The organism is Rhodospirillales bacterium, from assembly GCA_023898765.1.
Classification (GTDB): domain Bacteria; phylum Pseudomonadota; class Alphaproteobacteria; order Micavibrionales; family Micavibrionaceae.
This window is the reverse complement of record CP060238.1, coordinates 1,316,680-1,545,389: the sequence shown is the minus strand read 5'-3', so window position 1 is coordinate 1,545,389 and position 228,710 is coordinate 1,316,680. Positions and strand designations below refer to the sequence as shown.

At 54.3% G+C, this 228,710-nt stretch carries 224 protein-coding genes, 8 tRNA genes and 1 other RNA gene (2 of these 233 only partly in view); 102 read left to right on the top strand and 131 right to left on the bottom strand.

Annotation, left to right across the window (positions count from 1 at the left end; all coding sequences use genetic code 11):
* The 4 genes from H6853_07495 to H6853_07480 form a co-directional block, all read left to right on the top strand.
* Positions 1-1,235 carry the 3' portion of a hypothetical protein gene (locus H6853_07495; GenBank protein ID USO03368.1) on the top strand. Its footprint begins 109 nt before the window's first position, so the window shows 1,235 of its 1,344 coding nt (coding positions 110-1,344); its start codon lies off the left edge, out of view; its stop codon occupies positions 1,233-1,235.
* Entirely contained in the window at positions 1,228-2,682 is a 1,455-nt protein-coding gene (locus tag H6853_07490) for an NAD(P)H-hydrate dehydratase (protein USO03367.1), read from the top strand. The genes H6853_07495 and H6853_07490 overlap by 8 nt, the downstream gene beginning before the upstream one ends.
* Positions 2,683-2,765: 83 nt before the next feature.
* Positions 2,766-2,851 (top strand) — tRNA-Leu (locus tag H6853_07485).
* 83 nt (positions 2,852-2,934) lie between these two features.
* Complete coding sequence (locus H6853_07480; GenBank protein USO03366.1) at positions 2,935-4,347, top strand: trigger factor; 1,413 nt, start codon at positions 2,935-2,937, stop codon at positions 4,345-4,347.
* A gap of 31 nt (positions 4,348-4,378) precedes the next feature.
* Here the strand turns inward: H6853_07480 and H6853_07475 are convergent, their stop codons facing one another.
* On the bottom strand, positions 4,379-4,951 hold the full coding sequence (locus H6853_07475) for a hypothetical protein (GenBank protein USO03365.1): 573 nt from the start codon (positions 4,949-4,951) through the stop codon (positions 4,379-4,381).
* 183 nt (positions 4,952-5,134) lie between these two features.
* Between H6853_07475 and clpP the strand changes: the two genes are divergently transcribed.
* From clpP to H6853_07455, 4 genes are all read left to right on the top strand, one after another.
* Positions 5,135-5,782 carry an ATP-dependent Clp endopeptidase proteolytic subunit ClpP gene (gene clpP, locus H6853_07470; GenBank protein ID USO03364.1) on the top strand — a complete coding sequence of 216 codons (648 nt, stop codon included), beginning with the start codon at positions 5,135-5,137 and terminating at the stop codon, positions 5,780-5,782.
* Positions 5,783-5,936: 154 nt separating this feature from the next.
* The gene (lon, locus tag H6853_07465) at positions 5,937-8,360 is read left to right on the top strand and encodes an endopeptidase La (protein ID USO03363.1); all 2,424 of its coding nucleotides are present in this window, start codon (positions 5,937-5,939) and stop codon (positions 8,358-8,360) included.
* A gap of 118 nt (positions 8,361-8,478) precedes the next feature.
* Positions 8,479-8,754 carry an HU family DNA-binding protein gene (locus H6853_07460; protein ID USO03362.1) on the top strand — a complete coding sequence of 92 codons (276 nt, stop codon included), beginning with the start codon at positions 8,479-8,481 and terminating at the stop codon, positions 8,752-8,754.
* Positions 8,755-8,854: 100 nt separating this feature from the next.
* A tRNA-Val gene (locus tag H6853_07455) sits at positions 8,855-8,930 on the top strand.
* Positions 8,931-9,046: 116 nt separating this feature from the next.
* Here the strand turns inward: H6853_07455 and H6853_07450 are convergent.
* Positions 9,047-9,123: transfer RNA gene (locus H6853_07450), tRNA-Arg, on the bottom strand.
* A gap of 35 nt (positions 9,124-9,158) precedes the next feature.
* Positions 9,159-9,248, bottom strand: a tRNA-Ser gene (locus tag H6853_07445).
* Positions 9,249-9,324: 76 nt separating this feature from the next.
* On the opposite strand from H6853_07445, the gene H6853_07440 reads away from it, so the two are divergent.
* From H6853_07440 to mazG, 10 genes are all read left to right on the top strand, one after another.
* Entirely contained in the window at positions 9,325-10,173 is an 849-nt protein-coding gene (locus tag H6853_07440; protein ID USO03361.1) for a YdcF family protein, read from the top strand.
* Positions 10,160-11,128, top strand: a complete 969-nt coding sequence (locus tag H6853_07435; protein USO03360.1) for a lytic murein transglycosylase — start codon at positions 10,160-10,162, stop codon at positions 11,126-11,128. The genes H6853_07440 and H6853_07435 overlap by 14 nt, the downstream gene beginning before the upstream one ends.
* Before the next feature lie 59 nt (positions 11,129-11,187).
* Positions 11,188-12,165 carry a septal ring lytic transglycosylase RlpA family protein gene (locus tag H6853_07430; protein USO03359.1) on the top strand — a complete coding sequence of 326 codons (978 nt, stop codon included), beginning with the start codon at positions 11,188-11,190 and terminating at the stop codon, positions 12,163-12,165.
* Between the two features lie 90 nt (positions 12,166-12,255).
* On the top strand, positions 12,256-13,410 hold the full coding sequence (locus H6853_07425; GenBank protein USO03358.1) for a D-alanyl-D-alanine carboxypeptidase: 1,155 nt from the start codon (positions 12,256-12,258) through the stop codon (positions 13,408-13,410).
* Positions 13,403-14,032: a dTMP kinase gene (locus H6853_07420; GenBank protein ID USO03357.1), complete on the top strand. Its 630-nt coding sequence runs from the start codon at positions 13,403-13,405 to the stop codon at positions 14,030-14,032. The genes H6853_07425 and H6853_07420 overlap by 8 nt, the downstream gene beginning before the upstream one ends.
* Positions 14,025-15,170, top strand: a complete 1,146-nt coding sequence (locus H6853_07415) for a DNA polymerase III subunit delta' (protein ID USO03356.1) — start codon at positions 14,025-14,027, stop codon at positions 15,168-15,170. Before H6853_07420 ends, H6853_07415 begins: the two co-directional genes overlap by 8 nt.
* Before the next feature lie 26 nt (positions 15,171-15,196).
* Entirely contained in the window at positions 15,197-16,765 is a 1,569-nt protein-coding gene (locus H6853_07410) for a methionine--tRNA ligase (protein ID USO03355.1), read from the top strand.
* 9 nt (positions 16,766-16,774) lie between these two features.
* Entirely contained in the window at positions 16,775-17,575 is an 801-nt protein-coding gene (locus H6853_07405; protein ID USO03354.1) for a TatD family hydrolase, read from the top strand.
* Entirely contained in the window at positions 17,572-18,351 is a 780-nt protein-coding gene (locus H6853_07400) for an MBL fold metallo-hydrolase (protein ID USO03353.1), read from the top strand. Before H6853_07405 ends, H6853_07400 begins: the two co-directional genes overlap by 4 nt.
* A 107-nt stretch (positions 18,352-18,458) precedes the next feature.
* Positions 18,459-19,262: a nucleoside triphosphate pyrophosphohydrolase gene (mazG, locus tag H6853_07395; protein USO03352.1), complete on the top strand. Its 804-nt coding sequence runs from the start codon at positions 18,459-18,461 to the stop codon at positions 19,260-19,262.
* Positions 19,263-19,304: 42 nt separating this feature from the next.
* On the opposite strand, the gene H6853_07390 is transcribed toward mazG, so the two are convergent.
* The 9 genes from H6853_07390 to H6853_07350 all read right to left on the bottom strand — a co-directional run bounded on the left by H6853_07390 (position 19,305) and on the right by H6853_07350 (position 29,629).
* On the bottom strand, positions 19,305-20,123 hold the full coding sequence (locus H6853_07390) for an inositol monophosphatase (protein USO03351.1): 819 nt from the start codon (positions 20,121-20,123) through the stop codon (positions 19,305-19,307).
* Positions 20,113-21,417 carry a GTPase HflX gene (gene hflX, locus H6853_07385; protein ID USO03350.1) on the bottom strand — a complete coding sequence of 435 codons (1,305 nt, stop codon included), beginning with the start codon at positions 21,415-21,417 and terminating at the stop codon, positions 20,113-20,115. The genes H6853_07390 and hflX overlap by 11 nt, the downstream gene beginning before the upstream one ends.
* Positions 21,418-21,429: 12 nt before the next feature.
* Positions 21,430-21,681 carry an RNA chaperone Hfq gene (gene hfq / locus H6853_07380; GenBank protein ID USO03349.1) on the bottom strand — a complete coding sequence of 84 codons (252 nt, stop codon included), beginning with the start codon at positions 21,679-21,681 and terminating at the stop codon, positions 21,430-21,432.
* A gap of 67 nt (positions 21,682-21,748) precedes the next feature.
* Positions 21,749-22,408: an HAD family hydrolase gene (locus H6853_07375; GenBank protein USO03348.1), complete on the bottom strand. Its 660-nt coding sequence runs from the start codon at positions 22,406-22,408 to the stop codon at positions 21,749-21,751.
* Entirely contained in the window at positions 22,405-23,292 is an 888-nt protein-coding gene (locus H6853_07370) for a D-amino-acid transaminase (protein ID USO03347.1), read from the bottom strand. Before H6853_07370 ends, H6853_07375 begins: the two co-directional genes overlap by 4 nt.
* Before the next feature lies 1 nt (position 23,293).
* Positions 23,294-24,673 carry a Trk system potassium transporter TrkA gene (gene trkA / locus H6853_07365; GenBank protein USO03346.1) on the bottom strand — a complete coding sequence of 460 codons (1,380 nt, stop codon included), beginning with the start codon at positions 24,671-24,673 and terminating at the stop codon, positions 23,294-23,296.
* A 130-nt stretch (positions 24,674-24,803) separates the two neighbouring features.
* The gene (locus tag H6853_07360) at positions 24,804-25,718 is read right to left on the bottom strand and encodes a hypothetical protein (GenBank protein USO03345.1); all 915 of its coding nucleotides are present in this window, start codon (positions 25,716-25,718) and stop codon (positions 24,804-24,806) included.
* A 270-nt stretch (positions 25,719-25,988) separates the two neighbouring features.
* Positions 25,989-27,413, bottom strand: a complete 1,425-nt coding sequence (locus tag H6853_07355; protein ID USO03344.1) for a sigma-54-dependent Fis family transcriptional regulator — start codon at positions 27,411-27,413, stop codon at positions 25,989-25,991.
* Between the two features lie 11 nt (positions 27,414-27,424).
* A complete protein-coding gene (locus H6853_07350; protein ID USO03343.1) occupies positions 27,425-29,629 on the bottom strand; it encodes a PAS domain-containing sensor histidine kinase in 2,205 nt (734 codons plus the stop codon).
* A gap of 155 nt (positions 29,630-29,784) precedes the next feature.
* Between H6853_07350 and H6853_07345 the strand changes: the two genes are divergently transcribed.
* From H6853_07345 to H6853_07335, 3 genes are read left to right on the top strand one after another with little or no spacing between them, the layout of a single operon-like run.
* Positions 29,785-30,966, top strand: a complete 1,182-nt coding sequence (locus H6853_07345; protein ID USO03342.1) for a bifunctional 2-C-methyl-D-erythritol 4-phosphate cytidylyltransferase/2-C-methyl-D-erythritol 2,4-cyclodiphosphate synthase — start codon at positions 29,785-29,787, stop codon at positions 30,964-30,966.
* Between the two features lie 11 nt (positions 30,967-30,977).
* Complete coding sequence (locus tag H6853_07340; protein USO03341.1) at positions 30,978-31,478, top strand: phosphatidylglycerophosphatase A; 501 nt, start codon at positions 30,978-30,980, stop codon at positions 31,476-31,478.
* Positions 31,459-31,935: a CinA family protein gene (locus tag H6853_07335; GenBank protein USO03340.1), complete on the top strand. Its 477-nt coding sequence runs from the start codon at positions 31,459-31,461 to the stop codon at positions 31,933-31,935. The genes H6853_07340 and H6853_07335 overlap by 20 nt, the downstream gene beginning before the upstream one ends.
* 15 nt (positions 31,936-31,950) lie before the next feature.
* Here the strand turns inward: H6853_07335 and H6853_07330 are convergent, their stop codons facing one another.
* Positions 31,951-32,421 carry a hypothetical protein gene (locus tag H6853_07330; GenBank protein USO03339.1) on the bottom strand — a complete coding sequence of 157 codons (471 nt, stop codon included), beginning with the start codon at positions 32,419-32,421 and terminating at the stop codon, positions 31,951-31,953.
* 166 nt (positions 32,422-32,587) lie between these two features.
* Between H6853_07330 and H6853_07325 the strand changes: the two genes are divergently transcribed.
* On the top strand, positions 32,588-33,475 hold the full coding sequence (locus tag H6853_07325; protein USO04632.1) for a glycosyl transferase family 8: 888 nt from the start codon (positions 32,588-32,590) through the stop codon (positions 33,473-33,475).
* Here H6853_07325 and H6853_07320 read toward each other — a convergent pair.
* The 7 genes from H6853_07320 to H6853_07290 all read right to left on the bottom strand — a co-directional run bounded on the left by H6853_07320 (position 33,427) and on the right by H6853_07290 (position 39,715).
* Positions 33,427-33,906: a type II toxin-antitoxin system RatA family toxin gene (locus H6853_07320; protein ID USO03338.1), complete on the bottom strand. Its 480-nt coding sequence runs from the start codon at positions 33,904-33,906 to the stop codon at positions 33,427-33,429. The two genes, H6853_07325 and H6853_07320, sit on opposite strands and share 49 nt — an antisense overlap.
* Positions 33,907-33,911: 5 nt before the next feature.
* Positions 33,912-34,874, bottom strand: a complete 963-nt coding sequence (gene lipA, locus H6853_07315; GenBank protein ID USO03337.1) for a lipoyl synthase — start codon at positions 34,872-34,874, stop codon at positions 33,912-33,914.
* 647 nt (positions 34,875-35,521) lie between these two features.
* Positions 35,522-36,088: a hypothetical protein gene (locus H6853_07310; GenBank protein ID USO03336.1), complete on the bottom strand. Its 567-nt coding sequence runs from the start codon at positions 36,086-36,088 to the stop codon at positions 35,522-35,524.
* On the bottom strand, positions 36,060-37,451 hold the full coding sequence (gene lpdA / locus H6853_07305) for a dihydrolipoyl dehydrogenase (GenBank protein ID USO03335.1): 1,392 nt from the start codon (positions 37,449-37,451) through the stop codon (positions 36,060-36,062). Before lpdA ends, H6853_07310 begins: the two co-directional genes overlap by 29 nt.
* On the bottom strand, positions 37,452-37,991 hold the full coding sequence (locus H6853_07300) for a molybdenum cofactor carrier protein (protein USO03334.1): 540 nt from the start codon (positions 37,989-37,991) through the stop codon (positions 37,452-37,454). It abuts the gene before it with no gap.
* Positions 37,992-38,003: 12 nt separating this feature from the next.
* Positions 38,004-39,263, bottom strand: a complete 1,260-nt coding sequence (locus H6853_07295; GenBank protein ID USO03333.1) for a pyruvate dehydrogenase complex dihydrolipoamide acetyltransferase — start codon at positions 39,261-39,263, stop codon at positions 38,004-38,006.
* Positions 39,264-39,316: 53 nt separating this feature from the next.
* On the bottom strand, positions 39,317-39,715 hold the full coding sequence (locus H6853_07290; protein ID USO03332.1) for a GxxExxY protein: 399 nt from the start codon (positions 39,713-39,715) through the stop codon (positions 39,317-39,319).
* A 169-nt stretch (positions 39,716-39,884) separates the two neighbouring features.
* Between H6853_07290 and H6853_07285 the strand changes: the two genes are divergently transcribed.
* Positions 39,885-40,238 (top strand): hypothetical protein, encoded by a 354-nt coding sequence (locus tag H6853_07285; GenBank protein ID USO03331.1) that lies wholly within the window; start codon positions 39,885-39,887, stop codon positions 40,236-40,238.
* 6 nt (positions 40,239-40,244) lie between these two features.
* Here H6853_07285 and H6853_07280 read toward each other — a convergent pair whose 3' ends face one another.
* The 8 genes from H6853_07280 to kdsA all read right to left on the bottom strand — a co-directional run bounded on the left by H6853_07280 (position 40,245) and on the right by kdsA (position 46,773).
* A complete protein-coding gene (locus tag H6853_07280) occupies positions 40,245-41,684 on the bottom strand; it encodes a pyruvate dehydrogenase complex E1 component subunit beta (protein USO03330.1) in 1,440 nt (479 codons plus the stop codon).
* Between the two features lie 18 nt (positions 41,685-41,702).
* On the bottom strand, positions 41,703-42,167 hold the full coding sequence (locus tag H6853_07275; protein USO03329.1) for a hypothetical protein: 465 nt from the start codon (positions 42,165-42,167) through the stop codon (positions 41,703-41,705).
* Positions 42,168-42,172: 5 nt separating this feature from the next.
* The gene (pdhA, locus tag H6853_07270; protein USO04631.1) at positions 42,173-43,117 is read right to left on the bottom strand and encodes a pyruvate dehydrogenase (acetyl-transferring) E1 component subunit alpha; all 945 of its coding nucleotides are present in this window, start codon (positions 43,115-43,117) and stop codon (positions 42,173-42,175) included.
* 245 nt (positions 43,118-43,362) lie between these two features.
* Complete coding sequence (locus H6853_07265; protein USO03328.1) at positions 43,363-43,680, bottom strand: septum formation initiator family protein; 318 nt, start codon at positions 43,678-43,680, stop codon at positions 43,363-43,365.
* 146 nt (positions 43,681-43,826) lie between these two features.
* Positions 43,827-44,009: a hypothetical protein gene (locus H6853_07260; protein ID USO03327.1), complete on the bottom strand. Its 183-nt coding sequence runs from the start codon at positions 44,007-44,009 to the stop codon at positions 43,827-43,829.
* Between the two features lie 58 nt (positions 44,010-44,067).
* Positions 44,068-45,381: a phosphopyruvate hydratase gene (gene eno, locus H6853_07255; GenBank protein USO03326.1), complete on the bottom strand. Its 1,314-nt coding sequence runs from the start codon at positions 45,379-45,381 to the stop codon at positions 44,068-44,070.
* A 72-nt stretch (positions 45,382-45,453) separates the two neighbouring features.
* A complete protein-coding gene (locus H6853_07250) occupies positions 45,454-45,804 on the bottom strand; it encodes a hypothetical protein (GenBank protein USO03325.1) in 351 nt (116 codons plus the stop codon).
* Positions 45,805-45,924: 120 nt separating this feature from the next.
* Positions 45,925-46,773 carry a 3-deoxy-8-phosphooctulonate synthase gene (kdsA, locus tag H6853_07245; protein USO03324.1) on the bottom strand — a complete coding sequence of 283 codons (849 nt, stop codon included), beginning with the start codon at positions 46,771-46,773 and terminating at the stop codon, positions 45,925-45,927.
* Between the two features lie 377 nt (positions 46,774-47,150).
* Here kdsA and H6853_07240 point away from each other — a divergent pair, with 377 nt between their 5' ends.
* On the top strand, positions 47,151-47,525 hold the full coding sequence (locus tag H6853_07240; GenBank protein USO03323.1) for a hypothetical protein: 375 nt from the start codon (positions 47,151-47,153) through the stop codon (positions 47,523-47,525).
* Positions 47,526-47,744: 219 nt separating this feature from the next.
* Here H6853_07240 and H6853_07235 read toward each other — a convergent pair whose 3' ends face one another.
* Both H6853_07235 and secG read right to left on the bottom strand, forming a co-directional pair.
* Positions 47,745-49,379, bottom strand: coding sequence for a CTP synthase (locus tag H6853_07235; protein USO03322.1), 1,635 nt, complete (start codon positions 49,377-49,379; stop codon positions 47,745-47,747).
* Between the two features lie 51 nt (positions 49,380-49,430).
* Positions 49,431-49,805 (bottom strand): preprotein translocase subunit SecG, encoded by a 375-nt coding sequence (secG, locus tag H6853_07230; GenBank protein ID USO03321.1) that lies wholly within the window; start codon positions 49,803-49,805, stop codon positions 49,431-49,433.
* A 360-nt stretch (positions 49,806-50,165) separates the two neighbouring features.
* Between secG and H6853_07225 the strand changes: the two genes are divergently transcribed.
* Entirely contained in the window at positions 50,166-50,690 is a 525-nt protein-coding gene (locus tag H6853_07225; protein USO03320.1) for a hypothetical protein, read from the top strand.
* Positions 50,691-50,693: 3 nt separating this feature from the next.
* Here H6853_07225 and H6853_07220 read toward each other — a convergent pair whose 3' ends face one another.
* A complete protein-coding gene (locus H6853_07220; protein ID USO03319.1) occupies positions 50,694-51,452 on the bottom strand; it encodes a triose-phosphate isomerase in 759 nt (252 codons plus the stop codon).
* A gap of 67 nt (positions 51,453-51,519) precedes the next feature.
* Here H6853_07220 and H6853_07215 point away from each other — a divergent pair, with 67 nt between their 5' ends.
* Together H6853_07215 and trpE are read left to right on the top strand one after the other, a co-directional pair.
* Positions 51,520-53,424: a peptidyl-prolyl cis-trans isomerase gene (locus H6853_07215; protein USO03318.1), complete on the top strand. Its 1,905-nt coding sequence runs from the start codon at positions 51,520-51,522 to the stop codon at positions 53,422-53,424.
* A 5-nt stretch (positions 53,425-53,429) separates the two neighbouring features.
* Entirely contained in the window at positions 53,430-54,935 is a 1,506-nt protein-coding gene (trpE, locus tag H6853_07210) for an anthranilate synthase component I (protein USO03317.1), read from the top strand.
* Here the strand turns inward: trpE and H6853_07205 are convergent.
* Entirely contained in the window at positions 54,871-55,920 is a 1,050-nt protein-coding gene (locus H6853_07205; GenBank protein ID USO03316.1) for a divergent polysaccharide deacetylase family protein, read from the bottom strand. The two genes, trpE and H6853_07205, sit on opposite strands and share 65 nt — an antisense overlap.
* Positions 55,921-55,951: 31 nt before the next feature.
* Between H6853_07205 and H6853_07200 the strand changes: the two genes are divergently transcribed.
* The 4 genes from H6853_07200 (at position 55,952) to lexA (ending at position 59,063) form a co-directional block, all read left to right on the top strand.
* Positions 55,952-56,530: an aminodeoxychorismate/anthranilate synthase component II gene (locus H6853_07200; GenBank protein USO03315.1), complete on the top strand. Its 579-nt coding sequence runs from the start codon at positions 55,952-55,954 to the stop codon at positions 56,528-56,530.
* Positions 56,527-57,549 carry an anthranilate phosphoribosyltransferase gene (gene trpD / locus H6853_07195; GenBank protein USO03314.1) on the top strand — a complete coding sequence of 341 codons (1,023 nt, stop codon included), beginning with the start codon at positions 56,527-56,529 and terminating at the stop codon, positions 57,547-57,549. The genes H6853_07200 and trpD overlap by 4 nt, the downstream gene beginning before the upstream one ends.
* Positions 57,546-58,328 (top strand): indole-3-glycerol phosphate synthase TrpC, encoded by a 783-nt coding sequence (trpC, locus tag H6853_07190; GenBank protein USO03313.1) that lies wholly within the window; start codon positions 57,546-57,548, stop codon positions 58,326-58,328. Before trpD ends, trpC begins: the two co-directional genes overlap by 4 nt.
* A gap of 81 nt (positions 58,329-58,409) precedes the next feature.
* Positions 58,410-59,063, top strand: coding sequence for a transcriptional repressor LexA (gene lexA / locus H6853_07185; protein ID USO03312.1), 654 nt, complete (start codon positions 58,410-58,412; stop codon positions 59,061-59,063).
* Positions 59,064-59,563: 500 nt separating this feature from the next.
* Here lexA and H6853_07180 read toward each other — a convergent pair whose 3' ends face one another.
* Positions 59,564-61,633, bottom strand: coding sequence for a ComEC family competence protein (locus H6853_07180; protein USO03311.1), 2,070 nt, complete (start codon positions 61,631-61,633; stop codon positions 59,564-59,566).
* Positions 61,634-61,682: 49 nt separating this feature from the next.
* Here H6853_07180 and H6853_07175 point away from each other — a divergent pair, with 49 nt between their 5' ends.
* Together H6853_07175 and H6853_07170 are read left to right on the top strand one after the other, a co-directional pair.
* Entirely contained in the window at positions 61,683-63,098 is a 1,416-nt protein-coding gene (locus H6853_07175; GenBank protein USO03310.1) for a glutamate--tRNA ligase, read from the top strand.
* 108 nt (positions 63,099-63,206) lie between these two features.
* Positions 63,207-64,529: a citrate synthase gene (locus H6853_07170; protein ID USO03309.1), complete on the top strand. Its 1,323-nt coding sequence runs from the start codon at positions 63,207-63,209 to the stop codon at positions 64,527-64,529.
* Between the two features lie 118 nt (positions 64,530-64,647).
* Here H6853_07170 and lpxB read toward each other — a convergent pair whose 3' ends face one another.
* From lpxB to rpsB, 16 genes are all read right to left on the bottom strand, one after another.
* Positions 64,648-65,793: a lipid-A-disaccharide synthase gene (gene lpxB / locus H6853_07165; GenBank protein USO03308.1), complete on the bottom strand. Its 1,146-nt coding sequence runs from the start codon at positions 65,791-65,793 to the stop codon at positions 64,648-64,650.
* Positions 65,786-66,664, bottom strand: a complete 879-nt coding sequence (gene lpxI, locus H6853_07160) for a UDP-2,3-diacylglucosamine diphosphatase LpxI (GenBank protein ID USO03307.1) — start codon at positions 66,662-66,664, stop codon at positions 65,786-65,788. Before lpxI ends, lpxB begins: the two co-directional genes overlap by 8 nt.
* Positions 66,634-67,434, bottom strand: coding sequence for an acyl-ACP--UDP-N-acetylglucosamine O-acyltransferase (gene lpxA, locus H6853_07155; GenBank protein USO03306.1), 801 nt, complete (start codon positions 67,432-67,434; stop codon positions 66,634-66,636). The genes lpxI and lpxA overlap by 31 nt, the downstream gene beginning before the upstream one ends.
* A 69-nt stretch (positions 67,435-67,503) precedes the next feature.
* The gene (gene fabZ / locus H6853_07150) at positions 67,504-67,977 is read right to left on the bottom strand and encodes a 3-hydroxyacyl-ACP dehydratase FabZ (protein USO03305.1); all 474 of its coding nucleotides are present in this window, start codon (positions 67,975-67,977) and stop codon (positions 67,504-67,506) included.
* A 9-nt stretch (positions 67,978-67,986) separates the two neighbouring features.
* On the bottom strand, positions 67,987-69,012 hold the full coding sequence (lpxD, locus tag H6853_07145; GenBank protein USO03304.1) for a UDP-3-O-(3-hydroxymyristoyl)glucosamine N-acyltransferase: 1,026 nt from the start codon (positions 69,010-69,012) through the stop codon (positions 67,987-67,989).
* A 27-nt stretch (positions 69,013-69,039) separates the two neighbouring features.
* Positions 69,040-69,606, bottom strand: a complete 567-nt coding sequence (locus tag H6853_07140) for an OmpH family outer membrane protein (GenBank protein ID USO03303.1) — start codon at positions 69,604-69,606, stop codon at positions 69,040-69,042.
* A gap of 49 nt (positions 69,607-69,655) precedes the next feature.
* Positions 69,656-71,935 (bottom strand): outer membrane protein assembly factor BamA, encoded by a 2,280-nt coding sequence (gene bamA / locus H6853_07135; GenBank protein USO03302.1) that lies wholly within the window; start codon positions 71,933-71,935, stop codon positions 69,656-69,658.
* Between the two features lie 54 nt (positions 71,936-71,989).
* Positions 71,990-73,372, bottom strand: coding sequence for an RIP metalloprotease RseP (gene rseP, locus H6853_07130; protein ID USO03301.1), 1,383 nt, complete (start codon positions 73,370-73,372; stop codon positions 71,990-71,992).
* The gene (locus H6853_07125) at positions 73,369-74,559 is read right to left on the bottom strand and encodes a 1-deoxy-D-xylulose-5-phosphate reductoisomerase (GenBank protein ID USO03300.1); all 1,191 of its coding nucleotides are present in this window, start codon (positions 74,557-74,559) and stop codon (positions 73,369-73,371) included. The genes rseP and H6853_07125 overlap by 4 nt, the downstream gene beginning before the upstream one ends.
* Complete coding sequence (locus tag H6853_07120) at positions 74,556-75,206, bottom strand: phosphatidate cytidylyltransferase (GenBank protein ID USO03299.1); 651 nt, start codon at positions 75,204-75,206, stop codon at positions 74,556-74,558. The genes H6853_07125 and H6853_07120 overlap by 4 nt, the downstream gene beginning before the upstream one ends.
* On the bottom strand, positions 75,203-75,919 hold the full coding sequence (locus H6853_07115; protein USO03298.1) for an isoprenyl transferase: 717 nt from the start codon (positions 75,917-75,919) through the stop codon (positions 75,203-75,205). The genes H6853_07120 and H6853_07115 overlap by 4 nt, the downstream gene beginning before the upstream one ends.
* A 28-nt stretch (positions 75,920-75,947) precedes the next feature.
* Positions 75,948-76,436 carry a GNAT family N-acetyltransferase gene (locus H6853_07110; protein USO03297.1) on the bottom strand — a complete coding sequence of 163 codons (489 nt, stop codon included), beginning with the start codon at positions 76,434-76,436 and terminating at the stop codon, positions 75,948-75,950.
* A gap of 56 nt (positions 76,437-76,492) precedes the next feature.
* Positions 76,493-77,050: a ribosome recycling factor gene (gene frr / locus H6853_07105; GenBank protein USO03296.1), complete on the bottom strand. Its 558-nt coding sequence runs from the start codon at positions 77,048-77,050 to the stop codon at positions 76,493-76,495.
* 212 nt (positions 77,051-77,262) lie between these two features.
* The gene (locus H6853_07100) at positions 77,263-78,012 is read right to left on the bottom strand and encodes a UMP kinase (protein ID USO03295.1); all 750 of its coding nucleotides are present in this window, start codon (positions 78,010-78,012) and stop codon (positions 77,263-77,265) included.
* 95 nt (positions 78,013-78,107) lie between these two features.
* Positions 78,108-79,028: an elongation factor Ts gene (locus tag H6853_07095; GenBank protein USO03294.1), complete on the bottom strand. Its 921-nt coding sequence runs from the start codon at positions 79,026-79,028 to the stop codon at positions 78,108-78,110.
* Positions 79,029-79,050: 22 nt separating this feature from the next.
* A complete protein-coding gene (rpsB, locus tag H6853_07090; protein ID USO03293.1) occupies positions 79,051-79,932 on the bottom strand; it encodes a 30S ribosomal protein S2 in 882 nt (293 codons plus the stop codon).
* A 396-nt stretch (positions 79,933-80,328) separates the two neighbouring features.
* On the opposite strand from rpsB, the gene H6853_07085 reads away from it, so the two are divergent.
* Positions 80,329-80,577, top strand: coding sequence for a hypothetical protein (locus H6853_07085; GenBank protein USO03292.1), 249 nt, complete (start codon positions 80,329-80,331; stop codon positions 80,575-80,577).
* A 6-nt stretch (positions 80,578-80,583) separates the two neighbouring features.
* On the opposite strand, the gene dnaE is transcribed toward H6853_07085, so the two are convergent.
* The 16 genes from dnaE to H6853_07005 all read right to left on the bottom strand — a co-directional run bounded on the left by dnaE (position 80,584) and on the right by H6853_07005 (position 98,493).
* Positions 80,584-83,952 carry a DNA polymerase III subunit alpha gene (gene dnaE, locus H6853_07080; protein USO03291.1) on the bottom strand — a complete coding sequence of 1,123 codons (3,369 nt, stop codon included), beginning with the start codon at positions 83,950-83,952 and terminating at the stop codon, positions 80,584-80,586.
* A 110-nt stretch (positions 83,953-84,062) separates the two neighbouring features.
* Complete coding sequence (locus H6853_07075; GenBank protein USO03290.1) at positions 84,063-84,743, bottom strand: ABC transporter ATP-binding protein; 681 nt, start codon at positions 84,741-84,743, stop codon at positions 84,063-84,065.
* Between the two features lie 129 nt (positions 84,744-84,872).
* A complete protein-coding gene (locus H6853_07070) occupies positions 84,873-86,114 on the bottom strand; it encodes a lipoprotein-releasing ABC transporter permease subunit (protein ID USO03289.1) in 1,242 nt (413 codons plus the stop codon).
* Between the two features lie 27 nt (positions 86,115-86,141).
* Positions 86,142-87,617: a proline--tRNA ligase gene (locus H6853_07065; GenBank protein ID USO03288.1), complete on the bottom strand. Its 1,476-nt coding sequence runs from the start codon at positions 87,615-87,617 to the stop codon at positions 86,142-86,144.
* A 1-nt stretch (position 87,618) separates the two neighbouring features.
* Complete coding sequence (locus tag H6853_07060) at positions 87,619-88,056, bottom strand: EamA family transporter (GenBank protein USO03287.1); 438 nt, start codon at positions 88,054-88,056, stop codon at positions 87,619-87,621.
* A gap of 17 nt (positions 88,057-88,073) precedes the next feature.
* Positions 88,074-88,676, bottom strand: coding sequence for a hypothetical protein (locus H6853_07055; protein ID USO03286.1), 603 nt, complete (start codon positions 88,674-88,676; stop codon positions 88,074-88,076).
* A complete protein-coding gene (locus H6853_07050; protein USO03285.1) occupies positions 88,673-90,340 on the bottom strand; it encodes a ribonuclease J in 1,668 nt (555 codons plus the stop codon). Before H6853_07050 ends, H6853_07055 begins: the two co-directional genes overlap by 4 nt.
* On the bottom strand, positions 90,340-91,134 hold the full coding sequence (locus H6853_07045; protein USO03284.1) for a type III pantothenate kinase: 795 nt from the start codon (positions 91,132-91,134) through the stop codon (positions 90,340-90,342). The genes H6853_07050 and H6853_07045 overlap by 1 nt, the downstream gene beginning before the upstream one ends.
* On the bottom strand, positions 91,135-91,869 hold the full coding sequence (locus H6853_07040) for a biotin--[acetyl-CoA-carboxylase] ligase (protein ID USO03283.1): 735 nt from the start codon (positions 91,867-91,869) through the stop codon (positions 91,135-91,137).
* A gap of 1 nt (position 91,870) precedes the next feature.
* Entirely contained in the window at positions 91,871-93,313 is a 1,443-nt protein-coding gene (nuoN, locus tag H6853_07035) for an NADH-quinone oxidoreductase subunit NuoN (GenBank protein ID USO03282.1), read from the bottom strand.
* Entirely contained in the window at positions 93,306-94,832 is a 1,527-nt protein-coding gene (locus tag H6853_07030; protein ID USO03281.1) for an NADH-quinone oxidoreductase subunit M, read from the bottom strand. The genes nuoN and H6853_07030 overlap by 8 nt, the downstream gene beginning before the upstream one ends.
* Positions 94,825-95,175 (bottom strand): DUF86 domain-containing protein, encoded by a 351-nt coding sequence (locus H6853_07025; GenBank protein ID USO03280.1) that lies wholly within the window; start codon positions 95,173-95,175, stop codon positions 94,825-94,827. Before H6853_07025 ends, H6853_07030 begins: the two co-directional genes overlap by 8 nt.
* On the bottom strand, positions 95,168-95,458 hold the full coding sequence (locus H6853_07020) for a nucleotidyltransferase family protein (protein USO03279.1): 291 nt from the start codon (positions 95,456-95,458) through the stop codon (positions 95,168-95,170). The genes H6853_07025 and H6853_07020 overlap by 8 nt, the downstream gene beginning before the upstream one ends.
* Positions 95,459-95,506: 48 nt before the next feature.
* The gene (gene nuoL, locus H6853_07015) at positions 95,507-97,561 is read right to left on the bottom strand and encodes an NADH-quinone oxidoreductase subunit L (protein USO03278.1); all 2,055 of its coding nucleotides are present in this window, start codon (positions 97,559-97,561) and stop codon (positions 95,507-95,509) included.
* A 9-nt stretch (positions 97,562-97,570) separates the two neighbouring features.
* The gene (gene nuoK, locus H6853_07010) at positions 97,571-97,897 is read right to left on the bottom strand and encodes an NADH-quinone oxidoreductase subunit NuoK (protein USO03277.1); all 327 of its coding nucleotides are present in this window, start codon (positions 97,895-97,897) and stop codon (positions 97,571-97,573) included.
* The gene (locus H6853_07005; protein ID USO03276.1) at positions 97,897-98,493 is read right to left on the bottom strand and encodes an NADH-quinone oxidoreductase subunit J; all 597 of its coding nucleotides are present in this window, start codon (positions 98,491-98,493) and stop codon (positions 97,897-97,899) included. Before H6853_07005 ends, nuoK begins: the two co-directional genes overlap by 1 nt.
* A gap of 201 nt (positions 98,494-98,694) precedes the next feature.
* Here H6853_07005 and H6853_07000 point away from each other — a divergent pair, with 201 nt between their 5' ends.
* Together H6853_07000 and H6853_06995 are read left to right on the top strand one after the other, a co-directional pair.
* Positions 98,695-99,099: a hypothetical protein gene (locus tag H6853_07000; GenBank protein USO03275.1), complete on the top strand. Its 405-nt coding sequence runs from the start codon at positions 98,695-98,697 to the stop codon at positions 99,097-99,099.
* Positions 99,100-99,216: 117 nt separating this feature from the next.
* Complete coding sequence (locus H6853_06995; GenBank protein USO03274.1) at positions 99,217-99,771, top strand: acyloxyacyl hydrolase; 555 nt, start codon at positions 99,217-99,219, stop codon at positions 99,769-99,771.
* Positions 99,772-99,777: 6 nt separating this feature from the next.
* On the opposite strand, the gene H6853_06990 is transcribed toward H6853_06995, so the two are convergent.
* The 5 genes from H6853_06990 to H6853_06970 form a co-directional block, all read right to left on the bottom strand.
* Positions 99,778-99,969: a hypothetical protein gene (locus H6853_06990; GenBank protein USO03273.1), complete on the bottom strand. Its 192-nt coding sequence runs from the start codon at positions 99,967-99,969 to the stop codon at positions 99,778-99,780.
* A 67-nt stretch (positions 99,970-100,036) separates the two neighbouring features.
* Complete coding sequence (gene nuoI / locus H6853_06985) at positions 100,037-100,519, bottom strand: NADH-quinone oxidoreductase subunit NuoI (GenBank protein USO03272.1); 483 nt, start codon at positions 100,517-100,519, stop codon at positions 100,037-100,039.
* Between the two features lie 14 nt (positions 100,520-100,533).
* Positions 100,534-101,553: an NADH-quinone oxidoreductase subunit NuoH gene (gene nuoH / locus H6853_06980; protein USO03271.1), complete on the bottom strand. Its 1,020-nt coding sequence runs from the start codon at positions 101,551-101,553 to the stop codon at positions 100,534-100,536.
* Positions 101,550-101,954 (bottom strand): nucleoside triphosphate pyrophosphohydrolase family protein, encoded by a 405-nt coding sequence (locus H6853_06975; protein USO03270.1) that lies wholly within the window; start codon positions 101,952-101,954, stop codon positions 101,550-101,552. Before H6853_06975 ends, nuoH begins: the two co-directional genes overlap by 4 nt.
* Complete coding sequence (locus H6853_06970; protein ID USO03269.1) at positions 101,951-104,002, bottom strand: NADH-quinone oxidoreductase subunit G; 2,052 nt, start codon at positions 104,000-104,002, stop codon at positions 101,951-101,953. The genes H6853_06975 and H6853_06970 overlap by 4 nt, the downstream gene beginning before the upstream one ends.
* A 108-nt stretch (positions 104,003-104,110) precedes the next feature.
* On the opposite strand from H6853_06970, the gene H6853_06965 reads away from it, so the two are divergent.
* On the top strand, positions 104,111-107,008 hold the full coding sequence (locus H6853_06965; protein USO03268.1) for a phosphoribosylformylglycinamidine synthase: 2,898 nt from the start codon (positions 104,111-104,113) through the stop codon (positions 107,006-107,008).
* A 3-nt stretch (positions 107,009-107,011) separates the two neighbouring features.
* The gene (purQ, locus tag H6853_06960) at positions 107,012-107,836 is read left to right on the top strand and encodes a phosphoribosylformylglycinamidine synthase I (GenBank protein USO03267.1); all 825 of its coding nucleotides are present in this window, start codon (positions 107,012-107,014) and stop codon (positions 107,834-107,836) included.
* On the opposite strand, the gene H6853_06955 is transcribed toward purQ, so the two are convergent.
* From H6853_06955 to gatC, 6 genes are all read right to left on the bottom strand, one after another.
* Positions 107,813-108,229, bottom strand: a complete 417-nt coding sequence (locus tag H6853_06955) for a hypothetical protein (GenBank protein ID USO03266.1) — start codon at positions 108,227-108,229, stop codon at positions 107,813-107,815. The two genes, purQ and H6853_06955, sit on opposite strands and share 24 nt — an antisense overlap.
* A 192-nt stretch (positions 108,230-108,421) precedes the next feature.
* The gene (gene gatB / locus H6853_06950; protein USO03265.1) at positions 108,422-109,873 is read right to left on the bottom strand and encodes an Asp-tRNA(Asn)/Glu-tRNA(Gln) amidotransferase subunit GatB; all 1,452 of its coding nucleotides are present in this window, start codon (positions 109,871-109,873) and stop codon (positions 108,422-108,424) included.
* Between the two features lie 41 nt (positions 109,874-109,914).
* The gene (locus H6853_06945; protein ID USO03264.1) at positions 109,915-110,448 is read right to left on the bottom strand and encodes a hypothetical protein; all 534 of its coding nucleotides are present in this window, start codon (positions 110,446-110,448) and stop codon (positions 109,915-109,917) included.
* Between the two features lie 50 nt (positions 110,449-110,498).
* On the bottom strand, positions 110,499-111,980 hold the full coding sequence (gene gatA, locus H6853_06940; protein USO03263.1) for an Asp-tRNA(Asn)/Glu-tRNA(Gln) amidotransferase subunit GatA: 1,482 nt from the start codon (positions 111,978-111,980) through the stop codon (positions 110,499-110,501).
* A gap of 36 nt (positions 111,981-112,016) precedes the next feature.
* Positions 112,017-112,400, bottom strand: a complete 384-nt coding sequence (locus H6853_06935; protein USO03262.1) for a GxxExxY protein — start codon at positions 112,398-112,400, stop codon at positions 112,017-112,019.
* 30 nt (positions 112,401-112,430) lie between these two features.
* The gene (gene gatC / locus H6853_06930) at positions 112,431-112,712 is read right to left on the bottom strand and encodes an Asp-tRNA(Asn)/Glu-tRNA(Gln) amidotransferase subunit GatC (GenBank protein ID USO03261.1); all 282 of its coding nucleotides are present in this window, start codon (positions 112,710-112,712) and stop codon (positions 112,431-112,433) included.
* A 53-nt stretch (positions 112,713-112,765) separates the two neighbouring features.
* Here gatC and ruvX point away from each other — a divergent pair, with 53 nt between their 5' ends.
* The 7 genes from ruvX (at position 112,766) to H6853_06895 (ending at position 116,099) form a co-directional block, all read left to right on the top strand.
* Complete coding sequence (gene ruvX, locus H6853_06925) at positions 112,766-113,278, top strand: Holliday junction resolvase RuvX (GenBank protein USO03260.1); 513 nt, start codon at positions 112,766-112,768, stop codon at positions 113,276-113,278.
* 212 nt (positions 113,279-113,490) lie between these two features.
* Positions 113,491-113,772: a hypothetical protein gene (locus tag H6853_06920; GenBank protein USO03259.1), complete on the top strand. Its 282-nt coding sequence runs from the start codon at positions 113,491-113,493 to the stop codon at positions 113,770-113,772.
* Positions 113,773-114,037: 265 nt separating this feature from the next.
* Positions 114,038-114,841 (top strand): M48 family metallopeptidase, encoded by an 804-nt coding sequence (locus H6853_06915; protein ID USO03258.1) that lies wholly within the window; start codon positions 114,038-114,040, stop codon positions 114,839-114,841.
* A gap of 62 nt (positions 114,842-114,903) precedes the next feature.
* The gene (locus H6853_06910) at positions 114,904-115,134 is read left to right on the top strand and encodes a DUF4177 domain-containing protein (GenBank protein ID USO03257.1); all 231 of its coding nucleotides are present in this window, start codon (positions 114,904-114,906) and stop codon (positions 115,132-115,134) included.
* Positions 115,127-115,342, top strand: coding sequence for a hypothetical protein (locus H6853_06905; GenBank protein ID USO03256.1), 216 nt, complete (start codon positions 115,127-115,129; stop codon positions 115,340-115,342). The genes H6853_06910 and H6853_06905 overlap by 8 nt, the downstream gene beginning before the upstream one ends.
* 24 nt (positions 115,343-115,366) lie before the next feature.
* Positions 115,367-115,969, top strand: coding sequence for a TerD family protein (locus H6853_06900; protein USO03255.1), 603 nt, complete (start codon positions 115,367-115,369; stop codon positions 115,967-115,969).
* A gap of 36 nt (positions 115,970-116,005) precedes the next feature.
* Positions 116,006-116,099, top strand: a tRNA-Ser gene (locus tag H6853_06895).
* 43 nt (positions 116,100-116,142) lie between these two features.
* On the opposite strand, the gene H6853_06890 is transcribed toward H6853_06895, so the two are convergent.
* Complete coding sequence (locus H6853_06890) at positions 116,143-116,532, bottom strand: hypothetical protein (GenBank protein USO03254.1); 390 nt, start codon at positions 116,530-116,532, stop codon at positions 116,143-116,145.
* Between the two features lie 115 nt (positions 116,533-116,647).
* On the opposite strand from H6853_06890, the gene rplU reads away from it, so the two are divergent.
* From rplU to pepN, 5 genes are all read left to right on the top strand, one after another.
* The gene (rplU, locus tag H6853_06885; GenBank protein USO03253.1) at positions 116,648-116,965 is read left to right on the top strand and encodes a 50S ribosomal protein L21; all 318 of its coding nucleotides are present in this window, start codon (positions 116,648-116,650) and stop codon (positions 116,963-116,965) included.
* Between the two features lie 53 nt (positions 116,966-117,018).
* Positions 117,019-117,300 carry a 50S ribosomal protein L27 gene (gene rpmA, locus H6853_06880; GenBank protein ID USO03252.1) on the top strand — a complete coding sequence of 94 codons (282 nt, stop codon included), beginning with the start codon at positions 117,019-117,021 and terminating at the stop codon, positions 117,298-117,300.
* 74 nt (positions 117,301-117,374) lie between these two features.
* A complete protein-coding gene (obgE, locus tag H6853_06875; protein ID USO03251.1) occupies positions 117,375-118,388 on the top strand; it encodes a GTPase ObgE in 1,014 nt (337 codons plus the stop codon).
* A complete protein-coding gene (locus tag H6853_06870) occupies positions 118,333-119,493 on the top strand; it encodes a glutamate 5-kinase (protein USO03250.1) in 1,161 nt (386 codons plus the stop codon). The genes obgE and H6853_06870 overlap by 56 nt, the downstream gene beginning before the upstream one ends.
* A gap of 23 nt (positions 119,494-119,516) precedes the next feature.
* The gene (pepN, locus tag H6853_06865; protein USO03249.1) at positions 119,517-122,123 is read left to right on the top strand and encodes an aminopeptidase N; all 2,607 of its coding nucleotides are present in this window, start codon (positions 119,517-119,519) and stop codon (positions 122,121-122,123) included.
* Positions 122,124-122,847: 724 nt separating this feature from the next.
* On the opposite strand, the gene H6853_06860 is transcribed toward pepN, so the two are convergent.
* Entirely contained in the window at positions 122,848-123,159 is a 312-nt protein-coding gene (locus H6853_06860) for a hypothetical protein (protein USO03248.1), read from the bottom strand.
* 82 nt (positions 123,160-123,241) lie between these two features.
* A complete protein-coding gene (locus H6853_06855) occupies positions 123,242-123,523 on the bottom strand; it encodes a hypothetical protein (GenBank protein USO03247.1) in 282 nt (93 codons plus the stop codon).
* A gap of 36 nt (positions 123,524-123,559) precedes the next feature.
* Here H6853_06855 and H6853_06850 point away from each other — a divergent pair, with 36 nt between their 5' ends.
* The 3 genes from H6853_06850 to H6853_06840 all read left to right on the top strand — a co-directional run bounded on the left by H6853_06850 (position 123,560) and on the right by H6853_06840 (position 126,017).
* Positions 123,560-124,231 (top strand): ribonuclease HII, encoded by a 672-nt coding sequence (locus tag H6853_06850; protein USO03246.1) that lies wholly within the window; start codon positions 123,560-123,562, stop codon positions 124,229-124,231.
* A gap of 137 nt (positions 124,232-124,368) precedes the next feature.
* On the top strand, positions 124,369-125,526 hold the full coding sequence (locus H6853_06845; GenBank protein USO03245.1) for a site-specific DNA-methyltransferase: 1,158 nt from the start codon (positions 124,369-124,371) through the stop codon (positions 125,524-125,526).
* A 41-nt stretch (positions 125,527-125,567) separates the two neighbouring features.
* Positions 125,568-126,017 carry a dihydroneopterin aldolase gene (locus H6853_06840; protein USO03244.1) on the top strand — a complete coding sequence of 150 codons (450 nt, stop codon included), beginning with the start codon at positions 125,568-125,570 and terminating at the stop codon, positions 126,015-126,017.
* Between the two features lie 19 nt (positions 126,018-126,036).
* On the opposite strand, the gene H6853_06835 is transcribed toward H6853_06840, so the two are convergent.
* Positions 126,037-126,963: a DUF4852 domain-containing protein gene (locus H6853_06835; GenBank protein USO03243.1), complete on the bottom strand. Its 927-nt coding sequence runs from the start codon at positions 126,961-126,963 to the stop codon at positions 126,037-126,039.
* Positions 126,964-127,020: 57 nt separating this feature from the next.
* Complete coding sequence (gene mutY, locus H6853_06830; protein ID USO03242.1) at positions 127,021-128,100, bottom strand: A/G-specific adenine glycosylase; 1,080 nt, start codon at positions 128,098-128,100, stop codon at positions 127,021-127,023.
* Positions 128,101-128,109: 9 nt separating this feature from the next.
* Between mutY and H6853_06825 the strand changes: the two genes are divergently transcribed.
* From H6853_06825 to H6853_06735, 19 genes are all read left to right on the top strand, one after another.
* Positions 128,110-128,613 carry a DUF721 domain-containing protein gene (locus H6853_06825; protein USO03241.1) on the top strand — a complete coding sequence of 168 codons (504 nt, stop codon included), beginning with the start codon at positions 128,110-128,112 and terminating at the stop codon, positions 128,611-128,613.
* Complete coding sequence (gene efp, locus H6853_06820; protein ID USO03240.1) at positions 128,610-129,176, top strand: elongation factor P; 567 nt, start codon at positions 128,610-128,612, stop codon at positions 129,174-129,176. Before H6853_06825 ends, efp begins: the two co-directional genes overlap by 4 nt.
* Positions 129,177-129,182: 6 nt before the next feature.
* Positions 129,183-129,977: an inositol monophosphatase gene (locus tag H6853_06815; protein ID USO03239.1), complete on the top strand. Its 795-nt coding sequence runs from the start codon at positions 129,183-129,185 to the stop codon at positions 129,975-129,977.
* 14 nt (positions 129,978-129,991) lie between these two features.
* Positions 129,992-130,831, top strand: coding sequence for an OmpA family protein (locus H6853_06810; protein USO03238.1), 840 nt, complete (start codon positions 129,992-129,994; stop codon positions 130,829-130,831).
* 164 nt (positions 130,832-130,995) lie between these two features.
* Positions 130,996-131,772 (top strand): DsbA family protein, encoded by a 777-nt coding sequence (locus H6853_06805; protein ID USO03237.1) that lies wholly within the window; start codon positions 130,996-130,998, stop codon positions 131,770-131,772.
* A 9-nt stretch (positions 131,773-131,781) separates the two neighbouring features.
* Positions 131,782-135,261 (top strand): chromosome segregation protein SMC, encoded by a 3,480-nt coding sequence (smc, locus tag H6853_06800; GenBank protein ID USO03236.1) that lies wholly within the window; start codon positions 131,782-131,784, stop codon positions 135,259-135,261.
* Positions 135,261-135,623 carry an AtpZ/AtpI family protein gene (locus tag H6853_06795; protein USO03235.1) on the top strand — a complete coding sequence of 121 codons (363 nt, stop codon included), beginning with the start codon at positions 135,261-135,263 and terminating at the stop codon, positions 135,621-135,623. Before smc ends, H6853_06795 begins: the two co-directional genes overlap by 1 nt.
* An 11-nt stretch (positions 135,624-135,634) precedes the next feature.
* Positions 135,635-136,381 carry a F0F1 ATP synthase subunit A gene (locus H6853_06790; GenBank protein ID USO03234.1) on the top strand — a complete coding sequence of 249 codons (747 nt, stop codon included), beginning with the start codon at positions 135,635-135,637 and terminating at the stop codon, positions 136,379-136,381.
* 44 nt (positions 136,382-136,425) lie between these two features.
* Positions 136,426-136,650, top strand: coding sequence for a F0F1 ATP synthase subunit C (locus H6853_06785; GenBank protein USO03233.1), 225 nt, complete (start codon positions 136,426-136,428; stop codon positions 136,648-136,650).
* Positions 136,651-136,673: 23 nt separating this feature from the next.
* Entirely contained in the window at positions 136,674-137,330 is a 657-nt protein-coding gene (locus tag H6853_06780) for a hypothetical protein (protein ID USO03232.1), read from the top strand.
* Positions 137,327-137,821, top strand: coding sequence for a hypothetical protein (locus H6853_06775; GenBank protein ID USO03231.1), 495 nt, complete (start codon positions 137,327-137,329; stop codon positions 137,819-137,821). Before H6853_06780 ends, H6853_06775 begins: the two co-directional genes overlap by 4 nt.
* Positions 137,822-137,919: 98 nt before the next feature.
* On the top strand, positions 137,920-139,176 hold the full coding sequence (locus H6853_06770; GenBank protein USO03230.1) for a glutamate-5-semialdehyde dehydrogenase: 1,257 nt from the start codon (positions 137,920-137,922) through the stop codon (positions 139,174-139,176).
* Positions 139,173-139,763 (top strand): nicotinate (nicotinamide) nucleotide adenylyltransferase, encoded by a 591-nt coding sequence (nadD, locus tag H6853_06765; protein ID USO03229.1) that lies wholly within the window; start codon positions 139,173-139,175, stop codon positions 139,761-139,763. The genes H6853_06770 and nadD overlap by 4 nt, the downstream gene beginning before the upstream one ends.
* A gap of 292 nt (positions 139,764-140,055) precedes the next feature.
* A complete protein-coding gene (gene rsfS / locus H6853_06760) occupies positions 140,056-140,433 on the top strand; it encodes a ribosome silencing factor (protein ID USO03228.1) in 378 nt (125 codons plus the stop codon).
* Between the two features lie 123 nt (positions 140,434-140,556).
* Positions 140,557-140,997, top strand: coding sequence for a 23S rRNA (pseudouridine(1915)-N(3))-methyltransferase RlmH (locus H6853_06755; protein USO03227.1), 441 nt, complete (start codon positions 140,557-140,559; stop codon positions 140,995-140,997).
* Positions 140,998-141,087: 90 nt separating this feature from the next.
* Complete coding sequence (locus H6853_06750) at positions 141,088-142,194, top strand: peptidoglycan DD-metalloendopeptidase family protein (GenBank protein USO03226.1); 1,107 nt, start codon at positions 141,088-141,090, stop codon at positions 142,192-142,194.
* A 40-nt stretch (positions 142,195-142,234) separates the two neighbouring features.
* Positions 142,235-143,635, top strand: a complete 1,401-nt coding sequence (locus tag H6853_06745) for a S41 family peptidase (GenBank protein USO03225.1) — start codon at positions 142,235-142,237, stop codon at positions 143,633-143,635.
* A gap of 36 nt (positions 143,636-143,671) precedes the next feature.
* Positions 143,672-144,748 (top strand): divergent polysaccharide deacetylase family protein, encoded by a 1,077-nt coding sequence (locus H6853_06740; protein USO03224.1) that lies wholly within the window; start codon positions 143,672-143,674, stop codon positions 144,746-144,748.
* Positions 144,745-145,209, top strand: coding sequence for an RNA pyrophosphohydrolase (locus tag H6853_06735; GenBank protein USO03223.1), 465 nt, complete (start codon positions 144,745-144,747; stop codon positions 145,207-145,209). The genes H6853_06740 and H6853_06735 overlap by 4 nt, the downstream gene beginning before the upstream one ends.
* Here the strand turns inward: H6853_06735 and tolB are convergent.
* Genes tolB through H6853_06690 form a run of 9 tightly spaced genes read right to left on the bottom strand, consistent with a single transcriptional unit; the run spans position 145,206 to position 152,060 of the window.
* Positions 145,206-146,519 (bottom strand): Tol-Pal system protein TolB, encoded by a 1,314-nt coding sequence (gene tolB / locus H6853_06730; protein USO03222.1) that lies wholly within the window; start codon positions 146,517-146,519, stop codon positions 145,206-145,208. The genes H6853_06735 and tolB overlap by 4 nt on opposite strands.
* A 23-nt stretch (positions 146,520-146,542) precedes the next feature.
* Positions 146,543-147,442, bottom strand: coding sequence for an energy transducer TonB (locus H6853_06725; protein USO03221.1), 900 nt, complete (start codon positions 147,440-147,442; stop codon positions 146,543-146,545).
* A 23-nt stretch (positions 147,443-147,465) separates the two neighbouring features.
* Complete coding sequence (tolR, locus tag H6853_06720) at positions 147,466-147,924, bottom strand: protein TolR (GenBank protein USO03220.1); 459 nt, start codon at positions 147,922-147,924, stop codon at positions 147,466-147,468.
* A complete protein-coding gene (gene tolQ, locus H6853_06715; GenBank protein ID USO03219.1) occupies positions 147,914-148,696 on the bottom strand; it encodes a protein TolQ in 783 nt (260 codons plus the stop codon). Before tolQ ends, tolR begins: the two co-directional genes overlap by 11 nt.
* Positions 148,697-148,702: 6 nt before the next feature.
* A complete protein-coding gene (gene ybgC, locus H6853_06710) occupies positions 148,703-149,104 on the bottom strand; it encodes a tol-pal system-associated acyl-CoA thioesterase (protein ID USO03218.1) in 402 nt (133 codons plus the stop codon).
* Positions 149,101-150,129 (bottom strand): Holliday junction branch migration DNA helicase RuvB, encoded by a 1,029-nt coding sequence (ruvB, locus tag H6853_06705; GenBank protein ID USO03217.1) that lies wholly within the window; start codon positions 150,127-150,129, stop codon positions 149,101-149,103. The genes ybgC and ruvB overlap by 4 nt, the downstream gene beginning before the upstream one ends.
* Positions 150,126-150,755, bottom strand: a complete 630-nt coding sequence (gene ruvA / locus H6853_06700) for a Holliday junction branch migration protein RuvA (protein ID USO03216.1) — start codon at positions 150,753-150,755, stop codon at positions 150,126-150,128. The genes ruvB and ruvA overlap by 4 nt, the downstream gene beginning before the upstream one ends.
* Positions 150,752-151,261 carry a crossover junction endodeoxyribonuclease RuvC gene (ruvC, locus tag H6853_06695; protein USO03215.1) on the bottom strand — a complete coding sequence of 170 codons (510 nt, stop codon included), beginning with the start codon at positions 151,259-151,261 and terminating at the stop codon, positions 150,752-150,754. The genes ruvA and ruvC overlap by 4 nt, the downstream gene beginning before the upstream one ends.
* A gap of 46 nt (positions 151,262-151,307) precedes the next feature.
* Positions 151,308-152,060, bottom strand: a complete 753-nt coding sequence (locus tag H6853_06690) for a YebC/PmpR family DNA-binding transcriptional regulator (GenBank protein USO03214.1) — start codon at positions 152,058-152,060, stop codon at positions 151,308-151,310.
* A gap of 252 nt (positions 152,061-152,312) precedes the next feature.
* Between H6853_06690 and H6853_06685 the strand changes: the two genes are divergently transcribed.
* Complete coding sequence (locus tag H6853_06685; GenBank protein ID USO03213.1) at positions 152,313-152,831, top strand: response regulator; 519 nt, start codon at positions 152,313-152,315, stop codon at positions 152,829-152,831.
* Entirely contained in the window at positions 152,824-153,393 is a 570-nt protein-coding gene (locus H6853_06680) for a hypothetical protein (protein ID USO03212.1), read from the top strand. Before H6853_06685 ends, H6853_06680 begins: the two co-directional genes overlap by 8 nt.
* Here the strand turns inward: H6853_06680 and H6853_06675 are convergent.
* The 5 genes from H6853_06675 to H6853_06655 form a co-directional block, all read right to left on the bottom strand.
* A complete protein-coding gene (locus H6853_06675) occupies positions 153,338-154,153 on the bottom strand; it encodes a TIGR00282 family metallophosphoesterase (protein USO03211.1) in 816 nt (271 codons plus the stop codon). The genes H6853_06680 and H6853_06675 overlap by 56 nt on opposite strands.
* Positions 154,154-154,156: 3 nt before the next feature.
* Positions 154,157-154,756, bottom strand: a complete 600-nt coding sequence (locus tag H6853_06670; protein ID USO03210.1) for a 5-formyltetrahydrofolate cyclo-ligase — start codon at positions 154,754-154,756, stop codon at positions 154,157-154,159.
* 115 nt (positions 154,757-154,871) lie between these two features.
* Positions 154,872-155,034, bottom strand: a non-coding RNA gene (gene ssrS / locus H6853_06665) — 6S RNA.
* Between the two features lie 6 nt (positions 155,035-155,040).
* Positions 155,041-155,382: a cell division protein ZapA gene (locus H6853_06660; protein ID USO03209.1), complete on the bottom strand. Its 342-nt coding sequence runs from the start codon at positions 155,380-155,382 to the stop codon at positions 155,041-155,043.
* A 34-nt stretch (positions 155,383-155,416) separates the two neighbouring features.
* Positions 155,417-155,644, bottom strand: a complete 228-nt coding sequence (locus H6853_06655; protein USO03208.1) for a hypothetical protein — start codon at positions 155,642-155,644, stop codon at positions 155,417-155,419.
* Positions 155,645-155,833: 189 nt separating this feature from the next.
* Between H6853_06655 and tkt the strand changes: the two genes are divergently transcribed.
* Together tkt and gap are read left to right on the top strand one after the other, a co-directional pair.
* Positions 155,834-157,786, top strand: a complete 1,953-nt coding sequence (gene tkt, locus H6853_06650; protein USO03207.1) for a transketolase — start codon at positions 155,834-155,836, stop codon at positions 157,784-157,786.
* A gap of 17 nt (positions 157,787-157,803) precedes the next feature.
* Complete coding sequence (gene gap / locus H6853_06645; GenBank protein ID USO03206.1) at positions 157,804-158,838, top strand: type I glyceraldehyde-3-phosphate dehydrogenase; 1,035 nt, start codon at positions 157,804-157,806, stop codon at positions 158,836-158,838.
* Positions 158,839-158,973: 135 nt separating this feature from the next.
* On the opposite strand, the gene H6853_06640 is transcribed toward gap, so the two are convergent.
* The gene (locus tag H6853_06640) at positions 158,974-159,525 is read right to left on the bottom strand and encodes a pentapeptide repeat-containing protein (GenBank protein ID USO03205.1); all 552 of its coding nucleotides are present in this window, start codon (positions 159,523-159,525) and stop codon (positions 158,974-158,976) included.
* A gap of 182 nt (positions 159,526-159,707) precedes the next feature.
* Here H6853_06640 and fbaA point away from each other — a divergent pair, with 182 nt between their 5' ends.
* From fbaA to H6853_06625, 3 genes are read left to right on the top strand one after another with little or no spacing between them, the layout of a single operon-like run.
* Positions 159,708-160,805, top strand: coding sequence for a class II fructose-bisphosphate aldolase (gene fbaA, locus H6853_06635; protein ID USO03204.1), 1,098 nt, complete (start codon positions 159,708-159,710; stop codon positions 160,803-160,805).
* On the top strand, positions 160,805-161,302 hold the full coding sequence (locus H6853_06630) for an EndoU domain-containing protein (protein USO03203.1): 498 nt from the start codon (positions 160,805-160,807) through the stop codon (positions 161,300-161,302). The genes fbaA and H6853_06630 overlap by 1 nt, the downstream gene beginning before the upstream one ends.
* A gap of 26 nt (positions 161,303-161,328) precedes the next feature.
* Entirely contained in the window at positions 161,329-161,613 is a 285-nt protein-coding gene (locus H6853_06625) for a hypothetical protein (protein USO03202.1), read from the top strand.
* A 47-nt stretch (positions 161,614-161,660) separates the two neighbouring features.
* Here H6853_06625 and genX read toward each other — a convergent pair whose 3' ends face one another.
* A complete protein-coding gene (genX, locus tag H6853_06620; GenBank protein USO03201.1) occupies positions 161,661-162,677 on the bottom strand; it encodes an EF-P lysine aminoacylase GenX in 1,017 nt (338 codons plus the stop codon).
* A 63-nt stretch (positions 162,678-162,740) separates the two neighbouring features.
* On the opposite strand from genX, the gene rpmE reads away from it, so the two are divergent.
* A complete protein-coding gene (gene rpmE, locus H6853_06615; protein ID USO03200.1) occupies positions 162,741-163,004 on the top strand; it encodes a 50S ribosomal protein L31 in 264 nt (87 codons plus the stop codon).
* A 565-nt stretch (positions 163,005-163,569) separates the two neighbouring features.
* Here rpmE and H6853_06610 read toward each other — a convergent pair.
* The 4 genes from H6853_06610 to H6853_06595 all read right to left on the bottom strand — a co-directional run bounded on the left by H6853_06610 (position 163,570) and on the right by H6853_06595 (position 169,125).
* Positions 163,570-166,275 carry a valine--tRNA ligase gene (locus tag H6853_06610; GenBank protein ID USO03199.1) on the bottom strand — a complete coding sequence of 902 codons (2,706 nt, stop codon included), beginning with the start codon at positions 166,273-166,275 and terminating at the stop codon, positions 163,570-163,572.
* 87 nt (positions 166,276-166,362) lie between these two features.
* Positions 166,363-166,899, bottom strand: a complete 537-nt coding sequence (locus tag H6853_06605) for a DUF2497 domain-containing protein (protein USO03198.1) — start codon at positions 166,897-166,899, stop codon at positions 166,363-166,365.
* An 86-nt stretch (positions 166,900-166,985) separates the two neighbouring features.
* Positions 166,986-168,413, bottom strand: coding sequence for a TolC family outer membrane protein (locus H6853_06600; protein ID USO03197.1), 1,428 nt, complete (start codon positions 168,411-168,413; stop codon positions 166,986-166,988).
* Between the two features lie 52 nt (positions 168,414-168,465).
* Entirely contained in the window at positions 168,466-169,125 is a 660-nt protein-coding gene (locus H6853_06595; protein ID USO03196.1) for a protein-L-isoaspartate O-methyltransferase, read from the bottom strand.
* A gap of 160 nt (positions 169,126-169,285) precedes the next feature.
* Between H6853_06595 and H6853_06590 the strand changes: the two genes are divergently transcribed.
* From H6853_06590 to sulP, 4 genes are all read left to right on the top strand, one after another.
* Positions 169,286-169,359 (top strand) — tRNA-Cys (locus tag H6853_06590).
* Positions 169,360-169,413: 54 nt separating this feature from the next.
* Positions 169,414-169,488: transfer RNA gene (locus H6853_06585), tRNA-Asn, on the top strand.
* A gap of 149 nt (positions 169,489-169,637) precedes the next feature.
* Positions 169,638-170,654 (top strand): ACR3 family arsenite efflux transporter, encoded by a 1,017-nt coding sequence (gene arsB, locus H6853_06580; protein ID USO04630.1) that lies wholly within the window; start codon positions 169,638-169,640, stop codon positions 170,652-170,654.
* Positions 170,655-170,771: 117 nt separating this feature from the next.
* Positions 170,772-172,451: a sulfate permease gene (gene sulP / locus H6853_06575; GenBank protein USO03195.1), complete on the top strand. Its 1,680-nt coding sequence runs from the start codon at positions 170,772-170,774 to the stop codon at positions 172,449-172,451.
* A gap of 297 nt (positions 172,452-172,748) precedes the next feature.
* Here the strand turns inward: sulP and H6853_06570 are convergent, their stop codons facing one another.
* On the bottom strand, positions 172,749-176,723 hold the full coding sequence (locus tag H6853_06570) for an inverse autotransporter beta domain-containing protein (protein USO03194.1): 3,975 nt from the start codon (positions 176,721-176,723) through the stop codon (positions 172,749-172,751).
* 165 nt (positions 176,724-176,888) lie between these two features.
* On the opposite strand from H6853_06570, the gene H6853_06565 reads away from it, so the two are divergent.
* Positions 176,889-178,277, top strand: coding sequence for an MBOAT family protein (locus H6853_06565; protein ID USO03193.1), 1,389 nt, complete (start codon positions 176,889-176,891; stop codon positions 178,275-178,277).
* Positions 178,252-179,319 (top strand): SGNH/GDSL hydrolase family protein, encoded by a 1,068-nt coding sequence (locus H6853_06560; GenBank protein ID USO03192.1) that lies wholly within the window; start codon positions 178,252-178,254, stop codon positions 179,317-179,319. The genes H6853_06565 and H6853_06560 overlap by 26 nt, the downstream gene beginning before the upstream one ends.
* A 64-nt stretch (positions 179,320-179,383) precedes the next feature.
* Here the strand turns inward: H6853_06560 and H6853_06555 are convergent, their stop codons facing one another.
* The 3 genes from H6853_06555 to H6853_06545 all read right to left on the bottom strand — a co-directional run bounded on the left by H6853_06555 (position 179,384) and on the right by H6853_06545 (position 182,930).
* On the bottom strand, positions 179,384-180,238 hold the full coding sequence (locus H6853_06555) for a DUF1963 domain-containing protein (protein ID USO03191.1): 855 nt from the start codon (positions 180,236-180,238) through the stop codon (positions 179,384-179,386).
* Between the two features lie 8 nt (positions 180,239-180,246).
* A complete protein-coding gene (gene glgP / locus H6853_06550; protein USO03190.1) occupies positions 180,247-182,679 on the bottom strand; it encodes a glycogen/starch/alpha-glucan family phosphorylase in 2,433 nt (810 codons plus the stop codon).
* Positions 182,680-182,855: 176 nt separating this feature from the next.
* Positions 182,856-182,930, bottom strand: a tRNA-His gene (locus H6853_06545).
* A 182-nt stretch (positions 182,931-183,112) separates the two neighbouring features.
* Here H6853_06545 and glnA point away from each other — a divergent pair.
* Entirely contained in the window at positions 183,113-184,543 is a 1,431-nt protein-coding gene (glnA, locus tag H6853_06540) for a type I glutamate--ammonia ligase (GenBank protein USO03189.1), read from the top strand.
* Positions 184,544-184,767: 224 nt separating this feature from the next.
* Here the strand turns inward: glnA and H6853_06535 are convergent, their stop codons facing one another.
* A complete protein-coding gene (locus H6853_06535; GenBank protein ID USO03188.1) occupies positions 184,768-186,015 on the bottom strand; it encodes a hypothetical protein in 1,248 nt (415 codons plus the stop codon).
* A 96-nt stretch (positions 186,016-186,111) separates the two neighbouring features.
* On the opposite strand from H6853_06535, the gene parE reads away from it, so the two are divergent.
* Positions 186,112-188,130, top strand: a complete 2,019-nt coding sequence (gene parE / locus H6853_06530) for a DNA topoisomerase IV subunit B (GenBank protein USO03187.1) — start codon at positions 186,112-186,114, stop codon at positions 188,128-188,130.
* 24 nt (positions 188,131-188,154) lie between these two features.
* Positions 188,155-189,387, top strand: a complete 1,233-nt coding sequence (locus H6853_06525; GenBank protein USO03186.1) for a hypothetical protein — start codon at positions 188,155-188,157, stop codon at positions 189,385-189,387.
* Here H6853_06525 and H6853_06520 read toward each other — a convergent pair.
* The 7 genes from H6853_06520 to H6853_06490 form a co-directional block, all read right to left on the bottom strand.
* Positions 189,346-190,068 carry a hypothetical protein gene (locus H6853_06520; protein USO03185.1) on the bottom strand — a complete coding sequence of 241 codons (723 nt, stop codon included), beginning with the start codon at positions 190,066-190,068 and terminating at the stop codon, positions 189,346-189,348. The genes H6853_06525 and H6853_06520 overlap by 42 nt on opposite strands.
* A gap of 16 nt (positions 190,069-190,084) precedes the next feature.
* Positions 190,085-191,971, bottom strand: coding sequence for an SLC13 family permease (locus H6853_06515; GenBank protein USO03184.1), 1,887 nt, complete (start codon positions 191,969-191,971; stop codon positions 190,085-190,087).
* A gap of 47 nt (positions 191,972-192,018) precedes the next feature.
* Positions 192,019-194,232 carry an LPS-assembly protein LptD gene (locus tag H6853_06510; protein USO04629.1) on the bottom strand — a complete coding sequence of 738 codons (2,214 nt, stop codon included), beginning with the start codon at positions 194,230-194,232 and terminating at the stop codon, positions 192,019-192,021.
* Positions 194,233-194,309: 77 nt separating this feature from the next.
* Positions 194,310-195,602, bottom strand: a complete 1,293-nt coding sequence (locus H6853_06505) for a DEAD/DEAH box helicase (protein USO03183.1) — start codon at positions 195,600-195,602, stop codon at positions 194,310-194,312.
* On the bottom strand, positions 195,599-197,038 hold the full coding sequence (locus H6853_06500; protein USO03182.1) for a sodium/proline symporter: 1,440 nt from the start codon (positions 197,036-197,038) through the stop codon (positions 195,599-195,601). The genes H6853_06505 and H6853_06500 overlap by 4 nt, the downstream gene beginning before the upstream one ends.
* A 2-nt stretch (positions 197,039-197,040) precedes the next feature.
* On the bottom strand, positions 197,041-197,424 hold the full coding sequence (locus H6853_06495) for a hypothetical protein (GenBank protein USO03181.1): 384 nt from the start codon (positions 197,422-197,424) through the stop codon (positions 197,041-197,043).
* A gap of 44 nt (positions 197,425-197,468) precedes the next feature.
* A complete protein-coding gene (locus H6853_06490) occupies positions 197,469-198,050 on the bottom strand; it encodes a DUF4402 domain-containing protein (GenBank protein USO03180.1) in 582 nt (193 codons plus the stop codon).
* A 103-nt stretch (positions 198,051-198,153) separates the two neighbouring features.
* Between H6853_06490 and bioD the strand changes: the two genes are divergently transcribed.
* Together bioD and bioA are read left to right on the top strand one after the other, a co-directional pair.
* On the top strand, positions 198,154-198,762 hold the full coding sequence (gene bioD, locus H6853_06485; protein ID USO03179.1) for a dethiobiotin synthase: 609 nt from the start codon (positions 198,154-198,156) through the stop codon (positions 198,760-198,762).
* A gap of 4 nt (positions 198,763-198,766) precedes the next feature.
* Positions 198,767-200,086 carry an adenosylmethionine--8-amino-7-oxononanoate transaminase gene (gene bioA / locus H6853_06480; protein USO03178.1) on the top strand — a complete coding sequence of 440 codons (1,320 nt, stop codon included), beginning with the start codon at positions 198,767-198,769 and terminating at the stop codon, positions 200,084-200,086.
* On the opposite strand, the gene H6853_06475 is transcribed toward bioA, so the two are convergent.
* Positions 200,062-200,799: a methyltransferase gene (locus tag H6853_06475; GenBank protein ID USO03177.1), complete on the bottom strand. Its 738-nt coding sequence runs from the start codon at positions 200,797-200,799 to the stop codon at positions 200,062-200,064. The genes bioA and H6853_06475 overlap by 25 nt on opposite strands.
* Positions 200,789-202,663 carry an aminotransferase class I/II-fold pyridoxal phosphate-dependent enzyme gene (locus H6853_06470; protein ID USO03176.1) on the bottom strand — a complete coding sequence of 625 codons (1,875 nt, stop codon included), beginning with the start codon at positions 202,661-202,663 and terminating at the stop codon, positions 200,789-200,791. Before H6853_06470 ends, H6853_06475 begins: the two co-directional genes overlap by 11 nt.
* Before the next feature lie 42 nt (positions 202,664-202,705).
* On the opposite strand from H6853_06470, the gene bioB reads away from it, so the two are divergent.
* The gene (gene bioB / locus H6853_06465) at positions 202,706-203,680 is read left to right on the top strand and encodes a biotin synthase BioB (GenBank protein ID USO03175.1); all 975 of its coding nucleotides are present in this window, start codon (positions 202,706-202,708) and stop codon (positions 203,678-203,680) included.
* Here the strand turns inward: bioB and H6853_06460 are convergent.
* The gene (locus tag H6853_06460; protein ID USO03174.1) at positions 203,677-204,216 is read right to left on the bottom strand and encodes a hypothetical protein; all 540 of its coding nucleotides are present in this window, start codon (positions 204,214-204,216) and stop codon (positions 203,677-203,679) included. The two genes, bioB and H6853_06460, sit on opposite strands and share 4 nt — an antisense overlap.
* Positions 204,216-204,707 carry a response regulator gene (locus tag H6853_06455; GenBank protein ID USO03173.1) on the bottom strand — a complete coding sequence of 164 codons (492 nt, stop codon included), beginning with the start codon at positions 204,705-204,707 and terminating at the stop codon, positions 204,216-204,218. The genes H6853_06460 and H6853_06455 overlap by 1 nt, the downstream gene beginning before the upstream one ends.
* A 153-nt stretch (positions 204,708-204,860) precedes the next feature.
* On the opposite strand from H6853_06455, the gene H6853_06450 reads away from it, so the two are divergent.
* Entirely contained in the window at positions 204,861-206,300 is a 1,440-nt protein-coding gene (locus tag H6853_06450) for a leucyl aminopeptidase family protein (protein ID USO03172.1), read from the top strand.
* On the opposite strand, the gene H6853_06445 is transcribed toward H6853_06450, so the two are convergent.
* The 6 genes from H6853_06445 to H6853_06420 all read right to left on the bottom strand — a co-directional run bounded on the left by H6853_06445 (position 206,282) and on the right by H6853_06420 (position 213,543).
* The gene (locus H6853_06445) at positions 206,282-207,664 is read right to left on the bottom strand and encodes a UDP-N-acetylmuramate--alanine ligase (GenBank protein ID USO03171.1); all 1,383 of its coding nucleotides are present in this window, start codon (positions 207,662-207,664) and stop codon (positions 206,282-206,284) included. The two genes, H6853_06450 and H6853_06445, sit on opposite strands and share 19 nt — an antisense overlap.
* A 2-nt stretch (positions 207,665-207,666) precedes the next feature.
* Positions 207,667-208,251 (bottom strand): hypothetical protein, encoded by a 585-nt coding sequence (locus H6853_06440; GenBank protein USO03170.1) that lies wholly within the window; start codon positions 208,249-208,251, stop codon positions 207,667-207,669.
* A gap of 83 nt (positions 208,252-208,334) precedes the next feature.
* Complete coding sequence (gene clpB, locus H6853_06435) at positions 208,335-210,941, bottom strand: ATP-dependent chaperone ClpB (GenBank protein USO03169.1); 2,607 nt, start codon at positions 210,939-210,941, stop codon at positions 208,335-208,337.
* 176 nt (positions 210,942-211,117) lie between these two features.
* Complete coding sequence (locus H6853_06430; GenBank protein USO03168.1) at positions 211,118-211,609, bottom strand: DUF4167 domain-containing protein; 492 nt, start codon at positions 211,607-211,609, stop codon at positions 211,118-211,120.
* 244 nt (positions 211,610-211,853) lie between these two features.
* Positions 211,854-212,738: a peptide chain release factor N(5)-glutamine methyltransferase gene (gene prmC, locus H6853_06425; GenBank protein ID USO04628.1), complete on the bottom strand. Its 885-nt coding sequence runs from the start codon at positions 212,736-212,738 to the stop codon at positions 211,854-211,856.
* Between the two features lie 460 nt (positions 212,739-213,198).
* Positions 213,199-213,543, bottom strand: a complete 345-nt coding sequence (locus H6853_06420; GenBank protein ID USO03167.1) for a hypothetical protein — start codon at positions 213,541-213,543, stop codon at positions 213,199-213,201.
* Between the two features lie 420 nt (positions 213,544-213,963).
* Between H6853_06420 and H6853_06415 the strand changes: the two genes are divergently transcribed.
* Positions 213,964-214,236, top strand: a complete 273-nt coding sequence (locus H6853_06415) for a hypothetical protein (protein USO03166.1) — start codon at positions 213,964-213,966, stop codon at positions 214,234-214,236.
* A gap of 23 nt (positions 214,237-214,259) precedes the next feature.
* Here H6853_06415 and prfA read toward each other — a convergent pair whose 3' ends face one another.
* A complete protein-coding gene (prfA, locus tag H6853_06410; GenBank protein USO03165.1) occupies positions 214,260-215,324 on the bottom strand; it encodes a peptide chain release factor 1 in 1,065 nt (354 codons plus the stop codon).
* Positions 215,325-215,505: 181 nt separating this feature from the next.
* Here prfA and H6853_06405 point away from each other — a divergent pair, with 181 nt between their 5' ends.
* A complete protein-coding gene (locus H6853_06405; GenBank protein ID USO03164.1) occupies positions 215,506-216,195 on the top strand; it encodes a hypothetical protein in 690 nt (229 codons plus the stop codon).
* A gap of 12 nt (positions 216,196-216,207) precedes the next feature.
* Here H6853_06405 and ispG read toward each other — a convergent pair whose 3' ends face one another.
* The 3 genes from ispG to H6853_06390 all read right to left on the bottom strand — a co-directional run bounded on the left by ispG (position 216,208) and on the right by H6853_06390 (position 219,819).
* Positions 216,208-217,353, bottom strand: coding sequence for a flavodoxin-dependent (E)-4-hydroxy-3-methylbut-2-enyl-diphosphate synthase (gene ispG / locus H6853_06400; protein USO03163.1), 1,146 nt, complete (start codon positions 217,351-217,353; stop codon positions 216,208-216,210).
* 349 nt (positions 217,354-217,702) lie between these two features.
* The gene (locus H6853_06395; GenBank protein USO03162.1) at positions 217,703-218,539 is read right to left on the bottom strand and encodes a DUF4115 domain-containing protein; all 837 of its coding nucleotides are present in this window, start codon (positions 218,537-218,539) and stop codon (positions 217,703-217,705) included.
* 44 nt (positions 218,540-218,583) lie between these two features.
* Positions 218,584-219,819, bottom strand: coding sequence for an aspartate kinase (locus H6853_06390; protein ID USO03161.1), 1,236 nt, complete (start codon positions 219,817-219,819; stop codon positions 218,584-218,586).
* A gap of 54 nt (positions 219,820-219,873) precedes the next feature.
* Here H6853_06390 and ubiG point away from each other — a divergent pair, with 54 nt between their 5' ends.
* The 3 genes from ubiG (at position 219,874) to H6853_06375 (ending at position 222,433) form a co-directional block, all read left to right on the top strand.
* The gene (gene ubiG / locus H6853_06385; protein ID USO03160.1) at positions 219,874-220,608 is read left to right on the top strand and encodes a bifunctional 2-polyprenyl-6-hydroxyphenol methylase/3-demethylubiquinol 3-O-methyltransferase UbiG; all 735 of its coding nucleotides are present in this window, start codon (positions 219,874-219,876) and stop codon (positions 220,606-220,608) included.
* A gap of 15 nt (positions 220,609-220,623) precedes the next feature.
* Positions 220,624-221,388, top strand: coding sequence for an electron transfer flavoprotein subunit beta/FixA family protein (locus tag H6853_06380; protein ID USO03159.1), 765 nt, complete (start codon positions 220,624-220,626; stop codon positions 221,386-221,388).
* 115 nt (positions 221,389-221,503) lie between these two features.
* On the top strand, positions 221,504-222,433 hold the full coding sequence (locus H6853_06375) for an electron transfer flavoprotein subunit alpha/FixB family protein (GenBank protein USO03158.1): 930 nt from the start codon (positions 221,504-221,506) through the stop codon (positions 222,431-222,433).
* A 28-nt stretch (positions 222,434-222,461) separates the two neighbouring features.
* Here H6853_06375 and H6853_06370 read toward each other — a convergent pair whose 3' ends face one another.
* Together H6853_06370 and H6853_06365 are read right to left on the bottom strand one after the other, a co-directional pair.
* A complete protein-coding gene (locus H6853_06370; protein USO04627.1) occupies positions 222,462-223,718 on the bottom strand; it encodes a pentapeptide repeat-containing protein in 1,257 nt (418 codons plus the stop codon).
* Positions 223,719-223,809: 91 nt separating this feature from the next.
* Positions 223,810-224,457: a TlpA family protein disulfide reductase gene (locus H6853_06365; GenBank protein ID USO03157.1), complete on the bottom strand. Its 648-nt coding sequence runs from the start codon at positions 224,455-224,457 to the stop codon at positions 223,810-223,812.
* Between the two features lie 62 nt (positions 224,458-224,519).
* Here H6853_06365 and H6853_06360 point away from each other — a divergent pair, with 62 nt between their 5' ends.
* Both H6853_06360 and lysA read left to right on the top strand, forming a co-directional pair.
* Entirely contained in the window at positions 224,520-224,678 is a 159-nt protein-coding gene (locus H6853_06360; GenBank protein USO03156.1) for a hypothetical protein, read from the top strand.
* Positions 224,679-224,696: 18 nt separating this feature from the next.
* Positions 224,697-225,971 (top strand): diaminopimelate decarboxylase, encoded by a 1,275-nt coding sequence (gene lysA / locus H6853_06355; GenBank protein ID USO03155.1) that lies wholly within the window; start codon positions 224,697-224,699, stop codon positions 225,969-225,971.
* Here lysA and H6853_06350 read toward each other — a convergent pair.
* Both H6853_06350 and H6853_06345 read right to left on the bottom strand, forming a co-directional pair.
* Entirely contained in the window at positions 225,968-226,546 is a 579-nt protein-coding gene (locus tag H6853_06350; protein USO03154.1) for a hypothetical protein, read from the bottom strand. The two genes, lysA and H6853_06350, sit on opposite strands and share 4 nt — an antisense overlap.
* 4 nt (positions 226,547-226,550) lie before the next feature.
* Positions 226,551-227,372 carry a zinc-ribbon domain-containing protein gene (locus H6853_06345; protein USO03153.1) on the bottom strand — a complete coding sequence of 274 codons (822 nt, stop codon included), beginning with the start codon at positions 227,370-227,372 and terminating at the stop codon, positions 226,551-226,553.
* Between the two features lie 77 nt (positions 227,373-227,449).
* Between H6853_06345 and H6853_06340 the strand changes: the two genes are divergently transcribed.
* Entirely contained in the window at positions 227,450-228,205 is a 756-nt protein-coding gene (locus tag H6853_06340; GenBank protein USO03152.1) for a hypothetical protein, read from the top strand.
* 11 nt (positions 228,206-228,216) lie between these two features.
* Positions 228,217-228,710, top strand: partial view of a cell division ATP-binding protein FtsE gene (gene ftsE / locus H6853_06335; protein ID USO03151.1) — the 5' portion only. 205 nt of this gene lie beyond the right edge of the window; the window shows 494 of its 699 coding nt (coding positions 1-494); it begins with the start codon at positions 228,217-228,219; its stop codon lies beyond the right edge, outside the window.

Here is a 228,710-nt window from a genome sequence, read left to right as displayed (position 1 = left end):
AGCTCAACGCTTTTCGGGCCGGAATCAGCATAACGGCAGGCTGGACGGGTGGGTATATTCTTTTTTCGATCGCCGCGATCGCTTACGGCGGCGGCGCCATCATCTTTTTATTTTCCTGCGGCGTCGTTCTGGGATTTGTTTTTCTCATGTTTATCGGGCATAAAATCCAGCATATTGCCGCGCAGGAGAAGATTTATACATTGCCGGCGCTGATCGGGTATTTTTTTGGTGGCAGGACGTTGCTGCTGACGTCCTTTATTACCCTGTTTATCTACGCTTTATTTGTCATTATGGAACTGATTGCGGGGGCGTCCATTTTATCGCTGCTGAGCGGTTTTTCCTATCAAAGCTGCCTTTTGTTTTTCGTTCTGATCGTCGCGGCCTATATGATTTCCGGCGGGTTTTCGGTGATCCTTCGGACCGACCTGATCCAGTTCCTGATTATCGTGCTCATGACCGGCGGGTTCCTGATCTTTGGAGATTACGGCGCCGTTGAGGCGGATATTCCGCTGAAATTTATGGAAGAAATCAGGGCGACGCCCTTTTGGGCCGCTTTGGGAACGGTAATCATCGTGCTTCCTGCCTTTATTATAACGGCGGATTTGTGGCAGCGTCTTTATGCCGCAAAGTCGGGAAGCCACGTTCGCGGCAGTCTTGTTTTTGCGGCGGTTTTCCTTGTCTTGCTTTTAACGGGCCTGACCCTGCTGGCCATGGCGACGGGAACGCTGGAGACCGGCCTTAGCGACAGGGAGGTTTTCCCCAAAGCGATGGAACTGTTTCTGCCCTCCTGGCTTTTGCCCTTTATGGCCGTTGTCTTTATGGCCGTTATCATGTCCTCTTTGGACAGTTTTGCTTTCGTGGCCGGGCAATGTCTGGCGAATGACGGTTTTTGCCGTTTCCTCCCGGATGCCGGCCTTCGGCCAAAATTCTATACGCGGCTGGGCATTCTGGCTGTCCTCGTGATAACGGCTGCGGTAGCCCTGATGCAGCCGGATATCACGACCCTCCTTTTTCTGGTGATATATTTATATAGCAGCATGATGCCTGTCATGTACGGACTTCTTTTGGAAAAACCGCCATCTGGACATGCTGTTTTCTGGGCCGTTTTTCTTTCCGTGCTTTCCAATACGGTTCTCTTCTTTACGGGGCAGCTTACGGACTGGATCAGTGTCGGGATTATGGCTGCGGCCATGATTTTTCCTTTTGTCTATGACCGGATATTCTCCCGTGCATGAAATTCTCACCAACGGCCAGATGGCGGCGGCGGACCGTTTCACGATTGCAGGCGGCACCGCCGGGATAACCCTGATGGAGGCTGCGGGCCGGGCCGTTGCGGATGTTGTTGCAGCCTGTTATCCGGGTCGGCGCATCCTTATTCTCTGCGGGCCGGGCAATAATGGCGGGGACGGGTTTGTCGCGGGCCGACACTTGAAAGACCGGGGATTTGAGGTCGATATGGCCTGCCTGACGGATGCCGGCACCCTGAAAGGCGATGCGGCGCGTGCGGCAGGAAAATGGGACGGGAAGACTCAATCTTTTGAAGAGGTCCCCATTCCAGAAAATGCGGTGGTGCTTGACGCTGTTTTCGGGACCGGATTTGATCGGGCCTTGGAGTCTCCTGTCACGGATCTGTTTCAAAAAATCAAAGAAGCGAAGCTTCCTGTTGTCGCAGTCGATATTCCCTCCGGTGTCAATGGAGATACGGGGGCGGGCGATCCTCATGCCCTGCAGGCCGCATACAGCGTGACGTTTTTCCGTAAAAAGCTGGGGCATGTGCTGTATCCGGGGGCGGGTTTCAGCGGGCAGGTGAGCGTCCATGATATCGGCATTTCGGATGCGGCGCTGGCGGAAACCGGATTCGCGGCGCTGGAAAACCATCCCGGTCTCTGGAAAGCGCACCTTCCGCATCCTGCCGCAGATACGCATAAATATAAAAAAGGCCATGTGGTGATGATGGGCGGGGCTGCAATGACGGGGGCGGTTCGTCTGGCCTCCGAAGCGGCCATGCGGGTGGGGGCGGGGCTGTGCTCTGTTGTGGCACCGCCGGGAACGGGAGAGATATACCGCAAAGGCGCGGCGCACATCCTGATCGAGGACGGGCAGGGATATGGGGGCTTTGCCGCGCATTGTCGTGACGAGCGCCGCAGCGCCGTTCTTATCGGGCCGGGTGCGGGGCTGAAAGACAAAGCAGGGCTGCAAAAAGCCGTTCTGGATGTTCTGGCGCTGGAAAAACCCTGCGTGCTGGATGCGGATGCGCTCAGCGCGTTTGAAGGCGAGGCGGACGTTTTGTTCGAAGCGCTGCACTCCAGATGCGTCCTGACCCCGCATGAAGGGGAATTTAAAAGAGTTTTCGGCGGTCTGGACGGCTCGAAGCTGGAGCGGTGCCAAAAAGCGGCAAAGATGGCCGGGTGCGCCGTTCTTCTCAAAGGGCCGGATACGGTTATCTGCGCACCGGATCGAACGGTCGTTATTAATTCAGATTCTGTGCCCGCATTGGGAACGGCCGGAAGCGGGGATGTTCTGGCGGGGATGATCGCGGGTTATCTGGCGCAGGGCGTTGGCGCCTTTGACGCCGCCTGCATGTCTGTGTGGATTCACGCCCGCGCAGGCGCGCATTTCGGGGAGGGGCTTGTGGCGAGCGACCTGCCGAACGAGATCCCCCTTGTCCTCAAAGCGCTGTAAAAGGGCAAATTCCACTTGGCTTGGGGGAGTGTTTGGGTTAAAACCCCGCATCGGCCTTTGTTTTGGGTCGGCGACGGAGCTTGGCGGGTGTGGCGGAACTGGTAGACGCGCCAGATTTAGGTTCTGGTGTCCTTTGGACGTGGGGGTTCAAGTCCCTTCACCCGCACCATCCGCCTTCGCTTGTGCTATGGCGCGATTGGTCGCGGCCCCCGGTCAGGTGCTTATAGTTTAATTTTTAGGGTTAGGAAAACGATGCAAGTTAAAGAAATTAAATCAGAAGGTCTGTCTCACGAACTGGAAGTGACCGTGCCGGCCAATGAAATTGAAAAACACATGGAAGCGCGCCTGAAGGAAGTCGGCAAGACGGTCCGCTTGCCCGGTTTCCGTCCCGGTAAAGCGCCGATGACCATTCTGAAAAAACGCTATGGCCGCGCCGTGATGGGCGAAGTGCTGGAAAAAGCGGTGAATGAAAGCTCTGCCAGGGCGCTCAAGGACAAAGACATAAAGCCCGCGATGCAGCCGAAAATCGAGGTCAAGGAATTCGACGAAGGCAAGGACCTGACTTTTAAAATAGAAGTGGATACCCTTCCTGAATTTAAAGTCATGGATTTGAAAGGCTTGAAGCTTGAAAAGCCTGTGGCCAAAGTGGATAAAAAAGCCGTCGATGAGTCTTTGCAGCGCATTGCGGATCAAAATCCTTCGAGCAAGCCGATCGAAGGCAATCGCGCCACCAAAAAAGGTGATATTCTGGTGATCGATTTCCATGGCCGGACCAGGGATGACGGCGTGGAGCATGAAGGCATGCATGCGCATGGCCATAAGCTCGAACTCGGATCGGGGCAGTTTATCCCCGGGTTTGAAGACCAGTTGATCGGCAAAAAAGCGGGGGAAACCGTAGAGGTTAATGTGACGTTCCCGAAAGAATACGGGGCGAAAGAACTGGCGGGCCGCGACGCGGTTTTCGACGTGAAGATCGAGGAAATTCACGAAAAAGCCAAAGGGGAAATTAACGACGACTTCGCCAAATCCCTTGGCCTGGAGGATGAAAAAGCGCTGCGTGCCGCCGTTGAGGAGCAAATGGGCCGCGAATACGCAAGCCTCAGCCGGATGAAGCTCAAGCGCGCCCTTCTCGACGTTCTGGATGAAAAGCACGTCTTCGATCTTCCGAAAGGGATGCTGGAGGCGGAATACGAGCTGATTTTGAAGCAGATCGAATCCGAGCGTCAAATGAGCGAGGACGAGGACAAATCTGTCAGTGATGAAGAAAAAGCGGAACTCAGGGAGATTGCGGCGCGCCGCGTGCGTCTGGGGCTCGTTTTGTCCGATGTCGGGAATAAAAACAAAATTACCGTGACAGATCAGGAATTGCAGCAGGCGGTTATCGCCGAAGCCCGTAAATATCCGGGGCAGGAAAAGATAGTTTTTGAATATTACCAGAAAAACCCGCAAATGCTTGAATCCCTGCGCGCGCCCCTTTTTGAAGACAAGGTCGTCGATCATGTTTTCTCTTTGGCGGACATTACAGAAAAAGAAGTGTCCGTTGAGGAACTGACGGCCGAGGAAGACGAAGAAGAAACGCCTAAACCTGAGAAAAAGGCGGCCGCCAAGAAAAAATCTTCCGATAAAAAGCCGGCAACGAAGAAAGCTGCCAAAAAATCCGCATAGAGGCTTTAAAAAAACAGATCAGCAAAAAGGGCTACGGTGTTAGCCCTTTTTGTCTTTTGCGCATTTGAATTACGTGTTCATCGGTCAGAATAGGGGTGATTTTGTCGCGCTTGTTGGAAAGCAGCACAGGATCGTCTTCCTGCGCCATACCCCATTTTATACGTTCTTTGAGAAGGGCAATGGCCGCGTCATGCCGTTCACCCGGGCGAATGATCGTGTCAGGAATATTGGGGTTGTCGGATAGTTCGTAAATAAGGAGATCGCCCTGTCTTGTCTTTCCCCAATGGACGTCATCAAAGTGCGTTAAACGAAGGATCTTCCCCGTGCCGCCCTCATATTCGCGCATCGTCGGGACAAGTTTTCCTTTTTCTATCAGTTCTGCGGCGGCCTGTTTTTCATCGGGGTTTTTCATTTCACTTACCCCGATTTCTCCCATTCCGGCATAAAAAAGCCAGACCAGCCTGAGGTCTGGAGGGCGGCCGTTCGTGGTGTCATCCAGCACTTGATAAAGCTTCGGCTGCATGGCGCCGGACCCTTGTTGCCCTTTTACCCTGCTCAACAGGGCGCATTGATCCGCATAAGCTTTGGCTGTTTCTCTCATCATAAAACTCTTTCTTTTGAATATTTATTATGTCTAACAACGGACCGTTTTTTTGTCAAGCCGTGTTTTCATGGAATACGGAGAGGAAGTAAAGGGGGATACCGTGTGAATTGACGCTTGAACAAACCGGAGCGGGGGGCTACGGTTTGCTAACGATGATTCAACCAGACAGGCGGATATTTGAGCATGAGCGAGCGTGACCCTTTGGAAGTTTATAACAGCCACCTTATTCCCACAGTGATCGAACAGACCAATCGCGGGGAGAGGGCCTTCGATATTTTCTCCCGTCTTTTGAAAGAGCGGATTATTTTCCTGACCGGCGAAGTGAACGATCATGTCTCCAGTCTGATTTGCGCCCAGCTTTTGTTTCTGGAGTCCGAAAACCCGACCAAGGATATTTCCTTTTACATCAATTCGCCGGGCGGGGTCGTGACGTCCGGTATGGCGATGTATGACACGATGCAGTACATCAAGCCCGAAGTCTCTACCGTTTGTATCGGACAGGCCGCCTCCATGGGCTCGCTGCTTTTGATGGCGGGCGCGGCGGGCAAACGGTTTTCCTTGCCCAATTCCAGGATTATGGTGCACCAGCCTTCGGGCGGGGCGCAGGGGCAGGCGACGGACATCGAAATTCAGGCGAAAGAGATCCTGCGGCTTCGTGCCACCCTGAATAATATTTATGTGCAGCATACGGGCAAAAAACTCTCCGAGATCGAAAAAGCCATGGAGCGCGATAACTTTATGTCCGCCGAGGAAGCCAGAAAATTCGGCCTCATTGACAAGGTTGTCAGTGCGCACGGCGAAACCGACGATAAAGACAAGAAGAAAAGTTAACGAACTTTGATTTTTTCTTGGTTTCTCTGCTATAGTTTTCGTATCTTTACAGGCTCTTTACCTTTTTGGTTTAAGAATCAATCGCGGTGGTTTGTCTTATGATGTCAGGGAACGGTGCCGCTTTTGAGTGGCGGGAGTGAGGAATCAAAACATTATGCGGATAACAGGAACATCTTCCAAAGAGCAGAAATACGCGGTTTTGCCCTTGCGCGATATCGTGGTTTTTCCCCATATGATTGTGCCTTTGTTTGTCGGGCGGGAAAAATCCGTCAAGGCGCTGGAGCATGTCATGGAAAGCGACAAGCAGGTTTTGCTGGTCACGCAAAAATCGCCTTCCGACGACGATCCGGGGCCGGATGATTTGTACGGGGTCGGTGTTGTCGGTTCCATCCTCCAGCTTTTGAAACTGCCTGACGGAACGGTCAAGGTTCTGGTGGAGGGGCTGACCCGCGCCAAAATCAGGAACTATACGGAACATGAGGACGGCTTTATAGAAGCCGCCGCGTTTGAGATCAAGGATGCCTCTTCGGATAAAGACGAACTTGAAGCCTTGGCCCGCGCGGCGATCACGCAATTCGAACAATATGTGAAGCTCAACAAAAAAATTCCGCCGGAAGTCATTGTCTCGGTGAACCAGATTGACGAACCTTCGAAAATGGCGGACACGATCGCCTCGCATCTGGCTTTGAAGATCGAGGAGAAACAGCAGCTTCTGTCCCTGCCGGGCTCTGCGGAACGGCTGGAAAAAATCTATAGTCTGATGGAGGGGGAAATCGGCGTCCTTCAGGTGGAAAAACGCATCCGCAACCGCGTAAAGCGCCAGATGGAAAAAACCCAGCGCGAATATTATCTCAACGAGCAAATGAAGGCGATCCAGAAAGAGCTTGGCGAAGGCGAGGACGGGCTGGATGAGCTTGGAGAAATAGAAAAGAAAATTAACGAAACAAAGCTTTCCAAGGAAGCGCGCGAAAAAGCGAAGGTCGAACTTAAAAAACTGCGCCAGATGAGCCCCATGTCCGCAGAGGCGACGGTGGTCCGGAATTATCTGGACTGGATTCTGGATCTGCCGTGGAAAAAACGCTCCCGCGTGAAAAAGGATATTAAACTCGCGCGCAGCGTTTTGGACAAAGATCATTACGGGCTGGACAAGGTCAAGGAACGGATTCTTGAATATCTGGCCGTGCAGCAGCGCACCGGAAAGGTCAAAGGGTCCATCCTGTGCCTTCTGGGACCGCCGGGGGTAGGAAAAACCTCTCTGGGGCAGTCGATCGCGCGGGCGACAAACCGCAATTTCGTGCGCATGTCTTTGGGCGGCGTGCGGGACGAAAGCGAAATCCGCGGGCACCGCCGGACCTATATCGGCGCGATGCCGGGCAAGATTATCCAGGGGATGAAGAAGGCCAAAACATCCAATCCGCTTTTCCTGCTGGACGAGGTGGACAAGCTGGGGTCCGACTGGCGGGGCGATCCGAGTTCGGCCCTGCTGGAAGTTCTGGATCCGGAACAAAACGCAAAATTCAACGACCATTATCTGGAGCTGGATTACGATCTGTCGGACGTCATGTTCATCTGCACCGCCAACACGTTGAATATGCCCCAGCCTCTTTTGGACCGGATGGAAATCATTCGCATCTCCGGCTACACCGAGGATGAAAAACTTCAGATCGCCAAGCTGCATCTGCTGTCAAAACAGGTGAAGGCCGCAGGGCTTAAAAAAGGCGAACTCGTTATTAGCGATACCGTCATCCGCCATTTGATCCGCTATTACACCCGCGAGGCGGGCGTGCGGAATCTGGAGCGCGAAATCGCCAATCTCTGCCGCAAGGCCATCAAGGAAATCCTGATGAAGAGAAAGAAAAAAATATCCATCACGCCAAAATCTTTGGAACGTTTTGCAGGCGTGCGGAAATTCCGTTATGGCGAAGTGGAAGAACAGGATCGCGTCGGCGTGGTCAACGGACTGGCCTATACCGAATCCGGCGGCGACCTTCTTTCGATCGAGGCGGTGACCATGCCGGGCAAGGACGGCAAGGTGACGACCACGGGGAACATCAAGGAAGTCATGAAGGAATCCATTACGGTCGCCGAAATGTTGATGAAGTCGCGGGCCGCGCAGTTCGGGATTGATTACGAAACGCTCAAGGAAAAAAGCATTCATGTCCACGTGCCCGAAGGGGCGACGCCCAAGGACGGCCCTTCCGCCGGCGCGGCGATGACAACAGCCATCATTTCCGCTTTGACCGGTATTGATGTGCGCCGGGACATTGCAATGACGGGCGAGATCAATTTGCGCGGCCATGTGACGGCGATTGGCGGCCTGAAAGAAAAACTGCTGGCGGCCATGCGCGGCGGCATTACCAAGGTTTTGATTCCCAAAGACAACGAAAAAGATCTGGCCGATATCCCCGACAAGGTAAAAAAAGGTCTGGAAATTGTGCCTGTGGGAACAATCGAAGAGGTTCTTTCCCATGCTTTGCTGCGTATGCCGGAGCCGATTTTGCCGGAAAAAGGGGAACAAATAGAGAAAATTAGTACGAAATCCCCAGAAAATAAGGGGGAAGGTGTAATTCACCATTGAGTCTTCTTTAAAAAAGTCCTAGAAAAGAATCATCAGATTGTTGGAAACCGAGGGGTACAAAGCCTTTTGGCCTGTGATCTAAAAAAATAACTTATCAACTTTAACAAAGGGGATTCTCATGAATAAAGCAGAACTTATCGAATATGTTGCGAAGAAAGCAGACCTCACCAAAGCAGACGCCCAAAAAGCCGTTGATTCCGTATTTTCCGGTATCACAGCGACTTTGAAAAAAGGTCAGGATGCACGCTTCGTTGGTTTCGGTACATTCTCCGTTGCCAAACGTGCCGCCACAACAGGCCGCAACCCACGCACAGGTGAGCCTATCAAAATTCCGGCTTCCAAAAATGCAAAATTCAAAGCAGGTAAAGAGCTGAAAACAGCTGTTAACAAATAGTCCTGCCGACAATGTTTCGAATAAGGCCCCCTTTCGGGGGCCTTATTTTTGGCTTGAAATTCTGCCGATTACTCATTACTGATATCGGACCTGTCAAAAAGGGCGGTTAGCTCAGCTGGGAGAGCATCTCGTTTACACCGAGAGGGTCGGGGGTTCGAGCCCCTCACCGCCCACCATTTACTGCATTCATTCGGATTACCGTTGGACTTGTTCCTTTTTTGGGACAGCGGAATGAGGAGTCCTTCTTTAAGGGGGGGCGATTGTTCCGAGGGCAGGGCATTTTCAGGGAAAATGGCGCGCCCGGCAGGACTCGAACCTGCAACATCCTGCTTAGAAGGCAGGTGCTCTATCCAGTTGAGCTACGGGCGCCCTGTTCAACCCTTGAAACCGCGGGCGAGAAAATCTGGCGGAAGCGCAGGGATTCGAACCCTGGATGGGCTTGCACCCATGCCGGTTTTCAAGACCGGTGCATTCAACCACTCTGCCACGCTTCCGTCTGGTTGATCCCAGACGGTGGACGATAATCGGTAGAGGCTTATCAGTAAAGGAAATATCTGCTATGAAACCTGAATGTTCTTTTACGCTGCAAAAATTTTGTGGATTCTGGCCTCGCCACTGAACGCGTTGCTTCTCCTTTTCGCCGCTGGCGGCCTTGTGCGGATCTGGCGAAGCGGCACAGGAACGCGCCTGATCTTGATCGCTGCGGCCCTGTTTGTGTTTTTCGGTGTGGTTCCGGTCGGCCCGGCCCTCGTGACCTATCTGGAGAAACAATATGAAAGGCCGCAGTTTTTGCCTGAAAAAATTGCGGGAATTATCGTCCTGGGCGGGGCGTTCGATTCCTATATAAGTGAAAAGACGGGGCAGGGCGCGGCGAATGACAATATAGACCGCCTGATTACCTTTGTGGAACTGGCCAGAAACTATCCCCAGGCCCGGCTTGTTTTCAGCGGCGGAACAGGGGATATCCGCCAGCCGGACCGCAAGGAAGCGGACGACGCGAAAGCCTTTTTCCAATCTATAGGGTTTGCGCCTCAGAATATCCTGTTCGAAAGCCGTTCCCGCAACAGTTTTGAAAATGCGCTCAATACGAAGGCGCTCGTGAAACCGAAGCAGAGGGAAAAATGGATCGTCGTGACCTCCGCCTATCATATGCCGCGCATCGTGGCCGTGTTCAACAGTCTGGGGTGGGGGGTCATTCCCTATCCAAGCGATCCCAGAACCGATGGAAAATACCGCCTTTTCCCGGACATGCTAGATGCAGGCGGGAATTTTTCAGCCTTGACCGTGGGGATCAAGGAAGTCCTGGGGACCTTCTTTTACTATCTCGGCGGAAAAAGCACTTTGCCGTTTCCGAAAAGAACGGATATTGTCTTCGGTCAAAAAGCGGCTTCGGAAAAAAATCTTAATGACTTACATTAAAAAACTTTTATTACTCTTTGTTTTTGTTTGTTTTTATTCGGTTGAAGCTCAAGCCGCTTCTTTTGATGTATGGCTGCAGGGATTCAAGAGAGAGGCTTTGCAGAGCGGGATTTCACAAAAAACGATCAACTCCGCCCTCGGCAACATCCAGCCGCTCCAAAGGGTTATTGAGCTGGATAAAAAGCAGCCGGAATGGAAAAAAACATTCGCAGATTACCGTAAAATGGTGGTGAACGAAAAGCGCGTTCAGGATGGAAGGGAGCTTGTTCAGGCGTACAAAAGGGAGCTGGACGAAGTCGAGCGCCGATACGGCGTCGCCCCGGAATATGTGGTTGCGCTCTGGGGGATCGAAACCAATTTTGGCTCTAACACCGGCGGATTCCAGGTTGTTCCGGCCCTGGCGACGCTGGCCTGGGAAGGGCGGCGGGGCGCTTTTTTCAAAAAAGAGCTCATAAACGCCCTTAAAATTATCGATGCGGGCCATGTCTCGGCCGCCAATATGAAAGGCTCATGGGCCGGCGCCATGGGGCAAAACCAGTTCATGCCCAGCAGCTTCAATGCCTATGCCGTGGACGGCAACCGTGACGGCCGGCGGGATATCTGGGACACAGAAATTGACATATTCTCTTCCACGGCCAATTATCTGGTAAAAAACGGCTGGAAACCGGGCGAAAAATGGGGGCAGCGGGTCCGGATTCCGCAGGGATTCAACCAAAACATGATCGGGCCAAAGGTCGGGAAACCGTTGTCCGAATGGGCCCGCATGGGTATCCGGCTTCACGGCGGCGGGGCGTTGCCTGCCGGAGATATGCCCGCTTCGGTTGTGGCGCCGGATGGACTGGCGGGAGAGGCATATATTGTGTATAATAACTACCGGACAATTATGGCCTGGAACAGGTCGACCTATTTTGCAACATCCGTCGGACTGCTTGCAGATCGTATTGCAAGTCGGTAAAAGGTTCTTCCGATATCTTTCATAACAAACCCAGAGTGAAACAAACCAGAGCGAACAACATGACAAACTGGAAAAAAATCTTCTTTCTTTTTGGCGCCGTTTTTCTTTTATCCGCCTGTAGCGAAACGCAATATGCGGCCCATCTGGCCAAACAGGCTTTTCCCGATCCTTCCGCCGGAAAAAGTGCCGGGATGTATAAAGTCGGCACGCCCTACAGAGTGGCAGGGCGCCAGTACACGCCCGTAGAAAGATTCCGTTATACCCAGACCGGTACAGCGTCGTGGTACGGGCCGAATTTTAACGGCAAGAAAACGGCCAATGGCGAAATTTTCGACAAGAACGCTCTGACGGCTGCGCACAGGACGTTGCAGCTGCCTTCCATTATTCGCGTCACCAATCTGGATAACCGTAAATCCCTTATTCTGCGGGTGAATGACCGTGGACCTTATGCGCATAACCGTATTCTGGATGTTTCCGAACGCGCTGCCACCCTGCTCGGTTTCAAGGGCGCGGGAACGGCCCGGATCAAACTGGAGGTTCTGACGGATGAGAGCCTGAACGTGGCAAAACTGGCCAAAGAGGGAAGGGACACAAGAGGTTATGAAATTGCGGCGAATAATCGAGCGCGCTCCGGCACGTCTTTAAAACCGTTTGAATCTTCCCGTTATGCGAGTGCGGATGTGCCGGCGGCGCCTGCGCAGAAACCCGTTCAGCTGGCGTCTGTTGAGCGCCAGCCTTTGCCTCCTGAAAGAATATCACAGGTGCAGTTATCGGAGATTCCTGCCAGAAAACCTGTCATAGCAAACGGAAACAATATCTATGTTCAGGCCGGGGCGTTTTCGCAGGAGCAGAACGCGCTCTCTTTAAGCGAAAAAATTTCTTCTATCGGCCCCTCCAGGGTTTATATGGCCCGCGTGAACGGCGCGCCCTTTTTCCGCGTGCGTCTGGGACCTTATATGCAAGTGGCGCAGGCGGATGCCGCTTTGAACCAGCTTGTCGCGCTGGGCAATAAAGGCGCCGTTCTGGTTGCCGATTAATTTAAAAGCTTCGTCAAAGCATCATTGACGTTCGGGCCTCCCTGCGGTTTCATGGGGGCATCTTTTTTCGAGTCCAGCAAAAGGAATATCATGCGGCCAGTTCTTATTGTTTTTTCTTTACTTTTTGCCCCGGTTTTTATTCTGGGATTTCCGGCATGCGGCTTTGCGGCCTCCATTACGACGACGGCCCGGCAGGCCATTATTCTGGATGCCGAAACAGGGCAGGTCTTGTTTGAAAAAGCCGCAGATGAAAAAGTGCCGACCTCTTCCATGAGCAAGGTCATCACGATGTATGTGGTCTTCGAAGCGCTTAAAAAGGGAGATATCCAGCTCGATACGGATCTGGACGTCAGTGAAAAAGCATGGGCGATGGGCGGTTCCAAAATGTTTGTGCCTGTGGGCAAGACGGTAAAAGTCGAGGATTTGATCCGTGGCGTTATCATTCAGTCCGGCAATGATGCGACGATTGTGCTGGCCGAAGGGCTCTCTGGCACCGAAGACATCTTTGCGGCGGCGCTGAACCAGAAAGCGGCGGAACTGGGGATGGAAAACAGCCACTTCGTGAATGCAAGCGGCTGGCCGGATGAAAATCATTATTCAACGGTCCGGGATCTCGCGCGCCTGAGCCTTAAAACCATCGAAGATTTTCCGGAGTATTACAAATATTTTGCCGAAAAAGAATTTACCTATAACAACATCCGGCAGGAAAACCGCAACCCCCTTTTATACAAAAACATAGGGGCTGACGGGCTTAAAACCGGCCATACGGAATCCGGCGGATATGGATTGATGGCGTCCGGCACCCGTGACGGGCGGCGTGTCGTGCTTGTTTTAAACGGGATGGAGAGCAAGGAAGAGCGGGCGAAGGAATCCGGGCGTCTGCTGGACTGGGGTTTGCGGGTTTTCCAAAATATGCAGCTTTTCGAGGCGGGGGAAACAGTGGAAGAGGCGCCCGTGTCGATGGGGAAAGCAAAAAAGGTTCCCCTTGTTTTGGGGGCGCCGCTTTTGCTGACGGTTCCGAAAATGGAAAAAAACGCCGTTCATGTGGAAGCGAAGTATCCGAAGCCTCTGGATGCGCCTGTTGTCAAGGGGGCGCAGGTCGGGACGCTCGTTGTGACAATCCCCTCCATGGCGCCAATGGAATATCCGTTGCTGGCCGGGGAAGAGGTTGAAAAGCTCGGATTCTTTAAAGCCTGGCTCGAAAGATTGAAAATACGTATTGGCGGCATGATGTCACATGAGTGAAGGTCTGTTCATTACCCTTGAAGGCGGGGAGGGCGCCGGCAAAACCACCCAGATCAGGCTTCTGGCGCAGACGCTGCAAAACAGGGGCTTTCAGGTTGTCCAGACGCGGGAGCCCGGCGGGACGCCCGCAGGAGAGGCGTTGCGGGATGTCTTTGTGGCGCATAAGGGAAAAGACTGGCCGCTGGCCGCGCAGACGATGCTCATGTTTACCGCCCGGGCGCTTCATGTGGAAACCCTGATCCGGCCCGCGCTGGAAGAGGGGAAAATCGTTATCTCCGACCGCTTCACAGATTCAACGCGCGCCTATCAGGGGTATGCGCAAGGGTATGACCCTGAAAGGCTGGAAGGGGTCAAACGCGCCGCTATTGGCGATTTTGAGCCGGATTTAACGTTCATATTCGATATCGACCCGCGGGAAGGCCTGGTCCGCGCCACAGGGCGGGCGCAGGGCGACGACACGTTCGAGGAAAACGGTCTCGCGTTTCATGATCGCCTGCGGGAAGGCTACCGCTGCATCGCAAAAGAGAACCCGCAGCGCTGCGTCCTGATTGACGCCACGGGGACGGTCGAGGCGATTGCGGAAAAAATTCTGGCGGAGGTTTTGAAAAGACTTGATGTTTGAAGGGTTCGAAGAACTTGAAGAAGGAGGGGGGCTTGAGGCCGCCGAGGCGTCTTTGCGCGAGGATGTCCTGCTTGCGCCCCGGCAAAACCCGGATTGTCCGGGTCAGGAGGAGATTGAAAAAGCCCTCCTGCAGGCTGTGAATAGCGGCGCTTTGCCGCATGCGCTGATCTTTGCCGGTCCCGGCGGTGTCGGGAAGTCCACGATGGCGTTCCGGCTGGCCCGCTATCTTCTGAAAAACGGAAGCGCCGGAGCCGCGCAGGACAGTCTGTTCGGAGAATCCCTTCCGCCTGCGGCGAGCCTCGCTATCGAGACGGACCATCCCGTTTTTCACAAAGTGGCCTCCGGCGGCCATCCCGATCTTTTAACCATCGGGCGGCCGATGGATGAAAAGAAAGGCGTTCAAAAATCGTCCGTCGATGTGGAAACGGCCCGGAAAGTGACGCCTTTTTTACGGATGACCCCTTCGGAGCAGGGCGGCTGGCGCATCGTGATTGTCGACGATGCCGATACCATGAACCGCAACGCCCAGAACGCTTTGCTTAAAATCCTTGAAGAGCCGCCGCCGCGCGTCCTTTTGATCCTGATTGCGCACAGGGCGGGAGCCATGATCCCGACTATCCGCTCGCGCTGCCGTACTTTTTCCTTCCCCGCTTTGCCGCGCGGTATCGTTCTGGACCTGCTTCGGCGTTATGAGCCCGCCGCCGAGCCGAAAGAACTGGAAATGATCGCGACCATCGCCGAGGGGAGCATTGGCGCCGCGATCAGGATTCTTGAGGAAGGCGGGCGTGAATCCGTCCAAAGTGTCATGGACCTGCTGTCCGCCTGGCCGGAATGGGATTGGAAAGCCATTCATCAGACCGCCGAGATGCTGGGCCGGCACGGGCAGGATAAAGCCTTTTTAGGGTTTCGCGATATCCTGCTTTGGGTCGCACAAAGCCTGACAATGGCGAAGGCGAGGGGGATCGGGACTCTGGAGGCGCCGCTTTCGGAAGCGTTTGTTCCCCGCCTGCTGGCCCATTATTCTCTTGAACAATGGAGCCAAATCTGTGAAAGACTGGAGGAGCATTTTGCCTGCGTCCAGAGCGCCAACCTCGATCGCAGGCAGGGCGTCATTGGCGCTTTTGCAATGTTTGAATAAAAAACGAAAACGGACAGGAGTTTCACATGGCTGGCACAAAACCGGCTTTTTATATCACAACCGCTATTTCTTATGTGAATGGATCGCCGCATCTGGGGCATGCCTATGAGGGAATTTTGACGGATGTCATGGCGCGTTTCAAGCGCCTCGACGGGCATGAGGTGTTCTTCCTGACCGGGACGGACGAACACGGTCAAAAAGTTGCCAAAACGGCCGAAAAGAACGGCATGGCACCGAAGGCGTTTTGCGACAAGATCGCGGCGGAATTCGTGCAGCAAACCAAAGACCTGAATATCTCCAACGACGATTTTATCCGCACCACGGAACCGCGCCACTATAAAGCCTCGCAAGGCATCTGGAATGCGATCGGGAAAAACAATCCGGAGGATATTTATCTGGGCCACTATAACGGCTGGTATTCGGTGCGGGATGAGGGGTATTTCACGGAAAGCGAACTCACGGAAGCCCCGGACGGAACCAAACTTGCTCCAAGCGGTGCACCGGTGGAGTGGGTCGAAGAACCAAGTTATTTCTTCAGGTTATCGGCTTATACGGAGAAATTGCTTCAACTTTACGCGGACCGTCCGGAGTTCATTGAACCGGAGAGCCGGCGCAATGAAGTCATTTCGTTTGTGAAGAAGGGCCTGCAGGACGTTTCCATTTCAAGAACAAATTTTAAATGGGGCGTGCCCGTGCCCGGCGATCCGGACCATGTGATGTATGTCTGGCTGGATGCGCTGACCAATTATATTACGGGGGTCGGGTATCCCGATACGGACTCCGACTCCTACCGGACATTCTGGCCGGCGGATTTCCATGTCATCGGCAAGGATATTATCCGTTTCCACTGCGTTTACTGGCCGGCCTTTCTGATGGCGGCGGGGCTGGAACTGCCCAAATGTGTTTTCGCCCACGGCTTTATCAATGTGGAAGGGCAGAAAATGTCCAAATCCGTCGGTAATGTGATTTCGCCCTCTTATCTGGTTGACACGTTCGGGCTGGACCAGATGCGCTATTTGCTGATGCGCGAAGTGCCGCACGGACAGGACGGGAATTTTTCGGAGGCGCACGCGATCGAGCGGATCAATTCGGACCTGGCCAACGGGTTGGGAAACCTGGCGCAGCGCAGCCTGTCCATGATTGCCAAAAACTGCGAGGGAAAAGTGCCCGCGCACGGCGACTTTACGCCGGAAGACCGGGCGTTGATGACCCATGCGCATGAAGAGATGATGCCGCAAATCCGGGAGGAATTTAGCGCGTTCCGCTTTAACCGCGGGCTGGAAAAAATCTGGAAGCTGGTGGACGCGGCCAACGCCTATATTGATGAGCAGGCCCCGTGGGCCCTGAAAAAAACCGATACGAATCGTATGGGAACGGTGCTTTACGTGCTGGCCGAAACAATCCGCTGCCTTGCCATTGCCGTGCAGCCCGTGGTGCCGGGCTCGGCCGCGAAAATGCTGGATCAACTGGCCGTTCCGGAAGACGCGCGCGATTATGCACATATCTCCGCAGGTCATATGCTCAAATCCGGCACATCCTTACCCGCGCCGGAAGGAGTCTTCCCCCGCATCCAGATTGAAGAGGCGGCGGAATAGGATTCTCTTATGTGGATCGACAGCCATTTTCATCCCACGCATGAACGAACCGAAGAAGGCGACAGCGCCGATGCGATTATCGCGCGCGCCAAAGAGGCCGGGGTCGAGGGCATGCTGGCCATTTCCTGCGAGATTACAGGCGATTTCCGGGATGTGCTGGAGGTGGCGCGAACGCATGAAAATGTCTGGTGCAGTGTCGGCACCCATCCGCATGAAGCCGGAAAACCGGAAGAACAAGCCATTACCCTTGAAAAACTCGCTGAAATAGCGAATTCAGACCCGAATATCGTCGGAATAGGGGAGACGGGGCTGGATTATTACTATGACAACTCTCCGCGGGACCTGCAGCAGGAGAGCTTTCGCAAACATATCCGCGCCTGCCTTAAGACCGCTTTACCCCTGATCGTCCATTCCCGCGACGCGGAAGAAGACACCATGCGGATTATCCGGGAAGAGGGGGGACAAAAAGCGGGTCTGCGCGGGGTGATGCACTGTTTTTCTTCCGGTCCCTGGCTGGCGGAAGAAGCGCTGGAAGAGGGGTTTTATCTCTCTTTTTCCGGCATTGTGACCTTTAAGAAAGCGCAGGAATTGCAGGAAATTGCCAAAAACACGCCGCTGGAGCGGATTCTGGTGGAAACCGACGCGCCTTTTCTTGCACCGGAGCCTCATCGCGGACGTGCCAATGAACCGGCTTTGGTGGTTCATACGGGTCAAAAGCTGGCAGAACTTCATGGAATTTCTCAAGAAAAGCTTGCAACATATTCAAAAAACAACTTTTTTAACCTTTTTAACAAGGCAAAAACAGCATGAGCGCCGAATTCATTATACTCGGTTGCGGCAGTTCTGCGGGCGTTCCCGCCATCGGCAATTATTGGGGGGCCTGCAATCCTGAAGAGCCGAGAAACCGCCGGACGCGTTGCTGTGCGGGCGTCTGCTCGGACAAGACGTCTTTGATTATCGACACGGGGCCGGACCTGCGGGCGCAATACACCCAAAGTGGTTTTACCCATCTGGACGCCGTTTTATATACCCATGCGCATGGCGACCATACCAACGGCATTGACGAATTGCGGACATTGCAACGGCGGTTCAAGCGGCAGTTTGACGTCTTTGCCAGCCGGGATACGCTGGACGATATCATGCCGCGCTTTAATTATATGTTCGAAACCAGCGAAGACGGCTTTTATCCGCAGGTTCTGGTGCCGAATGTCCTTGAATACGGGCGCCGGACGACCGTCGGCGATATTTCTTTTACCGCTTTTGATATGAATCACGGCGCTTGTCGGGCTACGGGCTACCGTTTCGGCAATATCGGATATTGCACGGATATGTTTGATCTGGATGACGCTGCGCTTGATATTCTGGACGGGATTGATATCTGGATCGCCGATTCCGCAGGCTATCACAGTCGGTCCAATCCGGTTCACGCCAGCCTGGAAAAAATATTTTCCCTGAATGAACGGATCAAGGCCCGGCAGGTTTATTTAACGGCGATGCCGCCGACGATGGATTATGCGACGCTGAAGACGGAATTGCCGGACGGCTATGCGCCAGCCTATGATGGACTGAAACTGGAAATAAAATAAGAGGTACTTCTAAAGAATATCCATTTGAGGAATATCTATTAATTTCCATAATATCCATTATCACATTAAAAGGTTCACGTTTTAACGAACAGGCTCATATTTTAACAATGTCACAACAGAAGCCCCGTAACCCCCTTCCCGAATTTAAGCACCCGATCGACAGGCTGCTATGGGTGATGGCGCGCCTGCGCGATCCTGAAGGCGGATGTCCGTGGGATCTGGCGCAGGATTTTAAAACCATCGTGCCTTATACCATCGAGGAAGCCTATGAGGTCGCCGACGCCGTAGATCGCGGCGATATGGAGGATTTAAAGGAAGAACTGGGCGATTTGCTGCTGCAAAGCGTTTACCACGCCCAGATGGCGTCCGAAAACGGGCATTTTGATTTTAACGATGTCGTCGAAGGCATTCTGGACAAAATGATCGGCCGTCACCCGCATGTTTTCGGGGAGGAGCAGGCCCGCAGCCCCGACGATGTGAACAGGATATGGGAGGGCCGCAAAGACGCGGAAAAAGAGGGGCGGGAAAGCGCTCTGGACGGCGTGACGCAAGGGCTCCCTGCCCTGCTCAAGGCGCAGAAACTCCAAAAAGCCGCTGCAAAGGCGGGCTATGTATGGCCGGATACGCATCACGCGTTTGAAAAGCTGGAAGAAGAGATCGCGGAGTTCAGGGCCGAGCTGGAAAGCGGCGATAAAGCCGCGCAGGAAGAGGAATTCGGCGATCTGCTCTTTTGTCTGGTCAATTACGGCCGCATGAACGGCCTTAAAAGCGAAGAAGCCCTGCGCAAGGCCAATGTGAAGTTTGAAAAGCGCTTTCGCGGCATGGAATCCGATCTCAAAAAAGACGGGCATACCGACCTTGAAACCCTCCCGCTTGACACCTGGCTGACCTATTGGAAAAGGCAGAAATAAAAACAAAAATTTTTATTTTATATCAATCTATTGTTTTATTTTTTAACGTCTTATATCAAGAAATATCTGTTCTATTTCGGTCCAAAGACCTTCATTTGCGGCATTGATAAGTCCCCCTTCTTCATCCCCCGGCAGATAAGGACTCTTGTCCCATTTGCGGCTGTAGCCGCCGGCCTCCCCAAAGAGTAAAACCCCTGCCAGATGGTCCCAGGGCTTTATGCGGGAATAAAAGGAGAATTGCCGTTTTCCGCCGGCCAGCGCCAGATATTCGTGCGCGCAGCAAAAAAGAGCGCCGGTTTGTTTGAACAAAGCCAGCTTTTCTTCCACCTTTGCCCGCAGGTCCTTTGAGACGAATTTGGTGCTGACAAAGCCTTTGATTTCGGCAAGCGGGGCTCCCGGTTTCCGGTCAGGGGCGCAAGGCGCGCCCCCTATTGCCGCCCCCGCCCCGCACTCAGCCACGCCCATGCGATCTCCGGGAATGTCGTAAATCCAGCCCGCGACCGTTTGCCCCCGGTAAACCAGCGCAACGATGGTCCCGAAGACGGGTTTTCCGGCGGCGAAATTATTGGTGCCGTCCACGGGATCGACAACCCAGACGAAGTCCTGTTCCTCCCGGAGGGCGGAAATATGGGCTGTGCCTTCTGACACAGCTTCCTCCCCTATCACGTGGGAGCCGGGCAGCGCGTCTTTCAAAATGCGGGTGAGGTCTTTTTCGGCCTCTATGTCCGCAATCGTGACAAGGTCCGAAGGGCCGGATTTCGTGCTGATTTCATGCGCCTCAAGACTCTCGAAACGCGGGCGGATGCGCGCATTAGCAACCTCGCGCATGTATCCGGCGATCCGGTCCATATCAACTTGCATGAGATGTTTCCTCCGGCTTGTATCCGAAACGGCTCTCGAAGCGCGTAGAATCCTTTTGTTCGAGATGAACCAGAATATCCGTTTTTTCTTCCGTGTTTTTACGCTCCAGAATTTCGCCATGCTCGTACAGCCACGAAAGCGCCTGCCCGTCTTCAGGCCGCAGTAAAAAACGGCGGGTCTGGCGGTGGCGCGCCAGGAAACGGTCCAGTTTTGACAGCAATTCGCTTTCCCCCTGCCCTGTCAGCGCGGAGATGCAAATATATTTTTCATTCGTGCGGCATTGACGTTCAATGTCCGTGCGGCTTTCGGGCTCACAAAGATCCATCTTGTTCATGGCTTCGAAGATACGCTCATCGCTTTCGTAATCAATGCCCATATCGCTGAGGACGGCTATTACATCGCGTTTTTGCGCTTCGTGGTCGTGGCGCGAGATATCCCGCACATGAAGAATGACATCCGCATACAAAACCTGTTCCAGTGTGGCGCGAAAAGAAGCCACCAGATGCGTCGGCAAATCGGAAATAAATCCCACCGTATCGGCGAGAATAACCTCCCGTCCCGACGGAAGGGTGATCCGGCGCATGGTGGGGTCAAGGGTTGCAAAAAGAAGGTCCTTGGCGAAAACGCTGGCGCCGGTCAGGCGGTTAAACAGGGTCGATTTACCGGCATTGGTATAGCCGACGAGAGCGACCACGGGAAACGGGACGCGCTCCCGGTTTTTCCGGCCCAGATCCCGCGTTTTACGGACGCTTTCCAGCTCCTTTTTGAGCTGCGTGATGCGTTCCGTAATGAGGCGGCGGTCCAGCTCGATCTGCCGCTCCCCAGGACCGCCCATGAATCCCGCGCCGCCGCGTTGCCGCTCAAGGTGCGTCCACGAGCGCACAAGGCGCGAGCGCTGGTAATCCAGCGCGGCCAGTTCGACCTGAATGCGCCCTTCTTTCGTTTGCGCCCGCTCCCCGAAAATCTCCAGAATGAGCCCTGTGCGGTCGATAATCTTGGTGTTCCATTCTTTCTCCAGATTGCGCTGCTGTACCGGCGAAAGCGGGTGGTTGACGATGACCACATCCGGCTCTTTTTCACGCGTCAGAGCGGCAAGGGATTCGGTATGTCCCTTCCCGAAAAAACGTCCCGGATGGATGCGTCCCGTTTTGAGGGGCCTGCTCTCCAGCACATCAAGGTGAATGGCGCGCGCGAGCCCTTCGATTTCTTCCAGAATATCGGGGAGATCGCGTCGTCCTTTTTCCTCCGGATGACGGGAAAAAACAGGATGGACGATAAGGCAGGTCTGGCTCACCTACTTGCCGCCTTATTCCCCGGACGCGCTTTCTTCGGACTCGTCGTGCAAACTGAGCGGACCGCCGGGCATGATAGTTGAAATAGCGTGCTTATAGACAAGCTGCACATGCGACTCCCGGCGCAACAGGAGGCTGAAATTGTCGAACCATGTGACAACGCCCTGCAGTTTGACACCGTTTATCAAAAAGACGGTGACGCTCAGTTTTTCTTTTCTGATTTTATTGAGAAAAACGTCCTGAACATTTTGAACCTTCTCTGTCATTTTTATTTTCCTTAATTATCATTGCTTTTTGGGTTCTTGACGTTCGTCTTAGCGAAGTTGGAAGCCCTCAGCAAGCCTTCTTTTCAAGGCTTGCGGATAAATAATCCTGCAACTCGGAAAGATTCGCGCAGGAAAAAGAAGGGGCATATGTCTCTAAAAGAACGGCGCGGGGATTGCCGTGGTGGATATAGACGCATTCCACACCGGTATTCCGGGCGCAAAGCATATCCGTTTCCGTATCCCCGACATATAAAATATCCCGGGGGGTGAGAGCCTCATCGACGCGGCGCATGGCCAGACGGAAGGGTTGGGCCGAAGGCTTGTCTTCTTCCGCCTCCCCTGCCCCGACGGCGGCCTTGATATATCTATCCCAGCCGAGCTGCGTGATTTCTTTCAAAAGAACCTCGTGGCGTTTGTTGCTTACCACGCCGACGGGAATGTTTTTTTCAGCCAAAGAGCCAAGGATCGCAGACGCCCCGTCCAGAACCTCCAGATACTCCAGATGATGTTTATCGACAAATTCGTAGAGCTGTTTTTGCGCTTCTGCGGCCCGGTCGCCGTAAATTTTCGGATAGGTTTCCCGTGCGGAGCGGCTGACCCGCCCGAAAATATCCTCCGCCTCCCACAAAGGCAGGTTATGGATTTTCCGAACGTGGTTATGGGCATCCAGAACCATGCCGCACGTATCTACAAGCGTGCCGTCCCAGTCAAAAAAAACGGCCTTCAAAATCCCGGCTCCCAGTGAACCTGTTCGCCCTTTAAACCGTCCGCATAGGCCCTGTATTCCGCGTAAATATTTCTGGTGACATCGCCCGGCTTTCCATCGCCGATTTTATGACCATCGATTTCGATGACGGGCGTAATCAGGGCGGTGGCGCTGCTCGCGAAAGCCTCGATCGCGTCATAGGCTTCTTCGGGCGTAAAGGCGCGTTCCTCGATTGTCAGGTTCATCTCCCGGCACAGGTGTTGAATGGCCGTCCGCGTCACCCCGCGCAAAATATCGTTCGAAACGCTGCGCGTGACAAGCTTCCGGTCTTTGGTGACAATCCAGGCATTGCTGGCGGAACATTCCGTCACGAACCCGTCGGGATCCACCATCCACGCATCGTAGACTCCTGAATCAATGGCTTTTTGCTTGGCCAGACATTGCGGAAGCAGCGCGATGGTTTTGATGTCCCGCCTTTTCCAGCGGATATCCGGCAGCGTTATGACCCTGACCCCGCTTTGGATTGTCGGGCTGTCGTCAAACTTGAAGGGATTGGCGATGACAACAAGGGATTGCGGCGTTTCAGGGGCCGGGAATTTAAAATCCCGCCGCGCCCGTCCCCTTGTGACCTGAATATAAAGGTTGGCATTCTTCAACTTGTTCCGGCGGAGCACCTCGCGCAGAATAAACTGTAAAATCCGCCGGGGCACAGGCATGTCCATTTGCATTTCAGACAAGGAACGTTCCATCCGGTCCAGATGGCCCGTTTCGTCTGCCAATTTTCCATGAATGCAGCCGATAACCTCGTAGATGCCGTCTGCGAACTGATAGCCCCGGTCCTCTATATGGACACAGGCATCGTTATAGGGAACATACTGACCGTTTACGTAAGAAATTCTAGGCATATCAAAATAAATCCACCTGGACGGAAAATATTTTTTCAACGGCGGCAGACGCGCCTGCAAGAACAAAAAGAACGACATGATCTTGCGGTTTCATAACGGTTTCACCGCTGGGTATAATGACTTCGCCCCCTTTACGCAGGATAGCGCCGATCAAGATTCCTTTTGGAAAATGAATATCTTTCAGCGGCGTGTTGACAATAGCGGTGTTGTCAGAAATTTCGACTTCGATAACTTCGGCCTCTCCGTCGAGGAGCGTGTGAATTTCCCTGATCCGCCCCCGCCGGACATATTGCATGATCGTCGAGGACGTAATCGCGCGCGGCGAAACGGTTGTGCCCAGAGCCAAAGGTCCCAGAATGGCATTGTAGTTCGACTTGTTCAGGAGCGTGATCGTTCGGTCGCACCCGTATTGTCGCGCCAGAATGGAAGCCAGAATATTGGTTTCGTCATCTTCGGTGACAGCCACAAGAGTCTCGGTGGCCTGCATGTTCGCTTCTTCAAGGATCGTTTTATTCAGCCCGTCCCCGTTCAGGATAATAAAATCCGTAAAAGTTTCACTCAGCATGATCGCGCGCCGGGGGTTTTTTTCGATAATTTTAATATTAATTCCTTTATGTTTCTCTTTCAGTTCCTGCGCCAGGCAAACGCCGATATTGCCCCCGCCCAGAATCACAACGGAGCGGGCCTCTTTTTCTTCATGACCAAAGGCGGACAAAATCCTTTCAATATGGTTCGTATCGGCGACGAAATAAACTTCGTCCCCGATCATCATTTGCTCTTCTTTTTCCGGAATGCGTAATTTTCCGTTTCGATAAATCGCCAAAATCCCGACATTGATATCAGGAAAAAGCATGGCAAGTTGCCGCAAGGGCGTATTGATAACCGGGCAGTCTGTTTCACAAACAACGCTGCAGAAATGGAGAGCGCCTTCCGCCAGAGAAATCACATTGGTCGTGCCGGGAACGGACAAACGTTTTGTAATAGCTTTCGCAACTTCCAGTTCCGGCGAAATGATAACGTCAATCGGCATGTGGGCGCGGCTAAAGAGGTTCGCCCAGACCGGGGCCATATAACGGCGATCCCGAATACGCGCAATTTTTCTGGGCACATTGAAAAGGGAGTGCGCGACCTGACAGGCGATCATGTTCACTTCGTCCGAATGCGTCACGGCGGCGATCATGTCGGCCTCCCCGGCCCCTGCGGCGGCGAGCACATCGGGAATGGAGGCGTGTCCCTGAATGGCATTCACATCCAGTTCCTCATTCACTCTGGCGATCATGTCCGGATCGTTATCAATAATGGTGATGTCGTTGTTTTCACGGCTCAAATAGGCCGCGATATTGTACCCAACCTGACCGGCTCCACAGATAATAACGCGCATTTAAGGATACCCCCCTTTAGAAGGCGAATTCTGCACTTCTCCGGTAAAAAAGGCAATGGGCGGTGGTTCAAAAAACGATGCGTATTCGGTCGGCCAGCGTCAGAGGCAATTCATCTCTTTCTGTGGGAGTTTACCGCCCCGGTCCTTTGAACAGATAGGAGACAACAGCTCCTGAATATTTTTGTCCCGGATTAAATCCGTTACCTTCAAGGGCTTGTTGGAAAGCAGAACGGGCTTCGGATTCCGGTATTTTTCCTCTCCCTCTTCCTTCCATTTCGTGGCTGGCTGCACGTACTTCAGCCTCATTCATGGCATAGAAGACATCACTTTCAACACCTGATGCCTGCCCAAAATCCGATGTAATATAATATTTACCTGTTTTTAGTCCCTCCATTGCGGCGTTGCATTGCATGGAAGCTTGATCAACTTTCCAACGATTACCAGAACTTTTGAGTGAGAGTGCATAGCATTTTCTACTTCCAAGGAAAGCTCTCATGCCTTGTCCATGGTCCAGATCAACGCCTTCTTTTTCGGCAATCTCATCCAGTTTTGTGAGCTCTTCTACGATAGCGTCCGGTCTTGCAATTTTAGTCAATAAATCGGGACGGGTTATCTCTGGTTCTAAGGCCATTTCAGCTTTAATTCTGTTACCGGATCCATAAAATGTTTTCGAAAAAACAAGTGCCTCAGGATTTTTGGCCAGAATTTCAACGGCCCGTTTAGAAGAAATTTCTCCCATCCGTGGATCAGAGAGGTTAGAAGCAGGAAGAACGTAAACGTAGTCGGTTGCTTCGGAAGGTGCAGGAGCGGAGCTGTATGGGCTTCCTGCTACTTTCACAAAGTTGGCGATATTCTTCTTAAGGTCAGCAACCTGCCCGGATAGATCGGAAAGCTGCCCTTTCATTTTTGCCATTCTGTCTTCCTGTGCTATTTCTTTGTCTGCCGCTATGGCAGCGCCGAAGGGCCCCAACGCGGCAAGAACGCTGATTGCAACTGTTCTTCTGAGTCGTTTCCACAAGTCTGATTTTTTGTTTTGATTACCCAATAACTCATTTCCTTTCGCAAAAAGTTAGCAATGTACAGATTTTTACATAATTCTATTTTTTTTTCAAGAAATTTTTCCGGCGGGTGATTTTTGCCCTAATATCAATCGGATAGATTAGTTATAGCGCGAGCGTAATAGATTAGTTATAGCGCGAGCGTAGTCGAGGGATCTTGGAACTATCAAACGACGAAGATCCCTCCACTTCGGGCTGACGCCCTCCGGTCGGGATGACAAGAATATTTCCTCTTAATCCATAGCTAAAAACTCTAACTACGCCCTCTTCCGAAGCGGCGTGGAAGTTGAATCGCCGCTGTCATTATCCTGCTTCCCGGAAGGTGAAATTTCAAGGCTTTTGAGTTTTCTGTGCAAAGCGGATCTCTCCATACCAATAAACTTGGCCGTTTCGGAAACGTTCCCTTCAAAACGGCTGATCTGTGAGTGCAGATATTCCCGCTCAAAGGATTCGCGCGCTTCACGTAAGGACAGCAAAAGGTAATCATTTTCTCTCTGGGACGGAAGGGCGCCCCCCTGCCCTGTGATATCGGGCGGCAGATGCGCCCGCGTAATTTCTTCTCCGGCCTCAAGCCCGCCCATAATCATAACCCATTCCACAGCGTTACGAAGCTGGCGCACATTGCCCGGCCATTCGTGCCGTTTTAACAGGGTCAGGGCTTCTGCGGAAAAAGCGCATTCCGGCTGCCCGGCCTGCCGGCAATAAAGCTTCATAAAGAAATGGGCCAAGGCGGGGATGTCAGAGAGCCGTTCGCGCATCAGGGGAATTTTGAGCGGCACAACGCTTAAACGGTAATAAAGATCTTCCCGGAAATTTCCCTGTTTAATTTCTTCCTCAAGATTCCGGTTTGTCGAGGCAATAATCCTGACATCGTAGGGAATATTTTTGCTGCCCCCCAAACGGGTAAAATTTTGCTCCTGAAGAACGCGCACGATTTTCCCCTGTGTTTCCAGCGGCATGTCCCCGACCCCGTCAAGCAAAAGCGTTCCGCCATCCGCTCTTTCCAGGACTCCCGGTTTGATGGTGCCGCTGTGTTCGATGCCGAAAAGCGCCTCTTCAATGCGCTCCGGATGAAGGGTTGCACAGTTTAACGCCATGAAAGGCTGGTTGTTGCGCTCTGAAAGCCGGTGCAAAAGCCGCGCCGCAACTTCTTTTCCCGATCCCGCCTCGCCGGAAATCAGAACGCGGCTGTTGGTCGGGGCAATTTTCTCAATCGCCTGACGCAGCGCGGCCATGGGGGGAGAGTCGCCGATCATTTCATAAATAATGCCTTCGGCCTTTTCCCTTAAATCCTGATTTTCCCGCCGCAGGTTTGCCGCTTCAAGCGCGCGGGCAATCATGACCAAAAGCCGGTCCGCCTTAAAGGGCTTTTCAATAAAATCATATGCTCCTTTCTTAATGGCGGAAACGGCCGTTTCAATCGTGCCGTGACCGCTGATCATTAAAACGGGAAGATCGGGATGGGCTTCCTTGACCCTGGCGAGAACGCCCATTCCGTCTTCGTCGCTTCCCTGAAGCCAGATGTCGAGGATGAGCAAATCCGGCGGTGCTTTTTCCATTTGCGCATAAGCGTCCTTTGCGCTTCCGGCCTGCCGTATGCGGTAGCCTTCATCTTCCAGAATACCCTGAATCAAATCCCGGATATCCTCTTCATCGTCTACGATCAAAATATCTGCGTTCATCTGACTCTTTCTTACGCTGCTTGCTGGTTTTTAGGTGTTTTACTGTCTTGCTCGAAAGGAATGACCAAAGAAACGGTGGCGCCGCCCAGATCTTCCCAGCCGGAAAGATCCCTGACCCAGTCCGGCGTTCCGATGACCAGACGCCCCTGATGGTCTTCCATGATCTTTTTAACAATCGCCAGCCCCAGACCTGTGCCCTTCGCCTTATGGGTCACATAGGGCTCCGTGAGTTTGGCAGGATCTTCCCCTTCCGGCAACCCGGCGCCGCTGTCTATGATGGAAAGAGACAGTTTCTCTCCTTCCGCCAGAGGCGACAGGATAATGTCAATCCGCGCTTTGGGCGGGGGCGCTTCTTCCTGACGGGCCAGAACGGAATCTATGGCGTTTAGAATCAGGTTTGTAAAAGCCTGCCGGATCTGGGCCGCGTCGCAATCCGCCATCAGGGGGGATTTTTCATCGAAAACCTTCAGGTTAAATTCTATGTCCGGATGCGCTTCCTTCTGGAGGACAACCATGTCCCGGACATGCATGGCCAGATTTTCGTGTTTCATCACCGCTTCGGGCATGCGGGCAAAGGCGGAAAATTCCGTCACCATACGTCCGATATCTTCGACATGGCGGATAATCGTATCCGTACATTTTTCAAAAATATGCGGGTCGGTCTTGATCTCTTTTAGATATTTGCGCTTCAGGCGCTCGGCGGAAAGCTGAATGGGCGTGAGAGGATTTTTAATTTCATGGGCGATGCGCCGCGCCACGCCGGACCAGGCAGCTTTGCGCAGCGCGGCCTGTAAATCCGTAATGTCGTCAAAGGTCAGCACCGCTCCCTTGTCTTCATTTCCGATCATTTCAATGGCGATACGGACCAAAAGGGTTCGCCGGCTTCCGTCCTCGGAGGTCACCGGAATTTCGCTTTGTGTTACTTTTTCCGGCCTTTGATGGGCCTGAATAAGAAGATCGGATACTTCGGGAAAAAGAGTCACAATATTTTTCCCGACCATTTGGGCGGGGTCTTCTTCAAACAAGGCGGCGGCGGAAGAGTTGGCCAGGGAAATAACCCCGTTTTCGTCCACCCCCACAATCCCCGCCGAAACGCCGGCCAGAACCGCCTCCGTAAAGCGGCGGCGCTGGTCGAGCTGGCGGTTGGCCATCACCAGTTCGTCGCGCTGCTGCTGGATCTGGCCGGTCATACGGTTAAATGATTTCGCCAGATAATCGAACTCCTCGATATTTTCTTTTTCGGTCATGCGGGCCGTCAAGTCCCCCGCACTCACCTGATCGGCCACCGAAATCATGCGTCCGATCGGTGTAACAAGCTGGCGCGCAAGCATCAGGGCAAACCAGATAGCGGTCAGAAGCAGAAGAAGCGCAACCACGACAAAAATCATGGTCACGGCAATCTGGAGAGTCGAATAACTGCCCTGAAGCTGGGCATATTCGTTCGCGGCGTCCCGCGTGGCGGCCAGATGCGCCAGCACCGTGGGGTCCACCATGCGCCCCACAAACAAATAGGCGTCCTCGAAATTGTTCAGCTTCACCAGCGCGCGCACCCTGTCCTCGGTACCGCTTGTGGTCAGAACGACTTCGCCCCCTTGCGCTTCTTCGAGGAGATAACGCGGCAGGCTTTCAAAGCTCAAGGTAAAGCTCAGGCCGGAGCGTGCCAGAATCTGGCCCGCGCTGTTAAAGAGAAGCACTTCCGTCAGGTTCCGCATAAAAGACTGCGTTTCAATCAGGCTGCTGAACCCTTTGGGGTTGTCGATGAACAGGCCCGCCTGACGGTCCAGGTCATTGGCCATGGCCAGCACATCCGCCTTGATAACCTGCTGATGCTCTTCCAGATAGGATTCGGCAACCGCCTGGGACTCGAAAACGGCCGTCTGGACACGCTCGCTAAACCAGCTTTGCACCCCGTAATGAAAGAAAAAGGCCGAAAAAATCGCCATGATAATGGCCGGCGCGGCCGCCATGATGCTGAAGATCACCACCAGCCGGACATGAAGGCGGGATCCTGCAATGCCCTGCCGCTGTGCGCTCCATATCCGTGCCATCCGGCGGGCGATCAGCGTGACAAGGAGGAGCAGGATGACAAGATCAAGATTCAGGAGCCAGATCACGGTTCCCGGATCCGTGCCGAAAGGCGGCACCTCCGTCAGGGCGGCATACGTGGCGAGGCCGCTTACAATCGCGGCAATCACAAGCAGCGCGGCAAGCCGCATGCTCCAGCCCTTTCCCGCAAAATGACGAGAAAAAGACTTCCAAAAAAGCTCGCCCCGCGTAACTATGGGGGGAAGCTGCATGGAATTCAGGAATTGACGCATCATCATTTTGTGACTATCCACAGTTTGTGGCAAAAAAGCAACACCCTAAGCATATGGCAAAAAACAAAAAAGAAAAAACACGCGGTTTTCACCTCCTGATCCCCGCAGCGGGGAGCGGAACGCGTATGGGTCAGGGCCTGCCGAAGCAATACCGGAAAATCTGTGGAAAAACCGTTTTACGCCATACGATTGAACGGTTTTTTCGAATCCCGGGTTTAGAGTCCGTCCGGGTCATTATCGACCCGGCACACGCAGATTTGTATCATGACGCTGTAAAGGGGCTGGATATTGCCCCTTTTATCCCGGGTGGAAAGACAAGAAAAGAGAGTGTTTACAATGGAATAAATGCTATTCCTGATCTTAAAAATGAAGATTTGATCCTGATTCACGACGCGGCGCGGCCGCTCGTTTCCCGTGAAGATATCGGGGCGCTTTTGGCGAAGCTTGAAAGCGCCCGGGCTGTGACCCTTGCCGTGCCGGTTACGGATACCCTAAGACGCAGTTCCAATGAAACCGTAGACAGACGGGGGCTTTGGGCCATCCAGACGCCGCAGGGATTTCAGGCCGGGCCGCTGTTAAAGGCCCATGAACAATGTAAGGGAGACGGAAGTTTCACCGATGATGCCGGCCTGGCAAGCGCCGCCGGCATAGAGGTTGCAATCGTGGAAGGCTCCGCCCGGAATTTTAAAATCACAACCGAAGAGGATTTCAATATGGCGGAAACGCTCCTGAGGGCACAAACGCAAACCCGCAGCGCGCAGGGGTTTGATGTGCATGCCTTTGCCGCGGGAAAAGCGGCGTCTATCCGTCTGGGCGGCATTGATATTCCTTCGGACCGCGCCCTGAAAGGCCATTCGGATGCGGATGTCGCCCTGCACGCGCTGACCGACGCTTTGCTGGGCACCATTGCCGCGGGAGATATCGGCACGCATTTCCCCCCCTCCGACCCGCAATGGGCGGGCGCCGAGAGTGCCGTTTTCCTGCAGCATGCGGCGCGGCTTATGGCAGAGAAAGGCGGTGAAATCCGGAATCTGGATCTTACCCTTATCGCGGAGGAACCAAAAATAGGCCCTTACCGCGCCGCCATGCAGGCCCGCATCGCGGCCCTTCTGGACATCCCTGCGGACAAGGTGAGCGTCAAAGCCACCACCACGGAGGGGCTGGGCTTTACCGGCAGAAAAGAGGGCATCGCAGCGCAGGCTATTGCCACGATCAGCCTTCCTGTGGAAGGGTAAACGGTATGCGCATGCCCGGCCTTCAACATCCCGACAAACTGAAAAAACTGGATTTTAAACATCCCGCCACGTGGATTGCCACATGGTTTGGCTGCGGATTGATGCGTCCCGGCCCCGGCACATGGGGCACGCTCGGTGCCCTGCCCTTCGGCGTTGCGCTCATGCTTGCCGGATTTCCTGCCCTGATCGCCGGGATTGCCCTGCTTTTTCCTTTGGGGCTTTGGGCCGCCGGAAAAGTCGGCGAGATGACGCAGGAAGAAGATTCCCAGATGATCGTGATCGACGAAGCGGCGGGAATATGGATTGCGCTGCTTGCCGCTACGCCGGACCTTTTCTCCATTGTCTTTGCCTTCGCAGCCTTCCGCTTTTTTGATATCCTGAAGCCGTGGCCCGTCAACTGGCTGGACCGGAAACCCGGCGGCGCGGTGTCTGTGATGCTGGACGACGTTATGGCTGGTCTTTATGCCGCCCTTGTGATGACAGGATTACGCTATGCCGGAATTGACTTTTAACCTTTTGACCGCCCTGAAAGACAAAGGCTGGAAGATCGCCACGGCGGAATCCTGCACGGGCGGGCTTATCGCCGCCGCTCTCACCGATATTCCCGGCGCTTCCTGCGTTTTTGACCGCGGCTTTGTCACCTACTCCAATGACGCCAAGAGGGAAATGCTGGGCGTTCCCGCCGGTATCCTGCAAAAACACGGCGCGGTAAGCGGGGAAACGGCGCGGGCCATGGTGGAGGGCGCTTTGAAACACAGCCTTGCCGATCTGGCCGTATCCGTGACGGGCATTGCGGGGCCGGATGGCGGCACGAAGGAAAAACCTGTCGGCCTTGTCTATATCGGTTTTGGCCGGCGGGACGAAACGCCGCAGGTTGAAAAATACATGTTCAAGGGCGATCGCGCCTCTGTCAGGACGCAGACTGTGCGGGCTGCGCTAAAGCACGCCTTGCACCTCCTTGAAACTTAAGAATGTTTTCAATGTCTAGGCAGAAGGCTGTACATCTTTAAGGATCAATTTCGCGCCAGCGTCCCTTGGAGGTAATGTGAGTAAGAAGCGGGAAACCCTGTGGACAAGGTCTGTTTCTGCAAGAGCCTGTTTTACGTTCTCTTCTCTTCTCGAGGATTCCTCAAATTCTGAAACCAATCCCCTTTGGAGCAAAGATCTTTTGATACGGCTGTTTGCCATATCACGGATATTGCGGAGCATTCTTTCGGTGTGATCATGAAAAGGTTCGAAAGGCACGTTTTCTGGATTTCCGATTCTGGGCCCGTAAGCGGCCATAAGGTAATCCGCCGCCTTTTCGATGTCCTGCCCTATTTCCACGCCGCCCTGATTCCAGTTGCCGCGAAAATACGTAAATCCAATGACAAATAATTCTTGTGGGGTCAGGCGATCGGGACGCAACTCCGCGCCGGCTTCAAATGCATGGGAAAATTCAGGCTCGGCAGACAAAGTAAACTCCTTCTGTTGATTTTCGTAAGAAGGACCCTATCTTTGCATGGTTTTTATGTCAACGTGATTATAGCCTGATAAATTCGTGTAAATTTCCGTTCGTTCATGATTTAAGAAAGATATGAAAACGCTTTTTGTGTCATCGGCCGACGCCAATTATTTCGCCATGCTTCTGGAATGGGTGCAATCCATCCGCCGGTTTCCCGAAAGCCGGGAGATGGAGATCGGCATCATGGATGCCGGGCTTTTGCCGGAGCAAGTCCTGCGCCTTCAAAATATGGGATGCAAGGTTGTGGCGCCGGAATGGCCCTGCCCCATCCCGCCTTCAAAAATCCGCGGGCGCAATTTCCTGAAATCCTGCGTCTGCCGCCCCTTCATCCCGGAATATTTTCCCGGATACGACATGTATTTCTGGATGGATGCGGATACATGGGTGCAGCGCTGGGATGTGGTCGGGATGTTTCTGGAGGGCGCGCGCCGCGGCAAGATGGCTCTTACGGCGCAGGTGGACCGGGCCTATCCAAGGCCCATCCGCATTAAATGGCTGGGCCCCTTCCCGTGGAAAGTGCGCGGCTTTTACTACAGCAACGCGCGCAAGGCTTATGGGTGCAAAATGGCCAGGGAGCTTTTGAATTACTACGTCCTGTCCGCCGGGGCCTTTGCGCTGCGCGCGGACGCGCCGCACTGGAAAGCGTGGCAAAACCGGATCAAAACCACCTTGCAGCGCGGCGGGAATATATTCACTGCCGAGCAGCTGTCTTTGGGCATTATCTGTCATCTGGAAGGCCTGCCCGTCGAAAGCCTCCCGGCCTGGACCCACTGGCTGTGCCAGTTCAAACCTCTTTGGGATGAGCAGGCGCATGCGTTTGTGGAGCCCAACATGCCGCACGAGAAAATCGGGATTCTGCATCTGTCCGGCTGGGACAAAATGCGCGTCGATCGAAGCCTGACCACCGATTTCAAAACGCTGGAGGGACAAACGGTGGAGCTATCCTACCGCTACCCTCATTTTGACGGTGAAGCGGCGGAAGAACCTGTGTCGGTTGTGGCTTGATCCGCATAGAGCTGGTGCGCCCGCGTTTCAAAGGCGCTGACCATGCGCCTGATAATTTCATTGAAGAATACGCCCATAAGACCTTGAAGAAGCGGATTTTTAAATTCAAAATCGACATAGAAATCGATCAGGCATGACCCGTCTTCCTGTTCAATGAACCGCCAATGGTTCGAAAGATACTTCATCGGGCCGGACAGGTACTCCACATGGATATGGTCGGGCCGCAAGGCCGTGACCTTGGATGTAAAGCTTTCTCTCAGCCTTTTGTAGCCAATGCTCAGATCCGCATAAAACACATCGTCTTCGCGCCTTTTAATTTTGCACCCTGTGCACCAGGGCAGAAATTGCGGATATTTCTCCACTTCCACCACCAGGTCAAAAAGCTGGGCAGGGCTATAGGGAAGAATTTTCTTTTCAGCGTGCGTGGGCATGTTCTTTATTCTGCCGCCCTAGCCAGCTTTTCTTCCCGGGCGGCGCGGAGTTTTTCAAAATCATCGCCCGCCAGATAAGATGAGCGGGTCAGCGGCGTGGCCGAAACCATCAAAAAGCCTTTGGCCCGCGCCATTTTTTCAAGCGACTCGAATTCTTCCGGGGTCCAGAAATGGTCCACCGGCGCATGTTTGGGCGTGGGCTGGAGATACTGGCCGATCGTAATAAAATCCACATCCGCCGCGCGCAGGTCGTCCATCACCTGCCCGACCTCTTCTTTTGTTTCCCCCAGCCCGACCATCATGCCGGACTTGGTAAAGATAGACGGGTCCACCTCCTTCACCCGTTGCAACAGCCGCAAGGACCGGAAATAACGCGCGCCGGGGCGAATGGTGGGATAAAGCCGCGGCACCGTTTCCAGATTGTGGTTGAACACGTCCGGCTTCGCGCGGGCGACGGAATCAATATCCGCGGTTTTTCCGCGAAAGTCGCCGGGCAGGATTTCAATGGTCGTTTCCGGCGCTTTAAAGCGGATCGCCTCAATCGTTTTCACAAAATGTTCGGCCCCGCCGTCTTTGAGATCGTCCCGGTCTACAGACGTAATCACCACATGTTGCAAGCCCATTTTCTCGACCGCCACACCCACACGCAGCGGCTCATACGGGTCGAGGGCGTCCGGCCTGCCTGTGGCGACATTGCAAAAGCCGCAGGCGCGGGTGCACACTTCGCCCATAATCATGAAGGTCGCGTGCTTTTTATTCCAGCACTCCCCGATATTCGGGCATCCCGCCTCCTCGCACACGGTCGTGAGGTTCAGGCCCTTCACCGTATCGAGCGTTTCTTTATAGGCCGCGCCCTGCCCCGCCGGCACGCGGATCCAGTCCGGCTTCTTGCCCATCGGACGATCCGGGTTTTTCTGCTTTTCAGGGTGCCGTTTGCGGCGGTCTAAGAGTTCAGGGTTATAGGTCATTTGTTTTTCCGTAATCTGGAATCACTCAGTTCGTTTGCAAAATTGGGCTTTAAAAGACTTACCTTATCCTGAGACAGGAACAAACTGCTTCTTTCTTTTTTCGAGAGATAAATCATGGAAGCGATTATAGGAAAAAATACCTAATATGTCTATAGTTATAATTATCCCCGTCATGCCCGCCCCCGTTCGTGGCCGGGGGTAAACTCCGGCGGGCATCCAGCCCTTTTGCTCTGGACTCCCGCCTTCGCGGGAGTGACGAACAACAATATTGTCATTCCGACCAAGCGTAGCGCATGGAGGAATCTTAAAAGATCCCTCGACTTCCGCCTTCGCGGCTTTGCCGCTTCAGACGGACAGGTCGCTCGGGATGACATCAAAGATAAATTGCCGCTTTTTAACGCGGAGAACCGGAGGGCCGGAGATACAAAGAGTAAAAACGCCGTTTCTCCGGGACTCCGCGTCAAAAACAAGACGTCATTGCGAGGAACATCGTGACGAAGCAATCCAGTTTTCCCTTTTGTCTTCCCCGCGAAAGCGGGGATCTTTTGCAGCTTTGATAAGATCCCCGTTTACACGGGGAAAGCGGTTTTCTCTGGATTGCTTCGGTCGCTACGCTCCCTCGCAATGACGGGGTGGGTTGTAGGTCATTACATGTAATCTATCATTTCTTTACGTCTATGCATATTGGCTAATAAATCTCTATGCAATACTATAATTCCAGCATTAGCTGACATTAAACCCACGTACAGAACCAAATAGATCAAAGCTCCTATGATATTTATAATCCATCCTGTTATTTCATATAAATTCGAATAGGGCGATAGTTCAGCTAACCAATGAGAATTAAGAAAGTTTAATAGGCTAGCCAGAATGAATAAAACTGCTCCATGTGTTAATCTCTCTCCTGCATATTGAATTTTATCACTTCTCTCATCCTCTTTGATTGCCCTACTAAGATTGTAAGATAAAGATGCTAAGCCAAGACAAACTACAAAAGCAGAATTTGTATACAAAAGGACGTCTTTCTTAAAATCAAGAGATATCTCCACTAAAAAAAACAAACCTACAGCGAAACAAGCTACTTCTATTAAAATCCAGGATAACTCCATAAAAAATTTTACAAGAGAATTTATCTTACCTTTTACAATTTTAAAAAATTTGAACATATCTAAAAATGAATCACCTTCAAAAATGAATAACCTTCCCGTAAGCATCGAGAACGCTTTCATGCATCATTTCGCTCAAAGTGGGGTGCGGGAAGATGCTGTGCATGAATTCGGCCTCCGTCAGCTCGGCACTTTTGCCGATCACGTAGCCCTGGATCATCTCGGTGACTTCGGCCCCGACCATGTGGGCCCCCAGGAGTTCCCCTGTTTTTTCATCAAAAATCGTTTTGACGAGCCCTTCCGGCTCCCCGAGCGCGACGGCCTTTCCATTGCCCATAAAAGGAAAACGCCCGACCCGGATTTTATGCCCGGCCTCTTTAGCCGCTTTTTCGGTAAGGCCCACAGAGGCCACCTGCGGCATGCAGTAGGTGCAGCCGGGAATATTGGCTTTATCCATCGGGTGAACGTCTTTGACCCCGGCGATTTTTTCCACGCAAATGACCCCTTCATGAGAGGCTTTGTGGGCCAGCCACGGCGGCGCCGTAACATCGCCAATGGCGTATACGCCTTTTTCACCCGTTTCCAGCCATTGATTGGTGACGATATGCCCGCGCTCGACTTTCACGCCTTTGGCGTTTTCAAGGCCGATTTCCTCGGTGTTGGCGGTAATGCCCACCGCCATAATCACGCGCTCCACCTTGATTTTTTCCGTTTTGCCGCCCTTCTCCACATGGACGGTGACATCGTCTTTGCCTTTTTCAAATTTGGTCGTTTTGGCACCGGTTATGATCTTCATCCCCTGTTTTTCGAAGGCTTTTTGCGCAAATTTGGATATTTCTTCATCTTCCACGGGCAAAACACGCTCCATAACCTCTATAACGGTCACATCCGCGCCCATATTCCGGTAAAAGCTGGCAAATTCGATGCCGATTGCGCCGGAGCCGACCACCAAAAGGCTTCCCGGCATTTTTTCCGGCACCATGGCTTCTTTGTAGGTCCAGATGAGTTTACCGTCCGGCTCCAGCCCCGGCAGCACCCGCGCCCGCGCGCCTGTGGCAATAATGATATTTTTGGCGCTTAAAGTTTCCTTGCCCTCCACACTCACTTTGCCGCCGCCCAGCAGCTTCCCGTAGCCGTCGAAAACAGTGACCTTGTTCTTCTTCAAAAGATGCGCAATCCCGCCGGAAAGCTGTTTTGACACCGCGCGCGAACGCTCAACTATTTTCTTAAAATCAAAGGAAAAATCCTTGATATTAAATCCAAAATTGCTTGCATGGTTTAGAAGGTGATGGATCTCGCTGCACCGCAAAAGCGCCTTTGTCGGGATGCATCCCCAGTTCAGGCAAATGCCGCCCAGATGGTTGGCCTCCACCAAAGCCACTTTCATGTTCAACTGGCTGGCGCGGATGGCCGCGACATAGCCGCCTGGCCCGCCGCCAATCACAATCAGATCAAAGTTCTTGTCTCCCATTTATTTTTTTCCCTTCACAAAAATACCGCTTAAAAAATGCTCGACCGTTTCCAGCGTTTCCGCGAAGGCCGCGTTTTCAGGAAAGGCTTTAAAGGCGTCTTCCGGCCCGTATAAAACAAAAGGCTTTTCGTAGGCAATGGCCATGGACACCTCGTTCATGGTGCCGTGAAAGCCCGGCAGCACAATAATCGCGTGCGGCGTCATCACATTGGTGTGATTCAGGCTAAAAGGCATGACATCCGAACGGCTTTCCTGATCCAGAAGCGTGAAGACCGGAATTTCAATATAAGGATTGGGAAACATCTTTTTCAGGCCGTGATGTTCCGTCGGGTCGGTCATCGGCAAAACGCCTATGCACAAGCCTTCCCGGTCCTGCACGTCCGTAAAGGCTTTGGCCACCTCGCTCATCACGCCGGCTCCCCCGCCGGTTAAAAGATGGACACCGCTTTCGGCCAGAAATTTTCCCAGCGGACGGGAAAAATCCTCCCACGCTTCGCTGTGCGAGCCGACAACACCGATAATGGGCCGTTTTTTAAGCATGGCGATAAACCCTTAAAGCAGCATGGCGGCCGGATTTTCAATATAGGTTTTGAGGATTTTCAAAAACTCCGCTCCGACGGCCCCGTCCACGCAGCGATGATCGGTCGAAAGCGTGCAGCTCATGAAGGTGCCGATTTTCACCTCTCCGTTTTCAGCGTAAGGACGCTGCTCCCCCGCTCCGACCGCCAGAATGCAGGATTGCGGCGGATTGAGGATCGCGCCAAATTCCTTAATGCCATACATGCCCAGATTGGAAACCGTAAAGGTGCCGCCCTGAAATTCCTGCGGCTGCAATTTGCCTTCGCGGGCGCGGACTGCCAACGCTTTCACTTCGGCGGAAATTTCTTTCAGGCCCTTGGCATGGGCGGTTTTAACGATCGGCGTAATCAGGCCGTTGGGCGTGGCCACCGCCACGGAAATATCGGAATCCCGGTATTGCAACACGGCCGCATCCGTCCAGCTGACATTCGCCGCAGGGTAAGCCTGCAGCGCGTTGGCGCAGGCCTTGACCACAAAATCATTCACGGAGAGCTTGTAATCCCCGCCCCCCTGATCGTTCATGATTTTGCGCGTGCGCATGAGTTCGTCGATCCGGCACTCAATGGTGAGATAGAAATGCGGCACGGTCGATTTGGACTCCACCAGACGCTTCGCCGTGACTTTCTTGATATTGTTGTTCGGGATGGCGGTATAGACCATGCCGAATTCATTGACCTGCTCATCCCCTGTGGGCGCGGCGGCCGTCACAGAGGGAGAAGCCGCGGGCGCGGCGCAGCCCTGACAAGAGAGAATATCCGCCTTGACGATCCGCCCTTTGGGGCCGCTGCCCTGCACGGAGGAGAGGTTTATCCCTTTTTCCGCCGCCAGACGGCGCGCAAGGGGAGAGGCGAAAATGCGGTCTGAAGGTTTTTCTTTTGTCCCCCCACCCTCCTGCGTCTGCGGGGCGGGCACCTCCGGAGAGGGCAATGGAGTGTTCGCTGCGGCGGGAGGAGCACTCTTCAAAAACGCTTCAATTTCATTATCGTTTTCCCCTTCTCCCAGCAGAACGGCAATCACCTCATTGACCGCAACGCCTTCCGTTCCGGCGGGCACGAGGATTTTGCCCAGAATGCCCTCATCCACCGCCTCGACCTCCATCGTGGCCTTGTCGGTTTCGATCTCGGCAATCACGTCCCCGGCGGCAATCTCATCGCCTTCGGATTTGTGCCATTTGGCCAGATTGCCTTCCGTCATGGTCGGCGACAGCGCAGGCATTAAAATTTTAATAGGCATAATATTTTCTCTTTAACACGAAGTAAGCAAAGTTTAAAAAAGGTCACGAAGCTCTACAAAACAAACCTCTTAACCGCTTGTTTAAAATAAGGTTCTCCAAAATTGATAAGCAGCCCCGTTTTAAATCCCCCTGTTTTCATATAGGTCAGAATCTGGGCGGTGTGTGCCGGATTAATTTTTTCAACACTTTTCAGCTCAAGCACAATTTGATCGTCCACCAACAAATCCAGTTTCAAAACAGAAGATATTTTTACACCTTCATAATAGACAGGGATTGTTTTTTGTCTTTCAAAAGAAATTTTCCTTTTGTTTAATTCGATAGAAAAACAATCCTCATATATCGATTCAAGCAGCCCCGTACCCACCGTTTGATGGATTTTATAAGCGGCATCTACAACCTCTCTGGAAAGAGAGTCAAAATGGATCTTCGTGACTTTCGCGGCTTCTTCCATTCTTCGTGTTAAACCTTTTTGGTAACATTAACAGGCATGGGACACTCCTGAAAAAGAGTCATTTTGTTTCAAAACAAGGAAATTCCGGCTTTTTTTCTTGAAACAATATGGATAATTCAATATATGTCCTGTTTTCGTCACAAAACAAGAAAAGCAAGAGAGGGTATCAATGACAAAGAAGAAAAACCGTGCGTGCACACCGGCAGGCGCGCAAAGAGTTCTGGGTACGATTGACCGGTTCGAACAGACGGACAAAGGCCAGCATGACCGCGGGCACTGCGCTTCCGTTCTGATATCACTTCTGGATAACAACATGTTTACCAGAGACGAATTGGTAACAGAGTTTGGAATTAGAACAGACAGTCTTAAAGCCGCTTTTTCCGTTGGTACGGCAACGAACATAACGGAAACAACGCGCAACAATCTGTTTAAGGAGGCCAGAAGCCGTGCGAAAGAGATTCTCTCTGAAGCAAGTAATAATGCTGCGCCGGCGGTACGCGCTGAATTAAAATACGCGCAATAATTACGGCTACTTAGCATAACACACCTCCTTTGCCGCGTGGACGATTTGCGCCGCTTGCGGCAGAGCGAGTTGTTCAAGGTTTGCAGCGTAAGGCAGCGGCACATCGGCGGCGCAGACCCGTTTGAGCGGCGCGTCCAGATAATCGAAGGCATGCTCGCCGATCAGCGCGGCAATTTCCGACCCCACCCCGGCAAAGGGCCAGCCTTCTTCGCAAGAAACAATCCGGCCCGTCTTTTTGACGCTTTCCAGAATGGTGTAACGATCGAGCGGGCGAATGGTGCGCAGGTTAATAACCTCGGCGTCGATCCCCTGCCCCGCCAGCGCATCGGCCGCTTCCAGCGCCTTGCCGACCATAATGGAAAAGGCGACGATGGTGACATCCGCGCCCGCACGCTCAATCTTCGCCCGGCCAATCGGAATAATGTAATCCGGATCGTTGGGCACTTCGAAACTTTGGCCGTACATGAGTTCGTTTTCAAGAAAGACAACCGGGTTCGGGTCGCGGATGGCGGCCTTTAACAGCCCCTTCGCGTCTGCGCCGCTCCACGGGGAAACGACTTTCAGGCCCGGCACATGCGCATACCAGCTGGCATAGCACTGGGAGTGCTGGGCCGCGACGCGCGCAGCGGCGCCGTTGGGCCCGCGAAACACGATGGGGCATCCAAGCTGCCCGCCCGCCATGTAAAGCGTTTTGGCGGCGGAATTGATAATGTGGTCCATCGCCTGCATCGCGAAATTAAAGGTCATGAATTCGACAACCGGTTTAAGGCCGTTCATGGCGGAGCCCACCGCCATACCGGCAAAACCGTGCTCTGTAATGGGCGTGTCGATTACGCGTTTGTCGCCAAATTCCTGCAAGAGGTCCTGCGTCACTTTATAGGCGCCCTGATATTCGGCCACCTCTTCGCCCATGATGTAAACGCCTTCGTCCGCGCGCATTTCTTCCGCCATGGCGTCCCGCAGGGCTTCGCGCACCGTCATGGTCTGCGCTTCCGCCATGAAAGGCGCTTCCTGAAAAACGGGCGGCTCTATGACGGCCCCCTGCGCATAAAGGATGTCGCGGTTTTCAATATGTGCGCCTGAGGGTTGATCAACAATGTCATTCTGAGCCGCAGGCGAAGAATCTCCAGCCGTTTCCTGAGATCCTTCGCTATCGCTCAGGATGACAGAGGCAGAAATATCATCTGCGGCGGAAGCGTCTTCCCCCTCTTCCAGCAAAACCGCAATGGGCGTGTTCACCGCGACGTTTTCCGTTCCGGCGGGCACGAGGATTTTGCCCAGCACGCCCTCATCGACCGCCTCGACCTCCATCGTGGCCTTGTCGGTTTCGATCTCGGCAATTACGTCCCCGGCCGCAACTTCGTCCCCTTCGGCCTTAAGCCATTTGGCCAGATTGCCTTCCGTCATGGTCGGCGACAAGGCCGGCATTAAAATTTTAATTGACATATTCTCTTTATCTCCGTCTTAAAGGGATTTCACCCATAGCGCTTTTGCTTTTTCCCGATGTTGTTCGGCTTTGCGCAGAGCTCTTGTCTCTCTCCATTTGGAAAAAGCTCCCTCTCGCTTTGCACAGGCATGCTGCACGCGATCATATTTTGCCGCCCATAAAAAATGTCTTCTGCATTTCGCCGTTTTTCCTCCAAGCGTTGTCAATGCCTCATGAAAAGGACCCAAAAGAGGAGTCCCTACAGGAAGGGCGATAAGCGCTGCCGTTGACAAGGCGATGGTCGGTATGGACGGTCCGAGAGCCTTGACGCCCAGACCACATGCCGCCGTGAGATAAAAGGCAAATGTCAGTTTAGGATAGCGCGCCGCCACATCCGGCACAGCCTCCGAAAAAGACAGTTTTAATTTTTGATCGGCAGAGCGAGGCAAAAGAAGCGTTTCAAGATCCAGATCGTCCATATGATGAGCCGTGAGGGAAGACATTTTTTCTATACCTCCACCAGAACGTCGGTCCAGAGATCTTCGGGCGGAAGCTGCGGGCTTTCCTGCGCGAAGCTGGCGGCTTCATTTACGATTTCCCTGATCTCTTTTTCCAGGGGCTTGAGATCGTCTTCCCCGAGCGCCCCGTCCGCGAGCATCAGGTTTTTCAGGGTCACAATCGGATCCCGGTTCTCTTTCATCTCCGAGACTTCTTCCTTGGTGCGGTATTTGGCCGGATCGGACATGGAATGCCCGCGATAGCGGTAGGTCATCATCTCCAGAATATAAGGCCCGTTGCCGGAGCGCACATACTCAAGCGCCTGACGCGCCGCGGCCTGAACGGTGAAAACGTCCATGCCGTCCACCTGCTCCCCCGGAATGCCGTACCCGGCGCCGCGCGCATAAAGCTGTCCGGCGGAAGAGCGGGCCACGGAGGTGCCCATCCCGTACATATTATTCTCGATCACGTAAAGAACCGGCAATTTCCAGAGGGCGGCCATGTTATAACATTCCGCGACCTGCCCCTGGTTCGCCGCGCCGTCCCCGCCATAGACAATCGCGACGCCGCCATCTTCCTTGTATTTGTGGGAAAAGGCCAGTCCCGTCCCGATGGAGGCGCTGGCGCCGACAATCCCGTGCCCGCCGAAGAAATTGGCCTCCTTGCTGAACATATGCATGGATCCGCCCTTGCCGCGGGAATACCCGCCGCTGCGGCCCGTAAGCTCCGCCATAATCCCCTTCGGGTCCATCCCGCAGGCGAGCATATGGGCATGATCGCGATAGGTGGTGACGACCGTGTCCTGCGGTTTTTGCACCGAGGAAATCCCTGTCACGACAGCCTCCTGCCCGATATAAAGATGGCAAAACCCTCCGATCAGTCCCATGCCGTAAAGCTGCCCCGCTTTTTCCTCGAAACGGCGGATCATGAGCATCTCCCGGTAGAGCGTTTTCATTTCTTCCGCGTCCCGTTTCGGATAAGCCCCCGAAACGGCCTTCAGCGGCGGCGTTTTCTTTGATGTTTTGGGGGATTTTGATTTTTTTGTCTCAGCCACAGAGATTTCCTCTTAAATTAGCGAAAAGCTTAGGTGTTTCCGAGTTACACCATTCCGGCAAGGCGTGCCAGCAAAAAAGGACCGTTTTTGCACTGCAACATACTGTTTTTAAAGAATTTTTATGATTTACGGGAAATAAGGTACTTCTATGAGCGACTTTGTAGCAAAACCTTTTCATCTTCATGGGTATATCCCAGAACGCTGCGCACACGTTCTTCCAGAAGGTCGCGATTGACGCTGCCGGGCCGCATCATCTTTACCTTTTTCTCAAGGGCTTGACGTTCCTGCAAAAGGGAATCCTGCGTTGATGCGAGTGTTTCGATCTGTCTTTCCAGGGAAATCTTTCGCAGGAATCCGCGCTCCCCCGCAATCAGGTGGTAACAAAAGTAAACACTCAGGCACAGGCCGATGACGGCGATCAGGTTCTGACGGAGAAGATAGCGTTGTTCTGCAAGACGTTTCATACGGGCATAGAATCACAAACGAATCACCCGTGTCAAATAAAAAACACAATAGATTCAATGACTTAATGAGTACAAAAGAAGAACGACTTTAAGTAAGTGACTCTAATGATTCAGGAATTTCAGGACGCGAGGAAATGAATCCCGACCTAAACGGACAGACGCAAGGCCGTCTTTGCTTCCTGCTTTTTCAAGCGCTCTATTCTGTCCTGATTTTCAGGACGTTCCGCATCCCGCTCCTTGGGAACCGTTCCCCACCCCACTGAGCCGTTCCACTCCCGCGCCGTCATATAACCGGATGAAAGATTTGGTTTTTTCGTTTGATCGACCATTTTTGCCTCTTTTATTTAACAGAACTCTTTTCGCTTATATGTTTTATAAGAGGTAAAATCAAGCCGCTTTCTTTTTGGCAGCCTTTTTTTGCGGCGCGGATTTCAAGGCCCCTGCCCCGGCATAGGCGGCGGACGGTCCAAGGTCCTCTTCAATTCGCAGAAGCTGGTTGTATTTTGCCACGCGGTCAGAGCGGGACAGGGAGCCTGTCTTGATTTGCCCGCAATTCGTCGCCACGGCGAGATCCGCAATCGTGGAATCTTCCGTTTCGCCGGAGCGGTGCGACATCACAATGCCGTAACCCGCCCGTTTGGCTATTTCGATGGTTTCCAGCGTTTCGCTGAGCGTGCCGATCTGGTTGACCTTGATCAGGATGGCATTGGCCGCGCCCTTGTCTATTCCCTCCCGAAGCCGCCCGGGATTGGTGACAAACAGGTCGTCCCCGACAAGCTGCACCCGGTCTCCCAGCGCCCCGGTCAATTTGACCCAGCCCTCCCAGTCGTCTTCATCAAGGCCGTCCTCAATCGAGGCGATCGGGTAGCGCGCGCAAAGATCCTCGTAGTATTTCACCATCTCCGCAGAAGACAGGGAGCGCCCTTCTCCCGCCAGTTCGTATTTTCCATCCTTGAAAAACTCGCTGGCGGCGGCATCCAGCGCAATCACGACATCCCGGCCCGGCGTGTAGCCTGCGGCCTCGATCGCTTTCATGATAAAGTCGAGGGCTTCGGTCGAAGACTTCACTTCCGGCGCAAAGCCGCCTTCATCGCCGACATTGGTGTTCAGCCCGGCTTCGGAAAGCTGTTTCTTCAGCGCGTGAAACACTTCCGCGCCGCAGCGCAGGGCTTCCGAGAAATCCTGCATTCCCACCGGCATAATCATAAATTCCTGAATATCGACAGGATTGTCCGCATGCGCGCCGCCATTGATGATATTCATCATCGGCGTCGGCAGAAGATGGGCGTACGGTCCGCCCAGATAACGATAGAGCGGCACGTCCAGTTCCTCCGCCACGGCTTTCGCAATCGCCAGGGATACTCCCAAAATCGCATTGGCCCCGTAACGGGATTTGTTCTCCGTCCCGTCCAGCGCGATCATTGCATGGTCCAGATGGAGCTGATCCTCGGGGTCCTGCCCGCTCAACGCTTCGAAGAGATCGGTGTTCACAAACTCAACGGCTTTTTCAACGCCTTTGCCGCCATAGCGGGATTTATCGCCGTCCCGCAATTCAACGGCTTCATACGCTCCTGTCGAAGCGCCGGAGGGCACCGCCGCACGTCCGCGCGCACCGCTTTCCAGAAGAACGTCCACTTCCACGGTCGGGTTGCCCCGGCTATCCAGAATTTGACGGGCCGTAATGTCTACAATTGCGCTCATAAAAAATCTCTCCTTTTTTCAGTGGAGAGACAGTACGAAAAAACAGGGAAAAGGGAAAGGGGTTTAAGCTTTTTAAGCCTCTTCATCGACAACGTCGCCGCGCAGGGACGGCGCAAGCTGGCTTTCCGGCACGCCCGCGCGCAGGGCCAGAATCTTTTGCTGGAGGGTTTCCGTCGTGCCGAACTCGACGCTGTTCAATGAAAAGATGGTGTTAAAACCGGAGGCCGACTGGTCAAGGAACTGCCGGGTCAGCGCCCGCGCATTCTGTGAAAGCCCGATACCCGTATCGACCCGGGCGGCATCCAGAAGGCCCGCCGTGCCGCTCCCTTCGCCCAAAACGGTCGATTGCACCGCGGGCGTTCCCCGCAGGTTGGTCAGGGTCGCCGTATTCAAATACCGGGATGCGCCTTGAACGGTTGTCACGTTGCCAAATCCTTTGTTCTTCTTTTTAAGGGCTTTTCCGCCCTGTATAACATTCTCATTATAGCACAAAAAATATTTAAAAAAATTAAAGAGTTAACGTATTGTTTTTAAAATATTTTTTTAGGAAACCTGCACCAAATCCATGCTTTTCACCAGATCGTCCACGGCTTTGGCCTGCGCCAGAAATTCTTCCAGCTTGTGATAGGGCAAGGCGGAGGGGCCGTCGCATCTGGCCTGGTCCGGGTCTTCATAGGCTTCGATAAACAGCCCCGCAATCCCGATCGCCAGCACGGCGCGGCTTAAATCCGGCACAAGCGCCCGCCGCCCGCCGGACGCCTCGCTCCCCGGCAGACGCATTTGGGACGCATGAACGCTGTCGCAGATAATGGGCGTGCCGCCGCTCATCTCTTTCATCACGCCAAAAGCCATCGGGTCCACCACAAGATTGTCGTACCCGAATGTATGGCCGCGCTCGCAGATGATCGTTTTGTCATTGCCGCATTCGGAAAATTTATCGACGATATTGCCGATCTGATAGGGCGACATATACTGGGGCTTCTTGATGTTAATGACCGCCCCGGTTTTGGCCATTGCCGCCACCAGATCGGTCTGGCGCGCCAGAAACGCCGGAATCTGCAGGACATCCACCACCTCCGCCACGGCCCGGCACTGATTGATTTCATGCACATCCGTAATAACGGGCACATTGTCGAACTCCGCTTTCACCTTTTCAAAGATGCGCAGCCCCTCCTCCATCCCGACGCCGCGGTAGGAATGGATGCTGGAGCGGTTGGCCTTGTCAAAGCTGGCCTTGAAAATAAACGGAATGCCGAGCCTGTCCGTGACGGTTTTATAAACCTCAACGGCCTTTAAGGTGAGCGCTTCGTTTTCGAGGACGTTCAGCCCCCCAAAGAGCACAAACGGCTTGTTATTGGCGATATCGATCTTCTGGACGGAGACTGTTTTCATAGGCGTTGTTTTAACCGCGAAGCCCCCGGGGCACAAAGGATTTTTTATTTACCGTAATCTGGAAATACTCAGTTCGTTCCCTGAAATGCGTCCTGCCGCAAGCGGGCCTTTCTTTGTTTTTCAACGGGTTGGCGGTCCGGGACGGTTTATGGCAGGGCATAGAGATATTATAGGATTTTATACCTATTTTGGCAAGGGATTCTTTTTTCTGGATTGCTTCGGTCGCTGCGCTCTCTCGCAATGACGGAAAACAGGCATTCTCGAAAAAATGAGGGGTCGCAAGTATTTGGGTTGCATTTTATTGCCATAATACACTAATATAGACAGCCGGCAGAGATAAAGGCAAAAGATAAGGGCAAAAGGTAAAGAGGGAAAAAATGAGCAAAAAAACAAGCCAAAGAAGCAAAAGCGAAAGAAGAAATATTGCGAAAGCGGTCGAAAGCCGGGCCAACTCGCGGTATGATAAAGCCAGAGAAGAAAAGAAAAAGACAAACGACGCGATTGCCCTGTCTCCCCTGACGGCGGCGTTTTTAGCCGGCAGCGATGTCTCCCCCAAACAGGCCCAGTCAGAGTCGGGTCTGGCGCTGAAGGTCATTCAAAACATCGCGGCAAGACGCTTTAGCGCAACCCCTGCGCAGGCGAGCCAGCTCTTTGCCGCCGCCACGTCCCTTGGCTGGGAGCCGCCTCGGGAAGAGGAAGGCAAGAAGAGAGCATCCCATCCCGCGATGACCGTCAAACCAACTTATATTTAAAATGAAGCACCCCGCAGGCAGCGGGGCATCCGTCCAGTCATTGCGAGCCGCTGAAAAAGCGGCGCGGCAATCCAGAATCCTGAAGTTTCGGTTGTTTTTTCTGGATTGCTTCGGTCGCTGCGCTCTCTCGCAATGACAAACGGGCTTCATTTTGCCGCAATGACGAACGTCCCAAGGGGCGGGGAATAAATCCCGAAGAGATTTAATACCGGCGATTTATTAAACCAGCCGCCCCTGCGCGATGGCCGCTTTGATGAAAGACACAAAAAGCGGATGCGGGGCGAAGGGTTTCGATTTGAGTTCCGGGTGGTACTGCACGCCGATAAACCACGGATGGTCGTTTCTTTCGCAAATTTCCGGCAGATTCCCGTCGGGCGACGTGCCGGAGAAAATGAGCCCCTTTTCTTCCAGCCGCTCCCGGTAATTGATATTCACTTCATACCGGTGGCGGTGGCGTTCGCTGATGTCGGTGCAGCCGTAAATCTCCGCCACCCTGGACCCTTTTTTCAGGGTCGCCGGGTAAGCGCCGAGGCGCATGGTCCCGCCCATATCTTCGTGTCTGGTGCGCTTTTCTTTTTTATTGTCCTTGGTCCATTCGGTCATCAGGCCGATGAGATGCTCGCCCTCCTGCGCAAATTCCGTCGAGCTGGCGTTTGCGATGCCCGCCGTGTTGCGCGCCGCTTCCAGCACGGCCATCTGCAGCCCAAAACAAATGCCGAAATACGGAATTTTCTTTTCGCGCGCAAACCCGGCCGCCTTGATCTTGCCTTCCGCCCCGCGCTCCCCGAAGCCGCCGGGAACCAGAATGCCGTTCACGTCCTGAAGTTCATGGACGATGTTGTCGTCGCTCCCGTCAAACAGCGTGGATTCCACGAACTTGATCTTGACCCTGGTGTTGTTCGCAATGCCGCCGTGGCACAGCGCCTCGTTGAGGGATTTGTAGCTGTCCGTCAGGTTGGTGTATTTGCCGACCACTGCAATGGTGACCTCCCCTTCGGGCTGTTTGATCCGGCGGACGATTTCCTCCCACACGGATAAATCCGGCTCTTTTGAATCCTTGATCCCGAACGCATCCATTACCTGCGCGTCCAGCCCCTCTTTGTGATAGGTCAGCGGCACTTCGTAAATGGAGGACGCATCCAGCGCGGGAATGACTTTGTCTTCGTCAATATTGCAGAAAAGCGCGATTTTGCGCAGTTCCTCTTTTTCGATTTCGCGGTCCGCGCGGCAAAGCAGAATGCGCGGACGAATGCCCACGCCCATCAGTTCCTTCACGGAATGCTGGGTCGGCTTGGTTTTCAGCTCTCCCGCCGCCGGAATCCACGGCAGCAGGGTCACGTGAATAAACAGCGCGCGGTCCCGCCCCATTTCATTGCCGAATTGCCGGATGGCTTCCAGAAAAGGCAGGCTTTCAATGTCGCCCACCGTGCCGCCGATTTCGCACATCACAAAATCCGCCGTGCCGTCTTTCTCGCGGATGAAGGCTTTGATCTCGTCCGTGATGTGCGGAATGACCTGAACGGTGGCGCCCAGATAATCCCCGCGCCGCTCGCGCTGCAAAACATTCGTGTAGATGCGCCCCGTGGTGGTGTTGTCGCTCTGGCTGGCCGGATTGCCGGTAAAGCGCTCGTAATGGCCCAGATCCAGATCCGTTTCCGCCCCGTCATCCGTCACAAAGACTTCGCCATGCTGGAACGGGCTCATCGTGCCGGGGTCCACGTTCAGATACGGGTCCAGCTTGCAAAGGCGAACCTTGAAACCGCGGGCCTGCAGCAATGCGCCAAGCGCAGCGGAGCCGAGGCCTTTTCCCAGTGAGGAAACAACGCCGCCTGTAATAAAAATAAATCGTGTCATTAAAACCCTATAAAATCACCGGCTCCCGCCGGAAGGTGCCGGGCGGGAACGTTACTCTGAAATGGGCACTGAAGGTGGCTGGGACTCTTTTCCGGCGCCTTTAGCTTCCGGGTTTTCTTTATCGCCTGCCGCGGCCGAAGAGTCAATAACGGCCGGCACGTTATCCAGAGATTCAAGAATGTCGGCAGGTTTTTTCTGGGACCCGGCCAAAACCGCGAGCAGCAGACTGGTGGCAAAAAAGCAGGCCGCGCAAATGGCCGTGGCCCTTGTGAGGACGTTCGCCGTCTGACCCGCCGTGGCAAACCCGCCCAGCCCGCCGGAGCCGCCGCCGATCCCCAGCCCGCCGCCTTCGGAGCGCTGGAGCAGGATCAGCAGGATAATGCTGAGGGCCAGAATCAAATGTATGACAAGAACGACTGTTTCCATGGTGAAAGTTTTTTATCGCCCCGAAGACACGAAGTCACGAAGTTTTTTTTGAAAATCACTTCCCCTGTCATTTCGAACCCGCAAAGCGGGTGAGAAATCTCATCCGCGCGAAGAGACACGAATTCCCTTACATTCGCAAACACAAACATCCGATGGGCCCCGTCTTTTGACGGGGTTGCGTGTTTTTGTTTCTTCGGGGCTTCGCGTAAAGCAAAAATTTGGCAAAAAAATAAAATTATGTAATATGTAGGGTATTATGCCTTCTCTGCTAAAAAAATATTTGGAATTGAAACGAAACGCGACCGTGTAGAAGCCGATCGTGACAAACGTCACGCCAGAAATGATGCCTTAAGAAAACGCATGAAACCTGATGATGGTGTTAGGGGGTTTATGTTTGACCCGGATAAACCGCAAGGCGCTGTGGTTCCCCTGAATAAAGAAAAATTTCTGAACGCTTATCAAAGCCCCAAGAAAGGTCATGAAAGCGATTCAGACCGTGCCAAAGTTAAAAACTGTTCCAAAGCTTTTAACGATAACCACAACACCCATTTAATGATTACAGTTTACGTTAATCCGGATGGTGAGATTCGTCTTTTGGAAGGTAATCGAAGATTTTCATTACTATGTCAAGGGAGCGAGCCCATCATATTGGCTAATATTATTAATAATAATGGTTATGATGACGTAGGGTTTGCCGACAGTATCAACACTCTTATGGAAAAATGTGGCGAGCCCGATGCTTTAATTGAACAACGTGGTCCCGTTGTGTTTTGCAATATTGAGTATGGTGACAATGGGCACTTTGCTTACCTTCTTACAGAACGTATAACAGCCCCCTATTACACAATTGATAAATCTGCCGCTCCCGAAAGCAAGCCCACTTAAGCTTTACCCCCCTTGCGCAATCCCGATAAAATCTTCCGCTTTTAACGAGGCGCCGCCAATGAGCGCGCCATCCACATTTTCCGTGGCCAGTATTTCCGCCGCATTGGCGGGCTTGACCGAGCCGCCGTACAAAATACGGATATTTTCGCAACTTTCAAGCCTTTCCGAAAGCTGCGCGCGAATGAAAGCGTGCATGTCCCTGATGTCCTCCACGGTGGCCGATTTGCCGGTGCCGATCGCCCAGACGGGCTCGTAGGCGACCACCAGATTTTTGGGCGTGCTGTGCCCCGGCAGGGAATGGCCGAGCTGTTTTCCAACGACGTCCTGCGCCCGTCCCGCCTCGCGCTCCGCTTCGTTTTCCCCGACACAGACGATGGTCGTAAGACCTTCGCGGTGGGCCAGCAGCGCTTTTTCCGCAACCAGCATATCTTTTTCCCCGAAATACTGCCGGCGCTCCGAATGACCCAAAATCACATGGGTGCAGCCCATATCCGCAATCATCGCGGCAGACACATCGCCCGTATAAGCCCCGTTCTGATAAGAGGAGCAATCCTGCGCCCCCAGAAAAATCGCGTCAAACACCGGCTCGCTCAAAGCCCCCTGCACAAGGGGAATGTGAAGAAAAGGCGGGCAAATGAGAAAATCGCATGTATCGAGCAGACCGGGATTGCCCTCAATCCCCGCAGACACAGCCTCCGCCAGCTCGATGGCGCTTTCGGCCGTGCCGTTCATCTTCCAGTTTCCTGCAATCAATTTTTTCATTTGTTGCCCCGTTTTGTTCCAATCCTTATAGTGCCTGAGGCCGGAGATTAAAAGAGAGGATTTTTTCATGTTGGGAGCGATGCGCGAGGGGGCAAAAGGCGGGATACTGAAAGTCATCCTGATGGGCTTTATGGTGATGGCCGTGGGCGGCCTCGTCCTCATGGATGTGGGCGGCTTTTTCCGGGGCGGCGTTTCTTCCAACGTCGTTGCCAAAGGCGGCGGCCTTTCGATCTCCACAGTGGAATTCGACAAGGCCGTGCGCCGCAGCCTGGGACGTCAGGGGATCGGGCCGCAGGAAGCCTACCGGATGGGGTATATCCATTCCATCCTGAATAACGAAATCCAGATGCGCCTTCTGACGCGGGAAGCCGCCCGGCTGGGCTTGCGCGCCAGTGACGAGCTTGTGAGGAAGCAGGTGGAAAAACTGGCGGAACCCCTTGCCCGCGAGGGGCAAAGCAAGAAGGACGCCCTGAAACAGATTTTGCGCAACCAGGGGATTTCCGAAAGCGAATTTATCGGATCCATCCGGCAGGAAATCGGGAATGCCGCCTTGCGCAACGCCCTTGTCTCCGGCGTGTCCCTGACGCCGGATATCCTGGCGCAGGATTTGTACGCGGCCAAAAACCAGACGCGCAGCATTGAAACGCTCATGTTCAAGACCAGCAGTGTTGAGGCCATTGAAAAACCGTCCGAGGAGAATCTCCAGAAATATTATGCGGCCAATAAAACTGACTATGCCATTCCCGAAACGCGCCGCGTCACGGCGGCGACCCTGAAAAAAGAAATGCTGCAGGGCCGGGTCGATATCAGCGAAGACGACCTTAGGAACGCTTACGCCGAAAATATCGAACTTTATACAAAGCCGCCGCGCCGCAATCTGGAACAGGCCATTGTAGCCTCCCCGAAAGAGGCGGAAGACATCGCGGCAAAAGCCAAAGAAGGAAAATCCCTTAAAGATGCCGCTTTGGCCGTGACCGGCAAGACCGACGCGTATCTTGGCGCGCAGGACTTTCAGGAAAACGGCTTGCCGGAAGACCTTGCGGCGGCTGTGTTTCAAGCCGAAGCCGGCGACATTGTCGGCCCTGTCCAAAGCCCTTTGGGGTGGCATGTCATGGTCCTTGCGAAAATTCTCGATCCGGAAGTGACGCCCTTTGAACAGGTCAAGGCGGATATCAAAGAGGAACTGCTGCAAACGGCCCTGCTGGATGAACTGCTGGAAACGGCGAATATGATCGACGACCGTCTGGCGTCCGGCGAGGCGCTGGAGCCTATCGTGCAGGAATTCGGCCTGACAACCGAGAAGCTTCCCCCCTTCTCCCAGAACGGCTTGTCGCCGGAAGGAAAGGATGTCTTTAAAAATTACGGCGCAGGCAAAGGGGAGATCATCGAAACGATCTTTTCCTATGACTCGGGCGAAACGACGCCCGTTCTGGAAACGGAAGGCGGGCAGTTCGTCGTCTTCCGCATCGATGAAAGCACCCCGCTGGATTTCAAGTCTTTTGAATCCGTCAAAGCAGAACTGAAGGAGAAATGGATCGCCGCGCAAAAGGATCTGGTGGCGAAAGTCCGCGCCAAAGAGGCTTTGGAAAAGCTCGACGGCGGCGCGTCCATGGAAGAGGTGCAAAAGGAATTCGGCGGACGGCTTTCCAGCTACCGGAACCTGAAACGCGACGCGGACGCCCCGAAAGCTTTGGGGCCGGTTGTGCTCAGCCGTGTTTTTTCACAGGAGAAAGGAGAGTCTTTCCTGGCGGAAACCGGGGACGGCATTTTGCTGGCCAAAATTACGGACATTTCTTTTCCCGATTCCGGCGCGGAAAAGGAAAGCGATCTGGCGGCGATCAAAACGAGTGAAAAACGCGCGAACGCCATCGAAACGCTGGAGCGCTACGTTTATCACATGAGCGCCAATACGGAGATTCGGATCAACGAGCGTATCATCAGCCAGCTTTACGGCGAGAACGGCGCGAATTAAGGCCCATGAGCATTCAGCCGGATTTCGAAACCTTTAAGGCCCGGTTCGACGACCGGAAAACGCAGCTTTTGTGGCAATGGATTCCGGCGGACATGGAAACCCCCGTTTCGGCCTATTTGAAGCTGTGCGAAGACAAGCCCTACAGTTTCCTGCTTGAATCCGTCGAAGGCGGCGCGACGCTGGGCCGGTATTCCGCCATCGGGCTGGCGCCGGACCTTGTCTGGACCTGCTGCGCCAGCGAAAAGGAGGAACATGAAGACGCCGACCCGCTCAAAACCCTGCGCTGCCATGTCAGGGACAGCCGCATTGACATCGTGCCGGAAGACATCCCCCCCATGGGTCCGTCGGGGCTGTTCGGCTATATGGGCTATGACATGGTCCGCCTGATCGAGGACATTCCCGATCGTAATCCCGACGAACTGCATGTGCCCGACAGCATCATGATGCGCCCGACCCTGATGGTTATTTTCGACAACGTCAAAAACATGATGTGCCTCGTGACGCCTGTGCGGGACCATGCGGGTAACGCAAAGGACAAGGTCGAAGATGTTTACACGGCCGCATCGGAGCGTCTGGCCAAAGCCTTCAAGACCCTGACGGGCCCCCTCCCTGCGGAAGCGCTGCATTGCGGTACCAGACTGGAAACGCCTTTGCCGGTCCGGTCCAATATGGAGGAAAAGCAGTTTCACGAAATGGTCGAACGCGCCGTGGAATATATCCGCGCCGGCGATATTTTTCAGGTGGTGCTGGGGCAGCGTTTTTCGGTGGATTTCGATTTGCCGGGGTTCGAGCTTTACCGGAGCCTGCGCCGTTTGAACCCCTCCCCCTTTCTTTTTTATATCCGCTTTGAGGATTTCGACCTGGTCGGCTCCAGCCCTGAAATCCTGGTCAGGGTGCGGGACAAAACCGTAACCATCCGCCCGATCGCCGGCACGCGCCCACGCGGTCGAAACGCCGCCGAAGACAAAGCGCTGGCCGAAGATTTGCTCTCCGATCCCAAGGAACGCGCCGAGCACCTGATGCTTCTGGATCTGGGCCGCAACGATGTCGGGCGCGTGGCCAAAACGGGTTCTATGAAGGTCACGGAAGAATTTGTGATCGAACGTTATTCGCATGTGATGCACATCGTCTCCAATGTCGAAGGGACCCTGCGCGCCGACAGGGATTCGCTGGATGCCCTGTTCGCCGGCTTTCCGGCCGGCACCGTCAGCGGCGCGCCCAAAGTCCGCGCCATGGAGATTATCGACGAGCTGGAGCCCCTGCGCCGGAGCTATTACGGCGGCTGCATCGGCTATCTGGACGGCAACGGAGAGCTCGATACCTGCATCGCGCTGCGTACGGCGCTGGTCAAGGACGGAAAGGTTTATGTCCAGGCCAGCGGCGGGATCGTCGCGGACAGCAAGCCGGCGTCCGAATACGCCGAAAGCTGCAACAAGGCCCGCGCGATCATTCAGGCGGCGGAACTGGCTGTGGATCAGGCGCGCGGGCAGATAAACCAGAAGGATTCGTAAGGAGCGCGCTCACCGGCACAAGCTCTATGCCTTTGGGCCCAAGGGTTTGAACCCACGCTTCCAGCGCCGCAAGGGTGACATCCTTGGGGTGGCCGATGGCAATCGCATGGCCGTTTTTATGAGCCAGCGCCTCCAGTTTTTCCAAAGATTTTGCCACAAAGTCCGGCGTGTCTTCATGATCCAGAAAAACGTCCCGCGCGGCATGCGGAAGGCCGGCACGCGCCGCCATCTCGCCTGCCACAGAGGTCGCAATGGTTCTTGAATCCACAAAAAAGAGCCCTTCTTTTTTCAGGCGCGCCATCACCCGCGCCATCATCTCCTGATCCTGCGTCAGGCGGCTGCCCATGTGATTGTTGATGCCGCTATAGCCTTTAAAACTGGAGAGGATTTCGTCAAAGCGGGCCTGAAACGCCGCTTCGTCCATATCGCCGCGCAGGCCCATCCCCCCCAGGCTCAGCTTCCGGTTCATCGGCTCCATAGGCACGTGAATCATCAGCTCATGCCCTTTCTCCTGCGCCTGACGTGCCAGTTTCGGCGCCGATTCCGCATAAGGAAGAAGCGCCAGCGTCACGGCCGCCGGCAAAGAGAGGGCCGCGCGGCTGCGCTTTATATCCATTCCGATATCGTCGATAATGACGGCAATGCGCGCCTTTCCTTCCAAAGGGGGCGGCGGCGCTTTCCCTGTCACCGTCTCAGGTTCAGGCTCAGGTTCGGCTTCGGGAGGCGGCGGCATTTCAACGGAAGGAATGATTTCCTCAAGGTACTCTTCGCCTTCCTCCGGCCGAATTAAGATGGGCGCGGGCGAAACGGATTCCGCCGCCTTTTCCGCATGTTCAGGTTCCGGCGTTGGAAGAGTCTCTGTTTTGAGGGTTTCAATGTAAGTGCGTTTGCCGCCAAAGATGAAATGATCTGCCAGCAGCATGAAGAACACGGCAATCAGGATAAAGACCCATGTTTCTTTGGAAAACGACTTGCGCATTGTCATAGCTTAACAAGCCCCCTATAACTGTCCAGCTATGATTACACTCATCGACAATTATGACAGTTTTACCTACAACCTCGTCCAGTATCTCGGCGATCTGGGGGCGCAGGTGCAGGTCTATCGAAACGACAGGATTTCCGTAGAAGAGGTGTTTAGCGCAAAGCCGGAAGGCATTTTAATCTCTCCCGGACCGAGCGACCCGGACCATGCGGGGATTTGCCTGGACCTCACCCGGCAGGCGGCGGAAAGGCAGGTTCCCCTGTTTGGCGTTTGCCTGGGGCTTCAGACCATCGGGCAGGCCTTTGGCGGGAAGGTCGTGCGCGCTCCCTCCCCCATGCATGGCAAGGTTTCGGATATTTTTCACGAGCAAAAAAGCGTTTTTAAAGGGCTGCCGTCTCCTTTTCCGGCGACGCGCTACCATTCCCTGATCGTGGAGCGAGGCAGCCTGCCGGATTGCCTTGAAATTACCGCATGGACCCAGGACGGGCTGATTATGGGGCTGGCGCATAAAACCGCCCCCCTTCACAGCGTCCAGTTCCACCCCGAAAGCATCGCCACGCAGCACGGCCATACCCTTTTGAAAAATTTTCTGGAAGGAGTTGCGGCGCGATGACATCCTTCGAGTCTTTCCTTCAAAAAGTCAAAGACGGCGCTGTTTTAACAGAAGAAGAAATGGAAGCGGCCATGCATGTGATGATGGCAGGCGGCGCATCGGAAGGTCAAATGGCCGATTTCCTCACCGCGCTGGCGCGGCGCGGGGAAACGGCGGGCGAAATCACCGGCGCGGCCAAGGTCCTGCGCCAAAAAGCTTTATCTATCAAGGCGCCGGAGGATGCGCTGGATTGCTGCGGCACGGGCGGGGATTCCGCCGGCACCTACAATATTTCCACGGCGGTGGCGATTGTCTCCGCCGCGTGCGGCGTGCCGGTCGCCAAGCATGGAAACCGCGCCGCCAGTTCCAAATCCGGCGCGGCGGACGTGCTCGAAGCGCTCGGCGTCCATCTGGATGTGGAGAAGGACAGGCTTGAAAGAGCGCTGGAGGACATCGGTTTTTGCTTCCTGATGGCCCCGCAACATCATGAGGCGATGAAGCATGTCGCGAAGGTGCGCAAGGAACTGGGGTTTCGCACGATTTTCAATCTGCTTGGCCCCCTCGCCAACCCGGCCGGCACGCAATACCAGCTGATCGGCGTTTTTGACGAAAAATGGCTCCTCCCCCTCGCCGAAACCCTGAAAAATCTGGGAACAAAGCGGGCATGGGTGGTGCACGGCACAGACGGGCTGGACGAAATTACAACGACCGGCCCCACCAAAATCGCCGTTCTGGAGGGAGGGAAGATCACTGAAAAAACCCTCCGGCCCGAAGATTTCGGATTGCCGGTGGCCGTGCCTGAAGCATTAAAAGGCGGCGATGCGCAGGAAAACGCCAGGGCGCTAAAAGCGCTTCTGAAAGGTGAAAAAAGCGCCTACCGTGACATCGTTCTGGCCAATGTTGCGGCGGTTTTGACTATCCACGGAACGGTCAATGACTTAAAAGACGGCGTGCGGACAGCGGCAAATGCGCTTGATACAAAAAAGGCATTATCCATTTTAAATCAATATATTGTACTTTCAAGTGAAGGTAATAGATGAGCGATATTCTAGCCCAGATTTGCGCCGACAAGAAGACGCATATTCAGCGCAAGCGGGCCACAACGCCCCTGTCCGTTCTTGAAGAAAGAATTGAGGATTTATCTTTAATCCCCGGATTTATAAGCAAATTAAGAGATTCGTCGCCGGCCCTGATCGCCGAAGTAAAAAAGGCTTCCCCGAGCCGGGGCGTCATCCGCGAAAATTTCGACCCTGTGGCGATTGCCAGACTCTACGAAAAAGCGGGGGCCGCCTGCCTGTCCGTTTTGACCGACGAGCCCTATTTCCAGGGAAAAGACGAGTATCTGAGCGCCATCCGCAAGGTCGTGAGCCTGCCGATCCTGCGCAAGGATTTTATGCTGGAGCCCTACCAGATTGCAGAATCGCGGGCGCTTGGCGCCGACTGCGCCCTGCTGATTATGGCCGCCCTTTCGGACGCGCAGGCCAGAGAGCTTTACGACGCTTCCAGACATTACGGGCTGGACGCGCTGATCGAGGTCCATGACGCGCAAGAGCTGGAACGCGCGCTGGCTCTTGGCCCGGAAATGATCGGCGTCAATAACCGCAACCTGAAAACGCTGGAGGTGGACCGCCAGACCGGCCTCGATCTCGCGGCGCGCATCCCGGAGTCCGTCCTGAAAGTCGCGGAAAGCGGAATCGCCACGCACGAAGATATGACGGTGTTCCAAAAAGCCGGTTACAGCGCCTTTCTGGTCGGGGAAAGCCTGATGCGCCAGGACGATATCGAAACGGCCGTTAAAAACCTGCTGCAAAAGAATTGACACAGACCAAGAACGAAGGTAGAACATAAGAGAACGTTTCGAATCTGCAAAGTTTTGGAAAAGTCCTAATCAGGGGGAAACATGCTGACCAAAAAGCAAAAGGATTTGCTTCTTTTTATCCATTCGCGCATGGCGGAAGGCGATATCGCGCCATCCTTCGACGAAATGCGCGAAGCGCTGGGCCTGAAATCGAAATCCGGCATTCACCGCCTGATTACGGCGCTGGTGGAACGCGGCTATCTGGAACGCCTGCCCCACCGCGCCCGGGCACTGGAAATTAAACGCCTGCCGGAAGAGGCGGCCCAAAAGGCCAAAGCCGTGCAGAAAATGGCGGCTTCCATCGGGCATCAAATGCAGTCCATTCCGCTCTACGGCCGTATCGCGGCGGGGGTCCCGATCGAAGCCATCGCCCATGAAGGCAACCATATCGAGCTTCCGCCTTCCATGCTGGGGCGCGGCGAGCATTACGCGCTGGAAGTGGACGGGGACTCCATGACCGGAATCGGCATCGAAGACGGGGATACGGTTATCATCAAACGCTGCGACACCGCCGAAGACGGCGCGATTGTCGTGGCGCTGGTCGAGGGCGAAGATGTCACTCTCAAGCGCCTGAAACGGGAAAAGGGGAAAATTGTCCTGATCGCCGAGAACGACGCCTACGCGCCCCGCATTCTGGAACCGGATCAGGTGCGCATTCAGGGCCGCCTCGTCAGCCTGATGCGGCGCTATCACTAAGGCCCACAACGCCGTTTAAAAAACATTGACATAAAGAATAAAGCGCTCTAGCTTCCCGTTTTTTATTTTATATAAGAATAAGGGTGTTGCTATGTCCAATCAAAAATTCGGAGTTCTTTTAACAACTAGGCCCGGCACAGAATCTTTCTCGGACGGAGGCATTTTTAACCTAAGTGTGCAAAGTATATTTGGTAGACTCGTCGCCAGAACAGAATGTGCTACAAAAGAACCAACAGCGCATGTTTGCATCATAGGTGATATTGTCCGGCGATCAGGAAACCTCCAACCCCTTATTGAAACGCCCATGCTTCAGAGTGACTGGAACGATTCTGCCGTTCCCCAAACTATAGCGCTCATGGCAAGCTTTGAAACAGAAGCCGCCGCTCTAAAATTTGAAGACAGGCTTACAGAGGGGCTTCGAACACATAATTTAGGTAGAGAACTCATGATGCAAAGCGGCCCCATTGTACCTGCGCACCCCGCTTAGTATTTAAAATTGACTAAGAACCTCCCGTCCAGGGGCGCTGCCCGCGCACATCGCGCACGGAGCGGATTTTAACGGATTTTCCGGCCAGCCAGAGGGCGTAAGCGCCGTTTTTCGCGACATCGAAGCGGTCGATAACGATTTCGGCCCCGCACTCTTTATCCCGCACGGGAAAGGGCGAGATGAGGATATCGGCCCAGCCGCAATCTTCCTTCTGCGCCAGAGCCGTTTTGGGAAAAGAAACGCGCCGGCCGCGGAGGACGCCCCGGCACCCCTGCTCCCCGCAGGTTAAGGGAAAGCCTTCCGCGCCGCCCTCTTCCGGCCAGACCTCGGGGATTTCATCGCGCCGGCCGTTGCGGCGCATCCAGTTTTCCCCGGTATAGCGCTCGGCGCGCCGGGAAGAAAGGTAAAGCTTTCCATTTTGCCCCCGCACGCCGACCAGCCCGCCTTTGGCCGAAACCAGGATATCAGGCTGCGCATAAAACGGCAGGAGAACAAGCCCGGCAATGACCGGAAGAAGAGCGATTATTTTTCCCCGCCCCTCCCAAAGCATGAAAAACAAACCGCCAAAGACAAAAAGCCCGAAAGAAACGGGCGACCAGACAGGCACTTTCCATACTGCCCCGTCGAGAGAGGCCGTCCAGCCTGCTGTCGCCAAAATCCAGCTCACGCCCCATTCCATGACATTCAGGGCCGGCCCTTCCAGCCCGACCAGCATGAGAGGATAAGACAGCACGGCAAAGGGCATGACAAACACGCCCATAAGGGGTACGGCGATCATGTTGGACAAAACGCCGTAGAGCGCAAAATTCTGGAAATGGTAAAGCGCGAAAAGCCCGGTGGCAAAACCCGCAATCACCGTTGTCATCAAAACACCGCAAAAATAAAGCCCGATGCGGCGCAGAAATCCGGCCCGGCGGTAAAGCTGCGACCAAAAAGGGCGGATCCACTGATAAAAGAAAATCAAGGAGGCTACGGCCGCAAAGGACATCTGGAAACTTACCCCCACCAGGCTTTGCGGGGAAAAAAGCAAAACGGCAAACGCCGCCAGGGCCACAAGGCGCATGGAAAAGGGAGAGCGGTCAAAAAGGACCGCCAGTAAAACAAGCCCCGTCATCATCAAAGCCCGCTGCGCCGGAATGCCCGCCCCCACCATAAATGTATAAAACACGGCGGCCAAAAGGGCTGCCGCAGCCGCTATTTTCTTGATGGGGCAATGAAGGGCGATAAACGGAAAAAACGCCAGAAGCAGCCGGACAAAGAAAAACACGGCGCCCGCCGCCATCCCGACATGCAGGCCGGAAATCGCCAGCAAATGCGCGAGGCCCGAATCCCGCATGGCCTCCTTGTCCTCTTCCCGCACCGCGCCGCGCTGCCCTGTGAGAAGTGTTATCATAACCGCCGCGTAAGGGGCGGACGCATGCGTTTCAACTTTTTCGGAAATGCGCGCCCGAAGTGTTTCAAAAGTCAAGGCGGGGGCAAAGGCGGGAAAAGGTGTCTTCCGCGCCAGAATCTCCGGCGCGTTATAGGCAAAGCCCACCGCGCCGATCTCCTGAAAATAGGCGTAGCGCTGAAAATCGAAAGCGCCGGGCGCTACGGGACCGGCAGGCGGATTCAATTTGCCAAGAAACCGGATACGGTCGCCCGCCTTTATGTCCCGGTCCGCCCGCACCAGAACGCGGATTTTGCGCGGCGTTTGCGCAGGGGCAAGCTTTTCGATCGTAAGATCAGACAGCACAACCCGGCTGCCTTTTCCCGTTTCTTTCGGCTCTGCGCTGTAAACGATCCCCTCGACCTGAACCGGCCCGAGAGGCTTGTCCAGCAAGGGGGTGTAATGGCGCACCGCGCTGATTTGCGCCGCGCCGATGCCTACAAAAATCAGGAAGATTCCCAGACAGGAGAACAATGCCGCTTTTTCCGCCCGCAACAGGGCGATCAGGACAAGGCTGGCGCCCGCGCCCGCCCCGCCGACATAGAGCGGCGGTTCAAACCGCAGGGCAAAATAGATCACAATCCCCAGCCCCAGAAAGACCGGCGCCCAAAGAAATAAACGTTCTCTTTGCCTTGTGAAATGCTTTATAACCATTGAAATATTTTCTAACCTAGGCACGTACAAAGTCACGAAAGAAATAAATATGAGCGTTGTTACACGATTTCCACCCTCCCCCACAGGCTTTATGCATATCGGGAACGCGCGCACCGCGCTGTTTAACTATCTTTATGCCAAAGCCAAGGGCGGAAAATTCCTGCTGCGGATCGAGGATACGGACCGCAAGCGCCATTCCGAAGAAGCCGTCCAGGTCATTTATGACGCGCTGGAATGGATGGGGTTGAAACAGGATAATATCGCCGAATCCCAATATGAAAACCGCCATAGACATGCCGAAATCGCCCGTGAGCTTCTGGCCGCCGGCAAAGCTTATAAATGCTACTGCTCCCCGGAAGAACTGGAGGAAATGCGCGAAAAGGCCCGCGCCGAAGGAAAACCAAGCTGGTATGACCGCAGATGGCGGGAAGAAGCCGGCGCAACAAACGCCGCGCCGCCGGAGGGCGTCGAACCGGTGATCCGCATCAAGGCGCCCCTGGAGGGCGAAAGCACGATAGAAGACAAAGTGCAAGGCAAGGTCACAGTCAAAAACGACCAGCTGGACGATTTCATTATCCTGCGCTCCGACGGCACGCCAACCTATATGCTGGCCGTCGTGGTGGACGATCACGATATGGGCGTAACCCATGTGATGCGCGGGGACGACCACCTGAACAACACCTTCCGGCAAAATGTGATTTACGAGGCCATGGGCTGGGATATCCCGACTTACGCGCATCTGCCGCTCATTCACGGGCCGGACGGCGCCAAATTCTCCAAACGCCACGGCGCGCAGTCCATCGAGGAATACCGCCTGATGGGCTATCTCCCCGAAGCCTTGTGCAATTATCTTTTGCGGCTGGGCTGGGGGCACGGCGACGATGAAATCATTTCAATGGCGCAGGCGATCGAATGGTTCGATTTTGACGGGATCGGCAAGGCGGCCGCGAGATTTGACTTTGCCAAACTCGAAAGCCTGAACGCCCACTACATTCATCAGGCCAGCGATGAACGGCTGGTGGAACTGACTTTGCCTTTTATGCAGGAACATCAACGCGTTTTTCCGGATACGGAAGGGTTGGAACGCCTGAAAAAAGGCATGCCCGCGCTCAAAGAACGCGCCAAAACCCTCCTCCAGATTGCCGAGGACGGCGCTTTTTATTGCAGGTCCCTGCCTTTCGAGTATGACGAGGCCGCCAGGAAACTGCTCGACGAGGAGGCGAAAAGCATGCTGCCCCGCCTTCTGGAGCGCTTTCAGGACATGGAGGCTTTCGATCATGAATCCATTGAGTCCGCCTGCCGCGCCCTGGCGGAGGAAGGCGGCGGTGGAAAACTGGGCAAAATCATGATGCCGTTGCGCGCCGCCCTGACCGGGACAAACAAATCCCCGCCTTTGTTCGAGGCCGCGGAGATTTTGGGTAAAGCAGAAACCTGCAAACGTATTCAGGCGGTTTTGGACCACTAACGGGCGGATTGATTTTTGCCTTTAAACGCTTTATGCTGCAAAGCATCTAAGGGCGATTCCCGCCCCCCTTTCTTTTTCTTTTCCCTTTTCCCAATGGAAGCCACCGACATGAGCAATGCACAACCCCAAGAAAAAATATCCGAAAAAACCTTTACGCTTACGGACGACCAGACCGGCGAAAGCTTCAAGCTGCCTGTCGTCGAGGGGACATACGGCCCCCATACCATCGATATCCGGAGCCTTTATGCCGACACCGGCTACTTTACGCTGGATCCCAGCTTCACCGCCACCGGGAGTTGTAAGTCCCGCCTGACCTATATCGACGGGGACAAGGGAATTCTGATGCATCGCGGCTATGACATCAAGGAGCTTGCCGCCCAGAGCAGTTTCATGGAAGTCGCCCATCTCCTCCTCTACGGGGACCTGCCGAACCAGAAAGAACTGGATACGTTTAAAAACACGATCACGCGCCACACGATGGTCCATGACCAGATGAACTTTTTCTATCGGGGATTCCGGCGCGATGCGCACCCGATGGCCGTCATGTGCGGCGTTGTGGGCGCCATGTCCGCCTTCTATCACGATTCCCTGGATGTGTGGGACCCGCGCCAGCGCGAAATTTCCGCGCACCGCCTGATCGCCAAGATCCCGACGCTCGCCGCGATGACGTACAAATACACGATCGGCCAGCCTTTCGTGTATCCGCGCAATGACCTGGGCTATGCGGAAAACTTTCTGAATATGTGTTTTTCGGTGCCGGCAGAAGAATATAAAATCCGCCCGTGCGTCGCCAAGGCGATGGACCGCATCATGATCCTGCATGCCGACCATGAACAAAACGCTTCCACCTCCACGGTGCGTCTTGCGGGCTCCTCGCAGGCCAATCCCTTTGCCTGTATCGCCGCCGGGATCGCCTCTTTATGGGGACCGAGCCACGGCGGGGCGAACCAGTCCGTCCTGGAGATGCTTAACGAAATCGGCGACAAGAGCCGGATTCCCGAATTCATCGAAAAAGCCAAAGACAAGGACGACCCTTTCCGCCTGATGGGCTTCGGCCACCGCGTTTACAAAAACTTCGACCCGCGGGCGCAGGTCATGCGGGAGTCCTGCCATGAAGTCCTGGAAGAGCTCGGCGTGGAAGACCCGCAGCTTGAACTGGCCATGGAGCTGGAAAAAATTGCGCTGGAAGACCCGTATTTCGTGGACCGCAAGCTCTTCCCGAATGTCGATTTCTATTCCGGCATTATCCTCAAAGCCATGGGCTTCCCCGTCAGCATGTTCACCGTCCTGTTCGCCGTGTCGCGGACGGTCGGATGGATATCGCAGTGGAAAGAGATGATGGAAGAGCCTTCTTTACGCATCGGCCGCCCCCGCCAGCTCTATACCGGTCCGGCGGAACGCCCTTACGTGCCGATTGATAAACGGGATTAATCTGCCTTTGCCCCGTCATTGCGAGGGAGCGTAGCAACCGAAGCAATCCAGAACAACAGAAACTCAAGGATTCTGGATTGCCGCGCTCCCTTTGGTCGCTCGCAATGACGCGGTTTCTTTAATCCAGAAAAGACAGGACAAATTCAGCGGCTTTTTCGGAAGGCGTTTTCGGGTCATGCGCCCCTAATTTGACCCGGATTTTTTCAAACGCATCTATCTGTTTTTGTCTTTCTTTTTCGTCGGTTAGAAGCCTTTTTAAAGATAAAGAGATAAGATCGGCCCGGCAAAGAGGCTGCAAAAATTCGGGGATGACCTCCCGGTCCAGCATGATATTGCCCAGATGCGCATATCTGACTTTGACCACCCTTTTGACGATGGCCCATGTCAGCGCGCTCATCCGGTAGGCGATGACATGCGGCACACCGGCGGCGGCCAGTTCCAGCCCCACCGTTCCCGAGGCCGCCACCGCCGCGTCACAGGCCGCAAAGGCTTCCCATTTTTCGCGCTTGTCCGTCGTGATGTGAACCGGCGCACCCATGTCGTCCGTCAGCGCCCGGATATCCCGTTCAAGATGCGGCAAAGTCGGCACAATAAACTGCGCCTGCGGAAAGTTTTTCATCACATCGTGCAAAACGCACCCCAAACGCTTGAATTCCTCTTTCCGGCTGCCGAAGAAGACGCCGATGGTCGCGGCATCTTGCGGGATATTGTGCGCGGCGCGGAACGGCCCCCCTTGCGCCCGGAAAGCTTCCCCTTCCACAAGGGGATGTCCCACGGCAACGGCTTTTAGCCCTTCTTTTTCAAAGTAAGGCGGTTCAAAATCCAGCAGACAAATGAGCCCGTCCAGAATTTTGGCAATTTTTTTCGCCCGCCCGGCCCGCCATGCCCAAACCGTCGGCGCCACATAATGAATAATTTCAGGAGGCGCGCCGACCCTCTTTCGCACCCCTTTCACGACCCGGAAAGAGAAGTCCGGCGCGTCGATGGTCACCAATATATCAGGATTTATTTTTTCTATATTTTCAATAGTTTGTTTAATTCTTTTAAGAATATGGATGATGTTTGGAAGAACCTCCAGAATTCCCATTAAGGAGAGCTCTTCATACGGAAAAATGCTCTGCAGGCCCTCGGCTTCCATCAGGGGGCCGCCAATACCGGAAAAGCGGATACCGGGCCGCGCTTCCTTCAGGGACTTCATGAGCTGCGCCCCCAGGAAATCCCCGGAGGCTTCCCCGGCAATCAGGTATATATGCGCCTCACGCATCTTCAAACTTCAGGTCTTCCGGCAGACCGACAACGAAAAGCCCGTTGGTGTTTGCAATCTCCCTGACCGCCTCGGCATCCAGTAAAAAGGCGCTGCCTGCCTGCACCGCAATCCCGTCGATTTTGCTCTGGACGCAGAGACGAAGGGTCTCGGCCCCGATGGTCGGAAGGTCCAGCGCCTTGTCCTGCTGGGGCTTGCAGGTTTTCACCAGAACGCCGCCTTTCCTGCCCTCTTTATAGGCCCCGCAGCGCTTTATCAGGCCGTTGGTGCCTTCCGCGCCTTCAACGCCCAGAACCCGTCCCTCAAACACAATGGCGGCCTGCCCGATATCCATCTCTCCAATCGCCTGAGACACCTCCATCCCGTAGGCGATATCAAGCAAATCCTGCCCCGAAGGTTTGTATTTCCCTAAAACGCCCTTCGGCATCAGAATGTCTTCATACATGAAATCCTGAACGGCGTGAACGGTGAACCCTTCTTCTTCCAGCCCCGCGCGGATGGCGGAGAGGAAATCGCTGTCTCCGAGCGCCCGCACCCCAAGACGCGCCAGAAAACGGGCGGTAAACAAATCCGGCCGGATCGCCGCAAGCCGCGGACGCTTCACCGCCCCGATCATAATCAGGTCTTTTATTCCCCGCTCTTTCAGGGTTTTAACGATATAGCCGGCGGCGCCCGGCCTTGACACGATATGGTCCCGCCCCGCGTAAAGGGAAGGGTCCGCATGCCCCTCGATCGCGACAATAAAAGGGGATATTCCCTGCGCTTCGCAGGACAGGACGAGTTTCAGGGGCAGGTCCCCGCTTCCTGCAATAATGCCAAGCTTTTCAATCCGGGGCGGCGTTATGCCAGGGCGCTGTTTTCCGGCTGACATAAGCCAAATCTTTCTTTTTCCCGCGCGAAGCGGAGAATCTGCATGACGGAAGAATCGTTGGCAAAGTCCCGCTCCATTTTGCTCAGGCGCTCTTCCATGGTCCCTTCCTTGCCGAAAAGGTTGATGAAGACATTCTGGAGCGTCTTCATCTGGTCTTTGGAAAACCCGCCCCGTTCCATCCCGACAAGATTAAGCCCCGCCAGATAGGCGCGCTCGCCCTTGACGCGGCCAAAAGGAATGACATCGGCGTTGACCCCGGAGGTCCCACCAATCACCGCGTAGGAGCCGATACGCACGAACTGGTGCACCGCCGCCAGCCCGCCGATCAACACATGGTCCCCGACAACCACGTGACCGCCGAGCGTCGCATTATTGGCCATAATCACATGATCGCCCAGAATGCAATCATGCGCCACATGCACGCCGACCATCAGCAGGCAGTTATCCCCCACAACGGTCTTCATCCCGCCGCCTTTCGTGCCGGGATTCATCGTCACATGTTCACGGATCGTGCAGTTTTTCCCGATGACAAGTTCCGAAGGCTCGCCTTTATATTTCAAATCCTGCGGCGGGGAGCCGATGGAGGAAAAAGGGTAAATGCACGTGCCCGCCCCGACGCTCGTGCGCCCGTCCAGCACCACATGGGCGTGAATCCGGACATTTTCTTCCAGCGTAACTTCCGGGCCGACAATGCTGTACGGGCCGATGGAAACGCCTTTGCCAATCTTCGCTTCGGGGTCAATAATAGCGGTGGGGTGAATGTTACTCATAGGTAAAATATTTAAACGGCTCCGGGAACGCCGACAATTCACAGAATCTTACAAAGCGTAACAAAACGCTTACTTTTCGGCGGCCCGGTCCATAATCATGGCGCTGAAAACGGCTTCCGCATGCACGGCGCCATTGACCCTGGCTTCCCCTTTGAATTTCCAGACGCTTTTCCTGTTCTGGATCTGGGACACGTGGATATGCATGGCATCTCCCGGCACGACGGGTTTGCGAAAGCGCGCGTTCTCAATGCTCATAAAATAGACGACTTTACCGTGAGATTCCTGCCCAAGGGTCTGCATCACCAGGCAAGCCGCCGTCTGCGCCATGGCCTCGACAATCAGGACTCCCGGCATGACGGGCCAGCCGGGAAAATGCCCCTGAAAATGCGGCTCGTTCATCGTGACGTTTTTGAGCCCGACGGCAGACTCCCCGGAGGTATATTCCAGAATTCTATCCACAAGCAAAAGGGGATAACGGTGGGGAAGAAGTTCCATAATCCCCGAAATATCAATCGTTTTATCCGTGGTGTCGTTTTCGCTCATCTGTCTTTTTTATTCACTTTTTTGTCTTTTCGTCAAATTTTTTAGCGCAATAATCTGCCGCATATATTGTTTGGCCGGCATCGCGGGAATCCCGACCTGTTCCTCCCCTGCCGGCACGTCCTTCATGACGGCGGACACCGCGCCGATGCGCGCGCCCTGCCCGACGGTCAAATGCCCGGCAATACCGACCCGCGCCGCCAGAAGACAGTAATCCTCTATCGTGGAGCTTCCGGCAATGCCGACCTGCGCCACAATGACGCAGCCGCGCCCGATTTTAACGTTATGGCCGATCTGGACCTGATTATCAATCCACGTCCCCGCCCCGATGGATGTATCCGGCCCGCTGCCGCGGTCAATGCAGCTATTCGCGCCAATCTCGACATGGTCTTCTATGATGACCCGCCCGAGCTGCGGCACCTTGACGTGTCCCGCCGGGTCAATGGCAAAGCCAAAGCCGTCCTGCCCGACACGAACGCCGGGATAAAGGCGCACGGCATTGCCGATCAGGGCGTGCGAAACACTGGCGCCCGCCCCGACGCGGCATCTTTTCCCCAAAACAACATTGCGGCCGATCACCGCGCCGGATTCAATCCAGCTCCCGGCCCCGATCTGCGCACCTTCCTGCACGATTGCACCCGCTTCTATATGGCACCCCTCCCCGACGGACGCTGCGGAATGAATGAGCGCGGCGGCCGAAATATCCGCCTCGGGGAACGTTTCAGGGTAAAAGGCCTGTGCCGCCAGAGCATAGGCCTTGTAGGGATTGTCCGAAACAAGAAGGCGCACGCCCGCAGGCGCCAGATCGACAACCTTTTGCGGCACAATGCAGGCCCCGGCTTTTGTCGCGGCAAAGGCATTCCTGTATTTAATATTGTCCAGAAAAGACAGATGGGAGGCCCCGGCGCTGTCCAGAGGCGCGACATCCTCTATCGGCGTATCGGCCTCTTCCGTTTGAACCAGCGACGCGCCCGAAAGCTCCGCAAGCTTTCCTAAAGAAATGGGAGGCGATTTTTCAAAAAAACGAGAATCTGCCATAAAATCCGGCCTTTTCTATCCAGTCTTCTATTTTATATCCAGAGGGATGATTTTGGTTTTCTTGTCCAGCTTTTTCAAAACGTCCAGCGTAATATCGAAATCCTTTTCGACAACCACGACGCTCTCCCTTGTCAAAATAGCCTGATACCCTTCTTCTTCCGCGATCTCTGCAGAGGCCTGTATGATTTTTTTGCGCAGCTCCTGCATGGCTTCCGCAAGACCCCGGTCCAGCGCCGCCCGGCGCTCCCGGAAAAGTTTTTTGGTTTCCAAAAGCCCGGATTCAAATTTTCTTTTTTCTTTTTCAAGCTCCTCTACAGGCGCTTTTTCTTTTTTATCAATAATATTTTTTTCCACCTGGCGCAGTTCTGTCTCTCTTTTGGAAAACTCTTCCTGAAATTCGCTTCTCTTTTTTTCCAGCTGCTCCTGAATGCTTTTGCCGGCGGCCGAGTCATTCAAAAGGGCATTAATATCGACAACGGCGAATTTTAATCCCTCTTCCCCGGAAAAAGCGGGTCCCGGCATCGCCGTTACCAAAAACAGCAGGAAAGACAGCAGAAACGGGGCAAACAAAATTTTACGCAAGAACAAGGACATCAAGCGACCTTTCTTTTCGAATTTAAAAATAAGAAGGAACGTAGCAGGTTTAGAAGCGCGTGCCAAAGCTAAATCGGAAAAACTCTTCCTGATCGTAGGCTTCCTTGACGTAGGGCATCGCAAAATCCACCCGAACCGGCCCCATAGGGGAACGCCAGGAAACGCCCAGACCGGCCGCCGCCCGAATGGAACTGTCGTCCTCCACGCCGGCGCCATTGGCGTCCACATCCCACAGGGATCCGAAATCCGTGAAGGCATGACCCGAAACGCCCAGTTCTTCCGGCAGGAAGACCGGGAAGCTCAATTCCGCAGATCCCCGGTAGAAAAGATTTCCCCCCAGAGAATCGTCCGTGGAACGGTCCCGCGGCCCGACGCCGGATTGCTGGAACCCGCGCAGTTTGTCGCCGCCGAGATAAAAACGCTCGTTGATCTGGACGTCTTCATTGCTAAGCCCCTGGATAGCCCCTGTTTCACCGAGGAAAGACAAAACAACTTTCTTTTTATAAACGGGAACGTAGTAGCGGCTTCCGATTTTTCCGGACACATATTTTGCGTCCCCGCCCAGACCGGCGCCTTCCAGATCAAGCCATGAATAAAGACCTTCCGATGGGAACAGCGCGCTGTCCAGATCGTCATAGGTCAGACGCTGGGACAGCGCCGAGGTGTCTCGCACGCCTTCCTGATCGCGGATATAGCGCGACGCATTGGAATCCACATTGGTGATTTTCGAACGCTGGAAGCCGTATTTCCATGTCTGGCGCCATTTTTCGGCCAAGGGGAACCCGACACGGACCGCGCCGCCGGATTGCTGCTGGTCGAACGAACTTTCGTCCTGCAGGTCCCGCCGCACATGGAAGGCATCAAACCCTGCCGAAACATCGCGATCCAGGAAGTGCGGCTCTGTGAAGGACACGTCAAACTGCGTCCGCTCTCCCGCGACCGTCGTCGCGAAGGTCAGATCCTGCCCCTTGCCCAGAAGGTTTCTCTCCCGAATGCGTAAGTCTGCCAGCGGACCGTCCGCAGTCGAAAAGCCCGCGCCGATCGACAGTTCCCCGGTGGACTGCTCCACAACTTCCACATCAATCACCGTCCGGTCCGGCGCACTTCCTGCAAGGGTCTTGATGACAACATTTTCAAAGAAACCAAGGTTGCGAAGCTGCTGCTCGGAGCGGGCCAGCTTGGATTTGCTGAAGGGGTCGCCTTCGGAGAGCAGAAACTCCCGCCGGATCACCTTGTCGATTGTGCGCAGATTGCCGTGGATATCGATCCGCTCTACAAAAACGCGCGGCGATTCGCCGATCATAAAGGTAATATCAACCGTTTGCGTCTCGCGGTGGCGGTCCATTTCCGGCTTGATATCCACAAAGGCGTACTGCTCGTTCCCCAGAGCGTCCGTCATCTGGTCGGAAGACAGTTGGACCTCGTTCGCGTTATACCACTGGCCGGGAAGAAAACTGACGGAATCCTTCAAAGACGCCCCGTCAAACCCGCGCAGGCTCGAATCAATCGTGATTTGCCCGACCTTGTAACGCGGCCCCTCGTTGATCGTGAAGGTCAGGTAGAAATCTTCCTGATCGGCGGACAGTTCCGCCACGGACGACACCACCTGAAAATCGGCATATCCCTGAGACAGGTAAAAACGCCGGAGAAGCTCTTCGTCAAACAGGACCCTGTCGGGATCGTAACGGTCGTCGGAAGACCAGAAATTATACCAGCGTTCTTCCCGGCTGCTCAGTTCCGAACGCAAGGCGCCGTCACTGTAGGAATCGTTCCCGACGAACCGGATCCCTTTGATCGTCGTCACCTTGCCCTCGTCCACCTCAAAAACAAGATCGACGCGGTTCTGGTCCAGCTTGATCGCTTTCGGCTCGACATTGGCGGCAAAACGGCCCGACCTGCGATAGACTTCGTAGACGCGGGCCACATCGTTTTGAACCTTGGTCCGGGTAAAGACCTGCCGCGGCCTGAGAGAAATCTCGGCCAGCAATTCATCGTCATTTATTTCCGTATTGCCTTCGAACGCAATCCGGTTGATGACGGGGTTTTCCGTTACATCCACGAACAAAACGCCGCGGTCCTGCCGCAAGGCCACATCGGAGAAAAGACCGGTGGCAAAGAGATTCTTCAGCCCCACATTCATGCTGTCTTCCGTTAAAGGCGTGCCCAGACGCATATCCAGATAGGTCAGGACGGTCGCAGGTTCGACCCTTTCCACGCCGTTGACGCGAATCTCTTTCAATTTGTCCTGCGCGAAAACGGGGCCTGCCTGAAGACAGGCAAGCAGAACAAGGGCAAAAAAAGCAGCTTTTGAATAACGGGATACGGACATGTTGCTCTACTTAAGATATTTTCAGACGGGAGACAACTTATTCCTGAATATAACCTACAGAATAAGCTGGATAATATCGTTCAGGTTCGTGAAGAGCATGATAGCAATAAGAAAGCCCAACCCAAAGCGAAAAGCATGTTCCTGGTTTTTTTCGGGAATGGGGGACCCTTTCACCGCTTCCACCGCATAAAAGAGAAGGTGTCCGCCATCCAGCATCGGAATAGGGAAAAGGTTAATCAGACCCAGATTGATGGATAAAAGCGCCGTGAAGGTTATCAGGGCGGCAAAGCCAAGCTGCGCCATATCCCCGGCGATCGCGCCGATGCGGATAATTCCGCCCAGCTCCGTCGGGCTTCTGGTGCCGGTCACGATCTGGCCCAGCGCTTTCATCGTGCTGGCGCTGATATTCCCTGTTTCCGTAAAGGCGTTGCGGATACCGCCGAAAACGCCCGGTTTGATGAAGTCTTCCGATAATGTGCCGGCGACAACAAGGACGTTGTAATCCTTGCCTTCCGGGTTTTTCCAGCCTTCGTTCATTTCCGCCAGGGGTCTGACTTTGAGTTTATTGATTTCTTCGCCCCGGTCCAGTTCAACAACGATGTCCCTTCCCAGTTTCGGGCGAATCGCTTTCCGGGCGGCATCGGCGCCCTTGACGGATGTTCCGTTCACGGACAGGACGTTTTCCAGAAGAAATCCGTTACTCGGCCCGATAATGCCCAGCAGCCCTTTCGAATGCTTGAACCCGAAACGGTCTCTCGATTCCTCGCGTTCGGGAATCGCGGTAAGGATTATTTTTTTGTCGCCGCGCTCCACTGTGAATTCGAGCGGCGTATCCAGCGCCACCATGACTTCCCTGCGAATATCCTCAAAGCGGTCAATCTCCACGTCGTCGATTTTGACGATCCTGTCATGCGGCTCAAACCCGGCTTTATCCGCCGCGCTGCCGACGATGATGGACGCGGCCAGAGGCGGCGTGATCGGCTGGCCGTAAAAGACATAAAGCCCGCTTAAAAGGAGGACCGCAAAAATGAAATTAATCGCCGGGCCGGCAAAGACAATCGCGCTGCGCTGCGCCACCGGTTTGGCGAAGAAGGCCACTTTTTTTTCTTCTTCCGTAAAGGGGCGGACTTCCCCGTGATCTTCCACCCCTTCCGTGTGGCCGGCAGAGGCCGGATCGGTATCGCCGAACATCTTCACGTAACCGCCCAAGGGCACAATGGAAAACTTCCATCTTGTGCCTTTCCTGTCCGTTATCCCGAAAATCTCTTTTCCGAACCCGATGGAGAAGGTTTCGATCTGGACCCCGCACAGCCGCGCCACGAAATAGTGACCGAATTCATGTACGAAAACCAGAACGCTCAGGACAAGCACAAAGGTTCCGCCATACAGCCAGATATTGCTGGCAATGAGTTGAACAAGGTCAAAGAGATAATTCATGATACGTTCCGTCTTTTAGAGTAAACCGAGTCACAGGCCCCCAGCATACAGGATTTTATTTTCTCCCGCACATTAATATCCAAAAGCCTGATATCTTCTACGGTTTCCAGCGATGCAGGCGCAGAATAATTCTGAACGGCGCAGGACGCATATTTCAGGATATCCGTAAAAGGAATCCTGCCCGCCAAAAACGCCTCCACGGCGACTTCGTTTGCCGCGTTCAGGATTACGCAGGCCTCCCCGCCCGCTTTTAAGCAATCATATGCCAGCGGAATGGAGGGAAAACGCGCTTCATCGACGGCTTCAAAGCTCAAAGAGGCCATGTTTTCCAAATCAAGCCTTTGCCCCGGCGTTCTGATCCGGTCCGGCCAGCCCAGCGTGTGGGCGACAGGCGTGCGCATATCCGAGGCCCCCATCTGTGCCAGCACCGATCCGTCGCTATATTCCACCATGGAGTGGACAACGGATTGCGGATGCACCAGCACCTCGATTTTTTCCGGCGGAAGGCCAAAGAAGACGGAGGCTTCGATAATCTCAAGCGCCTTGTTCATCATGGTGGCGCTGTCCACGGAAATTTTGGGCCCCATGGACCAGTTCGGATGCGCCAGAGCCTGCGCCGGCGTGACCTGCGCCATATCCGCCAGAGGCATGGTCCGGAACGGACCGCCGGAGGCCGTGAGAATGATTTTTTCAATCGCCCCTTTGTTGCGCGTCTCAAGAACCTGAAAAATCGCATTGTGTTCGCTGTCGACAGGCAGAAGCTGCGCGCCGGATTTGCGCGCCGCCTCCATCACAATAGAGCCCGCCGCGACCAGCGGCTCCTTGTTGGCAATCGCAACGCACGTCCCTTGCGCAATCGCCGCCATCAGGGGATCAAGCCCCGCCATGCCGACAATGGCCGCCATAATCCAGTCCGCCGGCCTCGCCGCGGCTTCCGCCAGCGCCGCCGGACCGCCGGCGCAGGTAATGTCCGTTCCGGACAGGCATTCCCGCAATGTTTCATAAGCGGACTCATCGGCGACAACGGCATGCTTCGCCTTCAGCCGCACGGCCATTTCCGCAAGTTCCTGCGCGCTGCCATTGGCGGTCACCGCCTGAACATCATAGGCTTCGGGCTGCGCCAGAATGACATCCGCCGTGCTTCGTCCGACGGAGCCGGTGGCCCCCAGAATACTCACGCGTTTCATTTCATCAGGACTTTCAGGAGAAGCAGGAAGACCGGCGCGGCCAGCAGGAGTGAATCGATCCGGTCCAGCAAGCCGCCGTGACCCGGAATCAGCGTGCCGGTGTCCTTGACGCCGGCCTTACGCTTGAGAAAGGAAACAAGCAGGTCCCCCGCCTGACCACTGAGCGCAATCACTGCGCCGAAAAAAATCATGAAATGAAGCGGAATATGAAAGACCGTCACGGCGGACAACCCCCACAGGGCCAGAATACCGGCGGCAACGGCGCCCCCGAGGCCCGCCCATGTCTTGTTCGGGCTGATGGCCGGGGCCATTTTCGGCCCGCCGATCAGCCTGCCCGCCGCATAAGCGCCTATATCGCTTCCCCAGACAGGCAGCAGAAGCGCCAGAATGACGAAAATCCCCATTTCGCGCAGCAGCGCAAAGGAAATAGCGGCCAGCGCGATGTAAAGGATCCCGATAACAGAAACGACAAGATCGAACTTTGTTTTCGCGGCCACGTTCAGCCATTCATAAACGCCAATGGCGCAAGCCAGAAAAACCATGCCCCAAAACGGCCAGGCGCCAAACCAGATCGCCGTAAGAACGGCCGGCGCCAGAACAAAAGCCGAAGCGCAGCGGAGAAACAAGGGTGATTTTAAAAACGTCATGCGCCCTCCTGAATGGCGCCATAGCGCCGGTCCCGTTTTTGAAAGTCGGCAATGGCCCGCTCGAAATCGGCCCGCCCGAAATCCGGCCAGAGCGTATCTGTATAGACAAATTCCGTGTACGCGCATTGCCATAAAAGAAAATTGCTGATGCGCTGCTCCCCGCTGGTGCGGATCAGGATATCGGGGTCCGGCAGGTCTTTTGTCATGAGAAACTGCGGAAAATATTCTTCCGCCGTTTCAAAGGCCGGCTCCATGCCTTTTTCCTTGCACTCTCCGGCAAAGGCCGCCGCCGCCTGCAGGATTTCGTGGCGGCCGCCGTAATTCAGCGCCATCGTCAGGACAAGCCCTGTGTTCTCCTTCATCAGGTTTTCGGCGTTTTCGATCAGCTCGATAATGTCCGGCGCAAGCTCCCTGCGGGAGCCTATCATCCGCAAGCGGACGTTGTTGCGGTGAAGCTCCGCCGTCTGGGAGCGCAAATACATCCGCAAAAGCCGCATCAGCTCCCCGATTTCATCCGCCGGACGGCCCCAGTTTTCGGAAGAAAACCCGAAGAGTGTGAGATACCGAACCCCCAGATCCGCCGCGTCCTTGACGACGCGCTTGCACGCTTCCACGCCCTGATGATGGCCCGCGCTGCGCGGCAGGCCCCGCGCCTTTGCCCAGCGCCCGTTGCCGTCCATGATAATGGCGATGTGTTGGGGAATGTTTTTCATTTTTTATTTTTAACGCGAAGATGCGAAGTCACGAAGATGACGCGTGCGCGCTCCACTCCTTCCAGTCAATTTCCCTGCCCGGATAAGCCGGGTTTTTAAAAGGCCATGAGATGGAAATCCATTCTTTGACTTTAGAAAAAAGGATTTCGTCAAGACCTTCAATATTCGCCCCACTTCGCGTCCATAATTCAATCTTAGAATCGTAATTCGCTTTGTCCGTTGGATAAATATAAACGCAGCCTAAACACTGGCTGTCGTCCGGTTTCATCACTGTATAAGTGAACGAACTTCTTTTTTGAAACTCCTTTTGATGCCAGGCCAGATCAATCAGGTTTTGCTCAATCGTTAAACCGTCAGGCCAGACCGTGTTGTTTTCATCCGGACTTTTTAGTTTCTCCCTGCTAGCCATTACGGCATCGTAATCCTTGATAACGTCATGAATAGTCAGCATGCGCAGATAAAAATCATCCGCAACAAGTTTTTCGGGAACAACAAAATCGTCAGGAACAAAATTCATAAAATCTTCGCGCCTTCGTGTCTTCGCGTTTAAAAAATTAAAAACCATCCGGTCCGTTAAACCGTCATGATGTCCTTTTCCTTGTCCGAGAGGATGGTATCGATTGTCTGGATATGTTCGTCGGTCAGTTTTTGGACGTCCCCTTCCAGACGCTTTTGATCGTCTTCGGAGATTTCCTTGTCCTTTTCCTGTTTTTTCAGCGCCTCCATCCCGTCGCGGCGGACATTCCGCACCGAAATGCGCGCGCTTTCCGCGTACTGGCCGGCGACCTTGGTCAGTTCCTTGCGGCGTTCCTCGTTCAGTTCCGGAATGGGAATACGGATCAGGCTGCCTTCGGCCTGCGGGTTGAGCCCCAGAGAAGAGTTCCTGATCGCTTTTTCGACCGCCGAAACGGCGGAAGAATCCCACACCTGCACTGTCAAAAGGCGCGGTTCCGGCACGCCGACGGTCCCCACCTGATTCATCGGCATTTTCGAGCCGTAAACATCCACCACGATCGGGTCGAGCATGCTCGTCGAGGCCCGCCCCGTCCGCAGACCCGCGAACTCGGATTTCAGGGCCTCCACCGCGCTGTCCATCCGGCGCTTCAAATCATCCTTGTTAAAATCAGCCATTTTCCTTTTCCTTATTTAATTCACCACAAAGAACATGAAGTTCTCAATGCCTTTATATTCGTCATCCCGGAGAAAGCGAAGCTTTTATCCGGGATTTATGCCAAAAGACCGTCCGGCGGCGCAAACCCCGGATAGACCTGACGGTCTTCCGGGGTGACGAAAAAAAAGGATTACGTACCCTGTTGATGAGTGAAGACATCATAAAATACAGCCTATTCAACGATCGTATAGGTGCCCTGCCCCGTGGCGGCCTGTTTGAAGTTCCCCGCCTCTTTGATGGAAAAGACAATAATCGGAATATTGTTCTCCCGCGCGAGGGAAATGGCCGTCGCATCCATGACTTTTAAATCCTTGGTCAGCAAATCCATGTAGCTCAGGCGGTCATAGCGCTGCGCGTCGGGGTCTTTTTTGGGGTCGGCGGAATAAACGCCGTCCACCTTCGTACCTTTGAAAATGGCGCGGCAGTTCATTTCGGACGCCCGCAGCGCCGCCGCCGTATCGGTCGTAAAATAAGGATTGCCCGTGCCGGCCGCAAAAATAACCACCCGCCCCTTTTCCATATGGCGAAACGCCCGCCGCCGGATATAGGGCTCGCAAATGGCGGACATCGGAATGGCGGATTGCACCCGCGTATCGACATTTATCTGCTCCAGCGCGTTTTGAAGCGCCAGCGCATTGATGACGATGCCCAGCATGCCCATATAGTCCGCCGTGGTGCGGTCCATGCCTTCGGCCGCACCGGACACGCCGCGGAAAATATTCCCGGCCCCGACGACCACGCAGACTTCCGTGCCCGTTTCGACAACGCTTTTGATGTCTTCCGCCACGCGTTTCACGGTCGCAGGGTCCAGCCCGAAATCGTTGTCCCCCATGAGGACTTCCCCGGACATTTTAAGCAAAACGCGCTTATATAGCGGTTTCGCGGCGCCTTGCGTCTTTTCTTTTTCTGCCGGTATGGTCATGCCTGCTCCGTTGCTTGAAAGTGAAATCTGTCCCTAATGTAAAGACAGCCGCGCTGATAAGCAACGCGGCTGTTTAAAAAATCATACCGTCATCCTTAACCGTTCACAGCCGCGGCGACCTCGGAGGCAAAGTCTTCAGTTTTTTTTTCGATTCCCTCTCCAAGCTGGAATCGGGCGAAAGAGGTCAGTTTGACGGGGGCGCCGACATCTTTTTCAGCCGCCGCCAAAAGTTTTGAGATTTTGGTTTCGCCGTCAACGACAAAGGTCTGTTCCAAAAGGCAAATCTCTTCATAGAATTTGCGCATCCGCCCTTCGAGCATTTTTTCGATAATATCGTCGGGTTTGCCTTCGGCGCGGGCCTGTTCGCGGATCACGTCTTTTTCGCGTTCCAGAGCGGAAGAGTCCACGCTCTCTTTATCCAGATATTGCGGGAACGCCGCCGCCACATGCATGGCAATCTGCTTGCCAAGGGCTTCGAGTTTCCCGGCATCGCCCTCGGATTCAAGCGCGACCAGAGTGCCGATTTTCCCCAGATTGGGGGCAACCGGATTATGGACGTATCCTGCGACAACGCCTTTGCCGACAGAGAGTTTCGCCATGCGGCGCACCGTCATTTTTTCGCCGATTTTGGCGATAAGCGCTGTTAAATTATCCGCAACACTGTTCCCGCCGATATCCGCCGCCATCAGGCTTTCCAGATCTTCGGCGTGGCTTTGCGCCGTGCGCACCACATCCCCGACAAAGGACTGGAATTCGTCATTGCGCGCCACAAAGTCCGTTTCGGAATTGACCTCCAAAACCGTGCCGGACGTGCCGTTCGTCGCAACCGCAACAAGCCCTTCGGCCGCCGTCCGGCTGGACTTTTTGTCCGCCTTGGCCATGCCTTTTTTACGCAGGTAATCAACAGACGCCTCGATATCGCCGCCATTTTCAAGCAGCGCAGCCTTGGCATCCATCATGCCGGCGCCCGTTTTTTCACGAAGTTCCTTGATCAGTGCAATGGAAATATCAGCCATGTTTTCGTTCCTTGTTTTTTGTTTAACCAGCGGATGCCGCTTTTTTCTCCGGCTCTTCTTCATTTTCCTTTTTAGGCTCTTCAGCCTTTGGCTCTTCCTTTGAGGCTTCTTTATTTGCCGGGGCTTTTGTCTTCGCCTCTCCTTCAGCCTTGTTTTCTGCCGGAAGCTCCACTTTCAAATCGACCGCTTCGCCGGGGTCTTTTTGAACGGCGCTCACTTCCGCCTGCAAGCCGTCCAGAACAGCTTCGCTGAAGAGGTCGCAATACAGCTCAATGGCACGCATCGCGTCATCATTCCCCGGAACGGGAAAGGTGACCCCTTCAGGGTTTGCATTTGTGTCCAGAATGGCAAACACCGGAATTCCCAGCGTGCCCGCTTCCTGAATGGCAATGTCTTCCTTGGTGACGTCGATCACAAAAAGCGCGTCGGGCTTGCCGCCCATATCCTTGATACCGCCCAGCGCGAGATCCAGCTTGTCTCTCTCCCTTTTCATCATGAGCGTTTCTTTTTTGGTCAGCCCCGTATCTTCTTTTGCCAGAAGGGCGTCCAACTCGCGCAGGCGCGCAATCGACTTGGAAATGGTCTGCCAGTTCGTCATCATCCCGCCAAGCCAGCGGTGGTTGACGTAATACTGTCCGCAACGCTTCGCGCTTTCGGCAACGCGCGCTTGCGCCTGGCGCTTGGTGCCGACAAACAGGACGCGGCCCCCTTTCGCAACGATGTCGCGCAGGGTTTTGAGCGCGGTGTTCATCATCGGCACCGTCTGCTGCAGATCGATGATATGAACGTTATTGCGCACGCCAAAGATAAAGGGGCGCATTCTAGGGTTCCAGCGGCGTGTGTGATGTCCAAAGTGAACGCCCGCTTCCAGAAGCTGACGCATGTTTACGGTTGGCAAAGCCATGATGTTTTCTCCTTTAAGTTCCAGTTATGTCCTCTGCAGGCCTTGGCCGAATTTTCGGCACCGGTTAGGCTACCTGCATGTGAATTTGACCCGAAAACGAGCCATGGGCGCTGTTCTATGGGGTTTTGAGCGGAATTGCAAGGGATTTTTAACACGAAGCGTCCGAAGTTTTCACGAAGACCACAAAGAAAAAGGAGGCGCAGCAAAGCTGCGCGGGGGACGTTTTCGTGACCTTCGTGCCTTTCGTGTAAAGACAGGCGAAAAGCCAATATTACCATTATGGCCCGTCCTGTCCGTATAATCTACAGAAAGCTCTTGCACTGTCGTTAATATTATGTTAAATAAATAAACAGACATTCACTGGCAATAACGATAAAAATAAAGGATCGAAAGAATATGATTGAAGAAATGAAAAGGACCAGTCTTAGGAATCGTTTTCACGGTGCTGTCATGGGCATTGCTTCTGCAATTGGTGCTGGCGTTCCCGTTTATCATGCCCTTCTCTCTTCCGTCATATCCGATCCGAAAACGGCCTTTTTCGTTGCCGCTGTTCCTGCGACCGTACTCGGCGTTTCTAATTACATTACAAGCTCTATAGGAGCTGCACAATTGGGGAACAATGCGCCCAAACCTCCTGCGGCTTAAGGTACGTCAAAACTCCCGAATATCCAGCACGCCCGGAGTCCGGCTGATTTCCCGCACGGTTTCGGGTGACACGTTCCATTTGCCGGGCAAAGTCATTTCTGCCACCCGCCCGCCGGGCAAATGGGCCATGAAAGAGATTTTGACCAGCCCTTTTCCATCTTCTTTCAGGCGTTCCTGAAGTTTAATCGCGGGCGCAACCGCATCCATGTCGATTTTGACCTCTTTGAGCTTTCCGGCCAGAGCCTGATCCAGCGGCTCTATGATCTGGCCGGTGAGGCGGACTTCGTCTTCTTTGGCCTCCGCATCCACCGTAACCAGAAGAGCCGTTCCCGGTTCCAGCATGTCGCGGCAGCGTGCCAGCGTGTCGGAAAAAATCATCACTTCGTAAACGCCCGTGGAATCGGAGAGCTGCAAAAACGCGAATTTATTTCCGGACCTGGCCGAGACGCGCTCTTGCTTTTTAATCAGCACCCCGGCCATCTGGACGCGGCTGGAGGTGCGCTTTTTAAGCGTTTCCGCCAGATCCAGATACGGCACAATCCCCTGTTTTTGAAGCTGCCCGGCCTTGGTGTCCAAGGGGTGGGCGGACAGGTAAAAACCGACCGCGCCGAATTCCTGCGCCAGACGGTCCAGAATATCCCAGTCCTGAACATCCGGCAGCGGCGGCAGGTCCTCCTCCTTGCCGTCTTCTCCTCCCCCGAACAGGCTTTCCTGCCCGCTCTCGCGGTCCTGCGCCAAACCTTGCGCGTGGCGCAAAAGAAGCTCCGTATGTTCGAAAAGCTGCGCGCGGTTTGCGTGCACATTGTCAAATGCGCCCGCGCAGACCAGCCCCTGAAACTGCCGCTTGTTCATGGTTCTGGAATCGACGCGCCCGATGAAATCGGCCAAAGAGCGGTACGGCCCGTTTGCTTCGCGCTCCGCTACCAGTTTTTCCATGGCGCCTTCCCCCACGCCTTTGAGCGCCGCCAGCGCGTAGCGAACGCACCCGTCCTCCACCCTGAACATCACGCCGGATTCATTGATGTCCGGCGGCAGGAGACGGGTTTCCATCCGGTCCAGTTCCTGCTTGAACACCGCCAGCTTATCGGTGTTCCCGGCATCCAGCGTCATCGACGCGGCCATGAATTCCACCGGATAATTGGCCTTCAGCCACGCCGTCCAGTAAGACACCAGCGCATAGCCCGCCGAATGCGCCTTGTTGAAACCGTATCCCGCAAATTTGGCGATCTGGTCGAAGATGTGGTTCCCCAGTTCTTCGGGAATCTGATTATGCTCCAGCGCGCCCTTCACAAATTTCTCGCGCTCCGCATTCATCACGGACTGAATCTTTTTCCCCATCGCCTTGCGCAGCAGATCCGCCGCGCCCAGAGAATATCCGGCGAGGATTTGCGCCGCCTGCAACACCTGCTCCTGATAGATCATCACCCCGTAAGTTTCTTTCAAGACAGGTTCCAGCTTCGGGTGCATGTAATCTTTTTTTTCCTGCCCGTGCAGGCAGGCGAGATACTTGGGAATATTCTCCATCGGCCCCGGACGGTAGAGCGCAACCATGGCGATAATCTGCTCGAATTCGGAGAGTTTCATCTGTTTGCCCAGATCCCGCATGCCCGCGCTTTCAAGCTGGAACACGCCGACCGTCTCCCCGCGCGCGAGCATCTGGTAGGTCTTTTCATCGTCCAGCGGGACTTTCAGGATGTCGATCTCCCGCCCGCAGGAGTCCTTGATATATTCTACCGCTTTTTGAATGACGGTCAGGGTTTTGAGGCCGAGGAAGTCGAACTTCACCAGCCCCGCCTGCTCCACATATTTCATGTTGAGCTGCGTCACGGGCATGTCGGAGCGCGGATCGCGGTAAAGGGGCACCAGATCATGCAAGGGCCGGTCCCCGATCACCACCCCCGCCGCATGGGTCGAGGCGTGGCGGTACAAGCCCTCCAGCTTCATCGCGATATCGATGAGCTTGCGGTTGGTTTCGTCCTTTCGGCTTTCGGTCCTTAAATCCTCATCCTGCGCCAGCGCCTCGGCCAGCGTCACCGGCGCGGCCGGGTTGTTCGGGATCATCTTGGCCAGCCGGTCCACCGCCATATAGGGCATCTGGAGCACCCGTCCCACATCGCGCACGACGGCGCGGGCCTGCAGTTTTCCGAAGGTAATGATCTGCGCGACATGATCGTGCCCATAACGATTTTGCACATACCGGATAACCTCGTCGCGGCGTTCCTGACAAAAATCCACGTCAAAGTCCGGCATGGAAATCCGTTCCGGGTTCAAAAAGCGCTCGAACAGGAGGTTGAATTTCAAGGGGTCAAGGTCCGTCACTTTCAGCGCCCACGCCACCACAGATCCCGCGCCGGAGCCCCGCCCCGGCCCCACCGGAATACGATGTTCCTTGGCCCATTTGATGAAATCGGACACGATCAGGAAATATCCCGGAAAGCCCATTTGTTCGATCACGCCGAGTTCATATTCAAGCCGATCCCAGTAGGGTCCGTGGTCGCGGTCTTTCACAAAATTCTCAAGGCGCCATTTCAAGCCTTCCGTGGCCTGCCGCTTCAGTTCTTCCGCTTCACTGCGCCCGCTTTCCGTTTCAAAAGGGGGCAATATCGGGTCAACGGGTTTCAGCAAGAAATGGCAGCGTTGCGCAATAACATATGTGTTTTCAATCGCTTCCGGGAGGTCTTTAAAGAGTTCCCTCATTTCATCCGGCGTTTTGAAATCGTGGTTCTTCGTGACCCTGCGGCGGTCGTCTTCCGTGATATAGCGCCCGTCCGCAATGCACAGCAACGCGTCATGCGCCTCATGCATCGTTTCATCGGAAAAATAGCAATCATTGGTCGCCACAAGCGGAATGTCATGCGCATAGGCCAGGTCGAGCAAAGCCGGTTCGATCCTGTCTTCTTCAAGAAGGCCGTGGCGTTGCAGCTCGATATAAAAGCGGTTTCCGAAAATTTCCTTAAGCGCGAGAAGGTCTTTTTCCTGCGTGACGCCCTTCACCGGCCCGCCGGACAGGCAAATGAGGCCTTCATGACATACTTTAAGTCCGTCAAAAGAAAGGGCCGGTTCTTTCGATCCGTCCCCTTCCATATAGGCATCGCTGACAAGCTTGCTTAAATTCCGGTAGCCTTCTTCACTTTGCACCAGCAGGACGAGCTGGCGCCCTCCATCGAAACCGACCTGACATCCGATAATCGGCTGCACGCCCTTTGAAGCCGCCGCCAGCGCAAATTCAAGCGCGCCGAACATATTGCTGGTATCCGTAATCGCCAGCGCGGGCATTTTGTCGGAAACGCACAGGTCCACAAGCGCCGCCGGATGGCACGCCCCTTCCGCCAGCGAATAGGCGCTGTGCGTATGCAGGTGAACAAAAGACTCCATGTCTTTTTGTTTAACACGAAGAGCGCGAAAAAATCACGAAGTTATAACGAATTCAGGGCCAGATATCCGAAATCCACAAAAACGCGGTGGCGTTTCATCGCTCTTTACCTTCAATAACTTATCACCGCGCCGTTTTTAAGTTCCAGAATACGGTCCATACGCTCGGCCAGCTCCATATTATGGGTCGCGATAATCGCCCCGATTCCGGTGTCGCGCACCAGATCCATCAGCATCTCAAACACAAAATCCGAGGTTTCGGGGTCCAGATTTCCGGTAGGTTCGTCCGCAAACAAAAGCTTTGGACCGTTGGCCAGCGCCCGCGCAATCGCCACGCGCTGTTGCTCCCCGCCCGAGAGCCTCCCCGGGCGGTGATCCAGACGGTGGGACATTTTCAACCCTTCCAGCAGGTTTTCGGCTTTTTCTTCGGCATCTCTTCTGGATTTTCCGGCAATCATTTGCGGGATAACCACATTTTCAAGGGCCGAAAATTCCGGCAGGAGATAATGAAACTGATAGACGAACCCGATCAGCTCCCGCCGCAAAACCGTCCGCCGCCCTTCGCCGAGCCCCGCGACATCCTGCCCGGCAATCCGGATGCGGCCGTCTGTGGGCGTATCCAGCAGGCCGAGTATCTGCAACAGCGTCGACTTGCCCGACCCGCTCGGGCCGACAAGCGCGACAATCTCGCCGGATTTTATCTCGAGATTTGCGTTGTGCAAAACCGTCAGCGTTTCCCCGCCCTGCCGGAAAATTTTCTGAACGCCTTGCGCCTGTAACAAAATCTCACCCATTTTCACCTTCATACTTACGTCATCCCGGAAAATGCGGAGCATTTATCCGGGACTTGTGCCAACAATCCCTCCAGCGGCAGAAATGCCGGATCAAGTCCGGCATGACGGCAATAAGGAGGCGAATGAATCTCACTCATAGCGCAGCGCCTCCACAGGGTCGAGGCGCGAAGCCCGCCACGCCGGATAAAGCGTGGCCCCGACCGACAAGACAAAGGCCATCAAGACAACATATCCCGCTTCTTTCCAGTCGATAATCGCCGGAAGCTGCGAGAGAAAATAGATTTCTTCGGCAAAAAGCTCCGTGCCTGTCAGCCCTTCGAGAAAACGGCGGATGGATTCAATATTGGCGGCAAAGGCTATCCCCAGCAGCGCGCCGGACAGCGTGCCTGCCACGCCGATGCTTGCTCCTGTCAGCACGAAAATCCGCAGCATCATGCCTTTGGTTGCGCCCATCGTGCGCAGGATCGCAATGTCCTTCCCCTTGTCCTTGACCAGCATAATCATGGAAGAAATGATATTGAACGCCGCCACGATAATAATCAGGGTCAGGATCAGGAACATGACGTTGCGCTCGACCATCAGGGCGTTGATGAAAGATTTGTTCGCCTCCCGCCAGTCATAGACCCCGGCCTCGCCTTCCACTGCCGCAATCACGTCGTCCTTGACGTTGTCGGCTTCTTCCGCGCTGCGCGCCATGACCTCGATCGAGTTTACCGCATTGGGCAGGCGGAAAAACTTCTGGGCGGAGGGCAGCGGCATGAAAATAAAACCGCTGTTATATTCGTACATCCCGACGTCAAAGATCAGGCCGACCGTATAGGTGCGCGAACTTGGAATGGTGCCAAAAGGCGACGCCTTTCCTTTGGGCGCCAGCAACGTAAAGCTGTCTCCGACCTTCAGCCCCATTTTTTTGGCCATCGTGACGCCCATGCCGACCTGATTGTCTTTATAGGCGCTTAAATGCCCTTCCGTAATGCTGTCGGATAAAATGGACTTGGTGGCAAAATCCTCGCGGGCGATCCCCCGCACCAGGGTTCCTGTCGCCTGCCCGTTTACGGACACAAGCGCCTGCCCCTCCACCATCGGGCGGACCGTTTCAACGCCCCTGACCTTCTCGATCCGGTCAACAAGGGACATATAATTGTAAAGCGGGCCGGACTGCGAATAGACATTCAGATGGCCGTTCAGCCCTAAAATGCGGGTGACCAGTTCCTCCCGGAATCCGTTCATGACGGACATCACAATGATAAGGGTCGCCACGCCCAGCATAATGCCCATAAAGGAAAAGCCGGCAATCACGGACACAAAGCCTTCCGCCTTGCGCGCCCGCAGATACCGCCAGGCCATCAGTCTTTCAAAGGGGGTGAACATTTTTATTCAACACTTCCTTAATACGTCTTAGTACGCCTTTGCCACCAGAACCTTGCGCCCTTCGTCTTCAAAAGGCATCACGCGCGGCGTGAGCGAATGATCTTTCATAATGCGGCGGGCCTCGTCATTGCCGATCAGCGCCGTATCAATGCGCAGAAAGCCCGTTTTGCCGGCGGCAAAGAAATCATTTACCTCCCGCATGCCCGAAACATCGTGCGTGTTTTCTTTTTGAAAGGCCCGTGCCCGCGCGAGCATGCCGGCCTGAATATCGTCCAGAATACCCGGCGCTGCCGCAACGAATTCATCCGCGCTGCATGTCGTTTTGGATTCGCGGCCGATATCGCGGCGCACATGGGTCACCTGCCCGTCCGTCCTTTCACGTTCGCCAATTTCCACGCGCAAGGGAATGCCCTGTTTGATGCCGCCCCAGATTTTGTCCGGCGTGCGCGCATCCCCGCCTTCAAGACGCACCCGAATGCCCGCCTCTTTCAGGCGTGCGCGCAGACGATCGCAGTAAGAAAGAAGTTCGCTTTCATCCTCCCCGCGCAGGATCGGAACGATCTGGACCTGTACGGGCGCGACTTTCGGCGGCATCATCATGCCGTCGTCATCGCCGTGGGTCATAATCATTCCGCCAATCAAACGGGTCGACATCCCCCAGGAGGTCGTATAGGCAAAGCTTTCTTCGCCGTTCCGTCCCTGAAATTTAATTCCGCAGGATTTTGCAAAATTTTGACCCAGATCGTGGGATGTGCCTGCCTGTAAAGCTTTCCCATCCTGCATCATGGCCTCCATGGCCAGCGTGCACACCGCGCCGGGAAACCGTTCATCCGCCGTTTTTTCCCCGCGAAAGACAGGAAGGGCCAAATAATTTTCCGCAAAGTCACCATAGGCATGCACCATTTTAAGGGTGTCTTCGCGCGCCCCTTCCGCCGTTTCGAAGGCGTTATGGCCTTCCTGCCAGAGAAATTCGGAGGTGCGCAGGAAAAGACGCGTGCGCATTTCCCAGCGCATGACATTGCACCACTGGTTCAGCTTGAGCGGTAAATCCCGGTAAGACTGCACCCAGCGGGCCATGGAATCCCCGATAATCGTTTCGGACGTGGGTCGCACAACCAGCGGTTCTTCCAATTTTGAGTCTGGAGCAGGAATCAAACCGCCGCCGTCCGGCGCCGCTTCCAGCCGGTGATGGGTCACGACGGCGCATTCCTTGGCGAACCCTTCGACATGCTCGGCCTCGCGGCTGAAAAAGCTCAACGGGATAAGAAGCGGAAAATACGCATTCTGAACGTCGAGATCCTTGATGATTGCATCAAAACTGCGCTGGATATTTTCCCACAGCGCATAGCCGTAGGGCTTGATAATCATGCAACCGCGCACAGGCGAGTTTTCCGCCATGTCGGCGGCCTTGATGACCTGCTGGTACCATTCGGGGAAATCCTCTTCCCGCGTGGGCGTGATCGCCGTTTTGGGTTTCTTTTGCTGCTGTGCCTGTGTGCTCATTCTATCCCCTTATAATCATGACAATGCCGGTGATCGCGGCGAATATGCCCAATATTTGCACAGGCCGGATGGTCTCGCCAAGCAGTAAGACGCCGATCAAAATCGTCAGCGAAATCGAAAAGCCGTTCTGGATAATGGCCACAAGGCTCGCCGGGCCTTCGGCCTTGTAGGAAAAAGCCAGAAAGATATTGGCCATCGCCACGCCCACCCCGGACAGAGCCGCCAGGGCAACCCCCTGAAGATTATACTCCCCCGAAAAAACCGGCTGTCCCTGCGCCGTGCGCTGAAAAACCAGATAGCCTACCGTAACGAGCGCCATCGCAAGAGACAGGATTACAGCGCCCAGCGCCGCATCTATCTTTCCGTTGGCCACCTTGAACGCCACGTTCCGTGTCGCCAGCCCTACCCCAGATAAAAGCGCCAGAAGTCCCCAGTGCATAGTGCAAAATGCCTTTTTTATTTATATTTTTCGTCCCTGTAGTCTCCGCCTTCCAGAAAGCCGCCTTCCGGCAGGGGAGCCTGTGCGGGTTCCATATCCTTATCCTTCGCCCCGGACTTTATGGTATTTGGAGAGGTGTGTCCATCGGCCTGTTCTTCCGTTTTGAGAACGGCTTTGTGCGACTTCCCGCACAGCGCGTAAACCTGCGGCGTCCAGTCCTGCCCGTCTATCGCAACGCGCCCGTTTTTGTGAATCTCCAACAGACCCATGGGAGCTTCCAGTTGAACGCCTTCGATATTCATGTTCCGGAGCCGTTTCGCCAGATCAACGCTCAAAGGAAGCGTAACGACATCCGGCAGTTCAAAAGGCGCGGCGTTCACGTCTGCCGGCACAACGGCGTTGCCGTGCACGTCCACGCCGGGTTCGTAGGCCACGCCCGCCTGCGCTTTATGATCCGGCAAGAGACGGCATTCGGGCGGGCGGGAGTCTTGCGCATGGGCGGAATACACGAAGAGAAAAAACAGCCCCATTGTCATTGCGAGCGTAGCGAAACAATCCAGCATTCTGGATTGCCGCGTCGGCCTATCGGCCTCCTCGCAATGACGAATAATGTTCCTCATACCCTCACCAAGTGAACGGTTGTTTTGGGTTTTATTTTGAGCAGATGCGCGACAAAGCGGCGCAGGCCGATGCGGATTTCTTCGGACACAAAGTGATCGTCCCGAAGCTCCTCCCGCGTCATATCCGCCAGTATGTCTTCGATTTCAGACAGGATATCCGCTTCGAATTTTTTCCCCTCTTCAAGGTCGGGGTCCGTCAGCCCCACGGTCGAAATCTGCGGATCGGCGACAAGGTCGCCGCGCTCATTCATCACCAAAGACACATGCACCGTGCCGGAGAATTGAAGCTTACGGCGCTGAATAATCGCCTGATGGTCTGACTCAATCACCCGCCCCGGCTCTACCGCGAGCAGCCCCGTTTCCACATGATCCAGAATTTCCACCGGCCCCGGCGCGAGGCGAATGACCGAGCCGTTATTGGGTACAATCTCGTTTTTAATCCCGCTTTCCCGCGCCAGAGCGGCCTGCGCCTCAATCATGGTGCGCTCGCCATGCACCGCGACCACGGCCTCCGGCCTGACCCAGCGAAACATATCCCTGATTTCGTCCTGCGCCGGATGACCGGACACGTGAATGGTTTCCCCGACCTTGCCGGGATGCAGGATTTCCACCCCAGCCGCCGCCAGATGGTTGTTGACGTCGATAATGTTCCGCTCGTTCCCCGGAATGGCGCGGGAGGAATAAATAACCGTATCGCCTTTCCCCAGCGACACGCCCGCATGATCGCCGCGGGCGATCCGGGCGAGCTGCGCGCGCGTCTCTCCCTGCGAACCGGTGACGATCATCACAATCCTGTCTGCGGGCAGAAGCCCTATATCCTCCTCCGCGACGAAATCCCCGACATCTTTCAGATACCCGCACGCGCGCGCCGCCCCGATCATCCGGTGCAAAGAGCGGCCGATAACGGCCACATTCCGCCCGCAAGCCTTCGCCGCCCGGCAGATAGACTGCACCCGGCCGATATTGGAAGAAAAAATCGTAATGGCGATCCGGCCCCTGCAGCGTTCAAATGTTTTTTGCAAGCCTTCTTCCACATCCTTTTCGGAGCCGGAGCGGCCTTTCACCTGCGCGTTGGTGGAATCCCCTATATAAGCGCATACGCCTTTTTCCCCCGCCTCCTGAAACGGCCCGGAGTCCGTCGGGGCTCCGATGACGGGAGCCGGGTCGAGATTCCAGTCCCCGCTATGCACCACGCGCCCCAAAGCCGTTTCCAGTATAATGGAGCAGGTGTCCGGGATGGAATGGGCCACGGGCGCGAATGTTGCCTTAAACGGTCCCGCTTCGACGGTTTCATAAGGTTTGACAATACGGATTTCCGCATCGGCGCAATCCGGCTGCTCCTCGAATTTCTGCCGCAAAACCGCCGCCGTAAATTCCGTGCAGTAAACCGGGCAGCGCAGGCGCGGCCAGAGATACGGCACCGCGCCAACATGGTCTTCATGTGCATGGGTAACGATCAGCGCGGCGATATCTTTCCTGCGCGCTTCCAGAAAGGCCGGGTCGGGCAGGAAAATATCAATGCCCGGAAAACGGTCATTGGCAAAACCGATTCCGCAATCAATCGCCAGCCATTTGCCGCCTGTGCCGTAGACATTGAAATTGACCCCGAATTGCTCGGCCCCGCCCAGAGGGATAAAATAGAGTTCGTCGGGATGAAAGTCCATCAGGCCGCCTCTGTGTCCGTGTCAAAGCTTTTGTTCCGGTTGTAAATATGAACAAGGCCCTTCAGAGTTAAATTTTCATCCGTCGCATGAATGGCTTTTGTCCCCTTGGCAAAAAGAGCGGCAAGGCCGCCTGTTGCGATGACAAAAACGTCCTGGCCCACTTCCCCGGAAAGGCGTTTTATCATGCCTTCGACCAGACCGATATAGCCCCAGTAGATACCGGAGCGCATCGCGCTTACGGTTTCTTTCCCGATCGCCGCGTCCGGTTTTTCGATGCTGATTTTAGGAAGCTTCGCCGCCGCCCCGTGCAGGGCCTCCAGCGACAAATTGACCCCCGGCGCAATCGCGCCGCCAAGATACGCGCCGCTGCCGTCAATGACGTCAAAGGTGGTCGCCGTGCCAAAATCGACGACAATGGCAGGGGTTTGATAACAGGCCGCCACCGCCACGGCGTTCACAAGACGGTCGGCCCCGACCTCTTCCGGCTTGTCCGTTTTAATGTCCAGCCCCAGAGTTAAGGAATCGCTTCCGACAAGCGCGGCGCGGCAGTGAAAGGCCGTTTCGCACAGCACGCGCAAATTGTAATTGGCATCCGGGACAACGGAAGAAATAATTGCGGCCGTGATATCTGAAAAAGACAGGCCCGCCGCTTCAAAAAGCTGGTAGAGCCAGGAGGCGTATTCATCCGCCGTGCGCCCGCCTTCGGTTTTACAGCGCCAGGAACGCACAAAGGTTTCGCCATCCCAGACAGCAAAGACAATATTCGTATTTCCGGCATCAATGGCAATCAGCATCTACACATTTCCAAAATAGACTTCCCCGGCGGTAAAGGTTCGTGTCCGGCCTTCCTGATCCAGCAGCAACGCCCCGCTTTCATCCAGCCCGTCAAAAATCCCGCTATAGGAAACCTCCGGGAAACGAACGGACATCGGGCCGTTCAAACCATGTGCCTGTTTTAACCACTCTTCACGGATGGGCGCAAACCCTTTTTCCCGCCAAAGCCCGTAAGATTCGGCAAAGCACGCCAGAAAATCGTCCCGAAAAACATTTACATAGACGGGTTTTTCCTTGAGGGCATCCAGACCGGCGGCGCCCTCCGGCGGCGCGAAAACATTCACCCCGACGCCCACTACCAGATATTCTATTTCAGAATCGTTTTTTATGTTTGATTCCAAAAGGATGCCGGAGATTTTTAAACCATCAACCAGGATATCGTTGGGCCATTTCAAGGTCTTGCAGTGTCTTTCAGGGTCCAAATAGGCCCCCATCGCATCGGAAAGCGCCACCGCCGTCACAAAAGCAAGCTGCCCCGCATGGCCGGGCGCAAGACGTTCGGGCCGCAGGACGAAAGACAAATACAGATTCCCCATGGGAGAGAGCCAGTCATTGCCGTGGCGGCCCCGTCCGGCCGTTTGCTGGAGCGCCTGAATGACATAACCTTCCGCCGTGCCCGCTTCCGCAGCGTCCTGCGCAAGATCCTGTGTGCTGGAAGCGCTGCCGACAACATTTACGCGCCAGTCAATCCCCATCCTAAAACAAGGACATGGCTGCGATGACGCCGCTTTCAACAAGGACCGAAGGCCGGAAAACAAATCCCAGAATAAAGAGGATGGAGACAATGGTGACGGCCCGGTTTGCAAAACCGCTTTCCCCGTCGAATTTGTCTGCGGCTTTGTCAAAGAACATCACCTTGATAATGCGCAAATAGTAATAGGCCGCCACGACAGAGGTCAGCACCCCGAAAACGGCCAGAACATAAAAACCGGAAGACACCGCCGCCTCAAAAATCATCAATTTCCCAAAAAATCCGGCCATCGGCGGAATACCGCTCATCGAGAACATCAGGATCGCCAGCCCGTAAGCCATTAAAGGGGCATTGTGCGACAGACCCGCAAGATCGGAAATGTTCTGCAACGCCTGCCCGTTACGGCGCATGCACAGGATAATGGCAAACACGCCCGCGCTCATCGCCATATAGATCGTCATGTAAACGATCATGGAGCCGACGCCGCCATGCGTGCCGACCACCAGTCCGATCAGCGCATATCCCATATTCCCGATAGAGCTGTACGCCATCAGGCGCTTGATGTTTTCCTGGGCGATCCCCGCAAAGGCCCCGAGCGCCATGGACGCCGCCGACAATATCCAGACCATCTGCATCCAGTGTTCCTGCGCCCCGGGAAAAGCCTCCAGCAGTAAACGGGCCAGAAGCGCCATCGCCGCAACCTTCGGCACGATTGCAAAAAGGGCTGTCACCGGCGTTGGCGCGCCTTCATACACATCCGGCGTCCACATATGGAACGGCACGGCAGAAACCTTGAAGGCGATCCCCGCCAGAACAAAAACCATCCCGACCAGCGGCCCCAAAGCCAGATCGCCGCCGGATAAAAGGCCGGAAACGGCCGCGAAATTCGTGGTGCCGCTGTAACCGTAAATCAGCGAAATCCCGAAGAGCAAAAAGCCCGAGGCCATCGCCCCCAGCACAAAATATTTGACCCCCGCTTCCGCCGACTTGACGTGGTCCCGCCGGATGGCCGCAAGGACGTAGAGGCTTAAGGACTGAAGCTCCAGCCCGACATAAAGCGACAGGAAATCTCCCGCCGAGATCATCATCATCATGCCAAGGCCCGCAAACAAAACCAGAACGGGATACTCGAAACGGGCCATATGGTCCTGATAAAGCGGCTGCACGGCCAAGGCCACAGAAGCGATCAATCCGCCCAGAACAAGAATCTTCATAAAGCCGGCAAACCGGTCCATGACGAACATGCCGTCAAACAGGCTTGCCGCATTCCAGTTTATTCCCGTCAGGATAAGCGCGGTTACAATGAATGCGCCCACCGTAAACCATGAAATAAACGCCGTTGCCTGATTGCCGCGAAACACACCGATAATCAGCAGGGCCATCCCCGCCACGGCCAGAAACAATTCCGGCAGCATCGGCTCCAACATTGCAAAGGAAAAATCACTCATGTATCTGCGTCTCCTGCCCATGTTCCGCTTCGACCTGCGCCAGAGCGCTCACATATTGATTCCGCAGCTTCTCGACGGAAGGAGAAATTTTATCCATCACAACCCCCGGGGCAATTCCGAGCCATAAAACAAGAACCACCAACGGAATGAAGAAGAAAAATTCGCGCTGATCCAGATCCGCCATCGCCGCCGCATCCTTGTTTTTCTGTTCGCCATAAAAAATCCGGGCGTAAAGCCGCAGCATATAGGCCGCGCCAAGGACCACCCCGGTCGTTGCAAGTGCTGCCGTTATCGTACTGATCTGAAACGCACCCAGAAGCGTCAAAAATTCACCGACAAAACCGGAGGTCCCCGGCAATCCCACAGACCCCAGCGTAAAGAGCATGAAGACCGTAGCATATTTGGGCATGTTCCTCACAAGCGCGCCATAACGGGCGATTTCGCGGGTATGCAGGCGGTCGTACACAACGCCGACGCATAAAAAGAGCGCGGCGGAAATAACCCCGTGAGAAATCATCTGGAATATCCCGCCTTCGATCCCCTGCGTCGTGGCCGTAAAAATCCCCAGAGTCACGAACCCCATATGCGCCACAGATGAATAAGCGATCAGCTTTTTCATGTCCTCCTGCACCAAAGCCACCAAAGACGTGTAGATAATGGCGACAATGGACAGCGCAAAAACCATCGGCGCAAAAAACTCGCTGGCTTCCGGGAACATGGGCAAAGAAAAACGCAGGAACCCGTATCCGCCCATTTTCAGCAAGACGCCCGCCAGAATGACGGAGCCTGCCGTCGGCGCCTCCACATGGGCGTCCGGCAGCCATGTGTGGACGGGCCACATCGGCATCTTCACCGCGAAGCTGGCAAAAAACGCCAGCCACAGCCAGAGTTGCCAATCCCGCGGCAGCGGGGCTTCCATGAGCGCCGGAATGTCCGTCGTCCCCGTCTGGGAATAAAGCGCCAGCAGGGCCACCAGCATCAAGACAGATCCCAGCAGGGTATAGAGAAAAAACTTGAACGCCGAATAAACCCGTCTCGGGCCGCCCCACACGCCGATAATGAGGAACATCGGAATCAGGACGCCTTCGAAAAAGACGTAGAACAGGACGGAATCAAGCGCGGAAAAGGTTCCCACCATGAAGGTTTCCAGCACCAGAAAGGCGACCATAAATTCCTTCACGCGCGAGGTAATGCTTTTCCAGCTTGCCAGAATGCAAACAGGCGTCAGGAAGGTGGACAGCAGGATAAAGAACAGCGAAATCCCGTCGATCCCCATATGATAGGAAATCCCGAGCGCGGGAAACCACGGCACGTTTTCAACAAACTGAAATTCGGCGGAAGCCCCATCGAACTGCATCGCCATATAAGTCGACAATGCAAAGGTAAAAACGGACGTGTAAAGCGCGACACAGCGCGCATTGCGTTCCGCAATTTCTTTTCTTCCGCGAATGGCAAGAATAAAAAGCGCCCCGATGAGCGGCAGGAAGGTCAGCAACGATAAAACGGGTAAATCAGCCATGGCGTTTCAGGATCTTTTTTAATTCTTCCGCTACTTTCGGCAGTTCCTCTCGAACGGCCTCCCATACAAGTTGATCGTCAACCATATTATATTGATGAACAACAAAATTCCTCATATTGACAATTTTTTGCCACGCAATCTTCCCATATTCTTCCTTAACCTCAGGGGGAATACCCTTCACCGCTTCAGCTATAATCTGGATGTTTCGTTCAACGGCCCTGAAACTTTCCCAGTCTTCATGCAAGGAGGATGCGGAATCGTGATCCGAAATGGACGATTCTATCTGCTCTGCGGCAACCAGAATGTCCTTTATTTTGAACCGCCACTTCAGGTTTTCAGACATCCCGCGCCTCTTCAAGAATATTCTCCTTCAAAGCAGGATGCAGCCCTCTCTCTGTTACCAAATCCACTTTTACACCGAGCTCATTTTGCAAATCAAGCTGCATGCCCGAAAAAGCAATCAAGCCCGGCGTTTTGTAAAAATCCACGATCAGGTCCAGATCGCTATTTTCGTCCGCCTCCCCGCGTGCAACGGAGCCGAAAACGCGCAGGCGCTTGATGTTCATCTCCCTAAAGCGCGGTTTCAGCGCCCGCAAATCGGCCAGTATTTGTTCGCTTTTATTCATCTGGTTTTACCAAAGAACCGCTCTGACAAGGTTTAACCGAAAAAGATTTCATCCTCCCTGCCCCGCCATGGATTTAAAGAAAAACCAGCTTACAAACGCAATCAGTCCGATCATCATCACAAAGGCATACTGAAAGACGTACCCGCTCTGAAAGCGGCTTAACATACGGGCCGCTTTCTGGGAAGTTATCGCCGCGCCGTCCGGCCCCAGAGCATCCACGATATTTTTGTCGCTGCCGGAAAACAGCTTCCCAACGCAAAAAGCGCTCCGGACAAACAGACGGTCGTAAATTTCATCAAAGAACCATTTGTTAAACAGCAGGATATGGACCGGCTTAAATGTACGGATGAAAACGGACGGCAAAGACGTAAAGCGCAGGTAAAAAATCCACGCCAGCACAAGCCCTATGCCCCCGACGACGGACGGAAAGATCTTGACCCATTCCGGCACATGGTGGGCTGCCGCAACGGTATCGTTCTGCGGCAGGACAAATAACGATTTCTGCCAAAACTGCCGCTCCCCGATCTCCTGTCCGTGAATATCTTCATCAAGCGCAGGGGCTTCGACAACATGTTCCATAACAACCAGATGTTCGGTTTCCTGCGCCGGAACCTTGTGCCCACCGCCGCCGACAAAGTCTTCATAAAAAACAAAGCCTGAAAAGACAGCCCCGACCGCCAGCAAAATCAACGGCGTGAGGATCACCGGCGGGGATTCGTGCGCGTGATCGAAGACTTTTTTATCCATCCGCGGGGCGCTGTGGAAGGTCATGAAGATCAGACGACCGGAATAAAAGGCTGTCATCACCGCCGCGCCAATCCCCATCCAGAAAGCAAAATCGCCAAACCAGCTATGGTCGGCGAAGGCGGCCTCCAGAATGATATCCTTGGAGTAATAGCCCGCGAAAAAGGGAATGCCGCACAGCGCCAGAGAGCCGATCCACATCAGCACGTAAGTGGCCGGTATCTTCTTCCTCAAGCCGCCCATCCTGCGCATGTCCTGTTCGTCATGCAGCGCATGGATAACGGAGCCCGCCCCGAGGAAAAGCAGCGCCTTGAAAAAGGCATGGGTCATCAGGTGAAAAATCGCCGCGCCGTAGGCCGATACGCCGAGCGCAAAAAACATGTAGCCCAGCTGGCTCATCGTGGAATAGGCGATGACGCGCTTGATATCGAACTGCGTCATACCGATGGTGGCCGCCACAAAAGCCGTCAGCCCGCCAACCACCGTTACCACCATCAGCGCGACCGGCGCATATTCAAAAAGCGGCGACATCCGCGCCACCAGGAAAACGCCGGCGGTGACCATCGTTGCCGCATGAATCAAAGCGGACACAGGCGTCGGCCCTTCCATCGCATCCGGAAGCCATGTGTGCAGGCCCAGCTGCGCCGATTTCCCCATCGCCCCCATAAAGAGCAGAAGGCAAATCACGGTTGGCGCGTGAAACGCATAGCCGAAGAACGTCATTTCCGTATCCGCGTATTCCGGCGCCGCAGCAAAGATTGTGTCGAAATGAACGCTGCCGAACACGAAGAAGATCGTCATTACCGCAAGCGCCAGCCCGAAATCCCCGACCCGGTTTACAACAAAGGCTTTGATGGCCGCCGCGTTCGCGCTTGGCTTGTGGTTCCAGAAGCCGATCAAAAGATAAGAGGCCAGCCCCACCCCTTCCCAGCCAAAGAAAAGCTGCACCAGGTTGTCCGCCGTGACCAGCATCAGCATCGCAAAGGTGAAAAGGCTTAAGTAAGACATGAACCGCGCCTTGCAGGGATCGTGACTCATATAGCCCACGGAATAAACATGCACGCAGGCGCTGACGACATTGACCACGCACATCATCACGACCGAAAGCTGGTCCACGCGCAGCGCCCAGTTGACCTTGAATTCACCCGAAGACATCCAGGCCATAAGCTCTATGGTGCGCGGATTGCCGTGCCCCTCATGCCCATAGATAACGTCGATAAACAGAGTGCACGCCGCAAGCGCCGCAACAACCATCGCAAAGCAGGTTACAAATTGCGCGCCCCGGTCCCCGATCCTCTTCCCGAACAAAAACGCCAGCAGGAAGGCAAAAAGCGGAGAAAATACGGCCAGTTGTTCCATGCAACTACCCTACCCCTTCATCATCGAGATGTCTTCCACCGCGATCGCGCCGCGGTTGCGGAAGAAAACCACCAGAATGGCCAGACCGATCGCCGCCTCCGCAGCGGCCACCGTCAGGACAAACATCGTAAAGACTTGCCCCGTCAGATCGTTCAGCGCCAGCCCGGAAGAAAACGCGACGAAATTGATATTGACCGCCAGCAGCATGAGCTCGATACACATCAGGATCACAATGACGTTCTTCCGGTTCAGGAAAATGCCAAACACCCCGAGCGTGAAAAGAACTCCCGCCAGGACCAGATAATGGGCCAATGTAATTTCGAAAAGCGCTTCCATTAGACCCCCGTCCTCGGCGTTACTTTTTTAACCTCCAGCACATCGCTTGCCTTGCGCGATTGCTGGTCGCCGATAACCTGACGGCGCACGCCGGACCGGCGGCGGTGCGTCAGAACAATCGCCCCGATCATCGCCACAAGCAGGATCAACCCCGACGCCTGAAAGGCATAGATATATTTCGTGTAAAGAAGCGCCCCCAGACTTTCCGTGTTGGAAAGGTCCGTTTCCGCAGCCTCCTGGGCGGCGCCCGGCGCAAATTCCCACGCGCCGTATAAAACCACCAGTTCACTGAGCAAAAGGCCGCCGATCAGAATGCCTGTCGGGACGTAGCGCATCGACCATTCACGTAAATTCGCAAAGGAAATGTCGAGCATCATCACCACAAACATGAACAAAACCGCGACGGCGCCCACATAGACGATGACCAGAATCATCGCGATAAACTCCGCCCCCAGCAATACAAAAAGCCCCGCCGCGTTAAAAAAGGCCAGCACAAGAAAGAGAACGGCATGCACGGGATTTCTGGTTGTAATAACCATCACCGCCGCAAAAAGCGTCATAAAAGCGAAAAGATAGAAAGCAAGGGCCGGAAGCATGATTTTTTGACGTGGAATCCCGCTAGAGTTTTAACGCCTTAACTTTTAATCCTTATGGGAGAGCGGCGCAAGGCCGCGCATACGAATATCGCGGAAAAACCCCCATAAAATCGGCGCCTTGAAAACTCCCCAAGAAAAATATTGACATAATATTTTTTTGAGTTAGGTTCCGGGAAACAAACCTAAAAAAGGAAAAAGACCATGAGTAGAGCACAATGGGTAGGTGGAGCGCTTGGCGCAATTTTTGGAGCCTCTTTAGCCGCAGGACTTGTGTATATCATGCCGGATGGTCTGCCTGCCGATCCACAAAACGATCCAAAGCTGGAACAATATACGGCACGGTGCCTTGCCCCTGAAATAAAAATAAAGGAGGCGGGCCTTTCCGCCCTTCAAACGCCGGAAGGCCGGACGACATTATCCATTGAACACGCCAGGATAGCCTCGTGCATAAAACAGGAACACGAAAAAGATGAAAAAACAAATCAATCGCTCAAAAAAATAGCCGACGTTGTATTTGGAGTTGCTTTCGGCGCCCTTGGAGCGGCTGTAGGCGTGGCTGCTGCAAGCAGGCGAAAGTCGGGCCTCCCTACAATATATTTAAGGTAGGGCGAACCTGAAAAAACCAAAAACCCTCCCCTTGCTTTTTGGTCCCCCTTGTTTCATGTTTATGTCATAAAACGATGAAATATTTTACGTCCGCTCCAAAACAAAGGATTTGATACCGTGATACGAATAAAAAAGTTTTCTTTTTTCCTTTTTCTTCTTGCCTGCCTGGCCATCTCCCTGCCGGCAAACGCCCAGAGCCTTCTCAGCCTTGGCGCGGGATATTACGACATTGGAAAAGACGACGGCGCGGCGGATTTCCGGCTGGAATACCGCCCGGATGTAAAATTGTTTTGGAAAATAAAACCGTGGGTCGGCGGCGAAGTGACCTCCGAAGCATCCGTCTGGGGCGGCGGCGGCCTTATCCTTGACCTCGATGTCACGGACCATATCTATTTCTCCCCGAGTTTTGGCGCAGGGCTTTATGCGCAAGGCAGCAGCGATAAGGATCTGGGCCATGCCATCGAGTTTCGCTCGCAGGCGGAGCTGGGATACAAGTTTGACGGGGGACAGCGTCTGGGCGTCGCGTTCGGGCATATCTCGAACGCCTCCATCGGCAACAAAAACCCGGGCGTGGAAATCCTGAATCTTTATTACCATGTCCCGATCGGAACGGCGCTTTCCGGAAGCCTGCCTTCTCTGGGAGGCGGCAGGGGCGGCTATAATATTTTTTAGAAAAAACTATCCGTTTTTGGGCGGTGCGGCCAATCCACCGGAATTGACAGCAGTGTAGCCCCGCTGGCTATGCTGGAAAACGGCCCCCTTATCAATGGAACCGTTGCACTTGTTCGCGTCGATAGAGCGCGACTCATGCGGCATGGGAGCAACCCCTTCCCAATGTTCCGTCACTCTGAATCCCGGCTTTATACTCATATCTGCATTATATGGAATCGGGCAAACGGAATGCAAAAAACTTTGTTAACCTATTGAAATTTATAATTTATTTGTAAGGCGCGTTTTGGGCAAGATTGCGGGCGATCTGCGCTTCCCAGCGGTCCCCGTTCTCCAGAAGCTTTTTCTTGTCGTAGTAAAGCTCTTCCCGGGTTTCGGTCGCATATTCAAAGTTCGGGCCTTCCACAATCGCATCCACGGGGCAGGCTTCCTGACACAGGCCGCAATAAATGCATTTGGTCATGTCGATATCGTAACGGGTCGTCCGGCGGGAGCCGTCTTCGCGCGGCTCCGCCTCAATCGTAATGGCCTGTGCCGGGCAAATGCACTCGCATAATTTGCAGGCGATGCAGCGCTCTTCCCCGTCCGGATAGCGGCGCAGCGCGTGCTCCCCCCGGAAGCGCGGGCTTAAAGGCCCCTTTTCATGCGGATAGTTGATCGTCACGCGCGGCACGAAAAACATGTATTTGAGCGTCAGGGCCATGCCCTTTACAATTTCAACCAGCAAAAATGCGTTCAGATATTTTTTCATCTCTTCATTTACACCTATGGCAACGCATCAAAATAAACCAGAGAGCCGGACACCACAACGACCCAGAGCAAGGTGAAAGGCAGGAAAACTTTCCAGCCCAGACGCATAAGCTGGTCATAGCGGTAGCGCGGAAACGTCGCCCGCGCCCAGACATAGAAAAACATAACGGCAAATGTTTTCAGGGCGAACCAGACAATTCCCGGCACGAAGGCCAGTGCCTCGATCCCGAAAGGCGGCAACCAGCCCCCGAGAAACAGGACAACCGTCATCCCGCTCATCAGAATCATGTTCGCATATTCGCCCAGAAAAAAGAGCGCATAGGCCATCGCGGAATATTCCACCATAAACCCGCCGGAAATTTCCGACTCCCCTTCCGGCAGGTCGAAAGGCGCGCGGTTTGTTTCCGCCAGAATGGACACCAGAAACACCACCAGCATGGGGAGAAGCAATATCTGCATCCAGACGGAGCGTTCCGCCAGAACGATCTCGCTTAAATTCAAGGAGCCGGTGCAAAGCAGAACGGTGACGATAATAAGACCCATCGAAACTTCATAAGACACCATCTGCGCCGCCGAGCGCATCCCGCCCAGAAACGCATATTTGGAATTGGACCCCCACCCCGCCATGATGACGCCGTAAACGCCCATGGAGGAAATGGCAAACAGGTACAAAATCCCGACATTGATGTCGGCCAGCGCAAGCTGGTACCCCACCGGGATAACGGCCCACGCGGTCAGGGCAAGCATGAAGCCAAGCACAGGCGCCAGAAAGAAGACCGGCCCGTTGGCCTGCGTGGGTAAAATCGTTTCCTTGGACAGGAGCTTGATCCCGTCCGCCAGCGGCTGGAGAAGCCCGAACGGCCCCACCGTCATCGGCCCCTGACGGCGCTGCATCGCGCCCATGATCTTCCGCTCCGCATAGGTGTAGTACGCGACAAGCACCAGCACCGCCCCGACAATCACCGCGATATGAAGGACGATCCAGAAGAGGGGCGCGCCATAACCGTTCCACAGGGCCAGAAAATCGGGTGTCATTCGGCAGCCTCCGGCAGGTCAAAAAATTGCGTCAGGTCCGGCTTGAAATAATCCGGCCCTTTGAGGATTTTTCCATCGCTCTCGCGCACGACCGGTTTTCCGTCTTTTCCGAGCTTGCTCATATTGGAGCGCTGCACCTCCTCGAAGGCAGGGGCTTTCAAATCCTGCAACCCGAAAGACAAAAAGGCCCCGTCCAGAACATATTGGAGATCCACCAGCGCATCCAGCGTTTCGACGATATCCCCGCCGGCAAGAGCTTCTTTCAGTTCCTCCAGTTCCTCCGCCAGCAGATTGATCCGCAGATCGTTCGTTTTCGAATCCGAAATATCCGGTGACGCCTTCACGGGCAGCCCGTAGGTTTCATGGAATATCCGCACCTGTTCAAGGGTTGTTTTGCTCATTCCGCAGCCTCCGCAAGAGGGTCTTCCTTATGCAAAAACGCTTTCGAGCATTCCTGCATGGTCGGGGAAGACGTTGTAATCACATTTGTCAGGTAAAAATCTTCGACCGGAGACTTGAACGGCGCCGCAGACACCTCTCCCGCTTTTCCAAAACCTTCCCAGAAAGCGACAGCGACTTCATCCATCAGATCGAATTGCGGGAATTCCGCAACCAGCCTTTTGTGAAGCTGCGCCAGATCATCATACCGCAGCGTCCGTTTGCAATAGCCGGAAAGAGCGCGGAGAATTTTCCAGTCTTCCCTGGCCTCTCCTGGCGGATCCACAGCCTTGAGAGCCATTTGCGGACGGCCTTCGGTGTTCATGTAAATGCCGCTTTTTTCGGTATAGGCCGCGCCGGGGAAAATAATGTCGGCTCGGGCGGCCCCCTTGTCCCCGTGATGCCCCTGATAAATGACGCAGGAATGAGGGTGGATATCCCCTAAAACTTCAGGCGTATCCACATTCAGCAGGTACACCAGCCCGGCCTCTTCGGTTTTGAAGGGTTTTTCGGGCAAAAAGCCGATCTCGATCGCGCCCACACGCGAAGCCGCGTGATGCAGGACGTTAAATCCGTTCCATTCCTCTTTGAGCATACCGAACGTTTCCGCCGCGCAGCGCGCCAGCGCCTGCACCGCTTCCCCGTCTTCGCGGGCAAAGGCCCCCGCCCCGACGATAATCATCGGCGTGTTTGCGTCCTGCAGGACTTTGGCGAAACCGGATTTTGACTGAAGAAGTTTTTCGAGGTCCCGGGGTCCTTCTCCCAGATATTCGTAAGGATAAGACAGATCGACTTTTTTACCAATCAGCGCCACGGGCACGTGCCGCTTCACCGCCGCCGCGCGGAGGCGCGTATTCAAAAGCGCCGCTTCCCACCTTGGATTGGACCCGACGATCAAAACGGCATCGGCCCGATCGACTCCCGCGATGCTGGAATTGAACACGTATCCGGCGCGGCTGGAAGTATCGAAGCGGGCCCCGTCCACACGGCATTCCAGATTGGAACATTTCATATCGTGCATCAGGTCCTTGAGCGCGATCATGGATTCGACATCCGCCAGATCGCCTGCAAAGGCGGCAATGTTGTCGCCTTTAAAGGTTTTGAGTTTTTCAGCCGCCGCCGTAAACGCTTCTTCCCAACTGGCCGGCTCCAGCTTTCCCGTCTCCGTGTTGCGGACATAAGGACGATCCAGCCGTTTGTGCTTCAACCCGTCGCAGGAAAAGCGCGCCCGGTCGTCCAGCCATTCCTGATTGATATTTTCATTGAGGCGCGGCTGCACGCGCATCACTTCGCCCGCGCGCGAATCAACCCGGATATTTACGCCCAGACCGTCATGCACATCGACGCTCTTTGTGTGTTCAAGCTCCCAGGGCCGGGCCGTAAAGGCAAACGGCCGGGAGGTCAGCGCCCCGACAGGGCAAATGTCAATCAGGTTGCCGGAGAGTTCCGTACTGACAGCCGTTTCGATAAACGTGCCGATTTCCGCATCTTCCCCGCGATTCATCTGCCCCAGAACGGGCGTTCCCGCGATTTCTTCCCCGAAGCGGACGCAGCGCGTACAGTTAATGCAGCGGGTCATGATCGTTTTAATCAAAGGCCCGACATCTTTGTTCGGCACGGCGCGCTTGCTTTCGTGATAGCGCGAGCGGTCATAACCGTAGGCCACCGCCTGATCCTGCAGATCGCACTCCCCGCCCTGATCGCAAATCGGACAATCCAGCGGATGGTTCACCAGCATCAGCTCCATGACGCCGTTGCGCGACTTTTTGACCTTCTCCGAATTCGTGCGGACAACCATCTTGTCCCCGGCATTCATGCAGCAGGACGCCACAGGCTTGGGCGCCCCTTCCAGTTCCACCAGACACATGCGGCAATTCCCCGCCGGACTCAGGCGGTCATGATAACAAAAATGCGGGATTTCGATTCCAAGCTGCTTTGCAGCTTCGAGGATAGAGGTTCCCGCTTCGACTTCGATTTCAGAATCGTTGATGGTGATAGTGAGCTTTGGCATGACCCGGACTTTTTAAAACAAAGACGCAGACAGAGTACACGGGGAAAAAGCAGAAAAAAACAAAAAACGCTATAGAATGTAAGCTTCCTGTGGTTTAAAACGTGAACCATGGCCCAGCGTATCGAAGTTTTTACTCTTTTGGAAGACGGTCGCGCGAAAGCGCTGCAGGAACATTTTACGAAAACGGGAAAATCCGTCGGCGTTCGCGTCGTGGATGTTTACACGATTGAAAACGATATCAAAGGCGCGGCCTCTCTGGATAAACTGACGCAATCTTTCGTCAATCCGGTTACGCAAAAAGCCTTCCTCAATGACGAGGCAAAAGCCTCTTTCGACTGGGCCGTGGAAATCGGGTTCCTGCCCGGCGTTACCGACAATGTCGGACATACGGCCACGGAGCTGGCGGCCCTGACCCTGAATGACAACCAGCCCGTTTATTCCTCCCGCCTGATCCTTCTGGACGGAAGCTTAAGCGAATCGGACGTCCGGACATTTGCCGACACATTGCACAACCCGCTGATCCAGCGCGCCCATATCCAGCGGGGCGGCGATCCCTTGCCCGTCGTCATTCCCAGGGTTCATCTTGACAATCATGCGCCCGGCGCCGACGAAGTCGATTTGAACGTGTCCGACGAAGAGCTTGCCGAGATCGGTAAAAACGGTATCAGGAATGCGGATGGAACGACGCGCGGACCTCTGGGGCTGTCCCTGTTCTATATGAAAGCCATCCAGGCGCATTTTGAAAAGGAAGGCAGGAACCCCAAAGACATAGAGCTGGAGACGCTGGCCCAGACATGGTCGGAGCATTGCAAGCACACGATCTTCGCCTCCCCCATAGATGACATCAAAGACGGGCTTTACAAACATTATATCCGCCGGGCGACAAAAGACATTCGCGCGGCCAAAGGCAAAAACGATTTCTGCATCTCCGTTTTCAAGGACAATTCCGGCGGGATCGTTTTCGACGAAGACTGGATGATTACCGACAAGATGGAAACGCACAACTCCCCGTCGGCGCTGGACCCCTTTGGCGGCGCGATTACGGGAATTGTCGGGGTGAACCGGGACTGCATCGGATTCGGACAGGGCGCCAAGCCCGTCCTGAACCGCTACGGCTTTTGCCTTGCCGACCCGCGGAAAGATACGGGCTACTACCGCGGCAAGGGCCGGAAAAACAAAAGCCTCTCGGCCGAAACCGTCCTCAAGGGCGTGGTTGCGGGCGTAAATGTCGGCGGCAACTGCTCCGGAATCTCCACGCCGCAGGGCTTTATGTATTTTGACGACCGCTATATCGGCAAGCCCCTTGTTTTTGCCGGAACGGTCGGGGTCATTCCCCGCGAGGTGGGCGGAAAACCCGGCCACGAAAAAGCGGCGCATCCCGGCGACCGGATTATCATGGCGGGCGGAAAAGTCGGCTGCGACGGTATTCACGGCGCAACCTTTTCCTCCGTGGCGCTGGATGAAGGCTCTCCGGCGACGGCGGTGCAAATCGGCGACCCAATCACACAGAAAAAACTCTCCGATGCGATCGTCAAGGAAATCCGCGACATGGGGCTTTATAACGCCATTACGGATAACGGCGCGGGCGGCCTGTCTTCCTCCGTGGGGGAAATGGCGGAAAGCTGCGGCGGGTTTCATCTGGAACTGGATAAAGTGCCGCTGAAATATCCCGGTATGCAGCCCTGGGAAATATGGATATCGGAAAGCCAGGAACGCATGACGCTCTCCGTTCCACCGGCGCAGGTCGATAAACTTATTAAATTACTTGAAAAACGTGGCGTAAATGCTTGGGATATAGGAGAGTTTACGGATTCTGGCCGCGCCATTCTAAGCTGGCAGGGACAGCCGGTCATGGATATGGATATGGATTTCCTCCACAGCGGCGTACCGGAAACGCCTTTGGCCACAAGCTTTACACGCGGCGGCGAATCCGAGCCGGACATTCCCGAACCCAAGGATTACAAAGAAACGCTCCTGTCGATGATGGGACGGCTGAATATCTGCTCCAAGGAGTTCGTCGCCACGCAATACGACCATAATGTGCAAGGCAGCGCCGTTCTGGGGCCACTGCAGGGCAAGGGCCGCGTATGCGCCGACGCCTCCGTCAGCCGCCCGGTCCTGACAAGCCGGAAAGGGGCTGTCCTCTCGCAGGGGCTGTTTCCGCGCTATTCGGATATCGACACCTATCATATGGCGGCGGCTTCGCTCGATATGGCGGTGCGCGCCGCCGTGGCGGCCGGCTGCCCGATCGGGCATCTGGCCATCATGGATAATTTCTGCTGGTGCTCTTCGGACGAGCCGGAGCGTCTGGGCCAGTTAAAACGTGCCGCCGAGGCGATTTACGACCTGTCCACGGCTTACGGAACACCCCTTATTTCCGGCAAGGACAGCATGTTTAACGACTTCAAAGGCTATGACGAAAAAGACAATCCCGTTAAAATCTCCATTCCGCCGACCCTTCTCGTCTCCGCTTTGGGGGTCATGCCCGATATAGACCAAGCCGTTTCCCTTGATCTGAAACGCCCCTATGACCTGATTTACATGCTGGGCGATACGGCGGACGAGCTGGGTGCCTCCGAATATTACGCCCTGCATGGCGCTCTGGGCAACAACGTGCCGGAAACCTGCGCCGCCAGGAACATGCAGCTTTACCGCCTGCTCTCCGAAGCCAACCGGCAAAGGCTTTGCGCGGCCGCCATTCCGGTGGGGCTGGGCGGAAGCGGCGTGGCGTTGGCCAAGATGTGCATCGCTTCGGGGCTGGGAATTACCGCCATGCTGGACAGCGACATGAGGCTGGATAAAAAGATTTTCTCCGAAAGCCCGGGCCGCGTGCTGGTCAGTGTCGCCCCGGAGGATCAAAAAGCCTTCGAGACAATTTTCAAGGATTTCGAATATGTCTCGCAGATCGGCACCGTCATGGAAAAACCCTTCCTGCGCATTGTCGATTTCGAAGTGCCGGTCGAAGATCTGGAAGAGGCGTATAAAGCGCCTTTGAGGGGGTATTAGAAAATGGCCAAAGCCCTTGTCATCGCCGGATACGGCCTGAACTGCGAGGAAGAAACCGCCTTTGCCTTTAAGCAGGCGGGGTTCGAAGCCGTCATCCGCCATATCAACGACCTCATTGAAGCCCCCGCCGAGTTGAAGGAAACCCAGACGCTCTGCCTGCCCGGCGGATTTTCCTACGGGGACGACACCGGCTCCGGCAATGCCTTTGCCCAGAAAATGCGGCTGACGCTGTGGGATCATTTACGGGAATTTGTCGCGCGCGACACGCTGACCATCGGCATTTGCAACGGCTGCCAGATTGTGGCCAATCTCGGCCTCGCGCCCGCGCTGGAGGGAAAATACGGACAGCGGTCCGTGGCTGTGACCCATAACCTCACGGCCCGCTACCAGTGCCGCTGGGTGGATGTGCGCGTGGAAAAAAACAGGTCCCCGTGGCTACAGGGCATTGAACGCCTGCACATCCCCGTCGCACATGGCGAAGGACGCTTCATGATGGAGGAAGCAACCCTCTCCGCCCTGAAAGAGAACGACCAGATCGCCCTGCGCTACATCACGCCGGAGGGCGAAGCCGCCAAAGGCGTCTTTCCCTTCAACCCCAACGGCTCCACCGACGATATCGCCGGCGTTACGGACCCCGGCGGACGGGTGCTCGCCATGATGCCCCATCCGGAGCGCGGGATGTTCGTAAGCCAGCGCGACGACTATGCCGCCCTGAAAGATGCGGCGCGGCGTGAAGGCAAGGCGCTTTCCGAAGAAGCCGGGGGCCATGCGCTCTTCCGGAACGCCGCCGCCTATTTCGAGATTTCAGGTAAAAGAAAGACGGCGTGATTTAAGCTGTGAAGCCTTAAATTTTTCAGGCATTTCATCGAGTTTTTCAGGGGACCAGATTTCAAAATAATTTCCAAATCCGAGAAAAGTAACATGCGGGGGTTCTTTTTCCTCCGGATGGTTCCATGACGCTTTGGGAAGGATAAACCTGCCGTTCCTGTCCGGCTTCACGGCCTCGGCAAAGACCGCACACAAAGATTTATCCGCTTTTTCAAAAGGAAACCGGCCGGACACATATCCGACAAGGCATTTGTCATGAGGATGTTTCACAAGGTCGAAGCCGGCCTCCTTTAGGCTGACCGTAAGAAAAGCCTTCGGCAAGCCAACCCGCCCGCTTTCTTCGACGGCGCGCCGATGACTCCCTTTGAATAAAGATTCTTGTCTAACTGTCATTATTATGGATAATAACGGCAGATGTTCAAAAAGTCAATAAACAAGCCCCGTAAGCGGCCGGGTATTCATCCCGTCATTGCGAGCCGCTGAAAAAGCGGCGCGGCAATCCGGAATTTTTCCTTTTGGCTATGGATTGCTTCAGTCGCTACGCTCCTTCGCAATGACGAAAATAGGGGTACTCGCCCCGCTTCGTCAGGAAAGCTTTTTCTTCAGGAGGTCGTTCACCATGGCGGGATTGGCTTTGCCTTGCGTTTCCTTCATGACCTGCCCGACGAAGAAGCCGAAAAGCTTGTCTTTTCCGGCCTTATAAGCCGCGACATTATCCGGATTGCCGGCAATCACCCGGTCAACAACGGCTTCAATCGCGCCGGTATCGGTGACTTGTTTCAGGCCCTTTTCCTCGACGATTTTGCCGGCGTCATGGCCGGTTTTATACATTTCGGCAAAAACGTCTTTGGCGATCTTGCCGGAAATGGTGCCGTCGGAAATCAGCCCAATCAGGCCGCCAAGCTGCTGCGCCGAAATGGGCGAATCCGAGAGCGCTTTGCCGTCTTTGTTCAGCGCGCCCAGAAGCTCGTTAATCACCCAGTTGGCCGCGAGCTTCGTATCGTTGTCGTTGGCTACCGTTTCGAAATATTCCGCCCGCGCCCGTTCGGAAATCAGCACGCCCGCATCGTAAGGGCTCAGTCCGTAAGATTCGATAAAGCGGTGCTTCTTTTCATCCGGAAGTTCCGGCAGCGTGGATTTGATTTCGTCGATCCAGCTTTGCTCAATTTCCAGCGGCAAAAGGTCCGGGTCCGGGAAATAGCGGTAGTCATGCGCTTCCTCTTTGGAGCGCATGGAGCGCGTTTCCATTTTGACCGGGTCCCAGAGGCGCGTTTCCTGCACCACTTCCCCGCCCTCTTCGATCAGCTCAATCTGGCGATCCGCCTCATATTCGATGGCCTGATGGACGGCCTTGAGAGAGTTGACGTTTTTGATTTCCGCGCGGGTGCCAAGCTTATCCCCCGGATGACGCACAGAGATATTCACATCCGCCCGCATGGAACCTTCCTCCATATTCCCGTCACACGTTCCCAGATAGCGCAGGATCATACGGATTTTGGACAGGTAGGCGGTGGCTTCTTCGGGGCCCCTGATATCCGGCTCCGACACGATTTCCATCAGCGTGTTGCCCGAGCGGTTCAAATCCACGAAACTTTTGCTTGGATGCTGGTCATGCACCGACTTTCCCGCATCCTGTTCCAGATGCAGGCGTGTAATGCCGATATCCTTCGTGCTGCCGTCCGGCAGATCGATTTCGATTTTGCCTTTCCCGACAATCGGGTCTTCAAATTGCGAGATCTGGTACCCTTGCGGCAGGTCGGGATAGAAATAGTTTTTCCGCGCAAAAACGGAGGTTGTGTTGATTTTGGCATTCAGCCCCAGCCCTGTCCGCACGGCCTGCTCCACCGATCTTTTATTCAGTACGGGCAGCATGCCGGGCATGGCCGCGTCCACCATGGACACCTGGGAATTCGGTTCGGCGCCAAAGGCCGCCGAAGAGCCGGAGAAAAGTTTGGAGCGGGCCGTGGCCTGCGCATGGATTTCCATACCGATCACAGTTTCCCACTCGCCCGTTTTGCCTTTGATTAGTGCCGACATTTTGTCCTCTCGCATTTTATAACGGGAGGACTTTAGCGGCTTTAGCGCACGCAGCCAAGTAGTTTACGCCGGGCGAACTGCTGGAATTCGGAATCGGAGGTCAGCGCGCCCATGGGGTCCGTGATATTCGGATTGCGCGTCAAAATTTCCCGGAAGACCGTCTGGGCGTTATTTTTCAAATGGTCCGCGATTTCCCCGGCCATGCAGGAACACATCGCTTTGGGACTGGAGGTCATCGTCTTTGTTTTCGGGTCCGAAATGCAGTTGTTGTAATAATGATCCCGTGCCGGATACTCGATGCAGGGAGCGTAGACCTGAATAATCATTTTGTTGGTGGCCTTGCGCCCGCTCTCATTCTGCTGCCCCATCATCTTAACATCTTCGACGCTCATATGATCCATCATTTTGGCGGCGGTGCAGGCGCACATGAAGTCTTGGCTTTTCCGGCTCATCCCTTCGGCGCTCTGGCTTTTGCAATTTTGATAATAGGCGTTCGCCGCGTCCTTGCTCACAGGCGTGGCAAAAGCCGGAGCCGAGAGAAGGCACAGGGTCGTTAAAACAACAAAAAAGCGCATAAACATATCCCTTTCGAAAGGTTCCAAGGTTAAGTGTACAGGAAAGCGCCTTACGCCGCTATTTTGCCTTGCAGCATCTCCGGCAAAGCGCTGAACCCTGCGGATTTTTCAATCACGCCGCCCACACGCAGAACCGTTTCCTCATCCCACGGCCGCCCGATAATCTGCAAGCCCAGCGGCAGGCCGTCGGCGGATAATCCGGCAGGAACCGACATGCCGGGCAATCCGGCCAGTGAAGCCGGCACGGTGAAAACGTCGTTCAGGTACATTTTGATCGGGTCTTCTTCATTTTCCCCGATGGCAAATGCCGCAGACGGCGCGGTTGGGGTCAGCAAAACATCGCACTGTTCATAAGCGGCCTGAAAGTCATTGAAGATCAAACGGCGGACCTTCTGCGCTTTGATGTAATAGGCATCGTAATACCCCGCAGACAGGGCATAGGTGCCGATCATAATCCGGCGTTTAACCTCATCTCCGAACCCTTTGGCGCGTGTGTTTTCGTACGTGTCCCGCAGGTCGTTTCCCTCCACCCGCAAACCGTAGCGCACCCCGTCATACCGGGCGAGATTTGAGGAGCATTCCGCCGGCGCAATAATATAATAAGTCGGAAGCGCATATTTCGTGTGAGGCAAAGAGACATCCACAATCTCCGCGCCGCCCTCTTTAAGCCAGTCGATTCCCTGCTGCCAGAGCTTTTCGATTTCTTCCGGCATCCCGTCCACGCGGTATTCTTTGGGAATACCAACCTTCAGGCCCCTGACATCACCCGTCAGGGCCGCCGCAAAATCCGGTACGTCTTTTTCAGCGCTTGTGGAATCCTTTGGGTCAAAACCCGACATCGATTTGAGCAAAAGGGCCGCATCCTCCACCGTACGGCCAAACGCGCCCGCCTGATCGAGAGAGGACGCAAAAGCCACAATGCCCCAGCGGGAGCAGCGCCCATAGGTAGGCTTAATTCCTGCAATCCCTGTAAAACTGGCGGGCTGACGGATAGAGCCGCCCGTATCCGTCCCTGTGGCAACCAGCGCCAAACGGGCCGAAACAGCCGCCGCCGACCCGCCGGAAGACCCGCCGGGTACAAGATCCGCGCCGTCCTTGCGTTTCCACGGACTAATCACATTGCCGAAATAGGATGTCGTATTTGCAGAGCCCATCGCGAATTCATCCAGATTGGTTTTGCCCAGCATGACAGCCCCGTCTGCGAAAAGTTTTTGGGTGACAGTGGATTCATATCCGGGGGTAAACCCTTCCAGAATATGGCTGGCGGCCGTCGTTTGAACGCCTTTCGTGCAAAAAAGATCTTTAACGGCAATGGGCGCGCCGTCCAGCGGCCCCGCTTCGCCTTTGGCACGGCGGGTATCGCTTTCTTCGGCCTGCCTGAGGGCGATTTCCGGCGTTTCCGTGATATAGGCGTTCAAATGCCTTGCGGCTTCCATCGCGTCCAGATGCGCCTTCGTAATTTCAACGGAAGAGAAATCCTTGTTTTCAAGCCCTTTGAGAGCGTCCGCCAGCGTCAGGTTTGTTAAATTCATTTTTTTACCACTAAGGTCACAAAGACCACTAAGAGTTTAAAGAGAAAATCGTCGGATACCGTCTTTAATAAGCCTCGTATTAAAATTAATCAAAAGTCCCGTTTTAATGCGGGAAAGTTTTAAATATGTCAGAATTTGCGCCTCATGAATCGGTATCAGTTTTTCAACGCTTTTCAATTCTACAATCAAGCTCTCTTCAACCAAAAAGTCCAGCCTGTATCCTGCCTCAATCTTAACGTCTTCGTACAGAACGGGAAGTGTTTTTTGTTTTTCAAAAACCAGATTCCTTTTCATAAATTCAAAAGCAAGGCATTCCTCATAAGCATGCTCCAAAAGTCCGGGACCGAGAGCCGTGTGGACCTTGTACGCACAATCCACAACCATTCGTGAAATATCTGTTTCGTTCTCTTTTGCGAGCATTACAAATCTTAGTGTTCTTAGTGGTTAAACTCACTCCACCACCTTCGGTACCGCAAAAAAGTCTTCCAGTTCTTCCGGCGCATTGGCCAGCACGTCCTTGGCAATACCGCCGTCCGTCACGTCATCCTCGCGCAGGCGCAGTCTGATATCCACCACATTGGCCAGCGGCTCGACATTGTCCGTGTCCACTTCACCCAGCTGCTCCACAAATTTCAGGATGTTTTCCAGTTGGGGTTTGTATCTTTCCAGCTCTTCTTCGCTCATTTTGAGACGGGCGAGAGAGGCCACTTTCTTAACGGTTTTAATATCCATGATTTTACGGGTTACAAGCCTTTGGTTTCGCGTTACAAAAGAGAGTTGTAACCATGATCATCGGAAATCTCAAGGATATAGCAGCGCAGCGGCCCAAAAATTCACGTCTTTTGGGCGTGGATCTGGGCGCGAAGACGATCGGGCTGGCGTTGAGCAACGAGAGCCAGACGCTCGCGACCCCGCTTGAGACGATCAAACGAACGAAATTCGCCAGGGATATGGAAGCGCTCGGCAGGATCGTGCGGGAATTCGAGGTCGGCGGTTTTGTCTTCGGATGGCCCGTCCATATGGACGGAAGCACCGGCCCTGCCTGTGAGCGCGTCCGTTCTTTTATCGATGAAATGCAAAATTATCCACAGGAGCTGGGGACAAAGCCGGGGACAGAGCTGTGGATCGCTTTATGGGATGAGCGTTTATCCACAGCTTCTGTGGACCGTTTTGTGGAAAGCCGTGTGGATATAGGCAAAAAATCCAGACGCGGCGCAAAAGCCTCCGGCCTTACCGATAAACTCGCCGCCCAGGTCATCCTGCAAGGAGCGCTGGATTATCTGGTCCCGTCAACATGATTGACTTACGATAAGATATTTGTTATGTCCAATTCGTCCATGTCGATACGTTAAACAGGTTGAAGAGTATGCTTAAAAAACAGTTTTGCCCAAAAATTCCAGGACAAAAAGAAGGTCCGAAATCCAAAAAAAGCTCAAAAAGAAAGCGGGATTTTGACACGGCACGCCTGCGTCCGCACGAACAAAGGCTTGAAAACCCAAGTGTGTGGCTTATGTTTTCAGCCGCAGGTAAGGAAGACGGGCAAATTCTTTTCGGCGATTCCGGGTTTAATATGGCCCTGACGGATGAGGGAGCGTTTGTCCCTTATACCTACGCAGCCGAAACACCCGCACAAAGAAAATTCTATTTTCGCTGTTATCCGGATTCCCGGGCCACCCCCGTTCAATCCTTCCTGACCGTCACAGGCATGCACGAAGAACACATGGATGAGCAGGAGGCTGTGGCCCGCTATTCACAGGCCCCAAAGATCGACTTCCACCTGAAACGCGGATAAAATCCGGCGGGCCCTGCCTGCCGCCACTGGATTGCTTCATCGCCTACGGCTCCTCGCAATGACGGGATTGACCGGTGGTGAGCACAGATATATAAAATTCCCCTTTTCGTAAAACGGGCCTATCATGGAACTTTCTACCCCCGATTCGAAAGAAAATTTCTTATATTTTGATTATGTAAACAAATCAACAATTGTCTCTTGCCATCTATTTTAAGACCCTATTATAGTCATGCCATTCGATTTTAGAGCCTTTATTGAGGACGTTATGGGAAAAAGAGTTACTCCCTTGCGTGCCGGGCGCGGATCCCGTCAGGGGCAAGCGCATGGCAGCGCGGATTTAAGGATTTTAGCGCAGGAAAGAGCGCTGAGGGCGTATCCTTTTGCGGACATTTCCGAAAATCTGGAAGTCAGCATCAGTCCCCGCGCCAAGCGCATGGCCCTGCGGCTTAACCACCGGGACCGGATCGTTCATCTGGTTGTTCCCAAACGCGCCTCCTTGCGCTCGGCGTACGATTTCGCGCAGGACCACCAAAACTGGATTCAGGAAAAAATCAGCAAACTTCCCAAGATCGTCCCGTTTCAGGACGGCAAAACGCTGCCCGTTTTCGGGCGCGACAGGCGCATTATCGTTCTTTACAACAAAGCTTTAAGAAAAACGGATATCCAGTTGAAAAAGAATGAAATTATCGTCATTACGAACAAAAAAGACCCGGCCGGCCGTATCCGCCGCTTCCTGATGGAACAGGCCAGAAAAAAAATCTCGCTTCTGGCGCAGGAGAAAGCGGACAGGCTGGATAAAAAGATTGCGCATCTGAGCGTCCGCGATACGGTCAGCCGCTGGGGAAGCTGTTCAGAGGACGGCCGCCTGTCCTTCTCATGGCGCCTGATATTCGCGCCGCCAGAGGCTATGGATTATGTTGTTGCGCATGAAGTGGCGCATTTGGTCTATATGGACCACAGCCGCAACTTCTGGGCCGTTTGCGAAGAGCTTTGCGACGATTACGCCCAGGGCAAAGGCTGGATGCACACAAACGGCCATGACCTGATGCGCTTCGGGATCGAAAGCTGAAAAGCGGCCCGCTTTAAAGGCGTCCCTTGCGCCTTGCGCAGAATCCCTTTATTTTCTAAGGCATGAGCAAGATATTCGAATACAAGGTCATCATCTACCGCGAAAGCATGCTGGGGTCCCTGTTTCTGGGTGGGTCCAAAGTCGACCCGCTGAAATTTTCGGACTTCCTGAACGCCAATGGCGCGGAAGGGTGGGAAGTGGTGACAATGGAGCGCGAAATCCGCCGGATGCTCCTGTTCTTTAGCCGTGAAGCCTTTCTGGTCGTCCTCAAGCGGGAGAGAAAAAATGCATAAATACCTTCTGGGAACCCTGATCGGCTCCGTCCTTCTGGCCGCCGCTCTGACCATTGCGCAGATGTGGTTCGACCTCATCGACTGGGACAATTTCCTGAAAGCGCTCGGAACCCTTGCGATCGTTTTTGTGCTTAGCGGATTTTTAATGGTTGTCGGGCACGATTTTGGCTCCAAAAAGGACCTCAAAGATAAAAACTACCTGGATTAAAAAACAAGAGACTGGGATCAAAACATGACAGAACTTGCCGAAGGCCAAAGTATTCCCCTCCTTTACACGGCCAAATCCCGCGAGCGCGTTGTCGCGGGATTAAGCTGGGACCCGCGCGGAAAAACGAGCATGATGGACCGCCTGAAAGGCGACAACCAGCAATATGATCTGGACATCACCTGCTTCGTTTTCGACGAATACAAGGAATATATCGATTTCGTCGGCGCCGAAGCGCAGGACTCCATGGACCAGAGCGGCGCCATTTACCACAGCGGCGACGACATGACCGGCGAAGGCGACGAAGAAGACGAATTCATCACCGTCGAACTGGCCGGCCTGCCGGACGATGCCCACCATATTGTTTTTCTTGTGGAAATCCGCAGCAATCACGTCTTTGGCGAAATTCCAAACCCTTTCGTCCGCATCGTCGATTCCATGACCCATGAAGAGCTGTTCAAGGCCAATATCGCCGAGGAAGACGGCAAGGATTCGGCCGCCTATATCTTCGCCCGCATCTACCGCGACAGGACCAGCAAAACCGGCTGGAGCCTGCATTATATCGGCGATTATCCCGATATTTCACAGATTGAGGACTGGGGAAAATATCTGACGCGGTATTTGGCTTGAACTGATCCCCGACAACTGGTAACTCATAAATCCGACGGAGTCGTGGCCGAGAGGCTGAAGGCGGCGGTTTGCTAAACCGTTATACGGGCTTATACCCGTATCGAGGGTTCGAATCCCTCCGGCTCCGCCATCCTGCGCTCTTCGAGCTTCGGGTGGCGGGCCCCGTCTGCCCTCTATACCAAAGGCTTTACGTCCATCTTGAAATGGTGGTTCGCAACCGCGATGACTTTGCTCACGCGCTCATAAAGGCCGCTGCCCGGCTCCAGATCCCTGAACAGGATCAACCCCTCGCACCCGCCCTTGTCGGTGGAGTTTTTCTGCGGATGAACGTCCAGAAGGATGGCCCGGGCGTATAAATCGTAATAGCGGCGCGCATACACGTCATCCAGCTTCGTCCCCGGCTTTCCCTGTAAAATGGTCCCCATCGGATCCGTATTTCCGCCGCGGCCGATTTCTTCCACCCACCCGTCGGAGTTAAAACGCACCCGCATATGCCTGTCGACCTGAAAGATAAACTTCCCGTCAACGGGCTCAAGAACGTCGCCTGTTTCTTCCTGATTCATCTCTTTGTCCTTTCCGGTTTTTTGGGCTGCGGAGTCGTCTTTTCCTTGACAAAAAAGCCTCTTCTTGTATATAGTGCACCTCTTCGAAAAACAAGGATTACTGAAGGGTTGAGACATGTTTGCAGTCATTCGCACGGGCGGAAAACAGTACAAGGTCAGCAAAAACGACCGGATTAAAGTCGAAAAACTGGACGTCAAGGAAGGCGCAAGCGTCAATCTGGACGATGTTCTGGCCGTTTCGGACGGCAAAAGCACCAAAGTCGGCGGCCCTGCCGTTTCCGGCGCAAAAGTCAGCGCAAAGGTCGTCGAGCATACGCGCGGCCCGAAAGTGACGGTTTTCAAGAAGAAACGCCGTCAAAACTACCGCCGGACGCAAGGCCACCGCCAGGACCTGACGGTTCTGGAAATCACGGACGTCAAAACGGCCGCGTAAAACTCGAAACTATAAGAATTTATAAAGAATAAGAAAACTCTGGAGGACAAAAAATGGCACATAAAAAAGCAGGCGGAAGTTCAAGAAACGGTCGTGATTCGGCAGGGCGCCGTCTTGGCGTGAAAAAATACGGCGGCGAAGAAGTTCTGGCCGGCAATATTATCATCCGTCAGCGCGGCACGAAATACGCCACAGGCCGCAACGTGGGACTGGGAAAAGACCACACGATTTTTGCGCTGGTCGATGGAAAAGTCCTGTTCTCCAAAGGGCGCGGCGGAAAATCCATGGTCAATATCGTCCCGGCGAACGACATGAGCGCCCGCGCCGCCGAATAGCCCATACCGTAACAGATTTCAAAAAGGGGAGAGGCTGGCCTTTCCCCTTTTTTGTTTTATGAAGAGCCGGAAACATGAAATTTCTAGATCAGGCAAAAATCTATGTGAAAAGCGGGGACGGCGGCCCGGGCTGCGTGTCGTTCCGGCGGGAAAAATACATTGAGCGCGGCGGCCCGGACGGCGGCAACGGCGGCCGCGGCGGGCATGTCCTGTTTCAGGCCGCCGACGGGCTCAATACGCTGATTGACTTCCGCTACACACAGCATTTCCGGGCCTCTCCCGGGCAAAACGGCGCAGGCAAGGACCGCAGCGGCGCAAACGGCGCGGATATAACCGTCAGGGTGCCGGTCGGGACAGAGATTATCGACGAAGACAAAAAGACCGTCCTGTTCGATATGACAGACGCGGGCCAGAGCGTTCTTTTCCTGAAAGGCGGGGACGGCGGCTTTGGAAACGCGCATTATAAATCCTCGACCAATCAGGCGCCGCGCAAATCTACCCCCGGCTGGCCGGGAGAAGAACGCGCCGTGTGGCTGCGTCTCAAGCTCATTGCCGATGCGGGGCTGGTGGGACTGCCCAATGCCGGAAAATCGACGTTCCTTTCGGCCGTTTCGGCGGCGCAGCCCAAAATCGCGGATTATCCCTTCACCACCCTCCATCCCGGCCTGGGCGTGGTCAAAGCGGGTGATTACGACTTTGTGCTGGCGGATATTCCGGGCCTGATCGAAGGCGCGCACGAAGGACAGGGACTGGGCGACCGCTTTTTGGGGCATGTCGAGCGCACCTCCGTTTTGCTTCATCTGGTGGATATTACGCAGGACGACGTTGCAAAAGCCTACCAGACGGTGCGGCATGAATTACGCGAATATGGCGCAGGGTTGGAGGACAAAAAAGAGATTGTCGCCCTAAGCAAAACAGATGCGCTCGGGCCGGAACTTTCGGAAGAGCTTGCGCGGGAATTCGAAAAGGAAACGGGCATCAAACCCCTCCTCCTTTCCGCCGTCTCTGGCGAGGGAATAAAACAAACTCTTTATGCCCTTTCGGGTGCCATACAGGAGCAACGACGTGACAGCAAAAACGACGATTAAAGAAAGCCGGCGCATTGTCATCAAGATTGGCTCCGCGCTGGTCACGGACGAAAAAAGCGGATCCGTCCGCCGGGACTGGCTTGATTCTCTTGCGGCGGATGTCAAAGGTCTGACAGACCGGGGCAAGGAGATTATCATCGTCTCTTCCGGCGCGATTGCTCTGGGACGAAAGGCGCTGGGCATTTCCTACAAACAGGCGCGCGCGTCCATTCCGCTGGAAATGAAACAGGCCGCGGCCTCCGTCGGGCAGGTCTGCCTTTCCCGCGCCTATGACGAAAGCTTCGACCGTGAAGGCCTCAAGGTCGGGATGATCCTCCTGACCCCCAGAGACACCGAAGAACGACGCCCCCATTTAAACGCCCGCGCCACCCTCCACGCCCTGCTGGACAAGGGGATTATTCCCGTTATCAATGAAAACGACACGGTTTCCACCGCCGAAATCCGTTTCGGGGACAATGACCGCCTGGCCGCCCGCGTCGCGCAGATGATCGACGCCGACCTGCTTATCCAGCTCTCCACCACCGACGGGCTTTATACCGCCGACCCGACAAAAGATAGCGGGGCCACCCACATCCCCCTTGTCGAAACGCTCTCCGCCGCCCATTTCGACATGGCCGGAGACGCGCAGGCGGGGATTTCCACCGGCGGAATGAAAAGCAAGCTGGAAGCCGCCCGTCTTTCGACCGCCGCCGGAGTATCCATGCTGGTGGCAAAAGGCACAGACCTCCATCCGCTGCGCGACATTCAAAAATGCACCCTTTTCAAGGCCGTCGGAACGCCCGCCAGCGCGCGGAAAAAATGGATCGGGAGCCATCTGGAAGCGAAAGGAGTCCTGACGATTGACGAAGGCGCGCAGCGCGCCCTGCTGAACGGCAAAAGCCTCCTGCCGGCAGGCGTCGTTTCCCTGCAGGGAAATTTCGAGCGCGGGGATGTCGTGAGCATTGTCTCCCCTGAAGGTAAAAAAATGGCGATGGGCCTGATCGCCTATAACAGCACGGACGCCCGAAAAATCCTCGGTAAAAAAAGTGATGAAATTCCGGAAATTCTGGGCTATTTCATCCGTCCGGAATTGATCCATCGCCAAGATTTGGTCTTGCAAGGCTGACGCCCGCCTGTGATGATGGGGGCATGAAAACAGACACGCCCAAAACCATTTACCTGAAAGACTATACCCCGCCACTTTATACCGTATCGCATGTCGATTTGCGGTTTGAGATTTTTGACGGCAAAACGGTCGTTCACGCCAAAACGCAAATCGTCAAAAACCACGAAGGAAGCGAGCCGCTTTTCCTCAATGGCGAGGACCAGAAATTTCTGTCCGCGCGGCTGGACGGCGCAGACATCTCTCCGGAGATAACGGAGAAGGGCTTAAACCTTCCCTGCCCTGATGCGCGGGACTTTACACTGGAAATCACGAGCGAAATCTACCCGGAAACAAACACGGCGCTGGAAGGGCTGTACCAGTCCGGAGGGAATTATTGCACCCAGTGCGAAGCCGAAGGCTTCCGCCGCATTACTTACTTCCCCGACCGCCCGGACGTTTTGGCGACCTTTTCCGTGCGGATCGAGGCGGACAAAACCGCCTGCCCCGTCCTGCTGTCCAACGGGAACCTGACCGAAGAAGGGGATATGGCGGAAGGCCGTCATTATGCCGTGTTCGAGGACCCCACCCCCAAACCCTGCTATCTCTTTGCGCTTGTGGCAGGGGATCTGGAACACGTCCATGACATCTTCAAAACAAAATCCGGCATGGACGTCGATCTTTATATCTATGTGCGCAAGGGAGATGAAGACCAGTGCGCCCACGCCATGACTTCCCTGAAAAAATCCATGAAATGGGACGAAGACGTTTACGGGCGCGAATACCAGTACAGCCGCTTCAATATTGTCGCGGTAAGTGACTTCAACATGGGCGCGATGGAAAACACTTCCCTGAACATCTTCAACACCGCCCTTGTCCTTGCCCATCCCGAAACCGCAACGGATCTGGATTTTTTACGCGTCGAGAGCGTGATCGGGCACGAATATTTCCACAACTGGACGGGCAACCGTGTCACCTGCCGCGACTGGTTCCAGCTTTCCCTGAAAGAAGGCCTGACGGTCTTTCGCGATCAGGAATTTTCAGCCGACATGAACTCCCGCGCCGTGGCGCGCATTGACGACGTTATCCACTTGCGCAGCCTCCAGTTTCCCGAAGATGCGGGCCCCCTCGCCCATCCGGTGCGGCCAGACAACTATATGGAGATCAATAATTTCTACACCATGACCGTGTATGAAAAAGGCGCCGAAGTCATCCGCATGTTCCATACGCTCCTGGGGCCGGAAACTTACCGAAAAGCTACGGACCTGTATTTCGACCGCCATGACGGGCAGGCCGTCACCTGCGACGACTGGGCCAGATGCATGGAAGAAGCGTCCGGACTGGACCTGTCCGCGTTCAGGCTCTGGTATTCCCAGGCCGGAACGCCGGAAGTAACGGCAAAAGGCGTTTATGACGGGGACAAAAAAACCTATTGCCTGACCCTGTCCCAAACCATTCCCGATACGCCCGGCCAGACGCACAAGCGCCCGATGCATATCCCCGTCGCGACGGGGCTTATCGGCCCCAACGGAGGGGATTTAATCGAAACGCAGGTCCTCGACCTCAAGGAAAAAGAGCAGTCTTTCACCTTTGAAAATATCGGCGCAAAGCCTGTCCCTTCCATTTTGAGAGGATTTTCCGCGCCGGTCAAACTCACCACGGATATCAGCGATGAAGATTTACGCTTTTTGATGGTGCATGACACGGACGGGTTCAACCGCTGGGAATCCGGACAGACCTACGCCTTGCGGGTCCTGACGCAAATGATAGCGCAAGACGCCAAAGACGTGCCGGATTCTTACATCGGCAGCTTCGGCGACCTGATAGACCATGCCCTTGATCCTGAAAGCGACAAGGCGCTGATGGCGCGGTTTTTAAGCCTGCCCAACATCTCGGAAATTTCGCAGCAGCAAAAAGTGATTGATCCAGACGCTGTGTACAAGGCCCGGAAAGCGCTGCAGGCAGCCATAAAACGCGCCCACAAGCCCAAACTGTCCAGGCTTTACGAAGACAACGCCCCCGACGCTTCTTTCGATATTTCTCCCGCGTCCGTGGGAAAGCGGGCCTTGCGAAACGTGGCGCTTGGACTTCTCACGGCAACGCAAGGCACCGGCTGCGCGAAACTGGCGACGCAGCACTACAACGAGGCCGACAATATGACGGACCGGATGGCGGCCCTTTCCGCCCTTATCGGCAACAAACATGCCCCGCGGGAAGAGATTTTAAAAGCCTTCTACGAGCGGTTTAAAGATCACATGCTTGTCATCGACAAATGGTTCGGCCTTCAGGCGTCCGCCGTGCGGGAGGATATTTTCGAACAGCTTGAAAGGCTGAGGAACCATCCCGATTTCACCATGAAAAACCCCAACCGGGTGCGCGCCCTTTACGGGGCCTTTGCGATGAACAACCCGGTCTGCTTTCACCGGAAAGACGGCAAGGGCTACGATTTCCTGAAAGAGGCCGTCATACAGCTCAATGGAATAAACCCGCAAATCGCCGCACGGCTTCTCACGCCTTTGCGGGAATGGCGGCGCTACACGCCGGACCGGCAGGAAAAAATGCAGGCCGCGCTGGAGGAAATTGCAAACATGCCGGGCATTTCTCCCAATGTTTTCGAAATCGCGAGTAAAAGCCTTAAGGCGCGGGGTTCTTAAAAGCCATACCGGTAAAAAATACTTCCCTGTCCGAGAGAGTGGGAAATAGAATTGATCGCGGGCTGTGTATAGGTGTGACTTGCAACCGCATTACGCCTTCAGCGTCCGGATATGAATTCCTTGCCGCTGACCTGATGGCTTTTGACAATTTTTCTGTTACGTTTTCACTATGGTAAGGAATGGCCGCTTTACCGAATACAAGACCCAACTCCTTCGGACGAGAATCGGGCGTTTCATCTGTAATTATAAACGCAGGCCGGGTCATTGCTTCTTTCCTTCATCTCTCTCTAAACGTAAAACACCCGGCATTCCTAATAAAGAAAGGCTTTTATGTCAACGTATGCTTTGACGGGATGCCGTAATGCGGGACATAAGCCTGCAGTGATTACGCTGTTCTTATCCAACCCCAACTACGGATAAGAGACAAATATTCCCGTCATTCCGGGCGCAGGGCCGCCCAAGCGGCCTGAAGTCGGGGAATCCGGTTCCTTTCGTTAAAAATCGGACATGTTGATTGTTTTGAATTTTTAACACGAAGGGCACAAAGGATATGAAGTTTCACGAAGTTTTTCCTTTTCAAACAACAACTTCATGCTTCTTCGCAAGCTTCGTGGTGAAAATAAACCGGACTCATCCAGCAAGTGTCTGGTTTTTCTGGATCCCCGCCTGCGCGGAGATGACATTTAGGGTACGGATATACAATGATAGCCGTCCATAGTTCAGGTTATCTTGCAAGAGTGAGGGGTTTCGCCTTCACCGTGCGCGTCACGTTTACGCGTTCCGCTCCCTGCTTCCACCCGTCGGTTAGAGCTGTAGAGATTTGCGTTATCAGAATCCCGTCCAGACACATTTTTTCGGCTGCCTCTCTCAGTTTTGGCAACACAAGAGAGTCCTTATCCATAGAATTTGGATATTTCGCAGATGCCTGTTCGTCCACGGTTATAACAAAGCACGGCTTGCAAGATTTTTCATAGCCGCCTCCTTGTGCCGCCTTAAAATCCGTAAAAATATCAATTTCTTCACCTTTACGCATCATGCGTTCTCCCTCGTCTCAAAAATTCCGGACTTGAATTCAGTGCGCCGGAAGATAACAATATATAATTATTATGTCAACAAAATTAGAATTTATAGGCCATCCCTCTTACCGTAAAATGGGTGTGGCTGTAGTCTTTAAGGTTTTCATTCGAATTTGGATCACCGGTGATATCTACCCATATGCTATGCAACCCGGAGGCTTCCGGGTGCTGTCTTTGCATTTGAAACGCTATTTCCCTCTCTATTGCAGCGTTTAGTTGCGGCCCGTTGAGCGCCGAAACACGTGATTTAAAAGAAACCTTCCCCAGATTTTCAACATTTTCTACCGGAAACACCGATATTTCGAATTGCGTTTTCGCCAACATATCTTACTCTTTAACCGTTCGTTTCACTTCGTTCTTATGTTAATTATGACAAATTGTCAAGTTTTTATATGCGGTATAGATGAAGTCGGACGCGGGCCGCTCGCCGGGCCGCTCCTGTCGGCTTGCGCCTTTATCCCGCCTGAAACGCTGGATCATCCGGTCTGGGCCCATGTCACGGACAGCAAAAAGCTCACCCGTAAAAAGCGCGAAAGCCTGTTCGACGATATTGCCGCGAACTGCCTTTTCGGCATCGCAGAGGCGTCCGCCGAAGAAATTGACGCCCTGAACATCCATCACGCGACCCTGCTGGCCATGAAAAGGGCGTTTGAGGCCATGACGCAACCTCATCCTCCCTCACCCATAGGGAGAGGGAAGGCCCCGGTGAAAAGTGAAGCTTTAAGCCGGGAGGGTGAGGGGTTGAAAATCCTCATCGACGGAAAATTTATTCCCCCCGGACTTCCCTGCCCCGCAGAAGCGGTTGTCAAAGGCGATTCAAAAGTCCTTGAAATCGCCGCGGCCTCCATCCTGGCCAAAGTGACGCGGGACCGGATCATGGAAAAGCTCCACAATGACTTTCCCGCCTATGGCTGGTGCCGCAATGCCGGCTACGGCACGGCAGAGCATCTGGACGCCATTGCACAAAACGGCATTACGATTCATCACCGCAAAAGCTTCGCGCCCTGTGCCGGGCAACGCCTTGCCGCGTAAGTCTTTGAAGCGACTCCAGTTTCTTAAAATGTTCCTGTAACGTTCTGACTCTAAAGAAAAAATCTTCTTTTTATTCCTTGACGGCGAGTCCCAAATGACTCATGATTCGGCCTTCTTTAGACGAGGAGCTTTCAGAAATGTCGAGTCAAAAAAATAAAAAATCCCCAGAAAAATTAAAGAAAAATTCCATCCTTCAAGGGGATTGTATCGACATTTTGAAATCTCTCCCCCGGGGATCTATCGACACCGTTTTCGCCGATCCCCCCTATAACCTGCAGCTTCAGGGGGACCTGCACCGCCCGAACAATTCCAAAGTCGATGCCGTGGACGATCACTGGGACCAGTTCGCCTCCCTGCAGGCTTATGACGACTTTACCAGAGAATGGCTCGGCGCGGCGCGGGAGGCGCTTCACGATGACGGCAGCATCTGGGTCATCGGCTCTTATCATAACATTTTCCGTCTTGGCACAATTTTGCAGGATCTGGGATACTGGATTCTAAACGATATCATCTGGCGCAAATCCAACCCCATGCCGAATTTCCGGGGCAAGCGATTCACGAATGCCCATGAAACCCTTATCTGGGCCGCAAGGTCCCAAAACAGCAAATACTGCTTTAACTACGATTCCATGAAAGCGCTGAATGAAGACCTTCAGATGCGCTCGGACTGGTTCATTCCCCTTTGCACAGGGCATGAACGCCTGAAAAACGAACACAACGAAAAACTGCACCCCACCCAAAAGCCGGAGAGCCTGTTGCAGCGGGTTATCCTCTCTTCCACCAGGCCCGGCGATGTCATACTGGACCCCTTCTTCGGCACGGGAACCACGGGGGCTGTGGCCAAAAAGCTGGGACGGAACTGGATAGGGATCGAACGCGAAGACGCCTATATCAAAGGCGCCCGAAAGCGGATTGACGCCGTGGAGCCCTGCGCGGAAGAAGATGTTAAACTTGAAAATAAACGCGAGCAAATGCGCATTCCTTTCGGCTGGCTTCTGGAGCACGGCTATCTGGAGCCGGGCGCCAGGCTCACCAATGCCAAAGGCAATTTAATCGCGAAGGTTCATGCGGACGGCAGCGTTATCGTGACAGGCAAAGGTCCTGCCGGCAACCATCGCGGTTCCATTCACAAGGTCGGCGCGGCCGTCCAGAACGCCCCCTCCTGTAACGGCTGGACTTTCTGGCACGTTGAAGAAGCGGGCCGGAGCGTTCCGATCGACACGTTGCGCCAGCGCCTGCGTAGCCAGATCGAAGGGCAGGCTGCAAGGCAGGGCGCTGCGACGACCCTTCAGTAACCGTTGAAGTTTTCACCGCCCCATGCTAGAGGAATGGCCCCATGAACACGCTTTTTAAAACCATTACGGCCAGCCAGCTTTCCCCGGCAAACGAACAACCGGAGAAGAAGGCCTTTTTTCCGGAAGAGAAAAAAAGCGCCGACTTCCTTTTTATCCGTGACCTGGAACTGGACATGTTCGTAGGCGTCCTGCCGCATGAAAAAGACAAAAAACAGCGTGTTCTCGTCAATATCGAACTGGCTGTAGAACCCGTCCCCGGCGGGTCAAAAGACGAAATCCGGAACGTCGTTTCCTACGCGGATATCGTCGAAAATATCGAAAATATCGCAGCAGGCGGACATATCAACCTTCTGGAAAGCTTTGCCGAAAAAATCGCGGCTTCATGTCTTGAAGACAAACGCGCCCGCGAAATTTCCGTGTGCGTGGAAAAGACGGATATCTTCAAAAACGCACGCGGCGTCGGGTGCCGGATTATCCGCAGGCAAGGATAAAATGTAAAAAAACCGGGCGTTAAAAACTGACGCTGGACATCAGCCGTTTTCCGTGACTGTCTTCAAACAGGTCTACCCCCTGCAGATCCCCGTGAAGAATGGCGAGCGTGGCCAGACTATGCCCTTTTACGTTTCCCTGATACTGGTAAAAATCCACCCGCAGGCGCACGTAAGCTATTCTCTCATAACGCCTTTGCCGGAGCTCAAGCGCGAATTTTTCGACCTCTTCCTGTTTCCTCAAAAGATACGCCTGCGCAACATGTTCATCGACCTGTACAAAGCCGTAAGTCAGAGGCTCCTTGAAAATAAGCATGATATTGCGCGGATAGTCTTCGACTTCCCCCTGCCGGCCGCAAACATCGTCCCGCAGGGAATTTCCGGTAATTTCCATCCGGCGGCTATTGACAAACGCCGTGTCGTTAATGAGGGGAAAGCCCTTGCGCTCCATATCATACTCGCCCAAATAGACAGGCAGCATGAACTGAAATTTTTTGGAAAACCCCTGACTGTCTTGTCTAAGCATCTGTTTCGCGGCTTCACGGATTTCCACCCACTCGAAGTCATTATTGACATAGTCCTGATATATCTGACACTCGTTGATGAGCATAAAGTTATCGACAGCTTCGTTGTCGCCATCGTCAAACACCTTCAGCCGCCAATAAAGCTTGGAAAGATTTTGAATGGTGCCGTCAACATACTCTCCGGCAAAAAGATCCCTCATCACGGTGATGTCTTCATCCCCGTCGCTCATATCCTTTATTTTTTCTTCGGCGCTTTTTTCGGCTTCTCCGGCTTCCTCTTCGGCCTGATCAATATCCGCATCCGGCAGGACCTCCGGAGAATCGGGAACGGAAGCATCTGCTTCCTCCGCGCAGGCAGGAGAAAGAAAGGGCGAAGAAAACAGGAACAGGGCGCAAACCAGCCCGAATGTAAGAAAACGAGTCATATTCAGCATTATAGATTTTTACCCCTGAAAGCACAAACTTGCTTTTTGAATTATAAGCTATTTCATGAGCTTAACAGCCTTTCGGAAAAGAGTCGGAAGCCCCAGCGCCGCGATATCTTCCTTTTTAACCCAGTGCGCATATTGACCGGCCTGCCCGGCTGAAATACTTGTTTTCTGAAGGGTCAGCTCCAGATCGAAATGGGTAAAGCTATGAAACACTTTTTCCGAAAGCGTCTCTTTTTCTGCGCAGACAAACGCAGGATGTCTTAGAAGCTTTCTGTCTTGCAGCCAGTCCGATCCGGGCAGCCCCATCATCCCGCCCAACATCCCTTTTTCCGGGCGGCGTTCAAATAAAACCGCCCCTTGCGGATTTTCAATCCAGTACACGTAACCGTATTTTCTGGGTTTTTCGGCTTTCTTTTGCCTGGCGGGCAGGCTTTCCTGAATCCCTTTTTCCCTTGCCTCGCAAAATCTGCTTACAGGGCAAGCCCCGCATTTCGGAGAGGCAGGCGTGCAGATCACAGCCCCCAGATCCATAAGGGCCTGCGCGAAATCGCCGGGGCGGTCTTTGCGCCCTTCCGAAATACGCGCCGCTTTTGAAACCAGATCCTTTTTTGAACCGGGCAGCGGTTTTTTCACGCAGAATATCCGCGCCATCACCCGTTCGACATTCGCATCGACGACGCTTGCAGGCTTGTCAAAGGCAATGGCCGTTATCGCCGCCGACGTATAAGGACCTATGCCGGGCAGTTTCTGAAGGCTCTTTTCATCATCCGGAAACGAACCTCCGTGGTCCCGGGAAACGATTTCTGCGCATTTATGGAGGTTTCGCGCCCGCGCGTAATATCCCAAACCGGCCCATGCCGCCAAAACGTCTTCCCGCGGCGCCTTCGCAAGATCATGAACGGATGGCCATTTTTCCAAAAACGTGAGAAAATAAGGTCCCACAGCCGGAACCGTCGTTTGCTGGAGCATGATTTCCGACAGCCAGACATGGTAAGGCAAGGCCGTTTTTCCGGGCGGCGCACGCCACGGCATCACGCGGCGGTGCCTGTCATACCAGTCCAAAAGAACCGCCCTGAAGCCCGCGACGTCAAAACCGTTGTTCCTGTTGTTCCTTTTTGTAGAACCTGTCATGATGCGCCCATGTGTGCCTTAAGACTTCTTTCGGAAACCGTTCCCTTTGTGACGGGAAAAACCTTCGCCCGCAAATATATCGCGCTGGGACGAATTGTCACGCACTGGGAGGATGTGATCGGAAGCCGGATGGCCAAAATCGCCCAGCCTTTGAAAATACATTATCGAAAACCTTCCCAGACAGGCCAAAAACAAAAAGACAAAAAAGGCGAAGCCACGCTCGATATTGCCGTCTCCAGCGCCGACAGCGTTCTTTTGAGCATGCAAAAAGGCCTTATTCTGGAACGGATCAACCAGCTTTTCGGCCATAACTGGATTACGGATATTCGTTTTGTCCATACGGCACCGGCGGCACCGGAAAAAACAACCCGGACGCCCAAGCGCTCCCCGGCCCTTTTAAACGAGGAAGATAAAAAATATATCGCGGAAACCCTTGAAGAAATCGAGGATCCGGATATAAAAAGGCGCCTTGAGAGCTTCGGCACCGCAATTTTACAGGACAAAAAACAATGAAAGTAACCGCTATCACCCTCCGGCCCGGCAATGTTGTAGACCATAACAACAAGCTTCAGGTCGTCACCAAATATGAAATCATGCAGCCCGGAAAGGGCGCCTCCGTTATTCAGGTCGAAATGCGCGACATCCGCACAGGCAACAAGGATAACGTCCGCTTCCGCACGCAGGAAAGCGTGGAACGCGTGCGCCTCGATCAGAACGATTACCAGTATCTCTTTAACGATGGCGACACTTACACATTTATGAACGCGGAAACCTACGAACAGGTTGAAGTCCCGAAAGACACGATCGGGGAACCGGCCGTCTTCCTGCAGGATGGAATGGTCGTTAGCATCGAAACATTCGAAGGCGAACCTCTGGGCGTTACCCTGCCCGACACGGTCATAATGGAAGTGAGCGAAGCCGAGCCGGTCGTGAAAGGACAAACCGCCACAACGTCCTACAAGCCGGCTATTCTGGAAAACGGTGCCAAGGTTATGGTCCCGCCCCATATCGAAGTGGGAACGCGGATCGTCGTCCGAACGGAAGACAGTTCCTACGTCGAACGGGCAAAGGACTAGAGACATATGGCCGCTATCTCCCCTTTGATGTCCATCATGATCAAGGCCGCAGAGAAAGCCTCGCGGGCCCTGATCCGCGACTTTGGCGAGGTGGAGCAGCTTCAGATCTCCCGCAAAGGTCCGGGCGATTTTGTGACGGCGGCGGACAAACGCTCCGAAAAAATACTCTTTGAAGAACTGAGCGCCGCCCGCCCGGATTTCTCCTTCCTGATGGAAGAAAGCGGCGAGGTAAAAGGCAAAGATCCGGAAAATATCTGGATTATCGATCCGCTCGACGGCACGCACAACTTTATGCACGGGCTGCCCCACTGGTGCATTTCCATCGCGCTGGAAACCAAAGGAAAGGTTTTGGCCGGACTGGTTTACGACCCCGCCAAAGACGAAATGTTCCGCGCGGAAAAAGGGCTGGGCGCCTTTATGAACAATAAAAGGCTGCGCGTTTCCGGCCGCAGCGATTTTGACAGCGCTATGGTTGCGACAGGAAACATCCTTCATACAAAAAAGGATAACGGCCTTTTTATCAAAGAGCTTGATGCCATAACGGCGCAGGTCCCCTTCTTGCGCCGTCAGGGAGCCGCCGCGCTGGATCTGGCGTATGTCGCCGCCGGCCGGCTGGACGGGTTCTGGGAGCGCCACTTAAAGCCGTGGGATGTAGCCGCCGGGCAACTGATCGTCAAGGAAGCGGGCGGCCTCGTTTCCAGCATAGAAAACGAAGAAAACGTTCTTTATTCCAAAAGCCTTGTCGCGGGGAATCAGGGCCTCTATCCTGATTTACGCAGGATTTTGAAAGCCGCAGCCTGACAAAAAAGAGAGAAATGCGCTCCCTTTTCTATAAAATATTTCTACTCGCCGGCGGACTTGCCTTGTTTATGCCGCCGGTTTGTCTCGCGCAGACAGAAGAGCAGACGCCGGAAAGCTACGTTCCGCCCCCTTTGTTCGGAGCTCCGTCCGATGCAGCCCCCGTATTCCGTAAAAGCGCCACGGACGACTGGGATCAAAAAAACGTGCGGCCCGTTATAAAACCGCGCGTTTCCGTTTCCAATGAAAACGAACCGCTGGATTACAAACCTTATATCCCGCCTGCCAAACCGGTTAAAAAGCCCGTGAAAACGCAATCTCCCGCAAAAGCGCCGCCGCCGCCATCCGCCGGCATCGTCAAAGGGCCCAAAACCATGCCTGCCGTTCCGGCAGACGGCGTCCAGAGCGACAAGACCTTTAGCGCCGCCCCCGAAAAACCGGAAGATACGCTGCTGGAGCGCCACCTGAAAAAGCAAACGGCCCGGCAAAAAAGGGAAGAAAACACGGCTCCTCCTGCCCCGCTGCCTGAAGAAGACGTCCAGAACCCGGCAAAATTCACTATCCCCTTTGCCGCCGGGCAAACCGATCTGGATACAAAGCAGGCTTTAACTCTGTCTCACAATATAGCCCGCCGTCTCCGGCAGGATCCGTCGTTAAGGCTGCAAATAGAGTCCTTTGCCGGCGCCGTGGACAACGGGCGCAGCTCCGACCGGCGGGTTGCCCTGAACCGGGCGCTGGCCATCCGGAAGGCCCTCCTGAGCGAAGATATCGCCCCGCACCGTATCGACGTGCGGGCCATGGGCGCAAAAACAGACCAGACACCCCTTGAGCGCGTCGATTTATATCTATCGCCTTAGAAGACAGGCCAAACGCTTTGTGGATAAAGGTCTTCGGGCCGTTTTGGCCTTATTGACATGAAAACTGGATACGTCACACTAAAGACTGGAAATACCCGAAAATATACGCTAGAAACAAGCCTTCTATTTTTATTTATGAAAAAGAAGGGTAAAAAGGGGCTGGAATGACGTCTGAGAATACAGATAAAAAAACCGCAAACGATCCGGATAAAACCGCGAAGAAAAGGAAGATACTGGCCCTGAGCGGTATCGCGGTCGCCGTGTGTTTTTTCCTGATGCTGGCCAACCTGAATATCATCCTCCCTTTCTTCATGCAGAAGGGGGAAATATCAGGTCTGGATGTCGCGTCCGGTTCCGATTCAAACTTGCCGCCGATCCTCATATCGGGCCGCGCTCTGGGAGAACCGAAAGCCCCTGTCAAAGTCGTGGAATATTCCTCTTTGACCTGCGGCCATTGCGCGCACTTTCACAAGGACACGCTGCCTGCGATCAAGGAGAAATACATTTCCACCGGACAGGTTTATTTTCAGTTCGAGGACTTTCCCTTAAACGCCCCGGCCCTGCAGGCAAGCCTGATTGCCCGCTGCCTGCCGGAGAACCGCTATATCGGCTTTGTTGACCTCCTGTTTAAAACGCAGGATACATGGGCCCTGCGCGCCGACTACATCGTGCCCCTCACACAGGACGCAAAACTGGCAGGTCTGGGCGAAGACGGTGTGGAGGCTTGTCTGGAAAACAAAAAGATCCGGAATGAAATCGCGGACGCAATCAAACACGCCACTGGAAAATGGAATATTCGCTCCACCCCGAGCTTTATTATCAGCGGGCCGGAAGGAGAAGAAGTCCTGGAAGGCGCGCAGCCCCTCTATGAATTCGAGCGTGTTTTTCGCAAAGTCTCCGGCGGCGCCGTGGCCCCCCTTGAAACCGAGAACAAAGAGTAAGCGCCGTTTATGATTCAGTTTACAAAACTTCGCCTGAGCGGCTTTAAATCCTTTGTCGATAAGACGGAGCTGGCCATCGAACCAGGTTTGACAGGAATTGTCGGCCCGAACGGGTGCGGAAAATCCAATCTGGTTGAAGCCCTGCGCTGGGTCATGGGGGAAAATTCAGCCAAACGCATGCGCAGCGACGGAATGGAAGACGTTATCTTTAACGGCACCTCCGCGCGCCCGGCGCGCAACTTTGCCGAAGTCGGGCTTTTGCTGGATAACAGCTCTTTAAGCGCGCCGGCGGCCTTTAACAACGAAGAAGAAATCGAGGTCACCCGGAAAATCGAACGCGATCAGGGGTCCCTGTACAAGATTAACGGCAAAACCTGCCGCGCCCGCGATGTACAGATGCTTTTTGCCGATACGGTGAGCGGTGCAAATTCCCCCGCAATCGTATCCCAGGGGCGCATTACGGCAATCATCAACGCCAAGCCGCAGGACCGCCGGATGATTTTGGAAGAATCCGCCGGCGTTTCGGGACTCTACGCCCGCCGCCACGAAGCGGAACTGCGCCTGCGCGCTGCCGACCGGAACCTGCAACGGATTCAGGATATCGTCGGCAGTATGGAAGAACGTTTTGCCGCCCTGAAAAAACAGGCCCGTCAGGCCATCCGTTATAAAAAACTTAGCCATGAGATCCGGCAGGTGGACATCACGATCGCCTGGCTGGAATGGAAAAGCCTTTGCGTCCGCATCCATGAAGCCCGCAGCAAATTCGACGAAGCGGAAAGCCTTGTGGCACAGCATTTTACAACGGTGACGCAACTGACCAAAACGCAAAGCGTCCAGTCCGAAGACCTTCCGGCCCTGCGCCAGAGCGAAGCGGAAAGTTCCGCAGCCCTGCAGGCCGCCAAAATGGCGCTGCAAAGGCTTGAAGATCAGGAACGCGACCTTGAAAACCAGCTTACCGAAACAACCGAAAATCTAGGCCGGCTGGAACAGGACCGCAGCCACGAACAGGAAAGCCTTGAAGAAAGCGCCGGCCTTCTTTCCCGGCTGGAAGGGGAAGAAGGAAAAATACGCGAAACCCAAAACGGCGAAGAGAACACGCTGAAAGAAAAACTCGCCATTAAGGAAAAGCTGGAATCCAAGGTTTCAAAACTGGAAGAGGATTACGAATCTTTCATGGAAAAACTGGCGGAAAACAAAGCCAGCCGTCAGGCCATCGAGCGCCAGATTTCCGCCGATGAAAGCCGCCTTCTGGTCACGCAGGAACGCCGGGAAGCCCTGACGGAAGATCTGGAAAAAGCCAAAACGCGTTTTGACGAGGACTCCCGGCTGGCGGACCTGAAAACAGACATTCTGGCTCTGGAAGACAAGGTCTCCGGTTTGCGCAAAAAAGCAGACACAGACGAAAAGGCCCTTGAAACAGCCCGAAGCGCTTTGGACGAAGCGCGGGAAAACCAACAGGAATGCGAAAAGAAAAAATCAAAGATTTTGACTGAAATCAATATGTTAGAAAGCATTCTTAATTCAGATTCTCAGGACGAGTTTCGTCCGGTCCTCGAGGATATGCAGCCTGAAAAAGGCTTCGAAACGGCCCTTTCGCGGGCGCTGGGCGATACCCTCATGGCGTCAACCAACGCAGACGCGCCGATCGTCTGGCTGGCGCGGGAAAACGATCTTTCAAATTTCCCCGCCCTGCCCCAGGGCACGAAGGCGCTGGAGCCGCATGTCAAGGCTCCCGATCACCTGAAGGCCGCCTTAAGCCTGATCGGAGTTGTTTCTTCCGCGCAGGAGGGGCACGCCATCGCGCCACAACTCCTTCCCGGACAATCGCTTGTCTCTCAGGACGGCGCTTACTGGCGCTGGGACGGTTTGCACATCAAGCAGGAAGCCTCCGACCGCCACGCCTTGCAACTCCGGCAGAAAAACCGCCTGCAGGACCTCAGGAAAGACGCTCCGGGGCTGGAAGAAAAGGCTGAAAAGGCGGCGCAATCCTGCGACTCCGCACGCGCTTCGAAAGAGGAAGCGCAAAAAAGCCTTGATGAAACGCAAACGCGCCTGCGCGAAAACGAGGCGGCATTGTCGCAACATCAGTCCTCCTTAAACCAGATGACGGAAGAACGCTCCGGCCTGTTTGCCCGGATCGCCGCCCTGGAAGAAGGACTGCGAAGCTGCGCGGCAGATACCGCCTCTCTGGAGCAGTCTTTGGACGAAAGCCGGCGGGCCCTTGCCTCCTACGATGAAAAAACGATGGAAGACCAGAATGCGCAGATAGAAAAACTTCGCGCCGCGCTGGCGGAAGCGCGCGATTCTCTGCGCGAATCCGTGCGGGAATTCGATATCGTGCAGCAGGAACAAAGCCGCCGCCATGCGCGCCTTCACGCCATCGCCGATGAGCGCGTCAACCTTCAAAACCGCAATATCCGTTCCCGCGAACGCCTGAAAGAACTGGAAACACGGGAAGGCAGCCTGAAAGAAAAGCTCGGCGCCTTGAAAAACCGTCCCACGACGATTACGGCAGACCGCGAAGGGCTCCTTGAAAAAATCGGGCAAATGGAACACGCACGAAAAGCGGCCTCAGACAAGCTCGCCGAAGTCGAAACGGCGCTGCTTGAGACAAACAAGGCCCTGAAAGAAGCGGAAAACCAGATGGGACAGGCCAGAGAGCAGCGCGCCCATGCGCAGGCCATCGTCTCCTCGGGGGAAGAGCAGCTTGCAGAAGTCGTTTCCTCTATCGAGGAGCGTTTTGAAACGCCGCCCGAAAAACTCGCGGAGCAGGCCGGACTTCATCCGGACTCCGAAGACCTCCCCGACACGGACGCCCTGAAAGATGAAAAAGAAAAAATGATCCGCAGCCGCGAAATGATCGGCCCTGTGAACCTGCGCGCCGAAACGGAAAGCGTTGAACTGGAAAAAGAGCTCTCCACCATTCTGGAAGAACGGAACGACCTCATGCAGGCCATTGAAGAGCTGCGGCAGGGAATCGCGACCCTGAACAAGGAAGCGCGGGAACGGCTTCTGGCCGCCTTCGACCATGTGAACAGCCATTTCAAACGCCTCTTCACACAGCTTTACAGCGGCGGGCAGGCGCATCTGGAACTCATAGAATCCGACGATCCGCTTGAATCCGGGCTTGAAATCTTTGCGCAGCCGCCGGGAAAAACGCTGCAATCCCTCTCCCTGCTATCCGGCGGAGAACAGACGCTCGCCTCCACAGCGCTGATTTTTGCCATGTTCCTGACCAATCCTTCCCCGATCTGCGTGCTGGACGAGATTGACGCCCCGCTCGATGACGCCAATGTGGACCGCGTTTGCGACCTTCTCGAAGAAATATCGGAGCGCGGCGAAACCCGCTTCCTAATTATTACGCACCACCGCCTGACGATGGCCCGCATGGACCGCCTTTACGGGGTCACCATGGCCGAGCGCGGCATTTCACAGCTTGTTTCCGTTGATCTCAACCAGCAAATGGACTTCCTGGAGGAAGCGGCTTAATGAGCGAAGACAAGCTCAATCACCTCGAAACCCGGCTGAAAAACGCCCGCGAGGGATTTGAGGAGGAATATAACCCCGCCCCCCCGGAAACGGACGAAAATATGAGCGACGGCGCCCGCGCAGGCATCGAGCTTGTCGGGGCGATACTGGGGGGAGCCCTGCTCGGATACTTTCTGGACAGGGTGTTTGACACCCCTCCCGTCCAGTTTTTCCTCTTCACCCTTCTGGGGGTCGGAACCGGCTTTTATAACGTTTATAAAATAACGCAGGGATTAGGCACATCTGTGGGCGCTAGGCCCTTGCATCCCCTGTCAAAAAACGCTAAACAATCCCCGCAAGAACAAGAAGACGACGACCAATAGAGGATAAGAAGGTGGCCGATCCCATTCATCAGTTTGAAATTCACCCTTTAATCAAGCTTTCGGCAGGGAGTCTGGACCTGTCTTACACGAACTCCTCCCTGTGGATGACGATTGCCGTTATTGTCTCGTCCGTCTTCCTGACGCTTGCGATGAGCCGTAAGGCGCTGGTTCCCTCTCGCCCTCAAATGTTTGCGGAAATCCTTTATGATTTTGTGGCGGGCATGATCCGCGAAAATATAGGCGCCAAGGGCCGCCAGTATTTCCCTCTCATTTTCACGCTCTTTGTCGTGGTGCTTTTGGGGAACGTTCTGGGGCTTCTCCCTTATTCCTTCACCTATACCAGCCATCTGGTTGTGACGGCGGTGCTGGCCCTGATGATTTTTTCTTTTGTTATTGTTATCGGCATTTTCAAACACGGCCTCCATTTCTTCAGCCTGTTTTTACCGCCCGGCGTGCCCGGCTGGCTTGTTCCGCTGATTATTCCCATCGAGGTCATGTCCTTCCTTATCCGCCCCCTGACCCTTTCGGTGCGTTTGTTTGCAAACATGATTGCAGGCCACATCATGCTGAAAGTCTTCGCCGGATTTACCATCAGTATGATGAGCATGGGACTTGGCGGATATGCCCTTGGCGTGCTCCCGATGGTCTTCAATTCCGTATTGATCGGATTTGAATTTTTGATCGCCTTCCTGCAGGCATATGTTTTCGCGATTTTAAGCTGTATTTATTTGAAGGATACCATTGAAATCGGGCATTAAATTTGTTACCCCAACTCTAATTTTGAAACGAAAAGGAAAAAATCATGGATTTAGAATCTGTAAAACTTCTGGCAGGCGCCATCGCCCTGATCCCTTTGGCCGGTGTCGGTATCGGTCTGGGCTTGATGTTTGCTTCTTACAACCTGGCCGTTAGCCGCAATCCGAACGCCGAAAGCATATTGGAGAAGAAATTCTTCCTGACATTCGCCCTGACGGAAGCGCTGGCTATTTTCGCCCTTCTGATCTCTTTTTATCTTGTCTTCGGTTAGGCCGAAAAGAGTATCGAACAGCCATGTTGAATAAAACGCTCCTGTGCGCCTTTTTCACCTTTGCCCTTGCCGCTCCGGCATGGGCGGAGGATGTGCATGAAGAAACATCTTCAGGCGCAGGTACAGGCATGGCCGCAGAATCGGCCCACGCTGCTTCCGGCGGCCTGCCGCAGTTTGACCCGACATGGTTCCCCTCCCAGATTTTCTGGCTGGCGGTTTGCTTTGGCGTTCTTTACCTCTTTTTCTCGAAAAAAACCCTGCCGGAAATTTCCGGGGTCATCGAAAACCGCCGCAACCATATCCAGTCCGATCTGGATATGGCGGAGAAGCTGACCGGCGAAACGGAGAACGTGCAGCGCACCTACGAGAAAAACCTTGATAAAGCGCGGAGCGACGCGTCCAAAGCCGTTCTTGATGTTGAAAACGGCATAAAGGCCGAAATGGCGTCCCGGCAGGAAGCGTTTCGCAAACGCTCCGAAAGCGATGTCAGGTCCGCCGAAACGCGCATTGAGAAGGCCAAGGCGGAAGCAATGGACGAGATGAATGAGATTGCCGCGCAAGCCGCACGCGAAGCCGTGAAGAAGATCATCGGGCAAGAGATAGATGCGGGAAAAGCAAAATCCGTTGTGACCTCTCTCGTTAAAGACAGGGCCGAAAAACCGAGGACAAAAGCAGCATGATCGAGCTTCTCCAACATGATACGGCCATCTGGGTCACCTTCTCTTTTATCCTGTTTGCGCTCGTGGCTTACAGACTGGGACGCAAATCCGTAACGCAGGCGCTGGACAATAAGATCGAGGCTATTCGTAAGGAAATCCAGACGGCGGAATCCTTGCGCGTCGAAGCGCAGGAACTTCTGGCGCAATACCAACGCAAGCAACGCGACGCGGAAAAAGAATCCGAAGAGATCATCCAAAACGCGAAAAAACACGCGCAAAAAATCCAAAAGGCCGCCGAAGCAGAAATGGCCGAAACCATGGAACGGCGCGAGGGCCAGCTCTCCGAACGCCTCCGCCGGATTGAGGCCAACGCGATCGCCCAGATTCAAGGACATGCGGCAGAACTGGCTGCCGCGGCAACGAAAGAAATCATCATCACCACGCTGGATGAAAAAATCGCGCAAGGCCTGGCAGAAGAGTCTATCAAGACCGTTTCCAAACAGCTGAATTAGCCCTTTCCTGAGCCTATAAAGACAGGAATTTATAATCCCCTGCGCGGAGCAGATTCCCGCTTCCGCAGGCATAACAAAAATGCTTAAGTGTTTGAGACATGACCTATACGAACCTGATTCATGACCTTGGCGCGCAAGCCAAAAAATCCGCTTTTATACTGGCGCAAACGGATACGCCCGCCATCAATGGCGCTTTGCGAACCCTCGCCGAAAAACTGCGGGACAATCATAACACAATCCTTGAAGCCAATCAAAAGGATGTCGATGCGGCCAGAGCCAAAGAACTCTCCTCCGCCCTGATCGACCGCCTGACACTGACACCGGAGCGGATAGAGGCCATTGCACAGGGCGTAGAGTCCATCGCGCAGCTTGACGATCCTGTCGGCACAATCCTTGAAGAAACCGTGCGCCCAAACGGCCTGCGCATCCAGAAAGTTTCCGTCCCCATCGGTGTTCTGGGCATGATTTACGAATCCCGTCCGAACGTGACGGTCGACGCGGCGGCGCTATGCCTGAAATCGCATAACGCGGTCATCCTGCGCGGAGGCTCAGAAAGCCTGAACAGCTCCAAAGCCCTGCACACGCTTATTCAGGAGGCACTCAAAGCCCACGATATTCCCGAAGGTGCCGTTTGCCTCGTGCCCGATTGCGACCGCGCGCATGTAGGCGATATGCTCCGGGCGCATGATTTTATCGACGTGATGATTCCGCGCGGCGGACGCGGCCTGACCAGCCGTGTGATGAACGAAGCCACCATGCCCGTTTTTGCGCATCTGGACGGAAATTGCCACGTCTATGTCCATGAAAGCGCGAACCCGGCCCTTGCGAAAGAGGTAATCCTGAACGCCAAGCTGCGCCGGACGGGCATTTGCGGCGCAGCGGAATCCCTTTTGCTGGATGAGAAGCTGAGCTGCGAGACAGCGGCCGGTATTCTGGCCGTTCTTCTCGATGCGGGATGCGCCGTCGCCGGAGACGCGGAAAGCTGCGGACTGGACAAGCGCATAACACCGGCAAGCGAAGAAGACTGGGCCACCGAATATCTGGACGCCAGAATAAGCTGCAAATTCGTGAAGGATGTTCGCGAAGCCGCCGTCCATATCAACCGCTACGGATCGCACCACACGGACAGCATTCTGGCCGAAGACAAAGCGGCCGCCGATTATTTCCTTAAAAACGTCGATAGCGCGATTGTCATGCATAACACCTCCACCCAGTTTGCCGATGGCGGGGAGTTCGGGATGGGCGCGGAAATCGGGATCGGCACAGGAAAACTGCACGCGCGCGGGCCTGTGGGCGTCAAACAGCTCACAACCTTTAAATACCTTGTCCACGGAAACGGTCAAACCCGCCCATGAGTATCCTCACGCCGCCAACATTGCATGACGGGCAGCGCTGGCGAAATTTGCGGGTCGGGCTTCTTGGCGGATCCTTTAATCCGGCCCATCAGGGCCATATGCATATTGCGCGGCTGGCGCTGGCCCGGTTTCATCTGGATTTTATCTGGTGGATTGTAACCCCGCAAAACCCCCTTAAAGATGAAAAAGAAATGGCGCCCTACGATGTGCGGTATGAAGGCGTCCGGAAGATCACGAAATCTTCCCCCCGCATGATGGCAACCCATCTGGAACGGCAGCTTGGCACAAACTATACTTACGAAACGATCGTCCGCCTGAAAAAAGCCTTCCCGGCGACTGATTTTTTATGGATTTGCGGCATGGACAACGCCCATCTGTTTCACCGCTGGGAGAAATGGCGGGAGATAACGCAGGAAGTTCCCGTGGTTTTCATCGCCCGCCCCCCTGCCGGATCCCTGGTCAAAAACTGCCCGATCCGGATGTTTTCCCGGCAAAAAGCCCCGCAAACCACCTTTTTGCAAGGCACAAAAATGCTGAATATTTCCTCAAGTGAAATAAGAAAAAATACATTTAAATCAAATGATTAATATACTTAATTAATCTAAACTCTTAAAAGCTTGGAGCCCTTTCATTGATGATTAACCGAATCTTGCGTATAATGGGGGTATGAGCTTAGCGAAAGTAAACGCAAGTATAGTCGAAGAAGGAGGGCGTGCGTGACGGTCATCAGGCGCTCCACCCCCTTCACCCGAAACTTTTCCAGACAAAAGAGCCTTGGATATCCTGCCACTTGCAGGCCGTTTTGCTTTGCGCCTTTGCATTATAATTTTTCACCCCGGACCCCGAAAGGAGACGCACACCATACCCAAAACAAACCGCATGCTCGAAGGGCTTGACCCTTCCGCTTTAAAAGACCTTATCACCCGGTCACTGGACAGTGATAAGGCTTTGGACATCGAGGTCATCGACCTCACAGGCCAATCCGCCCTCTGCGATTATATGGTAATCGCTTCAGGGACCTCCTCACGGCAAATCATCGCCATGGCGGAAAAACTCAAGGAACGCCTCCACGCACGGCACGTAGACGACATTAAAACCGAAGGTCTGGCGCAGGGAGACTGGGTCGTTCTGGATACGGGCGATGTCATCGTCCACCTCTTCCGGCCCGAAGTGCGAGCGTTTTACGCCCTCGAAAAAATGTGGAACATGCCGCTGCACAGCCCTTCTCTGGGAAGCGACCACCACCAAAGCGCCTGATCATATTGTTATATGATCGCTTGGTGCTCTCTTAAACGGGGCTTGTCTCCGTGTGCCTGCACATAAACACTGGCCGCCTTATTTTGTTTTTGCTTTTATAGTCTTAAAAAACGACTATAGCGCATGGCCTCGATTGAAATCCTCTGTATCGGAAAACTGAAAAACAATCCCCTGGAGCAAGTCTGGGACGAATATGTCCGCAGGCTCCAATGGCCTGTCTCTTTGACCGAAATGGAAGGGAAAAACCAGAAGGAAGAACTTGAAAAACTCTCCGCAAAAATAGACCCTCACGCCGCCCTGATCGTTCTGGATGAAACCGGAAAGACGCTTTCCAGCCGGGATTTTGCACAAAAACTGGAACAATTCCAAACAGCGGGGCAAAGCAAGTTTCAGTTTGTCATCGGCGGCGCCGACGGATTAAACGACGATATCCGCGCCCGCGCCGGCCTTGTCCTGAGCTTTGGCAAACAAACATGGCCCCATCTTCTTGCGCGCGTCATGCTGATAGAGCAAATATACAGAAGCCAGCAAATTCTGGCCGGCCACCCCTATCACCGGGATTAGATATAGATGAAACCACCTGAAAATCGTCATTGCGAGCATAGCGAAGCAATCCAGTATTCTAGATTGCCGCGTCGGCTTTGCCTCCTCGCAATGACAATTATTTTTCTTTTCTCCCCTCCCGCTTTGGCAAAAGACGTCGCCACCCCGCCTCTTCATCCGCTTCAGGAGGCGGAAACCCTGTTGAAAGCCGAAAAGGCCCGGGACAAGGCCCTTAAGGAAAAAATGGAAACGCTCCAAAAAGAGCTGGAAGACACAAAGGACAGTCTTGTCCGTGTCGCGGGAGAGATCAAAAAGAATGAAAAAGAACTCACCCGCCTTGAAAAAAGGATGGAACAAAAACGGCGGGAGCAGCTTGAAATTGAATCCCGTCTCTCACAGGACAAAAGCGCCATGTCGGATCTGATTTTGGCGCTGGAGCGCATGCGCCGCGTTCCCCCCGAAGCGATGCTGGCCCGGCCCGGCTCCCCTTTGAAAACGGCGCAGAGCGCGATGATTTTGGAAAGCACCCTGCCGCGCATTTACGGGCGCGCGGAAACCTTACGGGAAGACCTGGACGCCCTGAAAAACATTCTGCGCGATCTGGATGAAAGCCGCCGGAAAAGCATAAAAGAATCCGATGCCCTGAAAATCCGTCAGGCTGAAATGGACGGATTGCTCCAAACCAGAAAGACACTCTTCGGACGCACATCCCGCGATCACGAAAAAGCCGCCGCTGAAGTCAAAAGGATTTCGGCGCGCGCCATCTCCCTTAAGGACCTTGTCCGCAAACTCGAAGAAAATAGCCAACACAAAAAACAGCAAACCGAAAAGACCGGAAAGGCAGACAAAGACCTGCCGCGCATCGGAAATGCGCAATTGCCCGTTTCCGGCATTATACGCATAAACTACGGCCAGCAGGACGAGATCGGCGCGCCGTCCGAAGGGCTGCATATCGAAGGCCGTCAGGGCGGCCTCGTGGTGTCCCCCATGGGCGGGATTGTCCGCTACACAGGCCCCTTCAGACGTTATGGCCAATTAATTATTGTGGAACATAAGAAAGGCTATCACAGCCTTGTTGCAGGATTGGCCAGAATTGATACAGTGGTAGGACAATCCCTTGCAGCGGGGGAACCTATCGGTATTTTAGGCGACGCAAATCTTTACTATGAATTGCGTTACAAAGGGCGGCCTGTGAACCCGTCCCATTTCTTCAGGTAAGAAACGGGACCTAAACATTGAAAAGCGGATAAAACGAACGATGCCAACAAGACAAAAACTCTTTATTATCTCCCTTTTTCTTGCAGTTTTTCTGTGCGGTTACACCACTACATGGGCGCAGGAAGAAGAACGGACCGCCCCAACGGCCCAGGATAAAAAAGCCGCGCAGGACGATCAGGACACCTACCGCCAGCTTTCCCTTTTCGGGGACGTTTTCGAACGTGTGCGCGCCCAGTATGTCGAGCCTGTCACAGATGAAGACCTGGTTGAAAATGCCCTCAGAGGCATGCTCACAAGCCTGGACCCGCATTCCGCCTATCTGGACGATGACGATTATGCGGATATGCAGGTCCAGACCAAAGGCGAATTTGGCGGGCTTGGCATTGAAGTCACCATGGAAAACGGCTTTGTCAAAGTCGTCTCGCCGATTGACGATACCCCGGCTTACCGCGCAGGCGTTAAAGCAGGCGATTTTATCACCCATCTGGATGGGGAACCCGTGCTGGGCATGAACTTAAGCGAAGCCGTCGACCGCATGCGCGGCAAAGTCGGAACGGATATTGTTTTGAAAATTGCGCGCGAAGGCGCGGACGAAGCGCTCGATATCACTATCACACGCGACATCATCCGCATTACGTCCGTCAAACACAGGGTTGAAGGCGGGGATATCGGTTACCTGCGGATTACAACCTTTAACCGCAACACGGAATCCGGTCTCAAAAAAGCCATCAAGGACATCAAGGAAGAGGCCGGGGAAGGCATAAAAGGATATGTTCTGGACCTTCGGAACAATCCGGGCGGCCTGCTCGATCAGGCCATTGCCGTGTCCGATGCGTTTCTGGACAAAGGGGAAATCGTCTCCACCCGCGGACGCAGCAAAGAAGACACCAAACGCGACAATGCCCATACCGGCGACCTTATCAACGGGAAACCGATGGTTGTTCTTATCAATGGCGGCTCCGCTTCGGCCTCGGAAATCGTGGCAGGCGCCCTGCAGGATCACCGCCGTGCGATCGTTATGGGAACGACATCCTTTGGAAAGGGTTCCGTTCAAACCATTATCCCCCTGCCCGGCCACGGAGCCCTCCGCCTGACAACGGCGCGGTATTACACGCCTTCCGGCCGCTCCATTCAGGCCAAAGGCATTGAGCCGGATATCACCGTGGAGCCTTCAAAAATAGAGGCCCTGGAAGTGGAACGCATGCGGGAAGGCGACCTCCGCGGGGCGCTGGACAACGGAAACAAAAAAGAGACGGACAAAAACAAGGAAAAGAAAGTCCCGCTTTCCGAAAAGATAAAAGGCCAGAAAGGCTCCTCTAAAGACAAAACCGACGAAGACAAAGACGCCAAAGACACAAACGAGGACTATCAACTCCTGCGCGCCGTCGACTTGCTCCGCGGGATCCTGATGTATGGAGAGAGAGTCCAGGGTGTAAAATAGGGAATTATGCCTGCAGAAAAACCACAACGGACCGGCATGGAGAACAAAAAAACATTTCCTTTTTCTGTCTCGTCTTTTCTTCAGGGGCTTGGCGCGGCGGGCGTTATCCTCCTGTTGCTCACGGGGTGGATGTGGCTGCGGGCCGAAGATACGCAAGAAAGGCTGCAGGAAAGGCTTCCTTCAAAAACGGTTTTGATCGAGCGCAAGAGCGCGCCTGAGCACCCCGTTTCCCCGCCTTCTCAGGATGAAGAGGAAATATCTCAGGAAGAACCTTCCCATGAATCCACACCGCAAGGCCGCCCGGATACCGCTTTGGCCCCAGCGCCCCTTCCCGGTCTTTATGAATCCGGCGCTGAAGGCAGGCTTCCGATTGCCCGTCTGGAGGACGGCGTTACCCCTTTCGAAGCCTATAAAAGACCCTTCGAACGCGTCATGGAGCGTCCCCTGATTGCCGTCGCTTTCGCGGATGCCGGGCTTTCAAAAGATTTAACGGGAAAAATCAGCACGCACTTTCCCCCGGAAGTTACGCTTATCCTGAACCCTTACGCCAAGGGCCTGAATGCATGGGGGGATAAAGCCCGGCTCGACGGACATGAAATCTGGCTGTCCTTGCCGATGGAAAATGAAACCTACCCGAATCCCGATCCCGGCCCCCGCACGCTTTTAATCAATGCCAGCCTGCCGCAAAATCAGGAGCGCCTCTTTGAAACGCTTTCCTCCGTTGTCGGTTATGCCGGGATCGTCACCCAGAAAGATCATCGTTTTACGGCGGAAAGCGCCGGAACGCCGTCTCTGCTCGAACAGATTTTCGGGCGGGGACTGGGGTTTGCCAATGCAAATACCCACCTTCCCTTTTTCGGCGCAAAAACGGCCAAAGAAAACGGCTCTCCCTTTGTCCAGACGGATCTATGGATCGAACGCGGTTTCCGCCCACAGGAAATAGAGGCAGCGCTGGCGCAGACCGAACGCATGGCGCTCCAAAACGGTTCCGCCGCCCTTTTTATAGAGCCTTCGCCTCTCACGCTTGACATGGCGAAAGACTGGCTGGAAACGCTGGAAGAAAAAAGCCTCCAGCTTGCGCCGCTTTCGGCCCTGGCCGGCATAAAATTATGACATTGCCGTACCGCCCTTGCGTTGGAATTGCGCTTTTTAACAGTGCCGGAAAAGTCTTCGTCGGCGAGCGCATCGACACGCCCGGCGCATGGCAAATGCCGCAAGGGGGCATTGATGCGGGCGAAGATATAAAGCTGGCCGCGCTGCGTGAAATCAAGGAAGAGATCGGCACAGACAAGGCAGAAATTTTGCGCGTTCTGGATAAAACAATCCCCTACGATCTTCCGCCGCACCTTTTAGGCAATCTCTGGGACGGAAAATACAAAGGCCAGGAACAGACATGGGTGGCCATGCGTTTTACAGGCATAGACAATGATATTGTTTTAGACGCAGACGATCACCCTGAATTTTCACGCTGGCAATGGGTCGGGCTGGAAGAAACCCTCGGCCTGATTGTCCCCTTTAAACGGGACACCTATTTGCAAATCATCGAAGCCTTTAAAGACCTTGCCTGCACTTAAGGGTTAAGCGGCGACCAGGCAGGATCCGATCCATCCCTTGGCGTTGGAAGCTGCTGCTCGTTATAGCCTGTCAGGTCCACCGTATAAAGCTTGGCGCTGCGTCCGTTCCCGCCGGAAACGGACATTTCCTTAAAGTAAGTCAGGACACGTCCGTTCGGCGACCAGCTCGGCCCTTCCACATGATAAGCCTGCGTAATCAAACGCTCGCCGGAACCGTCCGGACGAATAACGCCGATATAAAACTGGCCCTGCAGCATCTTCGTAAAGGCAATCAAATCCCCCCGCGGCGACCAGACAGGATTGGCGTAGCGCCCCTCTCCAAAGGTAATCCGGCGCACATTCCCGCCGTCAGCGCCCATCACGTAAAGCTGCTGCACACCGCCGCGATCCGATTCAAACACAATCTGGCGCGCATCGGGCGCGTAAGAGGGCGCGGTATCAATCGCGCTATGTTTGGTCAACTGGCGGGATTTCCGGGTGCGCAAATCCATTTCATAAATATCGGAGTTCCCGCTACGTGACATACTCATGATGACTTTGTTTCCATCGGGAGAAAATCTCGGCGCGAACGTCATGCCCGGAAAATCCCCCAGAAGCTCCTGCCGACCAGTATCGATATTGTACAGGTAAACGCGCGGCTTTCCGCCCTGATAGGACATATAGGTGATCTCCTGCGCCGTCGGTGAAAAACGCGGCGTCAGGACAAGCGTTCCCTCGTTTGTTAGATAACGGTGATTGGCCCCGTCCTGATCCATAATGGCGAGCCGTTTGACCCGTCTGTCGGCAGGGCCGTATTCGGAAATATACACAATCCGGGTGTCGAAATATCCCTCTTCCCCCGTAATACGCTTGTAAATTTCATCCGAGATAATATGCGCAATGCGCCGCCAGTTTTTGGGCGTTGTCATATAAGCCATGCCGGAAAGCTGCTTTTGGGAAAACACATCCCACAAGCGAAACTCCACCCGCGTGCGCCCGTCCGCCGTGCGCGTAACAGAGCCGCTGACCAGAGCCGGACCGTTAATGGCCCGCCATTCCGCAAAACGCGGCCCGTCTTTTTGAATAGAAGCAGGATCCTGAATGAAAGCGCCCTGATTGATCGGCGCAAACAGGCCGGAGCCGCGTAAATTGCTTGTAATGATTTTTGGGATATCCCGCGCCAGATCGTTGAATTCGGGACTTTCAGGATAAAAATCACTGACTGCGATCGGAAGTTTTTCAATATTCCCGCGCGTCACATCAACGCGAAGCTGCGCCTGCGCCGGCAAGGCCCATAAACAAATACTCAAAAAGACCAAAAAATTTCGCATGATTCTTTCCTATCCTTTTCTCTTTACAACATTTCGCTCGGATCAAAATTCACAACAATATCCTTCCACAGATCGTATTTGTCCGGCGGCAAATCAAGCGGATTGCACAGCGGGCTCCTGACAGCACGCATAGCACTATCTGCCGCCGCGCGGAAGTGCGGATCCTGCCCGTAGCGCCATTGATCCACGATTGTGGCGCTGCTCACCTGCCTTGCGGGCGTGACGGTCAGCCTGATTTCAACCACCAGACTTTCGGCATAACGCGCCCCGGCCTGAATACTCCAGCAACGGGTCAGTTGCCGGCGAAGCGCATCGGCCTCGCTCATGCTCATGCGCTGGGAAAATTCCGCCAGGGGAGAGGGCTGCGGCGCCTGCGCTTCGGGGTTTATTTTCTCGACCTCCGGCTGCGTTTCGCCATCCTGTAAATTTTTTAGCAAGGAGGCGAATTGATCCTCTTGCTGCGCTTCCGCTTTTTCTTCCTTCGGCGGCGGTTTTTTCTCCGGAACTTCTTTCAATGTTTCCGAGGGCGGCGGCGGCACTTTTGGTTTCGGCTTGACCGTTTCAGCTTTTTCTTTGGGCGGCTCCGGCGGTACGGCCTTGGGCGGCTCTTTCGCCTCGACCTTCGGCGGCGCCGGCGGTTTCTTTTCCTTCTTCTCCGGCAGGATATCTTTTTTCTCCTGCAATTTTTTCAGGGGCGCTTTGATCGGCGGCCGGTTTGTCGTTCTTTTTTCGCTGACCTCGACAATGTCCACACTGATGGGCGCGGGCGGCAAAATACGGGGGTTTTTGATATAAGGAAGCCCCACGACCCCGAGCGTGACAACCCCCAGATGAAACAAAAGCGAAAGGACCACCGCCCCCCACATAAAGGGGGTCATTTCGAATGAATTTCTATAGGCCGTTTGATGGACGAAAGCGTTCATAACAGACACAAATCTACCGAACTTTATGGCCTTTTTGAGGTCGAACCGGAGGAAGAATTAGACACAAGGGCCACTTTTCGAAAGCCTGCCCCGTTGATAGCCCCCAAAATATCCATAACCTCCCCGTAATCGAGTCCCTTATCCGCGCGGATATAGATTCGGCGGTCCGGATTGTTCTGGGTCATGGAAGTGAGCAATTTTATCAGCCGCGCCCGCTTGACTTCCGTTTCCCCGACATACAGCGCGTCTTTGGAAATAGACACTTCCAGCGGCTTATTGTCTTCCTCGGACAGCGCTTTGGCACCGGAATCAGGCAGATCGATCGGGACGCCCGTGGTTAAAAGCGGCGCGGCAATCATAAATACAATCAGCAACACCAGCATCACATCCACAAGCGGCGTAACATTGATCTCCGACATGGGGCGGTGCGAGGCGCGCCCGCTGCGCCGGGAGCCGGAAGAAAAATCTATTCTAAGTCCCATAGCGTCCCTGTTTTTTCGAGTCCTGCCCTTGCCCCTTTCCTTCCTGCGATTCCAGATGCCGCGATAAAATTGCGGAAAACTCGGAGACAAACCCGTCCAGCCGTCCAGCGTAGCGTCCGAGCTGTGAACTGAAACCGTTATAGGCCACTACGGCCGGAATGGCCGCCACAAGCCCCAGAGCCGTGGCGAACAAGGCCTCTGCAATCCCCGGCGCCACCACAGCCAGAGAGGTATTGTTCGTCTGCGCAATCGCCGTAAAAGAATTCATAATCCCCCAGACCGTACCAAACAGGCCGATAAAAGGCGCCGTGGAACCGACCGTCGCCAGAAACGTCATCCCCCGTTCCAGCCGGTTCATTTCATTGTTGATCATATTGCTCATCGCGCGCTCGACCCGCTGACGCAAGGAGGCCTGCATGCTTTCCTTTCCCGGAATGCCGCCCGCCACCGTATTTTGCCACTCTTCCATTCCCGAAGAAAATGTTTTGAGAAGCGGGTCCTGCGGCCCTTTTTTTATACGCTGGTAGAGCTTGTCCAAAGGCTCCCCCGACCAGAACGCGTCTTCAAACTTGTTGGCACGGCGATTAAGCTTTCCAAGCGTCGCGCGTTTTTCAAAAATAATGGCCCAGCACCACACGGACGAAAAGATGAGAATCATCATAACGATCTTCACAATAAGATCCGCCTGCATGAACAGGCCGATCATACTCAAATCGCCGGAAAAAGACTCCCCGACTGCGCTTGCGTCAACGGCTCTGGATGTTTCGTCCATGTTTATTTACTCCTGATAGGCTTCAAATTTCTCCCGTACTTTTTCGGGAATACGAACGGGTTTTGATGTCTTATCCACGCAAACAACCGTCACCGTCATCGAAAAGAGCATAGAATCCTGGCAAAAAATAGACTGTTCCATGACAAAGGACGTATTTTTCAACGTTTTTATGCGGCTTTCAACCCGCAAAAGATCGTCCAGATTCGCAGATTTGAAATAATCCGCCTCCAGATGCCGGATCACAAACAAAAGACCGTCCTCTTCGCTTAAGGAAGAACAGCTTAACCCCAGATTGCGCAGGAACTCCGTCCGCCCCCGTTCGCAAAAGCGGATAAAGCTGGCGTGATACATGATCCCGCCCGCATCGGTATCTTCGTAATAGACCCGGAAATCACAGTTATGTTTCATTCTTCAAACAGCTCCGGCGTATCGTCCGTCTTGGGGGAAAGTCCAAAATATTTATATCCTTTTTTGGAAATGACCCGCCCGCGCGGGGTGCGTTGCACTAGCCCCTGCTGCATCAAATAAGGCTCGATCACATCTTCGATCACATCGCGCTCCTCGGATAAGACAGCCGCGATCGTTTCCACACCCACAGGGCCACCCCCGTAATTTTCAATGATACAGGTCAGATAACGCCGGTCCATACCGTCCAGCCCGTTTCCGTCCACATCGAGTTTCCGCAGCGCCGAATCTGCGATTTTTGCATCGACTTTCCCACTGCCTTCCACAGCGGCAAAGTCCCGCACGCGCCGGGTCAGGCGCCCTGCAATACGCGGCGTGCCGCGGGAGCGCCGCGCAATTTCAAGCGCGCCGTCCGCGCTTATATCCATATCCAAAAGCGCGGCAGAGCGCGCCACAATGCGGGACAGCTCCTGATCCGTATAAAATTCCAGCCGCAAGGGGATGCCAAAACGGTCGCGCAAGGGACCACCGAGAAGCCCGCTGCGCGTAGTCGCCCCGATCAGGGTAAAAGGCGGCAAATCAATCTGGACGGAGCGTGCCGCCGGGCCTTCCCCGATAATCAGATCCAGTTTCCGGTCTTCCATCGCGGGATACAGAATTTCCTCCACGGACGCATTCAGGCGGTGGATTTCGTCAATAAACAAAACATCGTGCGGCTCCAGATTGGTCAGGATCGCCGCCAGATCGCCGGCCTTGCTGATGATCGGGCCGGACGTGGCCCGAAACCCTACCCCCATTTCCCTGGCCACAATCTGCGCCAGTGTGGTTTTGCCCAGACCCGGCGGACCAAAGAAAAGAACATGGTCGATCGCATCGCCGCGCTTGCCGGCCGCCTGAATAAAAACTTTCAGGTTTTCCCGCAAGGATTCCTGCCCGACAAACTCTTCCAGCCTTAAGGGACGCAGCGAATTTTCGAGGCTTTTTTCCCCTGCCTGTTGTTCGCGGGATTGCAACGCGGGATTGTTCATAGGCTTAGCTCTTTCAGCGCCAGTTTAATCAAATGCTGCAAATTATCATTCACGGATTTTTCGGGCGCTTTTTCCTTGGCCTGCAAAACGGCCCGGAAAGATTCCGAGCGCGCATACCCCAGATTTACAAGCGCCGAGACCGCATCATGGTCTATCCCTGATTCCTGCTCCTGCGCGCCAAAAACGCCTGCCGTTACAGCCGCCCGCCCCGGCGCAATATCTATCTTGGCGGCCTTGTCTTTCAGCTCGGTTACAATACGCGCCGCCAGTTTCGGCCCCACGCCCGGCGCCTGCGTGATCGCCGCCTTGTCGCCGGATGCGATGGCAAAGCCGATCTGCTCCGGCGGGCAAACGCCCAGAATCGCCATCGCCGCTTTCGGGCCTACGCCCTGAACGCTATAGAGAAGACGGAACCAATGTTGCTCCTTCTGGTCTAGAAAACCGAAAAGCGTCAGGGACTCTTCGCGCATATGGGTATCAATATACAGGGAAAGCGGGTCCCCCTTCTGACCGCAACGCGAGAGCGTGCGCGGACTGCAGGAAACCAGATACCCGACCCCGCCGACATCGAGGATAAGCTGCCCGTCCGCCGCGCTGTCCAAAACGCCTGAAAGCTTGCCGATCATCTCGCCGCCCCCGCAAGTTTTCCGCCGAATTTGCCGAAAGAAGACGCATGATGCGCATGGCAAATCGCCACAGCCAGCGCATCGGCCTCGTCCTCTCCCATCTCGCCGCTGGCGGGCAACAGAATTTTAATCATCGTCCCCACCTGATTTTTTCCGGCCTTTCCGGCCCCGACCACAGACTTTTTCACAAGATTGGCCGGATATTCGGCCACCGGCAGTCCCATCCTGGCCGGCACCACCATCGCCACGCCCCGCGCAACGCCAAGTTTTAGGGCCGAAGCGGGGTTTTTATTCACAAAAGTCTCCTCAATCGCAGCCATATCGGGCTCCCAGCGTTCCACAACTTCGCTCATTTTATCATCAATCGTTTTCAGCCGCTGCGGAAGATCATCGGCAGAATCGGTCCTGATCAGGCCGCAAGCCACATAAGACAGCCGATTGCCCGTGAAATCGACAACCCCCCACCCCGTCTTTACCAGCCCCGGATCTATGCCTAAAATCCTCATAGGTCATATATAAGCACAAAACGTGAACAAATAACAGCCCAATCCCTCATTCTGCCATGAGTTTTTCAAGAATGGCGTCATCGACGTCCATATTGGTTGTCACCGTCTGGACATCGTCATCGTCTTCCAGCGCCTCTATCAGATTCATCAGGGTGGCGGCCTGGTCTTCGTTCAGTTCGTTCATCGTGTTGGGTTGCCATGTCAGATCGGCTTTTTCGGCCTCCCCGAATTTTTCCTCCAAAGCGTCCCGTACGGCGGCCAAGTCTTCCTGCGCCGTCTGGATATCGTGGATATCCTCCCCGCTTTCGCAGTTTTCCGCGCCCGCCTCCACAGCGGCCTCGAACATCGCGTCCGCATCCGCCTTGTCCGCAGGATAAATAATCTGGCCCACACGGTCGAACATAAACCCCACAGAGCCGGTTTCCCCCAATGTTCCGCCAAATTTGGAAAAGGCCGTGCGCACCTGCGCAAAGGTCCTGTTCCTGTTATCGGTAAGCGCATCGACAATGATCGCCACGCCCGCCGGGCCGTACCCCTCATAGCGGACTTCTTCGTAATTGGCGGTATCCGCACCGCCCGCCCCGGTCTGAATGGCTTTTTTAATCCGGTCATTGGGCATATTCACAGCCTTGGCCTTTTGAATCGCCAGCCGCAGCCGCGGGTTCATATCCGGGTCCCCTCCGCCCAGCTTGGAAGCCACGATAATCTCCCGCCCCACCTTGGTAAAGGCTTTGGCCCGCAGCTTATCCTGCTTGCCTTTTCGGTGCTGAATATTCGCCCATTTTGAATGACCTGCCATAGTGCCGAATCCTTATATTAAAACCGTGGCAGAATCATAAACAAACCCCGCAGATATGCAAAGGTGCAACGCACAATTCCAACCCTTTTTTGCAAACAAAATGATGCTTATGAGATAATGAAAGTCAGTTAACCGTGCATTATTTAGATTGTTTCACACCCCGCAGGAAAGGAGAATTTATCTTCTTTGTGAAAAAGTCCGGCTTCTGTATATAAACAGGGCAGATTCGCGAAACTAAGATAAATATTAACTATGTCTTATTTTTTTCACAAAATTTCGGTTTTAGCTGTTGAAGATAACGACCCTATGCGCGAACTGATTATATCCATTTTGAAAACGTTCGGGATTGGAGAGGTTTTCCATGCCGCGGACGGCCAGACAGGATTAAAACTTTATCGGGAAAAAAACCCGGACATTATCATTTCAGACTGGATGATGCCCGGCATGGACGGTCTGGAGATGACCAAAAAGATACGGAACCTTCCCCTTTATAAATATTCGGACGTTCCGATTATCCTGATGACCGGGCAAACAAACATGTCCATGATCGAGGACGCCCGCGAAGCAGGCGTCACGGAATTTCTGGCGAAGCCTTTTTCGATTGAAGCTTTGGCGAAACATCTGACATGCCTTATCGAAAGACCCCGTCCTTTTGTTCAGGCCCCTCACTTCAGGGGACCGGACAGGCGCAGGAAAAAGAATACCGCCGACATGGAGCATTGCCCGGCAAGACGCTCCACCGATACGGAGGGAATCTTTAACTATGGCTAGCCATCCTGCCCAACATGTCGAGATTGTCCCCTCTTCCAACCGGCTTAAAAGAAAAGCGGGATATGGCGGAATCCATAAAATGGATATTGAAAAAGCAAGAACACTTCTGCAAACCAGCAGGGACCGCTTTGACCTTTGCGCCCAAAAAAATATTGACCGTATAGAGGCTTTGCTGGACAAAACAGTGGCCTTCAAAAAAGAAGACGGCGAACATATCCTTGGAGAAATGAAATTTCTTGCGCTGGACCTTAAATCCAACAGCGGGTACTGCGGAAAAAAACAAACGCATGATCTGGCCTGTAAACTTCTTGAATTTGTCACCGCCTCCTCCGCGCTGGACAAAGTCACCTTATCCGTCATGGCCGCCTTTAGCGCCTCAATCAAGACCTCCTTCTATTCCAACGAGGGCGACGGGCTTCCTTATAGCTATCTTGAAAGGATCTTTACCAAAGCCTGCCAGGAGCATTTCAAGAAAATCGAAACCACCGTTTCGTCTGAAATTGATCTTATCTTTCAGGACACGCCGGCTGGAGGCGCCCGCCAGATCGCACCGGCGCAATAGAAACCGCCAGCCCCGTTTGATCGCTTGTCTCAATCAGGCAGCCGCAAAGCGTCCCTTCGCCATCTGCCGGCACCATGCGTTCCGGTGGTTTTTTCTTCAGAAAACGCTGAAGGGAAATTTCCGTCCGCATTCCGATCACACTATTATAATCGCCGCTCATCCCCGCATCGCTCTGGTACGCCGTCCCGCCCGAAAATATCTGACAATCCGCCGTCGGAACATGGGTGTGGGTCCCCACAACGGCCGACACACGCCCGTCGAAATAATGCGCAAACGCCATTTTCTCGGAGGTGGCCTCCCCGTGAAAATCGACAAAAACGGCCTGGACATTCTGCCCCAGCTTTAAGGATTCCAATGCCTTGTCTACCGTCCGGAAAGGGTCGTCCAGCGGGTCCATAAAGAGGCGGGCCATGACATTGATCACGGCAATTTTTTCGCCCGTCTGCAAACTCAGGACACAAAGCCCCCGCCCGGCGGCCTCGTCCGGAAAGTTGATCGGCCGGAGCAATTTAGGGTCGTTTTTTATATAGGGAATAATTTCGCGCTGATCCCAGACATGATTGCCTGTAGTAATGCAATCCACGCCGAGATCGTAAAACTCTTCACAGATTTTGCCGGTAATCCCGAGTCCGTGCGCCGCATTCTCGCCATTCACAATGATAACGTCGGGCGATAATTTCGTCTTGAGACCGGGCAGGTTCTTTGCCAGCGCCTCCCGGCCCGACCGCCCCATAATGTCCCCAATGAATAAAATCCGCATTGTTTACTTTCTAAAATCGTGAACCGCCCCGGGCGTTACAATCAGATCAAGCCGCTGGTCGTGCTCCTCTACCGGCAAAGGAAATAGCACGGCTTGCTCGGAATAGCCAACCCCCGCGGCCAGAATATCTTTTTGCGCCCGCAATGCCGCCAGCGTCGCATCGTAATACCCTCCGCCATGCCCCAGCCTGTACCCGCGGCGGTCAAACGCCATAAGAGGCACAAGGACAATATCCGGATCAACAGGCACGGAACCTTGCGGCTCCATAATCCCAAACGCCCCCTTTTCCAGAGGCACATCTTCATCCCATTTGTGGAAGCCAAGAACAAGGCTGTCTTTTTGAACGACCGGAAGAGCGCAGGTCACGCCCTCTTTCAAAAGATCGTCGAGGATATAGCGCACATCAAACTCTTTGCCCTTGGGCCAGTATCCGGCCACAACCTGCCCCTGCCGGGGTTTAAGGACTTCGAAAAAACGTGCGGCCGCTTCTTCCGGCGCGGCAAGATCCGGCGGCAAATGCTCCAGATGCGCTCTTGCTTGCTGGCGTAATGTCTCTTTATTTTCAGTCACTTCTTTTTTTAACACGAAGTTAAAAAAGTTCATAGAAAAGTACACGAAGACATTTTTTGCGCGCAGAGAACACTTTTTGTTTCTTTGTGCTCTTCGTGAAATTTTCGTGTGCTTCGTGTTAGAAAAACGATGCGTTGCACATTTTAAAAAAGGCGCCGCGAAGGCCGTGTACAAATCAAATATCCGCATGAAGCCCGGTAAACCAGGTGGGCACCACAATAACCAGACCACGGCCTGGACAGAGGCAGTTCCCGTATGCGAAACGCATAGGCCTCTGGGATAAAGCTGTATCACGAACCCCGCAGCTAATGTTTATTCTACAGTTTTTGGATATTCCCGGCAATGGAATCAATGCGGCCGGCCAACCGGTCAATGGCCCCGACAATGGCGGTTTCATCTTCTTCGCTCATGCGCACGCCGAGAGGCTCCGACGACCTGCGGTTTGAATCGCGCCCCTCTTTGAGATCAAAAACCTCGTCTGCCATGATAATGGAAGTCAAAACCAGCAAATGCGCCTCGTTGGACGCCGCGCCGGCCTGGGCGATTTCCCTCAGACGCGCATCCACGTATTTTGCCAGATCAAGCACACGCTGCTGCTGCCCTTCATCACAGGCGATGCCATAGACACGGCCATTTATGGTTACATTGACTTCAGACATAATCTTACCCCTTTACTGCTGGCTCTATCTACGTTTACGCGCGGCTCTCTTTCAGAAGCTTTTCGACTTTATCAATGGCGCTGTCGAGTCTCCTGGCGAAGAGCTTTACGTCGCCGCCGCCCTGACGATTGCCGTTCGAAACCGCCCCGAACAGGTCGTCCTGCGGCAATTTCGGCTGCTTCATGGCTTTTTCCACGGCGGCCTCAAGTTTTTCAAGAGAGTCATTTAACCCAAGAAGTGAAGTTTTGATTGCAGCACTCACGAAGACGGCCTTTCCTGTTAAGGTTGGTTTGAAAACGGCCCCATTATGACCCTCGCCGCGCAATGGTCAAGAGAAGAGCTTTTATTTTGTACAATTTTTTATTTTTTCAGTGGCCTTACAGTTGACCGGAAGCCCGTGGAACGGCATTGTACGAATAATTTTCACAGTTCAAGCACGTTAGGGGCAAGCATGGGATATCCGGTAGAAAAAGCCGCCGAAAGACAGGCGCAAAATCTCGATTTCAAAAACATGGCGAATGCCATTCGGGCGCTCGCCATGGACGCCGTGCAAAAAGCGAATTCAGGACACCCCGGCATGCCGATGGGCATGGCCGATGTTGCCACCGTCCTGTTTTCAAAATTTTTAAAATTCGATCCTAAAAATCCACGCTGGCCCAACCGGGACCGTTTTATTCTGTCCGGCGGGCACGGCTCCATGCTGCTTTATGCGCTTGGCTACCTGACGGGCTATGAGAAAATGACACTGGAGGAAATCAAAAATTTTCGCCAGATGGGCGCCGTTACGGCCGGACATCCAGAATATGACGTCGATGCCGCTATTGAAATGACGACAGGCCCCCTGGGGCAGGGCATTTCTTCCGCCCCCGGATTTGCGCTGGCGGAGCGTATCCTGAACGAGCGTTACGGGGATGATCTGGTCGACCACTATACCTATGTGTTTGCGGGCGACGGCGACCTTATGGAAGGAATCAGCCACGAAGCCTCCTCCTTCGCCGGGCATATGAACCTGTCCAAACTGATTGTCCTGTACGATCAAAACAGCATCACGATCGACGGCAGCACGGACCTGTCTTTTACCGAAGATGTGCCAAAGCGCTACGAAGCTTACGGCTGGGATGTGCAGAGCATCGACGGACACAACTATGATGAAATTGAATCCGCCATTGAAACGGCCAAGGAAACCGGCACCCCTTCCCTGATTTGTTGCCGCACGCATATCGGGTTCGGCGCGCCCACGAAACAGGACAGCTCTTCCGCCCATGGCGCCCCGCTGGGCGAAGAAGAAATCGCCGGCGCGCGTAAAAACCTCGGCTGGCCTTACCCCCCTTTTGAAATTCCCGAAGACATCCTCGCCATGTGGCGCAGTGTCGGCGTCGATAGCGGCGGGGAAACGTCCGGACCCGAGATTGATCTTTCCGCCCTCGACAAGGTCGTTGAAAGCCTCAAAAAAACTTTCGCGGAAGAAAAGCCGAAAAAAGCGACGCGCCAGACCTCCGGCATGTGCCTCGAAAAGCTCGTGCCGAAAATTGACTCGCTCATTGGCGGGTCGGCGGACCTCACAGGCTCCAACAACACCAAGGTCGGCGCTTCCAAATTTGTGGACGACAAAGATTACGGCGGAAACTATATCAACTATGGCGTACGGGAACACGGCATGGCCGCCATCATGAACGGCCTTGCGCTCCATGGCGGGTTTATTCCTTACGCCGGGACGTTCCTGCAATTTGCAGATTATGCCCGCCCCGCCATCCGTCTGGCCGCCCTGATGAAACAGCGCGTCATTCACGTTATGACGCACGATTCCATCGGCCTGGGCGAAGACGGCCCAACGCACCAGCCGGTCGAGCATCTGGCTTCTTTGCGCGCCATTCCCAACACCTATGTGTTCCGCCCGTGCGACGGCGTTGAAACGGCCGAATGCTGGGAACTGGCCATTAAAAAGGAAACGGCGCCCTCCATTCTGGCGCTCACGCGTCAGGGCCTGCCAACCCTGCGGGAAGACGACCCGGTGAACAAATCCTCCCTCGGCGCCTATATTCTGGAAGATTGCGAAGGGGAAACACCGGAGGTGACGATCTTCGCCTCCGGTTCCGAGGTTCACCTTGCGATGGAGGCGGCGGAAAGACTGGGGCCCGGTGCGCGCGTCGTGTCCGTGCCCTGCATGGATATTTTCTGGGAACAGGACGGCGAATATATTGGGGAAATCACCTGCAACGCTTCCGTCAAAGTCGCTGTCGAAGCCGGAATCCGCCAAGGATGGGACAGCTTCATCGGCCCGCACGGTATTTTCATCGGCATGAAAGGCTTTGGGGAATCCGCGCCGGCGGACGCGCTTTTCAAACATTTTGGAATTACGACGGATGCCATCGTCGAGGCGGTGGAAAAGAAATTAAACAATTAAAAAAGAGGAGTACGAAAATGACAGTCAAAATAGCCATTAACGGATTTGGACGCATCGGACGGAATGTCTGCCGCGCTTTATTTGAATCAGGCCGCACGGATATCGAACTGGTGGCCATTAACGACCTGGCCCCGCTGGAGACGAACAAGCTCCTGCTTAAGTACGACTCCGTTCATGGCCGCTTCCCTTTCAGCGTCGAAAGGGTGGACGAAGACACACTCATTATCGACGGTAAAAATGTAGAAGTCGTGCAGGAACGCGACCCCGCAAACCTGCCGTGGAAACAAATGAACATTGATATCGTGTTCGAATGCACCGGCCTTTTCACCGCCCGCGACAAGGCGGCGATGCATCTGGAAGCCGGCGCAAAGAAAGTGTTGATTTCCGCACCCGCAAGCGACGAAGACCTTACGGTCGTGTACGGCGTCAATTCAAATGACCTGAAGGCCGAACATGAAATCGTGTCCAACGCCTCCTGCACCACGAACTGCCTTGCCCCTGTGGCCAAGGTCCTGAACGACGCGATCGGAATCGAAAGCGGGTTCATGACGACCATCCACTCCTACACGGGGGACCAGCGCATTGTGGACACGATGCATAAAGATCCGCACCGGGCCCGCGCAGCGGCGTGCAACATGATCCCGACCTCCACCGGCGCGGCCAAGGCCGTCGGCAAGGTCCTGCCGGAACTGAACGGCAAACTGGACGGCGTGTCCATGCGCGTGCCGACCCCGAATGTCTCCGTTATTGATTTTAAATTCGTCACCTCAAGGCCCACGAGCATTGAAGAAGTCAACAAGGCCATCCTGTCCGCTGCGGGCGATCCCCTGAAGGGAGTCCTCGGCACCTATGACGAGCCGCTGGTCTCCGGCGATTTCAATCACAACCCGCTTTCTTCCGTTTTTGCAGTCAACGAAACCAAGGTCGTTAACGGAAATCTTGTGCGCGTGATGAGTTGGTATGACAATGAATGGGGATTTTCCAACCGCATGATGGACACGGCCGTCAAAATGCACGAAGTCGGTTACAGCAAAAAAGCTGCAGCCGCCTAGAATGTTCGTCGCTTAAGGCCGGTTCTGTCCTGTCATTTCCGAGCGCAGCGAAGAATCTCCGGGAAAATTTGAGATCCTTCGCCTTCGGCTCAGGATGACAAAACGGGTTGTAGCTCGACTTGATCGCAGAATGCTCTAGTTCAATCTTTGCGTCATCGGATCAGGCTGCACGACAGTGCTTGTTTCTCTTTTGCGGCGCGGCGGAGACGGCATATCTTTGGCTGCATGCAGGCGCTCCACTTCGGCGCGGTCAATGCCTTCCGGCAGGATCGTTGACTCGTCGATATAGGCGCAGGCCAGAATCTCCGCGGCAAGACCTGTAACGCGCGTCAGGTTGGCCCCTTCCATCAGGGTGCCGTTGAGTGTGTTGTCCGGCCCGAAAACACACCCGGTTAAGTCCGTGCCACGCAAGTCCGCGCCGTCCCAGCAATCACCGCTGCCTGTAAAATCCTGGCCTGTAAGATCATCAGGCCCAGCCCCTCTCCCTGCAAAATAGGTTTTGATGTCAACTCCAGACAGCTCATACATTTCTAAAATTACTGAAAACGGCAGGTCTTCAGCCAATTTTCCCATAGAGACAAGATCTTCCTCCTCAAATGGATTACCCTCCTCTACACTGACAACAAAGTCTTCCCCCAGATCGACATCTGAAATCAACGAACCCTTTTTCTGCGAATTACTGCCCATTTTCTTTGCCTCTTACGGAAGAACAGCTATATTTATAAAGGAATAATTTTATTATGTCAATAATTAAGAGGCCCCGGCCTTAAAAGCAAAGCGCCTGCGATTCTTCCAAACTTTCCCTTTATTCCCGCCCGCCCCTTTGGTATTTTTCATCCCGTCAGATACTTACAAAGAGAGTAAATCACATGGCGCAATCAAAACCTGCCCTGAAGCCGGGAGTGGTCTGGGGGGAAGATTACAAAACCCTTTTAAAAGCCTGTAAAGACGGCGGATACGCCCTGCCTGCCGTGAACGCCGTCGGGACGAATTCCGTCAACGCGATTCTGGAAGCCGCCGCCAAAAACAAATCGGACGTCATTATCCAGTTTTCCAATAGCGGCGCGCAGTTTTACGCGGGGCTTGGTATGCAAGACAGCTTTCAGGCCAAAACGCTGGGGGCCGTGTCGGCCGCCCTGCACGTTCATGCCCTGGCCGAGCATTACGGCATTTGCGTTGCGCTCCACACCGACCACGCGGATAAAAAGCTCCTGCCGTGGATTGACGCCCTGATCGACTACGGCGAAGCGTTCTTTGAAAAACGGGGCTTTCCCCTTTACACCTCTCACATGGTTGATCTGTCCGCCGAGGACATTGAATACAACCTTTCCGAATCAGCGCGCATCCTCAAGCGCATGGTGCCGCTGGGCATGAGCATCGAGATTGAACTGGGCGTCACCGGCGGCGAAGAGGACGGCGTGGGCTCGGATGATATCGACAACGACAAGCTCTACACCCAGCCGGAAGACTGCCTGCGCGCCTATGACGCCCTTGCCCCTATCGGGCATTTCTCGCTAGCGGCTTCCTTTGGAAACGTTCACGGCGTTTACAAGCCCGGGAACGTCCATTTGCGGCCTGAAATCCTGAAAAACTCGCAGGCTCTGGTAAGCCGGACCCACAATCTGGACAACAATCCGCTCGACCTGGTCTTCCATGGCGGCTCCGGTTCCGAAAAAGCCAAAATCGAAGAAGCGCTCGGCTACGGCGTTTTCAAAATGAATATCGACACGGATACGCAGTTTGCGTTTGCCGCGCCTGTTGGCAAATATGTCGCAGAAAATGACAAAGCCTTCAAACACCAGATCGATCCGGATGACGGCACGCCTTACAAAAAACAATACGACCCGCGCAAATGGCTTCGCGCTGGCGAACTCGGCATGGTTGCGCGTCTGGACGAAGCCTTTGCCGACCTGAAATCCGCCGGAAAATCTCTGGCCGTTCCAAACGCCAGCTCGAAAGCCGCCTGATGTTGCAACAGCCTAAACGCGGCCTTCTTCTTATTCTTCTTGGTCTGGCCTTTGGGGCAGGAGGCATTTCGCTGGACCGCCTCTATGATTTTGACGCGGGCAAGCTTCCTTTTATTTCCTCTTCTCCCGCTGAAGAACCTGATGATCCCATGCCCGTGAAAAAGGGGGAGCGGCGCGTATGGGTGATAACGCCCAAGGCACGCGCGCATATCCTTGAAGGGCACATGCATGGCGCGGGCAAACCCTGCAAGTCGGAGTTTCCGGAAGACTGGGACGAGGAGATGATTATAAACGCGATTGCGAATGTCGCCGTCAATGACAATCTGAACTGGAAACAGGAAGGAAACGGCTATTACGTCGCGGAACAGAATTACGGGCGGGTGAAACTCCGCATTGTAAAAGATGAAAAGAATGAGCGCGTGATTACGGGCTACCCCGTTACGGCCACGCGCAACCCCTGCCCTGACGCGGCAAACGACAACGACCCTGATTTTTAACCTCAACAGACAAGGAAACCACCACCATGAAAAAACTGCTTTTACTCGTTACAGCGCTCCTCCTGACCGCCGGGTTTACGCCGCAGGCCGCCCATGCGTGCCCGTGCAAGGATAAAGGGGCCCAGACCTGCCCCTATGCCAAAGAAGGCAAAGTCTGCCCTTGCCCTGAATGCAAAGACGTAAAGGGCAAGATATGTAAAAAAGGCTGCAAAGAGAAGTGCTGTGCAGAAAAAGCCGGGAAAAAAGGCATTTGCCAGAAAGGTTTGAAAAAGAACCTCTCCCACGCGAACTCCGCACGCTATAACGACTAAATGTAAAAAAGATCATAGAAAAACGGCCCTGTTTTCAGGGCCGTTTTTTACGGCCTACCGCACCAGAGGACCTGATCTATATCTTCCGCGCCCGTGGCCAGCATCACAAGGCGGTCAATGCCAAAGGCGATTCCGCCGCTTTCCGGCAAACCATGCTCCAGCGCCTTGATGAAATCTTCATCGACCGGATAGCGCTCCCCGTAGAGTTTTTCCTTTAAATCCATCTCCTCGGCAAAACGCTTTTTTTGCTCCGCCGCGTCGGTCAGTTCGCTAAAGGCGTTGGCAAGCTCCATCCCGCAGACATAAAGCTCGAAACGCTCGGCAAAACGGGGATCGGAAGGTTTCCTGCGCGACAAAGACGCCATACAGACCGGATAATCGTACAAAATGGTTGGAACCTTCCTGCCCAGATACGGCTCTATTCTGGCGTCCATCACCCGGAAAAAGAGATCGTCCCAACCGTCATCCTTCGCCGTGTGCAGGCCCAAAGCGGAAACGGCGGCGCGGAAAGCCTCCTTATCGTCCAAAAACGCCTGTAAATCCATCTGCGCATATGTTTCAAAGGCCTCCCGAACGCTCAGACGTTCCCACGGCCCGAACGGATCGCATACCATCCCTTTATACTGATAGGTCCGGATATTCAGGGCCTCGGCGCAGGAACGCAGCAGCCCCTCGCAATCCGCCATAATATCCGTGTAATCCGCTCCCGTCCGATACCATTCGATCATCGTGAACTCGGCGCTGTGACGGGAGGAATTTTCGCCATTCCGAAAGACATGGCAAATCTGGTACAGCCTCTCCATTCCCGCGACCATCAGCTTTTTCATCGCAAATTCCGGGCTGGTATGGAGGTAAAGCGTCCGCTCCGGCTTAAGGTCCACGCCGTTCAGGACCGTTTTAAATCCGTGAACATGGGCGTCCATAACGGGGCAGACCTGCAGGACCGGCGTTTCAACCTCATCAAAGCCGGCCGCGTCAAAATAGCTCCGGATGGCGTGGATAACGGCCTGCCGCGCCGCCAAATAAGGCCTTTTTTGCTGAAATTCGCTCTTAATCCACCACATTCCCTTGCAATTTCCCGTCAAAAATCCTATAAGCACAGCGGAATTTATAGAAGGACAGGAAAAATGAAAGCAGATATTCACCCGGATTACCACGAGATCAAGGTCGTGCTGACAGACGGAACGGAATACACAACCCGCTCCACATGGGGAAAAGAAGGCGATGTCATGAAGCTTGACGTTGACCCTTTGACCCATCCCGCCTGGCAGGGAGGCGCCGCCCGCGTGGTCGAGAAAGGACAACTTTCCAAATTCGAGAAAAAATACGGCTCTTTCCTCTCCGGCGATGCGTCCGGCGGAAAGAAGGAAGATTCCTCGAAAAAAGCATAATGACGGAAATATTTCCGGAAAAACAGGCCGCTTTTTAGCGGCCTTTTTATTTACCGTAATCTGGAATCGCTCAGTTCGTTTGAAAAAACGGGCGACAGGTGCCCACCCTCTTTCCTTTCTTTTCAATGAGTTAAACGAAGTCCTCATCATTGCGCGGAGCTTCTGCAACGAAGCAATCCAGTCTTGGACTTGCGGCCTCTGGATTGCCCGGATAAACCGGGCAATGACGGATGCAGGCGGATGGGTTTTTGTTTGGAAATGCATAAGAAAAAATAGGATAAAAATCCTATTTTGTCAAGGTTTCACATATACCGTTTTTTGACAGTTTTACAGAATTAAAGCATTCTGTAATTAGATCGAGTCACGACCTGTTTTGTCATCCTGAGCCGAAGGCGAAGGATCTCAACGTTTTCCGGAGATTCTTCGCTGCGCTCGGAAAGGACAGAATGGAACCAACCTAAACAATGAACGCTCTGAAGCAAGAAAGCGGGCCGAAGCAGTTGAACAGCGCCGACAACAACAAGCCAGCCAGCGCACGCACGATCTTGACAGAGAAAGGTAAAAACTACGCCGCGGCAAGCTGTTTCAGGGCCGCAGCGAGCTTGTGAATAACCATTTCCGCCTCTTCGCGCCGCCCGCGTTGTTCCGCGACGACCTCTTCCGGGGCGTTTTTAATAAACTCTTTGTTTTCAAGTTTTTGGTCTATTTTCTTAATGTCCTGCTCTAACTTCTCAATTTGCTTTTGAAGCCGTGCGCGTTCCTGATCCAGATCGACAATATCCGCAATCGGCAAAATCAAAGTGCATTCATCCACCACAGACTGGATGGACCCTTTCGGCGGCGTGCCGTCAAAAATTTCGACACAGGACAGGCGCGCCATCTGTTCCAGCGCTGCCTCGTAGGTTTGAAGCCGTTCCTGCGTGACACCGGACGCCCCTTTCACCAGAAGCTTGATTTTGGCCCCTGCCGGCACGTTCATATCTGCCCGCACGGAGCGGATATTCGAAATAAAACGCATCAGCCAGTCAATTTCGGCAACCGCGCCCTTCTCTTCCGGCATCTTCGAATAATCCGGCCAAGACGACGCCATCAACGCAGGCGCGCCTTTGCGGTCCGCAATCTGCGCATAGATTTCTTCCGTAACAAACGGCATAAAAGGGTTCAGCAAAAGAAGGATTTGATCCAGCACCCAGCCGGTCGTAGCCCTTATCTCTGTTTTTAATTTGTCATCCTGAGGCGCTTGCGCCGAAGGATCTCCTGCCTTTTCCTGAGATCCTTCGCTACCGCTCGGGATAACATCCGAGAGGTACGGCTTGGTAAATTCCAGATACCAGTCACAGAACGTTCCGCGCGTAAACTGATAGATCGTATTCGCCGCTTCGTTGAAACGATAGCTTCCAAGCGTTTTTTCCAGATCGGCTTTCGCCTGCGCCGTGGCCGCAACGATCCACTTGTTGAGCGTGTTTTCAACCTTTGACGGATCAAAGCCTGCGCGGGGCAAACATGCGTTCATCTCGCAATACCGAGCCGCGTTCCAGAGCTTGGTCGTAAAGTTCCGGTAGCCCTCCACCCGCTCTTCGGACAGGCAGATATCCCGCCCCTGCGCAGCCATCGCGGCCAGCGTAAAGCGCAGGGCGTCCGAGCCGTACTTATCCGCAATTTCAAGCGGATCGATGATGTTCCCTTTGGATTTGGACATTTTCTGCCCCTTCCCGTCGCGCACAAGCGCATGGATGTAAACATCCCGAAAAGGCACATCCTTCATGAAGTGAAGCCCCATCATCATCATGCGGGAGACCCAGAAGGTGATAATGTCAAAGCCTGTCACCAGCACGTCGCCGGGATAATATCTCTCCAGCTCCGGCGTTTGCTCGGGCCAGCCCAGGGTTGAAAACGGCCATAGCGCGGAGGAAAACCACGTATCCAGCACGTCTTCATCGCGGGTCAGGGAAACGCCCTCTCCGGCTTCGGCTTGTGCCTCTTCCTCGGTTTCGGCCACGTAGGTTTTTCCGTCTTCGTCATACCAGACGGGAATTTGGTGCCCCCACCAGAGCTGGCGGGAGATGCACCACGGTATCTGGTTTTCCAGCCAGACCAGATACATGTTCTCATATTGTTTGGGATGGAATTTCGTGCGCCCGTCCTTCACGGCTTCAATCGCCGGTTTTGCCAGGGTGGGTGTATCCACATACCACTGATCGGTCAGCCAGGGCTCGATCACCACGCCGGAGCGATCGCCGTAAGGCACGGCATGCTTGATTTTCTCAACCTTCCCCAGTTTTTCAAGCTCTTCGAGTTCGGCCAGAATTTTCTTCCGGGCGTCATAACGGTCCAGCCCCTGATAGGCTTCCGGCACGTTCTCATTCATGCAGGCATTTTCATCCAGCACGTTGATCATAGGTAAGTTATGACGTTTTCCCACTTCGAAATCGTTGAAATCATGGGCGGGGGTAATTTTTACCGCGCCGCTGCCTTGCTCCGGATCGGCATATTCATCGGCAATAATCGGAATCAGGCGGTTTACGATGGGAAGCACCGCCATCTTCCCGATCAGGTCCTTATAACGCTCATCGTCAGGATGGACCGCAACGGCGGTATCCCCCAGCATCGTTTCGGGACGCGTTGTCGCCACCGTAATAGACCTGTCTTCGGGGCCTTCCACGGAATACTCGATATGCCACATATGGCCTTTGGTTTCTTTTTGCTCCACCTCCAGATCGGAAATGGCCGTGTGGAATTTCGGGTCCCAGTTCACAAGCCGTTTATCCTTGTAAATGAGACCTTCTTTGTAAAGCTGCACAAAGACCTTCCGGACGGCCTTGTTGAGGCCCTCATCCATAGTGAAACGCTCACGCGCCCAATCCGGCGTGGTGCCCAGACGCCGGAGCTGATGCACGATCGTGCCGCCGGATTTTTCTTTCCACGCCCAAACCCTTTCCAGAAACTTTTCCCGGCCCAGATCGCGGCGGTGAACGCCTTCCGCGTCCAGTTGCCGCTCCACCACCATCTGTGTGGCAATGCCTGCATGGTCCGTCCCCGGCTGCCAGAGCGTATCCTGGCCTTTCATGCGGTTATAACGGACAAGCACATCCTGAAGCGTGTGATTCAAAGCGTGTCCCATATGCAAGGAGCCCGTCACATTGGGCGGGGGCATCATAATGCAAAAGGGGGTGTGCTGACTTTCCGGATGCGCCCCAAACAGGCCCGCTTTTTCCCATTCCTGATACAGGCGGGATTCAGCTTCAGAGAAGTTAAAGTTTTTATCGAGCATTTTTAAAGACTTACAGGTTTAATTCACAATTCACAGGATTGTTTTAGCATCTTTCCCGCAACAGGCAACCTGTAACTTAGGGTGAAACTAATCGTCCGCGGCGCGGCGACCCAGTTTTGCGATCTCTTTCTGGACAATTTTTTCGACAATTTCAGAAAGATTGCCGTCCATCCATTCCCGCAACATCGGATTGAGAAGTTCCCGCACGATATCTTCAACGGTCACGCCGTTATATCCCGGGCGGCGGCTTACAGGCATATTCCCGGCCAGCTTGGCCATGCTGGCCAGCGCAGCCGCTTTTGCGGCATCAGAGATGATAGAATCGTCTAAAGCGGAATCATCCGGTTCCGAGTCCAGAAGATCAATCTCGATTTCTTCTTCCTCTTCTTCCTCGATTTCCGGTTCCGGTTCCGGTTCCGGTTCGGGCTCTTCCTGCATGTCTTCCGTCAATTCCAGAACATCGTCATCTGCAGACAAATCCTCTTCCGGCTCTTCAGGCGCAGGTTCCTCCGGCGGCGGCGCCTCCTGAGCAGGCGCAGCCTCTTCCTCATCGTCGTCAGAAATGATCTGACGGATAGAAGACAGGATTTCCTCGATCGATGGTTCTTCTTCGTTTTCTGACATAGACAAGAATCGTGTTGAATCAACGGACTACCGAAACAGTCTCCCTGATTGAAAAAGCCTTGTCAAAGGCCGATTTCACTCTGTCCTCATCTATTCTCTTCTTCGTTCTCTTTTTTAGAGGAAAATTCGAGGATTTCCGGCGTTAGACGCCCCAATACCGCCGCCAGAGAAAAACGTGCAACAATCTCGTTCCGCCGCGCACTCACCAGCCCCACCTGCGCATCCAGATATTCCTGATCGGCGTCCAGCGCATCCAGAATCGTCCTTTCGCCGAAATCGGACTCATACCGGACCCCCTCCTGCGCCATCGCCGAAGCCTCGACCTGCGCCCTGCGGGATATAATCTCCGCCTTGGCCGCCGCCAGATTTTCCCAGCTTGAAATGGTTTCGGCGCGCACCCGGCGGCGCGCCTCCATAATCTGGATAAAACGCTGGTTGGCAGTCTGTTTGGCCTGCCGCACGCGCGAGCGCACACTGCCCGCCTGATAAAGGGGAATACTGGCGGAAACCCCCACCGTACTTTCGCGCGTTTCATCCAACGTTCCGGGCTGCGGATCGTAGCTTTTTGACAGCCCGCCCGTTAAAGAAACCTCCGGCAGCAATTCCCCGAAAACGGTGTCCACATCGTCTTCCGCCGCTGCGTTCTTATATTCCGCGGACAAAACGGAAGGGTTTTTCTGCGCGGCTTCCGAAAGCGCTTCCTCAAGCGTTTCGGGCAGGGAAAAACGTATGTCGGGGTAAAGAAGCGTCTGGTCCGGCACACTGCCGACAATCTGCTCGTACACCGCCACACTGGAACGCATCTTTGCCTTGGCCGAAATAATATCGGAAACGGCGCCTGCTTCACGCGCCTGAGCCTGAGACACGTCCGTCCGGGTCAGTTCCCCCACTTCAAAACGGTCTTTTGTCGCCTCAAGCTGCCGGGAAATAAGGGCTTTATTGTTTTCACTCAAGTTAAGCAACGCCCGGTCGCGCAGCACATCCATGTAAGCCGTGGCCACATCCAACATCAGTTTCTGGCGCACCGAATCAACGGCCGCACTCTGCGCCAGAATCGAATTCCGGGCGCCCCGCAGCGCGGAAGCCGTTCTTCCGCCCCGGTAAAGAGGCTGTTTCAGCGAAACGCTTCCCTCTTTGGAGAGATTGTCCCCGTCCTGAGAAGACGAAGAATTTCCTTCGTTTTGCGTATCCGTATAAAGCACATCGGCATTGGCCGTGATCGTGGGTTTGTAACCGGCAGCGGCCTGCGGCAGGGATTCTTCCACCGCGCGAAGCTCCGCATTGGCCGCCTGCAGGGTCGGGTTTGTTTCGTAAGCCTGACGCAGAACATCGTAAAGCCGGTCACTGGATTCAGATAAAGCCCGCACGACTTCCCGAATATCCTCTTCGGGAATCGCTTTAATGCCTTCGGTCAAATAGCTTTCTTCATCCGGCGCACCGGCAAAAGCAGGCAGGGGGCCCGCAAGAACCCCCCACAAGAGAACAGACGCTATGATGTGTTTTTTAACAATCATTTCAGCAGATTACATCCTGATTTAAAAGTAATCTCATAAGAAGATCAGGCCGTTAGAATACAAACTCGGTGCGCGCGCCCATCCCCGGCAAATAAGGCGTGTACACATCGAACAAAAACTCGCTGGAAAAATCGTCTTCTCCCGTGCGTGTCATTTTTACAGCCTTTCCAACGGAGGCGCCGGAGGGCATAACGACAGCCACAAGGCGGCCCCCTATGTCAACCTGCGCCAGAATATCGTCGCTCACGGACGCTACAGCCCCGTTAAAGAAAATCAGGTCATAGGGCGCATGCCGCGGATCACCCGCCTTCAACTCGCCCTGAAGCCCCACAACATTGCATAAACCAAGCTCCTGCCAAAGCGCCTCCGCCCTTGCAAGAAAATCCGGGTCCTTTTCCACGGACACAACCGTGGACACAAGGGACGAAAAGACGGCCGCCGAATACCCCGTCGCACCGCCGATATCAAGCACCACGTCATCGGATTTCGGCGCGGCCGCCTGAAGCAAACGGGCGTGAACCATAGGCTCCATCAAACACCGCCCCGCGCCGATGGGCAAAGATTCATCGCAATAGGAAATGGATTCCTGCCCCGGCATGACAAAACGCTCCCGCGGGATCGCACGGTACGCCCCCAAAATAGAAGGCTCCGTGACACCGTTCGTCTGGATCTGACCCTCGACCATATTCTCACGACACTGGGTAAAATTCATCAAAGCCTCCTGCAGAAAATGAAGAAGAAAAGGAAAACATAACAATCCGCTTTGTACCCTACTCCAAAACCCCCTTTTTTCCCAGACGTTTTGCCCTTTTTCAGGGCTGGATTTCTATAACCAAAAGTGATATTGGCTATAACCTGTTTTTAAGGAGAGCGGCGCGGTGGCAGAGTGGCTATGCAGCGGATTGCAAATCCGTGTAGACCGGTTCGATTCCGGTCCGTGCCTCCACCCCTTCGGGGGTTCTTGACAAGTCCTGCGCGTTCAAGCATAAACGCTGCGTGTTCCTCGGTAGCTCAGTGGTAGAGCAGGTGACTGTTAATCACTTGGTCGCTGGTTCGAATCCGGCCCGGGGAGCCATTTTCCTTATTTCATTGAAATTGCGTCACGAGGCATTATAAGCACGCCTTCCGTTATTAGGGGGGGATGGTATTATACTTGTCCATAAAAGGCAGCTTGCCGAATGATGCGAGGATTGAAGAATGGATCAGGCAGCAGAGCCATCAACTATGGGAATTTTTGAGCGTTACCTATCCGTCTGGGTCGGGCTTTGTATTGCCGCCGGAGTTGGACTTGGGCTGCTTGTGCCAAGCGCATTTCAGGCTATCGCTTCCCTTGAATATGCCAGCGTCAATCTGGTGGTAGCTGTTTTTATCTGGGTGATGATTTACCCGATGATGGTCAATGTGGATTTTTCCAGCCTTAAAGACGCAGGAAAGAAACCCAAAGGTTTGTGCATTACGCTGGTCGTAAACTGGCTGATTAAGCCCTTTACAATGGCCGCGCTTGGCATCCTTTTCTTTGAACATATTTTTGCCGGACTGGTAGATGCGCAAGATGCAAAAGAATATATCGCGGGAATGATCTTGCTCGGCGTAGCACCCTGCACAGCCATGGTCTTTGTGTGGAGTCAGCTTGTTAAAGGGGATGCGAATTACACGCTGGTTCAGGTATCGGTAAACGATATTATCATGATCTTTGCGTTCGCGCCGATTGCCGCGCTGCTGCTTGGCGTGACCGATATTATTGTCCCGTGGGAAACGCTGCTGCTCTCCGTTATCCTCTATGTGCTTATTCCCCTGGCGGCGGGCTATATCACCCGCAAAAAGCTTGACGATTCAGACAACCATGAACGCATTGCCAAATTCACGGCCAAGGTAAAGCCGTTTTCCATTATGGGCTTGCTGGCCACGGTTGTTTTGCTGTTCGGTTTTCAGGCCGGAACGATTCTGGAAAAACCAATGGTCATTGCCCTGATTGCCGTTCCGTTACTCATTCAAAGTTACGGCATTTTTGCCATTGCCTATGGATGGGGGCATTTCTGGCGCGTCCCATTCAGCACAGCCGCACCTGCCGCCCTGATAGGCACTTCAAATTTCTTTGAACTGGCCGTGGCGGTAGCCATCAGCTTGTTCGGCCTTAATTCCGGCGCAGCACTGGCAACGGTTGTCGGGGTACTGGTTGAAGTGCCTGTGATGCTCTCGCTGGTTGCTTTTGCGAATAAAACCAAAACATATTTTTCTTAATCAACACGCGCCTGCTTGTCCGGGATTTTATGCGTCACAGGCGCTTTCGTGATTGAATGGCTGGAAAAATCAGGCTTTTCCTATTACTGTAGAGGCGATTTTTTATGAGGATTCAGTATGTTGCCAACCGCCTTTACGCCAAAACTGTTTTCGCTTCTGCGCGAAGGTTACGCATTCGATACGGCCAAAGCCGACATTCTGGCCGGATTGACTGTGGCGATTGTGGCCTTGCCTTTGGCCATGGCACTGGGCATTGCAAGCGGCGCGTCCCCCGATAAAGGACTGGTCACAGCCGTTGTGGCAGGGTTTCTTATTTCCTTTTTGGGCGGATCGCGGGTTCAGATCGGCGGGCCGACGGGCGCTTTTATCGTTGTTGTGTTCAGCGTCATTGCCAATCACGGCTATGACGGGCTGCTTCTGGCAACATTGCTGGCGGGCGTTATTCTTATCATCGCGGGATATGCGCGGTTCGGGCAGGTGATACGTTATATCCCCTATCCTGTCATCACAGGCTTTACGGCAGGGATTGCCGTTATCATCGCGTCCTCACAGGTAAAGGATTTTCTGGGGCTGGATATCCAGGATGTTCCGGCGGAATTCATCCCGAAATGGCAAGCCTATTTCGGTCATTTAAGCAGCACCGACCTTGCGACTTTGACGATCGGAGCCATGGGACTGGCCGTTATTTTGCTTCTGAAACGCTTTGCGCCAAAATGGCCGGGTTACCTGATCGCCGTCGCGCTGGCTTCGTTATCGGTTTATGCCCTGCATCTTCCCATTGATACGATAGGCTCGCGCTTCCCCGATATACCGTCAGGTCTGCCGTGGCCGTCCCTGCCGGCGTGGGACATGGGTAAATTCCTTGAAATTGTTCCGTCCGCCTTCACCATCGCTTTTTTGGCGGGGATTGAAGCCCTGCTATCGGCCACGGTTGCTGACGGCATGACGGGATATAAGCACCGCCCCAATCAGGAACTGGTCGGGCAAGGCGTGGCCAATATCGCATCGACCCTGTTTGGCGGCTTGCCGGCAACAGGAGCGATCGCCCGCACGGCAACCAATGTAAAATCCGGCGGAAAAACGCCGATGGCCGGTATCTTCCATGCCGTTTTTATCCTGGTTTTCATCCTGTTCCTGACAGACATCATGGCCTTTGTTCCGCTGGCCGCGCTATCGGCAATCCTGTTTGTCGTGGCATGGAATATGAGCGAGATTCAGCATTTTCTCCATATTTTCCGCCTGTCAAAATCCGACCGGCTGGTCATGCTTTTGACCTTTGCCCTGACGGTTCTGGTCGATCTGACCGTGGCTATTGGCGTGGGCGTGACACTGGCCTCCCTACTGTTTATGCACCAAATGAGCCAGTCCGCATCTTTTTACACGCAAGGACGAAAAATCCGCGATACGTCCGGCGACGTAAAAGAAATTGAAAACCAGCGCGATGAATTGCCGGAAGGCGTGGAAGTGTTCAGGATTACCGGCCCGATCTTTTTCGGTATGGCCGGCACGATGCTGGAAACGCTGCAGGCCATGGGCGAAATGCCGAAAATCCTGATCCTGCGCATGAAGCTTGTTCCCTACATGGATGTCGCCGGGCTAAACGCGATGAAGAATTTGATAAAAACCTGTGAAAGCAAAGGCAGCAAGGTGGTTATAAGCGGCCTGCAGGAACAACCCAAAGACATGCTTTCCAGGGCAGGCATTCAGGACAACCGGGATACGATTTTGATCGTTCCCTCTTACGATGAAGCGATTAACCTGTCGGTACAGCTTTCCAGCGCTGAACAACCGACATAGACGCGGGGACGAAAGATCCCGGCGTTTCCCGGAGATTCTTCGCTGCGCTCAGGATGACAAAGCCGGGGATTTTTCGTAAAAAAAAAGGGGGTTAACACGAAGGGCACAAAGGACATGAAGTCCGCGAAAATATCGCAGGAGCGCCTTCAAAAAAAACGAAACTTTATCCAATTCCCGACTTCTAGAGCATTATCTCTTTAGGTTGCCCCACCTTTTTTTCGTCATTCCCTGAATTGGCGAAGCCAATTCAGGGAATGACAGCGGAAGAATGTTGAGTCTACCTAAAAGAGAAGTGCTCTAAGGTCCCGGATCGACGGCCAGCGGCGAAGAGGAGTTGAGCGTCGAGGCGCCTTCCATGGAAACATCCCCGGCCAGCGGCCCGCCGGCCTGCCCCCACCAGTTTGATTCCGCATCAAGCTGCAAATTGTCCAGATCGCCGTACAGATCGTAAGATTGATTATCGAAGAAGCGGTTGCCGCCAAGGCCACCCAGCGCGCCGCCGCCCAGATCGGCTGTGAAGGTCCCCGTCGTGTCATCGTTGACATACACGCCCCGAAGAACGTTGTCCGTCGCCGTCGAATCTTCCAGCCGAAGCGTTAAATCCGCGTCGCTGCTGGCGTTGAGATAAATCCCTTCTTCCAGATTGTCCTCGGCCGTCACGTTGCGCAGCATGGCGTTCGTAAGCGCGCTGCCCCCGGCGTTCTGGGAGATCACATACAGACCCGAAAAATTATTGCCCCGCGCAATAAGCGTATCGAGCGTCAGGTCCGTCATCTGCCCCCCGGAACTCACGACAAGTCCGGCGCCCATCTCGCCGTTATCATTGGCCGTGAGACCGGTCACCGACAGATCGCTGACAAGGGAGCCCGCATCTACCGTCTGGACAAGCAGGCCATGATCGCCGTTGTTATTGGAAGTCACGGTATCCAGCACCGGCGTCGTGATCTGGCTGCCCCCGCGGACGTAGAAATACACGCCATGCTGCCCGCTATTGTCGATATCTATATTGGTTGCGGACAAATCGTTGACCAGCGCACCGGCACCCTGTGTATACACGTAAAGACCATGAGTGTTCAGATCCCGCATGGTCAGGCCGCTCAGCACCGGCGTGTCGATCTGACCATTGGCGGTGTAGAAATACACCCCGTTACTCCCCTCCTCAATCTCCACATTGGTGAGGGACAGATTATTCACAAGAGAGCCCGCGCCGCCGGCTGAAACAGAAACGCCACCGGACCTGTTTCCCTGCATGGTCAGATTGCCCAGCACCGGCGTATCGATCTGTCCGCCATTGGCGGCATTGAGAGCCGCCCCGTAATTCCTGTTTTCCACAAAATCCGTATCGGTGAGGGACAGGCCGCTCAGCAGCGACCCCGCATTGTTGATATAACCATAAAACCCGTGGGAATTGTTATTCTGAATGGTCAGGCCGCTTAGCACCGGCGCGGTAACCTGCGATCCGTTAACCGTCTCGAAATAAACGCCGTAACCGTTGGAACTGAATGTGCTGTCGGTCAGGGACAAATCGCTGACCAGCGATCCCGCGGCGTTCGCCCGGAGGTAAAGCCCCTGTCCGCTATTGCCTTCGGCCGTCAGGCCGCTCAGCACCGGCGCGGTAATCTGTGAGCCGTTCTGGGTGTAGAGATGAATGGCTGAACCGGCATTGCCGTTTGACGTGCTGTTTTGGACAGACAGATCGCTGAGGAGCGACCCGGCATCCTGCGTATAAAGATACAGGCCGTGAGAAGCGGAATCGGCAATCGTCAGATCCTCCAGCACCGGGGAGGTCATCTGCGCCCCGCCCGAAATGGAAAGTACAACGCCCTGAGAGCCGTTATCCGTGGCCGTCACGTTGGCGAGCATCAAATCATTCATGGAAGATCCCGCGCCGCTGGCACTCGTAGCCACCCCCCGCTGGCCGTTACCTTCCACGGTGATGGCGTCGAGGACCGGGGCTGTTATCACGCCACCGCCGGAAGAGGCGAGTGTGACGCCGTCGAATGAATTTTCTCTTGCTGTAATATCCGTCAAAAACGGATTGGCGATCTGCGCGCCGGCCCCGCCCGCATTAAGATAGACACCGTTATTCCCGTTATCGAGGGCCATGAAACTATTCAGGACCGGGTCTATGATCTGCCCGCCGTTCTGGGCGTAGAGATAGGTGCCTTGTGAGTTATTTTGCGCGGTCGAGATATTGTCAAAGCGCGCATCGCTGACGAGCGATCCCGCATTAAGGACATAAACATACAGGCCGTAGGAACCATTGTCATCGGCAGTGATGCCGTTCAGCACCGGCGCGGTGATCTGCCCGCTGGTGTTTGTATAAAGCTGGAGCCCCACGCTTCTGTTTTCGCTGGCCGTAATATTGGTGAAACTTGGCGCGGAGATCAGCGCCCCCGCCCCAACGGCATAAGCATAGAGCCCGGTACTTGCGCTGCGGGTTATAGTGACATTGTCCATGACGGAATTGTTGATCTCCCCGCCGTTCTGGGCCAGAAGATATCCGCCGTAGGAATTGCTGCGGCTCAGGGTTACGTTGCGGAGATTCAGGTTATCGACCGTCGCCCCGGCCGCAGTCGCATAGGCGTAAAACCCGTGACTACCTGAGCGCTCGACCGTCACATCGCTCACTGTTAAATTATCCGCGCCATTGGCAACAATTCCGTAGCGCGTCGTACTGTCCACGGTGAGGCCCGCGATTTCGACATCCGAGGCCGTCACGGTAATGCCGTCCCCGTTCACAGCGCTGTTGGTAATGACCGGCGCCGTCCCCGCCGATGCAATCACAAGCCCGTTGGCCGGTGCAACCGTCAGCCCCGTAACCCCCATGCTCGCCGTATCAAAAACAAGCGCCGCGCCGGAGCCGATCAGTTTCTGCCCGTCATCGTCCAGCGTAATCCCCGCGTCCATGTTGGCGGACGTGCCGTCTCCTGCCTTCACATAAACAATGTCATGCGCCCCGGCCGCCGCTTCCGCAGCCGCCAGCGTGTTGAAAGGATTACCCGTACTGCCGTCCCCGCCACCGGGCGCCGTGTTATCCACCGTATATATTTTCTGGGCGACGCCGGTCGTCGTATTCGTAACCGCCGCCTGCCTGGACACCGCGCTGGTTTGCGTGCCCGCCTGCGTCACCACATCCACGTCCCGAATCACCCGTTCATCCAGACGTTTGTATATCCCTCTGGGTTTCCGGCTTTCGGAAGCCCGGCCAAACGGAATTCTGAAGCGCACTTCCGCCAGATTGGTCGTGCCGCGAATCGTATCGCTTTGATGCTCCAGCCCCAGCTCCAGCCACTCAAAGGGCCGCGCGCGCGCCCGAAAGCGGTAGCCGTCCATGGACTCCACGCCGGCGGCCCCGAAATGATAGGCGCCGCCATAGACGCGCGTATCCTCGAACCAGCTATCCTTAAGAAACGGCAGCTTGTACCCCAGTTCCAGATCCAGACCGGACAAGGGCGTTTCGACCGCCTGACTCGTCGTCGCAACCTGCTGCGCGACAATGCCCGTGCCGGAAAAAGTGAAATTCGTTGTATAGCTTGTATTCGTGCTCTTTTCTTTGCCGCTCAGGGCAAGATAGCCGTTCGCGCGCACATCCCAGTTTTCCGTCAGATATTCCCCCCCGAACGTCGCCTGGGAAAAGATATTCCCCGTCTCGCTCCGGCGGCGGTCATAAAAGCCGTAAGCGCCCCATATGGACTCCGCACCCTCCGGCACAATCCGCAGGCCAAGGCCGAAATTGCCCTCCCGGCCTTCATTGTCATCCGCGACAAAACGCGCGTCCATAAAACTCAAAGTCCGCCCGTTCCATGAAAGCGGCACCCACGCCTCCGCGCCGGAGAGCGTGCGGCTGGACCCCCACTTCACATAACCGTCCACGTGCGGGCGGATGATAAAATCTTCGGGCCCGGCGGGAGAGGCAGGCAGCGGCTCTGCCGGCGGCTCCGCAACCGCCATCTGCAAAGGCTCCGCCGCTTCCTTTTTCTCTTTCTCCTCTTTTACCTTTTCTTCAGGAATATCGCGTTTATCTTCAAAGGCATTGCCGGGCGGTTTTCTGCCCGGTCTGGGCGCAGAAGGATCGGGCACGACATCCTTTCCATCCTCGGAAAGGAGGATGGACCGCAGCCTTTCGTTTTCTTTTTCCAAAAGCGCTATGCGCGCCATCGCTTCGCGCAAAGACGCCGCCGTGTCGGGCGCTGCATGCGCAGCCGAACATAAAGCCGCAGAAAACAAAAACGCAGACAATCCAACGCTACAAAGAAGGTGGGACGACATACAGCCTCCTGAAAAAAAATAGATTCTCCGAAGGGTAAGGCGCACTGCCCTGATTGTAAATCTTAAAGGGAGACTTATTCAGAACAAACTATTAAGCTAACGCCCGGCTTTAAGATAAGCTGACAATATAATAAATTTGAACGCGCATTAAGGGACAAACAGAGCTTGTTATTCAATAGCTACGAATTCATCTTGCTGTTTTTGCCGATAAGTCTGGCGGTTTATTTTTATTTGAATAAACGCCGCATGACGCTTGCGGGCAAAAGCTTTTTGCTGGCTGCTTCCCTCTTTTTCTATAGCTGGTGGAACATTGCCTATCTGCCGTTGATCCTGACCTCCATGATTGTGAATTATGCGATCGGCACGTCTTTTTCGCAGGCTTGTTCGGCAAAGGCGATTAAAAAATTAAGCCTGTTAACATTCGGCATAGCCGCCAATGTCGGTTTGCTTGCCTATTTCAAATACAGCGATTTTTTGATTGAAAATCTCAACAATGTCTTTGGAGGCGAGGTTTCATTACTTCATTTAACATTGCCACTGGCGATTTCCTTTTTTACATTTCAGCAGATTGCCTATCTGGTCGACGCTTACAAAGGGCAGACCCGTGAATACGACTTCCTAAACTACGCCGTTTTCGTTTCCTTTTTCCCGCAATTGATTGCGGGGCCGATTGTCCATCACAGGGAAATGATGCCCCAATTTTCACGGGCGCGGAACTTGTTGCTGAACTACAACCACATCGGATGCGGATTGCTGTTGTTTGCCGTTGGGCTTTGTAAAAAAGTTGTGATTGCGGATACCTTTGGACTATGGGCGGATGAAGGATTTGCTCATCCCGCCGACTTGTCTTTTATACAGGCATGGATAACGTCCCTGTCCTATACTTTGCAGCTCTATTTCGATTTCAGCGGCTATTGTGATATGGCCATGGGCGCGGCATTAATGTTCAACATCCGGTTGCCCATCAATTTTAATTCTCCATACAAAGCCTGCAATATTCAGGATTTTTGGCGCCGCTGGCACATAACCCTGGGCCGTTTTTTAAAAGATTACATCTATGTGCCGATGGGAGGAAACCGCCATGGCTTCCCAAGAACAGCCTTAAATCTTATGATCACGTTTTTCATCGGCGGCTTATGGCATGGCGCAGGGTGGACTTTTGTCCTATGGGGACTGGCGCACGGTGCAGCTTTGGTTCTACATCGTTTATGGAATGCCACAGGCATAAAAATACACAAGGCGCTGTCATGGTTTATCACGTTCAATTTCATCAACATAGCCTGGGTGCTCTTTCGCGCATCAAGCATTGAAGACGCGGCAAACATCCTGCGCAGCATGGTAAATTTTCCGATGGCAGGCGAAGTAAACATGCTGATTGTTGCCCTTATTTTGTTTATCCTTTTAGGTGTTCTACGACTGCCAAACAGCAATGCTTTACAGCGAAAAGAAAAAATCGGCATCGCCGAAGCTGTGGCAATTGGCGGACTTTTCTTCATCGCTTTCACAACATATGAAATCCGGGGGTCCAGTGAATTTTTATATTTCCAGTTCTAGCCGGGCCAAACTTTTCATTGCCGTCCTCACCTTTGTCTTGTTGACGGTCGCGCTGGACGGCGCTTTGGAGCTGTATGCCGCCCGGAAAACGTCAAAGGATCGCTGGATTGAAAATAAAATTTACAAATCCGCGCATTTATCGAAGCGTGATCCGGGAGAAACGGATTATATTTTTATCGGATCCAGCCGGACAATCTTCCATATCAGCACCGCCGTCTTTGCGGATTACGATCAACGCATTTACAATTTCGGCGTGTCTGGAATGACACTCTATGATTTTCCGTATTTTGCACAAAAAGCCGCCGCTCAAAAACCGAAAACCATTGTGCTTAACATCAGCGTAAACGACCTGTTCTCTGACAATAGCGAAAAGAAGGACCTTTTTGACGAAACAACGGCAATTGACCTGCTGTATATCTACGCAACGCAGCCATGGGATATAAAACTTCCAGCAACGAAAGGCTACTTCAGGAGCTTTCACCGCCTTTTAATCTACAACAAGGCGATTTACGTGCGCCTGAAACAGCTGTTCGGCACATTTTCCGTAAACAAAAACGAAGACGTTCAAGCCGAAGATCCTTCAATGCGCGTGAATTCTCTCAAACCGGATTATCAGGCCTTGGCCGATTGCAGGATTTTTGATTATAACGCACCGTCCAAATACAAGACCGTTGCCAAGTGCGAAAACGGCGACGGCATATTGTTCGGCCATTATATCCCCGTCGATTTCAAGGGAACACAAGGAAAGCTTTCCGGTATGAACGAGGATTATATCCGTTTACTCAACAAGATTCTGGACGACATTCAGGCCACCCATATTCAGCCAATCGTCGTACTGGAACCGATTTTCCAAAGCCGGCTTGTCTATAACCTTGACCAGATTAAACAAAAGCTCCACACAAAGACCGTAATCGATTTAACCGGTTACCCTGTTCCAAGGGAAGACTGGGCGGATACAGGACACCTGAACCACAAGGGGCGTCACGCATACACAAAACACCTTGCAAAAACATTACAGTCTGCATTCTCTGAATCGAAGTAAGGCCGACACATCACGATTCTCTTTCGCTAGAGCGATTCCGAAGACTATAACGGCCCCTTTTTGTCTAAACACAAGCCCAAACAAACTTTAATTCCTGATGGTTATGTCGAGATACAAAAATATGTCCTGTGCCTCTACTTGCGAATAGTTCCGGGGCATGAGCAGGAACACAGGGACCTTCAAAGAAATCACCAGCATCTATTTGATAAATAGAAACCATATATTCCCCCAAACTGCATAACGGAATCTCAATACCTTGTGTCCAATGGGGGTACCCTCCAAGTTTATCTCCCTGAACACACTCTATTGCTTCTTCAACTTGCGACTCATCAATCCTGTGTTTTCGAGCTATACGAGCCACTTCTTCCTCAATCGCCCCCGGATACAACGCACCTTCCTCATCATCTGCAAAATCCAAATAATGAGGCACGTCTTGGAAATCTTCCCATCCGGTAATAGCCAAACATTCCTTAGAACTCGAATAATGGCACTTTCTTTCAGCTATTAAATATGGATCTCCTGCAGCGGGAGGAGCAACAGGTCCACCTTCTTTTTCTTCGGGATATACAATTCGTAGAAAGCTTCTGTCACTGATGTCATCAGTAAACTCAATCCGGCTATCTTCTCCATAAAAGAATTGCAACAACCCCTTACCTCCAAGCAGGCGGGCTATTTCTTCCGGAAGAGTGGCAATATCTAGCTGTAAAATAAAGTCCAGTGGTATCCCGTCTTTCTCAGGCCATTCCTCGTCACTTCCCATCCACGGATGCCCAAAATATTTAGACCCTATATAATCTTGGGTTGCAGCTTCAACAATAGGATAAGCCGCTAAATTAATATAGGGCTCAAACAATTCATATATATCCTCCCACGCCTCATCACTCAGAGAGGTTTCTTCTTCAACATCTGAATCTGTCATTTCATCTCCTATATTTCAAGTGCTGCCGGCTTTTGCCCCGGAACAACAGTTGGCAGATGCCAGTTTTCTCTGTTGTACCCCTCGATCGTGTAGTCACTGGAAAAACGCCCTGAATTTGCCGTATTGGCAAGGGACATCTGCACCCACCGTTTGGGGTCCTGATGATAAACCCGCTGCGCTTCCTCTTGCGCATCCCAATAGGCATTAAAGTCTACCGCCGTCCTGTAGGCGTCGTCTCGCCTTATTCGACCGGCCAAATCGGAAAATCCAAGTTCGCGGTCGATAAAATCAAGCGCCTTGGCCAGACGCGGGCTTTTTGCCAGATATTCAGCCGGGTTATAGCCGGCAGCGTTGATTTGATCCAGCTCTTCCTTCGTAGCGCCAAACAGGAAGAAATTTTCCTCTCCGACAGCCTCCCTGATTTCAACATTCGCACCGTCCAGCGTGCCAATCGTGACAGCGCCATTGAGCATGAACTTCATATTGCCGGTTCCGGAGGCTTCCGTTCCCGCCGTCGAGATTTGTTCGGACAGATCGGTGCCGGGAATGATAATCTCAGCCTTGGAAACATTATAATTGGGAATATAGGCGAGCTTTAATTTCCCTTTGATTCTTTCATCGCTGTTGATTTTTTCGGCAACCCTATGAATCAGGGCAATGATCTCTTTGGCCACAACGTAGCCGGGGGCGGCCTTGCCCGCCATAATTTTGGCAACGGCCGGACGGTCTTTCTCCGGATTTTCAAGAATGTCCTGATACAGCGCCACCGTATGAAGAAGATTCATCATCTGGCGCTTATATTCGTGAATGCGCTTGACCTGGACATCGAACATCGCGCCGGAATCCAGCGCCACCCCCGCCCTTTCCCAAACCAGAGCAGCCAGCCGGTTTTTATTTTCCTCTTTGATGGCACTGACGTTCGCCAGAACGCCATCGTCTTCCATAAAATCGTTTAAAACGCTTATTTGTTTAAGATCCGTTACCCATGACTCGCCGCCGGTTTTCTCCGTCACCAGAGCCGCTAAAGCAGGATTGGCCTTCAACAAAAAGCGCCTTGGCGTAATACCGTTTGTATGGTTGATTTTTACACCTTCGCCCCTCATCGCAATCAAATTGGGAAAAAGATCTTTAAAAACAAGCTCCGTATGCATGGCAGAGACTCCGTTAACCTTATGGCTGTAATAGGCCGCCAGATGCGCCATGCTCATCTGCCCCTTCGACACAATCGCCATTTCCGCTTTTGCCGCATCCCTGCCCCCTTCGGAAAGATGCGCCAGTTTTTTATCCGCCTCCGCCATAAGGTCCTCATGCAGACGCCTTATAATTTGCGCATGGCGGGGAAGAACATAATCCATTTTTCCTTCGGGCCATTTCTCGAGAGCTTCGGGCATCAATGTGTGGTTTGTATAGTTACACACGCCGGAAGTGATCTTTTTGGCCTGATTCCAGTCCATGCCATGCTCATCGCAAAGCAGCCTGATCAGTTCAGGAATTGCCAGCGCCGGATGCGTGTCGTTGATCTGGACGGCGGTGCTATCGCTTAGATTATCCAATGTGGAATGTTTTCTAAGGTGCCGCGCGATAATATTCTGCAAGGACGCGCTGCTCAGGACATATTCCTGCGCCAGCCGTAAGTTTTTCCCTTCCTCGAAGGTGTCGTCAGGATAAAGGTTGTCATTCAGTCCATGAACGATTCTCAGCACCTCAAGCCGCTGTTTTTGCGCATCGGAAAGAGAATTGAAATCGACCTTCTTTTGAGACTCGACCTTATGACTTACCCACTCCGGCACTTCCACCTCCCAGAGTCTGAGCGTATTGACCGTTTGACCGTCATGGCTCGGGATCATCATGTCATGAGCATTGGCGTGAATTTCTATCTGGTTATCTCCGCTGAACAACTTCACGGGATATGAAAGATCCTCCCGCTTGAACCCCCACGGATTTCCATCTGCCGTCCAGTTGTCAGGCGATTCCTTTTGACGCCCCTGCTCGATAAGCTGTTTGAACAGACCGTTTTTAAAAAACAGGCCGTATCCCTGAAGGGGCAGGTGCAGATTGGCCGCGCTGTCGTTAAAACAAGCCGCCAGACGGCCCAGCCCCCCATTCCCAAGCCCCGGATCTTTTTCATCGTCATATATGTCGGCCGGATCCTGCCGCATCTCGCGCAAAACGGCTTCCGTTTGCTCTTGTATGCCGGCTGCCTGCAACGCCGTGACCATGTTCGGCCCCAGCAGATATTCCATAGAAAGGTAATAAGCCTGCTTGACCTCCGGGTCGCTGTAAGCCGTCTTTGTTCTTTGCCACACAGAAACCAACCGTTCCTTGGTAGCTTCAGCGACAGCAGAATACCAGTCCACACGGCCCAAAATCTCTTCTTTTAAACCAGAGGACTCTTCATTATTTTTATTATTTTCATAATCAAAAACAGCGTTACCAGACATTTACTTACCCCCTACCCGTTAAAAACAGAACTTTATTACCAAAAAGAATTAGGTAAATATGTCAGCAATCTCAAATTTGTCAATGCCGGAAAATATCTTTATGCGAATTTATTGCTTTTTGGAAAAGCAATCGGGGGATGTTTATGAATGGTAATGAATGCTGGCGATAAGTTAAATGGGGCGGCCGACGGGATTTGAACCCGCGACAACTCGGACCACAACCGAGGGCTCTACCACTGAGCTACAGCCGCCATAAGTGCTCTTGTCTATATCCTAAAGGCTTCTTTCGTCAAGTTTTCTCACAAAAATAAAAGCTTTTTATTTCAAAGGGACTGGACGCGGTTTATTGTCCATGTTACATGGAATGCGAACGTTGCATTTATTGCATATCTGAAATGTTTTTTTGTTATACCTAACCCGATGAGGAACACACATGCCTGACGCACCATTGAAAGTGAAAAACGCCGCAGAACTCCTGAAATATATCGAAGACAACGATATCCAGTATATCGACTTCAACTTCACCGATCCGCGGGGGAAATGGCAGCATACGGCACAGCACGTCAACACATTCGACAAGGATATGATTGCCGAGGGAATCATGTTTGACGGCTCTTCCATCGCGGGATGGAAAAGCATCAATGAATCGGACATGAATCTCCGCCCCGACCTGAACAAAGTGTGCGTCGATCCTTTTTCCGCGCAACCGACCCTCAAGATTTTCTGCGATGTGATTGAACCTTCGACGGATAAGCCTTATCACCGATGCCCCCGCTCGATCGCCAAGGCTGCCGAAGCCTATCTTAAAAAATCAGGGCATGCGGACGTTGCCTATATGGGGCCGGAAGCCGAGTTTTTTGTCTTCGACGATGTCCGCATGAAGGTGAGCATGAACGAGGTGTCCTACAAAATAGATTCACAGGAAGGCCCCTACAACTCCGGAACCGAATATGACGAGGGCAATGCGGGTCACCGCCCCGGCGTCAAGGGAGGATATTTTCCGGAGGCGCCGGTCGACAGCCTGTCCGACCTGCGGGCGGAAATGCTGACCGTCATGGCCTCCATGGGCGTTCCCGTTGAAAAGCACCACCACGAGGTCGCCCCGTCCCAATGCGAACTGGGCATCCTGTTTTCGACGCTTGTCGAGTGCGCCGACAATATGCAGCTTTACAAACACTGCGTGCATAATGTCGCGCATATCTACGGCAAGACGGCGACCTTCCTGCCCAAACCCATTTACGGGGACAACGGCTCGGGCATGCACACGCACCAGTCTTTGTGGAAAGGCGGAAAACCGCTTTTCGCCGGAGAAAAATATGCGGGCCTGTCCGACACGGCCCTGTACTATATCGGCGGAATTATCAAACATGCGCGCGCCCTGAACGCGTTCACAAACCCCGGCACCAACAGCTACAAGCGCCTTGTGCCCGGATATGAAGCGCCGGTCCTGCTGGCTTACTCCGCACGGAACCGTTCCGCCTCCTGCCGCATTCCTTACGCGAACTCTCCCAAGGGCAAAAGGGTGGAAGTCCGTTTCCCCGATCCTCTGGCCAACCCCTATCTGGCGTTTTCAGCCATGCTGATGGCCGGACTGGACGGGATTGAGAATAAAATCCATCCGGGCGAAGCCATGGATAAAAACCTCTATGAATTGCCGGAAGCCGAGCTGGCACAGGTGCCGACCGTCTGCGGATCCTTGCGCGAGGCGCTGGAAGCCCTGAAATCCGACCACGACTTCCTGCTCAAGGGAGACGTCTTCAGCCTCGACACGCTGGAGGGCTATATCGACCTGAAAATGGAAGAAATAGAGCGTTACGAAACCATGCCGCACCCGGTTGAGTTCGACATGTATTACTCGGCATAATATCGGAATACTTTACTGAAGAGGAGCGCGTTACGGCATCCGATCAGGTACGAGAGCATTCTGCAATCAGGTTGAGTTATGTCCTGTTTTGTCATCCTGAGCCGAAGGCGAAGGATCTCAGTATTTCCCCGGAGATTCTTCGCTACGCTCGGAAATGACAGGATGGAACAGGCCCAAACGATGAACGCTCTAAGAAACACGGCGGAAGCTATTATGGGCGAAGGCTATTCTTCATCGAAATACTGAATGCCCTCGTCATCCTCTCCTTCCCTGTCGTTGAAGCGGCGCATGCTTTCGACGATAACGCGGAAGGCTTCCATGTTCCGTGCCCAGATATAAAACTCCATCTTGCGCGCCGGCGTCAGCATGGAAACGATGTAGTAATACTCCTCCCCTTCCATCACGGACACGACGAGTTCATAGGGCATCATGGTAATGGGCGTCGGCACCATTTCATAAATCTCGCTTACCCCGAAATCCATGCTCTCATCATAGTTGAATTTCACCTCTTCCATCCGCGCGCCGAGGTGATATCTGTCAATATTGATCTTCTGACGGTATGCCTGAACCTCCCGGGCGAGAGATGTCCCAAGCAGCTTGGAAATGACATAAACCTTAATCTGTCCGTCCGGCTTTTGATCCTTCTGCTTTCCCTCGATATTCTTCTTCCCCGTAAAAAGAAGCGCCTGCATATTCTCGATTGATTTGACGGTCCCTCCCTTTAGCGTCCACGAAGCAGGATAATCAAAATAAGACTGGTCGAGAAAATTATAGGTCAGCCATTCCTCGGCCCCGCCTTCTTCCATATCCGTTAACTCGAAAGAGTCTATTGCCTGCGCCTGCATCGTGCGTTCGGCCTTATAGTCGTTTTGCGGCACGACATAACGCGCAAGCATAATGCGCGGGCCGTTCACAATCGCTTTAATCCGCACGATATACGTTATATCCCCGTCCACGATCACATAGAGCGCCTGAACCTCTTTCGAAGACTTCACGGTCAGGGCGTTCAGTGTGGCGCCGTTGTTAAAAAGGTAATTGATCAGCCAGTCCCGCGCGCCGATTTCATAGGTCAGCTCCAGCGCCTCCAGCGTAAAGAAGCTGCGCAGGTTAAAGCGGGAGGGGCTTACGTAACGGGCAACTTCCCCGACGACCTGATCGCTCAAACCGCCTCCGGGTATTTTCAGGGGCGGCGTTGTCTCAAGCTTCCACTCTTTGGGCAAACGAACCCTGAAAGACAGGGCTTTATCCTCGAAGGGAACGACTTCTATAACTTCCGTTTTCTCTTCGAATTCTTCCTGGGGAAGAAACTCGACAGGGGCCAGCGGTTCGATTTTGCTCAGATCAATGCCGCCGGCCGCATACCCGTCTCCGATACCGGTAAAAAACAGGAGCAATAGCGCCAGCGCCCCCTGCAAGGCGCGCGCAAATCTGATCGTTTGTTTTTTATCCTGAAACTTCATATTCTCCGTCATTGTAAGCGATATACACCGGTTTTGGAAACTTTACGGTTTTAATTGTAGCGGTTGATCGGTATAAACACCACGTATTACTTGAGAGTTTAAGGACTTATGGCAGATCTTTTTTCTTCTTCAAAATCCGCAAAAGAATCGGATTACGGCGCCAGCGACATTGAGGTTCTGGAGGGGCTCGAGCCCGTGCGCAAGCGGCCCGGCATGTATATCGGCGGCACGGATGAGCGCGCCTTGCATCACCTCGCCTCCGAAATCCTGGACAACGCAATGGATGAAGCCGTTGCCGGATACGCCAGCCGCATTGACGTCACGCTCGAAGAGGACGGTTCTGTCAGCATTTCGGATAACGGACGCGGCATTCCCGTGGACAAGCATCCCAAATATCCGAAGAAATCCGCGCTGGAAGTCATTCTGACCACGCTGCATTCCGGTGGAAAATTCGGTGGGAAAGCCTACCAGACCTCCGGCGGCCTTCACGGGGTCGGCATTTCCGTCGTGAACGCTCTGTCCGACTGGCTTTGGGTTGAAGTCGCGCGAGATAAAAAACTCTACCGCCAGTCCTACGCCCGCGGGCTGGCCACCTCGAAACTCGAAGATCTTGGCGCTGTGCATAACCGGCGCGGCACAACCGTTCGCTTCCATCCCGATGCGGAGATTTTCGGCACAACGGCAAAATTCAAGGCCGACTGGCTCTACCGGATGGCACGGTCCAAAGCCTATTTGTTTCGCGGCGTGGAAATCAGGTGGCGTTGCAACGCCGCGGACCTGAAACCGGAAAGCAAAACTCCTGAGGAAGAAATTATTCATTTCCCCAACGGGTTAGAAGATTTTCTTCAAAGCTCGCTTCAGGGACAGAAACTCATTACGCCCACCCCTTTTTCCGGCATTGCGGACCTGCCTGAAGACGCCGGAAAAGTTGAATTTGCGCTTTCATGGCCTGAATTCGGGGAAGGATTCATGAACTCCTATTGCAACACCATCCCGACCCCTCAGGGCGGCACCCACGAACAGGGCCTGCGCAACGCGCTTTTACGCGGCTTCAAAGCCTATGGCGAGATGAGCGGAAACAAAAAAGCCGCCGCCATCACCGCCGAGGATATTATGGGCGGGGCTTGCGCGCTTTTGTCCGTCTTTATCCGCGACCCGCAATTTCAGGGACAGACCAAAGAGCGTCTTGCCACGGCGCAGGCGACAAAATGGGTTGAATCCACGCTCAGGGATCATTTTGACCATTATTTGAGCGCAGACCCCGCAACCAGTAAAATCCTGCTCGAAAGCATCATTGAAAAAGCGGAAGACCGGCAGCGCCGCCGCGCCGAAAAAGAAACGAACCGGAAATCGGCCACCCGCAAACTGCGCCTGCCCGGCAAGCTTTCCGACTGCGCCCGCCGGACCGCCGAGGATACGGAATTGTTTCTGGTCGAAGGCGATTCCGCCGGCGGCTCCGCCAAACAGGCCCGCAACCGTGAAACACAGGCCGTTCTGCCTTTGCGGGGAAAAATCCTGAACGTGGTCAGCGCTTCGAAAGACAAGATCCGCGCCAACCAGGAAATTCAGGATCTCATTCAGGCCCTCGGCAGCGGCACGGGTAAGGATTTCGACCTTGGAAAACTCCGCTACGAACGCATCATCATTATGACGGATGCCGATGTGGATGGCGCCCATATCGCCTCTTTGCTTGTGACCTTTTTCTACAGCCAGATGCGCCCCCTGATTGAAGAAGGGCATCTTTATCTGGCCCAGCCCCCCCTCTACCGCCTCACCAGCGGAACCTTAAGCGAATACGCCAAGGATGACGCGCATAAGGACGAATTGATGCAAACCGTTTTCAAGGGCAAAAAGAACGTGGGAGTCAGCCGCTTTAAAGGCCTGGGCGAAATGCCGGCGGCGCAGCTCAAGGAAACGACAATGGCTCCCAAAAGCCGGACCCTCCTGCGCGTAAATTTACCGGATATCCATGCCGCCATGGGCTTCGACGACGAAACGGGCGCGGCAAGCACGCCGGATTATAAAGGCGTGGATGATCTGGTCGAACGCCTGATGGGCAAAAACGCGGAAGCGCGGTTCCAGTTTATTCAGGACAATGCGGAATTTGTCCGGGATATTGATATTTAAGCAAGAAAACCGCAGGCCCGCACCATGACCATGCCCCGAAAACGCGCTCTTTTCATTCTCATTCCGGTTTTGGTCTTATCTGCCGTCTGGCTGTTTCTGGTTCCCTCTCTTGCCCGGGACAGAATTGAAGCCTTCCTGACCGAAGCCGGACAGAAAAGAGCCGCCATCGGCACCCTTTCGGTTCATCCTTCTTACATTCTGGCCACAGATATCCACCTCGATACGGACGGCTTCAATACCATCGACCGCCTGAAAGCCCGGATTGATTTTAAAACCCTGTCTTTACGCGATGTTGAAATAGGAACGCTTTCAACCGCCTATGAAATAACAGGCTTCCCCCCCTCTTTTCTGGCTTTAAGCCGTTTTCGCAACGCCCTGCCGGCCGGAAATTTTTCCATTCAAACCCTGCGCAGCGACTTCGCGACGCCTTACGGCGACATCAGGATCGAAAGCAACCTGAACATCTCTTCTGAAAAGGACGGGAAACGCGAAATCGAAGCCAAGGTCAAAGCTAGGCAATACCAGCTTGGTTTCGATACAAAATGGTCGGGATTTATCACCCCCGAAGGCGGCCTCCATCTGGAAGGAGACGTTCTGGACGGACGGCTGAATATCGGCCCCGCCCGCCTTGCGCGGCTATCCGGCTGGCTGACTTATACAGGGCAAAAAGACCCCGGCGCCCTCACCGGGCAGATTGACGCCGGAAGCGGGACCATGTTCGATCTTCCCCTGCAGAATATCGGACTTGTTCTGGGCGGGGATTTTCAAAATATTGACCTCCTGTTCCGCACGGGGCTATCCGGTCTTCCGGGGGTTGCCTTCAGCATCGACGCCCAAACGGGCCCGGAGCGCTCGATCTTTGAATCTGTCCTGAATATTCCAGACACAAAAAAGCTCTTCGCCTATCTGGAAAAAACGAAAAAAGGGAAAACGCCGCCGGAAACGCTACGGGACCTTGGCGCCGTTTCGGTCCATCTGGATTACCTCGAAGACAGGCGCTTTAAGGGAGGCCCCCTTCCTTTTTCCCTGACCGCCCTGAGGGAAGAAAAGAGCAGCCTGAACGGGCACCTGCTGTTTTATCCGGGCACACTGGACGTCAGAGGCTCTGCGGAAATGGACGAAGCCCTCGCCGGAGCCTTGCAGGATTATTTGTCTATTCCTGAAGAAAACCGCTCCGGCGGCGCGCTTCGGCTGGACGGTTCGGTGAAGGACCTTTTAAGGATAGGCACAGGAGTCGAAAACGACACGGGCGAATGACCGCGCCCCCGCTTCAATCGTAAAACGATATTCGCGCCCTTCCACCACGACGGAATGGCGCAAGGGAAGCGTTCCTTTTTTGGTTTCAAGAACCTCTCCGGCCTTAAAGCTGACGGTCACACTGCGCGCCGGATCGTACCAGGCCTCAGGATTCCCGTTTTCATTCTGCGCCGACACGCCGGTCCCGCTGACGACAATCGCACCGTCCGCGACAACCACGCTGCTCTTCGGCCCTTTGTGCGCCGGCGTCGTCACGACAAAACGCTTGGTTTCAGGCTCAACGCATCCCGTCGGCGGCCTTGCGCTGCGAATAAGAAAGGCAAGCCTTTGCGGGTCCATCCCGTCCGCAAGCTGCTCCCTTAAAAGTTTTGTAATATCCTGCATCGGCCCTTCCGGAAGCTGGGCCTCATATTCCTTTTTGATTTGTTCGTAACGCGTATTGGCGGTCTGCGCCTCCGCCCTGATTTCCGTCAGGGATTCTTGCAGCATTTTATTTTGCTGGGTTAAATCCCGCACCTGATCCTGAAAGGAAATATGCCTTTCCGCGGCATATTGCTGCCCCACCCAAAAGCCCGCAATCGCAGACATTCCAATCACAATAAGCATTGAAACGACCCTGCTGAAGCGTTGCATGGAACGCTCTTTATAGCGTGCGCCGGGATCATATCCACTCAAGCTCATCAGGCCCTCCTGCTACCTATAGCCCATAATAAAATTTTGCGATCAGAATATAGGCAATCCACAAAATAACGACAAGGGGCACACCGGCTTTCATAAAATCGCGAAAACGGTAATGGCCCGGCCCCATCACCAGAAGATTGGTTTTATACCCGATCGGCGAGGCAAAAGAGCAGTTCGCGGCAAACACGATCGTAATGGCAAAGATAAAGGGATCAACCCCAAGATCGATGGCCATATTTACGGCAATCGGCGTAAAGAGAATGGCGCAGGCATTGTTCGATAAAATATTGGTCACAAACGCAACAATAATAAAAAGCAGAGCGGCCATAATCAAAGGCTGGCCGGCAAAGGGCGCCAGCAAAAGAAGCTCCGCAATATATTGTGCCCCGTGGGATGCCTGCAGCGCCGTTCCAAGGGCCAGCATCGTTCCCACAAGAAGCAGGATTTTACGGTCGATGGCCCGCGTGGCCTGCCGGATATTCAGGCATCCCGTTGCAATCAGCAAAACAGCGCCCGTCACGGCCGCAACGGAAATAGACAAAATGCCCGTTGAGGCCGTCAAAACGGTTGCAAGAAAGATAAGCCCCGCAACAGGCGCCTTCTTGGGAATGGGCAGCTCTTTTTTGGAACCGGACAGAACAATCAAATTCGGATTGTCGCGCATGTCATTGATAGCGCCCTGGGAACCGGCGACAAGCAAAACATCCCCGGCTTCCAGACGAATGCGCCCAAGCCGCCGGCGCACGACCCGTGCACGGCGCTGGATCCCCAGCACAACGACACCGAACAGCCGATGAAACCCGGATTGGTCGATTGTCATGTCCACCATGCGTGAGGCCGGTGTAATCATCACTTCCGCCAGGATGCGTGTTTCGGCCACACGGGCATCCAGCTCCGTCGGCCGCCCGTCTTCGTCTTCCCCGGATAGCTGCGATTTGATCTCGATTGTCTTCTCTTCGTCTTCCGACAGAAGGAACCCCGGATATTTGGACAAAAGCCCCGCCAGAGAATCTTTGGTCGCCGCGACGATCAGGATATCTCCGCCCTCAATGACATATCCTTCGAATGGCGGCAAAATGAGGTGACCGGAGCGCTGGATAAGGCGAATATTCATGTCCGGGATAGCCGGAAAACGGCCGTCGACACATTCCATTCCGACCAGAGCGCTTTCCAGGGTCACGTCAAGCTCGGCAACAAACTCCTTTTCATCCCCCTGCAAACTGTCTTTTAAAGACCGGCGGTTCGGCACGAGTTTCGGCAGGACAAAAACGACATAGGCAAGCCCGGTGCCGGCCAGCATAAGCCCCGGCACGGTAAAATCAAAAAATCCCAACGGCTCGTACCCAAGCTCCATGAGGGAATTGGAAACCAGAAGGTTTGTGGAAGACCCCACCAATGTCAGCATCCCGCCAAGAATGGCTCCGTAACTGAGCGGCATCATCACCCGGCTGTCCGATATCCCGGCGGAAGCGGCAATGGCCTGCATAATGGGAATCGTAATCACGACCAAAGGCGTGTTATTTAAAAACGCGCTAAAAACCACGACAAACATCAAAACGCCAAAAACAGAGGCCCAGGCCGGGAGCCATTTGGTCTTCACGAAAAAGTTAATCAGCGGGCGCAGGGAGTCCGTATAAATAATGGCCTGCCCCATCACCAGAAGCGCCAGCACCGCCACCAGAGCGGGATTGGAAAAACCGGCCAGCAGCGATGTCGCGCTGAGCAGGTTGCGGCCATTGGCATCGGGCAGAGGGAAAAGCTGGCCGAAAAGCAAAAGGATTGTCAAAAGCAGGACGCTTGTCACATCCAGCGGAAATCTTTCCCGCGCATAGAAATAAATAGCCGCGCCGGTTAAAGCCAGCACAAACCACATATGAAAACCGGTATCAATAATTGAACTCACGCTGGATTTCCGTTTGTTATTGGACCTGATTGCACACGACAATAACCCTATTCGTCTGACTGACCTAAACTCACGCCGGACGTTTCAAATTCTCCAAGATTTTTCAGCCCCAGACGAAACATGATTTTTGTATCGCTGTCTCCGGAAGAATCGCTGGTTAATGTCCTCTCGGCAATCGCCGAAAGAGTAACGCACTGGCCAATATAGTCAATTCCATAGCTTGCCGCCCGAAGCCCCTCGTCTTCCCCCAGATCGTAGCGCACGGATCCGCCCACCGCCCAGTTTTTATGCAGGCGCAAATGCGCGCTTGTCCTGACCTGCTCCCGGGATTCGCTCAGGCTCGTCCCCTTCAGGGCATTCACGTAAAAATATTGTGTGCTGGTAGACAAAGGCCCTGTCGAGGTTTGAAGATCAACCTCGTGACGCTGGGAGGCCAAATTCGCATTTTCAAGCTGGAAACTGTAATCCAGATTGGCATAATCCCCCAGACCGAGAGACAGCTGTCCCACATAGTCCGAATCCTGGTCAGAAAGGCCGGACCCTTCCGGAAAAGGATTGTTCTTCTTGTCAAAACGGCGGCTTTGGCCGAAAAAGATTTCGCCGTAATACCCTTGATCCCCGTATAGCCCCGTCCGCAGGCCGTAGGTTGCGCGCCCACGGTCCTCGACCCTGTCATAGCCCGGAAACCTGTTGGGTTCAAAAAGCTTCAGGGAATCCAGATAGACATCCTGAGAGTCTTCGTTCGGAATCCGGTCGCTGACATTCACGTCCGTCCCCATGGTCAGCGCCGCAAGGGGTTCAACGACGAATTGCGCCTCTTCAAAATTTTTGACAACGGGATAGCTGCTTTGCAAATGCCCCTGCGCAAAACCGCGCAAGGCGGAAGATTTCCCGTTACGCCCAGATCCGACCGTCGCGACATCCCGGTCCCGCACATTGTAAGCGTCCCCGCGCGCCGTCAAATCAAGGCGGCTCACAAGCCCGCTGGCATGGACAAAGCGCCGCCGCCATCCTCCCTCCAGCGTCCCGCGGGTCATGTCCTGATCGTCCGTCCCGCGCTGCAACCCCAATGCGGAAACCCCCAGACTCCAACGCCCTCCCAAAGCCTGGTTCGGATCCCCCAGAAACCTGGCTTCCACCTCCGGCAATACGGCAGGCTGATCCACCTGGCGTTCGCTAATCCGGATATCCTGAAACGCCATAACCCTTGCGACAGCATAATCACGGCCTGAAAAGCGCTCGACATTCACTTCGCTTTCCAGCACGTCCTCGTTGCTAATGTCATACTGGTTCATATATTGATCGTCGGAGGCCACTTCCACCCGAAGGCCGCTGCGCCATTTTTCGTTAATCTCCCAGCGCCCGTCCGCAAAAAAATGCCCCCGTCCGGAATCGTCCTTTGCCTTCTCCCGCCCGGACACGCGGTCCGTCCTGTCGGAATAGGTCGCGCTGCCGTTAAGCTTGATTTCGGCATTCTCAAATCTTTGCCGGTACTCCCCGTTCAAAACCGGATTCACATCGGTAGAGACAAGCGCCCCGATCGTGGCGTCCTTGTCCGGCGCAATATCCCAGTAATATTCCTGCGCATAGCCGGTCCCCAGATAACTGTCAAACACGAGGCTTGGAACCAAAAACCCGCTTTTGCGTTTCACGCTGCCGTCGGGGTGGGCGAAATACGGCGTATAAGCCACGGGAACCCCGAAGGCTTCAAAACGCGCATCGCGGTATTCAATGCGGGCCTCTTCCTTGTCATGCGTAACCTCTCCCGCGCGCAGCTGCCAGACGGGCGGGCGCGAAGGATCTTCCTTACAAGGTTCACATGGCGTATAGGCCGCCTCTTTCATGACAATTTTCATGCCGGCGATGCGCTCACCCTCGCCGGCCCAAAATCTGGAGCCGTCCGCCATAAGCCCGTGCAACCCGCGCACAAAACCGTCTTTCATCTGGTTTTTTAATTCGAATTCGTCGGCAAAATAGGTATCGCCTTCGGGGTGGCTCAAAACGACATTTCCGATGGCGCGAACCGTATCCGTCCCCGTGTTATAGGTCATTTTATCCGCCTTCAGGATATAGCCGGCCTGAACCAGTTCGACATTGCCTTTGGCCGTAATAACCTGCCCGCTTTTATCATGCTCCAGACTGTCCGCCGTAAAATCAACCGGCGCCTGCGTTGAGATCGGCGATTTTCCTTCCAGCAACGTTTCCTGCGCCCACAGCTTTTGCCCCGCTCCGGAAAAGAGACACAGGACAAATAAAAACATAATAAGAAGAAGGCGAAACATTCTGGGATTCTTTGGGAAATAAGCCCTTGCGTCAAGAAAAGCTTGAAAAAGAGCCTCTAATTTTTAAAAAAGTCGGGAATATCGTCCCCGAAGCCCGTAGAATCTTCGGAAACCGCCTTGGAGGGAGGCTCTTTAAACGTCTTTTCAGGAGGTTTCTGAGACCTTTTTTCCGGCCTTTTTTCCGATGTCTTTTTCGGACGGTCCTGACTCTCGCCTCTGGAGGGGCTTTTTTCCGGTCCCAACGCAACTTTTTCAATCGGCTTCTTGATGAGTTTTTCAATCGCCGCCAAAAACTTTTCGTCACGCTCGCTCGCAAAACTCCAGGCCCGGCCCTTTTCTCCCGCCCGGCCCGTCCGGCCGATCCGGTGAACGTAATCATCCGGGCTCATCGGAAGATCGTAGTTGAAGACATGTGAAACGCCCTTCACGTCAAGACCGCGTGCCGCCACGTCGCTGCAAATCAAAAGGGTGACTTTATCGTCCTTGAAATCCTGCAGGGTTTCCGTCCGCCTGACCTGCGGCATATCGCCGTGAAGCGGGGCGGCTTTATACCCCTTTCCCTTTAAAAACTTTGCCAGCGGATCTATATCCTTTTTCCGGTTCAAAAAGATGAAAGCGTTTTTGACCTCTTCTTTTTTCAGAATTTTCAACAGCGCGCCTTCTTTGCCCCGCGGGGAGATTTCAACCAGAAACTGTTCCACATTTTCGGCCGGGGACGCCGGCGGGGCCACAGATACTTCCTTTGGATTGCTCAGGAACTTTTTGGTCAGGCCCTTGATCTCGGGCGGCATCGTGGCGGAAAAAAGAAGCGTTTGACGCACTGGCGGAATGAAGGAAACAATTTTTTCAATGTCCGGAATAAATCCCATATCGAGCATCCGGTCCGCTTCGTCGATTACCAGGATTTTAATATCGTTGAGCAGGACGGAACCGCGATCAAACAAATCCAGCAGGCGGCCCGGCGTCGCGATCAGAACATCCACGCCCTTATCCAGCAGTTTTGTCTGCTCCGCCATGGAGGACCCGCCGACAAGAAGCGCCTTGCTCAATTTGTGATATTTGCCGTAAGTGTCAAAATTTTCCGCTACCTGCGCCGCGAGTTCCCGCGTGGGCTCCAGCACAAGGGAACGCGGCATCCGCATCCGCGCGCGCCCCCCGCTCAAAGCTTCGATCATCGGCAGGGTAAACCCGGCTGTCTTTCCGGTGCCTGTCTGGGCAAGCCCCACCACGTCCCGCGTCATCAGGATAGGCGGAATAGCCTGTTCCTGAATAGGCGTGGGATTTTCATAGCCACATTCCCTGATAGCTTTGAGCGTTTCGTCGCTCAGACCGAGATCTTCAAACTTCATTGCGCTTTAGACCTACTGGAAACAAAAGGCTTTCGCAAGGCCTGCGGCGCTTTTAACCACAAAAGCAGACCAATCCCGTAAACGGCAAAGGCCGCTGCGATGCCGGGAAGCGCATCGTAAACATGCACATGATAGCCCAGCAGACGCCAGCCGATACCGGCGGCCAGACCGGCCGCCATCATGCAAAGCGCCAAAATCTGCGTTACCGGCCAGTGCAAAACCCGCACGATCATAAGCGGCGCAAACCCCGCCCCCATAATGGTAATGGCAAAAAGAACCAGGTCAAAAACGCTCTTGCTGCCCGTCAAAGCCAGAATCAGGGCCACAACCGTTACGCTCAGGGTGCTGAGTTTCAAAAAGATGTAGGAGTCTTTGTGTTTTTTAAAAATATCCCGGGACAGGGAGGCCGTGCAGCTTAAAACCAGGGAATCCGCCGTTGAAATGGTGCCGGCAAAAATGCCCGCCAGAATAACGCCCACGAGGATATCCGGCAGCATCGTTTCGGCAAGCTGGGGCAAGGCCAGTTCCTTGTCGAAATCCGCCGCGTCCGGCACCAATATGCGCGTGCACAGCGCCACGATATAGGCGGTAATATAAAAAGCAGCGTACGAGCCCTGATACCAGGCTATCGCCTTTCGCGTATCCTTCGATTTTTTCAGCGTCATAAACCGCACCATGACATGCGGAAAACCGATAAAGCTGAAACCGAGCGACAGCCACCCCAGAATAAAAAGGAACGCGCCGAACATCGTATTTTCGGGAAAAATATCCACGAGGGCCGGATCAATCGCCTGCAGTTTTTCATACAGCCCTGAAAATCCGCCGATCGCCGTCAGGGACACAACCGCAAGCAACGCCATGGCGCCGTACATCACCATGATCTGCGCCACATCCGTCCAGATGGATGCGCGTATCCCCCCCGCGAAACAATAAAGAACCACGATAATCGCTCCCAGAACGGCGCCGGCGCCGTATTCCCAGCCAAACAGAACGTGCAGGGCCTTGCTGCCGGCGGTAAGCTGCGCCGTCGCGTAGAGAATAACCGCGAAAATACTCACAAGCCCTATGACCGTCTGAAGGAGCCTCGGATTTTTTCCGATGCCTGTCGCCAGATATTCCGAATAAGACGCCACCCCGCGCCTTTGGGTAAAAACCCTGAAACGGCGCGTTACGATAGCGAAGGCGATCAAAGAGCCGAAAACCGCGCCGAAAACAAACCACGCGCCGGGCAGCCCCATCATGTAGCCAAATCCGATAATCCCCGTAAAGCCAAAGCCGCTCGCGGTAGAGGCCGCGCCGGACAGACCGACAAACGCAGGCGAAATTTCACGGCTGGCCAGAAGATAATCTTCTGCGGATTTACGGCGCCTGCGCACGGACAGCAGCCCGACAAACAGGAAAAATGCTAGAAAGGCGAGAAAACTGTAAAGAACCACGTTTAGTGACCGTAGTGAAAGACGCCGTAGATCAGGACGTTAAAAACGAACAAAACCGTCGCGGCTTTCAGGACAATATGCGCTTTTCTCTTTTGTGGCGTGCAGGGGCCGTGTTCACAGCCCGTATCGTGGCAGTCCATACGCGCGCTTACCGCGTCGATAACCCACCCCAAAGCCACAACCGCGCCGGAAAAGGAAATCAACGGAATCTCCCACGCATGGATCATCTCGTGCATCTTATACAAAAACGGCGGCATGGCCCCCACAAGCCCCAGACCGACAAACAGGCTCACGATACTGAACACCGTCGGCAACACGCAGCAAAACAGGTGCGACATTTCCGTCAGCACCAGCGTGTAGAGCAGTGGTTTTTTAATCCGTTGCATGATGAGATAGGTTCTAGCCCCGATCCCCCGGAAAATCAAGTCTGTTAATAGCTCACGCTGATATCGAAGCTGCCGGAATAGAGCCCGTCCAGATATTGCGGCGGGCCGGGAACGGTGGTCAGGGTAAACCCATAGTTAAACGTCATATCTCCCGCACCGTCCGTCATGGGCGCCCCCCCGGCATCATGCGTGAACCCCCCGAGCAAAATAGCCGGGTTCCCGCCGCCGCACGCCGCGCAGGTCAAATCCACCACATTGAAAAAATTGATCGTAAGGGGCGTGTTGGGCGCCGCGTTGGACACGCTGAACTGTCCCGCCGTTGTGCCGGAGCTATCGACAATAATCACCTGCGAATTATTCGGCGCGGATGTGGTCAGGGTGCCATCCGGCGCCAGCGTAATCGTGGAGATATCCGGACCGCCGACATCCGTAAAGACGGCTGAAATCCCGACATCCGCAACGGTCACTTCGGTAAAGGTAAATGTGTTCTGGACGGTCAGGTTTGCGGTCGCGCCCGCCACCTGCTGCGACTGCGCACAGGCCGGTAAGGGCACGCCCCCGAACAAAAGGGCTGTGCTTCCCCACAATACAGCGGAAAACAGCTTCCTAGCTTTTTTGCAAACCATTCCTTGGCTCCTTGAAACGGACTCTAAAGAAAAACGCCCTCCCTTCAATCGCCTGAGGAATCTTTTTTGTACTTATCAAGAGATTCCTCTACATATTGTGCCCATGAAAGGTTTTTTCGTTACAGGAACGGATACGGACGTCGGCAAAACGCTCGCCAGCGCCTGGCTTATGCTGAAACTGGAAGGCGTATACTGGAAGCCCGTTCAGTGCGGTCTGGAAGTCCCGACAGATGAAGATTTCGTACGGAAAATCACACAACTTTCCAAAGCACACTTTATCGATTCCGTTCACAGGCTTCAGGCCCCGCTGTCTCCGCATGAAGCCGCGAAACGTGAAAACGTGCATATTGCGCTCGACGACTTTTCCCTCCCTGCCGCCGACCATCCTTTCATTGTAGAAGGAGCCGGGGGACTGATGGTGCCGCTGAATGAAAAAGAGATGATGATCGACCTGATTGAAAGACTGGCCCTGCCCGCCATCCTTGTCTGCCGGAGCGGTCTGGGGACCATCAATCACACCCTTCTTTCGCTTGAAGCGCTGCGCAAAAGGAACCTGCCTGTCGCGGGACTGATCATCAGCGGCCCCAAAACACCGCATAACCGGCAGGCGCTGGCGGAGTATGGCGGCGTGCCGATCATCGCCGAAATAGATTATCTCGACCCTGTCGACAGGGAGTCCCTCCTTCGAATTAAGCCGGAGGTGAAGCTTTAAGGACATGAAAAACTGGTGTGAAAAAGACAAGAAATATATCTGGCACCCTTTTACCCAGCACGCCACAGAGCGCGACCCCGTTGTCATTACCTCCGCCAGGGGCGCCTGCCTGTACGACGAACAGGGCCATGAAATACTGGATATGATTTCCTCCTGGTGGACCTGCGTTCACGGCCATGCACATCCTGCAATCAACGAGGCCCTGCGCGATCAGGCTGCCAGAATGGAACATGTGATGTTTGCAGGATTTTCCCACCCCCCTGCGATCGATCTTGCCGAAATGCTGGCGCAAATTCTGCCCGGAGATTTAAACCACACCTTCTTTTCGGACAACGGCTCCACGGCGGTCGAAGTGGCCCTCAAACTTTCCTATCAATACTGGAAAAACAAAGGCGAAGACGGCCGCACAAAATTCCTGGCTTTTGAAGGCGCCTATCACGGCGACACAATAGGCGCGATGTCGGCAGGAAAAAGCTGCGGCTTTTTCAATGTCTGGCAGGATTTGCTCTTTTGCGTCGACACCGTGCCCTACCCCCACACATGGGACGGCGATAACGACATTCAGGCCAAAGAAGACCGGGCGCTTGAGATATTTAAAAAACATCTTCAGGCCCACAGGAATGAAACGGCGGCCCTGATTGTGGAACCTCTCATGCAGGGCGCCGCCGGCATTCGCTTCTGCCGTCCCGCCTTCATGAAACGGGTTACAGACCTTGCCCGGGACGCCGGCCTTCTTATCGTTTATGATGAAGTGGCTGTCGGCTTCGGGCGCTCCGGCGAGATGTTCGCCTGTGAAAAAATCGGGGTGACGCCGGATATTATCTGCCTCTCGAAAGCTTTAACGGCCGGCTATATGCCCTTATCCGTCACGGTTGCCAGAGATCATGTTTACGAATCCTTTTTAGACAACGATTTTAAAAAGGCGTTTGCACACGGACACACCTTCACGGCCAACCCGCTGGCCTGCGCCGTGGCGCTCAAATCACTGGACCTGTTCGACACGGAAAAAACGATGGAACGGGTCGCGCACCTTGAAGCCCGGCACCGCGCACAGCTTCCGGCGCTTCAGGCTTTGCCGGACATTTACATGCCCCGCGTGATGGGGCCCGTCATGGCCTTTAATCTGGCGGACGAACGCGGCGATTACAAAAGCAGGGAAGGCGAATTTCTTCGCGACTGGTATTTATCCCACGGCCTGAACATCCGCCCGCTGGGAAATGCGGTTTACATCATGCCGCCTTATTGCATCAGCGATGCGCAATTAGACCGCGCCTATGAAGGAATCTTCGAAGGACTGCATCAACGCGCAAAAACCTTCGCCTGAGCTTCCAGACATCCGTAAACAATGTGCCAGCGAATCCGGCCCTGATATGTTTCATCGAAATGCCGGCAGACCCGCCGCATCGCCGCCGGATGAAGGGGCGTATAATTCTCCGCCGGTTGATGGGCCCCTATCGCCTTCAGCGCCTTTAAAAACCCGAGTGCATCACCGTAATCTATTTCAATTTTTTCCTCGCTGATGATTCCCGGCCACGCAGACAAAGCCAGCAGCCCCGATGAAACGCCCGCCTCCTGCGTCACGGCGCGCCATTCGGCAAAACTCTCCTGCCCGAGCGTTGCATAGTAAAGCCTGCCTTCCGGTTTGAGGTGTTTTTGCAACGCCTTCAGACTCTTCTGCGGCGACGCAAACCACTGGACAGCCATACTGGAAACAATGAGATCGTATTGCTTTTCCAGAGACGGATTTTCGCCATCCATAACTTCAAAAACCGCGCGTTCGTCTCCATGAAATTTTTCCGCCGCGACGGAAACCATCTCCGGCGCAATATCCGTGATATGAAACCGCCCGTCTTTATATTTCTGAAAAAGCGCCGCCGTCAGAAACCCCGTCCCGCACCCGATCTCCAGAATATCGGGGGCTCCCAGACCCGGAAGCTGCCGGGCCAGTTTCCGTGCGACCTCTTTTTGCAACGGCGCACAGCGGTCATATTGGCGGGCCTTTTGCCCGAAGGAATCTGCAACGTTCTCAAAGCCCATCCAGAAATTCCTGTATTTGCCAGGCGCACCAGCCCGGATCGTTCAAAGGCAGGACATGCCCTCCGCTATCGCTCCAGCGCAGGTTGTAATCCCCCCAGATGGCCCTGGTCATGTCTTCAGGAACGATCCTGTCGTCTTTTGCCGCCAGAACCATCGCCGGACATGCCAGCGTCCCCAGCCCATGGCGCTCATCCCACGTTGCAAGCCACTCCAGTCCTTCCTCCAGCCTCGGAACGTTCAGCTTGTCCTCCATATAAAAAGCGCTCGTCCCGCAGGCTTTCCAAAATTCCTGCATTTGCCGCCAGGGTTTCCGCGCCAGATTTTTTTTCATCGCTTCAATTTCACGTACAGGACGATGCTTGAAGAAACAGTCAAACCCGCTGATAGACACCAGCCCCTTAAACGATTTTTTTCTCTGTCTTAAAAGCCACATCACCCCGAGGGAGTGACCGATCACCACGGAATTTTCCGGGATATCTCCGGTGGAATTTTCAAACCCTTTGATAAACCCCAGATCGACAAAATGTTTATTCGCCCCTTTAAGACGATCCGCCACGTCCATCCATATGCCGGCCTGAAACCCCCAGCCATGGACGAACACAACGTTCTGCAAGCCATTCCCTTTCGAAGAGAGCGTTTTTTTCTCAACCGCCTTTTCTTTTTGCGGCGGTTTTTCCGAAGAAGGCTGAAGGAGAAATGTCTGTCCTTCTTTTCCATCCAGCACATTCAACACCCGGTCCAGGTCCTCGTGCGTATGGACGCTGGAAAGCGCAAAACGGATGCGGGCCTCGTTCTCCGGAACGGTTGGCGGGCGGATCGCGCCGGCCCAGATACCGGCTTTTTTAAGACGGGCGCTCATGTCAAGGGAGCGCTCCGCACTGCCGACAATCACAGGCACGATATGGGTCGCCGACTGCCCCGTCTCAAACCCGAGCGCCCTCAAGCCCTTCCTTAAATCCGATCCGAGGGCGGCAACATGCTCCCTCTCGGCCGGCATGCCCGGCACAAGGTCCAAAGCCGCATCAATAGCCCCCAGAACGGACGGCGGCAAAGCGCTTGCATAAATCAAACCGGCGCACCGGTTCACCAGGAAAGTCTTCAGCATCTCCGAACAGGCAATATAGGCGCCAAAACTGCCCATCGCCTTGCTGAACGTGCCGATGACCAGATCCGCTTTCATGGCCAGCCCGCGCCCCCGAAGCCCCAGAACGCCGGTTGCGTGCGCTTCGTCACAAATGACAAAACAGCCGTACCGCTCTGCCAGTACGTTGATTTCCGACAGCGGCGCGATATCCCCGTCCATGCTGAAAACGCTTTCCGTCAGAATGAATTTCGGACGGCCGGAATCTTTGTACTTCTCCAGCAAAGAGGCCAGATGCGCCATATCATTGTGGCGGTAGCGAATTTGCCGCACGCCGGCGACCGCGCAGCCTATATGCATGCTGGCATGGTTCAGCCTGTCCGAAAAAACGTCCGGATCGTCTCCCAGGATTTTGGAATCAAACAAAGCGGGCAGAACGCTCGCATTGGCCAAAAAGCCGGACCCCATAATCAGGGCCGCTTCCTTTCCCTTAAGATCGGCAACCTTTTTCTCCAGACCCGCAAAAACCTCAAGATTTCCGGTCACCAGACGCGAGGCGCCGGACCCCGCCCCGTATTTTTCACTCCACACGTTCGCGCGCCCAATCAATTCGGGATGAAAGCGCAGCCCCAGATAGTCGTTGCTGGAGAGGTTAAGATATGTCTGCCCCCCGGAATCCAGAAAGCGGCTCTGCGTGCATGACACATCCTGCAATTGACGAAAAAGGCCTTTTTCTTGCCTTTTGTCTATAAAAGCGGCATAAGCTCTTTCGATTTTGTTCATAATCTCGTACGACTACATAAAGGAAACGGGGTATAGAATAGCATGCAACACGCGCAAAAAAAGACCGATTTACGTCACGACTGGAAGACAGAGGAAATTCTGGACCTTCTTGAGCAAAAACCTTTGATGGACCTGCTCTATCAGGCCCAAAGCGTTCACAGGCAATTTCACGAAGACGGGACGATCCAGCTTGCCAGCCTGCTCAGCCTGAAAACAGGCTCCTGCCCGGAAGACTGCAAATACTGTCCGCAGTCGGCCCATCACGCGAAAAAGACGAAGCTTCAAAAAGAAACGCTCATGGATGTGGAGGCCGTCCTTGAAAAAGCCAAAATGGCCAAAGACGCCGGCGCCTCGCGTTTTTGCATGGGCGCGGCCTGGCGACAAGTCCGCGACGGAGAGGAGTTCGACAACGTCATCGAAATGGTGCGCGGCGTCACCGATATGGGGATGGAAGCCTGCGTGACCCTTGGAATGCTGAACGCGCAGCAGGCAAACCGTCTGGCGGAGGCCGGACTGAAGGCCTACAACCACAATCTGGATACCTCGCCGGAATTTTACGATAAAATCATCACCACGCGCACCTTTCAGGACCGGCTGGACACGCTGGATCTTGTCAGAAAGGCCGGCATCACGATTTGCAGCGGCGGGATTATCGGCATGGGGGAAAGCCTGCGGGACCGCGCGCGTATGATCCAGATTCTGGCCGGACTGAACCCCCACCCCGAAAGCGTTCCCCTGAATGCGCTGGTACCCGTCAAAGGCACGCCGCTTGAAGACCGCCCGCCGGTCGACCCGCTCGAAATGGTCCGCATGATTGCCACGACGCGCATTGTTATGCCCCGCGCGCGCGTGCGCCTGTCCGCAGGACGGCAGGATTATTCGAAGGAAGCGCAAATCCTGTGCCTTATGGCCGGGGCGAATTCTATTTTTTACGGGGAAAAACTCCTCACCACAGCCAACAACGACGCGGCGGAAGACATGAAGATGATCCGCGAGGCCGGCCTTAAGACAGCCTAACTTCGGCGCGTTATTTTATAAGAGAAAACATCCTCTTCCGGAACGTCCTCATACTCTTCCGGTCCCAGATGCGACATCGGGTTTTCTTTCGCCTGAACCTGTTTAACGATGTCATAGGCCTTTTTATACTCAGGCGAATTCAGCTTTTCGATAAGCCTGCACAGCGCCTTATCCTCTTCCATGATGCGTTCGTAATGGACCTTGATCTGCCTGGGAATGACCAGAAGTATATCTTCTATCCGCTTCATGTCTTCTTCGGAAATGCCGTGCTCTTCAAAGGCAGAGATAATGCTCCCCCACAGATCGTCGTATTTCCTCGCGTCATCCAGAGGAGAGTCTTTCTCCTCTGCCCCCAAACGTCCTGAAATCCCCCTGATTTCTTCAAGGTTTTTCGCCGTCGCTTCCTGTGCGATCTGGAGCTTCTTGAGAACGACGCTGTGATGCTTGATATAATGGTCAAGGACAAGCTTCATAACCTCATGAGACGTCTCACGATCCGGCATATCCGTCATATAATTTTTCGTATTATCTGACATCAGGCTTCATCCTCGCGTCTTTCTTCCCCATGGTAGTCAGGGTCGTCTTTCCTCCGTCTTTCCGGCCCGAAGAAAGCGCTGCACTCCACAAACTTACGCGGTTTATTGACAACATAAGAAATACGCTTGGCCAGATCGTTGGCCGAAAAAGGCTTGATAAGAAGTTCGGACACGCCGCTATCGCGCGCCCGGTTTACCCACTCGAGGCCGATATGGCCGCTGGCCAGAATAATCGGCACTTTTCTGTTCGGCGACTTTGAATCCATCCTGATTTTTTTTGTAAGCTCAATGCCGTCCATGGGCTCCATCTGCCAGTCGGTAATCACGAGATCGTGATTATGTTCGCAAAAAAGCTCAAACCCCTGTTCACCATTTTCCGCCGTGTCGACGCGCCCGACTTCAAGGGCCTGAAGCACCGCCGCCATGATTTTAAGCATGGGCGGAGAATCCTCCACGAGCAAAATGCTAAGTTTTTTGAAATTAAAAGCCATTGCGACTGTTAGACATGATTCCCTTCAGCGGCTTCTATTCTATGCGAATTCGTTTAAAGCGTACAGGCCGAAAGAAAAATATTTAAAATATGAAAACTCTTGGCCCAAGCCAAAATCTTGGCGTTCACAACTTTTTATGAGAAGCTCTGCCTTATGATTCAGAATCTGTTCAACTTCCCCGATCCCTTTCTTGAAAAAGCACATACCAATGTAGTGCCTGTTCTTCTCGTGACGCCGGACACATTGAAGAGCCGCCTTGCAAAACTGGACAAACCCGCGCGCGCGCAAGTCGAAGGAAGCGGCTTTAAAGGGAAAACCGGTGAGTGTTTGATTCTCAGAGATTCCGGCGGACAGGCCAATTCCGTTCTGGCGGGGGTGGCAACGCCCCTTAGCCCTTACGACATGAGCAATGTCGCAGACTTCATTCGCAAAAACCTTTCCGAAGACGTGCTGGAGGAATATGCCTTTGCCCTAGAGGAGGAACTCTCCGAGCGGGACCTGACACAAAGCTGTATTGGCTGGGGCTGGAATGCATATGAATTCGACCTTTACAAAAAGCCCAAAGAGGCGCCGAAACCCCACCCGCTTCTGGTCTGGCCGGCAGGCGCAAACAGGCGTGAGGCCGTTTCCACGATCCAGTCTGTCTGCCTGATCCGCACTCTGGTCAACATGCCCTCCAATGATTTGGGAACCGAAGAACTGGAAGAAGCGGTCAAGCAGGTTGCCAGACATTTCAAAGCCAAAACGAAAACCATTGCGGATAAAGACCTGCTCAAACAGAATTTCCCGCTCATTTACGCTGTAGGAAAAGCCAGCCCGCGCCGTCCCCGTCTGGTCGAAATGACATGGGGGGACAAAAACGACCCGGCGGTTACGATTGTAGGTAAAGGGGTTGTGTTTGATACGGGCGGCCTGAACCTCAAACCTCCGCGTTTTATGCGCTACATGAAAAAAGATCTGGGCGGCGCCGCTCACGCGCTGGGACTGGCCTGGATGATTATGAGCATGAATGTGCCCGTGCGCCTGAAGGTTCTGGTTTCTGCGGCGGAAAATTCTGTAGACGGCAACGCCATGCGCCCCGGAGATGTGGTGAAAAGCCGCAAGGGACTCACCGTCGAAATCACCGACACGGATGCCGAAGGCCGCCTTGTCCTTGCCGACGCCCTGACCTATGGCAGCGAGGACAAGCCCGCTCTTCTCATTGATTTTGCCACGCTGACAGGGTCGGCGCGCAGCGCTTTGGGCTGGGACATTCCGGCCTTTTTCAGCAATCAGGACGCTTTGCTGGAAGATCTTAAAACCGCCGGAACGGAGCATAACGATCCCGTCTGGCCTTTGCCGCTCTGGAAACCGTACCTGAAAGAAATGGACAGCAAGGTCGCCGATTTTGACAATATCGGCAGCGGACCGGCCGGCGCGATTCACGGCGGCCTGTTCCTCGAACAGTTCCTTGAAAACAACACCCCGTGGATTCATCTGGATTGTTATGCCTGGGAACAAAACGGCAAGGCCGGACGTCCCCAGGGCGGAGCCGATACCGGCATGCGCGCCGTTTTCAAACTGATTGAACGCCGCTACGGCAGCGCGGCGTAAATCTCCCGCGCGAAATCCGAAAGCGTGTCGTCCCGCGCCCCCATAACGATGATCCTGTCTCCGCCGCGCGCTATCGATAAAATGTGCGCCCGTACCTCTTCCCTGTCTGCGCAAAGATCTACATGGGGCCCGTTTATTTGCGCGGCAAGGTCTTTCGAACCGATACTTCGATCCACGGTCCCGCCTGCATAGTAAGGCTCCACGAGATACAAAACATCCTCCGCGTCCAGATGCGCGGAAAAACTGCCTGCCAGCGGCATGTGCAACTGCTTCAAAAAGCCGTAGCCGTGCGGCTGGAAAAAAACGATTTTGCGGCCCGGAAAACGCCTGAGGCTTTGCAACGTGGCCGCAATCTTGTCCGGATTATGCGCAAAATCGTCCATGACCGTCACGCCGTTTTTACAACCGACAAGTTCCATCCGCCGCCTGATGCCCGTAAAACGCGCCAGCACAGCGCAGGATTCTTCCAGAGAGATGCCAAGTGCAGCTAAAGCGCCGATCGCCGCCAGCGCATTCAACAGATTGTGCCGCCCGGGAAGCCCGATCTTCAACCCGGCCTCCTGACCTTCAAAGAGAATGGTCGCCGTGACGTCATCGGGTGAAAACGTAACATCCCGCGCGGTCAGGGAAGCTTCCGCGCCGTCCAGCCCAAAGCCGATCACGGTCCCCGGATGGTCTTTCGCCAGCAGCCGCGCGGCCTCATTGTCGAAATTCACCACCGCCGTTCCCGCCCGCTTCAAAAAAGTTTCAAAAAGCGGCTTCAATTCTTCCAGAGGTTTGTGGTCCAGCGCGACATTGTTCAAAACCGCGATATCCGGTTCATAAAGCGCAATCGACCCGTCGCTCTCATCCGCTTCCGTTACAAAAATTTCACCCGCCCCGACGAGCGCGCTCCCGTAAGGGTTTTCCCGGCTGTAATTTCGAAAAATCCCGCCATTCATCACCGTCGGCGCGCGCCCCAACTCCTGCAGAGCAAAGCCGGTCATGCCCGTGACGGTCGTCTTGCCGCTGGTTCCGGCCACGGCCACTTTTGTCCGCGCCCCGTTGAACAGGTCCGCCAGAAGCCGGGCCCGGTGAATAACGGGAATTCCAAGGTCCTTCGCAACCTTGATATCCGGAATATGGTCTTCCACCGCCGTTGAAACGACAAGCGCGCTCATGCCCGCCTTCAGGCCGGACCCGTCCTGCGGAAAAAGGGCAATCCCCTGTTTTTCAAGATATTCAAACTTCTCCGGATTTTTGCCCTGGTCATAAGAGCGGTCCGATCCTGAAACCCCGGCGCCCTGCCCGTGCACGATCAGCGCCAGCGGCAACATGCCGCTCCCCCCGATCCCGCAGAAGAAATAGGATTTTCCGCCTGTCATTACTACCGGATCAAAGAGACCGGATCGTGCGCATCCGCGAAAGGATCGGCCCCGTAGGTCGTGCCCGGATCCCTCTTCCGCAGAACGGGGCTTACGTCATATTTATCGGCCTCGATTTGCGGAACGGAAGGATGATACCCTTCAATCTTCTCCTCCGCAGGTTTTGGCGCATCGGCAAATCCGTAGGCAGGAGGAGGATAGGGCACAGACGGCATGCCCGTAAAATCAACTGTAATGACGTCCGGATAGACATACATGGATTTTGAAAAATGGTCATAAAGGGCGCCCGGGAAGGCGCCGGTCAGGATATCTCCCGCAGCCCACGGGCTTGACCTGCGTTTGACCAGTATTTCCTTTTCCCGGTTTCCATGCGCCAGACAACGCACTTTCATATCCTGGTCGTTCCGGGTGACTTCCACGCTGTCGCCCGACATCACCTTATAAACGACGGTCCCGTTATCAAGGAGGCACTGCGCGTGTTCAGTGCCGGGCGTTTCCACCGTAATTCTCTGCGTTTGTCCCTCGACGACCGCCGCGCAGCCGCAGAGCAGGAAAAGAGCCGGAAAGGAAAGAAAAAAACGGAACATGGAAACCCAAAATGAAGTGAATCGGTGCTTTGCCCTTGAGGATAACCAAATTCAGGCGGACTGTCTATCTTGCGATCAAAACTCTACGCGGCTTTTTTCCGGCCGGTGCCGGGCAGCGTAATGTCAAAATCCAGCGCCCCCGATTTTTCCGTAACCTTCACCTGCGATCCGTCCGGAACCTTCCCTTCGAGAATAAGCTGCGCCAGAGTATTTTGAAGCTCGGTCTGGATCACGCGCTTGAGCGGCCTCGCGCCGTAAGCCGGATCGTACCCTTTATCCGCCAGCCATTTCTTCGCCTTTTCATCCACCGACAGTTCAATCCGGCGGGCCGCCAGAATACCGCGCAGATTGCCAAGCTGGATATCCACAATGCCGGTCATATGTTCGCGGTTGAGGCGGCTGAAGAGCAATATTTCATCCAGCCGGTTCAAAAATTCGGGCCGGAACGCGCTACGGACGGCCGCCATCACCTTTTCGCGCACCGTCTCGACATCCTGCCCCTCTTCAAGACTGACAAGATGTTCCGCCCCCAGATTGGAGGTCATAATCAAAACCGTATTGCTGAAATCCACCGTCCGGCCCTGTCCGTCCGTCAGGCGCCCGTCATCCAGTACCTGAAGCAGCACGTTAAAGACATCCGGATGCGCCTTTTCAATTTCGTCGAACAGCACCACCTGGTAGGGACGCCGGCGCACAGCCTCGGTTAAAGCGCCGCCTTCCTCATATCCGACATAGCCCGGCGGCGCGCCGATCATCCGCGATACGGCATGTTTTTCCATATATTCAGACATGTCCAGCCGGACCATGGCGCTGTCATCATCGAATAAAAACTCGGCCAGAGCCTTGGTGAGTTCGGTCTTCCCGACCCCTGTCGGCCCCAGAAACAAAAAGGCGCCAATCGGACGGTTCGAAGCCTGCAGCCCCGCACGCGAGCGCCGCACAGCGTCAGAGACCACTTTCACGGCGCGGCTTTGCCCCACCACGCGCTGGGCGATTTTCTCTTCCATCTGCAGGAGCTTCTCGCGCTCCCCTTCCAGCATTTTATCGACCGGAATGCCCGTCCATTTGCTGACGATAAAAGCGATATCGTCTTCGGTCACTTCCTCATTGATGAGGGATTCGCCGGAAACATGCGCGCTTTCCGCCAGTTTTTGCTCCAGTTCGGGAATTTTGCTGTACTTAAGTTCGCTCGCCCGGCCCCAGTCGCTTTCGCGTTCGGCATGCTCCAGTTCAACGCGCGCCCGGTCCAGCTCTTCCGTGACCTTTTGCCCCGCCCCCAGTTTCTGCTTTTCCGCTTCCCACTGGCCCGTGAGATCCGCGGATTTGGATTCGAGCGCCGCCAGTTCCTTATCCAGGTCCTTGAGCCGCGCTTCGGAAGCCTTGTCGGACTCCTTGGACAGAGCCTCGCGCTCGATTTTAAGCTGCACAATCCGGCGGTCGAGTTCGTCAATCTCCTCCGGCTTGGAATCCACCTGCATGCGCAGGCGCGAAGAGGCTTCATCGATCAAGTCAATCGCCTTGTCCGGCAAAAACCGGTCCGTGATATAGCGGTTGGAAAGGGTTGCCGCGCTTACAATCGCCCCGTCCGTAATCCGGACCCCGTGATGGACCTCGTATTTTTCTTTCAGGCCGCGCAGAATCGAAATCGTATCCTCCACGGTGGGTTCGGGCGTGAAAACGGGCTGGAAGCGCCGGGCAAGCGCGGCGTCTTTTTCGATATGTTTTCTGTATTCGTCCAGCGTTGTCGCGCCGACCATATGCAGTTCCCCGCGGGCGAGCGCGGGTTTTAACATATTGGACGCGTCCATGGCCCCGTCCGCCTTGCCGGCCCCGACAAGCGTATGAAGTTCATCCAGAAACAGGATAATCTCGCCGGCCGCCTCCTTGATTTCGTCCAGAACGGCCTTCAACCGCTCTTCAAATTCCCCGCGAAATTTGGCGCCGGCAATCAGCGAGCCCAGATCCAGCGACATCAGGCGCTTGTTCTGGAGGCTCTCCGGCACATCGCCATTGACGATTCTCAGGGCAAGCCCCTCCACAATCGCCGTTTTACCAACCCCCGGCTCCCCGATCAGAACAGGGTTGTTCTTGGTCCGCCGGGAGAGAATCTGGATCGTGCGGCGGATTTCCTCGTCCCGCCCGATGATAGGATCCAGCCGTCCTTCCCGCGCATCCGCCGTTAAATCCCGCGCGTATTTTGCCAGGGCCTCAAACTGGTCTTCCGCGCCGGCCGTATCTGCTGTGCGTCCTTTCCGCATGGCGTTGATCGAGTTATTCAGAGCCGACGGCGTGGCCCCCGCGCCTTCGAGCATCCCCGCCACATCGGACGCCTTGGCCAGACTCATGGCCTGCAAAATGCGCTCGGCCGTCACAAACTTGTCGCCTGATTTTTCAGCTAAATTCAATGCGTTATCGAGCATTTTTGCCAAATCACTTGAAATACGGAGCTGCCCCGCCCCCGGACCGCTTACAGACGGAAACTTGCTGATCCCCTGCTCCACATTTTTCTTAAGCTGCGCAGAATCGCCGCCGGCGGTCTGAATCAGACGGGCGCACAACCCGTCTTCGTCTTCCAGCATCACCTTCAGGAGATGTTCAGGCTCCAGAGACTGATGGTCATTGCGCATAGCCAGCGTTTGCGCAGCCTGTAAAAACCCGCGAGATTTTTCTGTAAAACGATCAAATTCCATGACGATCCCTTCCGGTGCAAATGCGCTCCAATACCAAGCAACAATGGCAAAATTACGGGAAGGAAATCAAGATTCAATGACAGATGTCAAAAACAACTTAAAAATCCGCTGTCTTTATCTGAATCTAAATCTAATCCGAAACACAGGAAAGTTATGTTAAAAACTGCGCCTGAAGATTAAACGTCTTCAAGAATGCCTTCCCTGGAGGAAACACGTACGGCGGAATCTTCTTCAGATTCATGTTTAATTCTTTCGCCTAATATACTGGCAGGCAAAGATAAATCCTCTTTCTCGTTTCCTCTTTCAGGTCCGGAGATATTCGTTTCATCGTACGCCTTGCCATTCCCTTTTGCGCCGCCTTGGGAATCGGATTCCTGACCTTCCGGGCGCACCTGACTATTATTATCCTGCCACTGATTGATCGTGCGCTGGTAATGTTCCGCGTGCTGAAGATAGCTTTCCGACAGAATTGCATCCCCCGAAGACGCCGCGTCTTTCGCCAGCGCCACATATTTTTCACAAATCTGGTGCGCCGTGCCGCGAATGCGGACATCCGGGCCGTTGCTGTCGAAAACCGGCATCCGGTTTCCCCTGCTGCTGCCGCGCCCCCCGCCGCCGTTATTTCCGCGATTTCTGGTAGAACGTCTGTTTGAACCTGCGTGTCTCATGGGTGATACCCTTTTCCCCTGCTTGTCTTAACTTCTTGAGTTGTTTTATTTATTTATCTTTATTCTATTTCTTATTAACAGAATCACTCACACGTACAACCATAACCGATTTACGTACGCCTGCCTAGCCTTCTCTTGCCGGCTTTTTCGCCTCGACCCTCATATAGAAAGTCTTCATGTCATGAGCTAGGAAGACCATATCGCGGTGGTGGATTTTCAATCAACTCCCCTGGCAAGTTTTTTTTTAGTTTTCCCCATTTGTTATTTCAAGGACCCGCGGAATCCCTGCCAGATCGTTATGTGCGCGACTCGGAGAGAGGTTAGAGTCGTCCACGAGTCGCATCGCCTCGGCAAGCTGCCCGAACCCCAGTTCAAAAAACCCGCGCCCGCCTGTGACTAACAGCCTTTTTGTTGCCGTAAAAAGGACACGATATGCCGCCAAACCATCTTTTCCACCTGCCAAAGACAGAATCGGATCGTGATTCTTCACCTCTTTTTGCAAAGATTCGATATCGGATTCGCGAATGTAAGGCGGATTCGAAACGACCAGATCAAAAGAATCGCCGCAAAGCGCATCCCCCCAGTTCCCGCATAGAAAAGATATCCTGCCTTCCACCCCGTGCCGCCGCGCATTCTCCCGCGCCACCCGAAGCGCATCCAGACTCAAATCCAGCGCCACACCCCGCGCCGCCGGAAGCTCTTTTAGAAGAGAAATCAAAATACAGCCTGTTCCGGTGCCCATATCGAGGATGTTTAACCCCTCACCCTCCCCGCTAACGCGGGTCCCCTCCCTCTCCCTTTGAGAGAGGGCATTTAAAGCCGCCTCCACCAGAACTTCCGTATCCGCCCGCGGATCCAGCGTATCGGGCGTGACCTTGAAAGACATCCCCCAGAACTCCCGCTCCCCCAGAATGCGGGAGACAGGCTCCCCACCGCGCCGCCGCATGACAGCCGCCGCGATTTGCGCCTGATGCGCCCCGGACACGGGAGCGTCCGGATGCGCGATCATGTCCGCCTCCGAAAGCCCGGTTATATGCCGCACCAGCACCCGCGCATCCAGCCCCGGCGTCTCCACCCCCGCCGCCGCAAGATCCGCCCTGATCTGCCTGATAAGCGTTTCCAACTTCATCCGGTGTTTATAACCGCTTCCGCCGCACGCAGCACGCCTATTTTCAAGCACCGCCGCCACAAAGCGCCGCTGCACCCTCAGCAAAAGATTCAACCGGCGAAATTCAGCGCCGCACCCCCCGTGTTTCAGCGCATTGCGGCAAGATACAGCCTTGCCCTCAACCGTCCGCGGCCCGCACGCACGGCGCCACGGCCGGTATTTTTGAATCAGGCGCGCTTTTTCCGCCCGCCGCTGCGCGGTCCAGCGCCGTTCGTAATTTTCTGCCATTTCCCGTAATCTGGATTTACTCAGTTCGTTTGCGAAAACGAGCGCGTGATGAAGGCGATTTGTTTCTTCTGCGGTGTCATTGCGAGCGAAGTCGAGGGATCTTTGATGCTGAATAGATACAAGATCCCTCGACTTCGCTCGGGATGACAGAACATGTTGTTCCTCAGCCCCCTGAAGACAATGACGAAGAGTGTTATTTCTCTGCATCCTCCTCTTCCTCCTTTTTCAGGCTATTGAGGGCCTCAACCGTATAGCGGTATTGATTCTGCGCCCGCAGCGCCACGCTATATTGCAACAACATGTCATATTTATTGTCCGCATCGCTCAGCAATCTTTGAAACACCTTGTCCAATGCCAGTATCTGTTTCTGAAGCGTGCGGATTTGATCCGGCGTCAGGTCTTCCTGCCCCTGCCCCGCTCCGATATTCAGGGCCTCCAGAAGATCGTACCCCAACGCTGCCGCCAGATCGGAACGCGATTGCGCTTCCGCCTTACGTTTTTCGCTGCGCCGTTTTTCTTCTTCTGTTTTTGTGAACATATTCATGCCTGACATAATAGGATATTATTCCTATAATGTCAAGAATCGGGTTTTAACACGAAGGGCACAAAGGACATGAAGAAAACGAAGGCGTGGGGAAAGCGCATTTAATCTTTTTATCACGAAGCTTACGAAGCTTGCGAAGAAACACGAAGTCGTTGCTTAGCACCCCTCAATTTTCTGAAATTCCTCGTTTTCCGTCATTGCGAGGAGAGGTGAAGCCTCGACGAAGCAATCCAGAATCCGCTGTTTCTGGCAATTTCTGGATTGCTTCGCCGCCTGCGGCGACTCGCAATGACGAAATTGAGGGGTGTTAAGAAGTCGTTGTTTGAAAAAGAAAAATTAAATTTTTATTTACATAATGTAATAATTGTGCCATAATCCCTCCCAGTTATGCCCCTTGCAGGAAAGGATGAGAAAATGGGAACGGGACTTTTTCCACTAACGGCACAATTTAATATGGGTTCAGATCCCAAACCGGAGCTTTGCCTGAAGACTGTGTGGGGCATAGATGATCAAAAAGAAGCAGTCAGATTTACCATAAACGAACAAGGATCTTTTAGTGGTCTGGACTATCTGACCCGCAAAGGGAATTATCAAGATTGTTTAAAGACGGCAATAGAGGCCCATACACAAAATAAACCTTTTGCTGACTATTCCCACCTCAAACCTAAAACCTTTTTAGGTTTATAGATGAGAGAAGGTTTTTTTGAAAACTACCCCTCCAGCGCGCCGAGCTGCCGCGCCTGATCCTCGGTAATCAGCGCCTCGACGATTTCGTCCAGACCTATCCCGGCCAGAATGCCTTCCAGATTGTGGGAAGACAGGCCGATCCGGTGGTCCGTCACGCGGCTTTGCGGAAAATTATAGGTGCGGATACGTTCCGACCTGTCGCCGGAGCCGATCTGGCCCTTGCGCTCGGCCGCCCGCTCCGCATCGACCTTTTGCCGCTCGTGGTCATATACCCGGGTTTTCAGGATTCTCAGCGCCTTGGCCCGGTTTTTATGCTGGGACTTTTCATCCTGCATGGACACCGTAATCCCCGTGGGAATGTGCGTCATCCGCACCGCGCTGTCCGTCGTATTCACGGACTGCCCCCCCGGACCGGAAGAGCGGTAAATATCAATCCGCAAATCCGCCTCGTTGATCTGCACATCCACGTCCTCCGCTTCGGGCAGCACCGCCACCGTCGCCGCGGAGGTGTGAATCCGCCCCTGCGTCTCCGTCTTCGGGACCCGCTGCACGCGGTGGCCGCCGGATTCATATTTGAGACGCGAGAACACATCCACCCCGGACACCTCGACGATGATTTCCTTATACCCGCCCAGATCGTTCTCCGAAGCGCTCATCACCTCGACGCGCCAGCCTTTCACGGCCGCGTACCCCTTATACATCCCGAAAAGATCCGCAGCGAACAAAGCGGCTTCATCCCCGCCCGTGCCGGCCCGGATTTCAAGAATGGCGTTTTTGGTATCCGCGCTGTCCTTGGGAAGCAGCGCCAGTTTGATTTTTTCCTCCAGCGCCGGGATTTTCTCCGCCAGCTCCGCCAGCTCGCCTTCCGCCATTTCCTTCATTTCAGGATCGGAAAGCATTTCCTGCGCCTCTTCCTTATCGGACAAAGCCTTCTCATAGGCTTCAACGGCCTCCACGACCGGTTCCAAATCCGAATATTCCTTGGACAGTTTCACGATCTCCCCGCCGGAGAGTCCTCCCTGCGCCAGCTTTCCAGCCAGCTCCGCATACCGCGCCTTCACGGGGGCCAATTTTTCTTTGAGATCCATGGCTGCTTGTTTAACGCGAAATCGCGAAGAAGCGAAGAAGAAAAAAGGGGGATAAAGAAGTGTTTTACGCGGAGGTCCGGAGAGACGAAGTTTTTCTCATTCTCCGCTTCTCCGAAGCTCCGCGCAAACATTTGACAGAAAATATGTTTTCATATAAAAACCCCCTTAAAAAGAGGGCTTTATGGGAAAGAATTTGCATGAGATTATAACCGCCGCAGACGACGCTGTTTCTGCAGCAATAGAAGAAATAGGAAAGAAAACAGCGGTAAGAGTAAAAAAGGAGATAACAGAGCACAAAGAAGGCGAATCATTCCTTCCTTCTCTTCAGAAAGTTTTTGAACTCCTCTCAAAACTAAAAAAGGAAAGAAATTCAGATATTCAAATTAAAGGTCCGGTTTCACTGGTATCCGATAAACGGGCCATCCCCCGGCACACTCGCGAAAGGCTTATGCAAGCAGATATTACAGTGTTCCAAGATAAGGACGGTCGTTATCTTGAGAGCCAAGACCCAAAAGAAGTTGACTGGAAAAAAGCATATAAAGTTTGTGAAGGATTGCGTTCCCAAAGACTTGTAATCAAACTTCCAACTATTACCGGGTTCAGTACGGGTAACGAGTCACTCTACAAAGTGGAATGTATAGAAAACCCCAAATTTCGGCGGGATACAAAAAGTCCTGATGATGAAGGGCGTTATTTTGTGCGTTTTTCAAGAGTCACGAGTGGAAATAAACAAGACAGGTTAATGAAACGGATGGGAGTCAGCACTACATTCTACAATTCAGCAAATCCTGACGAGATGAAATCCTTACTGACAGATATTGCAAAGGTGGTTATTGCCAATAAAAAACTTCGGGATATGTGCCCACTCTAAGCCGTATTTTCTCTATTCCGCTGCTTCCGGGACATGAGAGCCTTGCTGCTCAATCTCCTCCGCCCTTTCCTCTACCAGCTTCACGATATGGTCAATGATGGAAACATCCCCTTCCTGAAGACGGTGGGCCTTTTCGCCGCCCAGATATATCTGGTGCGTGCCGGACCCGCCACCCGTCAGACCGATATCGGTCATCAGCGCCTCGCCGGGGCCGTTGACCACGCAACCGATAATGGACAGGCTCATCGGCGTGGTGATGTGCGCCAGACGCTCTTCCAGAATCCGGACCGTTTCAATCACCTCAAACTGCTGCCGCGCGCAGGAGGGACACGAAATCACATTCACGCCGCGATGGCGCAGCCCAAGGGATTTTAAAATCTCGAAGCCCGCTTTGACCTCCTCCACCGGATCGGCGGACAGGGACACGCGGATCGTATCGCCGATGCCCGCCCACAGAAGATTGCCTATCCCTATCGCGGATTTGACCGTGCCCCCGCGCAGACCCCCGGCTTCCGTAATGCCGATATGCAAAGGATAATCGCAAACTTCCGCAAGCTGCTGATAGGCGGCCACAGCCAGAAAGATATCGGACGCCTTGCAGGAAATTTTAAAATTGAAAAAATCATGGTCTTCGAGAATTTGGATGTGGCGCTGCGCGCTCTCCACCATCGCCTCCGGACAGGGCTCCCCATATTTCTCCAGCAAATCCTTTTCCAGCGATCCCGCATTCACGCCAATGCGAATGGCGCAATTATGGTCCCTGGCCGCCTTGACAAGTTCGGCCACACGGTCTTTGGAACCGATATTACCCGGATTGATCCGCAAACACGCCGCCCCGGCCTGCGCCGCCTCAACCCCGCGCTTATAGTGAAAATGAATATCCGCGACAACCGGCACGCGCACCTGCGAAATAATCTCTTTCAGCGCAGCGCTTGAGTCTTCATCCGGCACAGAAATACGGACAATATCCGCCCCCGCCTCTTCCAGCGCCTTCACCTGCGCGAGCGTCCCTTCCACATCCGTGGTGCGCGTATTGGTCATGGACTGCACCGTAATCGGCGCGTCTCCCCCCACAGGCACATCCCCGACCATAATCTGCCGGCTTTTGCGCCGCTCAATCTGCCGCCAGGGGCGAATATGGGTACGATCTGTATTCATAGGCGCCTATATAGCCGTCATCCCGGGCGAAGTCGAGGAATCTTGTGCATATCCTGTGGCTGAACCCGTATTGTTTGATCGCGTCATTCCCTGAATTTGGCAACAAATTCTAAGGGAATCCATGGATCGCCCTAGAATCGGCTTCGCCGATTCAGGCGATGACGATGATCATTTTATCCAAGACAAGTTATATATCGAAGATCCCCCGACTGCGCTCGGGATGACATAGGTGGAGAAAGCTGGGATGACACAGGTGGAGAAAGCTCGGGATGACACAGGTGAAAAAAAACCGGGAATTTTGTCCCATTCCGCACGCATCGGGGACACAATAACTTCGGAGACACAATGGTTATTGTGCCTTCCTTGCGTTTGTTCCCAACAAATCTTCGGGATTCAGGGAAATTTTCCGGCGCACCTGTGCGGATTTTCCAAACCTCAATGTTTCTTTCCCGTCTATCTTCACCACAAAACCGCCCGCATTTCCCGTCGTCAGAAGAAGCCCTTCCTCGTTCGGCACCAGATAGACATCCCCCTTTTTCAAAACACGCTGCAAAAGCGTACCGCCGTCTTTTTGACGGATTTGAATCCAGCTGTCTTCCTGCACCTCCAGCACAACCCTGTTGTCCGGATAAGGGTTTTCGGCAGGCCGGGGCGGCTCTTTCTTCGGAATCTTCGGCGCTTTGACTTCCGTCTCTATGGCAATAGCAGGCGCCTCGGTCAAAGGCGATTGTTTCAGGATTTCGGGAACGGAAGGAACGGCTTTTTCAACAAAGCCGGGCCTGTAGAAGACAGACCAGACAGCCAGCAAAAGAACAAGGCCGGCCACCCCGCCCAAAACGGCGTAGAGGCCCGGCGTATTGCCCTCCGAAGGCGCCACGGGAAAATGAAGCTCCGGCGCGGGACGCCTGTCCAGAAACTGCGCCTTGAACATCCGCACGATCCGGTCCCCGTCCAGCCCCAGATATTCGGCATAAGAGCGGACAAAGCCAATGGCATAGACCCTCCCCGGAAGGTTTTCCAGACGCCCCTCTTCAATCGCGTAAAGCTGCGCCGCCCGTATCCTTAACGCAACCTCGACCTGCTGCAGGCTTTGGCCGTATTGCAGGCGCGTATGGCGCAGGATCTCCCCGACCGGAAAATCCATATCGCTTTCAAAGACCTGATGTGCCGGGGCGGGCTGGTTCATGCCCCTACCCTAGAGGAAACCGCAGAAATCTTCCAGATATTGTTTCAGGCGATGTTTTCGAGGCCGTAGGCCTTGTGGAGCGTGCGGACGGCCAGCTCCAGATAACTCGCGTCAATAATGACGCTGATCTTGATTTCAGACGTCGAAATAACCTGAATATTGATCCCTTTCTCCGCCAGCGCCGCAAACATGGTCTGGGCCACGCCGGCATGGGAGCGCATGCCGATCCCCACGACGGAAATCTTTACAATATCCGCATTCGTTTTAATTCTGGCTTTTTGAAGACCTTCCTCTTTTTTCAAAATCTCCACCACCCTGTCCAGATCCCCCTTCGGCACCGTAAAGGTCACATCCGTCACCTGACCGTCCGCAGAAATATTCTGGACGATCATATCCACATTGACCTCGGCGTCCGAAAGCGGCCCGAAAATCCGCGCCGCCACACCCGGCACATCCGGCACGTCCAAAAGCGTGACTTTCGCATCGTCCTTGCTGTAGGCGATGCCGTTGACAACATGCTCTTCCATAATATCTTCCTCCCGTGTCACGAGGGTGCCGGGCAGATCGCTGCCGATCCCCTCTTCAAAACTCGATAAAACCTGTACCGGCACATCGCGCTTATACGCCATTTCAACGGAGCGCGCATGAAGCACCTTGGCGCCCGAAGACGCCATCTCCAGCATCTCTTCATAAGACACCTTTTTCAGCCGGCTGGCTTCGGGCACAATGCGCGGATCGGTCGTATAAACCCCGTCCACATCCGTGTAGATGTCGCAGCGCTCCGCCTGCAGCGCCGCCGCCAGAGCGACCGCCGTGGTATCCGACCCGCCGCGCCCGAGCGTGGCGATCCGCTGGCATTCGGAAACACCCTGAAATCCGGCCAGCACAGGCACCTCTTTCTCGGCAAAGCGCTTTTCCATTTCGCTGATATCCATATTCTCGATCCGCGCTTTCCCATGCACGCTGGTGCATTCAATCGGCAGTTGCCAGCCCATCCATGAGCGCGCCGAAACGCCGCGCTTTTGAAGCGCGATTGCCATCAGGCCGGCCGTCACCTGTTCCCCGCTGGCCACGACCGTGTCATATTCCCGCGCATCATAAAGCGGGCTGATCTCCCGGCAATACTCCACAAGCTGGTTGGTAACGCCGGACATGGCCGAAACCACAACGGCAATCTCATGCCCCCGTTCAATTTCCCGCGTGATTTTATCCGCGGCGCGCTCAATCCGCTCAGGATCCGCCACCGACGTTCCGCCAAATTTTACAACGATGCGTGCCATAAAACCCTACAAAAAGATTTCCGCCCTCTGGCTTTCTGTGTTACTCGAAAGGATATGAATACGGTAGATGCGCAGGAAATTCAAAACTTTTCGAAGGACTCCGCCCGTTGGTGGGACGAAAGAGGGCCGTTCGCCCCCCTGCACCGCCTGAATCCCGCGCGGATGGAATATATCAAGGGCCGGATATGCGCCCGTTTCGACAGGGACACAAACGGCCGGACCCCTTTTCAGGGACTCTCCCTTCTGGATATCGGCTGCGGCGGCGGGCTTGTCTGCGAACCCCTGACGCGCCTGGGCGCAAAAGTCACCGGCATCGACGCCGACGAGCAGGCGGTCAAAGTGGCGCAGGCCCATGCGAAAAAGGCCGGATTGAATATTTCCTACCGGCCTGCGACGTCCGAAGAGCTTCTGCAAAAAACGGAGCGTTTTGACATCGTTCTCGCCCTTGAAATCGTCGAGCATGTCGCGGATCTGGACGCCTTCGTTCAAAACTGCGCCGACCTGTGCAAACCCGGCGGCCTGATGATTTTTTCCACCCTGAACCGCACCCCGAAATCCTTCGCGCTGGGCATTGTGGCTGCGGAATATATCCTCCGCTGGGTTCCGCAGGGCACGCATAGCTGGAAAAAATTCGTCCGCCCTTCCGAACTCTCCCATAGCCTGAGAAACGCAGGCGCCAGACCATGCCACATCGCCGGCCTTGTTCACCGCCCCCTAAACGGCGATTTTCACTTGTCTGACACAGACATGGGTGTAAATTATTTCCTGAGCGCTGAAAAAGTTAAATAAACGGAAGAACCAATCATGAAAATTCTTGTCCCCGTCAAACGGGTGGTCGATTACAACGTAAAAATCCGTGTGAAGGCGGACGAAAGCGGCGTCGAGCTGAGCAATGTCAAAATGTCGATGAACCCCTTCGACGAAATCGCCATCGAAGAAGCCACCCGGCTGAAAGAAGCCGGAAAAGCGGGGGAAATCGTCGCCGTCACGATCGGCCCGGACAAGGCGCAGGAAACCCTGCGCACCGCCATGGCTATCGGCGCGGACCGCGGCATCCTCGTGCAAACGGACGCCCCGACCGATCTGGGCGGCGTGGAACCGCTGGCGGTCGCCAAGGCCCTCAAAGCGCTGGTGGAAAAAGAAAACCCCGACCTGATCATCATGGGCAAGCAATCCATCGACGACGATTCCAACCAGACGGGGCAAATGCTGGCCGCCCTTTTGGGATGGGCGCAAGGCACGTTCGCCTCCGCCCTCGACCTGTCAGACGGCAGCGCCAAAGTCACGCGGGAAATTGACGGCGGGCTGGAAACGCTCTCGATCAAACTCCCGGCCATCGTCACCACCGATTTACGCCTGAACGAACCGCGCTACGCCTCTTTGCCCAACATCATGAAAGCCAAGAAAAAACCGCTGGAGACCGTAACGCCCGAAGAACTCGGCGTGGACTTCACCCCCCGCCTGCAGATTGTAAAAGTCGCAGAGCCGCCGACGCGTCAGGGCGGCGGCAAGGTCGCCGATATCGACGAACTGATTGATAAACTGAAAAACGAAGCAAAGGTCATATGAACCCCCGTACCGTCATTGTGAGGCGTAAAACGACGAGGCAATCCATACAATACTGGATTGCCGCGCTCCCGTTGGTCGCTCGCAATGACGCATTATCAGATTAGGAGAAAAACAAATGCCCGTTCTTATCCTCGCCGGACACGATAACAAGAACATCAAACCCGCCACCCTGAACACCGTCGGCGCCGCCGCAAAGCTGGGCGGAGAGATCCACGTGCTCGTCGCCGGCGCGGGCTGCGACAGCGTAGCCCGGCAGGCCGCCAGTATCGCAGGCGTCACGAAAGTCCTGAAAGCGGATGCGCCGGAACTCGCGCACAAGCTCGCCGAGAATGTCGCGCCCGTTATCGCCGGGCTGGCCAAAAACTACACCCATATTCTCAGCGCCGCCGGAACCTTCGGCAAAAACGTGATGCCGCGCGCCGCCGCCCTTCTGGACAGCCAGCAAATCTCCGACATTACGGCCGTGATCGACGCCGATACGTTCGAACGCCCCGTCTATGCCGGAAACGCCATCGCCACCGTAAAATCCTCGGACGCAATAAAAGTCATCACCGTGCGGGCCACGGCTTTCGAGCCCGCAGCGTCCGAAGGCGGCAGCGCCCCTGTTGAAGAGATTTCCGGCGCAGGAGAGTCCGGCCTTTCAGGTTTCGTCAGCGCGGAGCTGTCCCAGTCGGACCGACCGGAACTCACGGCGGCCAGTATCGTGGTTTCCGGAGGACGGGGAGTCGGCTCCAAAGAAAATTTCGCCCTGATCGAGGCTCTGGCCGACAAACTCGGCGCCGCCGTGGGCGCCTCCCGCGCCGCCGTGGATGCGGGCTATGTCCCCAACGACTATCAGGTCGGGCAAACCGGCAAAGTCGTCGCGCCGGACCTTTACATCGCCATCGGCATTTCCGGGGCCATCCAGCATCTGGCCGGCATGAAAGGCTCCAAGACCATTGTCGCCATCAACAAGGATGAAGAAGCCCCGATTTTCGGTGTCGCCGATTACGGCCTTGTCGCCGATCTGTTCGAAGCCGTGCCGGAATTAACGGAAAAACTGTAGATTGTCGTGACGTGACGACCACATGGGATCACTCGTCCGCTTTTAGCTGAAACACGGGCTTGCCGGTTTCAAGGATCGCGCCTTCCGTATTGGCTTCGTCCAATACGACCCCTTCCATATTCGCCCCTGTGAAATCGGCATCGCGCAAATCCGCCCCGGTTAAATTCGCAAAGGAAAGATCCGCATTTCTGAAATTCGCCATACGCAGCCTGGCGCCCGGCAGATTGGCGTAGGTCAGGAAAGCCCCTTCAAAATTGCAGGGGCTAAAGCGGGTGGTTCCCTCCCCGCCGCCGAACATCAGAGGTTCAAAATTCGCCCCCCTTAAATTCGCATGGTTAAACCGCGCTCCCTTGAAGGAGGAACCCCGAAGGTCCGCCTCTTCCATGTCACAGCGCCGGAAATCCGCTTCGTTCAAATTCGCGCTTTGCATCTCGACCCTGTACAGATTCATGCCGAAAAAACGCGCTTTCACCGCGCGAATCGCCGTCAGTTTTTCATTTTTAAGCGTATCGAGCGGGCGCATGTCGTAACCGCTCAAATCAAGCTGCGCGCCCTCTTTCCCCACAGACGCAACCCAGTTCCTGTGCGACTGGATTTTCTTGGGAAGCGGTTCATCCAGATCCTTGATGGAAGTCCCGATATTCTGGTCCGTAATGGCCTGGGAAACATCGCAATCCAGCTCACTGATCCCGGACATATCAACACCGGTCATGATCGTGGCTTTCATATTGGCGCCTTCGAATTTCACGCCCGCGATTTCCGCGCCGGACATATCGGCCCCATCCAGCCTGGCGCCGCGCAGATCGGCATCCGACATATTGATCCCCGACATGATCGCGTCCGAAAAATCGGCCTTGGACGCCATGGAGCCCCTGAGCTTGGCCCCGCTTAAATTTGCGCCGCGGAAATTCACATGCCGGGCGGTATCGTAAAGTCCGTTACTCTCAAAGCCCCCGGCCCGCAAATCCGCCTTGTCCAGATTCGCCCCTTCCAGATTCGCGCTTTCGATCCGCGCACCGCGCAAATCCGCCCGCGTAAAATTGCAATCCGCCAGATTCGAATCGGACAAGTCACAGGCGTAGAGAGTCGCCTCGGAAAAATTGGCCTTCGACAGGTCCATGCAGCGCATGATGCAGCCCGTAAAATCAACCTGCCGCATATCCCGGCCCGCAAAAGAAAGCCCGGAAAGATCGGTATTCTTAAGGGTCGCGCGGCTGCCGCCCAGCCGCCCTTCCAGAAAGCGGGCGTGGAGATCCACCATCGCATCCAGCTGCGACTGCGTCAGTTTTTTAAAAGAATTTTCTTCGTCCGAATACTTTACCATCCCCGTATTATGCCTTTGAAAAGATTAAAAAACTATCCCTGAATTTTGCGATCTAATCCAGCAAATCGTCAAAAAAAGCAAGCGCAGAAGGTGAAACCCAGTTTGTATCCCCTTCAAACGTATAAAGAAGCCGTCCGTCCGGCCCCAGAAGATAAGAGATCGGGATGCCCCTGGGAGAAAAATGCGCCTGAATTTCCCCCCGGGAATCGCGATTCAAGGCGAAATCGTCAATCCCTCTTGTTTTTAGAAATTCCTTCAAAACACTGATGGTCCTGCGGCTGTCCACGGAAATCGCCACGACCTCCAGATTTTTTCCCTCATAATGTTTCTTAAGCTCTTCCAGGGACGGAAGCTCTATCACGCAGGGACCGCACCATGAAACCCAGATATTCAGCAGCGTATAGCGGCCTTTGAACTCCCTCAGGCTGCGCTTTTGCCCCTCCGGCCCCGTGAAATACAGTTTCGGCACAGGCGGCAAGGAGCGGGGCGCCGCACGCACGGCATGGAACCGCCCGGCAAAATGCTTCAACGTCTCGGGAACCGCCACAGACGAAGAATCAATATCCTGCGAACCGGCCCCGCCTTCCGCCGATACGGGCGGCGTTTCCGGCATCCGGCGGGCCGGCCAGTAATGCCCCGCCGCCACGCAGGCCGCAAAAATACAAAACCCCGTCAGGCCTATGAAAATTTTAGCGTTCATCTCTTACAGTTTACCTGAAAATCCTTGCCTTGGGCCAGAAGCCATGGTTTCTAATGGATATTATGAACCGGAAACGGATATACAGCCTCCTGATAACCGCCCTGCTGACACTGCCTGCCGGCGCCTGCGGGGTCAAGCCGGGACAGGTCGACCCGCCCGCAGATACGGACCTGAAGGAAAACGTGTATCCCCGCACTTACCCCGCCCCGACAAAGCCATAAAGCCATAGAAGACACACAATGAACGGATTCGAAGAAAAAGACGGCCTTTTATGCGCCGACGACGTCCCGCTAAATAAAATTGCGGCACAGGCGGGAACGCCGACCTATGTCTACTCTGCCGCCGTGATCGAAACGCAGTTCAACGCCCTGAAAGGCGCGATGGAAAAGGCCCTGCCCGCCGGCCGCCAGCCTTTGATCTGCTACGCCTGCAAGGCCAACAGCAATCTCGCGCTTCTGGACCGCCTGCGGGCTCTGGGCAGCGGGATGGAAATCGTCTCGCTCGGAGAGCTTCAAAGAGGACTGCGCGCCGGATTCAACCCGCAAAAAATCGTCTCCACCGGCGTGGGAAAACAAAAAAGCGAAATCGCCGCCTACCTGAAAGCGGGCATCCACCAGTTCAATGTCGAATCCCTGCCCGAACTGGAAGCCATCAACAGCGTCGCGGCACAAATGAACCTTCAAACTCCCGCCCCTGTCGCGCTGCGGATCAACCCCAATGTCGCCGCCGGCGGACACCATAAAATCTCCACCGGACGCAAACGCGATAAATTCGGCATCGGCATCGACCGCATCGACGAGATTTACGCCGCCGCCGAAGCCATGCCCCATGTCGCGCCCGTGGGGCTGCACATGCATATCGGCTCCCAAATCTCGCAGGTCGAAGCGTTTAAAACCGCTTTCGAAAAACTGCCCGGCGTGGTGCAGGCGTTACGCCGCAAGGGCCACAGCGTCACACGACTGGATATCGGCGGCGGATTTCCCATTGTTTACAAGGACGAAACCCTCCTCGATCTGGATGCCTATGCAAGCTGGGTAAACGATATTATCGTCCCGCTGGACACCGAAATCATCATGGAGCCGGGCCGTTACCTCGTCGGGAACGCAGGCGTCCTCCTCACCGAAGTCCTGTATGTGAAGGAAACGGACGACCGGACCTTCCTGATTGTCGACGCCGCCATGAACGACCTGATCCGCCCGACTTTATATGAAGCCTGGCACGGCATAGAGCCTGTCGCGAACCGGCAGGCCGCACCCAAAACCTACGATGTCGTCGGCCCGGTCTGCGAAACCGGCGATACCTTCGCCACCGCGCGGGACCTGCCCGAAATGAAGGCGGGAGACCTGGCGGTTGTCAAATCGGCCGGCGCCTACGGCATGTCCATGGCCTCCAACTACAATACGCGCGGCCTGCCGGCAGAGGTCATGGCCAAAGACGGCTCTTTCAAAATTGTCCGCAAACGTCAAAGCGTCGAAGAGATCATCGATCAGGATATCGTGCCGGCATGGGACTAACCAGAGGACGGAACCTCGATCCCCAAAGAATTCAGCAGAAAATAATACGCCGTAAAAATCAGCGCAAAAAACGCCGCCAGCGCCGTTAAACGGTATTTAAAGCCGTGCGCATGATAAAGCGCACGTTCCTTATGCGTAGCCACATCCAGCAATTCGTCGCCGAAACGGATCGACACAAACGTGCCGATACAGCAAAGAACGACAATGCACCAGTAAGGCCAGGGGGTTACCAGTATTTTATGGAGCAGGGACGTTAAAAACGTCTTCCCGTATTCCTCCTCCCAAAACTCCAGCCCCAGCACATTCAACAAAACGGCAATCGCCCAGACACCGATTTCCAAAAATACCATCCGGATGCCGGTAATCAGGCGCACAGGAAAATCCAGCAAAAAACCGGCATCCGCCACCGGCGTGCATAAGACAAAAAAACTCCAGCTTAACCCGGCCACGATCCCGCCCGTGGCCAGATCATATTCCCAGCTCAAATAAGCAAAATACGCCAGAAAAACGGCCAGCAGCAGGAAAAATTTTATAACCTCCTCCCGCTTGGTCTTATGCGTAAAAAGCCCTTTCATGTTTCTAATGATGCGGCTCGTGGTGCGCGGTTGCCTTGTCCATATCTTCATCCTGCGGATGGTGCGCACCCCCTTCTTCCGCTTCTTCCGCCGGCGCATGTTTCTTTTCCGCCTTTTTGGGCGGAAAGGCCGAAAAACTTAAATTCACAGACACCATGTCTTCGGGAACGCCGGTATATTCGGTCTCGAAATTGAAGCTTTGCTCCCCCTCCAGCGCGTCATAGGGCGGCCGGATAACCCAGCTTTCCCCCACACTGCCGTCCTCGCGCCGAAGAGTCGCCATGAGGCCCGGCACATCCACACGGCCGTCTTTCAGATTGATGACGCTCCCTTTTACCTTGAGCGTTTGCAACCCGCCGGGATCAGGCACGCTCTCCGCAGACAAACGATCAATAATCAGCCCTTCCCCCGCAACGCTCACAGGCGTTCCCGCCAGCTCATAAAAAAGCGCGGACGGCGGCCAGGCCTTTGATACCGGCGCCTTGAACGCCACAAGCAAAAGAAGAACCCCCGCAAAAACAGCCGCCGCGGCGCCGTAGCCCGCCAGCTTCGCCCCCGGAGGAATGGAAGCCGCCCCCGCATCGCCGGGCAGCGCCGGCACATTCGAGCCCTCCGGCACAGGTTTGACGGACTCCGGAATAGGCTCCGCCGCCCGTTCCTTTTCCAAAACATCCTTGAAATTCTCTTCCGGCAGCCCGTCGCCTTCCGGCGGAGCCTGAAACCATTCATGCCGGCACGCCGCGCAGCGCACCCTCCGCCCGTCCGCCCCCACGGCAGAATCCAGAACGAGGTAACGCATCGAACATTTGGGACAATCAAGAATCATTTATGGTAAAGTTCATTTTCTTTTTAATTCGTCTTCTATCCTGTATGTATAAAGACCCGTTCACAAGGATAAAAACAATGCCGGTTCCAGTCGCACTCGTTATTTTCATGTCCGCCTTCCTCAGCCCCCCCCTCAGCCTCCCTGCGCAGGCGCAGGAGACCCCGCCATGCGCCGTCGCAGACAAACCCTGCCTGATGAGGGAAATCGAAACGCTGACACCCAAAATAGAAAAAACATCGTGGCAAGACAAGACCTACCGCGAACTCGCCAAAACCTATTGTTATGAAGGCCGCCCCGATGACGCTATCGCCCTGATCGCGAAAATCCAGAACCCGGACACCAAAGCCATGACCATTCGCGGGATCGGCTTCGCCGCCGCAGACAGCAAATGGCCCAAAGAGGAATACGCCCCGCTGTTTGAGAAACTCGCGATCGAAGCCAAAAAGATAGACCACGCGCCCTCACAGGGAATCGCCTGGACCTATATCGCCATGGCCCAGGCCCTCGCCGGGGACGACAAGGGCGCCACCCTGACGGCCCGCGCCATGGAAAACGACGCCCTGCGCCACAAAGCCTTTGGCGAAAGCGCAGAAATACAGGCCGAACGGGGGGATTATGACGCCGCCATGGCCTCTATCTCGGAAATCGAAACCGTCTCCTTCCGGAACAAGGCCTACCGGATTACCTCCAAAATCTTTGCGGACCGGGGCAGGCTGGAAGAGGCGTACAAGACCGCCCGGAAAATCGACAATCCCTATACACGGGCGCAGGCGCTCCAGCAGATTTTGAACCACGGCAACCCGGAAGAAGATCAGTCAAGATATGAGAAGTAAGGCGTAAACACTTGATTAAATTTGAACATACGGGATTGCGATATGGGGTGGGGCCGGAGATCCTGAGCGATATCAACTTTACGCTGGAACCCGGCTCTTTCCATTTCCTGACAGGCCCCAGCGGCGCGGGAAAAACATCCCTGCTGTCCCTGATGTATCTGGGGCAAAAGCCCACGCGGGGCCTTATCACCATGTTCGGCCAGAATACCGGGACGCTGGACCGGACACAGATGGCGGCGCTGCGCCGCCGGATCGGGGTGGTTTTCCAGAATTTCCGGCTTCTCAACCATATGTCGGCCTTCGACAATGTGGCCCTGCCGCTGCGCATTGCCGGAAAATCGGAAAAAGAAATCCGGAGCAACGTCAACGAACTGATGGAATGGGTCGGGCTGGGGGAACACAAGCACGCCTTGCCGAGCACCATGTCCGGCGGACAGCAGCAGCGCATCGCTATCGCCCGCGCCGTCATTACCCGCCCGCGCCTTTTGCTCGCCGACGAGCCCAC

Excerpts from the sequence above, each read along its gene's own strand:
- rplU (USO03253.1), top strand. The coding sequence starts at position 116,648 with ATGTTTGCAGTCATTCGCACGGGCGGAAAACAGTACAAGGTCAGCAAA.
- H6853_07265 (USO03328.1), bottom strand. The coding sequence starts at position 43,680 with ATGAAACGTCTTGCAGAACAACGCTATCTTCTCCGTCAGAACCTGATC.
- H6853_07340 (USO03341.1), top strand. The coding sequence starts at position 30,978 with ATGCCCGGCCTTCAACATCCCGACAAACTGAAAAAACTGGATTTTAAA.
- H6853_06685 (USO03213.1), top strand. The coding sequence starts at position 152,313 with ATGTCTTATTTTTTTCACAAAATTTCGGTTTTAGCTGTTGAAGATAAC.
- lipA (USO03337.1), bottom strand. The coding sequence starts at position 34,874 with ATGACCTATAACCCTGAACTCTTAGACCGCCGCAAACGGCACCCTGAA.
- H6853_07005 (USO03276.1), bottom strand. The coding sequence starts at position 98,493 with ATGCTTCCGGCCCTTGCTTTCTATCTTTTCGCTTTTATGACGCTTTTT.
- efp (USO03240.1), top strand. The coding sequence starts at position 128,610 with ATGAAAGTAACCGCTATCACCCTCCGGCCCGGCAATGTTGTAGACCAT.
- H6853_07200 (USO03315.1), top strand. The coding sequence starts at position 55,952 with ATGATTACACTCATCGACAATTATGACAGTTTTACCTACAACCTCGTC.
- tkt (USO03207.1), top strand. The coding sequence starts at position 155,834 with ATGGGATATCCGGTAGAAAAAGCCGCCGAAAGACAGGCGCAAAATCTC.
- trkA (USO03346.1), bottom strand. The coding sequence starts at position 24,673 with ATGCGCGTTATTATCTGTGGAGCCGGTCAGGTTGGGTACAATATCGCG.
- H6853_06990 (USO03273.1), bottom strand. The coding sequence starts at position 99,969 with ATGAGTATAAAGCCGGGATTCAGAGTGACGGAACATTGGGAAGGGGTT.
- kdsA (USO03324.1), bottom strand. The coding sequence starts at position 46,773 with ATGAAAACAGTCTCCGTCCAGAAGATCGATATCGCCAATAACAAGCCG.
- H6853_06690 (USO03214.1), bottom strand. The coding sequence starts at position 152,060 with ATGGCAGGTCATTCAAAATGGGCGAATATTCAGCACCGAAAAGGCAAG.
- H6853_06850 (USO03246.1), top strand. The coding sequence starts at position 123,560 with ATGTTAATTATGACAAATTGTCAAGTTTTTATATGCGGTATAGATGAA.
- mazG (USO03352.1), top strand. The coding sequence starts at position 18,459 with ATGTCACAACAGAAGCCCCGTAACCCCCTTCCCGAATTTAAGCACCCG.
- rsfS (USO03228.1), top strand. The coding sequence starts at position 140,056 with ATGCTCGAAGGGCTTGACCCTTCCGCTTTAAAAGACCTTATCACCCGG.
- H6853_06855 (USO03247.1), bottom strand. The coding sequence starts at position 123,523 with ATGTTGGCGAAAACGCAATTCGAAATATCGGTGTTTCCGGTAGAAAAT.
- H6853_06595 (USO03196.1), bottom strand. The coding sequence starts at position 169,125 with ATGAATTTTACCCAGTGTCGTGAGAATATGGTCGAGGGTCAGATCCAG.
- H6853_07320 (USO03338.1), bottom strand. The coding sequence starts at position 33,906 with ATGCCCACGCACGCTGAAAAGAAAATTCTTCCCTATAGCCCTGCCCAG.
- glgP (USO03190.1), bottom strand. The coding sequence starts at position 182,679 with ATGTCTGGTAACGCTGTTTTTGATTATGAAAATAATAAAAATAATGAA.
- H6853_06755 (USO03227.1), top strand. The coding sequence starts at position 140,557 with ATGGCCTCGATTGAAATCCTCTGTATCGGAAAACTGAAAAACAATCCC.
- tolB (USO03222.1), bottom strand. The coding sequence starts at position 146,519 with ATGCGAAATTTTTTGGTCTTTTTGAGTATTTGTTTATGGGCCTTGCCG.
- H6853_07040 (USO03283.1), bottom strand. The coding sequence starts at position 91,869 with ATGGGGATTGACTGGCGCGTAAATGTTGTCGGCAGCGCTTCCAGCACA.
- lysA (USO03155.1), top strand. The coding sequence starts at position 224,697 with ATGAACGGATTCGAAGAAAAAGACGGCCTTTTATGCGCCGACGACGTC.
- H6853_07170 (USO03309.1), top strand. The coding sequence starts at position 63,207 with ATGAGCAATGCACAACCCCAAGAAAAAATATCCGAAAAAACCTTTACG.
- H6853_07025 (USO03280.1), bottom strand. The coding sequence starts at position 95,175 with ATGTCTGAAAACCTGAAGTGGCGGTTCAAAATAAAGGACATTCTGGTT.
- rseP (USO03301.1), bottom strand. The coding sequence starts at position 73,372 with ATGAATTATCTCTTTGACCTTGTTCAACTCATTGCCAGCAATATCTGG.
- H6853_06920 (USO03259.1), top strand. The coding sequence starts at position 113,491 with ATGTTTTCAGCCGCAGGTAAGGAAGACGGGCAAATTCTTTTCGGCGAT.
- H6853_06970 (USO03269.1), bottom strand. The coding sequence starts at position 104,002 with ATGCCAAAGCTCACTATCACCATCAACGATTCTGAAATCGAAGTCGAA.
- fabZ (USO03305.1), bottom strand. The coding sequence starts at position 67,977 with ATGAGCGAAAACGACACCACGGATAAAACGATTGATATTTCGGGGATT.
- H6853_06475 (USO03177.1), bottom strand. The coding sequence starts at position 200,799 with ATGGGCTTTGAGAACGTTGCAGATTCCTTCGGGCAAAAGGCCCGCCAA.
- H6853_06380 (USO03159.1), top strand. The coding sequence starts at position 220,624 with ATGAAAATTCTTGTCCCCGTCAAACGGGTGGTCGATTACAACGTAAAA.
- pdhA (USO04631.1), bottom strand. The coding sequence starts at position 43,117 with ATGAAAACGCTCTACCGGGAGATGCTCATGATCCGCCGTTTCGAGGAA.
- H6853_07180 (USO03311.1), bottom strand. The coding sequence starts at position 61,633 with ATGGTTATAAAGCATTTCACAAGGCAAAGAGAACGTTTATTTCTTTGG.
- H6853_07175 (USO03310.1), top strand. The coding sequence starts at position 61,683 with ATGAGCGTTGTTACACGATTTCCACCCTCCCCCACAGGCTTTATGCAT.
- H6853_06835 (USO03243.1), bottom strand. The coding sequence starts at position 126,963 with ATGACTCGTTTTCTTACATTCGGGCTGGTTTGCGCCCTGTTCCTGTTT.
- hfq (USO03349.1), bottom strand. The coding sequence starts at position 21,681 with ATGACAGAGAAGGTTCAAAATGTTCAGGACGTTTTTCTCAATAAAATC.
- purQ (USO03267.1), top strand. The coding sequence starts at position 107,012 with ATGGCCAAAGCCCTTGTCATCGCCGGATACGGCCTGAACTGCGAGGAA.
- H6853_06610 (USO03199.1), bottom strand. The coding sequence starts at position 166,275 with ATGCTCGATAAAAACTTTAACTTCTCTGAAGCTGAATCCCGCCTGTAT.
- lpxI (USO03307.1), bottom strand. The coding sequence starts at position 66,664 with ATGTCAGCCGGAAAACAGCGCCCTGGCATAACGCCGCCCCGGATTGAA.
- H6853_06810 (USO03238.1), top strand. The coding sequence starts at position 129,992 with ATGCGCTCCCTTTTCTATAAAATATTTCTACTCGCCGGCGGACTTGCC.
- rpmE (USO03200.1), top strand. The coding sequence starts at position 162,741 with ATGAAAGCAGATATTCACCCGGATTACCACGAGATCAAGGTCGTGCTG.
- nuoK (USO03277.1), bottom strand. The coding sequence starts at position 97,897 with ATGGAAGCGCTTTTCGAAATTACATTGGCCCATTATCTGGTCCTGGCG.
- prmC (USO04628.1), bottom strand. The coding sequence starts at position 212,738 with ATGAAGTTGGAAACGCTTATCAGGCAGATCAGGGCGGATCTTGCGGCG.
- ubiG (USO03160.1), top strand. The coding sequence starts at position 219,874 with ATGAATACGGTAGATGCGCAGGAAATTCAAAACTTTTCGAAGGACTCC.
- H6853_06390 (USO03161.1), bottom strand. The coding sequence starts at position 219,819 with ATGGCACGCATCGTTGTAAAATTTGGCGGAACGTCGGTGGCGGATCCT.
- glnA (USO03189.1), top strand. The coding sequence starts at position 183,113 with ATGCCTGACGCACCATTGAAAGTGAAAAACGCCGCAGAACTCCTGAAA.
- H6853_06805 (USO03237.1), top strand. The coding sequence starts at position 130,996 with ATGACGTCTGAGAATACAGATAAAAAAACCGCAAACGATCCGGATAAA.
- ruvB (USO03217.1), bottom strand. The coding sequence starts at position 150,129 with ATGAACAATCCCGCGTTGCAATCCCGCGAACAACAGGCAGGGGAAAAA.
- nuoN (USO03282.1), bottom strand. The coding sequence starts at position 93,313 with ATGAGTGATTTTTCCTTTGCAATGTTGGAGCCGATGCTGCCGGAATTG.
- H6853_07060 (USO03287.1), bottom strand. The coding sequence starts at position 88,056 with ATGCACTGGGGACTTCTGGCGCTTTTATCTGGGGTAGGGCTGGCGACA.
- H6853_07140 (USO03303.1), bottom strand. The coding sequence starts at position 69,606 with ATGTCCTTGTTCTTGCGTAAAATTTTGTTTGCCCCGTTTCTGCTGTCT.
- H6853_07285 (USO03331.1), top strand. The coding sequence starts at position 39,885 with ATGACAAAGAAGAAAAACCGTGCGTGCACACCGGCAGGCGCGCAAAGA.
- H6853_06350 (USO03154.1), bottom strand. The coding sequence starts at position 226,546 with ATGAAAGGGCTTTTTACGCATAAGACCAAGCGGGAGGAGGTTATAAAA.
- H6853_06600 (USO03197.1), bottom strand. The coding sequence starts at position 168,413 with ATGATTGTTAAAAAACACATCATAGCGTCTGTTCTCTTGTGGGGGGTT.
- H6853_07345 (USO03342.1), top strand. The coding sequence starts at position 29,785 with ATGGCAAAAAACAAAAAAGAAAAAACACGCGGTTTTCACCTCCTGATC.
- H6853_06945 (USO03264.1), bottom strand. The coding sequence starts at position 110,448 with ATGCGCTTTTTTGTTGTTTTAACGACCCTGTGCCTTCTCTCGGCTCCG.
- H6853_06780 (USO03232.1), top strand. The coding sequence starts at position 136,674 with ATGTTGAATAAAACGCTCCTGTGCGCCTTTTTCACCTTTGCCCTTGCC.
- H6853_07390 (USO03351.1), bottom strand. The coding sequence starts at position 20,123 with ATGCAAGTTGATATGGACCGGATCGCCGGATACATGCGCGAGGTTGCT.
- H6853_07020 (USO03279.1), bottom strand. The coding sequence starts at position 95,458 with ATGAATAAAAGCGAACAAATACTGGCCGATTTGCGGGCGCTGAAACCG.
- H6853_06785 (USO03233.1), top strand. The coding sequence starts at position 136,426 with ATGGATTTAGAATCTGTAAAACTTCTGGCAGGCGCCATCGCCCTGATC.
- H6853_06745 (USO03225.1), top strand. The coding sequence starts at position 142,235 with ATGCCAACAAGACAAAAACTCTTTATTATCTCCCTTTTTCTTGCAGTT.
- H6853_06955 (USO03266.1), bottom strand. The coding sequence starts at position 108,229 with ATGACAGTTAGACAAGAATCTTTATTCAAAGGGAGTCATCGGCGCGCC.
- H6853_06460 (USO03174.1), bottom strand. The coding sequence starts at position 204,216 with ATGTCAGATAATACGAAAAATTATATGACGGATATGCCGGATCGTGAG.
- trpE (USO03317.1), top strand. The coding sequence starts at position 53,430 with ATGAGCATTCAGCCGGATTTCGAAACCTTTAAGGCCCGGTTCGACGAC.
- H6853_07370 (USO03347.1), bottom strand. The coding sequence starts at position 23,292 with ATGCCTAGAATTTCTTACGTAAACGGTCAGTATGTTCCCTATAACGAT.
- H6853_07435 (USO03360.1), top strand. The coding sequence starts at position 10,160 with ATGACTTACATTAAAAAACTTTTATTACTCTTTGTTTTTGTTTGTTTT.
- H6853_06740 (USO03224.1), top strand. The coding sequence starts at position 143,672 with ATGGAGAACAAAAAAACATTTCCTTTTTCTGTCTCGTCTTTTCTTCAG.
- nuoL (USO03278.1), bottom strand. The coding sequence starts at position 97,561 with ATGGAACAACTGGCCGTATTTTCTCCGCTTTTTGCCTTCCTGCTGGCG.
- ruvX (USO03260.1), top strand. The coding sequence starts at position 112,766 with ATGATCATCGGAAATCTCAAGGATATAGCAGCGCAGCGGCCCAAAAAT.
- H6853_06660 (USO03209.1), bottom strand. The coding sequence starts at position 155,382 with ATGTCTGAAGTCAATGTAACCATAAATGGCCGTGTCTATGGCATCGCC.
- ispG (USO03163.1), bottom strand. The coding sequence starts at position 217,353 with ATGAATACAGATCGTACCCATATTCGCCCCTGGCGGCAGATTGAGCGG.
- H6853_06520 (USO03185.1), bottom strand. The coding sequence starts at position 190,068 with ATGAGCTTGAGTGGATATGATCCCGGCGCACGCTATAAAGAGCGTTCC.
- H6853_06860 (USO03248.1), bottom strand. The coding sequence starts at position 123,159 with ATGATGCGTAAAGGTGAAGAAATTGATATTTTTACGGATTTTAAGGCG.
- pepN (USO03249.1), top strand. The coding sequence starts at position 119,517 with ATGAAAACAGACACGCCCAAAACCATTTACCTGAAAGACTATACCCCG.
- H6853_07000 (USO03275.1), top strand. The coding sequence starts at position 98,695 with ATGAGTAGAGCACAATGGGTAGGTGGAGCGCTTGGCGCAATTTTTGGA.
- H6853_07310 (USO03336.1), bottom strand. The coding sequence starts at position 36,088 with ATGCTTACGGGAAGGTTATTCATTTTTGAAGGTGATTCATTTTTAGAT.
- H6853_06900 (USO03255.1), top strand. The coding sequence starts at position 115,367 with ATGACAGAACTTGCCGAAGGCCAAAGTATTCCCCTCCTTTACACGGCC.
- H6853_06415 (USO03166.1), top strand. The coding sequence starts at position 213,964 with ATGGGAACGGGACTTTTTCCACTAACGGCACAATTTAATATGGGTTCA.
- bioA (USO03178.1), top strand. The coding sequence starts at position 198,767 with ATGAAAAACTGGTGTGAAAAAGACAAGAAATATATCTGGCACCCTTTT.
- H6853_07100 (USO03295.1), bottom strand. The coding sequence starts at position 78,012 with ATGACCATACCGGCAGAAAAAGAAAAGACGCAAGGCGCCGCGAAACCG.
- H6853_06825 (USO03241.1), top strand. The coding sequence starts at position 128,110 with ATGTGTGCCTTAAGACTTCTTTCGGAAACCGTTCCCTTTGTGACGGGA.
- H6853_06420 (USO03167.1), bottom strand. The coding sequence starts at position 213,543 with ATGTTCACAAAAACAGAAGAAGAAAAACGGCGCAGCGAAAAACGTAAG.
- trpC (USO03313.1), top strand. The coding sequence starts at position 57,546 with ATGAGCGATATTCTAGCCCAGATTTGCGCCGACAAGAAGACGCATATT.
- H6853_07215 (USO03318.1), top strand. The coding sequence starts at position 51,520 with ATGTTGGGAGCGATGCGCGAGGGGGCAAAAGGCGGGATACTGAAAGTC.
- H6853_07260 (USO03327.1), bottom strand. The coding sequence starts at position 44,009 with ATGGTCGATCAAACGAAAAAACCAAATCTTTCATCCGGTTATATGACG.
- H6853_07335 (USO03340.1), top strand. The coding sequence starts at position 31,459 with ATGCCGGAATTGACTTTTAACCTTTTGACCGCCCTGAAAGACAAAGGC.
- H6853_06445 (USO03171.1), bottom strand. The coding sequence starts at position 207,664 with ATGACAGGCGGAAAATCCTATTTCTTCTGCGGGATCGGGGGGAGCGGC.
- H6853_07355 (USO03344.1), bottom strand. The coding sequence starts at position 27,413 with ATGAACGCAGATATTTTGATCGTAGACGATGAAGAGGATATCCGGGAT.
- H6853_07220 (USO03319.1), bottom strand. The coding sequence starts at position 51,452 with ATGAAAAAATTGATTGCAGGAAACTGGAAGATGAACGGCACGGCCGAA.
- clpP (USO03364.1), top strand. The coding sequence starts at position 5,135 with ATGAGCGAGCGTGACCCTTTGGAAGTTTATAACAGCCACCTTATTCCC.
- prfA (USO03165.1), bottom strand. The coding sequence starts at position 215,324 with ATGGATCTCAAAGAAAAATTGGCCCCCGTGAAGGCGCGGTATGCGGAG.
- nadD (USO03229.1), top strand. The coding sequence starts at position 139,173 with ATGAGTATCCTCACGCCGCCAACATTGCATGACGGGCAGCGCTGGCGA.
- H6853_06890 (USO03254.1), bottom strand. The coding sequence starts at position 116,532 with ATGAATCAGGAAGAAACAGGCGACGTTCTTGAGCCCGTTGACGGGAAG.
- bamA (USO03302.1), bottom strand. The coding sequence starts at position 71,935 with ATGTCCGTATCCCGTTATTCAAAAGCTGCTTTTTTTGCCCTTGTTCTG.
- H6853_06365 (USO03157.1), bottom strand. The coding sequence starts at position 224,457 with ATGAACGCTAAAATTTTCATAGGCCTGACGGGGTTTTGTATTTTTGCG.
- rpsB (USO03293.1), bottom strand. The coding sequence starts at position 79,932 with ATGGCTTTGCCAACCGTAAACATGCGTCAGCTTCTGGAAGCGGGCGTT.
- H6853_07420 (USO03357.1), top strand. The coding sequence starts at position 13,403 with ATGAGTGAAGGTCTGTTCATTACCCTTGAAGGCGGGGAGGGCGCCGGC.
- H6853_07440 (USO03361.1), top strand. The coding sequence starts at position 9,325 with ATGTTCTTTTACGCTGCAAAAATTTTGTGGATTCTGGCCTCGCCACTG.
- H6853_07400 (USO03353.1), top strand. The coding sequence starts at position 17,572 with ATGAGCGCCGAATTCATTATACTCGGTTGCGGCAGTTCTGCGGGCGTT.
- lpdA (USO03335.1), bottom strand. The coding sequence starts at position 37,451 with ATGGGAGACAAGAACTTTGATCTGATTGTGATTGGCGGCGGGCCAGGC.
- H6853_06770 (USO03230.1), top strand. The coding sequence starts at position 137,920 with ATGACCTATACGAACCTGATTCATGACCTTGGCGCGCAAGCCAAAAAA.
- H6853_07075 (USO03290.1), bottom strand. The coding sequence starts at position 84,743 with ATGGGTGAGATTTTGTTACAGGCGCAAGGCGTTCAGAAAATTTTCCGG.
- H6853_06375 (USO03158.1), top strand. The coding sequence starts at position 221,504 with ATGCCCGTTCTTATCCTCGCCGGACACGATAACAAGAACATCAAACCC.
- H6853_07055 (USO03286.1), bottom strand. The coding sequence starts at position 88,676 with ATGAGGAACATTATTCGTCATTGCGAGGAGGCCGATAGGCCGACGCGG.
- H6853_07425 (USO03358.1), top strand. The coding sequence starts at position 12,256 with ATGCGGCCAGTTCTTATTGTTTTTTCTTTACTTTTTGCCCCGGTTTTT.
- H6853_07065 (USO03288.1), bottom strand. The coding sequence starts at position 87,617 with ATGAGCACACAGGCACAGCAGCAAAAGAAACCCAAAACGGCGATCACG.
- H6853_06605 (USO03198.1), bottom strand. The coding sequence starts at position 166,899 with ATGTCAGAAAACGAAGAAGAACCATCGATCGAGGAAATCCTGTCTTCT.
- H6853_07415 (USO03356.1), top strand. The coding sequence starts at position 14,025 with ATGTTTGAAGGGTTCGAAGAACTTGAAGAAGGAGGGGGGCTTGAGGCC.
- obgE (USO03251.1), top strand. The coding sequence starts at position 117,375 with ATGAAATTTCTAGATCAGGCAAAAATCTATGTGAAAAGCGGGGACGGC.
- H6853_06455 (USO03173.1), bottom strand. The coding sequence starts at position 204,707 with ATGGCTTTTAATTTCAAAAAACTTAGCATTTTGCTCGTGGAGGATTCT.
- H6853_06670 (USO03210.1), bottom strand. The coding sequence starts at position 154,756 with ATGAACTTTTTTAACTTCGTGTTAAAAAAAGAAGTGACTGAAAATAAA.
- tolR (USO03220.1), bottom strand. The coding sequence starts at position 147,924 with ATGGGACTTAGAATAGATTTTTCTTCCGGCTCCCGGCGCAGCGGGCGC.
- H6853_06625 (USO03202.1), top strand. The coding sequence starts at position 161,329 with ATGAAAAAACTGCTTTTACTCGTTACAGCGCTCCTCCTGACCGCCGGG.
- H6853_07480 (USO03366.1), top strand. The coding sequence starts at position 2,935 with ATGCAAGTTAAAGAAATTAAATCAGAAGGTCTGTCTCACGAACTGGAA.
- H6853_06735 (USO03223.1), top strand. The coding sequence starts at position 144,745 with ATGACATTGCCGTACCGCCCTTGCGTTGGAATTGCGCTTTTTAACAGT.
- H6853_06630 (USO03203.1), top strand. The coding sequence starts at position 160,805 with ATGTTGCAACAGCCTAAACGCGGCCTTCTTCTTATTCTTCTTGGTCTG.
- H6853_07430 (USO03359.1), top strand. The coding sequence starts at position 11,188 with ATGACAAACTGGAAAAAAATCTTCTTTCTTTTTGGCGCCGTTTTTCTT.
- H6853_07110 (USO03297.1), bottom strand. The coding sequence starts at position 76,436 with ATGAATTTTGTTCCTGACGATTTTGTTGTTCCCGAAAAACTTGTTGCG.
- smc (USO03236.1), top strand. The coding sequence starts at position 131,782 with ATGATTCAGTTTACAAAACTTCGCCTGAGCGGCTTTAAATCCTTTGTC.
- lpxA (USO03306.1), bottom strand. The coding sequence starts at position 67,434 with ATGAGTAACATTCACCCCACCGCTATTATTGACCCCGAAGCGAAGATT.
- H6853_07030 (USO03281.1), bottom strand. The coding sequence starts at position 94,832 with ATGGCTGATTTACCCGTTTTATCGTTGCTGACCTTCCTGCCGCTCATC.
- H6853_06680 (USO03212.1), top strand. The coding sequence starts at position 152,824 with ATGGCTAGCCATCCTGCCCAACATGTCGAGATTGTCCCCTCTTCCAAC.
- trpD (USO03314.1), top strand. The coding sequence starts at position 56,527 with ATGACATCCTTCGAGTCTTTCCTTCAAAAAGTCAAAGACGGCGCTGTT.
- H6853_07225 (USO03320.1), top strand. The coding sequence starts at position 50,166 with ATGAAACCTGATGATGGTGTTAGGGGGTTTATGTTTGACCCGGATAAA.
- H6853_07295 (USO03333.1), bottom strand. The coding sequence starts at position 39,263 with ATGCCTATTAAAATTTTAATGCCTGCGCTGTCGCCGACCATGACGGAA.
- fbaA (USO03204.1), top strand. The coding sequence starts at position 159,708 with ATGGCGCAATCAAAACCTGCCCTGAAGCCGGGAGTGGTCTGGGGGGAA.
- H6853_06395 (USO03162.1), bottom strand. The coding sequence starts at position 218,539 with ATGAACCAGCCCGCCCCGGCACATCAGGTCTTTGAAAGCGATATGGAT.
- H6853_07280 (USO03330.1), bottom strand. The coding sequence starts at position 41,684 with ATGTCAATTAAAATTTTAATGCCGGCCTTGTCGCCGACCATGACGGAA.
- H6853_06840 (USO03244.1), top strand. The coding sequence starts at position 125,568 with ATGAACACGCTTTTTAAAACCATTACGGCCAGCCAGCTTTCCCCGGCA.
- gatA (USO03263.1), bottom strand. The coding sequence starts at position 111,980 with ATGAATTTAACAAACCTGACGCTGGCGGACGCTCTCAAAGGGCTTGAA.
- H6853_07045 (USO03284.1), bottom strand. The coding sequence starts at position 91,134 with ATGCTGATTGCCATTGATGCCGGAAATACGAATATTGTCTTTGCTGTC.
- H6853_06905 (USO03256.1), top strand. The coding sequence starts at position 115,127 with ATGCATAAATACCTTCTGGGAACCCTGATCGGCTCCGTCCTTCTGGCC.
- lon (USO03363.1), top strand. The coding sequence starts at position 5,937 with ATGCGGATAACAGGAACATCTTCCAAAGAGCAGAAATACGCGGTTTTG.
- parE (USO03187.1), top strand. The coding sequence starts at position 186,112 with ATGGCAGATCTTTTTTCTTCTTCAAAATCCGCAAAAGAATCGGATTAC.
- gatC (USO03261.1), bottom strand. The coding sequence starts at position 112,712 with ATGGATATTAAAACCGTTAAGAAAGTGGCCTCTCTCGCCCGTCTCAAA.
- clpB (USO03169.1), bottom strand. The coding sequence starts at position 210,941 with ATGGAATTTGATCGTTTTACAGAAAAATCTCGCGGGTTTTTACAGGCT.
- lexA (USO03312.1), top strand. The coding sequence starts at position 58,410 with ATGCTGACCAAAAAGCAAAAGGATTTGCTTCTTTTTATCCATTCGCGC.
- H6853_06815 (USO03239.1), top strand. The coding sequence starts at position 129,183 with ATGGCCGCTATCTCCCCTTTGATGTCCATCATGATCAAGGCCGCAGAG.
- H6853_06470 (USO03176.1), bottom strand. The coding sequence starts at position 202,663 with ATGAACAAAATCGAAAGAGCTTATGCCGCTTTTATAGACAAAAGGCAA.
- rpmA (USO03252.1), top strand. The coding sequence starts at position 117,019 with ATGGCACATAAAAAAGCAGGCGGAAGTTCAAGAAACGGTCGTGATTCG.
- H6853_06795 (USO03235.1), top strand. The coding sequence starts at position 135,261 with ATGAGCGAAGACAAGCTCAATCACCTCGAAACCCGGCTGAAAAACGCC.
- H6853_07290 (USO03332.1), bottom strand. The coding sequence starts at position 39,715 with ATGGAAGAAGCCGCGAAAGTCACGAAGATCCATTTTGACTCTCTTTCC.
- H6853_06535 (USO03188.1), bottom strand. The coding sequence starts at position 186,015 with ATGACGGAGAATATGAAGTTTCAGGATAAAAAACAAACGATCAGATTT.
- H6853_06640 (USO03205.1), bottom strand. The coding sequence starts at position 159,525 with ATGGGCAGTAATTCGCAGAAAAAGGGTTCGTTGATTTCAGATGTCGAT.
- H6853_07275 (USO03329.1), bottom strand. The coding sequence starts at position 42,167 with ATGTCTTCCCTCACGGCTCATCATATGGACGATCTGGATCTTGAAACG.
- H6853_06915 (USO03258.1), top strand. The coding sequence starts at position 114,038 with ATGGGAAAAAGAGTTACTCCCTTGCGTGCCGGGCGCGGATCCCGTCAG.
- genX (USO03201.1), bottom strand. The coding sequence starts at position 162,677 with ATGTGGTGGATTAAGAGCGAATTTCAGCAAAAAAGGCCTTATTTGGCG.
- tolQ (USO03219.1), bottom strand. The coding sequence starts at position 148,696 with ATGGACGAAACATCCAGAGCCGTTGACGCAAGCGCAGTCGGGGAGTCT.
- gap (USO03206.1), top strand. The coding sequence starts at position 157,804 with ATGACAGTCAAAATAGCCATTAACGGATTTGGACGCATCGGACGGAAT.
- H6853_06360 (USO03156.1), top strand. The coding sequence starts at position 224,520 with ATGAACCGGAAACGGATATACAGCCTCCTGATAACCGCCCTGCTGACA.
- H6853_06405 (USO03164.1), top strand. The coding sequence starts at position 215,506 with ATGGGAAAGAATTTGCATGAGATTATAACCGCCGCAGACGACGCTGTT.
- ruvA (USO03216.1), bottom strand. The coding sequence starts at position 150,755 with ATGATCGGCAAGCTTTCAGGCGTTTTGGACAGCGCGGCGGACGGGCAG.
- nuoH (USO03271.1), bottom strand. The coding sequence starts at position 101,553 with ATGACACCCGATTTTCTGGCCCTGTGGAACGGTTATGGCGCGCCCCTC.
- H6853_07070 (USO03289.1), bottom strand. The coding sequence starts at position 86,114 with ATGTTCACCCCCTTTGAAAGACTGATGGCCTGGCGGTATCTGCGGGCG.
- H6853_07410 (USO03355.1), top strand. The coding sequence starts at position 15,197 with ATGGCTGGCACAAAACCGGCTTTTTATATCACAACCGCTATTTCTTAT.
- H6853_06975 (USO03270.1), bottom strand. The coding sequence starts at position 101,954 with ATGAGCAAAACAACCCTTGAACAGGTGCGGATATTCCATGAAACCTAC.
- H6853_06510 (USO04629.1), bottom strand. The coding sequence starts at position 194,232 with ATGTTTTTATTTGTCCTGTGTCTCTTTTCCGGAGCGGGGCAAAAGCTG.
- sulP (USO03195.1), top strand. The coding sequence starts at position 170,772 with ATGTTGCCAACCGCCTTTACGCCAAAACTGTTTTCGCTTCTGCGCGAA.
- H6853_07460 (USO03362.1), top strand. The coding sequence starts at position 8,479 with ATGAATAAAGCAGAACTTATCGAATATGTTGCGAAGAAAGCAGACCTC.
- H6853_06845 (USO03245.1), top strand. The coding sequence starts at position 124,369 with ATGTCGAGTCAAAAAAATAAAAAATCCCCAGAAAAATTAAAGAAAAAT.
- secG (USO03321.1), bottom strand. The coding sequence starts at position 49,805 with ATGGAAACAGTCGTTCTTGTCATACATTTGATTCTGGCCCTCAGCATT.
- bioB (USO03175.1), top strand. The coding sequence starts at position 202,706 with ATGCAACACGCGCAAAAAAAGACCGATTTACGTCACGACTGGAAGACA.
- mutY (USO03242.1), bottom strand. The coding sequence starts at position 128,100 with ATGACAGGTTCTACAAAAAGGAACAACAGGAACAACGGTTTTGACGTC.
- H6853_06490 (USO03180.1), bottom strand. The coding sequence starts at position 198,050 with ATGGTTTGCAAAAAAGCTAGGAAGCTGTTTTCCGCTGTATTGTGGGGA.
- arsB (USO04630.1), top strand. The coding sequence starts at position 169,638 with ATGGGAATTTTTGAGCGTTACCTATCCGTCTGGGTCGGGCTTTGTATT.
- nuoI (USO03272.1), bottom strand. The coding sequence starts at position 100,519 with ATGAAAAAATATCTGAACGCATTTTTGCTGGTTGAAATTGTAAAGGGC.
- frr (USO03296.1), bottom strand. The coding sequence starts at position 77,050 with ATGGCTGATTTTAACAAGGATGATTTGAAGCGCCGGATGGACAGCGCG.
- H6853_07120 (USO03299.1), bottom strand. The coding sequence starts at position 75,206 with ATGACGTTTTTAAAATCACCCTTGTTTCTCCGCTGCGCTTCGGCTTTT.
- H6853_06430 (USO03168.1), bottom strand. The coding sequence starts at position 211,609 with ATGAGACACGCAGGTTCAAACAGACGTTCTACCAGAAATCGCGGAAAT.
- H6853_06725 (USO03221.1), bottom strand. The coding sequence starts at position 147,442 with ATGAACGCTTTCGTCCATCAAACGGCCTATAGAAATTCATTCGAAATG.
- lpxD (USO03304.1), bottom strand. The coding sequence starts at position 69,012 with ATGGCAGATTCTCGTTTTTTTGAAAAATCGCCTCCCATTTCTTTAGGA.
- H6853_06440 (USO03170.1), bottom strand. The coding sequence starts at position 208,251 with ATGTTCCGTTTTTTTCTTTCCTTTCCGGCTCTTTTCCTGCTCTGCGGC.
- H6853_07235 (USO03322.1), bottom strand. The coding sequence starts at position 49,379 with ATGACACGATTTATTTTTATTACAGGCGGCGTTGTTTCCTCACTGGGA.
- H6853_06750 (USO03226.1), top strand. The coding sequence starts at position 141,088 with ATGACAATTATTTTTCTTTTCTCCCCTCCCGCTTTGGCAAAAGACGTC.
- H6853_07095 (USO03294.1), bottom strand. The coding sequence starts at position 79,028 with ATGGCTGATATTTCCATTGCACTGATCAAGGAACTTCGTGAAAAAACG.
- gatB (USO03265.1), bottom strand. The coding sequence starts at position 109,873 with ATGTCGGCACTAATCAAAGGCAAAACGGGCGAGTGGGAAACTGTGATC.
- lpxB (USO03308.1), bottom strand. The coding sequence starts at position 65,793 with ATGCGTGAGGCGCATATATACCTGATTGCCGGGGAAGCCTCCGGGGAT.
- H6853_07350 (USO03343.1), bottom strand. The coding sequence starts at position 29,629 with ATGCGGCTTGCCGCGCTGCTTGTGATTGCCGCGATTGTAAGCGGCCTC.
- H6853_07240 (USO03323.1), top strand. The coding sequence starts at position 47,151 with ATGAGCAAAAAAACAAGCCAAAGAAGCAAAAGCGAAAGAAGAAATATT.
- H6853_06555 (USO03191.1), bottom strand. The coding sequence starts at position 180,238 with ATGACAGATTCAGATGTTGAAGAAGAAACCTCTCTGAGTGATGAGGCG.
- H6853_07205 (USO03316.1), bottom strand. The coding sequence starts at position 55,920 with ATGACAATGCGCAAGTCGTTTTCCAAAGAAACATGGGTCTTTATCCTG.
- eno (USO03326.1), bottom strand. The coding sequence starts at position 45,381 with ATGAGCGCAATTGTAGACATTACGGCCCGTCAAATTCTGGATAGCCGG.
- ybgC (USO03218.1), bottom strand. The coding sequence starts at position 149,104 with ATGAAACATAACTGTGATTTCCGGGTCTATTACGAAGATACCGATGCG.
- H6853_06935 (USO03262.1), bottom strand. The coding sequence starts at position 112,400 with ATGCTCGCAAAAGAGAACGAAACAGATATTTCACGAATGGTTGTGGAT.
- H6853_06345 (USO03153.1), bottom strand. The coding sequence starts at position 227,372 with ATGATTCTTGATTGTCCCAAATGTTCGATGCGTTACCTCGTTCTGGAT.
- H6853_06495 (USO03181.1), bottom strand. The coding sequence starts at position 197,424 with ATGCAACGGATTAAAAAACCACTGCTCTACACGCTGGTGCTGACGGAA.
- H6853_06340 (USO03152.1), top strand. The coding sequence starts at position 227,450 with ATGCCGGTTCCAGTCGCACTCGTTATTTTCATGTCCGCCTTCCTCAGC.
- H6853_06450 (USO03172.1), top strand. The coding sequence starts at position 204,861 with ATGATTCAGAATCTGTTCAACTTCCCCGATCCCTTTCTTGAAAAAGCA.
- H6853_07085 (USO03292.1), top strand. The coding sequence starts at position 80,329 with ATGATTGAAGAAATGAAAAGGACCAGTCTTAGGAATCGTTTTCACGGT.
- H6853_06570 (USO03194.1), bottom strand. The coding sequence starts at position 176,723 with ATGTCGTCCCACCTTCTTTGTAGCGTTGGATTGTCTGCGTTTTTGTTT.
- H6853_07475 (USO03365.1), bottom strand. The coding sequence starts at position 4,951 with ATGATGAGAGAAACAGCCAAAGCTTATGCGGATCAATGCGCCCTGTTG.
- H6853_06870 (USO03250.1), top strand. The coding sequence starts at position 118,333 with ATGCCCTTTCGGGTGCCATACAGGAGCAACGACGTGACAGCAAAAACG.
- H6853_06505 (USO03183.1), bottom strand. The coding sequence starts at position 195,602 with ATGAAGTTTGAAGATCTCGGTCTGAGCGACGAAACGCTCAAAGCTATC.
- H6853_07405 (USO03354.1), top strand. The coding sequence starts at position 16,775 with ATGTGGATCGACAGCCATTTTCATCCCACGCATGAACGAACCGAAGAA.
- H6853_06965 (USO03268.1), top strand. The coding sequence starts at position 104,111 with ATGGCCCAGCGTATCGAAGTTTTTACTCTTTTGGAAGACGGTCGCGCG.
- H6853_06775 (USO03231.1), top strand. The coding sequence starts at position 137,327 with ATGATCGAGCTTCTCCAACATGATACGGCCATCTGGGTCACCTTCTCT.
- H6853_07050 (USO03285.1), bottom strand. The coding sequence starts at position 90,340 with ATGGACTTTCATCCCGACGAACTCTATTTTATCCCTCTGGGCGGGGCC.
- H6853_06910 (USO03257.1), top strand. The coding sequence starts at position 114,904 with ATGAGCAAGATATTCGAATACAAGGTCATCATCTACCGCGAAAGCATG.
- H6853_07325 (USO04632.1), top strand. The coding sequence starts at position 32,588 with ATGCTTCTGGAATGGGTGCAATCCATCCGCCGGTTTCCCGAAAGCCGG.
- H6853_07125 (USO03300.1), bottom strand. The coding sequence starts at position 74,559 with ATGAAACGCGTGAGTATTCTGGGGGCCACCGGCTCCGTCGGACGAAGC.
- H6853_06675 (USO03211.1), bottom strand. The coding sequence starts at position 154,153 with ATGCGGATTTTATTCATTGGGGACATTATGGGGCGGTCGGGCCGGGAG.
- dnaE (USO03291.1), bottom strand. The coding sequence starts at position 83,952 with ATGGAGTCTTTTGTTCACCTGCATACGCACAGCGCCTATTCGCTGGCG.
- bioD (USO03179.1), top strand. The coding sequence starts at position 198,154 with ATGAAAGGTTTTTTCGTTACAGGAACGGATACGGACGTCGGCAAAACG.
- H6853_06525 (USO03186.1), top strand. The coding sequence starts at position 188,155 with ATGACCATGCCCCGAAAACGCGCTCTTTTCATTCTCATTCCGGTTTTG.
- ruvC (USO03215.1), bottom strand. The coding sequence starts at position 151,261 with ATGAGGATTTTAGGCATAGATCCGGGGCTGGTAAAGACGGGGTGGGGG.
- H6853_07115 (USO03298.1), bottom strand. The coding sequence starts at position 75,919 with ATGAAAAACATTCCCCAACACATCGCCATTATCATGGACGGCAACGGG.
- H6853_07300 (USO03334.1), bottom strand. The coding sequence starts at position 37,991 with ATGCTTAAAAAACGGCCCATTATCGGTGTTGTCGGCTCGCACAGCGAA.